The organism is Chryseobacterium electrogenes, assembly GCF_053553015.1.
The window spans coordinates 2,361,068-2,591,753 of sequence record NZ_JBNPPB010000002.1 but is presented as its reverse complement, the minus strand read 5'-3'; the positions used below and the strand labels follow the sequence as shown (position 1 = coordinate 2,591,753).

Below are 230,686 nucleotides of genomic sequence, written 5' to 3'. Positions count from 1 at the left end.
GAAGCAAATTTTGAGAAGTAATACACTTTGACACCAGCTTGTATCTCAGCAGCATCTTTAAAGGCTTTGGACTGCCAATATACATTAGCTCTACCTACAAAACTTGGCATTGGATAAAGTTCTTTTCCTGATAACGCATTTTGAAAATGCAATCTCGTATTGAGATTGAATTGACCGTATTTAAAAGTCGCCTCACCACCTATTTGTGATATATTAAGTGCATTAGAACTTTGTAAAGATTGCCCAACATTATTAAAATAAGCATAATTATCTATCCTAAAATAATTAACAAAAAGCTTACTATCAAACCATTTTAGCCCAACTGTACCTCCAATTTCAGTTATTGTTTGATTTTTGGGATTGTCCAAATAATAATTATAGTTAGCATAATTAGACGTGTTAATCAAGTTATTAAAACTTGGTACAGCACTTTGAAAATTAAAATGCGCATCTACAAGATAATCTTTAATTGGCTCAAATTGAACTTGATTATTTGTTTTTATAAAGCTTCCAAAAGATTTACCATTAGAAAACTCCAAGAAAGAGACTAATCTCAATTTATCCCACAATTTGATTTGTAAATTCCCAACAGCTCCGATACGATTTTCCTTCAATTGATCTGGCGTATTGAGAGAATCTAGCCTAAATTTGTTACCAAGACTCAACAATTGATGTCTAAGACCTGCATCAAATTTGAAATTATCATTATCCCAAACCAAACTAAAAGTATTACTGAGATTATCAGAATATTTTTTTGAGTTGAGAGGAAAGTCTTTTACAAGAGTAGAACTGATATTAGGACTTGCACTGACTTGATTGAAATAATACTTATTTCCTTGATGAGAAATAGTGTGTCTTAATTTAAAAGGATATCTATCTGGATTAAATGGTGAAAATTCTTGGCTAAAATAATACCGTCTATAATATAATCTAGAAGTAACCCCAGTTAATCTAGTCTCTATATTTTGGCGATTATTAAATCTAGAATCTCCACTTAAGAAAACATCAAGATCCGCTATACCACCATATTCTTCATTACTAACATTCTGATGAAGATAATGCGCATAAGCCTCGTATTTGTTATTTTCTGACTTATAATGCGCCGAAAAAACAGTGTTATTACTCGCTGCCAAACTATTTCTGTACAAACCTGGTGAACGAAGCCCCATGTACTCTAATGCAAAATTAAATTGCTTACCTATATTCTGCGTATAAGTAGATTGCAGAGCAGCACCACTTTTCATAGCATTATGATAGATAAAAGTCGTCGTAGGTGTCTTGACATCATAATATTTGATATCATTAGATCCTAAGATAAAAAAAGATTTGTTAGTTGGCAAAACTGAGAGATTTTGCTCAGAATTGGTTTCGAAAACCAAAGGTTGAAAACCAGATGCGATATTGGCAAATTGAATTTTGCCAAAATTATCACGATTATTAAATTGTGTAAAACGGTAATAATTATCAATAGGAAACCCAAGATCAAATGTTTTCTTATCTGAAAATTGGGTTTTAAATTGATAGTCATCTAAAGTCGGCTTGTAGATTTCTAGAGAATCTTTTGTCCCAGAATCTACAACCAATGTATCTTTTATTGAGTTGTCCGCTATCTTCACCTGAGCCTTGGTAGGCATCATAACGGAGAATAAAAATATCGCTAAAAATAAGTATTTCATTCAAAACTTTTGAAATACAAAAATACACGATTTTTATTAATTAGTTATTGTTCATATAATCAACTAATTTTATCATGTCCGCTTCCTTGCTAAGATTAATTTTATTCTTTTGCGCAAAGTCCAATAAAGCCTTTTGATTAGCTACTGGAATCTGAGACATATCACTAATTTTTTTTGTTAGCTTATAATACCTATCGCCTTTTGAGATCATGTATACATCTTTTTCTTTTGCATAATAATCGTTAGCATCTTTACCATAAGCATTAGGGCTTTTTTCACCTTTAAGAAGCTCTACCCTTTCTCTTTTATATAAATTATATTCATTTCCTTTTTTAAGTAAAACTAAATAACCTTGCTTTCTATTACCATCCAAATTATAGGTTAAACAAACATAAGTTTTCTTAAGATCTGGAAAAGTAATTTCTAAGCCATTTTCTTTATTTGCAAAATAAACTTCGTTATCTTTTGTAAACTCCATTTCGTCTTCATAAGCATTATACCTTAGATCTTGCACGTTTTTACTATACGAAGGAATAATTACTTTAGAAAAATCTTTGCTTGTTGTGTAAGCGGAGCCATCTATAACATTTTCTTTACTAGTAGGCCTATTTGCTCTAGTAAAGAACGTCCCGGTAGAAAATGATACATTCTCATTACCCGCTTGTCCGTAGCTCATCTGGGCAACAATTAAACCTAGTATTAAAATACTTTTTTTCATAATATATAAATTGGTTAACAAATATAATAAAAAAAAAGAGCCACTTATAAAATAAGTGACTCAATAAAATATCAGATTAATTACAATTAACCTTTATAATTATCATATCCTGGATTACCTTTAACAGGTGTATTTTGGATATCCGTTTCGCTTCTAGGAATAGGGAAAGCATTGAACTCCAATTCTTTTTTTGCAGTAGCTGGTCTTGGTACAGTATCACCCCATCTTCTTAAATCCCACTGACGAAGACCTTCACCAAGAAGTTCTTTCATTCTCTCAGCTTTAAGCATGGTCATATTAACAGATGTAATATCTTTTAATTGATCTGCTACCGTAGTAACACTTCCATCAGTACCTTGGATATCTGTTAATCTATTTACTAGAAGTAGCTTATAATACTCTAATGCTTTAGCAGCACTTCCACCGTTTATCTCAGCTTCAACACCGTTTAACAAAATTTCTTCTACTCTCAACATTTTGATATTATCAGCTCCTACAGCATTTGTATATTTACCTGGTTTTTCATTTTCAGATAAATAATACTTACCACCAGTTACATAAATCAAACGTTTTCTAATATCATTGTTAGCATAAGCATTGTAAGCAGATGCATTTACCAAGATATTATCATAACCTCTTCTATTTAATCTTTGACGGTAAGAACCTGTAGACAAAGAAGAATTAAGACCAACTGCTAATTCGAAAATAGAGTTAGGTGCAGCTCCATTCATAACAAATTGGAATGTTACTTGATGTAAATCTGGAGAAGCTACAGTTTTGTTAACACTAAGAACTTCATTAGTCAATTGTCTTACTTTAGCATAATCACCTTTGTATAGATAATATCTTGACATCATCCCCTTAAGACCAGTTACAGATAATTCTGCCTTAGCTGATTCTGAAAAATAAGGAGTGTTAGTACTCATCAATTGAACTGCTTTAGCAAAGTCAGCCTCAATTTGTGCTTCAGTTTCTGAAATAGTAGCTCTACCTTGTATTGCTCTAGGATCAAATTTAAGAGGTAAAACAACTCCTAATGTTCCATTAGGAATATATTTTTGACCATATAGTCTAAATGCATCAAAGAAAGCGACAGCTCTCAAACCATAAGCCTGACCTTGAGCATATCTAGCTGTGCTTCTATCAATATCACTACCTGTTATAGTATTAGTATCTGTATTAATTACAATGTTAGCTTTACCAACAGCAGTATAAATTTGGTTATAAGTTGCTGATGCATAGCCATCGTCAGAAAGCATATTGTAGTTATAAACTCTCGTATAATAACCTCCGTTTGTAGTACTATACATTTCGTCAGAACGGATTTCTGCATATGCTAAGAAATCTGCTCCATAGTAAGCTGTAGCTCTCATAGAGCTATAGATACCTCTTACGAAAGATCTCATCTCGTTAGTTGTAGTTAATGGCGCGGCCTCTACATCTTGATAAAATTCTCTATTAACAAAGTCATCAGAACAAGAAGTTGCACTAAGACCTAAAGCTAAAGAAAGGATTCCTATTTTTATTGTTTTATTCATTACTTTAATTTTTTTTTTAGAAACTTAGATTAACACCGAATAAAAATGACTTTAGAACTGGTAAACTTAAGTTAGTATATCCAGCTACGTTTACTTCTGGGTCAAATTTTAATCTATCATCAAATCTATGAGTCCATGCATTGTTAGCCATAACATAAACTTGAACATTAGATAATCCTGATCCTTTTAACATATCACCTTGGAAGCTATATGCAAGTCTAGCATTTGATAATCTAATGAAATCTGTATCATATAAGAATCTTGTAGATGCAGAATTTGAGTTTTTGTTACCTCCATATAAAGGCTTAGGGTTAGCCGCATTAGTATTAGTTGGCGTCCAATAATTACCCATTACATCTCCGTAACCTGGATAATTTATAGTATATTGACCATCACTATAGGTATATAATGCCCAATCATCATAAACTTTACCTCCTACACCATATGTAAACTGTAAATCAAGAGAAAATCCTTTATAAGATATTGAGTTATTAAAACCTCCAAATAATTTACTTAAGAACGTACCTTGTACTGCTTGTTGTGCTTTAGCATAATCATTAGTTGTTTCTCCATCACGTCCGTTAATGTACCATAATGGATCTCCGTTTGCAGCATCTACACCAGCCCATTTTCTTAAATAAAATGCTCTAGCACTTTCACCAACTCTTAGCGTCGTTGTACTACCATTAACAGATGCTCCATAAAGTTCAGTAATTTGATTATCTAAAGTTGATAAATTACCGCCGATAGTCCAATTAAATTGATCTCTATTTCCTTTAAAGATATCTGCATTTACAGAAAATTCAAAACCTTTATTCACTAATGAACCAACATTTTGAGGCATATTTACTAAACCTTGTGATGTAGATAATGGAACGTTATAAATTAAGTTTTTCGTTTTCTTATTATAATACTCTGCTGAGATTTTAACTCTATCTCTAAATAGCCCTAAATCTATCCCAACATTGAATGGATTAACAGTTTCCCAAGATAAGTTAGGATTGATAACATTACTATATGTTGCAGCTGGAGTATCGTTGTAATTAGTTGTATAACTGTAAAGCGCGTAAGGATTAGCAGAGACTTGGTTACCTAATTTACCATAAGATGCTCTAAACTTGAAAAGAGAAATCTGATCAATCTCTTTCAAGAAATTAACTCTCGCTAAATCTACACCTACACCTGCTGACCAGAAATCACCTCCTTTTTTGCCAGGCATAAACTGAGATAAAACATCTCGTCTGTAAGACGCATCCAATAAGATCAATCTATCATAATCATAGTGTGCAGTTGCAGCATAACCATATCTTGAGCTAATACCTCTCGTACCTTCATAACCATAAGGAACAACAAAGTTGCTTAAGGTCTCTAAGGTTGGCGTACCAACACCTATCCCAGTACTCGATATAAACTTACGATCTGTTTTATAAGCTTCTTGAATTAATGAAACACCAACATTATTTAATCCAAACTTTTGAGAATAATCTAAAATATTCTGTACGTTAAAATTAAAATATCTGTTAACAGATTCTCTCTTCATACCACTATAATTATATCCATCACCGTGGATAGGATTCCAGTATCTATCTTCTTCAACACTAACATACTCAGGAGAGAATACAAAACGATATGTTAAATGATCAAGTACTTTGTACTCAACACTTAAGTTAGCAAAAGCTCTTAAAGCCCCAGCTTGACTATAGTTTTTTTCTAAAACATAACCTGGGTTCATCATGTTATTGCTTAATCTAGAAGTCACTGGATCAAAATACCAAGTCCCATCAGGATTACGAGCAGGATCCGTAGGTCTATTGAAGTATTGCGCTAACATTGGGTTAGCAAATCCTCCTCCATCTCCTAAAGTTCTAGTCTTAGAATGGGAGATTTGGAAATCTGTACTAACTTTCAATTTATCTGTCGCTTGGTACGTCAATTTAGTACTATATGACAATCTTTTGAAAAATGAATTACGAATAATACTGTTCTGATCAAACATATTAGCAGAAGCATAATAGGTAAACTTATCATTACCACCACTCATACTAAAATCAGCATTGCTTTGGTAGCCATTCTTTCTAACTATATCATCCCACGCAGTATTATAAGGCGATTTGAAGATACTAGTAAAAGTTGAATTTACAGCACCATTAGCAATTTGTTCATTCGTTAAATCACGTCCTAAGTAATTATTAACTCCATCTCTAAGATAATCCTTATACTCTTGAGCAGTGAAAGGGCGACTCATACTAACCGCTTGCTGGTTAACACCATTGTTAAAAGATAGGTTAAACTTAGGCTTACCTTTTTTACCAGACTTTGTTGTAATAACGATTACACCTGCTCCAGCATCAGCACCATATACCGCCGTAGAAACAGCATCTTTAAGTACAGTTACAGATTCTACATCATCAGGATTCATGTTAGCCAAGATATTCGCAGTTGTATTAGAAGTCGTTAGATCTCCATTAGCAACCCTAACCCCATCAACAATATATATAGGTGTAGTCACCCCGTTGATAGAAGAAATACCACGTACACGTACGCTTGCCATACCACCTGGCTGACCAGAAGCACTACCTGCTTGCACACCTGTAACACGACCTTGTAACATCTTATCAATAGAAGCTACAGGAAGATCATCAATAGCTTTAGACGTCATCGTACTAGTCGATCCCGTCAATTCTTGCACTGTTTTTTTTTGTCCAAAACCTACGACAATCACTTCTTCAATCTCTTTAGTTGAAGCTGTATCTTTAGCTTTTTGCTGTGCGAAAGCTGCTTGCCCTGTAAAGAACAGAACTCCAGCAGTTAACACTCTTAATTTTACATTCATATTAACACTATTTAATATTTACAATGCACAAATATGTTAATTATTTTTAACATATACAAGTGAAAATTCTAGCTATTTGTTAAAATAATAAAAAACAAATCATCAAAAAAAATATTATATAAATAATTAAATGTCAATTTCATCTAATATATCACATTCCAAAAACCAAACCTAATATTAATCCAAAAGCAACAAAAATAAAATATCATACTTGATTTTAAAAAAAATAAAGTCCAAAACAAAAAATATCACATATTTATCACCAATAACAAGACATTAATTAAAAATCTCCTCAAAATTAATATCAAAAAAATAGGTTTAAAAATTGAAAAAAAAATCATCCCTTAAAAAAAATAATTTAATATCTTTGATATAATAATTAATTTTAAAAAAACATGAAAAAAATCATATACACTGCGGTAATTTTGATATCCTTCAAAAGCTTTGGGCAATCTGCTATTACAAGAATCCTTGACTCTGACCCAAGAATCTCAACTACATTAAGAAGTAACAATGTATACGACCCAACAAAAAATAATAACACAATAGAAGGAAATCCTTACACTAATCCAAATTTCACGCTTGCGAACATACCGAGCATTAATGCTCCTATAAACTTCAGATACAATGCCTATAAAGACCTTATAGAATTCAAAGATGCCGAAAACATTTACGAACTTCCAAAAGACAAGGCGTACTCACCAATTATCTTACAAAATAATACAAAGATCGTCCTAGAAAATAACAAAGATGGCAGTACTTCTTATTACACAGAATTATACAGCAACAATGACATCAGCCTACTAAGAAAAGACAAGGTATACCTAAGTGACCCAAAAGCTACCGACGGTTACAGAGAAGCTACTCCTGCTAAATTTTCCTCTTTAAAAACAGAATATTTTCTAAAAAAGAACGATGTCATATCAGAATTTCCAAAAAATAAAAAAGCTGTTCTAAATTCATTTAACAATAGTGAAATCGAAAATTACCTTAAAAAAAATACTTCATTTTTAAAAAATGAAAATCAACTGATAGAACTTACCAAATTAATTACACAGCACAAGTAAGTCACTAAAAATAAAACTTTAAACTCTACCAAATAATAGTTATTAGGAAGAATAAAACAACCTTGATTCTAAAATTACAATTAAAGAATCAACTCCATAAATCTTTACAAATCTCAAGTATATAGAATCACACAACAACCCTTCTTTTTTAAACCAATATTATTATTTCAAATAAAAAGCCAAAGCGAATTGCTTTGGCTTTTATAAATACTTTTAAACTCTAAAGAATAAAAATATAATATATACAATGTAAAATTAAGGTGTTGCTTTATAACCTGGATTTTGCTGGATCACTTTGTTTGCCTGCAACTCCGCCCTTGGTATAGGCAATGTCCATCTATAATCTACAATAGGAATAGTCACTGGAGCTGTTTTAGTATAATCATCCACGACACTTCTATCAATAGAGACTCCCGCTACTGCTCCAAGTCGCTTAAGATCTATATATCTATGTCCTTCAAATGATAATTCTATCCTTCTCTCTTTTAAAATATCTACCAAAGCATCTTTAGCAGTATTATAAACTGGAAGCGATTTAATACCTTTAAAGTTTCTAGCATCTCTAACAGACTTAATGTAATCAGCTGCAGAAACAAAATCATTTGAGTTAACTGCACATTCTGCCAAAATAAAATACATCTCAGACAACCTAAATACTTTAACATCATTACGCAATAACATGCCCGTTCTACCTGGATATTTTTTTATAACCAACGCATCTGCCTTCACATAATCAGCATTCGATAAATAATCATTCCCATCTAATATTCTAGATGTAGCATCTATATTGATATACTTTCTTATATCTCCATCAATACTATTCATCAGATTATAAAGATTACGCCCCATATCAAAATTAGAACCTGAATATGTAGAAGAATTAGTAGCAAAAAGACCTCCAATATTCTCCCATGCATTAGTATTAGGTCTACTAAGAGAGAATATAACCTCACCTCTTTCTGTATCCTGCAACATCCTCATGTAAGGATTAACAGTAGAAAAATTATTCAAATTTCTATGCCAAGCCCTAGAGGGCTTATCATAACCATCTAAAGAGCTAACAGGGACAGGCGTTGCAGCTGTCAACTTCAATCCTGACTCTGATATTGCTTTTTGAGCATAAACTTTTGCTTCTGTATATTTTTTTGTATATAGGTAATACCTTGCCTTTGTTGCATATATCATAGACTTTGTAACAAAATACTGAGACGCATTTCTAGCATTACTTAATAAATTAGCTTCGGCATAATTAAGATCATCTTCTATAATTTTATAAACTTCAGCATTTGTACTTCTTGGTAATTGCGTATTAAAAGTAGGGATATGATCTAACACTATCGCGCCTAAGGCATTAGGATCCGAAACATTAGGAGAAAAGTAAGTGATTAATTGCAAATAAGAGAAAGCCCTAAGAGCTCTAGATTCTGCGATATAAGAATTATAAGCTAACTTTTCTGCATCAGTTGGTACTATATTCTTAGCACTATCTAAAAATCTTACAACTCTATTTATCACAAAATAATTATCACCCCAGATTGATGCAGCATCACCTGTTGTAATATCTAAATAAAATTGATGAGGACCAATACCAAACCCAGAATTGAAAGGACCAATACCTACTTCGTCAGTAAATTGAGCTGTTAAATTAATCTGCCCAGTAACTGAAACTCCATTATATATATCACCATCCAAAACTCTCTGTAAATCAGAAGTTGACTTGTATACATTTTCATTAGTTAAGTTACCTTCTTGGATAATATCTAATGCATCTCGACAAGAAGAGACCGTAGCAACAGCTGTTGCACAAATTAATAACTTTATAATATGTTTTTTCATGATATCAAATTTTAAAATTCAAAACTAGTTCCTACAGAAATTGTTCTTGGATTAGGATAGCTTCCTAACGGGAAGGTACCTAGACCTTCTGGATCATAACCATTATATTCTTTTCTCCACAAATATAAATTCTCTCCCTGTACAAAAACTTTAAGATTTTTAACAAACGCTTTATCAGAGAATCTTTTTGGCAGGCTATACCCCAACGTCAATGACTTAAATCTAAGAAATGATGCATCTCTTAAAAATCTATCAGAAGTTGCGCTATTATCCCCACCTGACAAAACATCCCAGCTAGGTATATCCGTATATCTATTATCTGGCGTCCATGCATTTAACAAATGTTTTGATACATTGTACCCATCCATTGCATAACCTCTACCTAAGTAAGCCCAGTATTCTTGATTGTCGGTTCTATAATAATCAGCTTGAAATGAAAATAAAGTATCTAAGAAAAATCCATTATATTCGAAATTAAAACCAAATCCTCCTATGTAAGCCGGAAAATAATTTTTACCTGTAGCTCTTCTATCATCCTCCCTTGGCGCATCTGTTATAGTATTTCCATTTTTATCCAAATACATCATTTTACCAGTATTAGGATCAATACCAAGATAAGGTACTAGATTCCATTGATAAACAGGGCCACCAACTTCATTTATTAGAGATCCTGTTATTTGCGGAACCTGCAAGTCAGTAATTGAATTCTTATTATAAGAACCATTAGCAAAAACAGATAACTTTAGTCTTTCTTTATTAAGCATTTGATATCTTAACATCAACTCTACTCCCCTGTTTCTTATACCTCCATAGTTACCTTTATATTCATATAAACCATTGATAGCAGACACCTGAACATCTGTAAACAACTTAGTAGTTTCCTTATTGTAAATATCAATATTACCCTCTAGTCTATTATTAAAAGTTTTGAAGTCTACACCAATATTAGCTTGAGCAATCTCTTCCCACTGTAATACTTCATTTCCTAATCCCGAAATATAAAACCCTCCGGCAGCGTTATTATATGAAGGCACAGAACTATTGTTAACAGACAATACATCTCTAACTAAATTAGGCATTTGTATCATAGCATTTGAACCATAAGGTGGCGCTACAACATTCTGATTACCTTGAGTACCATAAGATCCTCTAAGTTTAAGCATTTGGAATCCCGAGTTACTCATAAACTCTTCTTTGTCAATATTCCAACGAGCTCCTACAGACCAGAACGTCCCCCATCTATAATCTTTTGTAAATCTATAAGAACCATCTCTTCTAATAAGACCACTAACTCCATATTTCCCCGCATAATCGTAATCTAATGTTGCAAAATAAGCAAGTGATCCCGCATCAATTTTTCCTGCAGTAGCACTTTTTTGATATCTAATCACAGGATTACTTGGAACAGAATTATCCACCATAGTAGCAACATATCCCTTCCCAGTACCCATAGACCAAACTCTAGGATCTAAGCCTTCATTAACTTGTGAACTGGACAAAGCATGAACTTTGGTATATTCTAAAAATGCACCTAAGTCCAATTTATGATCAGCACCTAACTCTAAAGAATAACTTGTACTGGTAACCGAGTTGAAATTAAACTCTCTCTGATTATAAATCTGCTCATGCCCGCCAAATGGATTCTGAACTAAGGAACTCTTACTTGTATTAGCAACGACTAAAGCCAGATATCCTTTAGGATCTCTACCTGTATCACCATTTGTATTTCTATAATCAAAGCCCGATCTATTAGAAACCGTCCATTTATCATTTAACTTATAAGAAACTGTTGTTCCTGTAAATATATTAACATCTTGAATTTGATGGAAAACACTTCGGTTCCTAAGAATATCCTGAAGAACATATGCTGCCTTTCCTCCAAAATAGTTAGGCGTCACAGTACCACCCTCACTTAATATATCAAATAATTCTTGCCCAGTATTAGCAATAGAAGATGGTAAAGAAGGATTACCTTGTAAAGCACCCAATAATGGATTTTGAAGAACAAAATTACTAATATCCTGAGTCTCTTCCATCAACTGATTTCTCTTAGAGTAGGCTAGACCTATCTGCACACTGTAGTTAAATCTATTATTTTGGGACTTACCTGTGATATTATTTCTAAAGGTCATCCTTTGAAAATTGGTAGTTGGCACCATCCCTCCTTGGTTGATATATCCCAATGATGAATAAACACTAACATTTTCTCCTCCGAAGGTAGAATTAATATTATGCTGCTGTACTAAGTCTGGTTTAAAAAACTGCTTACCCCAATCCGTAGTAGGCGCTTTAGCTATCTGTTCGTTTGTCATTTGTGTTGCCGCTGTAACCCCCAGATTCTTCTGGATTGTCAGAAACTCACTAGCATTAGCTAAATGATACCTATTTTGCGGTAAAACACTTATACCTGTTGTATTACTGTAGCTAAAAGATAAAGGAGAATTAAACTTACCTCCTTTAGTTTTCACAATAATTACTCCATTTGCACCCCTATTACCATAAATTGAAGTAGCCGCAGCATCTCTTAAAATACTTATTGTATCAATATCTTCCGCATTGATATTCCTAAACTGATTAGCATTAGTAGGTACACCATCGATAACAATTAACGGATCAGTCGAAGCATTAAGCGATGAGATACCCCTAATTACAACATCTATCTTTGCAGAACCTGGAGACCCAGAGCTAGAAGCAATCGTCACACCTGGAGCAGATCCTTGTATAGAATTCAAGAATGAAACATTAGGCCTATTCTCTAATACTTCTGCAGATATAGTTGTATTGGCACTAATATCCTTTGGCTTAGTTGTTACCTTACTATATCCTAATACTACTACTTCTTCAATTTCTCTAGACTTTGTTACTGTATCACTCTTCCCTTTAGAGTTCTGAGCTAAGAAGCTCTGCCCAGTAAAAAACAGAACCCCCATTGTTAACACACGTAAATTTACATTCATATTATCATGATTTTTGTAATTATAATGCAAATATGTCAAAAAATATCATTACAAACAATTTATTTTAAAAATATTTGCAACTAACTTATTTTTTATTAACTTTGCTTATAATGTTAATATTAATAGATATTTCAAAATAAACAAGAGTTAAAGTTAAAAATTAACATGATAAAATAGCCAAATAATAAATATTACATTTTACAAAACAATTATAAAAATCTTAATTTAAATTTATGAAAAAATTACTACTTTCTCTATCAACTGCTCTTTTATTAAGTGGCAGCTTAAGTGCTCAATATTGGGCTAATCAATTCACAGGATTCACCGTAGACTCTAGAGGGATTGCGGGGATGCACGTTAAAGACGCCAATACCGTATGGGCTTATGCTTTTGACGGTAGTAAAGCATCAGCACCTAATATATATGAATATACCAAGACCACTGATGGCGGAAATACTTGGACTGCAGGTGAAATTACCATAGATGATACTTCATTGACTATACATAACATTGTAGGGATCGATGCTAATACTGCATGGGTAATGACTACTAGAGAAGATGGATCTGGTGGTCTTTATAAGACAACTGATGGTGGAGAGTATTGGGAGTTCCAAAAACAAGCAGACCAAGAGGACTCTTTTAATAACTGGACTCATTTCTTTGATGCCAATACAGGATTATTAGGTAGCGACCCTGTTAATAATTATTTTGAGGTACTAAAAACAACTGATGGTGGTACAACTTGGGCTAGAATTCCTTCTACAGCCTTCCCTCCTCTTTTATCTGGCGAATGGGGCTATACAGGTGGTGTAACATTTGTAGGAGATACTGTATTCTTCTACACAAACAAAGGAAGAATCTTTAGATCCACAGATAAAGGTAACACTTGGACAATTGCTCTTCCTGCTGGATTTGTAGTTGATTTTGGTAGTACAGAAAATAATGGATTGATGGCATTTAGTTCAGCGACAAAAGGGATGGTATTTAAAAAAACAGGATCTACAGGATTAGCATTATACAGAACAACAGATGGTGCTAATTGGTCACAAGTAAACTACACAGGTATTACTGCCGCTAATTCTATTAATTCCATCGCATATGTACCTGGCACTGATGTTCTACTTGCAACTTCCGCAGTGCAGAATAATTCTGGGTCTTGGAAAAGTTTAGACAATGGGACAACATGGACTCGTATCGATAATTCACAACACCTTAATGTTAAATGTATCGATATTTCTAATTGTTATTCTGGAGCATTCTCAAATGCAGCATTAAAAACAGGTATGCATAAGTCAACAACTGCTCTTGCTGTAAATGACATTAAATCAAAAGCTAAAGCGATTTCAGTTTCGCCTAACCCAACTTCAAGTGTATTTAGTATTAACTCTACAGGATTTGATGCTAAAACTACTAAAGTTACGGTTACTGATATGACTGGTAGAGTTGTAAAAACATTCGATAACAGCAGCTCTTATAATGTATCAGACTTAGCTAAAGGAACTTACATGGTAACTATAAAAGATGGTAATTCTGTTGATACTCAGAAATTAATTAAAAACTAATTTTAGTATCACGACATTTTTAAAAATAACTGGCCTATAATGGTCAGTTTTTTTTGATAGCAACCTAAAGAGTTTTTTTTAATCTGAATTACTTCTTAATAAAGCTATAAATCGATATAGAAACAAATCTACTATCAATACAATATCTAGTTTACAATACAGTATTGTATAAATAAAAATCCCCAATGCTAATGCACTGGGGATTAATTATAAATAGATTTTACCGTTTTTGGCTACTATTATTTCAGTTTTTTCTTAACAGCTACTTCTTCGTAAACTTCTAAGATATCACCTGACTCAATATCATTGTAACCCTTTAAGTTAAGACCACATTCGTAACCTTTTGTTACTTCTTTAACATCGTCTTTAAAACGTTTTAAACTTTCTAATTCGCCGTCATATTTCACAATACCGTCACGCAATAGTCTGATTTTAGAATTTCTAGCCACTTTTCCTGTAAGAACCATACAACCTGCAATTGTACCAACTTTAGAAATCTTGAATACCTCACGGATCTCTACGTTACCAATTACTTGTTCTTTGATCTCAGGAGAAAGCATACCTTCCATCGCTTCTTTAACCTCGTCTATAGCAGCATAGATGATAGAATAGTTTCTGATTTCAACCTCTTCTTTATCTGCAATATCCTTCGCGTTAACACTTGCTCTAACGTTAAATCCAATAACAATTGCATCAGATGCAGCTGCTAATAAGATATCACTTTCGGTAATCTGACCAACTCCAGAGTGCAAGATATTAACTTGGATCTCTTCTGTTGATAATTGTTGTAACTGATCAGATAATGCTTCTACAGAACCATCTACGTCACCTTTAAGGATAATGTTCAACTCTTTGAAATCTCCTAGTGCAATACGTCTTCCGATTTCGTCTAACGTTAAGTGCTTTCTTGTACGTAAAGTCTGCTCTCTTTGTAGTTGCTCTCTCTTAGTCGCGATAGTTTTAGCTTCTTTTTCGTCTTCATAAACTCTAAACTTATCACCAGCAGTTGGTGCGCCGTCTAGACCAAGAATCGTCACAGGAATTGATGGTCCTGCAGCTTCCATTGGTTTTCCTCTTTCGTCCAACATGGCTTTTACTTTACCGTGGTTTTTACCCGCAAGGATATAGTCACCCACTTTAAGCGTACCATTCTGAACTAAGATTGTAGAAACGTAACCTCTACCTTTATCTAAAGCAGCTTCAATAACAACACCATTAGCAGTACGGTTAGGATTAGCTTTAAGCTCTAACATTTCTGCTTGTAATAGTACTTTCTCTAATAAAGCATCAACATTATTACCAAATTTAGCAGAAATCTCTTGAGACTGGATATTACCACCCCACTCTTCTACTAAAATGTTCATCCCTGATAATTGTTGTCTAACGTTATCTGGATTAGCATTAGGCTTGTCAACTTTGTTTAAAGCAATAATCATTGGTACACCAGCAGCTTGTGCGTGAGCAATCGCTTCTTTGGTCTGAGGCATTACATCATCGTCCGCAGCAATCACAATAATTACGATATCCGTAACCTGTGCACCACGAGCTCTCATCGCCGTAAAGGCTTCGTGACCTGGCGTATCTAAGAATGTAATACGTTGTCCTCCTTCTAACTTTACGTTATAAGCGCCAATGTGCTGTGTAATACCACCAGATTCTCCAGCAATAACATTCGCTTTACGGATATAATCCAAAAGTGATGTTTTACCGTGATCTACGTGACCCATTACCGTTACAATTGGTGCTCTCGTGATTAGATCTTCTTCAGAGTCTGTTGTTTCTTCTTCTAACGCTTCTTCTAGGTCAGCATCCGAGAATTCGATTTTATAACCAAATTCATCAGCTACCAATGTTAAAGTATCTGCTTCTAGACGTTGGTTCATTGTAACCATAACACCTAGAGAGAAACAAGCTGAAATAACTTCAGTTGGACTTACATCCATTAAGCTAGCCAACTCATTAACCGTAATAAATTCGGTTACCTTAAGTGTTGTATCTTTAGCATCACGCTCTTGTTGAAGTTCGTCTTGCTCTCTTCTCCAAGAACGTTTATCTTTTCTGTGTTTAGCTCCTTTAGATTTACCACCTTTATTGGTTAGTTTTTCTAAAGTTTCTTTAATTTGGTTTTTAACTTGCTCGTCTGTTAATTCTACAGGCATAACACGTGCGCCACCTGGACGATTGTTACCACCTGGGCGATTATTACCGCCTGGACGATTATTGTTACCACCTGGACGATTGTTACCACCTGGACGGTTATTGTTATTACCACCTGGACGATTACCGCCTTGTTGATTACCACCTGGACGGTTGTTGTTACCACCTGGACCAGAAGTATTATTTCCACCTTGGGTGTTACCCGCTTGAGGCGTACCTGGCTTCTCTATTCTTTTTCTCTTTTTCTTTGCAGCGTTAGGACCTCCAGCATTAGAAGATTTTGGCTTAGGTGCAAATTGAGATAAATCTACCGTTTGTTTTAAAATCTTTGGTCCGTCTAGTTTTTGGTAAACAGTTTCGATTTTTTCTGGCTCGGTGCTTTCTGGAGTTGCAGGTGCTTCTTCAGCTTTTTTCTCGATGATAGGTTTTGCTTCAACTTTAGGCTCCACTTTAGCTTCAACTTTAGGAGCTACTGGTGCTTTAGGTGTTTCAACAGCTTTAACTTCTGGTTTTGGCTCTTGTTTTACCGGTTGTTTTTCTACCTTATCTTTTTTAACAGGTCTATTTCTGTTCTCTAGTTGAGAAAGATCTATTTTATCTAAAACTTTAAATTCTTGCTTAGATTCTTCTTTCTTCACTTCCGCAACCTTTGGTTGTTCTATAACAACAGGTTCTGGTTTTGGCTCTTGCTTTGGTTCTTCAGCAATTGGTTTGTTAGAATCAAGGTCTATTTTACCTAAAACTTTAGTTTCAGGTTTAATGTTTGCTTTGGCTCTTATAACCTCAGGTGCTTTTTCTTCGATCTCCAGCTTTTCTTCTGGAACTTTAGAAATAACAACCTCATGAGAAGCTTTACGTTGTTCTCCATCTTTTTTGAACTCAGCTTCTAATGCAGAATATGCCGTTTCTTCTAATTGAGCGTTAGGATTGTTAGTCTCTACCTCGAAGCCTTTGGACTGTAGAAACTCTACCATCCTGCCCATCGAAATATTAAACTCCTTAACCGCTTTATTTAATCTAATTTTTGGCATTTATAAATTTTTCTTTTTAATCTTTAAATTAAAGTATTCTTTTTACTTTTTATTAGGGGTCATCATGGAGGATTAATCTTCCAATTCTGATCTCAATATTTGCTTTACATCATCAATGGTTTCTTCTTCTAAATCTACCATCTTAAGTAAAGCTGCAGTATCTTTGTCTAGTACGCTTCTTGCAGTTTCTAGACCAACTTTCTTAAACTCTTCGATGATCCATGCTTCGATCTCGTCGTTAAACTCTGTTAACTCCACATCGTCATCTTCTTGTTTTTCTCTGTATACATCAATCTCAAAATCTGTTAACCAAGATGCCAATTTGATATTTTGACCTTGCTTACCAATCACCTTAGAAATCTCTTCTACTGGCGTGTAAACTAAGGCATAATTAGTCTCTGTATTAACTTCTATTTTATTAATAGTGATGTTACCTAATGCTCTTTTCACTAATATCTCTGGGTTCTTAGACCATTGGATAACGTCAATATTTTCGTTTCTCAATTCTCTAACCACACCATGTATTCTTGATCCTTTTACTCCAACACAAGCTCCAACTGGATCTATTCTGTCATCGTAAGCATCTACAGCAATCTTCGCTTTCTCACCCGGAATCCTCACAACTTTTTTCAAAATGATTGTACCATCTTGAATCTCCGGAATCTCCATCTCCAACAATTGCTCTAAAAACTTAGGCGACGTTCTAGAAATACTGATCTGAGGCTTAGATCCTCTAAAATCAACACTTTCTACAATCGCTCTCACACTGTCTCCTTTCTTGAAGAAATCAGACGGAATCTGGTTTTCTTTTGGTAAAATAAACTCATTACCTTCGTCATCTAACAAAATAACATGCTTGTGACGGATATGGTGTACTTCTCCAACAACCAATTGTCCAATTCTATCACGGAACTCTTCATATAAAGAAGCATTAAAATGCTCTTGTATCTTAGTTGCAAGAATCTGCTTCAAAGTTAAGATATTTCTTCTACCCAACTTAGCCACAGGAATCTCTTGTGTAAACTCTTCTCCTACCTCGAAAGTAGAATCTATCTTTCTAACTTCTGAAATTTCGATTTCTAAATCGTCGTCTTCAGACATCTCGTCCTCTACAATTCTCTTATTTAAAAAGATCTGAAAATCGCCTTTATCAGGATTAACGATTACATCAAAATGATCATCTGAGTCATATCTTTTTCTAAGAAGTGTTTTCAAAGAATCTTCGATAATCGCCATCAAATCAATTTTGCTAACGTTTTTCACTTCTTTAAAATCGCCAAAGGCTTCAATTAAAGCTAAATTATCCATTGATGTATTTTTTCTTTATTAAAATTTTATTACTACTAAAGCTTTTTTGATATCCGGAAACAACAACAACCTTTCTTCTACAACATCTTCCTTTCCTTTACCAATAAGTTTCGGTCTACGATAACGCAAAGTTAAAACAATTCCCTCATCTGTAATACCAGTCAGTTCGCCCTCTACCTTTTCATCATCCTGAAGCGTAATATCCAAGTCACGCCCCATATTTTTCTTAAACTGTCTTGGCAACGTCAATGGCTCCGACAAGCCCGGAGACATCACCTGAAGTCCAAAATCATACACTTCCTTATCCAGATTAAACTCTACAGCGCGACTAGCATCCAGACAATCCTGAAGATTAACTCCTTGGTCACCGTCTAAAATTATCGTAATATTATCATCCGGCGTAATCTTTAATTCTACCAGATATAAATCATCGCGTGTTTCTAAAAAGTCCTGAACTAGCTTTGCTACCTGCTCTCTAAACGTCATAATTTGCTTTAAAATTTGCATTCACGAAAAAAGGCTTTCTATCAGAAGCCTTCTCATTTTTTCCCGTAAATCTTTTGCAAAGATAAGATTTCTCAACGATATATCAAAATCTATATATTAACTTTTTGAAAATGAAAGCATTTTGAAATCCTTAGCAATGCACAAAATAATTTAACAATAAAAGCCATAAACATTAATTAACCTATTATTACTATAAAATTTTGTATTTTTGCTTTTCTAAAATTAAAAACCAAATATTTTGAATATAACAATTGTTGGCACTGGTTACGTAGGCCTTGTAACTGGCACTACTCTTGCAGAATTAGGAAATTCTGTCTACTGTGTAGATATAGATGAAAAAAAAGTGGAAAACATGAAAAAAGGCATCGTCCCAATATACGAGCCTAATCTTGAAGAAATGTTTCTTAGAAACATCCAAGCTGACAGATTATTTTTCACCACTAATCTTAAAGAAGCTCTAGATAAAAGTGAAGTAATCTATCTTGCTCTCCCTACGCCTCCTGGCGAGGATGGCTCTGCAGACCTTTCCTACGTCTTAAAAGTAGCTAACGATATTGGAGAAATGATGACCGATTATAAAGTAATCGTTAATAAGTCTACTGTCCCAGTTGGTACTGCCGACAAGGTAAGCGCCGTTATTGCAGCCAAAACTGAGATTGCTTTTGATGTAGTTTCTAACCCAGAATTTTTACGAGAAGGTTTTGCAGTAGAAGATTCTATGAATCCTACTAGAGTAGTTGTTGGTGCTAACTCTGACAGAGCAAAAGATATCATGTCAAAAATCTATCAACCCTTTACCAATACAGGCATTCCGATTATTTTCATGGATGAGAAATCATCAGAATTAACAAAATATGCCTCCAACTCTTTCTTAGCTGTGAAAATAACTTTTATGAACGAAATTGCCAATTATTGCGAATTAGTTGGTGCCGATGTTGATAAAGTTAGATTAGGCATGGGAAGCGATGACAGAATTGGCCACCGTTTCTTATTCCCTGGTATTGGCTACGGCGGAAGTTGTTTCCCTAAAGATGTGAAGGCTTTAATTAAATCCGGAAAACAAGAAAACTTTAATTTCCAAATTTTAGAAGCAACAGAAAGTGTTAACACCACTCAAAAGGTAATCTTAACTCACGAAATCGAAAAATACTTCAACAATCTTGAAGGTAAAAAAATCGCTTTGTGGGGTCTAGCTTTTAAGGCTAATACGGACGATATTAGAGAGGCTTCTTCTTTGGATAACATCAAAATATTACTAGAAAAAGGCGCTAAAATAACAGCTTATGATGCTGTAGCAGAAGATAATGTCAAAAAAATATTAGGAGATAAAATAGAATATGCTAAAGATATGTATTCCGCATTAGAAGATGCTGACTGTCTATTAATAGCAACCGAATGGTCTGAGTTTAAAAATCCTAATTTTGATCTCATGGCTTCTAAGATGAAAAATAAAATTATTTTTGACGGAAGAAATATGTATCCTTTAGAAACCGTAGAGCAACACGGCTTCTTTTATAAATCAATTGGTAGAAAAACGGTTAAAAATTAACTGATGAAAAATATAATTATTACGGGCGGAGCAGGTTTTATTGGTTCGCATGTTGTGAGAGAATTTGTGAAAAATTTACCACACACTACCATTATTAACCTAGATGCTCTTACTTATGCTGGTAACTTAGAGAATCTTAAAGATATAGAAAACGAGCCTAACTATGTTTTCGAGAAAGCTGATATTACTAATCCTGAAGAGCTAAGAGTAATTTTTGAAAAATATAAACCAGAGGCCATTGTACATCTTGCGGCAGAATCTCATGTGGACAGAAGTATCACAGATCCTAACGCTTTTATCAACACCAATGTTAACGGCACGGCTAACCTGTTAAATCTTGCTCGAGAATTTTGGACGCTTAATCCAGATCACACGCATGGTAATTTCCCTGATACAAAAAGAGAAAATCTTTTCTATCACGTATCTACAGACGAAGTTTATGGTGCTCTTGGAGAAACTGGCCTTTTTACAGAAGAAACTTCTTATGACCCAAAATCTCCTTATTCTGCAAGCAAAGCAGCATCTGATCATCTTGTGAGAGCTTACGGCAACACCTACGGAATGCCATTTATCATTTCTAACTGCTCTAATAATTATGGTCCAAATCACTTTCCTGAGAAGTTAATTCCGCTTTGTATTTCTAATATATTGAACGGAAAACCATTGCCAATATACGGTGACGGAAAATACACCAGAGATTGGCTTTATGTGATAGATCATGCTAAAGGAATTTTCCAAATTTTCCATGAAGCGAAAACTGGCGAAACTTATAATATCGGAGGCTTCAACGAATGGCAAAATATTGATTTGATTAAAGAATTAATCAAACAAATGGATGCTAAGTTAGGTAATCCAGAAGGTCATTCAGAACAATTAATTACCTACGTTAAAGATAGACCAGGTCATGACAAACGTTATGCAATAGACGCTTCTAAACTTAATAAAGATCTTGGTTGGGAGCCAAGTGTAACCTTTGAGCAAGGTTTATCCAAAACGATTGACTGGTTCTTAGACAACAAAGAATGGCTAGAAAATGTAACATCTGGTGATTATCAGAAATATTACAACAAGCAATATTCTTAAACCTAACACAAAAAAACATGAAAGGAATTATACTAGCTGGAGGTTCCGGCACAAGACTTTACCCTCTAACCATAGCGGTAAGCAAGCAATTAATGCCTGTCTATGACAAGCCGATGATCTATTATCCGTTATCTATTTTATTACTTGCGGGTATCAAAGAAATATTGATTATAACAACACCACACGACCAAGAAGCTTTCCAAAAATTATTGGGTGATGGTTCGCAGATTGGCTGTAAATTTGAGTATAAAATTCAACCTTCACCAGATGGATTAGCACAAGCTTTTGTACTAGGAGAAGACTTTATCGGTGACGATTCTGTAGCGTTGGTATTAGGCGACAACATTTTCTATGGCGCTGGATTACCAGAATTATTAGAAAGTAAAACCAATGTAAAAGGCGGTTGCGTATTTGCTTATCAAGTAACAGACCCTGAGCGTTATGGCGTGGTAGAATTTGATGAAAATTTCAAAGCGCTTTCTATTGAAGAAAAGCCAGAAAGCCCAAAGTCTAATTATGCAGTTCCTGGATTATATTTTTATGATAATTCTGTGGTAGAATATGCTAAAAATCTTAAGCCATCTCCTAGAGGAGAATTAGAAATTACTGATATTAATAAAATTTATCTAGAAAAAGGCAATCTAGAGGTTGGCGTCATGTCCAGAGGTACAGCTTGGCTAGATACAGGGACATTCGATTCTTTGCATGAAGCATCAGAATTTGTAAAAGTTTTAGAAAAAAGACAAGGTGTGAAAATCTCTTGTATCGAAGAAATAGCTTACAAGAAAGGGTTTATTAATAAAGATCAACTGTTACAATCTGCCGAGAAATATGGAAAAAGTGGTTACGGTGGCTATCTGAAAAATCTGATATAAGCTATGGATAATCAAAGCGATAATAACAATTGGTCTCAGGTTATATCTTCTAAACACTCTCTTTTTTCATTAAACCTAGGTGAAGTATGGAAATACCGCGATCTGGTATACATGTTGGTAAAGAGGGACTTTATTACTTCTTTTAAGCAGACAGTATTAGGCCCATTATGGTTCTTTATCAATCCCATTTTCACCACGATAATGTACGTTATTGTTTTTGGTAATGTAGCAGGATTATCTACTGATGGTGCACCAAAATTACCATTCTACCTAGCTGGTGTTACTTTATGGAATTATTTTTCCTCTTGTCTTACTGGTACTTCTTCGGTTTTTAGAGGCAATGCTTCTATTTTCGGGAAAGTCTATTTCCCAAGATTAGTTATGCCATTATCTATAGTTATATCTAACTTAATGAGATTTGGCGTACAGTTTCTACTATTTATTATTGCTGTTTTATACTACTATTTTGTAGAAGGCTCTATCCATCCTAACTTATGGGTCTTGGCAACGCCTTTTTTAATATTATTGATGGCAGGTTTTGCAATGGGAACAGGCATGATCTTCTCTGCATTAACAACCAAATACCAAGATATCAATATGTTATTAGGATTTGGTGTATCTTTATTTATGTATGCAACACCAGTAATTATGCCAATCTCATCTTTTCCTGTTAAATATAAATGGATTGCAGACCTTAATCCATTATCTGGTATTTTTGAGTGTTTTAAATACGGCTATCTTGGCGTAGGAGACTTCTCCATAGGGATGCTTGGCTACTCTACCTTATGCACTCTTATAGCACTTATAATAGGAACGATCATCTTTACAAAAGTTGAAAAAGGTTTCATGGATACTGTTTAATTTAGAAAAAGAATCAAATGTCAAAAAATATAGTTTTAGATGTAGAAAACGTTTCTAAACAATACCGCCTTGGTGAGGTTGGGACAGGAACACTACAGCATGATATAAAGCGTTGGTGGGCTAATGTTAGAGGAAAAGAAGATCCTTTCCTTAAAATTGGTGAATCTAATGATCGTACGCAAAAAGGCGAATCAGATTATGTCTGGGCGCTTAAAGATATTAATTTTCAAATCGAGCAAGGACAAGCAGTTGGGATTATTGGACGTAACGGTGCTGGTAAATCTACTTTGCTTAAGTTACTGTCTAGAGTAACCAAACCTACTACAGGATCTATTAAATATAAAGGTCGCATTGCTTCACTCTTAGAAGTGGGCACCGGTTTTCACCCAGAGATGACCGGTAGAGAAAACATCTATCTTAACGGTGCTATCTTAGGAATGACTCGTAAAGAAATCACCCGCAAATTTGATGAGATCGTAGCCTTTGCAGGTGTAGAACGTTATATAGATACGCCTGTGAAAAGATATTCTTCTGGGATGTATGTGCGTCTTGCCTTTGCCGTTGCCGCTCACTTAGAATCCGAAATATTAATAGTAGACGAAGTCTTAGCTGTTGGTGATGCCGAATTTCAAAAAAAATGCCTTGGCAAAATGGGCGATGTTACCAAAAATGAAGGTAGAACCATTTTGTTTGTTAGTCATAATATGACAGCAATAAAATCCTTGTGTAGTCATGGAATAGTAATGTCTAATGGCACAATAATATATGATGGAACTATAGCAAAAGCTATGAGTGTTTATAATGGTGATAAAAACCAATTCGGGAACACTGTTGTTTTAGGTAATCATAAAGATTTCAAAAATAATTCGTTTGAACTTAATAAAGTTTCTCTTGTTGATGAAAATTTTGAATCTCGCGAAGATGACTTTGCTGAAAACGAAAAATTCAGTTTACTAACAGATATAAATATTAAAGATAAAAATAGCCAATATCATTTATCTTATGTCGTAAAAAACTTTAACAACGAAGTTATTTTCACTCTAAGCAATGCTTTTAAAACCAAATTAGTTGAAGGTGAGAATAAATTAATTTGTGATATTCCTAAAAATTTCTTTAATGTTGGCGAGTATATTTTATCGCTATATATCATTAAAAATGTACAAGAAAGCATATTATTTGAAGAAGATATTTTAAGTTTCAGAATTGTAGAACGCGATAAAGAATTAGGAGAATGGATGGGTATCGAGCCCGGATTTATTAAAACTAATTTTGAATGGCATCAATTGTAAAACGTATAGTAAAACTACTTAATAGCAATCGCGCACTGTCAAATATTTTTCTTCGAAAAATTTACAATTTTAAATATTATCCTTACTCATATATTATCCAGATTGATGATATAGAGAATAGAAAAGCAGAACGCATAATAGAATTAGAGCCTTCGTTAACTTTTACTAATTATTATCCAAAATTCCATAATCAAAAAGAGAAATGTGATACTACACAGACTCCAGAGATTTATTTGTATCATTTTAATAATGCCGTAATTCATATTGCCAGTTCTTCAATAATTGTAAAAAATCAATTAGTAACTTATCGTACGAAAGATGAACGCTATAATGAGGGCTTCGTAAAAATACATGATAACGATTATGCTAAAGTAGATATTAAAAACAGAGAAGATATCGAAGAAGCATTATTTCTAGGTGGAAATGGTTCTTGGAATTGGTTTCATTTCTTAATAGAAATAATGCCAAAACTTACCATATATGATAAAAAAAACAGTCAGGTATTATTGGTTAATGACATTGTGTTAAAAACACCTAGTATGCAAAAAATTCTAAATATTGTATCTAAAAATAATTTTGAAATAAAATATCTTAGTTCTGAGAAAGCATATTATGTCAAAAATTTATATCATATCAACGACTTTAATCACCTACAGTTTAATCGATTTGATAACTTAATAAAATCAGATGGAACTTCGTACAATACAAAACTTACGAGGAACTACAGTGAAGTAATTACAAATGAGATTACTCCGGTTGAAAATCTACCACAAAATATATTTTTATATCGTAAAAACACACATAGGATAGCCAATAATCAAGATGAAATTTTAAACTATCTCGCTCCATACGGTTTTGTAGCAATATGCTTGGAAGAGTTATCATTAGAAATGCAGGTTAATTATTTTAAAAATGCTAAATTTATCATTGGTATATCTGGAGCAGCTTGGTCTAACTTAATTTTTTGTAGAAATAAGCCTAAATCTATTTGCTTTATTCCTGACAATGCAAAAGAATTTTCAGCATTTTCTAATTTGGCTTATATCTTTAATGTAGATTTGCTATTTCAAACATACGAAACCAATAATGCTCATCATTATTCTAGCAATTTTGAAATAGATTTCATTGAATTCAAACTATTATTTAAATCATTAATAAATGAAAACTAATCAACCTCATATTATCAATTTTGACAACATCGGTTCTTCAGAACTTGGATATATCACCATAGCTGAAACTCAGAAAAACATACCTTTTGATATAAAACGCGTATATTGGACTTATTATACGCCACAGGATGTTGTCCGTGGAGGTCATGCTCACAAAGCCTTAGAGCAAGTGATATTTGCCGTATCTGGTACAATTACTTTCAATACCGAAGATAAAGATGGGAACCAAGAAACCTTTGTATTAGATCACCCAAGTAAAGGATTGTATATTCCTAAATTGATCTGGAGAGATATCCATTTCACGCACAATGCTGTGCTTTTATGTTTGGCGTCTGAGTTATATACCGAAGATGATTATTTTAGAGATTATCAAGATTTTAAAGATTTTAAATAATGATTAAAATTCATGATTTAGCAGATGTCCAAAGTACTAATATTGGAGAAGGAACTTCAATTTGGCAATTTTGTGTCATTTTAAAAAAAGCTATTATTGGCAAAAACTGCAATATTAACTGCCAAGTTCTAATAGAAAATGAAGTATCTATTGGAGATAACGTGACTGTTAAGCCTGGTGTACAGATATGGGACGGTATAACATTAGAAGACAATGTCTTTGTTGGGCCTAACGCCACTTTTACTAATGATCTGTTTCCAAAATCGAAGAATACGGATTTTACTTTACAAAAAACACTCATCAAGAAAGGTGCTTCTATTGGCGCTAATGCAACAATACTTGCTGGTATTACTATTGGAGAAAACGCACTAATCGGGGCAGGAAGTGTTGTAACAAAAGACGTTCCGGCTAATGAAATATGGATCGGTAATCCTGCAACGTTTTTAAGAACAACATAATGGTGAAAATTTTTGAATTAGACAAAATAAAACTACTCAATTATATATTCTTAATATTACTCGGATTTTATTTCTGTTTTATTTGTCTTTATAGCCTAGATACAATAGACTCTGGATTTATTCTATCATTTATTGGAAGATTAAATCAAGGACAAATTGCTTATAAAGATTTTGATTTGGTTAGGCCTGCTGGTAATGTAATTTTCTGGGATATTCTCTTATATTTTTTTCCTAAGAATTCTCCTTATCTATTAATATACTGCAGATTTTTGGTGATTTTAGAGTGTGTTGTTATCAGTTTTATTTTATCTAAAATAATTTTCAAAAAGACTTATACCTATTCAATTATAGCTTTAATTACTTTATTTATACTGCATAGCTTCAACATAATGCCTTGGCACACAATTGATGGTATACTTTGGGGCTCCATTACAATTTTATGCTTAAAAAATAGATTTTTATTATGCGCTATTATCTTTGCATTTTTGGCAAGTTGTTCTAAACAATCTTTTTACATTTTCACTTTTCTTTCATTTATTTTAATTTTTTATGATCTAATAATACAGAGAGTAAAACTTAAAAAAAATGATATAATGATCTTTATTACTTTTGCTATAATTATTTTGATGATAGCCATTAGGTATAATATAATTGAAAATATAGAGTTGATTATATCTCAAACTAAAACAAAGAACGGCTTACAACAACTATACAATGCTGGAGTTAAATTATACTTTTTTGATAGTAAGTATTATAATATAGCCTTTCTAACCTTATCAGTATTTATACTACTAAATAAAAAAATTAGTAATACTCATTTATTCTATTTCTCTACATTTTTAATTGTAATTTTTTACGCCTACCCAATTTTCAACAATGCTATTTATAAATATAGCCACCTACTGTTTCTATTTTTCTTCACTTGTTATTTACGTATGGAAAGAAAAGACTTATTTGGGTTTTTATTGTTTACATTAGCATGGTGCTCGTCTTTATCATGGGGTTATCATGAACCAACATTTTTCATAGGTATTTTATACCTGTATCTATTTGGTCATCTTTTCACGAAGAATCTTATCTTATTGTTAGCATATATAATCTTATTTAGTATGTTTACATTGAGAATTCTATATCCTTATTTTAATGTAAATTTTTTTAAAACAAATTATGTATTCTCTAAGGACATACCAATCATTTCTGGTATATACTTATCTAAAGAGACTAATGATTATTGTAAGGAAGCTTACAATCTAAGAAAAAAGTATAAAAAAGTAGTTTATTTACCAGGAAGTCCTTTGTTGGATGTCATTAGTAATACATACAATAATAGAGCATCGTGGGAAATGGATGTAGAATATCCTAACTTTGAAAAAGATATTAAAAATATGATTAAGAGCAATAGTGTATATTATATAATTGATAAAAAACCAGCAATCTCAATAAATCATGCTTATTTTAAAAGTACTTTCACTAGTAAAGTAATTGAGAATAAAACCAAAGTTGATTCTACGAACTATTTTTATATTTACAAATAATGATAAAATTCCTTGACTTACAAAAAATAAACCTACTATATCAACAAGAAATTGAAGAAAAACTAGTCGCTATTTTTCGATCTGGTTGGTATCTCTTAGGAGAAGAAGTAAAAAACTTCGAAGATAATTTAGCTAATTATATTGGTGTAAAACATGCTATTGGCGTTGCAAATGGACTAGACGCACTGCGCCTAATTTTCAGAGCTTATATAGAATTAGGTATTATGAAAGCTGGTGACGAAGTGATTGTTCCTGCCAACACCTATATAGCATCCATATTGGCTTTGTCAGACAATGGATTGATTCCTATTTTGGTAGAACCGGATGTTGAAACATATAATATAGATCTCGCTAAAATTGAAAACGCGATTACTCCAAAAACAAAAGCCATTCTACTAGTCCACTTACAAGGAAGAGTAGTCTTTGGTAAAGAGTTAAAAGAAATAGCCCTAAAACATAATCTGAAAATTGTAGAAGATAATGCACAAGCCATTGGCGCTAGTTGGGCTGGCACAAAAGCTGGAAATCTTGGAGATGCTGCAGGCTTCAGCTTCTATCCGGGCAAAAATCTTGGTGCATTGGGAGATGCAGGCGCTGTTACCACCAATGACGATCAACTTGCAAAAACCATAAAAGCAATAGCCAATTATGGTTCTAACCAAAAGTATGTTAACATCTATAAAGGTCTCAACTCTCGTATGGATGAGCTACAAGCGGGAGTGCTTGATATAAAATTAAAATACATAGATCAAGAAAACCAAGCACGAAGATCGGTAGCAAAACGCTTCAACACAGAGATTAATAATCCTAAAATCAAATTGCCACAGCATCCAGAAGACGAACTGGAGCACGTATGGCATGTTTATGTTGTAAGATCAAAACAACGGGATGAGTTACAACAATATCTCACAGAAAATGGAGTGCAAACCATCATCCACTACCCTATCGCACCTCATCAACAGGAAGCTTATAAAGAACTGAGCCATCTGTCGTTTCCGATTACAGAAAACATGCATCAGGAAGTATTAAGCCTGCCTATTTCTTCGGTATTAACAAAAGAAGAAGTGAGCGAAATTATTAAAATTGTAAATGATTTCTAAGTCATGAATACTAATCCGCTGGTAACAATTATTGTTGTTTCTTACAATCAAGCAAAATATATTAAAGAAAATCTGGATAGCATAAAATTGCAGACCTATAATAATATTGAACTTATTGTAGCGGATGATGCATCTCCTGATAATTCGGTTGCTATTTTTGAGTCTTGGTTAACTGACAATAATTATTCTGCAAAGAAAAACTATCACCAAAACAATACAGGTCTTGCAACCATTCTTAATGAATGTATTGAGATAGCTACAGGAAAATATATTAAAATAATTGCAGCTGATGATTATCTACACCCAGAGTCTATCGAACAGTGTGTTACTAAACTGGAAGAATTAGGAGATGATTACGGAATGGTCTTTTCTGATACTCATGCCGTTAACCACGCGTCACAAATTACATCTGATATCGCAAATTACAATGCCTTAGGAAATATTGACCCTTTATTATTTAGAAATGAACTTATAAAAGGAAATCGTATTGCTGCATTAACAGTACTTATGAGGTTAGATGTGCTAAAAGAGACGGGAAAATATGACTCCAAATTAATAGTAGAAGATTATTATCGCTGGCTTAAGATTAATGAAAAATATCTAATAACATATATCCCTACAAAACTTGCTTATTATCGTCTACATGATAATAATATAACTAGAGTTAAAGCTGATAGAATAGCACAAGAAGACTTAATATTAAAAATGATATTTGATAAAAATGGAATTTTAAAAGAACATGTTAACTCTTCAGCATTAAAATATTATTTAACAAATAAAAACCTACCGAAAGAATTTCTTAAAGCTTATAATAACTATCCTTATAAAACGAAACGGCTAGCATTAGCTATGCAATACAAATTCCCTGTTTTTTTATATAAAATCCTAAATAAAATTATCTAAGAATGTCATCTCTAATCTCCATTATCGTCCCTTGCTACAATCAGTCCCAATACATGGATGAATGCTTGCAGTCCGTCCTAGACCAAACCTATCAAAATTGGGAATGTATAATAGTGAATGATGGTTCTCCAGATAATACAGAGGAAGTTGCCAAGATTTGGACGGAGAAAGATACACGTTTTAAATACCTTAAAAAAGAAAATGGAGGATTGTCTTCTGCCAGAAATGCGGGTATAGAAATAGCACAAGGAGAATGGATCTTGCCACTGGATAGTGATGATAAGATAGGTAATCGATATTTAGAATTGGCGGAGAAAGAAATTAAATTAGGGTATGATTTCATATATTTTTCTTTACAATTATTTGGTGCTGAAGAATATATTATTAATGTCAATAAAATAATACCTGAAAGATTGCTGTATGTCAATCCTTTTTACTGCTCATGCATCTATCCTAGAGCTAAATGGCTAAGTCTTGGTGGATATGACGAATCCCTTAAAGAAGGTCTAGAGGACTGGGAATTCTGGATAAATATGTTCTTTAATACCGACACAAAAGTTAAAAAAGTCGATTATATAGGATTCTTTTACAGAAGGAAAGAAGTCTCTATGAATACTTTAATGAACAATGATTCTGACAAACAATACGAAACTAAAAAATATATTTTAAAAAAACATTTAGAGCACTACATTAACAATAATAGCTGGATAATTAAAACCTCATTAGAAAAAGAAAGATATTATCAAGATAAAAAATACTATGAGACGCTTATTTTAAAAAATTGGTTTGGGAGAATTGTTTTTAAAATACTAAAATTAGTAAATGAATAAATATTCAAAAATATTATGGGGTACTGGAGATCCCATCCTAGATCATATTCCAAAAACAATTTGGCTATATTGGGAAGGCAGGTCTTCTGAAGTGGTCAACAGATGTATTGATAAACTAAAATCTACATTATTAGACTATGAAATCATAATACTTAATAATAAAAATTTACATCAATATTTACCTAATATTATTGCTTCTAGAGAGGATTTACCAATAGCTAATTATTCAGATATTATTAGGTTAGATTTATTAAGAACCCATGGCGGTATCTGGATGGATGCCAGTATTTTAATCACTCAGGATTTCTCTTGGTTAGATACTGTGAAATCATCATATAAACCTGAGTTAATTGGTTTCTATTCTGATTTATTTACCACTAATTATGGTCAACCAATTATTGAAACATGGTTTTTAGCTGCAACTAAAAATAGCCAATTTATTAGGGACTGGTACAATGAATATGAAAAGTGTTATACCTCAAAAAAGCCTCATCAATATTATACAGAACTTAAAAATAATAAAGAGCAGATACAAGGCTTGTATGATGATATATCTGCAGATTATTTAATATGCTATCTTTCAGCCATCAAAATAATGTTAGAAAGTAAAAATTACAGGATATTAATGTATTCTGCTAATGACACTGGACATTTATATAAATTTAAGTTAAAATTCACTTTAAAAGAGTTTTTCATTTTCTTTCTAAAAGATAAAACTAAAGATACTAGCGATTTACCATTTTTAATCAAATACATAAATACAACAAGAACATTTTTGGATACCGCTATTAATAGAGGTCAGTACACTAAAGAATCTCTTTTGTATAAAATTTCCCCTGATAAACACTACAGAAGTAATAAGTTATTACGCAGTTTTAATTACCTCTATTATATTGTAAACAATTTGTTAAAAAAGTATATTCATAAAATCAATACTAAAAATTAATGGAACTCGCATATATCCTAAACAAAATTAATATAGTCCATTTTTCTGCTGGAAGTTTGACTTCCGAGTTGATGACACAACTTATAAAGGCATATAATTTATCTTCTTACAAACATTTGGGATTCATCAATTGGATGAAAGCTTATAAAAAGATTCAGACTATAAAAAAATACAAATAATAAAGTCACCTTAAAATACAAGTTCAAGCAATTACTGTGAAAAACAAAGTTCTTTTCATCTACAAAAACACAAATCTAGCGGCTCAGTTTGTAAAGCATTTCAAATTGAACGGTTATGACGTGCATGAGTTTTACGATGAAGAAATCCCTTACTATGAGTTTTCGAAACTGCAAAAATTAGAAAACATTTATCATCGGATCGTAAAAAAAGATACTCAGCATATCCACAAGATTAACGATCGTAACTTTGATAACATCACCAGAAAAAAGCTCAATCAATTAAAAAAACAAAATCTGAAATTCGATGTTTGTTTTGTGATTAGAGGTGATCTAGTCCCAGAAAATGTCCTAAAATATGCCCGTACAATTTCTGACAAAATGATAGATTATCAGCTAGATGGACTGTCTGTCTCTGCGAAGATTTTAGATTACGATGAATTGTTTGATCAAATATATGTTTTTGATGAGCTAGATGTAAGAGATTATCCTGACTATAATCTAAAGTCGATTACCAATTGTTTTTTTGAAGAAGAACAGCTTCCCAAAAGCATAGATTTTTCTTATATTGGCGTCGATACAGAAGATCGGTTTGATATATTGGAGAAACTTTTTGATATAATTCACTTTATTAATCCAAACTTTATTATTGATTTTAAACTAAAGCAAAATGATTACAATCCTAGAAAATCTGATAAGTTAAAAATGCTAAATCAATCCTTATCTTACCAAGAATGCTTAGATTTGAGTAATAAATCAAAATATTTAATAGATATTAAAAGAGAGGAACATAATGGCTTGTCATTAAGATTTTTTGAAGCTCTAAATTTTAAGAATAAAATCATTACCAATAATCAATTCGCAAAACAGTATGATTTCTATCATCCGGACAATATATTTATCACTGATTATAAAACCTTTGCAGGCCTAGAAGAATTTATTGCAAAACCGTATCATCATATTAATGACACTATCGTCAACGAATATAAATTTGATAACTGGATCCAAAATCTATTTGAAATTAACAAATAACCTATGATTCCAAAAAAAATACATTATTTCTGGTTTGGTAATAATCCAAAACCAAAAATTGTAGAATACTGTATACAAAGCTGGCAAAAGTATTTGCCGGATTATGAGATTATAGAGTGGAATGAAGCTAACTTTGATGTCACACAAAATAACTTTGTCAATACAGCTTATCAAAATAAAAAATGGGCTTTTGTCTCCGACTTTGCTAGAGCAAAAATACTTTACGAGCAAGGTGGTTTTTACTTGGACACAGACATGGAAGTCAAAAATACCTTGAACGATTTTTTGCAACATCCCGCTATTTGTGGTTTTGAGATCAAAGGAATTCCATATTCTGCATTTTGGGGTGTAGAAGCAGGTCATCCGTTGGCTTTTGACATCATGCAGTATTATTTGGACAATCCATATTCTGAAACACCAAATACTGCTATATTTTCCAAATTGTTGGTAGAAAAGTACGGCGCAGATCCAAATAAGGATCAATACCAGGAATTGAAGTATGGGGTACATCTGTATCCATCGACCTACTTTTCCTTAGATCTTCCCATCAATTATGTCACCCATCATTTTTCGGGATCTTGGCATGACAGCTGGACGGAGGAGGAAAACACCTACAAAGAAATGGTTAATATGTATGGATTACTCCATAAATTAATCCAAGAAAAAAATGGAAAAAAAAGAATAAAAGATGTCGTCTACAATCATCAATTGCTAAAAATAGACGATATCCTAGACCAAATCCCAACCAGATATATCCTAGATTATTTACAGCGCAAATTGGTTAAAAAAATCAGGAAATGAAAAAACTAAAAGATGCCATTGCTGTTTTATTGGGAAGAGCTACAGCGCACAAGATCAAAGAAAAAAAAATCCACTTTATCAATCAGGAATTTTCTGACCCGGAAAGAGATTTTTTGAATACTTTGTCTATAGAATTTCTTTTTGCAGAATTTGGAGAACATCGTACCAACGGAGGCGGAGCAACACTGGATTCTGAAAACAGATTAGATCCCTCGCTGAAAACTTTGAAGAAGTATTTCCCAGACGTAACATATACCGTTTATAGTGATTTTGATCTAAATATCGCCGGAGTCAATCTAATTAAAGTAAAATCGCCAGTAATAAATCCTGACCATGAAAGGTTTGGTTACAGAACAGCAGATTATTATAAATTTTATTCGTTGATTAATTCTAAGGCAGATTTTAAATGTGTGTTGGATTCTGATATGCAAATTGTATCATCTGATGTCATTGCATTAATTAATCTGACCAAAAAATTTGGATTTTGCGTACCTTACAATGATCGTCAGTTGCTGCGTCAGGATATGCAAATATCCAAGGACACACAAGAGATTACAGACGACTCCAAAGGTCTTGGACATTCTTACAATCAAAGTCCGATGACGCTTTGGAAAAATGATGACAGAGGATTAGAATTTTACAAAAACTGTGCAGAAATCATGAAAACTGATCCATCACGAGGCTCCCTCGTTATGTGGAAAGCAGCCTGGAAAACGGGGATATCTCCCTACATCTTACCAAAACAATGGTGCGTGTGCGACGGTAACGAAGGCATCGGAAATGAAGTGATGCTGCATGTTGGACATAAAAGTATAAAAGAGTATTATGAAAATTAGATTTATACATATTCCTTTTTTTCTGTTATCAATTATTTATATCTACGAATTTTTAAAGTATGCCTTTTCTCCGTTAATATTAAACTATGAAACAGCTGATCTTTTAATTAATTACAAAAATGGCTTTATAAGAAGGGGGCTTCTTGGTAGTATTTTTTTACAATTTAATAAAGTTGGGATTAATCCTTTATTAATAGTTAGATTATTTTCGATATCTTGTTTTACTGCAATATGCTTAATATTCTATCATTATTTTAAAAAAAATAAATTAAGTACAAATTTTTTACTGCTTCCATTTTTTCTACCTTACCTATTACTTTGTAATATGATAGGTTTTAGAGATTATTTTTTGATATTAATTATCTATACATCAATATATCTCTTAAATAAAAGAGGAATTATCCATAATATTATTTGCTCTATTTTACTAATTATAGGAGTATTAAGTCATGAAATGTTTATCCTATACTCATGCTCTACTCTTTTAATTTATTCGCTTTTAAAAGGCAGAAATTATTTATTGAAAAGCATGACATTATCTGTTCCAGCTATAATTGCATTTTTCTTTGTAACAGAATATTCGGGAGGTATTGATGGTCTAGCAACAGAAATGTTGAGCAGCATACAATATAATATACCTCAAAATAAACCAATATTACAAATACCAAACTCTTTACTAGCGTTAGAAGGTACGTTAACTAATCATATTGGATACGTTTTTAAACTAAATAATTTAGGATTTTCGCGGGGATTAGTATACGTAAGCTTTATAGGTTTTCTTTTTGCCTTGTTGTTTAATTTTAAATTATTCAAAAAGAGCAATGGTATATTTATTTTGCCTTTTATATTTATATCCTCTATTTTTATGACATTGCCTATTTATTATGCGGCGATAGATTGGCAAAGGTTTATTTATCTATCATTTCTTTTGACTTTTATTGTCTTTTTCTTTATCTCAAGCGATAATTTTACCGTAAATAATGTTTTGATAAATAAATGGTCAAATATAGTTACGAAAAAGCTAAGTTTCATTAGCATCCATAATAGGAACACTTTATATCTATTATGTCTGCTATTCCCTATTCCTTACATCAATTTGGGTAATCATCCTTATCTTTTCTCGAATGTACTATTAATAATATATTCATATATTTCAAAAATAATATTACAATGATAATAGGCAAAGGTCTCATCGCTTCACTTTTCGTAGAAAACGATCGGGAAAACACTATTTTTTTCGCGTCTGGTGTTTCTAACTCTCTTGAAGATAGAGAAGAAGAATTCCTGAGAGAAGAGACTCTTGTCAGAAATACAATCGTGGACAATCCAGAAAAAATCTTTGTATATTTTTCTACTTGCAGTATCTACGACTCCTCAAAAACAGGAAGCGATTATGTACTTCATAAGCTGAAAATGGAGCAAATCATCAAAAGTCTTTGCAAGCAATATCTTATTTTGAGAGTGAGTAATGCCGTTGGAAAAGGTGGCAACCCAAACCTGCTGATGAATTATCTTATCCGCTCCATAAAAAATAACGAAACCATAAATGTGCATACCAAAGCCACCAGAAATCTCATAGACGCAGACGATATAAGAAACATTACTTTTAATTTATTGGATAAACAAATTCTTAATAAAATTGTAAATGTCGCTTATATTCAGAATTATGCAATCATAGAAATTTTGGAAATTATCGAACGGTTTTATAATGTAAAATTAAATCTAAACCTCATCAAAAGTGGTTCTGGATATGATATCAACGTTCCTGATGTGGAGGATTATTTCCAAAATAATGGACTTATAAACAAAGAAGATTACATTACCAGAATTCTGGAAAAATACTATTAACTAAGCAGAAATGGACTTTAAAATAAAACTTCAGGATCAAAAAGTTTTAGTCACTGGTGGTGCGGGCTTTATTGGATCTAATCTATGTGAGGCATTGTTAGAAAATAATGCCATTGTGACTTGCTTAGATAATTTTTCGACGGGTAAGAAAGAAAATTTAGATGCCGTAATTAATCATCCTAATTTTAAGCTCATAGATGGTGACATCAGAGATCTAGAAACTTGCAAAAGTGCTTGTAAAGACCAAGAATTTATTTTACATCAAGCCGCATTAGGCTCAGTACCACGATCTATAAACGATCCAATTACCTCCAATGATGTCAACGTTGGCGGATTTCTCAATATGCTTGTAGCTGCAAGAGATGCTGAAGTAAAAAGATTTGTATATGCGGCAAGCTCGTCTACATATGGTGATTATAAAGCATTGCCAAAAATTGAAGACAATATCGGAAAACCTCTTTCCCCTTACGCCATTACAAAATATGTTAACGAGCTATATGCTGACGTTTTCAAAAAAACTTATGATTTTGACACCATTGGCTTAAGGTATTTCAACGTTTTTGGGAGAAAACAAAATCCTAATGGGGCTTACGCAGCAGTAATTCCTAAGTTTGTAACACAGCTGATGAATCATGAGTCTCCAACAATCAACGGTGATGGCGAATATTCTCGGGATTTTACTTACATCGACAATGTTATCCTGATGAATCTTCTGGCGATAACCTCCAATAATCAAGACGCTTACAATCAGATTTATAATACAGCCTTTGGGGAAAGAACTACGCTCAATGATTTAGTTAAATATCTTAAAAAATATTTATCAGAATTTGACTCAAAAATAGCTGAGGTCGATATAATTTATGGTGATTATAGAAAAGGTGACGTTCCCCACTCTTTGGCAAGCATTGATAAAGCTAAAAAATTACTAAATTACCAACCTCAATTTTCTATGAAGCACGGTCTTAAAGAAGCCGTAAAATGGTATTGGAATAATCTAAAGTAATAATATGAAGCATAAAATATCAATCATCGGATTAGGTTATGTCGGTTTGCCACTGGCGAGACTATTCTCTACAAAATATCCTGTAGTTGGATTTGATATTAACATTAACAGAGTTATCGATCTTAATAATGGTAAAGATAGTACCTTAGAAGTAGATGATGATCTTTTACAATCTGCTTTAATAGTCAACAACCCTAACTATCAGGAAAAAGGATTATTTTGCTCATCTAATATAGACGACATAAGAGATTCTAACATCTATATTGTTACAGTACCTACGCCTGTATACAAGAACAATCGCCCAGACCTAACACCACTTTATAGAGCTAGCGAAACTGTGGCAAAAGTCTTAAAAAAAGGAGATATTGTGATCTATGAGTCTACCGTATATCCAGGTGCCACAGAAGAAGAATGCGTCCCAGTTCTTGAAAAAAACACAGGCTTAAAATTCAATATCGATTTCTTTGCGGGCTACTCTCCAGAACGTATTAATCCTGGTGACAAATTGCACACTGTAGAAAAGATACTCAAAGTTACAGCAGGCTCTACTCCAGAAATTGGACATATTATCAATGATCTTTACAACTCCGTAATAGAAGCAGGAACTTATCTTGCACCAAGCATCAAAGTAGCAGAAGCGGCAAAAGTGATAGAAAATTCTCAGCGAGATATTAATATAGCCTTCGTAAATGAGTTGGCAAAGATTTTTAACTTGATGAATATTGACACACACGATGTCTTGGCCGCGGCTGGTACAAAATGGAATTTCCTTCCCTTTAAACCAGGATTGGTTGGTGGTCATTGCATTGGCGTAGATCCTTATTATCTGGCTCATAAAGCTCAAGAATATGGCTATCATCCAGAGATTATTTTGGCGGGAAGAAGATTAAACGATTCTATGGGACAGTATGTTGCCAGCGAAATCGTAAAACAAATGCTAAAAAAAGATCTAAAAGTTAATCAGTCTAATGTTTTGGTTTTAGGACTTACTTTCAAGGAAAATTGTCCCGATGTTAGGAATACAAAAGTCGTGGATGTTATCAGAAATCTAGAAGATTACAACATCAATGTTTCGATATACGATCCTTGGGCCAGTCCTAATGAGGTGAAGCATGAATACAATCTAGAAACCTCAACAGAATTACCTCAACAAAAATATCAAGCAATTGTCCTTGCTGTTCCTCATAAAGAATTCGATGGGTTAGATATAGAAAGTTTACTCTGCGAAAACGGCGTTGTCTACGATGTTAAAGGAACTTTAGCACGGAAAGAAAATATCAAAAGGTTATAAACTAAAAGATGTAAGGTAAAAGATTCTCTAAAATGTCTTGTCATTTTGACGATAATATAAAAGCTTTAAAATTAAATTTAAGCTTTTGTACATTTTGAATCTTTGTCTTTCGAAAATCATGCTTTAAAAACACTATTTTATCGCTCGTAACGCCATTTAAAAATTTTAAAACTTAAGCCTACTGGCAAAGCATTAAGAAATGATTCTCTTTTCTGTTTTGAGGTATAATCGCCAGAGAAATAATCAGAAATCTTCATTGCATGAAGTTTAGAATAGGCGTTGTAACTGTATTTCCAGAGCGCTTCATCTTTCTGGGCTTTCCAATTCATCAAAAGTGTCATATTTTTGAAATCTACCAGATATTTCAAAATTAGTTCTTTCTTACGACTATCCTTTTCTTTTTGATAATGCTGGTCTATAATCTGAGCAATGGTAATCCAATTATCAAAGTGAACTTTCTTTCTATTATGTATGACAGAAGCACCATGAAGATAGTACAGATAGGTTTTTTTTCTCAGAAATGCGATTTTATTTAATTTCAAACCCATTTCAAAAGTGTGAAGAGAATCTTGCGCAAATAATCCTTTGGTAAAGTACAATTGATTGTCCTTTAAGAAATCTAATCTTATCAATTTATTCCAAGAACTCACGGGAAAGCTGCCATTAACCAGCGCTTGTAAAATTTTTGGATTACTTTCCATAACATCCACTTCCGTAATAAGTGGGAAAACATCCACCTTTGTCATCTCTGGTAATTTTATCCCTTCTACCTCGCCCACCACCATCTCTGAATTAGTTTTTTCTGCCAATTCTACAAAATCACTAATCGCATCAGGAACAATCTCATCATCGCTATCCAAGAAAAAGATATATTTCCCCTTTGCCAATTCGATGCCTTTATTTCTAACGACAGATAATCCCGAATTCTCTTCTAAGCTTACAAGGCTCCATGTTTCTTCAAGATTATTTAACTTAATAAAATCTTTAGAAATGATAAAACTATTGTCCGGCGTGAGATCATTGACAAGGATGACTTCTATATTAGAGTAAGTTTGCTTTATTACCGATTCTAAAGTCTTTTCAATAAAATCCTCACATTTATATATCGGAATCGTAATACTTACTAATGGTTTCATTTCTTTGTTCATCATTTTACGCAAATATACTCAATATGTTATAAAAAGTTTATCTTTGTTATCATAAAACCAATGATGCTATTACCCAAATTAATCCTAACAATGCTGAGGAAATATCAGCTCAAATTACTTTACAGAAATACTAACACGAAAATTGGAAAGTCTCTCAAAATTGGTGACTATTGTAATTTCAGTTTGTATCCAGATTTGCAAGAAATTAATTTTGGAAACAACATTAATATCAGAAACTATTGCAATATATTAGTGGGGAAAAATGCCAAGCTCAGCATTGGAGATCGGTTTTTTATGAATAATTATTGCTCCATCAACGCAATCGAAAAAATAGAAATTGGTGAAAACACCTTGTTTGGAGAGGGCGTAAAACTATATGACCACAACCACGAATATTCTCAACATAAAGTAGAGCATCAAAAATTCAAATCGGAGCCAATAAAAATCGGCAAAAACTGCTGGCTGGGAAGCAATGTCACAGTACTAAAAGGTGTTACAATTGGTGACAACTGTATTGTTGGTGCTGGTTGCGTTGTTTATAAAGATTTGCCAGAACGCTCTGTTATTATAAGTCAACAAGAGCTAATTATTAAAGATATTTCCAACTCTTAAAAACACACAATTATGATTCTCGTAAATAAACCATTTTTGCCACCACTGCAAATCTATCAATCTTACTTAGATGGCATATGGAAAAGGCAATGGCTTACCAACATGGGACCTCTCGCCAACGATTTAGAGTTAAGACTTAAAGATTTTTTAAAAGTAAATCACTTGCTTTTTGTTACAAATGGTACCGTCGCGATACAGATGGCCATAAAAGCCTTAGATCTTAAAGGTGAAATCATCACAACTCCTTTTTCTTTCATAGCAACAACAAGTTGTATCGTGTGGGAAAATTGTGAGCCTATTTTTGTTGATATTGACAAAGATTCTCTTAATATTGACGCTGATAAGATTGAAGCAGCTATCACTGATAAAACATCTGCCATATTAGCAACTCACGTCTATGGCAATCCTTGCGATGTAGAAAAAATTGAAGAAATTGCTAAAAAGCATAATCTGAAAGTTATCTACGATGCGGCACATGCTTTTGGAGTAGAAATCAATGGAAAATCTATTTTTGAGTATGGTGATATATCCACTTGCTCACTTCATGCCACCAAATTGTACCACTCTACAGAAGGTGGATTATTGATAACCAAAGATCCCGATCTTTTGAAGAAACTCGCATACATCCGGAACTTCGGTTTTGATGGTCCGGAAAACTTTGCAGAACTGGGACTAAATGGGAAAAACTCAGAATTACATGCTGCAATGGGATTGGCTAATCTAAAATATATAGATACCATCCATCAAAAAAGAAAAGCGCTAACACTGCGCTATGATGAGAAATTAAAGAACTTGAAAGCGGTAAGACCAGTCTGGCATCTTAACTCTGAAAATAATTACTCTTACTATCCTATTGTTTTTGAGTCCGAAGAATTAATGTTAAAGTGCATAGAGCACCTTAAAGCTCATGAGATTTTTACAAGAAGATATTTTTATCCATCGCTTGCCAACTCGCTTCATTATTTAGAAAAACAAGACTTAGAAGTTACCGATGATATCGCGAAGCGCGTATTATGCTTGCCATTATATTACGACCTTGCTCTAGAAGAAGTAGATCTAATCGCCAGACATTTATTAAGAGTTCAAAATAATTAAATCTAAATTAATCATGCTAATAATTGGTGCAAAAGGATTTGCAAAAGAAGTATTAGAGATTCTCCATCAGAATAAGGAGACAGAAGGTCTGGCATTTTATGATGATGTTAACGATGATGTTGGGGATTTTCTTTATGATAAATTTCCTATTCTAAAAAATACAAAAGCTGTTAAGGAGCATTTTTCAAAACATGGCAACGATTTTACGATCGGGATTGGGAATCCAAAATTAAGGAAATTAATGTATGAAAAGTTCTCTCAACTTGGTGGACAATTAACATCTACGATCAGCCATACTTCCATTATTGGTAGCTTTAACAATATTATTGGCGAAGGATGTAACATAATGATAAATACAGTTCTTACTAATGATATTAAAATTGGACGAGGGACTATTATCAACCAGATTTCTTCTATTGGACACGATGTTACAATTGGAGAGTTTTGCGAAATCTGTCCTAGCGTGTCAATTTCTGGAAATTGTGAGATTGGAAATAAAACTTTTATTGGAACGGGAGCGATTATACTACCAAAAGTAAAAATAGGAAAAAATGTAACTATTGGAGCAGGCGCTGTGGTATCAAAAGATCTCCCTGATAATTGTGTTGCTGTTGGTATTCCTGCTAAAATTATCAAACAAAACTAAATGCAACAAATTTTACCAACATTAAGTATTATCATGATTACCTACGGTCATGAAAATTATATTAAACAAGCAATACAAGGCGTTTTTATACAAAACACTAATTTTCCCATAGAATTAATTATTGCAAATGACTGTTCTCCCGACGACTCTGATAGTATAATAACTGAAACAATAAAAGATGCCCCACAAAATATTGTTGTTAAATACAAAAGACATGACTCCAATATTGGGATGATGAACAATCATCATTGGGCATTAAGACAAGCAACAGGTAAATATATTGCAATTTGTGATGGTGATGATTATTGGATTGATGAGAATAAGCTGCAGATTCAAGTTGACTTTTTAGAAGCTAATCCGGACTATGCAATTTATTGTCATAATTTTAAAACTCAACTCAATGATCAGGTTAGCGAAACCTCGTTTTTTGACAGCGTGGCAGTAAAACCAGAAATGAACATTGTAGATCTGGCTCATAACAATATTGTCCCTACACTAACTGCCGTTTTTAGAAATTATAATACTCAGTTTCCAGATTGGACTTCTCTAGCACCGTTAGGAGATCTCATTCTTTTTCTTGATGTCGCGAGACATGGGAAAATAAAATATCTTGATAAAAAAATGGCTGTCTATCGCCAAAATGTTGGCGTATGGAGTGGAAAAAAAATGAATCATGAAAAGATGATTTATCTTTACGAAAATTTAGCGCACGATTATAAAGACATTCCAGAAGTGGAAAAGAACCTTATCCAAAATAGAAATAAGCATATAAAAGCTTTTCTAAAACAGCTTCCTATTCAGGAAATATTCTCTAGTCATTATTTTGATCAACTACCAATTAAAGATAAAGTAAAACTAACTATCCGCAAGCTTACTTCATGGACATCATCATAAAATCTTTTAACCGCCCGCATTATTTGGATCGCTGTCTAGGTTCTATTTATCAATATGTTACAGGTGATTATAACATTAGCATATTGGATGATGGCACGCCAGAACATTATGTTGAAAAGATTAAAGCCAAATATCCAGAAGCTAGATTTACTTTCTCCAAGCAAGCGCAAGAAAAGAGAAAAGCAATTACTCAAAATCTTAAAGATGGCACACCGATCAATGGCTTTAGCATTCCCACGGAGTTGTGGTATAAAGAGGTTGCAAATTCTTCTGACTATGTATTGGTTATAGAAGACGATGTCTGGGTTACAGAAAATGTTGATCTTGATGATCTCACTAGCAAGATGAACAAAAATAATATTCCGTTGCTAAAATTAGGCTGGCTGGGAAATTACGAAGACGACATCTATTGTGACGTGAAACCATTAACCGACGGAATAACTTCTGTCAATCCTAAAAAACTTTTTACAAGTAATAAATTCATCATGGATCTCTTCATGTACAATAAGTTAAAAGTATTCACCATTTTATACAAACTGGGCTTGGTCGATAATAATACAAAATTAAAATACTGGACGCTCAACTCCATCTTGATGGGACTTTATCAGAAAGATTATTGGCTCGCCATCTGGCAGGATGCCAAAGGTAAAGTGGACGAAAAGCAACAGCTTAGAAATGCCGCAGCTTGGTATCACAAAAACAAAAAAGCCAATTTTGGTAGAATAAATAACGAGGCTCTAAAAACAACTTTTCAGTCATCGGCTACGGGTTCTTACCATGAATACGGCAATCAATTTGATGCCAATCGGATGAATTACATATTAAATGAAGCTTGGTACAAAGATGATTTTGATAGCATGGATAACTTCCCAAAAGATTTTTCAGAGAGCTACATCAGATATTATTTAGATCACGAAAACCATCCTGATTCTCAATATGAAGATTGGTTTTCATGGGCAGAAAAGTTTAGAACCCAATACAGAAATCTTGGCGCAAAAGTAGATTAATTTTCTTCCACACAAATTTAATGACCGAATGCAACCGCAACTTTCCAAATTATTTTTCCCAGCTTTAACAGGTTACCGAGCCTTGGCAGCTTGGATGATTTTCATTTATCATTTTTTCCCTTTTAGCAACCCAAAATATCCATTATTTATAAAAGATATAATAAGTGGATTTCACATAGGTGTTGATCTTTTCTTTGTTCTCAGCGGATTTTTGATTACCTATCGATACTATAATGATTATCCGATTCATTTTAGAAATTATATAGTCAATCGGTTCTCGAGGATCTATCCAATGTATTTCATCATCACATTGTGCGTCTTTCTAGTGGGATATATTACAACTGATATCTGGGATCAACAAAAAAGCATAGAGGCATTAGTATCTTTCACAATGACTAAGGCTTTGTTTAGCAAATTTTTTTTAGGCGGTATACCACAAGGTTGGACTTTAACATTAGAAGAAATGTTTTATTTTACCGCTCCTTTATATTTTATTTTTATTAGAAAAAACAAAAACGCTCTTTGGCTACTTCCACTATTAATTTTTGGCATTTTTGCTTTGATTAAAAACCTGCTGGCTGTTCCAGGAAACCATTTTGGCTTTTTCCAAACTAATATTCATGCCTATATTATAGAGTTTTTTGCTGGGATAATATTAGGCTATATTGTATTAAAAAAAAAAATTAGCGTTAAGAGAAATTGGGTAACCTATTTCGGAATACTTATCATTCTGCTCTATCTTGTAACCAGACCTACATTGGCCTTTTATGTTGATTTAAAATCGGACATGGGTCGCTTTGGAGAGATGGCATTCCTTAGCATTGTTGGCATAGCACCATTACTATGGGGTTTGATATTCGAAAAAACCTTTATCCAAAATATTCTTTCTAGTAAGACATTAGTACTTTTAGGCAAAAGTTCTTTCGTATTTTATTTGATTCACAAAGGATTCATCCCTATTTTCATCAATGATTATATCAGCGATAACAAACTGGTTATTTTCATTATTCTTAATATAATTTCCGTTGGTCTTTTCACGTATGTAGAAGAACCTCTTAATCTATATTTTAGAAAAAAATTTGGAAAGGCAAAGACTGCGAAATCAATTTCTTAATTCATTTGACGTTTTTATTAAATTATTTTGGGCGATATTATTCCTCTTAGTTTATCATCAATTTTATTAAATTGTTAAAAATTATATCGATTAAGCCTAAACAAATCTAAGAAGTCTATATAAAATCTTATTTTTACACAAACATAAAATAATTAATGAAAAAAATTAAAGTCCTCTTTAGGTTGCGCTCTTTAGAAATGGGCGGAGTACCAAGAGTTGTGCTAGATTTACTTAGAAATTTACCCAAAGATAAATTCGATTTTACCTTGATGCTTAATCTGTATCAAGGTGAGTTGATTAAAGATATTCCCAGCGACATAAAAGTTATTATCGTAGAAAAAGGAAAAGAACAAATGAGTTCCAATCCTTTTCTGCAAAAAATACAAATGGTCTGGAGACGATTAAAGTTGGAAATCTATGACAAATTCCCTTCTATTCTTTACCAATTAAAAGTCAAAGAAACTTACGATATAGAAGTGTCGCCTGGTTATGCAGAATTTGATATGGTTCTAAATTCGCCCAACAAAAAATCGCAAAAAATAGGTTGGTTTCACACCGATGTTGGCTACGACAAAGACCAAAAGCGCGTGCTAAGCAGAATAGAAAAAATGAAACGCTTTGACTTTATGATTTTTGGATCGAAGCAAACGCGCCAAGTCATAGAAGATCTATATCAAGTGACTTACCCAAAATCTACCGTAATCTATAATGTCATAAAAGTGGATGAGATTCTGAAAAAAGCCGAACTTTTTGACTATTCTTACAATACTGACGTTCCTGTATTTTCGTCGATGGGAAGATTGCATTCTCGCAAAGGCTATCATACATTGATGCAGGTGCATCGTCAATTGTTAAATGATGGTTTTTCACATAAAATTGCAGTTATCGGTGGTGGCAACGAGATGGAGAATCTTCTAAATCAAAGAAAAGAACTGGGCGTAGAAGACTCTTTTTTGCTTTTGGACTCCCAGACCAATCCCTATCCTTATATTAAAGCTTCGGATTATTTTATATTACCCACGCAGTCAGAATCTTACCCGTTAGTTATTGGCGAAATAATGTGCATGAGAAAACCAATTATATCGACCAATGTTGGTGGCATTTCTGAGATGATTGATGATGGTAAAGACGGAGTTTTAATCCGTTATGACGAGAAAGAGATGTATGATGCAATGAAGCAATTTATGACCGATAAAGCCTTAGTTAATCACATTATCGAGGGAACCGCCAACGCTCAGGAAAAATTTAACGAAAAAGAAATTTACCGCCAAGTAAGCATGGTTTTTGAACATCAGTATCAATTAAAGCTAGAGAATGAAAGAAGTTAAAATCACTATAGTAACGCCTTCCTACAACCGTGCGCATACTTTGCAGCGCGTGTACGATTCATTAAAAAATCAAACTTTCAAAGATTTTAAATGGATTATTATGGACGATGGTTCTACAGATAATACCAAAGAAATTGTTGCTTCTTTCCAAGCTGAAAGCCTATTGGATATTGATTATTTCTGGAATGAGAATCAGCATAAATTTGTAACAGTTTTTGAAGGCGTCAAGAAAATAACTTCGGCTTATTTTATGGTTGTAGACTCTGATGATTCTTATCCAGCGAATGCTTTAGAAACGCTTTACAATGAAGTTGAAAAAATCCCTAATCAGTCAGAATTTATCTCTGTGATGGGACTTTCACAATCGGAACAAGGAGCAATTGTTGGTGATCCTTATCCTAATAATAGTTTTGACGGATCCATTTTTGACATGCGGTATAAATACAAGGTGAGAGGCGACAAATTTGGGATTTTCATCACTGCAACGTACCAAGGTTTACTCAAGGATTTTGATTATTCTCAATATAAAGGTAAAGGTTATATCCCGCAAGCTGTGTTTTTCAACACATACGATGCTCGAGGTGTAAAAACTCGATTTGTGAACAAAATTGTGCGAAATTATCATCTTGATGAAGCTGACCAAAACTCAGTCTCTAACACGCGATGGACAGGAAAAAACACCTTCGGGCTGATGGAAGGTCATCTTTCGTTTCTTAATTCTTATGGAACCAAATTATTATCCTACCCAAAAGCATTGATTAGAAATATGATTGGATATCAGATTTACTCGATAATTAACGGTAAAAATTTAGCAGAAATCAACAAAAGATTAAAGCATTTTAAAATCTTATCTGCATTGGTATATCCCGCAACATTAATCTATAAAAAATTGAAATAATATGCTTTTTAATTCTATTTTTAATATTTGAAATATTTACAAGCAACACTATGAACAAGAAATTACTTTTCATTTATTATAAGCTATTCAAACCAGGTGGCGTGGCTCGCGTGTTGGTTTCTTTGGTTAATGAATTGGCAGCAAATGGTTATGATGTGACGATTATGCTAATGGTAGATGATAAGAGTAGTTTTTATGAGCTTGATCCTCGCGTTAAGGTTATTTCTATTGATACTTTTTCGCATTGGGCATTTACAAAAATCAATGTTAATATTGATAAATACCTTCGAAAACTACCAAAAAGATCAAATATTAAAAATTATATTTATGATTTTGGGCAATGGAGCATGTTATCCAAATGGCTTGCAAAAAACCATCAGCAATACGACATCATTATTTCTTCTTGGTACAAATTATCTGCGCAGATAAGCATTAATAAGGAAATTGCAAAAAAAACATTGGCGTGGGAACATTCCAACTTTGAGGTTGGAGGAAAGTTTTGGGGCGATTATTTTAGACCAAAATACAAAAACTTAAAAGCCGTAGTTTGCATCAACAAAGCTTCATTAGATTATTATAAAACCCTGAACAGCAATAGTTTTTTAATCCCAAATATGGTTGGAGAACCTTTTGAAAGCATCGACCATGTTAATTTCGAATCCAAAAAAAATCAATTAATCTATGTCGGCAGATTAGACAAAGATAAAAATGTATTGAGCCTTATAAAAGCCATACAAAAAACTGATTTAAAAGGTTTTAAACTTAAAATAATCGGTGATGGGCCAGAATTAAATACGCTCAAAAAATACTGTGAAGATCAACATCTAACAAATCAAATAGAATTTACAGGCAGACTCGGCATAGACGAAATAAAAACCGAATTATTACAAAGCAAGATTTTCCTGTTTATGAGTAAGACTGAAGCTTTTGGGCAAGTCCTTCTGGAAGCAATGTATTGCGGGAATGGTCTCATTTCTTATGATTGCAAATATGGTCCGTCAGACATTATCACTGATAAAAATGGCTATTTAATTCCATATAATGACGAGGTTTCTTTCATCCAAAAGTTAAATTATCTTATTGCTAATCCAGAAAAATTACAATCGCTTAATCAATCCAGTTATGAAGATGTATACCAATGGCGCTCAAAGCACACACTTATTAAATGGAAAAATATACTAACAAATGAAGCAGCTCATCAAAAAAATTAAACTTAGACTAAGAAGATATAAATTTCTGTTATTGTGGAAGTTAGAATTCATCAACTTTCCTAAAAATGAAATTAAAACCGGTGAAGAACTAGAACTAGACCAAATCACAAAGCCGCTTGTTTTGGTTCCTCATGCCGACGACGAATTGATTGGTAATAGCACTATTTTAAAGCATTTTAAAAATGAATTAGACGTCTATTATTTTCAGTTTTTGGGGAATAATTACAACGAGAGCAATAAAAATATGCGATTGCTTGAGATTAATGCCATCCAAAAAAAATATAGTTTTAATCAAATCAACTCTAATTCTTACACAGATTACAGCGATCTAGAAGCACTTCTAGCTAACGGAAATCACTCGGATATTTTCTTGCCATTTCCTTTGGATTGGCACGCAGAACATATCAAAATCAGTACAATATTACAACCAATTATACAAAAATTAGGTTTAGAAAAGAAGATTAATCTTCACTTTTATCATATTTCTGTTCCTTTGCCAGCAGATATACCGTTTAGCTTTGTAGGGCTTTCTAAGCAAGAATTGCAAGAAAAACAAGATACCTTTTCTAGACTTTATGTTTCGCAATATAACACGCCAATAAAACGACTTAATTATCAAAATCAAATCAACGCCTTAGGCTCTTCCTTTTATGCTAAAGAGAATTTTGCAGATTTGGATTATGAGCAATGGATTTCTTTTTTAGATTATGTTGAGAAGAATTATGCAAGTAAAATAAAGCCTTTAATCTTTACAATTGATAACATAAAGCAAACCAGATTACTAGCTAATAAGATTTATCAAGATTGGGCTAATCCAACTTAATACAAACACACAAAATGATGAGTAAAAAGAAAATCCTTATTCGTATTGGCTCTCTGCGTCATGGCGGTGCCGAAAAAGTATTGGTTACTTTTCTTAAAAATCTTTCACCAGACAAATATGAGGTAGATCTACTGCTCAATTTATACTCCGGAAAATATCTTACAGAAGTCCCAAACTGGGTTAATGTGATGTATCTTAACTATGGAGAAATGATTACCACTAATCGCCCAAAAGACATCCCAAAAAAAGCTTACAGAGTTGTATATCAACGTTTACTGAAAAAATATCCTAAAATTCTTTACAAAAGAAAATTAGCCAACAAACAGTATGATATAGAATTTGCGGCCATTCACGGTTTTATGGACGAAATACTGAACAGTCCACTTAAGTCTTCCAAAAAATTAATGTGGATTCATAACGATCTTACACAAGTTGAAGGTTATACTAAAGACAAAATCCGTCGTTTTTTCAATTATGATAAAGTGATGGTAATTTCGAAAAAGATTCAGGAAACTTTCGAAGATCTTGCTGTTTCTCCAGAAGAAAAATCAAAAATTGTTAGAATCTACAATCCTCTAGACACCCAAGAAATCTTAACCAAAGCAGAAGGAGACATAGAACAATATCATTTTGAGGATAGCATACCCAGTTTTATTTCTGTAGGCACCGTTTTTCCTCAGAAAGGCTTTGATCGGTTATTAAAAGTTCATAAAAAGCTCTTGGACGAAGGATTGATGCATCAACTTCTAATCGTAGGAGATGGCTATGATTTTGAAAATATTAAAAAGTTGAAATCCGACTTAAAACTTGACAATACAGCCACAATGTTAGGTTTTACGGACAATCCTTATCCTTATTTCAAGAAAGCTGATTTTTATATTTTAAGTTCTAGATATGAAGGCTTTCCTACCGTTTTGTTTGAGGCAATGACTCTAAAAAAGAATATTATCGCAACAAATGTTTCTGGGGTTAAAGAAATGCTGAATGATGGCGAATTTGGTCTGATTACAGAAAACTCAGAAAATGGGATCTATAACGGTATGAAACAAGCGCTGACCAATCCTGAAAGCTTCACAACTTATCAAGACAAACTGAAAAACTACGAAATGCCTTTTAATCTAAAAAATTCGGTTAAAGGTATCACGGACATCATCGATAATCTGTAAATTTACCTCATGGCTTACACTATTATTCAAAAGGATTTCTATAGAGAAAGTGGACAATATCTTAATCATTTTCAGATTATTAAAAAATGTTTTAATCCAAATTTACATTTTATATATTGGTTGCGTAATGCCCAAAAACATCCCAAAAACACTCTGCTTGGTAAAGTTTACAGATTAATTTTAAGACATTATCAGATAAAATATGGCTTCCAAATCTATGCAGAAACTCAGATTGGAGAAGGGCTCTATCTTGGGCATTGGGGACACCTTGTTATTAACCCAAAAGCTATTATTGGTAAAAATTGTAACATCGCACAAGGCGTAACCATTGCACAAGCCAATCGTGGCAAAAATCAAGGCGTACCAATTATTGGCAACGAAGTCTGGATCGGCCCTAATGCTGTCATTGTTGGCAAAATTAATATTGGTAATAATGTTCTCATTGCTCCCAACGCTTACGTCACCACCAATGTACCTGATAACTCAGTAGTTATAGGCAATCCAGCTACTATAAGTCCTAACATAAAAGCCACAGAAAACTATATTAATTATCCTATTAAATATTAAACTTTGTTAATATTTTTTATTTTTTATTTGAAATAAATTACTTTTGCACAATTATTGATTCAATCTATCGGATTTTAGTATTTAATAGTTAGAGTATTTTTAACCTTAAATATATATTTATTATGCAAGATTCGTACAACAAAGTTTTTGAAAACAATCGTCAGTGGATAGAAAAAATGACATCTACTGATGCAGATTTCTTTAAAAACTTAGCAGAAGGTCAAAGTCCAGAATTTCTATACATCGGATGTTCCGACAGTAGAGTTCCGGCAGAGGACTTAATGGGATTGAAACCTGGTGAGATTTTCATCCACAGAAATATTGCTAACGTCGTTAACAATATTGATATGAATGTAAATTCTGTAATTGAGTATGCAGTAAGCCATCTAAAAGTAAAGCACATTGTAGTATGTGGACATTACGGATGCGGTGGTATTAATGCAGCTATGCAATCTAAGGATCTTGGTCTGCTTAACCCATGGTTAAGAAGTATACGTGATGTATATCGTATGCACCAAGAAGAATTAGACGCTATTACAGATCAACACCAGAAGTTCGACAGATTGGTAGAGCTTAATGTACAAGAACAGTGTATCAACGTGATAAAAGCTGCAGCAGTACAGAAAGGTTTTGTCCAAAATGGTTACCCAGTAGTGCACGGATGGGTTTTCGATTTGAAAACCGGCAAGCTAAAGGATTTGAATATTGATTTTGAAGGGATTCTTCACAACATTCAAAAAATTTATGATCTGACAGAATCTACATGGTCTGTTCCTAAAATGGAAAATCAACCACAGTAGAACTGGATTTAAAGCAATCTTATGAAGTATTTGAGTATTTTAGTTTTAGCAATCTTTATGAATTTTACGGCTCTACCGAGTATGGCAGTAGTTTTCGGATGGGATCTGACTATCTCTACTGTTACTCTTGCTGAAGAAGAAGTAAAATCAAGCTCATCATCATTTAACGAGAAAGTTACACCTAATCCGTTGTGTATCCATGACTTTCTTAAGTTCTTCGAATCTAATTTCGGGAACAAATCGTTTGATCTTATTGATGATGGCGCCCAAATTTCCCCGTATATCCCTATTTTTTCGCCACCTCCGAATGTAGCTTAATTTTAAAACTATTAGCACTTTATCCTAGATATTGTGTTATACCAACTTGTTTAAAAATTAAATTCAACAATCAACACAACAGCTTCATTATATACAATGTAGCCTGTTACTTCTATCATTCGGACTATGAAAAAAGCAAATAATTTGATGGGATTAATCAAAGAGAATTTCCCATCTGGACTAGTAGTATTTTTAGTAGCATTACCATTATGTCTTGGTATTGCATTAGCATCAGGAGCACCACCATTATCAGGTATTATATCAGGTATTATTGGCGGATTGGTCATTGGTTTCCTTAGTAACTCACACATATCAGTATCAGGACCTGCAGCTGGTCTTACTGCAATTATTGTCGCAGCAATTACAGATCTTGGCTCATTTGAGCTATTTCTATGTGCAGGACTTATTGCTGGCGTTATCCAATTAATTTTAGGATTTATAAGAGCAGGAAGTATCTCTAACTATTTCCCTAACAATGTTATCGAAGGGATGTTAGCAGGTATTGGTCTAATTATAATCTTAAAGCAGATTCCGCATGCATTAGGTTTTGATGCAGATAATATGAGTGATGAGACTCTTTTTGCCAACGGTATCAATTGGAATTACTTTTCTGAATTAGCCCGATCAATACATCCAGGTGCTGTTATTGTAACACTAGTTTCTATCGGTATATTATTGAGCTGGGATAAAATTAAATTCTTAAAAGGATTAAAACTTCTTCCCGGTGCATTAGTAGCTGTTGTTGTTGGTATTTTATTGAATCAAATATTCTTAGCGAGTGGTAGCTCATTAGCGATTACTAAAGATCACCTGGTAAGTTTGCCAGTTCCTACAACCTTGGACGAGTTTAAAGGCTTAGTTGTGTTCCCAGATTTTGGTGGACTTTTAAATTATAAAGTATGGATTGTTGGAGCGACTATTGCCATAGTAGCGTCTATAGAATCTCTATTGTGTATAGAAGCATCTGATAGATTAGACAAGAAAAGAAGAATTACAGATACCAATTTAGAATTAAGAGCGCAGGGTATTGGTAACCTTATCAGTTCTTTTATTGGTGGATTGCCAATGACATCTGTTGTGGTAAGAAGTTCTGCCAATGCTAATGCTGGAGCGACACACAAGACATCAGCAATGATACACGGTGTATTATTATTGGTCTGTGTATTGTCTATTCCTTTTCTATTAAATTTAATCCCATTAGCAACCTTAGCAGCAGTACTAATCTTGGTTGGTTACAAACTAGCAAGTCCTAAAAATATCATGCACTTTTGGCATAAAGGTAAATACCAATTTATTCCTTTTATAGCAACAGTTGTAGCTATTGTAGCAACAGACCTACTAAAAGGTGTTGGGATTGGATTGGCTATTTCTATCATCTACGTTCTACAAGGTAATATGAAACGGGCTTACTATCTAAGCAAAGAACAATTAGATGAAGCAGACGCCATTACTATTAAGCTGGCAGAGGAAGTATCCTTCCTTAACAAAGCAGCTATCAAAAAAACATTGAAGAATATCAAACCAGGATCTAAAGTAATCATTGATGCGAGAGCAACCTCTTATATTACGACAGATGTACTGGAGATGATCCAAGATTTTGCCAATGTAAGAGCGGAGGAAGAAGACATCGAAGTAGAGTTAATAGGTTTCAGAACCTCGACCTCTTATCGTGATTACGAAAAAGACGAAGAATCACATATCGTCATAGAGCACAGGCGTGCAATGTAACAAGAAATCTTTTTTCACTTATAGTCAGCGAAAGGCGAATCCAAGCAATTGAGATTCGCCTTTCCAATTAACAGATACCTTCTTATGGAAGTGTAAATTTTATTTCAAAAAAAATAGCGCCCAATTAACTTATTAGGCGCTATTTTTTATAAAATTGTTATCTCTTTCTTACTCTTCTATTTTCCGTTGAAACTAGACATGGTATTATTGATCCCTGCAAAGACAAAAGACAAGCTGGCTTTAGAGAATTTATCAATTCTTTCTGGCAGTTTATCATACTCGCCTTCGCTCCATTTTCCTAAAACATAATCGATCTGCTGTCCTTCTTTGAACTCTGCAGAAATCCCAAATCTCAACCTTGCATATTGTCCCGTATTAAGGACTTCTTCTATATTTCTAAGACCATTATGTCCACCGTGACTTCCTTTCATCTTCATTCTTAATGTCCCGAAAGGCAATGCTAGATCGTCAGTAATAATCAGGATATTTTCTGCTGGTATATTTTCTTTCTGCATCCAGAATCTAACGGCATTACCTGACAAATTCATGTATGTATCTGGCTTCAACAATAATACTTTTCGTCCTTTATATTTACCCTCAGCTAATAATCCAAAATTACTGGAGTTAAAGGGGGCTTCTATCTGTTCTGCAATTTTTTCGACAACTTTAAACCCAACATTATGTCGGGTTTCTGTATATTCTTCGCCTTTGTTACCAAGGCCAACTATAAGATATTTCATAGAAATTTTTAATAGGTAAAAGTTATGCTAGAGCCGTCTGACTTAACACCTTTTGTTGGATAACCATCTTTATCATAGGTATACACATATTTAAAATTAAATGTCATACCCATAGTAATCGCATTAGCATCAACAAAATTATTCTTAGATAATCCACCAAATGCTGAAGTACCCATACCGTAATTAGTTGAAAGTGTGTTAAAAGCCTCTGGCAAAGATGCAAATGGATTCTTATAATTATCATAGCTCAAAAAAGAAAGACTAGTAATAATTGGAGGCAGCCCTGTCGTTGTACTCGTTAGTTTCCAGCTATTTATATTATCTCCCTGATAACCAATAAGGCTTTCTAAACTAGAAAATAAATCGCCTGTAGGCATTACATAACTAGTTTCAACTTTGCTTAACTTCCCGTTATTATAAGAAAATTGAGATGTATTAGTAAACAAATCTGTGCCTTCTGAAACTCCTTTGCCTTCTGCTTTAGTTAACTTTCCATTAGCGTAAGATAAATTCATAGCAATATTAATTGGTACGTCTCCAACTTGCAGAACTCTCTTGATATCAACCTTTGTGATGATGTCATTGTTGTAAACCAAGCTATATTCATTACTTTCTCCATCAGTAGACTTTGCGATCACTTTAGAAAGTTTATTACTACTATACACATAATCAATAGTTAGAATCTCTCCTTCATCATCTACCTCAACGACTTTATTAATACGTTTTTGCGTAGCATTTGTCCCTGGGTTAGTCGTTATAGGTATGTTTTTAACTCCATTTAATAAGTCTCCATTTACGTCTGGTATAGGATCGCAAGAGACCATTAATGCTAGTAAAAATACAAAGCTTAAGTAATTAAGTATTTTAGTCATTAAGAATTTATTTTACGCAAAGTTAATTTTTTAAAACGAATTATTTATTAAGAATGTTTTGCAACAATGCATTAACCGCATCAACATTTTCAACCTGATCTTTTCTCATCATCAACTGGTTACCTTCTTTACTCGCTTTTTCCTTAAGTTGTGCCTCGTGCGGATGTTGCTGTAGGTAAGTTATAATATGTCGAAATTTATCGGTCTGATAAAACTTATCCTGTGGGTTACTTGGGAAATAACCTAAGAAAATACTATTCTTCATGACGATTTTATCAAAGCCAATTTCTGACGCCAACCATTTTAGGCTAACGCTTTTCAGGAGGTTAATGCCTTCTTTTGGCATGGTTCCAAAACGATCTTCTAACTCGAATGCAAACTGATCCAAATCTTTCTCGCTTTCAAGATCTGCAAGCTTCTGATACAGAGACAATCGTTCTTCTATGCTAGAGACATAATCGTCTGGTAGCATAAGTTCTAGATCGGTTTCTATATTAACTTCTTTGGTAGTTTTAATTAACTTTTGGCGATCTTCTTCATTTTCAAATAGATTAGAAAACTCAGCATCGTCTTTCAATTCTTCCAAAGCTTCTTGCATGATTTTCTGATAGGTTTCGAAGCCCATTTCGTTGATAAAGCCACTTTGCTCACCACCCAAAAGATCTCCTGCACCACGGATTTCTAGATCCTTCATCGCAATCTGAAATCCACTTCCCAAATCCGAAAACTGTTCTATAGCTTCTAATCGCTTTCTGGCATCAGACGTCATCATGTCAAAAGGCGGCGTCAACAGGTAACAAAATGCTTTACGATTGCTACGTCCTACTCTACCACGCATCTGATGGAGATCTGCCATCCCAAATCGTTGTGCGTCATTGATAAAAATAGTGTTGGCATTAGGCACATCCACACCACTTTCTACAATGGTTGTAGAAACCAACACATCATACTTACCTTCCATAAAGTCTAAAACATTCTGCTCTAGTTGCTTGCCTTCCATCTGTCCGTGTCCTGTAATAACTTTGGCATCAGGCACCAGGCGCTGGATTAATCCTGCTATATCTTTAAGATTTTCAATTCTATTATTAATGAAATATACCTGCCCATCGCGTTGCAACTCATAAGCCACAGCATCTCTTAGAGTTTCTTCATCAAAACCAGTGATATGTGTCTCCACAGGCTGTCGGTTAGGCGGCGGTGTCTTAATAACAGACAAATCCCTTGCTGCCATTAACGAAAATTGTAACGTCCTCGGGATCGGCGTTGCGGTTAGGGTCAAGGTATCTATATTGCTTTTCATGGTTTTCAGTTTATCTTTAACCGAAACCCCGAACTTATGTTCCTCGTCAATAATCAATAAGCCGAGATCTTTGAATACGACACTCTTGCTCACCAATTGATGCGTCCCGATAACAATATCCACTTTACCTTCTTCCAGACCTTTAAGCGTTTCTGCTTTTTGCTTTGCTGTACGGAATCTATTGAGATACGAGACATTAACCGGGAAATCCTTGAGTCTTTCCTTGAAACTTCTATAATGTTGAAATGCCAAAATCGTTGTCGGTACCAAAATCGCAACTTGCTTACCATCTGTTGCAGCTTTAAAGGCGGCTCTAATGGCAATTTCGGTTTTACCAAATCCAACGTCACCACAGATTAATCGATCCATCACGGTGTCGGCTTCCATATCGTTTTTGACATCCACGGTTGCTTTTTCTTGATCGGGCGTATCTTCATAAAGGAAACTCGCTTCCAATTCGTTCTGTAAGTAAGAATCTGGTGTAAACGCGAAACCTTTAGCAGATTTTCGTTCTGCATATAATTTAATCAAATCAAATGCAATCTGCTTAACTTTAGCTTTAGTCTTCTGTTTCAAGGATTTCCAAGCGGGAGAACCAAGCTTGCTAAGCACGATTTCTCGTCCGTCTGGCCCTGTATATTTTGATATTTTATGAAGCGAATGAATACTGACATACAGCAAATCGCCATTTTTATAACTTAGCTTAAAGCATTCTTGGACTTTGCCATCGTTATTCACTTTTACCAATCCCATAAACTTACCAATGCCGTGATCGATATGCGTGATATAATCGCCGACTTTAAGTGACATAAGATCTTTAAGGGTTAATTGTTCACTTTTAGCAAAGCTATTTTTAGCCTTAAATCTTTGATAACGATCAAAAATCTGATGATCGGTATATACCGAAATTTTATGTTTAGGATCTACAAACCCTTCGTGAAGCTCAGACTTGAAACCTTTATACGGCACTTCTTTTTCTAATTCTTCAAAAATAGATTCTAGACGTTCTTTCTGTTTCTCGGTAGAAAATGAAATCCATGTATCAAAACCATCGTTCTGTTTTTCTTCTAAATCTTCTATTAATAACTGAAAATTCTTATGAAATGACGGTTGTGATGTCTGCTGAGATTCGATCAAATAAAATGATTGCTTAGCTAGCTTTAAAGAATCTAAGGTAAAGTCTATCAACGGATAAGCTGATAAATATTTTACAAACTCATCCTCAGAAACAAATAAATCTTTCGGTAATTGATGCTTGATATCTTTGCTTAAGGTCTCGTACTTTTCTAAAGCTTTCTCGAAGAAGTTTTTGACTTTAATCAAAGACATAAAGGCATTCTTCGTCACTAAGAAAATATTTTTTGGCAAGACCTCAAACAACGGCACTTTATTCCCGCTGACACTATAATTCATGTTAGACACCAATTGAAACGAATCAATTTTGTCAACAGACAATTGAGTTTCTATGTCAAAAGTTTTGATATTTTCGACTTCATTTCCGAAAAAAGTAATCCGATAAGGTTGTTCGTTAGAAAATGAAAAAACATCTACAATCCCTCCACGTACAGAGAATTCTCCAGGTTCTGAAACAAAATCCGTCTGATTAAATTGATAATGATTAAGCAACTCATCCACAAAATCAAAATCCAATTGATCGCCGACTTTTATCTGATGAGAAATCGCTTTGAAATCCTCTTTCTTCAACACTTTTTCTGATAAAGCGCCAGCATAAGCCACAATCACTTTGGGCGACTTGCTGCTGTTGATTTTATTAAGAACCTCGGTTCTTAGGACTAAATTGGCGTTTTGAGTTTTCTCTATCTGATAAGGCTCCAGATGCGTTGCTGGGAAATATAAGATCTTATCTTTGCCTAATAAATCCTCCATCTCGGCGTTGATATACAGCGCTTCTTCTTTGTCATCTATCAAGAAAAGTATGGTTTTTTTGTGCGTTAGAAACAGCTCTGCCACAAAAATAGATGACGCAGATCCCGCACTTCCTTTGATAGAAATATGCTGATTGCTTGGTAACGCATCGAAAATCTCTTTACCGAATTCGTTTTTTAAAAGATCTGGAAGTAAATATTGCTGAATACTCTTTAATGCCATAAACTTAATATCATATTAACGAAAAAAGCGACTCCGAGAAATAATTCGGAATCGTTTGCGTTACAAAGATAAGTAAATTGAAAAAAACCTAACTTTGCATCATAAGATTAGAACTGTGAAATTTCCATCATACCTATTTATATTAATTATAGGCGTATTGGCAACAATTACGTCTTGTAAAAGTGATGATGATTCTCAGATTTTCCGGGCTTATGTAGAAGGAAAAATATCAACATCTAACTCAGAAATTTTACTAAAACCAATTCTTCTCAAAAGCAACAACAGAACTATCGCAGAAACGATCCCTAAAAACTCTGGCAGTTTTGTAATGGCTGGCCCTTATGAAACTGGAGATTATGACTTAATATTTAATGCAAAAGTAAAATCCTTTTCTACCGCTAGCGTTGGTTGTAAAATATCTAAAGATTCTACCAAAATTAGCATTCCGTCTGGTGTAACCTTTATTAGCTTTGACCAAATTACACTTGAATAATGAAGCGATTTTTATTAGTTGTATTGTTATTGCCGATGTTTGGATTTTCTCAAAGAAAAAAAAATAAACCTATTATTGAAGAAGTCTTTTTTTCTGTAGAACCCAATGTTCGTGTGATGAAGGCTTTCGGAAATAACTTCATGAACAAAAGCTTATCGCCCTTTGTAGGATTCGGGATTGCAGGAAATATGGAACTTTATAAAGGATTTGGACTTGGCTTAGAATATAATCGCATGTCTGCCAGTGTCAAAATTGAAGATTCTTTATTCGGGAATCTTGGAGGTCCAGAAATGAACAACTTTGAGTTTTATGCTTTTTATAAACATCCAATTTCTGAAGATTTTTTTGTGGAAGGATTAGGCGGTCTTAGCATCTACAGAATGTCCTCTTCTTTTCTTGATCACAGCGGGAAATTCAACGAAGGTAATAATGGATTTCACCTTGGTAGCAAAGCAATCTACAACTTAGATATGCAAGGTGTACAACAAGTTGTTGTTGGACTAAAGCTCAACTATTATACCTCTTCTATTAGAAATCAGGATATTGATATTCAAAATTATTTCAATAAAGCATGGTTGGCAAATGTCAATCTAGCTTATCGCATTAACTTTTAAGTTTTTTTTAATCTTTAATAAATTATAGTTAAATCTAATTATTTCTCATTTTCGGCTGAGATATTGTATTAGTTTTGATATAGAAATTTATAATTACCAAACATTTAAAAAAACATGAAAAATCTCTTAACTGCATTATCTCTAGTATTAGGACTAGGATTTGCATCTGCACAATCTACACATCCATCTACAGCCAAACAAACTCCTGTAAAAGTAAGTCAAGAAGCTAAAAAAGCAGAACCTGCTAAGCAAGCGAAAGCTGTTGATGCTAAAGCTGCTCCTACTAAATCTGATGCTGTAAAACTGAAAAAAGACGGCACACCAGACAAGCGTTATAAAGAAAATCAGAAATTAAAAAAAGATGGTACGCCTGACAAACGTTACAAACAAAATAAATAATTTTTCATAACTTTTATTTTTAGAAAAGCGCTTTGCAAGAAATTGTAAAGCGCTTTATATATAGAACATCCTCATTCTTTAAACAAAAAGCTCTAAAAACTTTTCAGAAATATTGAGGATAAAGTCTTTTACTTTTTTATGAAATTGTTAGATCTATTACATACCCTTCATGACTTCTGATATTCATAAAATTATCACCTTCAAATTTCAAATATTGCCCTTTGACACCATGTAGGACACCTTCGAACTCAGGCTTTTTATCCAATGTAAAAGCATTAACTTTCTGTGGAGCTTCATAAGGATAATCCAATCTTACAACATTTTCATCTGTTATTGCAAACTTCTTAAAGCTGTCAGGGAAATAACCCAATACCTCTGCTCTAACTTTTTCTAGATCAATTGCATCATCATTATTCTCTTGTAACATTTTTCGGAAGTTGGTCTTATCACTAAGATGATTCTTCAGCTCCACCTCTATCATACCTGCTTCATAACGATTTTCTGTTATGGCAATTGGTAATGCCAATGTTGCGCCTTGATCTATCCATCTTGTAGGGATCTGACTGGCACGCGTTACGCCAACTTTTACATCACCAGTATAGGATAGATAGACAACATGAGGTACAAGTTGGATAGACTTTTCTACCTCAAGATCACGCTCTGCAAGTCCAAGATGTGCCATAGACAATTCTGGTCTTATGATACTTTCGCTGGCATAAGGGCTTTCAAAAAAACATTTTTTGCAAAAACCCATTCTGTATAGTTTTTCGTCACTACCACAATTAACACACTGATAACCAATGTGATTTATTTTCAAAACCTTACCAAAAAGCTGATTTATATTGAGCAAATCACCATTAAGATTAAGAAAATATTGTATTGGTTGCCCATTTTGGCTAATCATTTTGAGAATCTGTCCAGAAAATTGCATTTTGATAAATTTTAATAGTCTGTAAAAATACGTTTTTTTTGAATGAAGACGAGACTTAGCTATCGTTAATATGCAAGGATAAAGAAAAACAAAAAATAGAAAGTATATTGCAAATTAATTTAAATTTCAAAAAAATTGCTCTTCCTTGCTTAAAATAATGAGGCTTTTTTATGAATAATGTTTTCATTTTGTTAAATTTGTCTAACTCAAAAAAACACAATGACATACTTAGTTACTGGTGGTTCGGGATTTATTGGATCTCACCTTGTAGAACAATTATTAAAAAATGGACATTCTGTCATAAACATTGATAATTTTGATAATTTTTATGATTATCAGGTGAAAATTAAAAACACATTACAAAGTACATCCAATACTACAACAATTAACTTCTCTGATAAAGAGAATGATATTAATACCCTGATCCAAGCGACACAATCAGACAATTACAAACTTTATTATCAAGATATTAGAGATATTTCTGGTCTAGAAAAAATCTTTAATAATAACAAAATAGATCTCATCATTCATCTTGCTGCTTTGGCTGGCGTAAGACCATCTATTGAGCGGCCTTTAGAATATGAAGAAGTTAACATTCGTGGTACCATGAATCTCTGGGAACTTTGCAAAAAACACAACATAACAAAATTTGTCTGTGCTTCATCTTCTAGCGTCTACGGCAACAATGATAAAATCCCTTTCTCAGAAGAAGACAATGTAGATCGTCCTATCTCACCTTATGCCGCTACCAAAAAATGTGGCGAAATTATGGGACACGTATATCATCATTTATACAATATAGATATGATACAATTAAGATTTTTCACGGTCTATGGCCCTAGACAAAGACCAGATCTTGCCATACATAAATTTGCAAATCTACTCCAACAACAACAAGACATTCCGTTTTATGGAGATGGCACAACTGCAAGAGATTACACCTATATAGACGATATTATAGATGGCATTACCAAGTCTATTAACTATCTAGAAAACAATAATAAGGTATATGAAATTTTAAATCTTGGCGAAAATCAAGTCATCGATCTTAAAACAATGCTCAGTACCATCGAAAACGAAATGTCAGAAACCGCTCAACTAAAAAATCTGCCAATGCAAGCTGGAGATGTGACAAAAACGAACGCAGATATTACCAAAGCAAGACAATTAATAAGCTATCAACCAAGTACCAACTTCCAAAATGGCATAAAAAAATTTGTGGAATGGTTTTTGAGAAAGTAGCAATAAGCGTTTTGTAAACCGTTTATTAACGATATTATAGACAAAATATCATTAACAGAAAAATAAAATAATTTTAATTAATTTTAAAATTTATTGAAAATCAATACAAAAAGCTGTAATTTATAACCTAATTTTTTACTTTTGCAAAAATTTAAATTATGTACTGGACATTAGAATTGGCATCTTATCTAAGCGACGCACCTTGGCCAATGACCAAGGCCGAACTTATCGACTACGCAATCAGAACTGGAGCGCCTATGGAAGTTGTAGAAAATCTACAAGCAATTGAAGACGAAGGCGAAGTGTATGAAAGCATCGAAGAAGTATGGTCAGATTACCCATCGGATGATGATTTCCTTTGGAACGAAGACGAATATTAATAAGAATTAGCTTAGTTTCTAAGCCTTCACAAAATTATTAACCTGATTAATACTTTGGTATTTTTCTCAATAAAGCAGGACCTTCCTGCAACAAAATCAACATAGAATGAGTTTTTTAAATAGTGTTCTTAAAAGTTTCTTAGGTGACAAAAACGCAAAAGATCTTAAAGAAGTAAAGAAAGTTGTTACCAAGATTAAAGCTGTAGAAGCCAACATCCAACAATTAACGGATGATGGACTGAGAGAAAAAACTGCCGAATTTCAGCAGAAAATAAAAGCTGCAACAGCTTCTATCACAACACAGATTGAAGAATTAAAAGAACAAATTAAAACTTCTACCAATGTTGACGAGAAAGAAGCTTTTTTCAATAAAATAGAAGCTTTAAAGAAAGATTCTTATCAGATTGAAGAAAAAGTATTAAATGAAGTGCTTCCAGAAGCCTTCGCTTTAGTAAAAGAAACTTCTAGAAGATTAGCTCAAAATGGAGAAATCCGTGTTACAGCTAACGATAGAGATAGAGAATTAGCATCAACTAAAGATTTTGTATCTATTGATGGTAACATTGCCGTTTGGAAAAACCAATGGGATGCAGCAGGCACACCAGTAAAGTGGGACATGGTACACTATGACACTCAGTTTATTGGTGGTGTTGTATTGCACGAAGGTAAAATTGCAGAGATGGCAACTGGTGAAGGTAAAACCTTAGTTGGTACATTACCAATCTATCTTAATGCACTTCCTGGTCGTGGCGTACACGTTGTAACGGTTAACGATTATCTTGCAAAACGTGACTCGGCTTGGATGGGACCATTATATGAATTCCATGGATTATCCATTGACTGTATCGATCTTCACCAACCTAACTCAGATGCACGTAGAAAAGCATACCAATCAAGTATCACTTATGGTACTAATAACGAATTTGGTTTCGATTATTTGAGAGATAACATGGTAACTTCTCCTTCAGAATTGGTACAAGGCGAACTTAACTTTGCCATTGTGGATGAAGTAGATTCTGTTTTGATAGATGATGCAAGAACTCCATTAATTATTTCTGGACCAGTACCACAAGGTGACAGACAAGAATTTGATGTTCTTAAGCCATCTGTTGATCGTATTGTAGAAGTTCAGAAAAAAACAGTTTCGGCAATATTTAACGAGGCTAAAAAATTAATCTCAGCAGGAAAAAATAAAGAAGGAGGCTTTAAGTTATTACAAGCTTACAGAGGTTTACCAAAATCTCGCCCTTTAATTAAATTCTTATCAGAAAGCGGAAATCGTGCATTGCTTCAAAAAACCGAAGCGCAATATATGCAAGATAACAACCGTGATATGCCAATTGTAGATAAAGATCTTTATTTTGTAATTGACGAAAAAAATAATCAGATTGACCTTACTGACAAAGGTGTAGAATATATGTCTGCAGGTAATGAAGATTCTAATTTCTTCGTATTGCAAGATATCGGGACAGAAATTGCAGAGTTAGAAAATCAAAATCTTACTAAGGAAGAAGAATTTGCTGCCAAAGAAGATTTATTCAGAGATTTTGCAGTAAAGTCAGAACGTATCCACACGCTTAACCAATTACTAAAAGCTTATACATTATTCGAAAAAGATGATGAATATGTTGTGATGGATGGTGAGGTAAAAATCGTTGATGAGCAGACAGGTCGTATTATGGATGGACGTCGTTACTCAGACGGACTTCACCAAGCGATTGAAGCTAAAGAAAACGTAAAAATCGAAGCAGCTACCCAGACATTTGCTACCGTTACATTACAGAACTATTTCCGTATGTACAACAAGCTAGCAGGGATGACAGGTACTGCAGAGACAGAAGCTGGAGAATTCTGGCAGATTTATAAATTGGACGTTGTAGTAATCCCAACCAACCGTACAATACAAAGAGACGATAGACATGACTTGGTTTACAAAACCAATCGTGAAAAATACAATGCAGTTATTGAAGAAGTAGAAAAATTAACCTCAGCAGGACGACCAGTTTTGGTTGGTACAACTTCTGTAGAAATTTCTCAATTACTATCAAGAGCATTACAACTTAGAAAAATCCAACACCAAGTTCTTAACGCGAAACTTCACAAGAAAGAAGCAGAGATTGTTGCAGAAGCTGGTAGACCAGGAGTCGTAACGATTGCCACTAACATGGCGGGTCGTGGTACGGATATCAAATTAATTTCTGAAGTTAAAGAAGCTGGAGGACTTGCCATTATCGGTACAGAAAGACATGACTCTAGACGTGTTGACAGACAGTTAAGAGGTCGTGCTGGACGTCAGGGAGATCCAGGAAGTTCTCAGTTCTACGTATCATTAGAAGATAACTTAATGCGTCTTTTCGGTTCAGAAAGAATTGCGAAAATGATGGACAGAATGGGTCATAAAGAAGGCGAAGTTATTCAGCATTCTATGATTTCAAAATCTATCGAAAGAGCTCAGAAAAAAGTAGAAGAAAATAACTTTGGTACTCGTAAAAAGTTATTAGAATATGATGATGTAATGAACAAGCAACGTGATGTAATCTACAAAAGAAGAAAGAATGCTTTGTTTGGAGATCACCTGAAGTATGATATCGTTAATATGATATTTGATACCTCAGCATCTATTGTTGCAGCAACTAAGGCTACGGGAAGTTTCAAAGATTTCGAATTTGATGTGATTAAATATTTCACAATGGAATCGCCTGTAACTGAGCAAGAATTCAACAATATGCAAGAACCAGCTATTGTAGATATTTTGTTTAAAACTGCTCATGAAGATTATAACATGAAACTTAATCTTCTTAAGGAGAAATCATTCCCAATTATCGAGAACGTTTACCAGAATCAAGGTAGTATGTTCAAGATGATACAAGTGCCTTTCTCTGACGGAACTAAAACAACAACAATTGTTACAGACCTGAAAGAAGCTTACGAAACAAAATGTGAAAGTCTAATTAACGATTTCGAAAAGAATATCTGTTTATCAATCATTGATGAAAACTGGAAAACTCACCTTCGTGAGATGGATGACTTAAGAAGATCTTCTCAAGGAGCTGTATATGAGCAGAAAGATCCGTTGGTAATCTATAAGCAAGAGTCTTTCCATCTATTTAGTGAGATGGTAGATAAAGTAAATAAAGAAGCAATTTCTTTCCTTTTTAAAGGAGAAATCCCAGCTTAATACTCTCATTTACTCAAAATAATATAAAGCCGTTAATCAATGATTAACGGCTTTATGTTTTTTTACATTATTTATAAACCTAACCTACTATTCAATTTTTAATAGACAAATAATATTTATTTAGAATTAATATAAATAGTAAATTTGCAGAAATTTATTTTATGAAACATATTATTACTAGCATATTAATTCTATCAGCTTCATTTTATTATGCACAAGAAAAAGATAGTGCTAATATTAAAGGTATAGAAGAAGTAATTATCAATTCTATTCTTAAAAAAGATAGCGAATACATCAATAAAATGCCCTTAAAGGCAATTGAAAATCCGCAGTTATTCTCAACAGTTGACAAGATATTTTTCGAAAACCAAATGATATATACAGTTGACGATGCTTACAGAAATGTAACAGGTATTCAAAAAATGTGGAGCGCTACCAACAGAGCTGGAGATGGTGGATCTTATATATCATTAAGAGGTTTTACATCTAATAACTCTCTGAGAAATGGTTTAGTTGCACCAGTAACAACATCAATAGATGCGGTAAATGTGGAAAAACTTGAAGTACTTAAAGGCCCATCTGCAACCTTATACGGGAGCAATCTAACTTCTTACGGAGGTGCTGTTAACAGAATTACTAAAAAACCTTATGATAATTTCGGAGGACAAGTTTCTTTAATTGGTGGCAGTTATAACTACTATAGAGCACAAGCAGATATTAACACACCTATAACCAAGGATAATAAGTTGATGTTCCGTGTTAATACAGCTTACACTAATACTGGTACTTTTCAGAAAACAGATGCAAAAAACACCTATACAGCCTTTACACCGTCTTTATTATATAAGGTGAATGACAAATTGGACTTGAGTTTAGAATATGAAATGTTTGATACGAGAGCAACTCCAGAACAAGCTTTTTTCTATCTATCAAAAGCAACTACAGGTGTTAATAATATGAAGGATTTAGAAAAATTAGGTCTAGATTATAAACAATCATATTATGGTGACGGATTATATACAAATGCAAAAGTGAGAAATCTTTTCGGGCAAATTAATTATAAAATCAATGACAATATCCGTTCTTCTACCAATATAAGTAACTCTTACACTTACTCTGATGGTTACAACCCATATTTTTCAATTGCCTCAAGACCAGATGGTAATCTAGGAGTTGTAAGATCTGACCAATCTACTAAAGATAGTAAAAAAACATATTTCCAAATCCAACAGAATTTTAATCTCGATTATAAATTTGGCAACGACATGAGGAACAGAACTGTTGCCGGTTTCGATTTTCAAAAAATTAAGGACAGACGAATGTTCGTTTATATGTTTTCCCCATTTGACGCAATCCCCGTTCCTTTAAAAGGAGCAAACTATTCAGACATGAATGCCATGACACTTGGAAATGCTTACGCAAAGGCTTCAGCTAATGGACTTATCGGAGAATTCCCTATGGAAGGTGATACTAATGTATATAGTGGTTATATTGCCAATGTATTTACACCCATTTCTGGATTAAATATTATGGCAGCTGTGCGCTACGAAAATAACGATTTCAAAGGTGGTAAACTTTGGATTAATACACTGCAAAATTACAGTCAATCTGCATTCTCTCCTAAAGCAGGTATTGCTTACGAAATTATTAAAGACAAATTCTCTGTTTTTGGGAATTACCAGAATAGTTTTAAAAATAATGGTTATTATACTTCTGATAACACAGGAACTCAAAGTTTATCAAATCCTGAAAGAGCCAACCAATTTGAAGGCGGATTAAAAACCAGCCTGATCAAAGGAAGATTGAATGCCACATTAAGCTATTACAATATAAAAGTGAAAAATACTTTACTCAGTACTTTAGAACAAGTTATTGGAGCTCCAGAAGGAACTACAGTAATAAATCAAGCTGGGAAAGTAAAAAGCGAAGGTCTAGAACTAGAAGTCAATGCATATTTAGTAAAAGGACTATCGTTGGTTGGAGGACTTAGTTACAACGAATCAAAATATATTGACTCAGAAATTAAAACTTTTGGGAGAAGACCAGGAACAGCAGGTTCTCCTTGGTTAGCAAGCCTTTATGCCAGCTATCAGATTCTTGAAGGTAACATGAAGGGCTTAGGATTCGGTATTGGTGGTAACTACGCAAGCGCAAATAATGAGTTAAATAATAATCTGATCGACAATCATGCCATAGCAGGATTAAACAGATTCACTCTCCCAAAATATTTAGTTCTTAATGCTAGTGCTTTCTATGACACAAAAAAATTTAGAATAGGTGTAAAAGTAGATAACTTTACCAATCAACATTATTGGGTAGGATTTACAACTGCTAATCCGCAGCAATTAATCAACGCCTTGGGAAGTATAACTTATAAACTTTAAAAAAATATAAAAAACATAAGTTTAAAGATTGAATTTTTTAAATATCCATGCAGAAAAAAAAACTTCATAAAAAGAAACCAGGTTTCTTCAAGAAAACAGCAGCCAAACTACATTTGTGGTTTGGTTTGTCTGTTGGCGCGATTGTATTTGTCATTTCAATTACAGGCGCTTTGTACGTCTTTAAGGATGAGATAGAAAGTATTACCAGAAAAGAAGTCATCCACCACGGAGAAATCAACATTAGCAAAAAACAAGTTCTTCCAATGCCCGAGATGGAAAAATTAGTTAATGCTCAAGTCCTAGAAAAATATCCTGTACATTGGGTAGATATCCCAATCGATAAATCTCTGTCCTACCGTTTTCATTACTACGAAAGCAATCCTGATCCCAAAGTATGGAATTATTTTCAGGAATTGGTCGTTTATAAAACCGCTTATGTCAACCCCTTTACAGGAAAAGTTTTAGCCGTTTATGACGAAAAAAATGGGTTTTTCAACATTGTAAAAATGATTCATTGGAGTTTTTTATTAAAACAAGATTGGGGAACTTATGTTGTAGGCATTCCTACATTAATTTTCTTAGTAATGTTAATAACGGGTATTATACTTTGGTGGCCGAAAAACAAAGCAGCAAGAAAGCAAAGATTTTGGTTTCGTTGGAAAAATATAAAAAACTGGAAACGAAAGAACTACGACCTACATAACATCTTAGGATTCTATGCTTCTTTTATCGCTCTCATCGTAACAATCACTGGATTATTTTATGCTTTTTTTGCAATACAAGCTTTAATCTATTTCACATTTTCTGGTGGAAAAACAGCATTACCAGATTTCTCTCAATATGCTACAAAAGCACTTAAAGAAAATAAGAATGATTCTACTTGGGACAAAATTGGCAAAAAGGTAGAAACGCTTTACCCCAAGGCTTACAGCTACTCATTAGACCTTGGGCATGAGCACCTAGATGATCATGAGCATCCATATTTTGCAGTCTATGTAAAACATTTGGATTATGCTTACTACAAATCTTCTGAAGCTATTTTTGATGAAAATTCTGGAGAATTCTTGCACGCTCATAATCCCAAAGATAAAAACTTTGGAGAAAAGGCAGTTGCTGCTAATTACGACATTCATGTAGGGGCTATTTTCGGAATTTGGTCAAAAATTTTAGCATTTATTTCGAGTCTTATCTGTGCATCATTACCTATTACTGGATTTCTGGTATGGTGGGGACGCCGTAAGAAAAACAAAAAACCAACCACGAAAAAAACGATAATCACAGATTAATGAGACATTATTATAAAACATTTCTGAGGATTTTTAACTCGAAAAAATAACTAAATATATCATCTGACTTAACAATATAATACGAGCAACTATGGTAAAATATTTTAGTAAGAATTGTAATCTTTTTTATAAATTTAACTCCTCGAAACAAAAATAAAATGTCATTACTAGATTTTTCAAGACAAATCGCTCTAGGTATCGATATCGGTGGTACTAATACAAAATTTGGACTTGTTAACCATCGTGGAGAAATCCTAGAAAAAGGTAAACTGAAAACCACAGATTATCCCGAAGTGGAGGATTTTATCAATGCACTCTATGAGCATATCAATCCCCTTCTAGAAAAACATAAAAGCGAAAATTTCAAAGGAATTGGTGTTGGCGCTCCCAACGGCAATTATTATAAAGGAACCATAGAGCAAGCACCCAATCTATCTTGGAAAGGCATTGTTCCAATGGCAGAATTAATTGCAGCAAAATTTAATACCACATGCAATATTACCAATGATGCCAATGCTGCGGCAGTGGGAGAAATGATGTATGGCGCTGCAAGAGGCATGAGAGACTTTATCATGATTACTTTAGGTACAGGCGTTGGCAGTGGCATAATCTCTGGCGGCAATACCATCTATGGTCATGACGGTTTTGCAGGAGAACTAGGTCATACTATTGTAAAACCTGGCGGAAGAAAACATTGGAGCACCGGATCAGAAGGATCTCTAGAAGCCTACGCCTCTGCAACAGGCATTGCCATTACAGCAAAAAAAATGCGTGCAGAATTCCCAGATTCTATGCTTAACGATTATCCTGAAGAAGAAATTAACTCAGAAACCGTACATCAATGTGCCATAAAAGGCGATCCTACAGCCATAGAAGTTTTCAGATATACAGGTCAGAAATTAGGAGAAGCTTTAGCTAACTTTGTTATGTTTTCTTCGCCAGAAGCCATCTTATTATTTGGTGGTGTTATAAAAGCTGGTGACTATATCCTAAAACCTACCAAGTTGCATATGGAGAGAAACCTCCTCCCTATTTTCCGGAATAAAGTAAAATTAGTTATCAGTGAACTAAACGAGGCAGATGCTGCCATTCTTGGTGCAAGTGCATTGGTCTGGGAGAATAAAAACGGAATATAAATTGCAATTAAAACAATTGAACATGTTAAAAAATCTTACAATATTATGTCTTAGTTTTTTCTTGTTCTCTTGTAATGGACAAGATCATAAAACTTTAATTAAAAATAACAAACAAGTTAAAATGAATAAAACAAATCTTGATCAGCTCACTTTTGGAGGAGGATGTTTTTGGTGTATAGAAAGCTGTTTCAATATGTTGAAAGGCGTAGATGCTACAATATCTGGATATTCTGGTGGGCATAAGGATAATCCTACTTACGAAGAAGTTTGTACAGGAGAAACAGGCCATGCAGAAGTTGTAGAAATCTCTTACGACCCTAAGATTATTTCTTATGAACAGTTGATGGATGTTTTTTTCTTTTTGCACGATCCCACTCAGCTTAACAGACAAGGCAATGATATTGGTACTCAATACAGGTCTGTTATTTTCTATAAAAACGAAGCAGAAAAACTAAAAGCAGAAACTGCTATCGCAAAATCTGAAGCTTCGGGAAAATGGCCAGGGAAGTACGTGACAGAATTAGCTCATTTTCAGAAATTTTGGCCCGCAGAACAATACCATCAAGGTTATTATAATGCTAATCCTACTCAGCCTTACTGCAGTGCGGTTGTAGGTCCTAAAATTCAAAAATTCAAAAAGCATTTTGGCGAATTAAATATGCTAAAATCAGAATAAAATAAAATCCCACTTCAGTTAATTCTAAAGTGGGATTTTTTATAGCTTAATCAATGCTTATTTCCAAGATTGATTATTTTTATTTTCAGAACGTTTTATGCCATTATTGATATTATAAGCCAAACCAATTCCTAGAGTCTGCTTTAACTGCGTTTTCTTAATCTGATTATGATCATACAATAGATCCAACGTCACCTGCGTAGAGATATACTTATTAACTTTCATATTAAGAACACCGCCATAAGAAAGCACCAATCTTTCTGGATGATCTAGATAATTAGAGAATACGGAAGCTCTGTTTAGCAAAGAAATATTGTCCATAATCTGTAATTTATACTCCGCTGTACCCAAGAAACCAAATTGAAATAATGAGGTATCTCCATCATTTTTCAATCCATAATTACCTGCATATTGTAAGTCTTTGTCTCCTACAAATGTCCAACGTGCATTGGCTGGTCTAAGGCTCATCGTAAATTTATCATTTGGTTTATATGTAAAACCAGCACCTAGATTAACATATCCTGGCGCCATAAAATTAGATAACTTCTTTGCATCTGGATTATTACCATCTTCATAACCTGGAGCAAATTGCGTTAACAAGCTTGCACCTGCAGACACATACCAATTGCCTGCTATTTTGCGGCCATAATTAGTGGATAAATTAATGATATCTTGGGTTTTTCTATTACCCAGACCTTTTGTATTATTCATACCATAACCTAGATTGACAATATTTTCCCAAAGATCATTGTCTTTTTCATAAGTCAAATTGTAGTTAACCCCTGCTAACCATCCAAGGTTATTGGCTCCACCACCAACCCAATTAGAAAAGGCAGATTGGTTAAGCATTAATGTATTTTGTCCTACGATAGACCATGCTTTTGTAGAATCTTGTACTGGTGCTTCTTGTGCTAATGCCATAGTACCAAACAATACAGCACTGAATAAAAGTTTTTTCATCGTTTATTTTTTGAATTTTATTTTAATTATTTTACAAAAGGATTAATGGTATTACGTGTTTTTTCTCTTTCTAATTTATAGCCTAGATTATAGGTTATCCCTACGCCTAAGGTCTGCTTACGTTGTAGGCTAGTCATCTGATCATGATCATAGACTAGGTCTAGTGCAACGGTTGTAGTGATTAATTTATTAAACTTCAAATTAAGCACACCACTATATGCAATATCTACACGCTCCATATGGTTAAGATAATTGGTAAAGAGATTAAGCTGATTAACCATTGTTACATCTTTATAAATTTTTATCCTATAGATAATATTCATCATAGTCCCCAGCTCTGTTCTTAGGCTTTGTCCATCTCTTTCTAGACCGAATTTACCCGCAACTTGTAGATCTTTATCTAAAACAAATGTGAACTTACCATTCATCGGTCGGAAAATAACCTGAAAATTTTCATTAGGATTGTAAGAAAGACCGACACCCAGATTAAGGTAACCAGGCGCCATAAATTGTGACACTCTGTCTTTATAAGTAGGATCTGGTGTTGCAGAATAATTATAACCAGCCCCAAATTGAGATAAAAACTGGAAACCCGTAGACAGATAATATTTACTAGCGACTTCATAACCATAGTTAGAAGAGACATTAATATAATCTTCTGTTTTTCTAGTTGCTTGTCCTGTAGATGATACAAAACCGTAGCCTAATTGTACATTGTTCTCTAAAAAATGCTTGCCGTTTTTATAATTAAGATTATAATTAATCTTGCCAATAATACCAATATTATCATTACCACCAGCGTACCAATTACTAAAAGATGATTGGTTGAAGATTAAACTATTTTGCCCGTACAGAAACCAGCGTTTAGGCCCTGCAGTATTCAACATATTAAAAGGTGTAATTGGGATTTCTTGAGGATTAGCCAACAAGGCTCTATCAACAATAATTGTATCTCTATATTTGGTTTTAATATTAACAATAGAAGTGTTTTCTAAGGTATCTGTTTCGGCCATGGCAGAGTTCCAACTACTTTGCGCAATGGAGTCTAGTACTTTTTGATACTGATTTTTTTTCTGCGAAAAACCAACTACAAACAACAACAACGTTAGCAACATTAAAAATTTCTTCATTTCCTGTACTTAGAATTTAATCTACAAAAATAAGATAAAAACTACAAATGGATAATAAAGATATAATACATTGGTATAATGTCATAAATTATTGGACAAAATTACTGCTTTCTATATTTGGCTAAACTTTTGACATTAGCAAGTTATGAAATATGGTATCCAGAAAAAAGCTCTTATAGCGCCGCTCATCATGTTAGCATTAATGTGGTTGGGCTTTTTATTACAACACTTTGGGTTGTTTGCTAATTGCAATGGTGCCATAATACCATTATTACCAGATGGGCTCAAGGGTATTATCTTCTCTCCTTTCTTACATGGTAGCATGGAGCATATCATAGGAAACTCATTTCCGATAGCTATTCTACTATTCTTGCTCTATCAATTTTATCCATTAATAGCCAATAAAGTTTTATTAATCGGTTGGATATCTACAGGATTATTAGTCTGGCTACTTCCTCCAATTGATATCATCACAGGACAATGGAATTATAATTGCATCATTGGCGCTAGTGGTCTTGTCTATGTGCTTGCTTTTTTTCTATTCTTTAGCGGAATTTTTAAATGGAATATGAAACTCCTAACCATCTCCATGATTGTAGCGTTATATTATGGGAGTTTAATCTGGGGTATGCTTCCCGAAGAATTATTTTCTAAACTAGCAGAACCAAGCAGAATATCTTGGCAATCACACTTAGCCGGAGGTATCGTTGGCGTTATCCTGGCTTTCATTTTTAGAAAACAAGGAGAAAAAAGAAAAAAATTCATCTGGGAATTTCCTAATTATTACAGCGAAAAAGATGATAGACTGTGGCAAGAATATAAAGAAAATAACCCTGATGACTTCTTAGAACTACCTCACAAAACCAAAGATAACATTTGGGATCATCTTGACGAAATAAGACGCAAGGAATCAAACTAATACGTATATTAGTTTGAGAAACACAACCTATGAACGACGAGATTCTTTACTCCATAGCGCTAAGACATTGCAATAATATTGGTGACGGCAACTTTAAGAAAATATTAGATCATTTTGGATCAGCAGAATTAGCTTGGACTGCTCATAAAAATGAATTTAAGAAAATCTCTGGTATAGGCCCGAAAACAATCTCAGAAATAGGAAATATAGAACATCTTAGGTTTGCAGAAAAAGAAATTATATTTTGTAATAAAAATCTAATCCAAGTCTTGGTAAGAAATCAAGCTAATTACCCGAAACATCTCAACCATTGTGATGATGCGCCAGCAATCCTTTACATAAAAGGGAATTACGATGATAATCGCCAAAGTGTTAGCATTGTTGGTACCAGAAATATGACATCCTATGGCAAACATTTTATCGATGAATTAATTTCTTATTTAAAATCAAAGAATATCACCACAATTAGTGGGCTTGCTTATGGCGTAGATGCTTATGCACACGAGCTTTCTCTACAGAACGACATCCCAACAACGGCTGTATTAGCACACGGATTACACATGCTGTATCCTGCAAAGCATAAAAACTTAGCAGAAAAAATCATTGAAAACAACGGTGCAATTCTCTCAGAATTCAACTCAACAGGACAGCCTGATCGAGAACATTTTATACAAAGGAATCGTGTAATCGCTGGTCTTTCAAAAACAACAATTGTGATAGAATCAGCTTTTGGAGGAGGATCTATGAGTACCGTAACTTTTGCCAACGATTACAACAGAGAAGCCTTTGCCCTTCCCGGTAAAGTTACCGACAAGTATAGCCAAGGATGCAATCTTCTCATTGCACAAAACAAAGCAGAATGTATTGTCAGTGCAAAAGATTTGGTAGAAAAAATAATCACAGAACCTTATCAACAATTAGATTTATTCAAAAAAAATAGAGAGAGGCCACCAATTTCGGGGATAACAAAAATCGTTTTAGATATTATTAATGACAAGATCACAATCCATCTTGATGACATTATCGCCTTAACAAACCTGCCTTCTCATCAATTATTACCCATTTTATTAGATTTAGAACTTAAAGAATACATAAAATCTTCTGCTGGTCGACAGTACCAACCCTTGGATTAACGCATCATGAACAATTGCTTACTTTCATTGAAAACTTCATTTTATTTTAAAAAAATAAATTAAAACTAAATAACAAATATGAAAAATCATTACAAGCATTTATTTATGAACAAAAATCAAAGTTTTTCCTTGTCAATTTTCAAATAAAAATTAAATTTGTTTTAATAATAAAACCCTTATGGAACACTACGAAGTAGAACAAAAAATAAAGGATTTCATGTCCATGATTGAGGCTAAAAATCCAAATGAACCTGAGTTTATCCAAGCCGTAAAAGAAGTTGCTGTAACGGTAATCCCTTTTATCGTTAACAAAGACGAGTACAAAGGAAAAAAACTTCTAGAAAGAATGGCAGAGCCAGAACGTGTAATTATTTTCCGAGTGCCATGGGTAGATGATAAAGGTGAAATCCAAGTTAACAGAGGCTTCCGTATCCAGATGAACTCTGCAATTGGTCCATATAAAGGTGGTATTAGATTCCATCCTACTGTTAATCTAAGTGTTTTGAAGTTTTTAGCTTTTGAGCAAGTGTTCAAAAACTCATTAACAACATTGCCAATGGGTGGTGGTAAAGGAGGTTCTGACTTTGATCCTCAAGGAAAATCAGACATGGAAGTTATGAGATTCTGCCAAGCTTTTATGACAGAATTATGTAAACATATTGGTCCAGAAACTGATGTACCTGCTGGTGACATAGGTGTTGGCGCAAGAGAAATTGGTTACCTTTTTGGTCAATACAAGAGAATTAGAAATGAGTTTACAGGTGTACTTACAGGTAAAGGGCTTGCTTATGGAGGATCATTAATTAGACCAGAAGCTACAGGTTATGGTGTTGTTTATTTTGCTGAGCAAATGCTGAAAACTGTTGGACAAACTTTTGCAGATAAAATCGTAACAGTTTCAGGATTTGGAAATGTTGCTTGGGGAGTTATCAAAAAAATTGAAGAGCTAGGTGGCAAAGTGGTTACGATCTCTGGGCCTGATGGTTATATATATGATGAAGATGGTATTAATGGTGAGAAAATAGATTACTTATTACAACTTCGTTCTAGTGGTAATAACCGCGCAGAAGATTATGCTAAGAAATTCCCTTCTGCAAAATTCTATGCTGGCAAACGCCCTTGGGAAGTTAAATGTGATGTTGCAATCCCTGCAGCAACTCAAAACGAATTAGATTTAGAAGATGCTAAAAGTTTAGTTTCTAATGGTTGTATCTGTGTTTCTGAAGCTGCTAACATGCCTTCTACCCTAGAAGCTATTAATTATTTCTTAGATAGTAAAGTATTGTTTTCTCCAGGAAAAGCATCTAATGCTGGTGGTGTAGCAACTTCTGGATTAGAAATGACTCAAAACTCTATCCGTCTTAACTGGACGTCTGAAGAAGTAGATGCAAGATTAAAAGAAATTATGGTAGGTATCCACAAAGCTTGTAGAGATTATGGTAAAGAAGAGGACGGTTATGTCAATTATGTGAAAGGAGCCAATATCGCTGGTTTTGTAAAAGTTGCAGAAGCTATGCTAGCGCAAGGCGTTGTATAAATACTACCTCTCACTATAAATCTTTTATGATTATAGTTAAAAATAAACCCCATACAAATTATTTTGTCTGGGGTTTTATTTTTATTTATTTTCTTGGTAAGCCTTTCTTAAGAGCAATATTAGCACGTTCTACGGCTTTTTTCTCTTTCCAGCTCATGTACTTTCCTTTAAAGTTCTTCTTCATCACGTTATCAAAATTACGCTGTACAGTAAGATTCCAGAGGCTTTTTGCCTTTACTCCCCAACTCTTATCCCAAGCACGAAGAGAGATAGAAAAACTACCATCAAGATACTTCATCCAATGCCACCAACCTGTTGGCATAAAGAGCGTATCACCGTGTTCCAAGAAACACTCAATACCTTCTACTCCATCCAAGGCAGGGAAATTCTTAAAATCTGGATTTTCTATATCATAATCTTCTAAAGCATAAGTAGCATAAGGTAGCTTGTATAATCTTTCTTTCCATTTATACTCAAACAGCAATACATGCTTTCTACCATTAAAATGCGTATGAAAGATATGTGCTAAGTCTATATCATAATGTAAAAAGGTAACGGATCCTTTGCCTCCAAAAAACATACTTGGATACTTATCTAGAAATCCTCCCATGAGATCTTTTGGAGAAACGTAATCCTTAAGTAAGCTAGGCGCAAATTTTATCGGATCGAAAAAGAAGATCCTAAGATCTGTAGGTTCTCTCTGTATAAGGTCAATATAATCACCAAATTTCATCTCGGTGGTTGGTGCATTAATAGGAGCCGCGGGATCTGCTTTGGCACTGTCATACAAAGGGACAACAACATCACCTACTACTTCCTTTATGTAATCCATTGTCCACTTTTGGTAAGCAGGCCAGTTTCTCGCCATATTTTTTATAACGACTGGTTTTCTTGGCTTCAAATATTTCTCTCGAAAATCTTCTTGTGAGATGTCGTCTATTACATCTATAGGTTTTAAACTGATTCCCATATTAACTTAATATTAAGCTACAAAATTATTAAATTTATCAGTACAAAACTTTTTTTTTTGAATTTTTATTTGGATTTATTCTAAATAACAAATTATTAAATTATTCATTTTATTCTTAACAATCGACCTAAAAAAGTATCAAATGGGAAACTAAAAATAATTTTACCCATATTTGTAACATTTCCAAGAAAACTACTACTAACTATTTAGTGATAAATTAAAAACATGAAGAATCTACTATCTTTTTTATTTGTAATAGGATTTACCCTTCTGACGTTTGCCCAAAAAACAATCTCAGGTACTATTACAGATGGCAATGGCAAAGCACTACCTAGTGCCAGTGTAACAATCGAAGAAAATGGTAAAAATGCAATTATTGCATACGGCATTTCTAACAGCAAGGGCGAGTACAAAATAACCTTTAATACAGCTGAAGAAAATCTTGAGATTAAAGTTAAAGCATTTAATCAAAAAACGATTATCCAAAACATTAAAAATTCTGACCAAACCAAGAATTTCTCTATGGATACGGAGGCTACAGAAATCCAAGAAGTTAGAATAAAAACTAAGTTAATTACCAAAAAAGGTGATACTATTTCTTACGATCTTAAGTCTTTTGAGAACAAGGCGGATAGAACTTTATCTGATGTTCTTAAGAAAATCCCTGGCATAGATGTCAACAAAGATGGTACAGTCCTATATCAAGGTGAGCCAATTAACAAGTTCTACGTTAACGGAAGAGACCTTATGGAAGGCGGTTATGGCACAATTAATAACTCTTTGCCAAAAGATGCAGTCTCTAAAGTAGAAGTTTTAGAAAATCACCAACCTGTTAAAATCCTTCAAGACAAGGTACCTTCTCAGAATGCAGCTATTAATATCAAATTAAAGAAATCTGTCACCATGACAGGTCGTGGAGAAGTAGGTGTTGGCTTCAGTCCGTTATTATGGAATGTCAAATTAACGCCAATGTTCTTTGGTCAAAAAAACCAATGGGTTGTTAATTACAAAGCCAATAACAATGGAGAAAGTGTAGAAAGAGAAGGCAATATGCTATCATTTGGGAACAGATGGGAAGGCAGACGTGGACAAGCATCGCAAAAATCTTGGACTAATATAGAACAAGCGGGAACGCCTAATATTCCGGAAAAAAGATATTTATTAAACAATGTTCATTTTTTCTCAGCTAACCTTTTGACATCACCATTTAAGAATAAAGAATGGGAGCTTAAGGCCAATGCTTCTTACACCAACAACAGCATAAAAAGAGAAGATCATCAGGTACAAGTTTATTCTGCAGGATCACCAACCATTATAGAAGGCGGGACTTTTACCTCAAGTACCAGCAACAACTTCTATGACAATGCAGCGAAAGGAGAATTAATTTTCAGTAAAAATGCAAAGAAAGGATTCTTTAAAAATACAACAACGTGGAACAGCTTCTGGAACACAGATAGAGCAAACGTTAATAATGTATTACCTCCATCTTTAGGCATTAACAAGGCTTCTGACCAATCTCTGGACTCTCCAACAGGAACATTTCAAAACTCACTAAGCACCATCCTTCCTTGGAAAGAAAAATTATTTAACGTCATGAGTTTTGTTAAATACCAAAAAGACAGACAGACGCTCAGCATTAACCCAGGAAATTACTTATCAGGATTTGGATTAAAAGGTTATGATAAAATCAATCAATACGCCAACTCTACAACCTTACAGATTAATCATTCTGCTTCGGTAGGATTCAGCTACAAAAAATGGACAATCACACCAGAAGTTGGTCTTAATTTGAGCTTTAACAGAATGAAATCTATCATTAATGGAGAAAAAAATAATACCAATTATTATCTAGGAAGCGATATGCAAAATGACATTGATTGGAACGAGGTACAACCATACACGCAATTAATGCTTAACTATAAAGCACAAAACTTTAGCTTTAATCTTAATGCACCGCTTAATTTCTACGGAATTACCTACAGAGATAATATCAGAAATAATTATAACGAGACTAACAAAACAGTTTTTGAGCCTAATATGTTTGCAAGTTTAGACTTTGCATCGTTCTTCAAGATTTGGGCATTTGCAGGACAATCTTATGACTTCGGAAATTTCGGGTTTTTATATGGCGGAAAAATGCTAACAAGCCCTACAAGCTTACGTCTTAGATATGGTAACGACATCCAGATGCCAGAATATCTTAACAGAAACATTGGAGGAAGGTTAGAATATCGTAATCCGCTTAACAACTTATTCTTTAATGTTAGATATGCCTTTAATACTAACAAAAGAAACTTGATAGAATCTTATAAAACCAATGGTTTTGCATCAGAGTTAATATTAAAATCTTTAGAAAACAAAAGCCAGAATCAATCAGAAAATGTAGAAATTGGTAAATATTTCCCGAAATTCAAATCCAATATCTCTGTGAGTGCAGGCAACACTAACTCTAACTCATTCTCTTTATTTAATGAATTGGTTGAGTCTAAGAATAACGGTCAGACCATGGGTGTCAAGTTTAACAATGCCTATTTTAGCTGGATAAGTGTAGATTACAACATCAACCTCAGCTGGAACAAAAACACCAACAGAAGCACTAATACTAACATTAAAACATCTGGATGGAATCACAATCTAAGCACATACATCTACCCTAGCGAGAATCATACTTTTGGCTTTAACTGGGATGACATGACAACTAGTGCACAAGGCGAAAGATTCCGTAACTCTTTCTACGACGTATCTTACCAATATACTTGGGTAAAGAAAAAAATTGATTTCGAATTCAAATGGTTAAACATTGCCAACAGAAAAGTCTACGAAACTGTAAGAGTAGATGTCGCACAAAGTTTGATCTCAACTAATCAAATGTACATTAGACCAAGTCAGTTTATGTTTACCGTAAAATTCAATTTTAAATAAAATAATATAAATTTTATAAAACTTTAACTAAATATTTCGCTGAAACATTGCGAAATATTTTTTACATTTGAATCACTAAAAAATTAGTTATGAAAAAATTATTTCTTCTTTTCTTATTCTACAATGTTGCACTTTTCGCACAAGGCAACCGCTTCGTCTATGAATATCAATTTGTAAAAGATCTTGCCAAAAAGGATACTCTAAAAAAGGAAATGATGTATCTGGACATCAAGAAAGATGGCAGTACCTTCTATAGCCGTCAGAAGTTTGTTTCAGATTCTACAAGAACCGCTTATTTTCAAAAGCAAAGAGCTGCTGGTGCTACCAGTTTTTCTTACAGCGATAGCAATTCTGGGATAGTTGACCATAGGGTGACCAAGACCTATCCAGATTATAACATCATCTTACACACCAGAGCTGGCGATACCAAATATGCCGTGAAAAACGAAAAACCTATCGTTTGGAAAATAGAATCTGACAAAAAGAAGATTGATAAATTCGAAGTTCAAAAAGCCACCACAGAATTTGGAGGCAGATCTTGGACAGCTTGGTTTGCACAAGAACTGCCGTTTCAGGATGGTCCATATAAATTTTCTGGACTTCCTGGTTTAATTTTAGAATTAGAAGACAGCACACAGACTCACATTTATAAATTTATCGGGAACAAAAAATTTGATGAAATCGAAAAAATAGAGAAATCCACCTCTTCTCCTCTTTCCGGCACAAGCACAAGAACAATAAGTATTGGGCCTGGCGCTGGCAAAGAATTAGACGTTAATGAGAATAAATTCCGTCAGCTGTGGAAAGATTATAAAAATGATCCCGTTAAAGAAATGCGTCAGATGCTTTCTCAGAATAACGTGAAAATGACTGTAAACATGAACGGAAAAAACATCACAGACAACGCCGAAATGATCCGCTCTATGGAGAAAATGCAAAAACAAATGATTAAAGAGGACAATAACCCAATAGAGCCAGACCTTTATCCTTAAGATGATTTGGGCGGCAGTTCTCACTTTGCAGAGCTTCTCTCAAGCTAATCATATTACAAGCAGATCAGTCGCTAAGTTTATATTGAGCGAAGTAATAATGCTCACGCCTTTACCATCGCGGCCGCGAGATTGGCTACAAAAAGAACACTTATCTATTTACAATAAAATAACTACCTTTATAATCCCTTTACACAAAGGGATTTTTTATTGATTTAATATGAGTTACTTAACAAAACTAAAAGACATCAAAGCCTTTGTTTTTGATGTAGATGGTGTTTTTACAGATGGTAGTGTATACCTTCTTCCAGACAAAAGCATGTCACGCGTGATGAATGTATTAGACGGATATGCCGTTGTAAGAGCTATAAAAGCAGGTTACAAAATTGCTGTTATCACAGGTGGAGATGATCCTATGGTACGTAACAGGCTCAACTATCTTGGTATTGCAGATTATTACGCTAAGTCTTCTGATAAAGTAGCAGATTATACAGATTTTAAACTAAAATATCAAGTAGACGATTCTCATGTATTAATGATGGGAGACGATCTACCAGACATTAATATTATGAAGAGAGTTGCCATAGCCGCAGCACCAGCCAACGCAGTATCAGAAGTAAAAGAAGTTGCCAATTATATCTCCCCTATCTATGGAGGCAAAGGAGCTGTGCGTGATGTAATAGAGCAAGTAATGAAAGTACAAAACAAATGGACCCTAGAAGATGACACACAATCTACCTAATATGAAGTTGCTACTCGCCTCTTCTTCGCCAAGAAGACAAGAATTATTATCCGCATTGGGTTATCCCTTTGATGTTGTAAAGATAGATTGTGATGAGTCCTATCCACAAGAACTTCCTATAACAGACATTGCGGCATACGTCTCAGAGCTTAAAGCCAAAGCTTACATTAACCTTAAGCCTAACGAAATTCTATTAACATCTGACACCATTGTGGCTTTAGAAAACGAAATTCTTCTGAAACCAAAAGATTACAATGATGCCTTCTCGATGCTGAAAAAACTATCAGGAAAAACCCATCAAGTCTACACAGCAATTACCATAAAAACCTTAGAAGAAAGCATTACTAAGACAGATTGTGCAGCGGTAACTTTTGATACGATATCGGATGAAGAAATAGATTTTTATATCAATAATTATAAACCCTACGACAAAGCTGGTAGTTATGGGGTACAAGAATGGTTGGGCATGAGCAAAATCCAATCTATTAATGGAAGTTATTACACAATTATGGGGCTTCCTACACATTTGGTTTATAAAAATTTGATTAAATTTAAAATCCAATAGGAAATCCTTATTTCTGATTCGCCTTTTTATTGAAAAAGCTTTATTTTTACAAAAATTAATATTTAGTCAATAATAAATTGCACATTAGCAAGTTATCTATTTTAAATGAGAAAATATACCTTAATTATACTCGCTGTTTTTTTAGTTGCAAGTTGCTCTCCTCGTAAGAAAAAAACGAAGAGCGGTCCAATGAACCGTTTTTTCACTTACTATAATACGTTATTCAACAGTAAAGATGCTTTTGATAGTGAGATGCAGTCCCGAGATAAAAATCATAAAGACAACTTTTTTGATCCTTACATCTCCGTATTCACCTCAGAAGACATAGCAGAAGATGTACAAAATAATGCTTTCGGTGAAAACGACGGAATCCTAAATAATGGTCCAGGATCGCCCAATGCTATTAACTCCAGAGCATCTTCTGTCCCTCAAGCTAAAGGTACTACAACATTACAGATAGCAGAAGCAAAAGCTTTAAAAACAATTTCAAAATATTCTGTTCTCGTTAATGGCGTTGAGAAAAACAAATATATGTTTGACGCTTATATGCTATTGGCAAAATCTAGATTGTATCAGAAAAAATATCTAGAATCTCTAGATGCCTTATCATATATTATGAATACAATGCCTAAGGATAAACGCATCCAGATGGCTAGGATATATCAAGCTCATAATTACGCAAAGCTCAAAGATAATTACAGGTCCAGAGAATTATTTTTAGATATTCAAGATCAGAAATTGAAAAAAAACGAACGCGCTTTAGCAAGTATTTTTTATGCTGATATGTTATTGAAGTCTGGTAAAAAAGAAGATGCAGCAGAAGAATTAGCAGATGCTTTTACCTTTAACAAAAACAGTAAGACAAGAAGCAGAATTGCATTTCTTAGAGGACAAATCCTTGCTGATCTAGGTAAAAAACAAGAAGCGAGAGAATCCTTTGCTACGGCTTACAAGTATGCTTATGATTTTGAATTTGAAGTAAAAACACAAATAGAGATTGCAAAAACATTTGACGGTACAACAGACGATTATGCTGCTGCAAAAAAATATCTCGAAAAACTATCCAAAAAGGGAACTTACAATTCTCGTAAAAACGAATTATATTATGCAATGGGCATATTAGCAGTTAATGCTAATCAAGAAAAAGAAGCCGATTCTTTGTTTAGAAAATCTATAAAAGAAAAGATGTCAGATCCTCAGATTAGAGGTCTTGCCTTTTCAGAAATTGCAAAAAAATATTTTGCAAAAGATGATTATCTGGTAGCTGGTGCTTATTATGACAGCGCATTAGTATCAATGACTTATGCCCCAGAAAAAGAAAGATTGACAGAACTTACGGCTAACATTAAGAAGCTGTCTAAGAATTATTATTTGATCAAAAAAAATGATAGTATTCTTACCCTTTCTAAAATGTCAAAAGAAGATCAAACGGCTTATTTTACAAAGCATATAGAAAAAATAAAAGCCAAAGAAGCAGAAGAAGAACTGGCTAAGAAGCAAGCCGAAAGAAGCAAAGGTTTTGATGGTGGAGATTATGACGCTAACTCAATGTTTGCCAATTCTAAAGGTGGTACTTTTGAAGATTTCGGATCTCCGGGGAAAAGTACGTTCTACTTCAACAACACTAACAATATTCCTAGAGGAGAAGCTAATTTTAAACAAATTTGGGGTACACGTACATTAGCAGATAACTGGAGATATGCAGCAAAATCTGCAACGATAGAAGATATGAAAAATGATGCTCTCGGTATAACATCCATCCCTGACCCGAGAAGATTAGAACCAGCCTTCTATATAGAGCAAATACCTACTAATATATCTGATATTGCTAAACTGAAAAAAGATAGAGATACCGCAAGTCTAGGTCTTGGGATTATGTTTGACAATTTCTTTAGTAATACCAAATTAGCGACGAAAACATTATATGATTTGGTAGATAACCTTCCAGATGAAGACACAGAACTCAAGGCACTTTACCAAGTTTTTGTAATGAATTATCAGAAAGACCCAACAGCTGCGGAGCGTGCAAAACAGATTATTCTTCAGAAATACCCTTATACATCATACGCAGAATTTGTAGCTAACCCAAGAAGTAAAGACTTTAACAAAACTACTGAAAGTGTAGAAAAATTATATACAGAAGCTTACAGCTTACATGACAAAGGAAAATATGTAGAATCTATTGATCTTATTCAGAAAACAATTACAGATAATCCTAAAGATGGACTTATCCCAAAACTTTATTTATTAAATGCTTTCAACGCTGGGAAAACGGCTGGCAAAGAAGTAATGATTCTACAGTTAGAACAAATTGTATTGAATTATGGCAACACGCCAGAAGGCATCAAAGCCAAACAAATTTTAAAATTCTTAAAGAGTGATATCCAAATGGAACTAACGGATGAACAAGGAAACCCGACCATCAAAAAAGAACCAGAAGCTGCTCCCCAAGAAAAAGCACAGTCTAAAAAATTACCAGCAAGACCAGGGCAACCAGTTATAGAAAATAGCGATAAAGGATCTCGGGGAAAAATAAGAGAATTAAAAGCTAAAGAAGCTCTTGTTGCACCATCAGAACCCACAATGTCTAGGGCACAAAGCGAAGTTTTACAATAAATATCTTAAATAAAAAGAGCGCTAGATTAGCGCTCTTTTTCGTAATAAATAATATAACCTATGCCTTATCCAATTGTACCGTAAAGTGTCTTAATATTGCGGGCTCTTTGGTAATTTTATAACCTTTGGTCACCTCAGATCGTCTATTAAACACATTTTTTACTGCTGCTGCAATATAATCCATATGATTATTAGTATACGTTCTTCTTGGGATTGCAAGACGCAACAATTCTAGCTTTGGATAACGATTCTCACGTGTTTCTGGATCACGATCAGCTAATAAAGTTCCGATTTCTACACCACGAATTCCCGCTTCTTTATAAAGCTCTATCGCCAACGTCTGTGCAGGAAACTCTGCTCTAGCCAATTCTGGCAAAAAGTTAAGCGCATCTATAAAAACAGCATGTCCGCCAATGGGCTTCTGCACAGGAATTCCCATTTCTATTAATTGATTTCCTAGATATTCTACTTGCGAAATTCTACTTTCCAGGTAAGCAAATTCTGTAGCTTCATTAAGCCCAACCGCCAATGCTGCCATATCGCGACCTGCCATGCCTCCGTAAGTGATAAATCCTTCATAAATAATCGTGAAGTTAGATGCTTTCTCAAAAACCTCTTGATTCTTAAGCGCTATAAAACCACCGATATTTACCAATCCATCCTTCTTAGACGACATTGTCATACCGTCGCCATAAGAGAAAATTTCTTTACAGATTTCCTTAATCGTTTTATCTTTTTGTCCTTCTTCCCTTTGTTTAATAAAATAAGCATTCTCTGCAAAACGAGCAGAATCAAAATAAACAGGAATCCCGTATTGATCAGACAAAGCTTTAACTGATTTGATATTTTCAATAGAAACAGGTTGTCCGCCAGATGAGTTACAAGTGATCGTAATTAGGCAAAACGGAATTTGTTCTTTCGGGCTAGATTGATAAACTGCTTCTAATTTTTTTAAATCTATATTTCCTTTAAAAGGATGAAGATCATTAATATCAAAAGCTTCGTCTATGGTACAATCTACAGCATGTGCTTTTCGGAATTCTATATGACCTTTGGTTGTGTCAAAATGAGAGTTTCCTGGGATGACATCATTCTCTTTAACCAAAACAGAAAACAACACATTTTCTGCGGCACGACCTTGATGCGTCGGTAATAAATATTGGAAACCAGTAAGCGTTTCTACAGTCTGTTGCAAACTTTCGAAAGAGCGGGATCCCGCATAACTCTCATCACCTGTCATCATGGCAGACCATTGTTTGTCGGACATTGCGCCCGTCCCACTGTCTGTTAATAGATCAATATAAACGTTAGAAGATCTAAGATTAAACAAATTATAATGCGCCTCTTTCAGCCATTGTTCTCTTTGCTCTTGTGTAGATTGATAGATTTCTTCGACCATCTTTATTCTGAATGGTTCTGCGTAAGGTAATTTCATATATGTGATTGGTTTTGTTGATTTTTAAAATTTAATTTTCTTTCGAATTCATTGTGTTAGAAATCAAAATGACTCATCATTTTTAAGAATCAAAACCCTTACTCAGGTGCTTTAAAAACAGCTTCATCCGAGTGGAATCCTGCTACTCCACCGCTCACCGCAAACTTCATAGCTTCGGCAGCACTCATGCCATCCACTTCTTTAATATTAGAATATTTGGTCACTATAACCCAGCCAGAAACGGCATAAGAATGCGGCAAATACACGGCAATCATAGACTCTAGATTAACCGCCGACATATCAGATTGTGTCAAAAATCCTATTCTCCAGATTTCTGGATTTTCATTAGTCTTAACCCAAACTGGTACATTAAATTTCTTTTTATCCCCAACAAAAGAGCCCATAACGTCTTTCAGAGAAGTATAGATAAATTTGATTCCCGGCGTATGTTCTAGAATATAATCCATACTATCCACCAATAATCGACCTAGGATAAATTTATTCCCGATAAATCCAATCGCAGTTGTACCCAAGATAACAGCTACAAAAACTAACCCTGGAAATCTCTGAGACACACTCGGAATAATATTATCTATGCTAAAAACGATATACCAAATAATCCACCCAGTTACCGCCAAAGGTCCGATAATGACTAATCCTTGCAGGAAACTGCGAAATGCAAAACTAAAGTAATCGTTAAAATTTTTCTTCATATTAATTATCCGTGGATAGTTTCTTTATTGCCGTAAGATTGGATGATTTGCGCTTCATACTCTAACCATTCTTCCCAACGTTGATTGACCTTTTCTGGATCGCCTAATTGTCTTGCAAATCCAATAAAAGCTGTATAATGATTGGCTTCCGAAACCATAAGATCATGATAAAATTTCTTAAGTTCTTCGTCCTTTATATTTTCTGTTAAAACCTTAAAACGTTCACAACTTCTGGCTTCTATCATGGCTGCAAATAACATTTTATCAATCACTTGCTCATCGCGACTTCCGCCTTTTACAAGAAATTTTATTAGGTCATTGACGTAATCATCTTTGCGCGTTCTTCCCAAAACTCCACCTCTTTTCTTGATAATCTCATGAACTTGCCCAAAATGATCTAGCTCTTCCTGAGCAATCGCCAATAATTCTGTTATCATCTCCGTATGCTCCGGAACCATTGTAATAAGACCTATGGCATTGGTTGCGGCTTTCTGCTCACACCAAGCGTGATCTGTAAGGATTTCTTCTAAATTATTTTCTGCAATATTGGCCCAACGAGGATCTGTGGGTAGTTTTAACCTGAACATCTTAATTTTTCTTGTAAAAATAAGAATTTTAAAGGCATTTCGTTTAATTTTAAAACAAATTCGAAAATGATGAAATACCTATTTAACATAATCTTAGGCTTCCCCCTTATTTCTTGTCAAAAAAAGGAACAAAAAACTTTATGCCTTGATAGAAGGTTATACGCCAGCACAAAGCATTCATGTTTTATCTCAAAATGACAATCCTTGGTTTGATATAAAACCGTCTGCAGAATTATCGACACCGAGATATTATTTCAAAAATGCAGTCTTTAAAAGATTTGAATAAATTAAACGTTAGCCCCTGTTTTTTCTCTCAGATATTGTAAAATTTTCCAGCCAAAAGCATCCACTTTCATTAATAAATTTGCGACTAAAAATGCCAATATAACATTAACTACATAATTGATTATTAGCAAGATAACCCAATGCATATCATCCTTAAGTGGAACAACCAAAAAGTAAATTAATGATGAACTAATACCTTGTCCAAAATAAAAGAAAATCGCATTATTTCCGATGTAGGTTACCCAATTATTTTTGGTAATTTTCAATCGGTTATAGAAGACAAATAATGTTACAATAGAGAACAATGTCCAAATGATGTAAGGCATTTTCGGCGGGAATTTTTGTTTATTTAATTTATAAAAAATATCAACTCCGCAATACCAAAACATCCCTATTAATGCCACAGCAACCAATCCATACAAAACAGGAATCATCTTAGTTGGGATTGTTTTGCCCTTCAATTGATGAGCAATTAAGAAAACCGCCAGGTAAAATGCTACATAACCAACTTGTCCATTAGGATAAAAATTAGGCAATAGATTAAATATCAAAGTCAATCCCAGACACAACCCGATGAACCAATTGATATGTCTAGAAAAAAATCTCAAAATTAAAACTGCAAAAACCGACAGAATATAATACACTTTAAGATACCAAAAACTCCCCATCACCACAGGAAAAGTATCTGCATTAGTATATCTGTGCAAGTACCAATTGCCTAGATTTTGCCATTGTGGCTCGGTAGAAATATTTTGTGGAACATATTTACCTCCAAAAGTAGCATAGAAACTTTTTAATCTTTCGAGATCAAAAAATGTCAAGCCAAAAACTTTAAAGAAATAATCTGCAAAAAACAGAACCGTCACAAAGATCATAAAGGTAATCTGTAATTTTAAAAGTCTATAAAACGTTTTCTCGATGTTACCACCAGAAGTAATCCCGCTCAATGCATAGAAAAGTACGACATCAAACAACAAAGAAAATACCCTAACCTCGGTAGGAACATAAAACTGTCCGGACCAAAAAACCGTATGGATAAATATCACAGAAAGTGTTGCCAGACCTTTGGCAAAGTCAATATAGAGATCTCTTTTCATTGATAAAAATTTGTGCGAATTAACAAAAAATAAAACTTTAAATTACTCAAAAAAAGTACATGATTTTAAAATAATTAAACATCTGACTATAAATTGCTTAATTTCCAGAAAGACAATTCATAAACAATTAATTTTTCTTCCTCAATAGTTATCGTTATTTTTGAGGGTTAAATTATCACAATGTCAGATATTATTCAACTTTTACCGGATCACGTTGCTAACCAAATTGCCGCTGGCGAAGTGGTACAACGCCCTGCATCCATCGTGAAAGAATTAATGGAGAATGCAATAGATGCCGGTGCTCACAAAGTAGAATTAATTATCCGAGATGCTGGTAAAAACCTCATTCAGGTTGTTGATGATGGCTCAGGAATGTCTGATACAGACGCACGCTTGGCTTTTGAAAGGCACGCAACATCAAAAATTAAAACCACTGAAGATATCTTTAAAATTGCGACCAAAGGCTTTCGTGGCGAAGCTTTAGCTTCTATTGCTGCAGTCGCTCAGGTTGAATTAAAAACCAAACAAAAAGATGCCGTAACTGGCACTAATATCTACATAGAAGGCGGCACATTACAGTTTCAAGAACCAATACAAACCACAGAAGGTTCTAACTTTTCTGTTAAAAATCTTTTCTACAATGTCCCTGCAAGAAGAAAATTCTTAAAGAACGATAATATAGAATTTCGTCATATTATTGATGAATTTCAACGGGTTGCATTAGCACATGAAGGTGTAGAGTTTGAAATGTTTCATAATGACGAGCCTATTTTCCGACTGAGAAAAGGAGGACAAACCCAACGTATTGTAGAGATATTTGGTAGAAAATTACAACCTCTTTTAATCCCGATAAAAGAAGATCTTGGATGGGTAAAACTCAATGGCTTTGTAGCAAAACCAGAAGGCGCAAAAAAAACCAGAGGCGAGCAGTTTTTCTTTGTCAATGGGCGTTTTTTCCGAAGTCCATATCTTAGCAAAGCTGTACAAGAAGCTTTTGAAGGACTTTTACAGCCTGGTTATATCCCAAGTTTTTTCTTGTATTTAGAATTAGATTCAGAGAAAATTGATGTTAATATTCATCCTCAAAAAACGGAAGTAAAATTTGAAGACGAAGCATTGATTTTTGCCTTGTTAAGATCTACCATAAAAAGAGCATTAGGTATCTATAATGTTGCGCCTAGCTTAGACTTTGATAGAGATCCTGCCATGGATGTATTTTTCCAGCAAGCACAACCAAGTCGTAGCAATAATAGTAATAATAATCACGTAGAAAGCAGACTCAATTCTTCTCCTGGTCATATTAAAGTTGATAGAAGCTTCAATCCTTTTACTTCTGATGCGCCTAGCAAGACAGAAAGCATCAACCTAACGGAGATGTATAATATAGAAATTCCTTCTGCCGAACCTTCAAAAATTAATCTTTTTGAGGAGGAAGATGATCTAGAGGAAGATCTTTTCCGTTTGCCTAATGGTTATTGGCTTTTTAATAAAGAAGGAAAAACCTTAATGTTAGATTTGGGCAGGATGCATCGTGTGATTTTACAATCGCGACAAGAGCCCGTTAAAACTAATAAAGCAAGTCAATCTTTGCTATTTTCATTAGAATATCACCTTAATGAAATCGAAAAAAACAAATATAAATCCATCAAGAAATTTTTGCCAAATCTAGGGTTTGACATGGTGCTTGCTCAAGACAATGTTTTGAGAATTAATGCAGTGCCAGAAGGTCTTAAAGAATCTGCGGTTATCAAGTTTTTAGAACAGATTTTTGAAATTTTGGATTACAGAACAGAAGATGAATTCATGACTTTTTACGAAGAACAATGGATAAAAGTACAATCTAAGTCTAAATTTGATTTTTTATATAAAACCGAAGTAGAAGAGTTAACCAAAGACTTTATAGATCTTGGTTTTCCGCAATATACAGCAACCGGAAAAAAATGCTACATCGAAGTTCCTTTTGATGATTTTAAAACTAAATTTTAAATTATGTTTCAACAACTTACACCGATCACCAAAAATATTATCATTATTAATGTTGTCCTTTTTATCGCGACTTTTTTACTCGGAGAATATGGCATATCATTAGTGCAATGGCTGGCAGCTTTTTTCCCGTTGTCGCCTAATTTTCATTCTTGGCAAATTATCACGCACATGTTTATGCATGACAACAATGGTATCGCTCATATTCTATTTAACATGATGACATTGTGGAGTTTTGGTCCTGTATTGGAGCAGGTTTTGGGACCTAAAAAATTTACGATACTTTATTTTGCTGCAGGTCTAGGAGGTTTTGCTTTGTATAATTTGATTAATTTTTATGAAGTCAATCAATTAACGAATTTTCTAACCTCACAAGATTTTAATATTAGAGATATTTATAAATATGCTGATTTTAATTACACGGGAAATATGCCAATAAATTCTAATTCTGTAGAAGTCAAAGATGCTGCACAACATCTTTACAGTATGCTTTCTACACCAATGTTAGGCGCTTCTGGTGCGATTTTTGGTATTGTAGCTGCGTTTGCTACATTATTCCCAAATGCCAAATTGATGTTTATGTTTATCCCCGCTCCGGTTAAGGCTAAATATCTTTTGCCGGTAATTATCTTGATCTCACTATTCTTAGGTGTGGGACAATTTAGTTGGGATAACGTAGCGCATTTTGCCCATCTAGGTGGCGCATTAATAGGTTTCTTGTATATCAGAAACTGGAAGAAACATAATCCTTACATCGGTGGCTAAATGAAGATTTTAAGATTTATTATATTACTAATCCATATCCCAATAATCCTTGCATTATTAGCGGGGCTATTGAATGCTTATATTCCTCCAAAAACATTCGGGATGCTTAATTTAATTTCTTTAGGCTTTCCTGTGTTGATGTTTTTCAATCTATTATTTTGTCTTTTTTGGATAATTTCTTGGAAGAAAAGAGCGGCGGTATTTTTACTATTATCAATATTATTAATTACGCCAACAAGGCGATGGATTAATTATTCTAAAACTTCAACAGAAGCTTCAGACCTTAAGATTATTACTTTCAATATAAAAAATAGTACTTTAGGAAAATCTGAAATCGAAAATTATTTAGAAAATTCTGGAGCTGATATTTTATTATTACAGGAAGCAACAGACATACTAAATCTTAAAAGCTATCCTTACAAAATTGAAAATTATTCTCTTCTAAAGTTTTATTCAAAATATCCGATAACAAAACAAGAAGACCTGAAGACTAATGTTCTTAATGGTAATTCTGCTTACGCTGATATTAATATTAAAGGTAAAATGATCCGTTTTATGAACCTTTATATGGAACCCTTTTACCTAGAAAAAGAAATGGTAAAGCCATCTTCTGATCTTACTGTAAATGAAAGAAAATTAAAAGATCTTATCAAGCGCCTCATCCCAACCTTTAAGGAACATCAGACTCAATTAGACAACACGATGGATCCCGTTAATAATTCGCCCTATCCTGTTGTTTTTGTAGGCGATTTTAATGCTGTGCCTAACTCTTACGAGTATTATAAAGCCAAAGGAAATCTACAAGATGTTTTTCTTAAGGTAGGCTCTGGAAGTAGTACTAGTTTTCATGATTTTAAATTCCCAATTCCTATCGATCATATTTTCACATCAGAAAGCCTTAAGCCATTGAGTTATAAAGTCGATAGAAGTGTTAAAATTTCTGATCATTATCCAGTTATTGCTACATTTAAGATCCAATAATTACTTATGAAGTTTTCACTACTTTTTGCCGTTCTTATTATAATACTATCGTGTTCTAAAAATACTGATAACGCAGATGATGCCAATTATCCGGACAAAAACTTTGTTAAAATAAAATATGATACCACGGTAATAGATTCTTTCTCTCCAGGTGCTACTCCTAACAATATGAAGCCTAAGGTTATCATTCTAAAAGATTCTTTATCCGAAAAGAAAAAAGAGCTTGAGTCCAAGATTAAAGCTTTGGAAAAGCAAAAAGAAGCCGACAAAGAAAAGGAGAAAAAGAAGCAAGAAGAGAAAGCCAAAGAGTTACCAAAACCTATTTCTACGACAACAACAGAACCATAAAAATTAAAAAAGCGCCTGATAAATCAAGCGCTTTTCTTATTTCGACAAAAAGGAAATCTTACATTCCTTCTTCTTCACCTTTCATTTTTTCTGCATTTTCTGCCATGATTACCGCGTCTATCATTTCGCTGATGTCACCATTCATGTAAGCATCTAGATTATACATAGACTTGTTAATTCTGTGATCTGTCACACGACCTTGCGGATAATTGTACGTTTTAATTTTCGCAGAACGGTCACCTGTAGATACCATAGATTTTCTTTGTGCAGCGATATCACCTTGTACCTTTTGTAACTCGATATCGTATAACTTGGTACGTAGCATCTCCATCGCCAACTCACGGTTAGCCAGCTGAGAACGTGCTTGTTGACAAACAACAACCATCCCAGACGGTTTGTGTGTTAATTGCACTTTAGTTTCTACCTTGTTAACGTTCTGTCCACCAGCACCACCAGAACGAGACGTTTGCATCTCGATATCTGCAGGATTAAGTTCAAAATCTACTTCTTCAGCCTCTGGTAAAACAGCAATCGTTATCGCAGATGTATGCACACGACCTTGAGATTCAGTCTCTGGGACACGCTGTACACGATGCACACCAGACTCGAATTTCATCACACCATACACGCCATCGCCTTCTACCTTCATGATTAATTCTTTGTAGCCTTTTGCCGCTTCATTAGAATCTGTCACTTCATGTTTCCAACCTTTAGTTTTAAAATACATGCTGTACATTCTGTAGACATCTTCCACAAAAATAGCAGCTTCGTCACCTCCAGTACCAGCTCTAAGTTCTACAATGACGTTTTTATCATCAGCGGGATCTTTTGGGATCAGCAAAACCTTCAACTCTTCTTCCAAAGCAGGAAGTTTATCCAGAGCCTCACCTTTCTCCAATTTAGCAAGATCCACCATATCTCTATCAGAGCCATCGGCAATGATTTCTTCGGCTTCTTCTATGTTATTAAGAGCTCCTTTATACTCATCAAAAACTCTTACAATCTTTCCCAGATCGCTATATTCTTTGTTGAGAGAAGAGTATCTTTTTTGGTCCATAATCACATCAGGTTGTATGATGAGATCGGCAACCTCGTTATATCGTTGTTTTATCGCTTCCAGTTTCGGAATTAAAGATTTTGACATCGTTAAATTTTAAGTACGCAAAAATACGAAATTTCAGATTAATAATGATTGGGCTGTGTCCCTAAGTTTTCCAAAGCGCATTTCTTTACAAAAACTTAGGGTCGGTCTACGGGCAGTCGCTGTTCTGGATGGCACTTCTGGTATGCCTTGCATCATCCAAAACGAGCTCCAACAATGCCCTTCGTCCTCACAGAGCTAAGCGGGTAATAGACATTTTAAGTTTAATAATTGTTTATATTTCTCAATTTTATAGAGACAAACACTTAGGAAACATTAGTTTTCATATTATTTTAACAAAAAAAAAACGTTTTCAAAAATTTGAAAACGTTTCATATATATTGTTTCGCTTTGAGTGCAATTCTCAATTAACGACAATTGCCAATCTTAGTGGTGATGACCGTGTGCAGGCTTCTCTCCTGCAGGTCTTTCGTAGATAACTTCTACACCTTCTTGCTCATACAATTTCTTGTATCTTACTTGCTCTGGATCAAAGCTTTTATTGATTTTTCCAAAATATTCTGCAACACCCTCTGTTAACCAAAGTGGCACAATGTAAGTTGCGAACATAAAAATACACCAAAATCCAGCGATAAACATTGCGAAGAAATAAACAGTCCACAAAAACTGGTAAAAAGGCCAAAATGCTGATAACATCATTTTCTTATATATTTAAGGCAAAAATAGAACATTTTTCTTTTTTGACAAAGTTTTTAATCTTCTATTTTTTAGTTTATAATCATTCAAAAAAATTAGTGTGCTAGATTTGCAAAGAAATCATTGCCTTTATCATCGGTAATAATAAACGCTGGGAAATCCTTGATTTCGATTTTCCTTACCGCTTCCATGCCTAGCTCCTCAAAATCAACAACTTCTACAGACTTGATATTTTCTTTAGCCAAAATTGCCGCTGGCCCTCCGATAGAACCGAGGTAAAAACCTCCGTATTTACCACAAGCATTAGTCACATCTTGGCTACGGTTACCTTTGGCTAGCATAATCATACTTCCACCATTCGCCTGGAATTCGTCCACATAAACATCCATTCTACCTGCTGTTGTTGGCCCAAAACTTCCAGAAGGCATTCCCTCAGGGGTTTTTGCTGGTCCTGCATAATAGATTGGGTGATTTTTAAAATACTCAGGCATTGGTTTACCCGCGTCTAATAATTCTTTAATCTTAGCGTGTGCAATATCTCTCGCCACGATTAATGTTCCATTCAGCTTTAATCGGGTTTTGATTGGATATTGAGATAATTCAGCCAAAACTTCTTTCATTGGTCGATTAAGATCTATCACCACGGCTTCTTCCAAATGTGGTGGCGTAGCTGGTAAAAACCTCTCTGGATTAGTTTCTAACTGCTCTAAGAAAACGCCGTCTTTGGTAATTTTACCTTTGATATTTCTATCGGCAGAGCAAGAAACACCCATCCCTACAGGACAAGATGCTGCATGACGAGGTAATCTGATCACACGAACATCGTGCGTTAAATATTTTCCACCAAACTGTGCACCAATGCTACTTTTTTGACAAATTTCTTGTACGCGTTTTTCCCATTCTAGATCACGGAAAGCTTGACCGCCCATGTTTCCTTCTGTAGGAAGATTATCATAATATCCTGCACTCGCCTTTTTTACAGCCGCTAAATTAGCTTCGGCAGAAGTCCCTCCAATCACTAAAGCCAAGTGATACGGTGGACAAGCTGCAGTACCTAGATCCATAATTCTTTCTTTAACAAAAGCCTCTAGAGAAGCATCGTTCAACAAAGATTTGGTCTTTTGGTATAAGAACGTCTTATTGGCAGAACCGCCTCCTTTCGCTAAAAACAAAAATTTATAAGCATCACCTTCTTCAGCATAAATATCAATCTGAGCAGGCAAATTAGAACCAGAATTTTTCTCCTCAAACATCGTTAAAGGAACAATCTGGGAATATCTTAAATTTTGTTCTTGATAGGTGTTGTAAATTCCTTTAGAAATCCACTCCGCATCGTTAGCACCCGTAAAAACATTTTCGCCTTTTTTAGCAGAGCAAATCGCTGTGCCTGTATCTTGGCAAGACGGCAAAGCACCTTGTATTGCTACTGCGGCATTCTGCAATAGATTATAAGCCACGAAACGATCGTTATCTGTTGCTTCTGGATCGTCGATGATATTTTTTAATTTTTGTAAATGCGAAGACCTCAACATAAAAGAAACGTCTTTTAGGGCGTTTTCTGCTAAGATTTCCAAAGCTTTAGGATCTACAACTAAGACATCTCGGTCTCCAAGTTTTTCGACTTTTACGTAATCCGAAGTTAATTTTTTATACTGTGTATCGTCTTTTAGAATAGGAAATGGCTCCTGATACTTAAATTCCATATCGTTATTTTTCTGAAAAATTTAATCTTGTAAAATTACAGATTGAATAGGCCTTTAGTCTTAAAAAATGAGTAAAATCAGCTAATTTGTAATCGTTATAAATTGGCTCGGGTTTTTATTCTTCTTAACTTTAGCTGTTGAACAAATAGACATTTATCATCAATCATATTAAGTTAAATAAGTTAAAATCAAAAACCAATACATAAAATTTTACAATGAATTACAGAATAGAACATGACACGATGGGCGAAGTACAAGTCCCTGCTGATAAGTATTGGGGCGCACAAACGGAGCGCTCTCGCAACAATTTCAAAATCGGTCCTGAAGGCTCAATGCCACACGAGATTATTGAAGCTTTTGCTTATCTTAAAAAAGCAGCAGCCTTTGCTAATACAGATCTAGGCGTTCTTACTGCCGAAAAAAGAGATATGATTGCTAAAGTCTGTGATGAAATTCTAGAAGGAAACCTCAATGACCAATTTCCATTGGTTATTTGGCAAACCGGTTCAGGCACGCAATCTAATATGAATCTTAACGAGGTAATTTCTAACAGATCTCACGTTAATAACGGCGGAATTTTAGGTGAAAAATCAGAAATCCACCCTAATGATGATGTTAACAAATCTCAGTCTTCTAACGACACTTATCCTACAGCGATGCACATTGCCGCTTATAAAAAAGTAGTAGAGCAAACCATCCCAGCCGTTGAGAAACTAAAAAATACGTTGAAGGAAAAATCCGAAGCTTTTAAAGACATTGTAAAAATCGGAAGAACGCACCTTATGGATGCAACGCCTTTAACTTTAGGTCAAGAATTTTCTGGTTATGCAGCACAATTAGAATATGGATTAAGAGCTTTGAAAAATACTTTACCTCATCTTTCTGAACTCGCTTTGGGCGGAACAGCCGTCGGAACTGGATTGAATACCCCGAAAGGTTATGATGTAAAAGTCGCTGAATACATTGCAAAATTTACCAATTTGCCTTTAGTTACTGCAGAAAACAAATTTGAAGCTTTGGCGGCGCACGATGCCATTGTAGAATCTCACGGCGCTCTAAAACAATTGGCAGTGTCTTTATATAAAATTGCACAAGATATCCGATTGCTAGCTTCGGGGCCGAGATCTGGAATTGGCGAAATTCATATTCCAGAGAATGAGCCTGGTTCTTCTATCATGCCAGGAAAAGTAAATCCAACACAAAATGAGGCTTTAACAATGGTTTGCGCTCAAGTTCTCGGAAACGATACAACGATTTCTTTTGCGGGAACACAAGGAAATTATGAACTGAATGTTTTCAAACCTGTGATGGCCTACAACTTTTTACAATCTGCGCAGTTAATTGCGGATGCTTGTATTTCTTTCAATGATCATTGCGCGGTAGGCATCGAGCCTAATTTGCAAAGAATCAAAGAATTGGTAGACAAATCATTAATGCTTGTCACTGCACTCAACACACACATCGGCTACGAAAATGCAGCAAAAATTGCTAAAACCGCTCACAAAAATGGAACGACTTTAAAAGAAGAAGCCATTAATCTTGGCTTGGTCACTGCCGAACAATTCGATGAATGGGTAAAACCCGAAGATATGGTTGGCGGATTGAAATAGAAATTAGATGTGAGATTTTAAAACTTCCTCATTAACAAAAGGAAATTATTACAAAAAAAAATCAATACTAAAAAACCTTTGGTAATACCAAAGGTTTTTTAGTATTGATTTTTGATAGAACAAGTATTAAAAATTATATTTTTAAATGAAAATAGTAATTTTGTGTTTACATAAAAATGCAAAATTTTATTAAAAATGGTTTGAAATTTGGTACATATACAAAATAACAAAACATAAAATATGACTTTACAAGAACAATTAACAAAGTTAGCAGACCAAAAAAACTATCCAAGTATTACGATTTCCTTTAATACACATAGGACTTCTCCAGACAATTTACAAGATGCAATTAAGTTAAAAAATGCTGTTAAAGAAGCTGAAGAAAGATTATTAAAAGAATTTGATAACAAAAGAGATATCGCAGAGGTTTTACAAAAGTTAAGCGATCTACCTGATGAAGTGGATGCTTCTAAAAACATAGAAAGTCTGCATATATTCATTTCAAAAAATACAAAAGAAATTGTCCGTACGACTTGGCCCGTTAAAAATGAGGGTGTATGGATAGATGATAATTTTGCCATTAGACCACTAATAAAAGCTGTAAACAGAACAGAAGAATATCTAGTTCTATATTTAACCCAAAAAGGCGTCCACTTATATGAAGCTAAAGATGATATTATAGAAAACGAAATTATCAACGAAGATTTCCCTTTCACAGAATCCAAATATAATTTAAATCATGTCTTTGCTGACTTAAGATCGGATTCTTTACAAGAAAATAGGCTTAAAAACTTCATAAATCAAGTAGATAAAGCGGTTCAAAGAATAGATAACTCTTACTCTACACCTATATTAGTAGTTTCTGTAGCAGATAATTATAGTTATCTGTTAGATGAGGCAGATCAGCCATCTATATATATTGGAAATGTTTCAACTGATTTCAATTCTCCTACACAAAAGCACGAATTTATGGCAGAGGCTTGGGAATTCATCAAACAAAGACAGCAGCAATACAGAACTTTAGCCATAGAAGAAATGCAAGAAGCGGTGAGCAAAGGTCAAGTCCTAACCGATCTGTTAGAAATATACCAAGCTGCAATAGACGGACGAGGCGATATATTAATTGTACATCAAGATTATGAACAACCTGTTAGAATGGTAAACGACAGAATCTTTGAACTTGTGGATGATCCTACGGAAATTGATGTGATAGACGATATCACCAGTAATATTGCGTGGGAAGTTATTTCGAAGAAAGGCAAAGTGATTTTTACCAGCCAAGAAGAAATTAAAGATCTTGGGAAAATAGTGCTAAAAACCAGATATTAATTTTATTTTGAATGATTCAAAGAAAAGAGATTTTACATTTAAATAAACATAAAAAACTCCGAGAATAAATTTCGGAGTTTTTTTTATGTTTAAACTAAAAGCATTGATTATTTAAAATCAGCATCTTTAGCGTCGTTTAATTTATAAGATTTCACATCCCATTTAAGATCTTGTCCCATCATAGATTGAGAAATTGTGAATGGTAACTTAACACCATCAACATCCTTATAATTACTATAATTTTCTGGAATAGTTACTTCTTTATCGCCCATTTTTTGAACTTGAGTCATACCTATTTTAAGACCAGTTTTTACGCTGTAATAGTAAGTTGTGCTTCCGTTTTTGATAGAGTAAGAATCTTCATCATTAAATTTTTCTATAGCACCAACTTTCAAGTTAGCATTTTTAGCAAAACTTAATTCTGGAATTGCAGTCGCTTCGCTTAAAAAATACTTCTTAAGCTCTTCTGGTAAAGGCATTGTCTGACCTTGTACAGACATATTACCTTCTTTACCATCAAAAGCTATTTTCTGCACTGCATTACCCATCATACCGATAGAAAACAAAACTTTGCTACCATTAGCAACTACTTTTTTGTAATCCAAGACCATACCTTGTATAGTTCCTGTCGCATCTATTGCAATTGACTTTACAATTTCTACTTTTGCTTTACCTCCAATCGCCGTGATATATTTGTCAACAACTTGTGCTACGGAAACATCTACTTTTTGAGCAACAGGCTTAGCTATTTTGTTGGCATCTTTATCATAATAGTTAACCGCAAATCCAAGTTTCTCTACGCTATCCGCAACTTCTGAAGCTTTACCTGCTACAATAACTCTACTCTGGCCAGGTAGGATATTAGCTTTAGCTGCATTTTGAACATCAGCAATTGTTACGTTATCGATAGACTTAAGATAGTTAGTATAAAAACTTTTAGGTAAATTATAAATCTCAGAATTAACTGCAAAACGAGCCATAGTTTCTGGTCTTTCCATAGAACGGATAAAGTCACCTTTCAACTTAGCTTTTGCGTTGGCTAATTCTTCTGGTTTTATGGTTGCTATACCTTTTAGTTCATTTAAAAATTCGGTGATTGCTTTATCAGTCACTTCATTTCTTACGCTTGCATCTGCAGAAAACTCAGGAGAATATTTTGATGTGCTCAAAGAAGAATAAGCGCCATAAGTAAAGGCATTTTTCTCTCTAAGGTTCATAAACAAACGTGCTTCTCCTCCGCCACCAAGAATATAGTTGGCGATTGTTGCTGCAAAATACTGAGGATCTTTCATCTGAAGTGTCGTCACATTACCAACAGAAATTACAGATTGCACCGCTGATGGCACATCGATTAACTCTATTTCTGTTTTGGCAACATTTTTAATTGGTTCTACCGCAGGGATAACTGTGTTAGATTTTTTCCAAGTACCAAATTTTGCTTCGATAAGTTTTTTAACCTCATCATATTTAACATCACCAACGACTACTAGATAAGCGTTGTTAGGAGCAAAATATTTGCTGTAAGCGTCTTGTACATCTTTTAACTGAATAGCATTGATGCTAGCTTCAGTTTCGAACTCACCTCTCGCTGAGTTTTTACCATAAATAATGGCATTAGAAACTTTGCTTGCTATAGAAGTCGCATTTTTTTCGTCTCCTTTAAGGCCTTCAATACTTCTTTCTTTAGATTTTTGAACTTCGTCTGCAGAGAATTTTGGATTAATTGCCGCATCTGCCATCAACCCCAAAATTTCTGGGAAATATTTTGACAAAGTATTAGAGAAAGCACCTCCAGAACTAAATCTGATACTTGCTCCCAAGAAATCTACTCTTTTGTTGAAATCATCTTTAGTAATAGATGTTGTCCCATTTCCTAATTGACTTGCCATAATCCCGTTAACACCTACAATGTTACCTTCGAAAACTGGAGGTCTATCCATTGACAATGTTACGTTAACTTTAGGTAGCTTATGATTCTCTACCACCATTACCGTAAGACCATTGCTTAGCTTAAAAGTTTTAGGCGTTGCGATGTTAATACTAGGTGTAGGCCCAGCTTTTGGCATTGTATTGACATCTATTTTCTGAGCCGTTATCATTCCTGAAATCAGAAAACTTGCGGCTATATATGTTAGTTGCTTTTTCATTTGATTATTTTTTTTCAGGTAGATAATTGATAATTACTCTTTGGTTAGGATTAAGATACTTTTTCGCTGCATTTTGAAGATCTTGCTTCGTTACAGAACGATAAATATCAATCTGCTTATTAATCAAATTAGTATCACCATAAAGCACATTATATGTAGCCAAAGAACTCGCAATACCCTCGATGCTAGAGTTAGCATTGACAAATTGATTCTCTACAACATTCTGAAGTTTTTGATAATCTTCGTCAGAGATCAAAGCTGTCTGTAGTTTTGTGATTTCTGCATCTATATCTTTCTGTAGAACATCTTTGCTGGTTGCTCCCATTGGGATTGCAAAAACTGCAAAAATACCGTAATCTTCTAGACCTAAGTTAATCGCTTGTACTTCTAAAGCTTTCTTCTCTTGATCTACCAATTTCTTGTAAAGAACTGAGGATTTACCATTGCTCAAGTAAGTAGAAAGCATGCTTAATGCATAAGATTCTTTATCACGGCTGCCTGGTACTCTATATGAGAAAAGGTAAGCAGGAAGCTGAGTATTAGGATCATGCCATGTTACTTCTTTAGATTGAGTAATTGGATCTTCTTTAATACTTGTTCTTTTAACTTCTGGTCCTTTTGGGATAGATCCATAGTAATCATTAATCCAAGCTTTAGTCTGATCTACTTTAAAATCTCCTGCTACAACCAATGTTGCATTGTTAGGAACATAGTATTTTTTAAAGAAATCCTGAAACTCGCTTAGTTTTGCACTGTTAAGATCCTCCATTGTACCAATAGTTGTCCAACGGTACGGATGCTTTACGAAAAGATTATTCTGTAAAGATGTCAACAAGTTACCATAAGGCTGGTTGTCCATACGTAATCTCTTCTCTTCTTTTACGACCTCACGCTGCGTGTCTACTCCTATCTGGTTAATAATTGGTTGACGAAGTCTATCTGCTTCCATCCAAAGACCTAACTGTAGATTGTTAGATGGGAACGTTTCGTAATAGTAAGTTCTATCATTAGTCGTATTGGCATTGTTAGTACCTCCGTTAGAAGACACTACCTTAAACCATTCTCCCCTCTTGATATTAGTCGTTCCTTCAAACAATAAATGTTCAAAAAAATGCGCAAATCCACTTCTGCCAGGTTCTTCATCTTTTGCACCAACATGATACATAACGCCTGTAGTCACTACGGGAGCAGAATTATCTTGGTGCAGAATAACATGCATACCATTCGGAAGGTTATATTCTTCGAATTTAATTTCTTGTGCATTCATCATCATTCCTAAGAATGCTAATGTTGCTGTTGATAATAATTTTATTTTCATTTTTAACATTGTTAACAATATGATATTAGTAACAAAAATAAGCTTTTCGTTACAAAAAAGCTTATTAAATTGATTCAATTGATGTAAAATATTGACTTGTTTCTATACAACTTGTGCGAAATAATCCTCCAATTCTTTTAAGGTTTCTGGCGAAGTCTGAATATCTTTCACTAACTCACCTTTGTTAAGAACAACAATTCTTTCTGAGATCTCTGTTGTGTGTGCCAGATCATGACTCGATATTAAAAAAGTTGAATCATAATTCTGTGACCATTCTCGGATTAGATTCTTAAGTTTTACCTGAGTTGTAGGATCAAGATTGGCAAAAGGCTCATCCAAAACAATGACTTCTGGCTTGCCTATTAATGCGCCAACAATGCCAACTTTCTTCATATTTCCTTTAGAAAGATCTCGGATATATTTTTTTGAGTCTAAAATTTCTCCATTAAAAAACTCTAAAAACCCTTGCAAAAACTCATCCACACTGGCTTTATTCTGACCACGCAATTCTCCTAAGAAATAAAAATATTCTTCGGGTGTGAGATAACCAATTAAGAAACTTTCGTCTATAAAAGCGGACACTTTATTTTTCCAAATTTCGGATTCGTTCACTTTATCATTATCAATTTTCACAAAACCTGTAGAAGCCTGAATTAAATCTAAAATCAAGCTAAACAAAGTTGTCTTTCCTGCACCATTATTACCAACAAGACCAATGGTTTGATTTCTTGGTATTTCTAAATTTTCGATTTTCAAAACGGTTTTTTCGCCGTATGTTTTGGATAAATTATGTATTGATATCATTTTCTTTTGTATTAATTTGATTTTTTGAAGGCTACTAATGTGTCGTATTTTTCCTTTTTATAAAGCTTAACAATATAATCGAAGATTTTCTCTCTCAACAGAAATCCAATAATGCCTAAAATTGCAATAGCAGCAACACCTCCAACGGTTCCTAAGAAGTAATTAGCACCCCAAAAAACGACCATCGGAAGGAGCATTTTCGGTATTATTAACAGTATATTTTTCAAGCTAAAATTATTCTGCTGTCCCATAGATTTCTTGGCTGTGTTAAGATCCATTGGGTTTTTATTGTATGCACCAGACAACAAGGTAATCTGAGAATTAACACCAATATTATATAAACCTGCGGCAAAGAATGTAAGATAAACATCCCAGCCAAAATAAGCGTAAAACAAGGTTAAAACCATCGAAACTAAAGTAACAATTGTCACCAACCACCATTTGGCCTTCAGGTAATCTTTGTAAGGAACATTAAGCGTCATCATAAGTGGATAATAAGAACTGTCAAACGATGGCACGCGTTGTCCAAATAACATCTGGAAACCTCCCGTCACAAAAATCCCTAGAAACATCAACATATAAGGCGTTCTGTAAACTGGCGTAGAGAACATTAACAAACCATAAAACAAGAACAAAAATCCTCCAATTGCGATAGATTTCGCTGCTTTACTTCGTTTTAGCATTCGGATATCATTATTGATAAATGTGCCCATCATCCCGAATTTATTTAAAAACTGAATATTCTCTGTTTTGCCTTCTTCTTTTTTGATTTCTAAACCTTTATCGAGATAAAAATTGTTTAAAATACTCTGATACGCTAATTTTAAAACCAATAAAAAAGCAACCAATGGTACAATAACCAACCAAGGCTGGCTGTAGAAAGCATAGATTAACTTCCCAGAAACATCCAGCAAGGATATAATATGATAATAATCTAATCCAATCAAGACGAAAAACAAAATGCCCAATGCATAAACCACAGTATCTTTGCCATTCATCAAAATATTAAGAACATTATTGAGGAAATATAAAAACATAATCGCCAATAGCCACCCAAAACTCCCCATAATACTATATCCTTTTACTAATAAAACGATCGTAAATGGCAAATAAATAAAAGCACTTCCCCAAGTGAAAAATGACAAAAAAGTCTTACTCAGAAGATAACCAACAAGCGTTTTCTTCTTAATATTCATCGTGAGAAATGGCTTGATATTCTGCGTAGGCATCTGCTGCATAAAATATCTGAACATCAGGTCGGCAAGAACTGCATAAATCACAAATCTGCTTACAAACTGAAGTGGCTCTACCTGCAACTCTTTCAAAGGATAGAAATAAGCCAAAATACTTACACCAGCAAAGCAAAGTAGAAAATAAATAATGAGAAAAATTTGCAAAATTTTCATAACCAGATTAGAGGCTAACGTGCCCGATCTGAAGAAATTTTTGATTTCTAGTCTTAAAAACTTTTTAAGCATGAATGTTGTTAATTTAGGTTTGGTTTAAAAATTTACATTTATCTTTAATCCATTAATTGAAACTTTTATGAAACATTCTATCATAATCTGTACACTTTTTATGTTTTGTCTAAACACAAAGCTAAAAGCGCAAACAAACTTCACAAAATGTCAAGATATTGCAATTTCTTTATTAATAAGTTCTGATTATTTTAAAAAAGTTACAAAAAACCGTGAAGAATTGATTAAAAAAAATGGCGGCAGTAATTTTGGCATCCAAGCATTATCCGAAGATTCTAAAAAAGTAACCTTAAATATAGTAGAACATTATCCAGATAGAGACATGACAACCAATTGGTTTATAGTTGATAAAAAATCTACCACACTTTATGAGCAATTTATGGATGACGAAATGCATAGAAATATCATCCCACTCACAGCTTCTCAAAAAAAATCTTTGAAAGCTGTTTGTCATTAATTATCAGACTTATCCACAACAAAAAACCAGCAACAAAGCGGTCAAAAAAAGCTTAGCCAAACAATTTGTGAACAACTTCATTTCTTGGGATTCTTAAAAGCTGTATCTTTGTAGAATGGCACAAAAAGAAACATTATCTTCATTGATACAAGGTAATTTTGCTCAAGAACTTTCTATCGCAGATGGCAAAATGCCACCCAACGCTGTTGATTTTGAGAAACTTGTAATCGGTACTTTTCTAATAGATAGAAAAGGACTAGATCATTCTATAGACCTTCTAACACCCGATGTTTTCTACGATCCTAGACATCAGGTCATCTTTACAGCCATCCTAAAATTATACGAAAACAACTCACCGATCGACCTTATGACCGTCATCCAAGAGTTGAAAAGAACAGAGAAACTTAGCAGCGGTGGTGGCGATCATTATATTATTGATCTTACCATGGGTGTGAGTTCTTCTGCGCATATTGAGTACCACGTAAGAGTTATTCTAGAGAAATTTATCCTAAGATCATTAATCAATGTTTCTGCTAATGTGATTGACAGTTCTTATAAAGAAACAACTGATGTATTCGAGTTGTTGGATAAGGCAGAACAATCGTTTTTTGAAATCACCAACGGAACCATCAAGAAAGGATTTGACACAGCTAATTCTTTGGTTAAAGAAGCCATCGAAAAAATTAAATCTCTTAAGGATAAAGAAGGACTTTCTGGTGTACCATCAGGATTTACGGCTTTGGATAAAGAAACTGGAGGTTGGCAAAACTCTGACCTTATTATTATAGCCGCTCGTCCAGCGATGGGTAAGACCGCTTTTATCTTATCTATGGCGAGAAATATCACCGTTGATAACAATATTCCTTTGGCGTTATTCTCTTTGGAGATGGCATCTGTACAGTTAATTACAAGGATGATTGCATCAGAAACGGGAATTTCTTCAGAAAATTTGAGAAAAGGAACAATGTCTGATCAAGAATGGCAAAGCCTATTCACCAATGTTTCTGCTTTAGAAAATGCACCACTTTATATTGATGAAACGCCTTCGCTTTCTATCTTTGACTTCCGTGCAAAATGCCGAAGACTTGTAATGCAACATGGCGTTAAAGTCATCATGGTAGATTACCTTCAGCTAATGACGGCAAGCTCTGGAAAAGGTGCCGGGAACCGTGAGCAAGAGATTGCGATGATTTCTCGATCTCTTAAAGCAATTGCTAAAGAACTAAATGTCCCTGTTATTGCATTGTCTCAGCTGTCAAGAACTGTAGAGACAAGACCGGGGAAACGCCCGATGTTGTCTGATCTTAGAGAATCTGGAGCGATTGAGCAAGATGCAGATATTGTATCTTTTATTTTCCGTCCAGAATATTATAAAATTGCCGTTTGGGATAATGACGAAGAAGGCGCCGAATCTCCAACTGAAAACCAAGCCGAAATCATCATTGCAAAACACCGTAACGGTGCAACAGCTGACGTAAGATTAGCCTTCCATAAGAACATTGGTAAGTTTGCAGATCTAGATACTTTAGGCGGAAGTTATTACTCTGGCAGCAATTTCGGAGGGGCAAGTCCATCTTCTGGTTTTGGAGGAAGCCCTCAAGAAACACCAGATTTTGGCAAAATTACCGTGACAGGAACTCCGGATTCTGCATTTGGTAATCCTACTTCTCCTTCTAGAGGACAGGTTTCTGGCTCTGCTATGAATGACAACGAAGATGACGACATGCCTTTTTAACGACTTCTACTTTAAGATTTGAAAATTAACATCTATACTGACGGCGCTTGTAGTGGTAACCCTGGCAAAGGAGGCTTTGGCATTTTGATGCGCGTCCCAGAAAAAAAATATCAGAAAACCTTTTCTACAGGCTTCAAATTAACCACTAATAACCGAATGGAGCTTATGGCGGTTGTGGTTGCTTTGTCTAAAATCAAAGAAGAAGGTCACGACGTTCATATCTTTACCGATAGCAAATATGTGTCGGATGCTATTAATAAAAGCTGGATTGCTGGCTGGATAAAACGAGGCTGGAAAAATGTTAAAAATCCAGATCTTTGGCAAGCTTTGTTACCATTAATTAAATTACATCAACCGCAATTTCATTGGATTAAAGGTCATGCCGGCCACACCGAAAATGAGTTATGCGATCAATTAGCCGTTAACGCATCCAAATCTACTAATCTACAAAGCGACGATTATTTTGAACAACAACAAAACGGCGGATTATTCTAAATTAAATACCTTCTTCTCTTTTTTTCGCCACACTCATAGCCCGGATTGAACGGCCTATTGGAGATCATTGTATAGATATTGCAAGGATTAAAGCTTGGGATATCTATAAAATAGCGACTAGTGAAAGCCGGATTAGCTTCTAAATAAGACTAGTTTTATAATTATTGAAATTGATATGCTATCTTTGTTATATGAATTATCTGGAAGCATTGCAATGGCGCTATTCTGTAAAGAAATTTAGCGGCGAAATGATAGACCCTCAAGCTCTGAAAAATATCTTAGAAGCTGCGAGATTATCCGTGAGTTCTCTAGGACTACAACCTTACAAGTTAGTGGTTGTAGAAAACGACGTAGAAAAGCAGAAATTAATCCCCGCATTCTACAATCCATCGCAAATTAGCACTTGCTCTCATCTGATTGCCATCATTGCAAAAACCAAAATTGATGCGCATTATGTGGATGCCTACTTTTCTCATATTGCCAAAGAACGAGGTATTGATATAGAGCAACTACAAGCGTTCCGGAAAAACATAGACTCTTTTGTACAGCATCACGACACAGAAAAATTATCTAACTGGTCAGAAAAACAAGCTTATATTGTATTAGGATCTATCATTATGGCAGCCGCACAAGAAACTGTAGACACCTGCCCAATGGAAGGTTACCGCCATGATATATTGGCAGAAATGCTAGATCTAGACCTTGGCGAAGAAAAGATTGCCGTGGTTGTAACATTGGGGAAAAGAGCGGAAGATGATGACTTTCAGAACTTCAAAAAAATTAGAAAACCAGAGGATAAATTCATTAAATTGATCTAAGCAAGTTATAAAATATGATAAAAACTGATGTTTTGGTAATAGGTTCGGGGATTTCCGGTCTGTCATACGCCATAAAAATTTCGGAACAACTACCAGACACTAAGATCATCATCGTAACCAAAGCAGATGAAGACGAAAGTAATACCAAATATGCTCAAGGCGGACTCGCCGTAGTAACGGACTTTTCTAAAGATAATTTTCAAAAACATATCGACGATACCATCCGTGCTGGCGATGGCGAAAACAATCCTGAAGTGGTAAAAATGGTCGTAGAAGAAGCACCTATCCGCTTTAAAGAAATTGTAGAATGGGGTGCGAAGTTTGACCAAGAAAATGGTAAGCTCGCTCTTGGACGAGAAGGTGGCCACACAGAAAACAGAATTGTTCATCATAAAGATATTACGGGATTCGAGATAGAGCGTGCTTTATTAGAAACCGTGAGAAACTCTCCTAACATCGAGATTTTACCCTATCATTATGTCATAGACCTCATCACACAGCACCATGTTCCTGGTAAAGAATTAGATCCTAACAATATTCACTGTTATGGCGCTTATGTCTTAGATGAAACTCAAAAACATATCAAAAAAATTACGTCCAAAATTACATTAGTAGCAACAGGCGGTGCTGGTCATGTGTATAAAAACACCACCAATCCTATTATTGCAACGGGCGACGGTATTGCCTTTGTAGCGCGTGCGCATGGCAAAGTGAGCAATATGCAATATTATCAGTTTCATCCAACGGCACTTTACAGCAAACTAGACGGGATGTTATTTCTTATTTCTGAGGCGGTAAGAGGAGATGGCGCAAAGCTTAGAACCAAAAACGGAAAGCCCTTCATGCAAAAGTATGATGAGCGAGAAGAGCTAGCATCTCGTGATATCGTAGCTAGAGCGATTGACAACGAAATGAAAACTACTGGTGACGAGTATGTTGGACTAGATTGCCGAGAGATGGATCATGACAAATTCCGAAACCATTTTCCTAATATATATAGTAAATGTCTTAGTGAGGGCGTAGATCCTTTCACGCAGTTAATCCCCGTTGTGCCTGCAGCACATTATCTCATGGGCGGTATTGATATTGATAGAGATGGACAATCTTCTATTAAAAATCTTTTTGCTGTTGGAGAATGTACTAATTCTGGACTTCACGGTGCTAATAGATTAGCGTCTAATTCTTTGTTAGAAGGTTTGGTTTTCGGTCATAATGCCGCGATAAAAACTGCTGAATTGCTTACAGAAAACTATTTTAATTTTGATGATCTTAAAGCCATCCCAGAGTGGGACGAAGAAGGCATGAAAATTATCGACGAAATGGTTCTTGTTACTTACCTCAGAAAACAATTACAAGAAATGATGAGCGATCTCGTAAGTATTGTTAGAAGTAATGAACGCCTTAAAATTGCTCAGAAAAAACATCAAGACATCACAGAAGCAGTTAATGAGTTGTACAACTACTCTATCCTTTCTCCTCAGTTGTCAGAGTTAAGAAATCTCGTAAGCGTTTCAGGATTAATCATCCAACAGTCTTTGGAAATGAAACAAAATAAAGGCGCTTTCTTTAATAAAGATTTTTCTAAAAATTAATATTAAACTTTTAAATTAAATCCTATTACTCCTCTTAAAATCAATACATAAAATGAAAAAACCATCATACGTAACCGACAAAGCCCTTAAGACGTTTATAAAAACGGCTATCGAAGAGGATGTTCACACTGGAGATCATTCTACTTTGGCAACCATTCCTAAAAATCTAGAACAAAAAGCTAAATTATTAGTGAAAGAAAACTGTATTTTGGCAGGCGTTGATATGGCGAAAGAAATTTTCAATTTTATTGATAAAGATCTAAAGCTCGAAGTTTTTATTAAAGATGGAGAACAAGCACAAGTCGGCGACGTCGCATTTCATGTTACAGGAAAAGCACAATCTATCTTATCAGCAGAGCGATTAGTTCTCAATTGTATGCAACGCATGAGTGGCATCGCAACTCTAACCCACGAATGGGATCAAAGATTAGTTGGTACTAAAACTAAATTACTAGACACCCGCAAAACAACACCTAACTTTAGAATCTGCGAAAAATGGGCGGTCGCCATTGGAGGAGGAACCAATCATCGTTATGGATTATATGACATGATTATGCTAAAAGATAATCACATAGATTATAACGGAAGTATCACCAATGCTGTTAAAATGGCAAAAGATTACATCGAAAAAAATAAATTATCCTTAAAAATAGAAGTAGAAACACGCAACCTTGATGAAGTTGAAGAAGCTATAAAAGCTCAAGTAGATAGGATTATGCTAGATAATATGAATATTGCAAGCATGACAGAAGCTGTGAAAATGATTAATGGACAATGCGAAACAGAAGCTTCTGGAGGAATAACAAGAGACCAACTAAAAGATGTTGCCAAAACTGGGGTTACTTATATTTCTGCAGGCGCGTTAACACATTCTGCAAACAATATAGACCTAAGCCTTAAAGCTTTAAAGTAAAACAACTAAGAAGAAAAATCTTAACATAATGTTAAAAAGTTAACATTCCGTTAAAATACAACTGCTTTTATTTGTCGAATTTTGCGGCATCAATAAAAAGTAAAAATGAAAAGTAATTTCAGAAAAAGATCATTAGCGGTAGTTATGACCCTAACCACTGCAAGCATCTATTTTGCACAGAATACTCAAGACACGGTTAAAACAAACCAAATTGAGGAAGTTATTTTAAAAGGAGTAACTGATATAGCTAAGGACAGAAAAACACCTGTTGCTGTATCAACTATAAAAGCTGCTCAAATTATCGAAAGAGTTGGTAACCAAGAATTAGTTGAAATTCTAAACACTACACCATCTGTCTATGCGACTAAAGGTGGAGGTGGATTTGGAGACTCTGGAATCACTTTACGTGGTTTCGAATCAAGAAACATTGCCGTAATGGTTAATGGTATGCCTGTTAACGATATGGAAGGTGGCACAGTATATATGTCAAACTGGACAGGATTATCAGACGTAACAAGCACTATGCAAGTACAAAGAGGTCTTGGATCTTCTAAATTAGCGATTGCTTCAGTTGGTGGTACCATGAACTTTATTACTCGTTCTGCAGATATGAAGCAAGGAGGGGTTGTAAGATTAGGTGTTGGTAATAATGATTACTTAAAGTCTTCTTTTGCATACAATACTGGTAAATCAGAAAAAGGTTGGTCTTCATCAATTTTAATGAGTAGACAAGCAGGTTCTACTTATATTCAGAATACCGATTATGAATCTTACGCATACTTTTTCGCATTAGGTTATCAGCCAAATCAAAAGCATAACTTACAATTCATGATGACTTCTGCACCGCAGTGGCATGATCAAAGAACTTTTGCTCCAACTATTGATGCTTATATCAAGTACAATCCTGATCATGATGGTACTCCAGATAGAACCTATAATTCAGACTTTGGATACTATACTAATCAAAATGGTAAAAGAGTTGCATTAGCTAATAGAGCTAATTATTATAGCAAGCCTGTAATGATGTTAAACTGGGATTGGACTATTAGTGAAAAATCTACATTAAGTACAGTTGCATACATGTCTAACGGCCGTGGTGGTGGTACAGGAGACCTTGGAAGAGTCGGTGGAAAAGGGATGACCAATTTTATTGATAATGAAGGTCATTTTGATTATGACAAAATTTTTGCTGCAAATGCTGCTGTAAATGTTAATACTGCTGCTGCAGGAAATACTCTAATAAGAAGATCTAGTATTAACTCTCATAACTGGTATGGGATTTTAGCTAACTTCCAGCATAAAATTAATGATAACTGGAACTTCTCTGTTGGTACAGATAACAGATATTATTATGGATACCATTATCAAGTTGTATCAGATCTTTATGGAGCATCTGGTTACAAAGATACTAACAACAAAAATATTCCTGCCAACATAGTAAGTAATTCATATGATTACAAAAAGTTATCTTGGAATCCTTTTGGAGGAAGCGCTGCGCCAATGCAAGATAGAGTTGCCTTCAGTAATGATGGAGAAGTATTATGGTATAGTGGATTTGGACAAATCGAATATTCTAAGAACAATCTATCTGCATTTTTACAAGGATCTGTCTCTAACCAAGGTTACCAAAGAATTGATAGCTTTGTAAATGATGGTGTAACAATACAACAAGGACAGACTGTCAATACAAAAACTGGATTTAAAAATCTATTCGGTTACACTGTTAAAGGGGGTGTTAATTACAATATCGATGAACACCATAATGTATTTGGTAATTTAGGATATTATAGCAAGCAGCCATTTATGAACTCTGTATATCCAAGTAACTTTCAGGTTCTAAATCCTACATTAACTAATGAAAAGATTTTTGGTGCAGAATTAGGTTACGGCTTCAAGTCTGCTAAATTTAACGCCAAAGTTAATTTATACAGAACTGAATGGAAAGACAGATGGTTCAGAAGATCAAACATTGATTTCGGAAATAGTATTAAAGGATATTCAGAAATCAGTGGTATCTCACAGCTTCACCAAGGTGTTGAGGTTGAGGCAACTTACAAAGTGAACAAATATTTGGAATTCGAAGGAATGTTCTCTTATGGAGATTACAAATACAAAGGAAATGCGACAGGATCTAACTTCCAAGAAGACAATACTCCAATCGAAACTAATGGTGCAACAACTTCTACTCTATATCTAGACAAAGTTAAAGTTGGTGGTACTAACAACAGTATTCCTCAGACAACAGCTTCATTAGGAGCAACAATTACTCCAGTTAAAGATTTCAGACTTTATGGTACTTGGCAATATGTTGGAAGAATCTATTCTTCTATGAATGTTGGAGATTTCTTAAAACCAGGAAACACAGCGTTACAATTACCTAACTTCAATCTTTTTAATGTAGGAGCATCTTATAAGATTAAGCTTAACGATAAGTCTCAATACTTTACAATCGGAGCAAACGTTTATAATTTACTTGACACAACATACATCCAAGATGGTGCAACAAATATCAAGACAAAGAAATTAGAAGACTTTAAAGATGTAAAAAACACTGGAGGTGTTGTAACATCTACTGCACAACAGCAATATGATGCTTATCAATCAACCTTATATAAAGGTATTGATCCATCTAACAGAGTATATTTTGGATTTGGAAGAACTTGGTCTGCAAACATTTCTTTCAACTTTTAATCTAATAAAACCACAAGTTTTAATAATACCTAATCCCGGCGTAAAGTCGGGATTTTTGTTATCTTTGCCTCAAATAAAAAGGATATGGATTTTTACAAAATTTTATTAAGTGCGCACAAAGGATTTGCGTATTTAGAATTAGCTTTAACAGCTTTATTTATCATTTCTTTATTAATAACTATGTTTAGTTACAGTGGGAAAACTAGCAAACTTCTAAAGAAATCAACCTTATTCACTATGATTTTCTTCCACGTTCAATTTTTGATTGGGATTATCATGTTAGCAGTAACTTTTACAAAAGGTCTAGATATGAGTGCTGTTATGAAAAACTCTGATTTGAGATTTCAATATGTAGAACATCCATTCTCTATGTTAATTGCAGCCGTATTAATGACCATCGTTAATAGAAAAGTAAAATCAAGCGATACAATTACACTTAAAGTTGTTATTATGGCTATCTTAGCTGTTGCATTATTTGCTTTCGCTTTCCCGTGGACAAAAGTATTTGGCGCTTAATTAAGTAATTATATTAATTTTAAAAACCTATAAAATCAATGAAAATAGCCGTTGTTGGCGCCACCGGAATGGTGGGTCAAGTCATGCTTAGACTGTTGGAAGAACGCAACTTCCCTTTTACCGATCTTATCCCTGTAGCTTCTGAAAAATCCGTTGGAAAGAAGGTCAAATGCAAGGGACAAGACTATACTATTGTAAGCATGCAAGACGCTATTGATGCCAAACCTGAGATTGCGATTTTCTCTGCTGGCGGCGATACTTCTCTAGAGTTTGCACCATTGTTTGCAAAAGCGGGAAGTGTTGTTATTGATAATTCTTCGGCTTGGAGGATGGATCCTACTAAGAAATTAGTCGTACCAGAAATCAACGCCAATATTTTAACTAAAGAGGACAAAATCATTGCTAATCCTAATTGTTCTACAATCCAATTGGTAATGGTATTACAACCTCTTAATCAGAAATACGATATTAGAAGAGTTATTGTATCTACTTACCAGTCTGTAACAGGAACGGGCAAAAATGCTGTAGACCAACTCAACTCTGAAATAGAAAACTCTGTAACTGGAGCAGATAATGCAACCGCAAAAGTATATCCGCATCAGATCTTTAAAAATGCATTGCCACATTGTGATGTATTTTCTGATGATGATTACACAAAAGAGGAAATTAAGTTGATGAAAGAGCCTAAGAAAATCATGGGCGATGATACATTTAATCTAACTGCGACAGCCGTAAGAGTGCCTGTACAAGGCGGTCACTCAGAAAGTGTTAATATAGAATTCGAGAATGAATTTGACTTAGCGGATGTAAAACAGCTTCTTGCTGATATGCCTGGCGTAGTAGTATTAGATGATATTAAAAACAATCAATACCCAATGCCATTACATGCAGAAGGTAAGGATGATGTTTTTGTCGGTAGAATAAGACGAGATCTTTCTCAACCCAAGACGCTTAATCTTTGGATTGTGTCAGACAACCTCAGAAAAGGTGCTGCAACTAATACCATACAGATTGCAGAATATCTTTTAGAAAACAAACTTGTATAACATAAAATGCTCACTAAGTGGGCATTTTTTTATTATTAGATTTATCAAACTTTAGAATTTCGGTTCTCAAATTTTATGACAACTTCCAATCAAACAATAGAAAAAAGAAACTTTGCTTTCCAACGTAATATTGCCATCGTTGGTATTGTTCTTTTTGTTGCAAAGCTTATTGCTTGGCGATTAACCAACTCAGATGCTGTATTTTCTGATGCGATGGAAAGTATTGTTAACATCATCGCTGCTTTCATGGGATTGTATGCCTTATATCTTGCTGCAAAACCAAAAGATGACAATCATCCTTATGGCCACGGCAAAGCAGAATTTATCACTTCTGGTATAGAAGGCGCTCTCATTATTTTTGCTGGGATTATCATCATTGTACAAGCGATTAATTCTTTACTTAGTAAAAATATTCCGGGTCAATTAGATTGGGGAATGGCGATTATTGCCGCTACTGCTGTCATTAATTATATCATGGGATATATTTCTTATCAAAAAGGAGTTAAAGAGAATTCTCTTGTCTTACAAAGCTCTGGGAAACATCTACAAAGCGACACTATTACAACAGCAGGTGTTGTATTAAGTCTAATCATTGTATATTTTACAAAACTATATTGGTTAGATGCAGTCGTTGCGGCCTTTTTCGGATTGTATATTATTGTAGTTGGCTATAAGATTACTAGAAAATCCTTGAGTGGGATTATGGACGAACAAGATACAGAGATTGTTTCTGCAATAATCAAGGTTTTAGAAGATAACAGAGAGATAGACTGGATAGACATACATAATATGAAAGTGCAGCAATTCGGGGCTAATTTACATATTGACGCCCACATAACACTTCCCTATTATTACTCTCTGAGAGAAGCACATCAAGAAATGGAAAAGGTCATTATATTATTGGTAGGTCATACCGAAAGACAAGTAGAATTTAACTTCCACATGGACGACTGTAAGCCTATCTCATGTGAGATTTGCCAAGTTAAAGATTGCCCTGTAAGAGAAAGACCTTTCCAGAAAAAGGTAGTCTGGGATGTTACATCGGTCACACAACCAGATAAGCATACGACTGATAATTAATTGTTTTCTAGATGCTTCCTATAATAAAACAACGGTACAATTAATAACAATGTTAAAGGCTGAATGACAAATCTTCTGATATAAAACACAAACATTTCGCCGATTTCAAAGTGATTATGAATACAAATCAAATAGATAGGAAATACAATCAAAAACACAAGCAGAATCAGCACAGCAGCCTGTAAAGTCCATGCTTTCTTTTGAAATAAAAACTGAACAATGACCAAAGAAAATATAAAATTAAGCAAAAACCGAAATAGATAACCCGCCGTCATTGGCCACCAATTAACCTCAGGGAAAATCTTACCATTACCGCTATGTTTAAAATACTCCAAAAAAGGATCATAAAATAATTGACTTTCAAGAATCCTTACCCCAATCAGCCCACTAATTCCTATTAAAATAAAAATCCAATTAATTGCTTTCATCTGACTTTTTTAAGGCAAAAAATTTAATCCAAACAACCCAAAGCGTCACAACCGTTCCATATATAACCGCAGGGAAAACATAATCATGAAATATCTTTCCATATTCCTGATGATCTCTAAGGACGATATTAAGCCCCATAATTCTGAGAACGTTCATAATATGCAGTATCAGAAGCCCTACAAAGACAAATAAAAATGTCTTATAGCCTTTATAGAAGGCAAAAACAAATGAAACAAACATAATCATAACAGAAATCGCATTGCAACCTTCTACCATCCTAGAAACGTACTGTTCTTTGACGTAAAAATATACACCAACTCCTTTTTCTCCATCTATCATAATAGTCGGATAATTAATCTGATTTTGGAGCCAAGAAGCCTGTTCTCCAACCCATCTAGAGATAGGATCCAACACAGGATCACCTGCAGAACTAAGATACCATTGATATAGCAACACCAGCACTAAGTATATTCCCACAAAGCGAAGTAGTATTTTTAGGACTGGATAAAAATCTTTGAACATAAAAACAAAATTAATCAATTCTGAAATAGAAAGCTTATTTTAGAAAGCTTTTATTAAGCTAAATCAATTTCATACTTTTGCTATCATGAAGAATAAAGCACAATTTTTTTTCGAAACCTTTATTGGTGAGACTGCTCAGCAATTTAGCACATTAGCACAAAGTGGCTCTCAGCGGGCTAATTATCTTGCAGTAGCTCATGATAAAAAATATATTATTACCCAAAATAATGATATTAGAGAGAATGAAGCTTTTTTTTATTTTTCAACTATTTTCGAAACATTAAAGCTTAACACACCGATAGTTTTTGCAATTAATGAGGCTAGAGATCTTTACGTCCAAGAGTTTTTGGGAGAAAGAACTTTATCAGAGATTATCACAGAAGAAGGTCTATCAGAAAATGTACGACAATTGGTAAAGCAAAGCCTAGAACAATTATATCATGTACAGCATCTCACGCAAAACAAGATAGATTACAATAACTCTTTTGAGTATCAAGCCTATGATAATCTGCCAATCTTACATGATTTATATTATTTTAAAAACTTTTTAGTTGATGTTCTGGAGTTGCCTTACCACAAGTCGACTTTACTTAAAGAGTTTAAAAGCATTACAACTTTAGTAGAAAATCTATCTCCAAAAGGCATTATGATACGTGATTTTCAAGCTAGAAATATTATGGTAGATCATGAGAACAATGTACATTTTATAGATTATCAAGCTGCCATGCACGGTCCGTTAATGTATGATGTTATTTCCTTTTTGTATCAAGCTAAAGCTAATTTCCCTGAAGACTTTAAAATCGAAATGCTAAATTATTACTATCAATTCTGGGATAATAGCTTAGAAGTCGAACGTCTGAAACAATCATTAGAGCCTTTATTAATGATGCGTTATCTACAAGTACTGGGTGCATACGGATTCCGAGGGATTATACAGCGAAAAAAACATTTTTTACAAAGTCTAGAGCAAGGCATTAAAAACATCGAGAAACTTGCTGTAATAGGCGATATAACTAAAAATTATCCTGAGCTCCATCAATTAATTTTAAAATTAAACTCAGAAGAAACAAAACTGAAAATTATAGAGTTAACAGCATAAAAAAATCCTCAAGTCATAAGACTTGAGGATTTTTTTATATTTAGATCAATTAGTTGTTTAATCCATTTTCTTTAACAACTCTTTTCGCAAATTTATATTTTGGTCCCCAGTATTTATCATTAAGAGAAGATACCATAACACCTCTAGAGGTTGCAGCATGGATAAATTTGATTTCTCCTTCAGCGGTTACTTCTTCTACGATACCTACGTGAGAGATACGACCTCTTCCGTGTGCAAAGAAAACAAGATCACCTCTTTTCAGCTCTGTTTTATCGATAGAATCTCCTTCTTGCGATTGCTCTGCAGCAACTCTAGGAAGATTCATCCCAACAGCTGCTCCAAAAACAGAAAGTACAAAAGCAGAACAATCTATTCCGTTTCTTGTTGTACCACCGTAACGGTATGGAGTACCTAGATATGTACTAGCTTCATTAAGGATATTGTCGATTGTTCTTTCATGCTTTATTGCATCTTCGATAATACTGTTCTTAAGTGCTGCTTGTCCATTATTAAGAGAAACCATTGCTTCTCCTATTTTGTTGGCATCTTTTGTAATAGTTGGTTTTTTTATATCTAAAGATGCTAATTTGGCATCTGTTTTGTATATATTAGGTTGTGAAACAACGTAGTTAGATACACATGATTGTAACGAGAATGTCGAAATAACAGCAACGGCGTAAAACAGAATTCTTATCTTCATATATATTAATTTAGACGTGTTAGATTAGGTATTTTTAATTTCAAACGCAGAGCAAATTTAGAGAATACCATCGGAAGGGGTTTTCATTTTAAAACACTACCTCTCCTATTTAACACATTTTAACATTTATTTTAAGAATGTTAAACAAAAACAAATCGCAAAGCCCTATTAATGGACTTTGCGATTTAATTTTAATTAAGGTTTTTTAACACTTATCTAACTTGCCTATCTCGTAAATAGAAGTTCTCTATATTTAGTCATTGGCCAAAGTTCATCATCTACCATCATTTCTAGATCATCAGAAGCGGATCTAATTACATCGAACAATGGTTTTACTTTATTGCAATAAGCATCAGCTTGAAGATGTGTATCTTGAGTTGTTTTAGCTTTTTCTTTCTCTGTCAAAAGATCATCTACACCAATTTTCATTTTTGAGACATTTTCAGAAATTTGAGTGATAAGGCTGATTTGTTCTTTAGCCAAATTCTTAAATTCTCCTTCTCCAAAAATTTCCTTAAGTCCTTTTACATTTTCTATCAATCTATTTTGATAATTAAGCGCTGCAGGAATAATATGATTTCTTGCGATATCTGCTAACACACGCGCCTCAATGTCAATAACGGTAGAATATTTCTCAAATTTAATTTCATTTCGAGCCTCAAATTCTCTGTGAGAATAGATACCAAGACTTTCATAAAGGTCAGAGAATTTCTTGTTCAATTCTTGTTTTAGAGCTTCTGGCGTAGTTTTAAGATTATTAAGACCTCTTTTTTTAGCTTCTACTTCCCATTCTTCAGAATAACCATCACCTTCGAACAAAATATTTTTAGATTCCTTAATATACTCTCTCAAAACATTGAAGATAGCTTCATCTTTCTTAAGACCAGTTTCAATCAAAGCATCTACTTCTTTCTTGAAAATCTTAAGCTGATTAGCCGCAATAACATTCATAACCGTCATTACCTCAGCACAGTTAGCAGAAGAACCAACAGCACGAATCTCGAATTTATTTCCTGTAAAGGCAAATGGTGATGTTCTGTTTCTATCCGTATTATCTAACAAGATTTCAGGGATCTTACCAACAACATTTAACTTTAATTCAGTTTTTTCTTCAGGTGATAATTTACCATCTGTCACTTTTTCTAATTCTTCTAAAACTGAGAATAATTGACTTCCGATAAATGCTGAAATAATCGCTGGTGGCGCTTCATTGGCGCCTAATCTATGATCATTACTTGCTGATGCAATACTTGCTCTTAGTAGATCTGCATAATCATTAAGCGCCTTAATTGTGTTCACGAAGAATGTCAAAAACTGTAAGTTTTTCTTAGGATTTTTACCTGGGCTTAATAAGTTTTCGCCTGTATCAGTTGCTAAAGACCAGTTGTTGTGCTTGCCGCTCCCGTTAACTCCTGCAAATGGTTTTTCATGGAATAAAATATGGAAATGGTGCTTATGTGCAATTCTCGCCATAACATCCATTAATAAAGAGTTATGATCTACAGCAACATTACATTCTTCGAACATTGGAGCCAACTCGAATTGGTTAGGCGCAACCTCATTATGACGTGTGGTAACAGGAATCCCGAGTTTCATACACTCGATTTCCAATTCTTTCATAAAATTCATAACTCTGGTCGGAATAGACCCAAAATAATGATCGTCCAACTGCTGGCCTTTTGCTGGAGAATGTCCTAACAACGTCTTTCCCGTCAGTACCAAATCTGGACGAGACATATATAAAGCTGAATCTACCAAGAAATATTCTTGCTCCCAACCTAAAGTAGGTGTTACCTTTGTTACGTTTTTATCAAAATAAGACTTACAAACATCAGTCGCTGCTTCGTCAACCGCATTAAGCGCTCTTAGCAAAGGCGTTTTATAATCTAAAGTTTCGCCTGTGTAAGAAATAAAGATAGAAGGAATGCACAATGTCGTTCCCATAATAAATGCTGGAGATGTAGGATCCCAAGCTGTGTAACCTCTTGCTTCAAATGTATTTCTGATCCCACCATTAGGAAAAGAAGACGCATCTGGCTCTTGCTGAATTAGCATTCCACCATTAAAACGCTCAATCGCGCGATCGCCTTCAATTGGCGTAAAAAACGAATCATGTTTTTCTGCCGTAGTTCCCGTCAATGGTTGAAACCAGTGTGTATAATGCGTAACGCCTTTTGACATCGACCAATCTTTCATCGCTACAGCAACTTGATCTGCAATATGTCTTGGGATTTTACTTCCTTTTTTAATAGCATCCATAATAGATTGGAATGCTTCTTTAGTTAAATATTCTCTCATCGTGTATTCTGAAAATACATTTTGGCAGAATAATTCTGATAACTTGGTAGGAACTTCAATGAAATTGTCTTTTCTATAATTTCTAAAAGGAAGTTCTCCTAAGGCTTTAAATCGTAATGTTGACATTGGCGTATATTTTTATAGGGCAAATTTATAAAAAAAGTAAAAACAAAATCAAAACACCCCTATTTTTTAATGTTAAATTTTAATAAATATGATTTTAAACTAAAACAACCCCTGAAAAATCAACGCAACTAGAACAAAAATTAAAATATGAGACTTAGATCTGTTAACTTATTATGAACTTTATTAAAACTCAATTTGAAATAGTACAATATGATTTGAAATAACATCCGTAAGTCCTATCTTTACACAGAATTAGCAATATCCAATAAAACTTCGTAACTTAGCGAACTTTTCTAAATTCAAAAAAACATTATGGTAAATTCTAGAGCAAGAGAGACTACAGAAGCTATTGAAAGATTATACGTTTCTATGAGGCACTTATTTTATAGAGGATTTTTTAAACCTGGAGGGGTTTCTGGAGAATCATTAAGAAAACTTTTAATGATCATTCAGCCAGAGATTTATGGCACAATGGGCAACCCTCACAAAATAGAGCTAAGCGGTCTTCTTTATGTACTAGATCGTTTGCCAGAAGGTATAGAAGAATGTGCTTTTATCCATCTAACGTCTGACGAAGGTTTCGAAAAAGGAAGTTTTGAGCCTATCGTTCCTAAAAAACGTCGCAGAAACTGTTATCGTATTGATGATCACCAGATGAACATCGAAGTTCTACTAGGCCGTTCTGAAATCTATGATATCCTAACCCACTTAACTTTCCTTTACTTAGAGGCTGATAAAATTCGTGATATCGGATTTGACATGCAAAACGGAGGAAGACCAAGACGCGTTTGGAAAATCATTGAAGAAGTAGCTTTGGGCGAAAAGAAATTTAGCCGTAAAGAAAAAGAAGTGGCAATTATCCACCTTTCTTCTTTATTAGGAAGAACTTTTGATGAGACGCTAGATGCTTATAATGACTTCGGTGATGATGCTAATCCAGACAGATTGTTCAAGATTATCTATTGGTTAGGTCAGGTAAGTTTAGAGGATTATAAGGAAACTAGACAGCGTGAGATCTACTTCTCTTCTATCCTACAAGAGCGTGTTGGTCACCATTTATTTGGCGAAAAATGGGCAAATAAAATAAAGGCGGTTCTTTACGAAAATAACCTACACATGAGACCTTTACACATCATTAGTGCCAATATGCACAGTGTAAAAAACATGTTGTACGCCAATGACGCTTTAGGAAAAAAAGCTAAAAAAGAGATTGACTACAAACTTTTCGAAGAGATTAGTAATAAAAAAGCGCTTCAAGATAAGATTTTACATACGTCTCAAGAGCAAGGTTTAATTTATATCAAAGATCAGAGCGGTAGTAATATCGATGTTCAGATTATTGATGTTGCTAAAACTAACCTAAAAAACTCCGCTTTTGCAGATCTTAATCCTGCGGGCGACGAGGTGATTTTAGTTTTCGATTATGCTTTCGGAGAACAAGCTTATGAGGTTATGGATGAGTTATTGAGACCATACGATGCCCACGGCGAAGTCTATACTATGAAGGTAAAATCTATCTCTATCATGGGGAAAGCAGGTATCTTAGAAGGACAGAAAGGTGACATTATGATCCCAACGTCTCACATCTTTGAAGGTACTGCAGATAATTATCCTTTCGAGAATGCTTTGACATTGGAGGATTTCCAAGATGATGAGCTTAAGGCTTTTGAAGGACCAATGATTACCGTACTTGGTACATCACTTCAGAATAAAGACATTCTTTCTTATTTTATGAACACATCATGGAAAGCTATTGGTCTAGAAATGGAAGGTGCTCACTATCAAAAAGCGATACAAGTGGCTAGCAAAATCCGTCATCACATTAGTGAAGATCTTTTTGTGTGTTATGCGTATTATGCGTCTGATAACCCACTAGAAACAGGAAGTACACTTTCTTCTGGAGGATTAGGATTAACTGGTGTAAAACCAACATATCTTATTACATTAAAAATTCTTGAGAAAATCCTTACTCAAAAATAATTTTGAAGTACATTTAAAATAGAAAATCCCAACGTTATTTACAACGTTGGGATTTTTGTTTTTAGATATTTTAAAGAATCCTAAAGCCCTACTACAAAACCAATATTAGGAACTAATCCGCTGGAGAAAATACTGCTATTATTCTTCCATAGTACATTATACATCACACCAATCTGAAAATAGGCACCATTACTAATTCTCTGCATATAACCGCCACCTAGATAAAGTGCGCTTTCGTCTTTATCATATTTATAATCCGTGTGTTTCTCTTTATAATTGATAAAATATTGCTGAAAAGAAGTCCCGATAAAAAAACTTCTCCCTAAATAATAATTGGCAAAAGGACCAACTCCAAACATGGTCGATTGATAATAACGAGAAGACTGAAAACTCACACTTCCCATTACACCAGCCTCCAAATCCTCTGTTAAGCGATAGCCTACTCTCGGTGAAACCTGAACATTAAAATAATTATTGCTCCCAAAACCCAAGCCAACATTACCACCATAAGTCCACCGATTTTCTTGTGTCATTGCAGATGTAGAAATCTGTGCTGTCGCTGATAATCCTATCAATAAACCGAAAAGAATAAAATGCTTTTTCATATTATCGTTTTTTTCAATGTCTAAAATTAATACTTTTTTTGAGAATCAATTAATCGTACTTTTGCATAATCAAACTAAGAACTCCCGTGAAGAGTTTCGTAAAATTGAAATAACATGAAAATAGTTGTAGGCCTCTCTGGAGGTGTAGATTCTAGCGTTGCTGCCTATCTGTTGCAGCAACAAGGTCACGAAGTGATCGCCCTTTTTATGCGTAACTGGAACGATGCTTCCGTAACTCTAGAAGACGAGTGTCCATGGATAGAAGACAGTAATGACGCACTAATGGTGGCACAAAAATTAGGTATTCCTTTCCAAGTAATCGATATGAGCGAGCTTTACAAAGAGCGCATTGTAGATTATATGTTTAACGAATATGCCAAAGGCAGAACGCCTAATCCTGATGTCTTGTGTAACCGCGAAGTAAAATTTGATGTTTTTATGAAAACCGCTATGTCATTAGGTGCTGATAAAGTAGCTACTGGACATTATGCGCGCGTGGATTCTACCAAGGACGATAATGGTAAAGAGATTTTCCATCTGTTGGCAGGGAAAGACAATAACAAGGATCAATCTTACTTTTTGTGTCAGCTTAATCAAGATCAATTATCTAAAGCCTTATTCCCGATTGGTGAGTTAACAAAGCCAGAGGTAAGAGAAATTGCAAAAGAAATAGGACTAGTTACCGCTGATAAAAAGGATTCTCAAGGACTTTGCTTTATCGGAAAAGTAAGCTTGCCAACCTTCTTGCAACAACAATTAGAAACCAAAGAAGGCGAAATTGTAGAGATCTTCCGAGATTCTCCTTTATTCCAAAAAGAGCTGCCAAGCTTTAATTCGAAATTAGAAGAACTGGATTATTTATCTCAAAATATAAAATATAAAAAAGAGGACGGAAAAGTAATTGGCAAGCATCTTGGCGCCCATTATTTCACGACGGGACAGAGCAAAGGACTTGGTATTGGCGGTCACAAAGAAAGCTGTTTTGTAATCTCCAGAGATATGGAAAACAATATCATCTTTGTAGGAGAAAGTCACAGTTTCCCTGGTCTTCATAAAAAGGTTATTAAAATCGATAACTCAGAAGTGCATTGGGTACGTGAGGATCTTAAGCTGAAAAATGGTGAAAGCATGAGAGTGCAAGCCCGTTATCGCTATAGACAGACTTTGCAAGAAGCAACAATTTACCAATTCGAGAGTGCATTTTATGTAGAATTTGATGACACACAATCTGCCATTGCAGAGGGACAATTCGCGTCTTGGTATCTTGGCGAAGAACTGTTCGGCAGCGGCGTTATTTCTTAATTTCTAGGATTTAATTGAAACAAAATATGAAAGCTTTCTCGTAGATGAGAAAGCTTTTTTCATTTTTAATCAAAATTGATATTTTATAAATCTGGTTTCTATTAGCTCGACAACCAACTTTTAAAATCTTTAACACGATCTCTACTGACCGTGATTTCTTCTTCTGGTTGAGATTCTAATTCGACTTTATAATATGGCGACGTATGGATGTTTTTAATATATTTTGATTGAATAATAAACTGACGATTGACTCTAAAAAAGTCCTTATCATCCAAAACTTCTTCCAACTCATCTAAGGTAAAATCCGTTGGATAATTTCTTTCCTGAGTTTGTAAATAAACCATTTTATTCTGACTGAAAAAACAACTGATTTCTTGAGTCTGTATGACCTTCAGGTTATAACCAATTTTGACTAAAATCCTAGATAGTTTTGGCTTATCCAACTTAACAATCTGCCTTATTTCTTGCGCATTAACTCGACCTTCTTCTGGTAAAAACGATTGAAATTTCTTAATTGCATTATCTAAGTCATCTTTGATAATTGGTTTTAAAAGATAATCGATACTATTGAGTTTAAAAGCCTTGAGCGTATATTGATCAAACGCCGTAGTGTAAATGATAAATGCTTTGGTAGAGATACTTTCGAAGATGTCGAACGACAATCCATCACCCAATACAATATCAGAAAAAATAAGTTGTGGATGCTCATTATCAGAAAACCAATCTACAGCTTCTTGCACAGAATTAAGACTTGCAACCAACTCTAAATCATCAAACTCACTCAGCATCCTTTCTAATTTTCTTGCTGCTGGTTTTTCGTCTTCTATAATAATCGTTCTTATCTTCATATTTTATTAATAAATAAAAGGAATTAGTTTGTATGTCGTTTTTCTATAATCCAAATAGTCTTGACCAAATTGCTGTATCAATGCTTTTTCTTCGATTAAAATCCGATAAGAAAATGCAAAAAAAACAGGTAAAAAAGCAACAATCAAAGAAAGCCAATTATTAAGATATAATCCAAAACCTAAAAAAGTTAATAATGATGCTGCATAAGACGGATGTCTAATAATCTTATAAAATCCATCTTTTTTAATCTGATGATTTTCTCTAATGGTAACATCTACAGTAAAATATTTGCCCAAATCTCTAATAATAAAAAATCGAAGTAAGATCCCTAAAACAACTAAAAAAGCACCAATATAATAGATAAAAATCGAATTTGTTATTGGAAAAATCAAATTAAAACGGACTACATTAGCCATAATAATCGATAATATAATAACCACCCAAAGCATATTAAGCGTTGATTGATCTTTATCTTTTTGATCCGTTTTCCCCGATGCCAAAAGTCTTTTGTAGAGAATCTCAGACACAAACCAAATGGTCATAATTGCGTAGAAAAATAGATTAATATTTTCCATAATTGCTTTTATTTTCTTTGTCCATCAATTCTTTAATTTTCTTCTGTTCCCAATTCTTCCCAATCCCGAAAGTTTGTATCGCATGAGAGGCTAATCCTAATCCCCAACCTAGCAACGGCCACCAAAACCAATAATAGCCTGGCGATGTTCTAAGATTTATAAAAATCAAAAATGGTATTACCATGCAATAAGATATAAGATTACCATAGAATCCTTTAAGTTCTTTGACGCGTTTTGCAGCTCTATCATAAGCCTGGCTGTCTGTTGCTGTTGTTGTATTAATATTCATTGTTGTAGAGTTTTTATCGTGGTTTAATAATGGTATTTTTACTTTAAAATAATCTTCTGATTTTTCTATATAGACATTTTCATCCGCTAATAAGGCGTAGCGCTGGACAATGTTAGACAAGCCAATACCATCCCTATCTCGCAATTGTTCTCTTGCTTGCAGGTTATTCTCGATGCATAAAAATTGTCCTTCTTGGTACATCTTCATTAACAATGGTCTAGAGGACGTTGCATAATTATGTTTGATGCAATTTTCTAGCAGTAACTGCAATGACAAAGGTACTACCAAAAGCTTTTGGGCAGATTCTGAAACATTAAAATCAAATTCCACACTATCTTCAAATCTTGTCTTAAGAAGCTGACTGTATGTTTTTGCAAAATCTAATTCGTCTTCTACGCTCACCAATTCTTTATCTTTTTGATCCAAAACATAACGGTATATTTTAGACATATCTGCCGTAAATTTTTGGGCTTGATTTTGATTTTCGTCAATCAAAGCACTCAAGACATTAAGAGAATTGAATAAAAAATGTGGGTCTAACTGATTTTTAAGACTTTCAAATTGCGCATTGGCAGATTTTGCAATTAATTTCTGCTCTACAACTTCTTTGCGTGTTGTTTTTTTGAGCTCATCCATAAAACCTTTGGCATGAAGAAAAGCCGTTATCATCAACGCAAAATTGATCATAAACCAATTGGAAAAATTATATCGACCCGAGAAAAATTCTGCTGTTGTAGAAGCTTTTTGGATCCATACAAAATTGACATAATTACAGAAATAAACCAAAATAGTATTAAGTACAACTGTAGAAATAACACCTAAAATAGCTCTCGTCCTAGTCTGATCTACCCAAGAATACCTTTTGTCCAAGACATCATTAAGCAAGCCATTACCAATCCCCATAGAAAAAGTATACAACATTGCAATTGCCGTGCTGTACAACAAGCTGTAGATTGATTTTTCTCCTGAGAAAAAGACAAAGAAAAACAATCCCGAGCCTAGAGCGATATAAAGTAATATTTTGAGACCTTTCAGATTCATTATCAATAATTATAAAACAAATGTATACGGAAATTAATGGACTCGAAAGAAAAAATAGCCCAATTGTAAATTTTGTCTACTGAATCGTTAATTATACAGCCTAAAAATTTTAATTAATTTTAACACATAAAAAAACTCTTGTTTTGGTAAAAAGGAACACATTTTGTATCTTACAGTAAAATTAATGTTTATGAAAAATAACGTAGAAGTATTTTTGGCTGGGACTTTAGGATTATTTGCAATAGTAGGTGTTATTGCTATTAGAAAGGTTTTGAAAAATAAATCTTACTCTTGCGATTATACAGATACACATAGACTTTTTGGCAAAAAATCGGCAGCAAAATCTACTGAACATGGAGACGGGATAGAGATTAATGCCTTAATGTAAAAGACACTATTTAATATTTACAATAAAGAAAACCAGTTTCATTAGAAATTGGTTTTTTTCATGCTAATTTTTAGCTTAAATAACTAACTTTATACAAGAATTACAATCATGTCAACACTAAAAATCATAGGACTTAATCTTGATATTTCTTGGAAAAACAAATCTCAAAATTTTTCTAAGATCGAACAAGAATTTCAAACTATGGAAGCCGATATTTTCTTACTTCCAGAGATGTTCTCTATGGGATTCTGTATGGATGCAGAAGAAATAGCAGACCAAAATGAAGAAACCTTGTCATGGATGCAACAGTTTGCAAAACAATACAATACAGCAGTTGCAGGAAGTGTTTCTGTAGAAGAAAACGACAAATTTTATAATCGTTTTTACTTTGTAAAACCAGACGGAACCTTCGATTATTACGATAAACGCCATCTTTTTTCTTACTCAGGCGAAGATAAAATCTATTATCCTGGCACTGTCAGAAAAATAATTGAATACAAAGGATTCAGAATTCTATTGCAAGTTTGTTACGATCTTAGATTCCCCGTGTTCCAGCGGAATATTGATGATTATGATATCATGCTTAATGTTGCCAATTGGCCCAAAACAAGAGTTGATGCCTGGCGTACTTTACTTAAGGCAAGAGCCATAGAAAACCAAAGCTATACTTTTGGACTTAACAGAATTGGTACAGACGGAAATGGTCTAGAATACGAAGAAAGTTCTTTGGTCTATTCTCCTGATGGACAAGAAATTTCTGAGAAAAAAGGAAATCTTGTGATGGCTAATTTTGATTTAAATACTTTGAAAGCTTTCCGAGAAAAATTCCCTTTCTTGAAGGATGCTGATCAATTTGATATAAAATAATAAAAGCCGAAAATTAACTTAATTTTCGGCTTTCTATTTTATTTGTAACTCTCCAAAAGTTGTGTTAATGTATTGACATCATGCACGCCACTTTGCTTATAAAGCAATTCTCCATGCTTAAAAACGGCTAAAGTTGGTACGCCTCGCACACCATATTCTGCGGCAATTGCAGGATATTGATCTACATCTATTTTTATGATTCTCGCGGCTTCTCCAACCTTGTCTTTAACACTTGTCAGCACCGAAGATTGCACCTTACAAGGTTGACACCATGTTGCAAAAAAATCGATTAATACAGGTCTTTCTGAGTTAATAATTTCTTGAAATTTCTGTGACATAATTACTTTATGTTTTTATGTTTGCTCTATTTTCCTTGAATATTATTTCAAGTTAAAGAGTTTTAGTTTGACATATAAAATCAGACGTATTTGCTTTCCCAGTCTTCTTAATACCATTGTAACCGCCTTCAACTTCGGTAAAATTTCTGATACCATGAGCGTTAAGGATACTAGCGGCAATCATACTTCTATAACCACCAGCGCAATGTAAGAAAAAATGCTTAGAATCATCCACAGACTTTACCCAATCACTGATAACATCTAATGGTCTATTGTAAGCCTGATCAAGATGTTCTGCGGTATATTCTGTAATTTTTCTTACATCAATAACTTTAGCATCTTCTGTATAATCTTCCACAAATTGAAGTGGTGTAATTCTCTTAATTTCATCAGTTTCTTTTCCTGAGCTTTTCCAAGAGTCAAAACTGCCGTCCAAATAGCCTAATACATTATCGAATCCTACTCTACTCAATCTTGTAATCACTTCTTCTTCTGTCCCAATATCTGTCACCAATAACAATGGCTGGTTAACATCTACAATCATAGCACCAACCCAAGGTGCAAAATCACCTTTTAGTCCAATATTTATAGCATTAGGTACAAATCCTTTATGGAAGTCTGCCGCACCACGCGTATCCAGAATCAACGCACCAGATTCTTCAGCAAGATGTTCAAAATCTTCAACGGACAATGGGTTTTTACCTTTTGCCATAACTTGATCAAAACTTTGGTAACCGCCTTTATTAAGAGCAACATTCATCCCGAAATATTTCGGCGGAGCTGTTAACCCATCTAAAACTTCACGTATAAAGGATTCTCTATCTGGCTGATTAAGTGCGTAATTGGTTTTTCTTTGGTTACCTAAAGTATCTACTGTTTCCTTCTGCATATTCTTGCCACAAGCAGATCCTGCACCATGTGCTGGATAAACTGTAATATCGTCTGCCAAAGGCAATATCTTAGCATACAAACTATCGTATAAAATCCCAGCCAAATCCTCTTGCGTCATATTAGCCGATTTTTGAGCCAGATCAGGACGTCCCACATCTCCTAAAAATAAAGTATCTCCAGAGAAAATGGCTGTTTCTTTTCCGTTTTCGTCTATGAGAAGATAAGTTGTACTTTCCATAGTGTGACCTGGTGTATGCAGTACTTTAATCTTAATTTTTCCGATTTCGAAAATCTGATTGTCTTCTGCAATTATAGCCTCAAATTCTGGTTTTGCCGTTGGTCCATACACAATAGAAGCATCGGTTTTTTTGCTTAAATCCAAATGTCCCGATACAAAATCTGCATGAAAATGTGTTTCGAAAATATATTTTAGCTTAACTTCATCTTTTTCTAACCTAGCAATATAAGGAGATACTTCTCTTAGAGGATCAATAATTGCCGCTTCATTTTCTGACACAATGTAATAAGCACCTTGCGCAAGACAACCTGTGTATATTTGTTCTACTTTCATTTTTTTTCTAAAATTTAATCATTAGCATTAAGCAAATATCATACTTCTTTAGTATAAATTCACTGAAATTTTGTTAAATAATTATACCTAATCAATTGAAAAATTGTAGGTTCTAAAATTTACAAAACACCACTATCACAAAATTACTAAAAAAATTATTGAAAAAAAATTGTGGATAAAAGATCGTAATCCCTTATATAAGTTCCTTTTATATGAGATAAAAATAATTATCTTTAACCTTTTAATTAAAGTTAAAACCATGGCGGATAAAGAAAAATTTATTACCGAATTAAATACAAAATATACCCCAAAAGGGGATCATATCATACTAGGAAAAGCCATGCTAGATGGTGAAGTTATCCCTGAAGTTAACGTCACTATCCCTCTGAAAACCATCAACAGACATGGATTAATTGCTGGAGCAACAGGAACAGGAAAGACCAAAACATTACAGGTTTTTGCAGAGCAGTTATCTCATGCTGGCATCCCTTCTTTGGTGCTTGATATTAAGGGGGATTTCTCGGGCATTGCAGAAGCTGGGAGCAGAAATACCATTATTGATGAGCGTTATGCCAAAACTGGATTGCCTTATGAGCCACAAGCTTTCCCTGTAGAATTAATGTCTATTTCTGGCGAAAAAGGTGTTAAACTAAGATCTACTGTCAAGGAATTTGGCCCTATATTATTAAGTAAAATTTTAGGCTTAAATGACACACAACAAAGTATCATTTCTATTATCTTCAAATATTGTGATGATCAAGATATACCTCTGTTGGTTCTTGCAGATCTGAAGAATACTTTACAATATCTCACCAATAATCCTCAAGGCAAATCAGAACTAGCCGCAGATTACGGCTCTATTGCGCCAGCCTCTTTAGGCGCAATATTACGATCTATTGTAGCGTTAGAGCAGCAAGGTGCCAATACTTTTTTTGGAGAACCAAGCTTTGATGTTAATGATCTTGTAAAAACGAGAGATGGCAAAGGCGTAGTTAATATCTTGAGGGTTGCCAATATCCAAAATCAGCCACAACTATTCTCTAGCTTCATGTTGTCATTATTTGCAGAAATATACACGACATTTCCAGAAGAAGGCGACAGCGGGCGACCGAAGTTTGTAATGTTTATAGACGAAGCACATTTAATTTTTAATGAAGCTTCTAAAACCTTGCTTTCTCAGATTGAAACGATGGTAAAATTAATCCGCTCAAAAGGAGTCGGCATTTATTTTATCACTCAGATTCCTGGTGATGTACCAGAAAATGTGTTATCTCAATTAGGATTAAAAATCCAGCATGCTCTAAGAGGATTTACCGCAAAAGATAAAAAAGAAATATCAAAAGCTGTTGAAAATTATCCAACTACAGAATATTATAACGCGTCTAATTTAATTCAAAATTTAGGAATTGGCGAGGCTTTTGTTACAGCTTTAGATGAGAAAGGTATTCCCACGCCGTTGGTGCAGACTTACCTTATTTCGCCAGAATCAAGAATGGATGTTTTGACAGATTCTGAAGTGACAGAGCTGACGAGCAAATCTGCTCTGGTAGCTAAATATCAGCAAGATGTAACCAATAGATCTGCTGCTGACGCGCTCAACCGCAAAACGGAACAAACGCCTGCCGCAACACCAACACAGAAAGCCAAACCTATAAAAGAAGAGCCCGGCGTGCTAGAACAAGTCATAAAATCCAGTGCCGGAAAAACTTTCCTTAATACATTGATGAGAGAACTATCAAAATTGCTTATAGGCATGTTTAAGGCTAGTAACAAAAAAAGATAAATATTATAACCCAACGTTTTTTAGCATTTTAATTAATAAACTTTAATTTTGCAAAAATCGTAGAACGCAGAATGTAGATGTATTCCGTAGTAGATATAGAAAGCAATGGCGGGCCTTACCGTCAAGAAAACATAATAGAAATAGCCATCTATAGATATGATGGTCATGAGATTGTGGACCAATTTATCTCACTGGTTAATCCAGAATCTGAGATTTCTAATTTTGTCCAAAAACTAACTGGCATCTCACCTAACATGGTGAAAACCGCGCCAAAATTTCAGGAAATTGCCAAAAGGATTGTAGAAATCACACAAGATTCTACCCTAGTTGGTCACAATATAGAATTCGATTATAGAATGTTGCGTCAATCTTTCAAAAGATTGGGTTATGACTTCAAAATCAATACGCTGGACACAATTCCTTTGGCTAAAAAGTTAATCCCGGACGAGAAAAGTTACTCTTTAAGCAAACTTTGCAAATCGATTGGAATCCCATTGACAGAAGCACACCGTGCGAGTGGTGATGCGAGAGCGACTTTGGACTTGCTAAAACTTTTGATTATCAAGGACAAAGATTTTGAGATCATTCAGTCGCAATTTGATGAGAGCAAAGCCACGACTTATGTCAATAAAATTAAAGAATTAACAGAGGATCTGCCCGCTGAGAAAGGGATATTGTATTTTCAAAATGCTGAGGGGAAAATTATTTTCTACAACTTGGTGGATGATCTGTACAAAACGGCTAAAAAAATCTTTAATTCTAATATTAAAAAGTACGTTAAATTACAAAATGAGGTAGAACAAATCCATTACGAGTTGGCTGGAAATGAAATTATTGCGCAGCTTTTAATGAAAACTAAAAATCTGTCAAAACCTCAAAAATTAAGCTACGGTCTGTTTTATAGAAATGAAAAATATGTGGTGGACAAATTCGACAAACAGACGGATCCACAACCTTATTTAAAATTCAAAAGCTTTACACAAGGTCTTAAAGCAGTTAATTATATCAATTCTAGCGAAAAATTATCTGATTTCGAAAGCTTTAAAAATACAATCAATCTTAAAGACAGAACCGAAATCTGGAGCGGCAAAGGCAGACACTTGGGAGAAAAATCATTTTTAGTCTTCGAAAAAGGGAGATTAAAAGCCTATGGTTTCTATGAATTATATAATCAAATTGAAAGCATAGCTAAAATTGATAAGTTAAAAATCCCAATACACTCGACATCTCCAAGCTTACAAAATGAGTTGCAGTTGTCATTGTTGCGAGGAGAATTTGACACTTCGCCATTGCCAAAATAATCTATTCTATTAAATGTTAAAGTGCTAAATCTTAACAAAAATAGGATCTCCGCAGCCCGACTTGAGTGGAGCTCATTTTTTTTGGAAGGACGTAAGCCTCGGAAAAAAATAGCGGGAACGGAAGGCGGAAAGGCTGCCCCAATAAAAAATAATACAAAACATTGCAAGATCTATAGATAAACTCTAATTTTGCATAAATTTTTAACAAAACGTCATGCAATATTTTCTACAAAGCAAAATCGGTAAAAAGGGAGCTGTAAGGTTCTCTAAGGTTTGGAATGTGTAAAGAGTTGCGGGCATAAGATATCTATTGCGGCAGGCTCTTTTTATAAGAATCTGCCTTTTTATTTCTAAATAATTAAGATTATGACCAATCAGGATTTATTAAAAATCGCAGACGAATACGGTACACCAGTGTATGTGTACGATGTAGAATCGATTAAAACACAGTATGAAAAGTTGACCGGTTCTTTCTCTGAGAACACTCGATTTTTCTATGCTGCCAAGGCATTAACCAACATTAATATTTTAAAATATGTTGAAAAGCTAGGCGCTAATCTAGACTGTGTTTCTATCAACGAGGTCAAATTAGGATTGAAGGCAGGCTTTACCAATGATAGAATACTTTTTACGCCTAATTGCGTAGACATCAGTGAGATAGAAGAAGCAATGAGCCACAATGTTCATATTAACATTGATAATATTTCGATGTTAGAACAATTCGGGAACAAGCACGGAGATGCTTATCCTATTTTTATCAGAATCAATCCGCATATTTTTGCTGGTGGAAATTATAAAATTTCTACGGGACATATCGATAGTAAATTCGGGATTTCTATCCACCAAATGCGACATATTGAGCGTATTGTAAAATCTACTAATATCAATGTAGAAGGACTTCATATCCATACAGGAAGCGAGATTAAGGATCCTGACGTTTTCTTACAAAGCTTAGAAATTATGTTTGATCTGGCACATCATTTTCCTAATCTTAAGTATCTAGATATGGGAAGTGGTTTCAAGGTACCTTTCCAGGATGGAGACATGGAAACTGATGTTAAATCTCTGGGAAAGAAAGTTGACAAAGCGATGAAAGACTTTGCTAAAGAATCTGGAAAAGAGTTTCAGCTTTGGTTTGAACCAGGGAAATATCTTGTCAGTCAATCTGGACATTTTGTAGTGAAATCCAATGTTATAAAACATACCACAGCAACGGTTTTTGTTGGAGTTAATTCGGGTTTTAATCATCTTATTAGACCTATGTTTTATGATGCTTATCACAAAATCGAAAATCTATCTAACCCTAATGGTGCAGAGAGAATCTATACTGTTGTAGGAAACATCTGCGAAACGGATACTTTTGCCTGGGACAGAAAGCTTAATGAAGTAAGAGAAGGCGATATCATCGTTTTTAGAAATGCTGGCGCTTATGGATTTGAGATGAGTTCTAATTTCAATTCTAGGTTAAAGCCTGCTGAAGTGTTATTCTTAGACGGCAAAGCTCATTTGATTAGAAAAAGAGATGAATTTGAAGATTTATTAAGAAATCAAATAGAAATTCTGTAAATTAGTTTTTATGAAATATATAGCATTATTATTAACAATATTATCAAGTGTAGTCTACGCACAAGTTGATGTAGAAGAGCAACAACAAGACAGTTCTGTAAGCTTAGACGCTTCTAGAAATGTGATGACTTTTGATGTAAAAGGAGTATATCAATTAGCTGATAATAAATGCTTACCCAAAGATGGACATCAATTTTCGTCTGTAAAATATGCAACTGGCGAAGCTGATTTCTTACAAAATCTAAGAAAAAGAATTAATCAATCCATTAATGCTGACTTGTATGCTGCAGATGGCAGTTTTTATATTGACGTAACCATTAATAGATTAGGCAATGTTACAGATATTGTCTCTGGACCTGCTATTCCTAATACTCGCTACCTCTATGAAGATCTTAAATCTGCTGTAAAAAAGGTTAAAGGAAAATGGATCCCTGCAACTTGTGACGGTATTGCAATAGATTCTAAAATTAGAGTAAAACTAGCATTTGATTCTTTAATCATTGATAATCCACAATAACATAAAAGCCGCTAATTAGCGGCTTTTTTCTTTTTCATCTTAGCAAGATATTGATCTTGATGATCTTGATATATGATTTCTAAATCCCAATTTTCTTCTTGGGCGATTTCTTTTAATTTTTTTTGATCGATATACAACCAATTAAAAGCAGTGTCAATCTTTCCCTTATACTCATAACAGACTCTTGCCTGACCGTAATAATATGCATCGGGAAACTCTGATTCTTCATACATATAAGCAATATCAGAAGAGTCAAAGATAATTGCACCTTCTTCTTCCAACAAACTTTCTGATTGTTTTAAAAAGGTTCTTAAGCCATCGATATCAGCACAAAGTCCGATGCCATTCATCAATAATAAAAGCGTATCATACTTCTCACCAGAATAAGCAAAGAAATCCTCGCAAACAACTTGTTTTACGCCTCTTTCTGTCATAACCTCACAAGAAGCTGGCGATATTTCTAAAGCCGTTACATCGATCTTATTCTCTTGTAATATTAACGCATGAGATCCTGCGCCAGCACCAATTTCTAACACTTTTCCTTTACAATGACCTAATGCCAACGATTCTAACTTTGGTAATTGTTTTTCATTTCTGAAATAAAGGGAAATAGGCATCTCTACTTTTGGCCCGAATTGATCGTGAACATAGAGTTTTCCTTTATTGGTCTTCTGGTAAAAATCCTTAATGGCGAGTCCTGGTAAATCCATAATTATTAAAGAAAGTGATTATACAAAAAAAATCCCAAACATTTCTGCTTGGGATTTGCTCCTCCTGCTGGGCTCGAACCAGCGACCCTCTGATTAACAGTCAGATGCTCTAACCAACTGAGCTAAGGAGGAATGTTCCTCTTTTAAGGTGATGCAAAGATAATTATTTTATTTATAATACCAAACCTTATTTTAGAAATAAATATTAAAAAACTACTTTCTATAAGCGGTTTCGGCGTATCTATCTGATTATTAATTAGAAAAAATTTAATAATTCTTATAAATTTAAACAAAAAAAAATCCCAAACATTTCTGCTTGGGATTTGCTCCTCCTGCTGGGCTCGAACCAGCGACCCTCTGATTAACAGTCAGATGCTCTAACCAACTGAGCTAAGGAGGAATGTCCTTATTTTTAAGTGGTGCAAATATAATAAGTATAATTAATATACACCAAATTTTTGAAGAACTTTTTTATATTTTTTATTAAAATCTACTACTAATAGCTTTAACAATGTCATTTCCAAAGATTAATACCATTAATCCTAATAAGAAAATTACACCAATCATCTGTGCGTTTTCTAATACTTTCTGCGGAACAGGCTTTCCTGTAATCATTTCCCATAGAGTAAATACTACGTGACCGCCGTCTAATCCAGGAATTGGAATTAAGTTAAGGAACGCTAACCAAACAGAAAACATTGCTGTAAAGCCCCAGAAAAACTCCCAATTGATAGAAAGCCCTCCATCTGCCGCTTTGTCAACGTGCATAGAGTTAACAATGCCAATTGGCCCTGATACTTTCTTATAACCTTGAGTCTTGCTATTGAATATAATCTTAAACTGTTTTACTTGCATCACCAATACATCGATAGTTCTCGTGAATCCTCTTGGGATAGACTCTAAGAATGTATAACTTTTTACAACTTTAGTTTTTTCTAATTCTTTTTGCGCAACTTCCATATTAGATGCAAAACCTAACTTTCCGTCTGCGCCAATGGTGGCGTTTAGAACAACAGGTTTCTCATTTCTGATGACTTCAATATCAACTTGCTTACCAGCATTACTTTTAAGCGCTGAGATAACTTGATCTTGGAATAAAGTTTTAGTCCCATTAATCCCAACAATTTTATCTCCTCTTTCTAGACCTGCTTTCTGAGCTGCCATATTAGGAGCAATGCTGTCAACCACAGAAGGATATCTATTGCTAAAATACAGTCTCGCTTCATTAGCTTTAAGAACGTCTGCTACGCCATCTTCATTAATAGGAACTGTCACTTCTTTACCATCTCTTAATACAGTAACGTTGTTAGCGAATAACATATTAATTGTGGCTGTCTCTAGACGTTCTGCTGGTTTACCATCAATTTTTAGGATTTTATCTCCTGTTTCTAATCCCATTTTGCGGGCTTCGTCAGAAACAGATATTCCGTTTTCGAACTTAGAATTATCGTGGTATGTTTCTCCATTAAAGAAAGATAAACAAGAATATATTAACCATGCTAAGAAAAAGTTAACCGTAACACCGCCCATCATGATGATAAGACGTTGCCAAGCTGGTTTTGCGCGAAATTCCCACGGCTCAGCTGGTTTCTTAAGCTGTTCTGTATCCATACTTTCGTCTACCATACCAGCAATTTTCACATAACCACCGAAAGGCAACCATCCGATACCATATTCGGTCTCTCCGATTTTCTTTTTAGCAATAGAAAACCAAGGATCGAAAAATAGATAGAATTTTTCAACTTTTGTTTTAAACCATTTGGCAGGCAAGAAGTGCCCTAACTCATGTAAAATTACTAATATCGAAATACTAAGAATGAACTGAAATATTTTAAGTGTTAATTCCATTAAAATGTTTTAAAAATTTTAGATTAAGCAAAGATAATGATTTAGCATAAGACTATGTCAAATAAAAAAGGTCTTACCGAGAGATAAGACCTTTTTATTATGTTTATAATGATTATTTCAAAGTATATTTAAACCCTAAGGTAAATCTTCCTGCTTCAAAGTTAGAATCATTGGATAAATTCCACCAAGGTTTCCAATCAAAGCTCATCGCGATAGGAGCTGTTGGAATTTTATATTCTAAACCAGCTTGTGGTCTTATGGCAAAAAAAGAATCACTGTGGTTACCAAATTTTACAAATGAAACCTGTGGTCCTACTCCTATATACCAACCAAGTCCTTTGGCACCAGCAATCTTTTCGTTATAAGTATAATCTGCACCAACTGTCGTAATATGATCTCCGAATAAGACTTGTACGTTACCAGCATTTCTTCCATCAAAAGAGTGTTTATACTGAGGTCCAAATAAGCTTGTTCCGTCTCCTAAATCTATAGATAAACCTACGGCATCTTTATAAGATTGTGCTTGTACATATTGCCCACTAAAAGCCAATATTCCTAGAACTGACAAAGATTTTAAAATATTTTTCATATTTCTTAATTTTATTGTTTACAAATTAATAACAACGCCTAATCCGCCTCTATTACCAACTTCTACAAAACCTCCAATTTTGTCTGTGAAGAAATATCTTACACCGACATGGGCTCCAAAATCGAAAGAATCACCCAAAACACCTAAGGTAACTCCTGGATAGATATCTAACTTAGAGTCCAAACTTAATAGTTCTTGCAAGTGATAGTTAAAACGTCCATGGATAGAGAAATCTGACTTTGCATCATTCTTACCAAAATATAATCCCAAGCCAGCACCTATAGAAATCGCATCTGCAATACCATAATCATAACTTCCTTTAAGTCCTAGACCTTCATTTCCGTAGAAATTAAGTCCAGCTTGTACCTTTTGGTCTCCAACGCCTCTCCAAGCTTGAGAATATACAAAACTTCCCAACATACAGCACATAGCTGTTAAAAATAATCTCTTCATATTGATTGTTAATTAAAAAGCATTCAAAATTAATACCAACTTACACAATAAGCAAATATTAACAGGCTCATCGATAAAAATTTGCTTAAAAAGTATCTTAATATTAAGACTTATAACTTATTTTTCTCTTTTTTATTACTAAAAGAAAACATCAAATAAAACAAAAATGGCAAAATAAATAAACTCCCTAACATTAATGCCCAAGCTAAACTAGCTATGGCTTTAGGAGCCGCTGCAGCATCAAAGAGAGATAAATGACTCCCATTACCCAACACAATTACATTAGGATTATGTTGATACGTTGCCGCAACCAAAATCATAATAATCTGGAAAGCCGCAAAAACTCTAATAATTTTAAACCTTTTATTCTTAATCCCAAGAATTGTAAAGTACAAACTTATCGTAGACAAACTTATGGCGGCAATGCCCAATGGTTTAGAAAAAATCCATTCTAACAAAGGAATTCCAGAAAAATATGATGTCACAAAAACCAAAGCTCCTGTGATAACAACCGTCCACATTGTTTTATAAGTCGTGTCTTGCATTAATCTAACATCCGAAGCTTCTGAAACTTCGTTTAAAGAATAAATTGAAGCCAGATAAGAACAAATTGAAACTGTAAATAATCCCACCGATACCCCAAACCAATTAAACCAACTAAAAATATAAAGGTCTAAAAAATTATTAGCATCAGGATTAATACTTCCCGATACTGTTGAGGCGCCAATGATTCCTAGAAAAAAAGGCGTTAGTAAACTTGAATAATAAAAAATATGTGTGTAAACCTTTTGCCAATCATCCTCAACAACGTCATAATGCCTAAAGGTAAATGCTGTACCTCTCGCAATAATACCAATTAACATCAACACCAAAGGAATATGAAGATACACGGAAGCTGTCGTATATATGGTCGGAAATCCCACAAACAAAATCACAATCGCAATAATCAGCCACATATGATTAGCCTCCCAGATCGGCGCAATAGACTCGTACATAATCTTGTTGGTCTTCTCACGATGCTTTCTATGGCTAAATAATTCTACAATTCCCGCTCCAAAATCTGCACCACCCAAAATGAGATAAAGACAAATAGAAACCCACAAAAAAATAATAACTACATAAATCATGATTTCTTCTTTTTAGGATTATATTGAGGATCTGTAGGATCATAAAGTTTGGGCACCATTTTTATCTGACGACTTAACAACAATGCTAAAATCAATGCCAAAGACATAAAAACCAAACTGAAAAAGTAAAATGAATATTGTATTCCTGGCATAGGCGTAACAGCATCAATAGTTTTCATCACGCCATAAATAATCCAAGGTTGTCGCCCAACTTCTGTCACCGTCCAGCCCGCTTCTAGGGCAATATAACCAAAAGGCGTTGCGATAACAAACAACTTCAATAACCAGCTTTTCTGCAGCCAATCTTTCTTAAAATATAAAGCAATAAGATAAAGAGCACCAATCCCCATCATCACCATGCCAAAGAAAATCATAATCTGAAACGCATAATGTACAATCGCTACTGGTGGCCAAAGATCTCTCGGGAAATCTTTAAGACCTTTTACCTCAGAGTTAAAATCAGAATCAACCAAAAAACTCAATACTTTCGGGATTTTTATGGCATATTTTATTTGTTCATTTTCTACATCTGGTACGCCACCTACAACAAAACTAGCACCTTTTTCGGTTTCGAAATGCGCTTCCATAGCAGCTAACTTTATCGGTTGTCGTTTTGCCACAGATTTTGCTGCAACATCTCCACTAATTGGAGCAAGAAACGCTGCAATAATGGCAAAAATAGCTGCAATCCTAAAAGCTTTGGTATGAAATTCTATATTCTTTTTCTTCAAAATTAAATAAGCATGCACCCCAGCCACAGCAAATCCCGTGGCACAAAAAGCTGCTACCGTCATATGAAAAGCTTGCGGAAACCAAGCTTCATTAAGCATCGCTTTTACAGGGTCTATATTGATATATTCTCCATTTACAAAATCGAAACCGCTAGGACTGTTCATCCAAGCATTAGCCGCTACAACTAATATCCCTGATGCTAATCCGCTGATACCAACCAATAATCCACAAAACCAATGAAACCATTTATTAAACTTATCCCATCCGTACAAGAAAAAACCTAACGCAATAGCTTCTATAAAAAAAGCTGTCCCTTCTAATGAAAAAGGCATCCCAAAAATAGGACCTGCATGCTCCATAAATTTTGGCCACAATAATCCTAACTCAAAAGACAACATTGTCCCAGACACTGCACCTGTCGCAAACAATATGGCAACACCTTTGCTCCAAGCTTTGGTGAGTCCTTTATAGACTTCATTATTGGTTTTTAAGTATTTATAATGAGAAAATGCCATAAGAAAAGGCATTACCATCCCCACACAAGAAAATATAATGTGGAAACCAAGCGACAGGGCCATCTGAGACCTTGCAGCAATAAAATCATCCATAATCCAAATTTTGTCAAAGTAAAGTTAGCTATTTCTTTAACATAAATGATAAGAGATATATCACCAAAAAAAGGCTTAACATTTTTTTTATTTGCTGTAATTTTACTCCTTTATTTTCAATCCTAGATATAAGGCTTTAGCAAACAATTCTTTTTGATTAGCTTTGCAAGTTAGAGTGGTATTTTACCACATTTAATAAATTTCCCAAAGAATGAAACAATACTCATCTAAACGAAGCATTCAGATTTTAGGTCATGTCTTACAACAATATGGCATTAATAAAATCGTGGTATCTCCAGGATCTCGTAATGCGCCTTTGGCAATACATTTTTCTGAACTAGATGATTTTCAATGTTATAGCATTGTAGATGAGCGTGCGGCAGCTTTTGTGGGAATGGGAATGGCAAAATCGTTAAAACAGCCTGTAGCAATAACATGTACAAGTGGATCTGCGGCAACCAATTACTATCCTGCGATTGTGGAGTCTTTTTATCAAAATATTCCTTTGCTGATTTTAACGGCAGATAGACCTGTAGATTATGTTGACTTATTTGATGGTCAAACGATTAGACAGAAAGATCTTTACCATCAACATTCTTACGGTGATTTCGAAATGATGGAAGATGACAAAGATGGCTCTTACGATTATAATCTAGATATTGTTAAAAAAGCTGTAGAACTTTGCATCGAAAAAAGTGGACCTGTCCATATCAATATTCCTTTAGCAGAACCATTATATCAATTAATATCTGAGTTACCCGTTTTCCCAAGTATAGAAAAGACTATCGAGATTAAAAATTATGAACTTACATCATCATTAAGTGCAGAATGGAATACTTCTAAAAGAATTATGATCCTTACCGGGACGCTAGATCCTAATCCAGAGCTACAAGCACAGCTTAATCAGTTGGTTAAAAATCATAGCGTTGTGGTATTAACAGAAGTAAATTCTAACCTTAATCATGACAAATTTTTTCAACATATAGATCGTTATATAACAGGTTTTACAGAGGAAGATTATAAAACTTACGCGCCAGATCTACTCATCACTATTGGACAAAATGTAGTCTCAAAAAGAGTAAAACAATTCTTAAGACAAGCAAAACCAAAAGCACATTGGCATATCGATGAGTACTGGCAACCAGATACTTATCATAGTCTCACTCAAAAAATTGAAACAAAGCCAGAATTATTCTTTCCTAAATTATTAAAATTCATTAATCTAGAACCTTCTCCATTCTATAATCTTTGGGATGTCTTGAGAGATAAAATAGATGTAAAACATGAGGCTTATCTTCCATTGGCAGATTACTCAGATTTTGGTTTATTCCGACAGTTATCAGATGCAATACCAGAAGGTTATAACGTTCATTTTTCTAATAGCTCTGCGATAAGATATGCACAATTATTCAATTTCAATCGTTATAACTGCTATTGTAATCGTGGCACAAGTGGTATAGATGGTTGTACATCTACCGCAATGGGATTTGCAATGATGCAAGATCAACCTACCCTATTAATCACGGGAGAACTAAGTTTTTTCTATGATATTAATGGTCTTTGGAATCAATATATCCCACCATATACAAGAATTATCATCTTCAATAATGGCGAAGGTAATATTTTCCGGATTATCCCTGGACCAAGCGGTACCAATGCTATTGATGAGCTAATCGCTACCAAGCATCATAGAAATGCAGAGTTAATCGCGAAAAGTTTTGGTTTTAACTATTCTAAAGTAACGGATGAAATATCATTATCTAGAGTATTGGATAATTTCTTTAAACCGGAAGATAAACCGAAAATCTTAGAAGTCTTTACCCAAGAAAGCAATAATGCTGATATTTTAAAGTCTTATTTTGAATTTTTAAAACAATAAATTAAAAATGTTCTGAAACTTCTGGTTTTGGCAAATTAATGATTTTTTCTATTGGATAAATAAACATATCGTCAAAATTATTCATCGCGTTAATCAACTGAAAATGAGAATATTCTTTAATATTATCTAAGGTAATATCAGCTGTTTTAATCTTCTTAGACTCAAGAAGTTGTTGTCTTTGTACACCATTTAACAGGTAAGAACTTGGTGTGTACCATTGTTTATTTTTAAGAAAAAGAATATTACTGAAAGATGTATCCGTAATCGAATTATTTTTAACGATAATAATCTCACTAGCATTAGATTTTGACTTGATACTATCTAACATTTTTCTATCAAGATACTTAAAGCTATAATCTAAGTCATCATTAGTAACCAACTCAAAATCATCTAATTTTGATATAGCATAAGGTAACATTTGAGCTTTATAGACATTATTAAGATCATAGACAATTCGCCATTTGTAAAGTCCATTCTCATCATGTTGCAATTCCTTAAAAAGTTCTTGCAAATTAATCTCACACACTTTACCAAAATGTAGAAAAGTCTCTGTCATTCTCTGCTGATGCCTATTAAGGAGAAAAACCTTTTGGTCTTCTACCTTGATACTTTCAATAAATTGGAGCATAAATTTTATTTTTCATTTCTTCGTATTCGTCATCTAGAAGGCTTTGATGTGTTATGCCGCCACCACTTTTATAGAATAGTTTACCATTAATATTTTCGATAAAACGGATCATCACGCAACTATCTAAGTTTTCCCCATCATAATAGCCCGCAATACCTGTGTAAAAGCCACGATCATACTCTTCTGCTGCCAGAATAATATCCAAAGTTTTCTGCTTAGGCGCTCCAAGAATAGACCCTGCAGGTAGCAACATTTTCATGATACTTCCTACTTTATTTTGAAATCCCGGCTTCAGCGTGCCAGAAATCTCAGAACTCATTGCCAGCAGATCTTTTTGTTTGGTTTTAATAAAATCAATTCTTCTAAATTGATCTACTCTAACCTCATCTGCAACCATGCTAAGGTCATTTCTTAATAAATCTACAACCGTATAATGCTCTGCTTTCTCTTTGGGAGAATCTAACAGTTTCTTTTCCGCATTTTCTATACTAGCATCAATCGTGCCTTTCATGGGATGCGTAACAATTTTATTATCAATTATTTCCACGAAAGTTTCTGGAGAAAAAAAAACGAACTGATCTCGAGCCAACATTTTATACTTAGCTTTAGATCTATAAAAAATTTCTTCTAAACTTAGATTGGTTTCTAGAGCTGTACTTCTCGTGTAATTAACCAAATAAGAGTTACCGTAATTAATATTTTTTTGAACAAAATCAAATCCCTTTTGATAAGATTCTAGACTTTCTGGATAAGATTGCCAATGGATATTTTCTGATATTGTGTAAGATTTATTTAATTTTTTAAACATCGGAAAATCAACCAACAAACTATCATTACTCAGTTGTTCTTTGCTCCATATTTCTATATTTTCCATCAAGAAATCTATGGTAAAAAAAAACGGAATTTTCTGCTGAGAAAGCTGATCCATTTTGTCAAATTGTGCAGTGTTTATCTTAAACATAGGATAAAGTCCTTATTGATACGTATTTTTGTAGCTCAAATATAACTGAAATATGACTAAATCCCCGAATAAACTTGATCTTTCCCAACTTTTTAAAAGTGCTTTTGCCTATTGGAGTGCGACGCTTAGATATCAATTGCTTTTCACTATTTTTTATTTTTCTGTGATGATAATTTTTTTAGTTTTTGTCTATAACTATTTAGGATTATATGAAAAGGTTAATTCTTTTGCACCTCTTCTAACAACAGATTTCCCAGCTTATCAGAAGAAATTAGAAGAATTGGGAAGAACTGAAGAGTTTAAGTTATTTACGATGGCTTTTGTCTTAATCAAAGCATTAGTTTTCCCTTTAAATATTGGACTTTTACAGATATATAGAAAAATAGATCTTCAAGAAGAAGTAAGCATTAATGATCTTTTTACGGGTTATTTGGGTTTTAATTTCTTAAAATTTGCCGGCTATGGGTTGTTTGCATCAAGTATCTACCTTATAGCTTTTTCATTATTCCCATTAAATTTTATATGGATTCTTTTGAGCTTTTTTGTTAGTCCATTAATGCTGTTTGCCAACCAAGGGATTTTCCCGGCACTCCAGCTTAACTTTGCAGCATTAAGAAAGAATTTCAGCACCATTCTACTTTGCACCATTGTAAGCATTCTATTTTCTTACAGCGGAATATTGATGTTTGGTATAGGAATCGTATTGACATTTCCTTTTTGGAATGCAATGATATATGCCTTATACCAACAACTTTTTAATGAAATTAAATAAATTTTCATTAACATTTCAATAAAAAAGAAAAAAAATTGTAAGTTTGAGAAACTCTAAACAAAAAATTATGGACAATTTTAATGAATTTGATCAACAAGGCAAGGTGCCTGCCCGTAGTACAGGCGATATTATTTCTCACGCTTTTGATACCTATAAAGGTGTGGTGCTTTATGCCATAGCTGCAATGGTTTTATATATGATAGCTTCTTTTGTAATACAATCTGTTAGTGGTTTTAATACCCAAGGTATGCTAGAAGAAATGCAATCTAATCCAGGCGCTCGTCTTGATTATCTTGCTATTCCTGGGATTAAAACTTATTATGGTCTATCTGGATTGTTAGGACTTCTATTATCGCCTTTATTTGTAGGATTAGTTTATATTTCTCATAAAGCAAATACTAATCAGGCTATTTCTTTTTCAGATTTATTTTATGCGTACAAGAATAACTTCGTTAATATTTTAATTTATGGACTAATTAGTAACATCATTATAACAATTGGATTTGCACTTTGTGTTCTTCCTGGATTACTAATTTTACCTTTATTTTTAATAGGTTATCCAGTTATTTTATTTGAAAACGCATCTGCTACAGAAGCATTATCTAAATCTTTCAATATTGCTAAAGAAAACTACGGGACTTTTATAGGCGTTGCGCTCTTAGCATTTTTAATAGGCATTGCAGGGATTGTATTATGTGGTATCGGCCTTATTGCAACAGTACCATTCTATCTAACGGCGGCCTACTCTGCTTACATCGCTTTTGCAGGTTTACCAAAACAAATTACTTATAAAGGTTAATTAAAACTATAATTAAAATGCCTAATAACGAAAAACAAATCAGTGGAAATATTATAAAACAGATTGCGCTAATTCTGATAATTTTGATATTAGCAGGATTAATTTGTTATAATCTTGCCTTGTTTATTCCTTCGTTATTAGGTGCTTTAACTTTATATATTATTTCTAGAAAATATCTTTTTTATCTTCTAGAAACCAAAAAATGGAATGCTAATCTGGTAGCTTTTATTATTATCATTGCTACAATATTAATCTTGATTCTTCCGGTCTATTGGATTGTAGATCTATTGATAGAAAAATTAGGCAATGCTCAAGCTTATATGGGCAAGTTTAATTCATTTTTAGATAAAATCCGTGCCTATATTTATTCTGAACTTAATTTTGACATCTTAAGTAATGACAACCTTGATGCACTAAAAGCCACTGCAGGAAAGTTATCTACGACTCTACTCAATACAACATTTAATACATTAACAGTTATCATGTCTATGTATTTTATTTTGTACTTTATGTTGGTTAATCCAAGAAAATTCGAAAAAATTATAAGCAACGCAGCTCCTCTTAAAAGAGCTAATATCAATCTATTAGGCGAAAAAATAAGAAAAATGGTTATTGCCAATGCTATCGGGATTCCTGTTGTAGCACTTGGTCAGGGCTTGGTAGGACTTATTGGTTATTTTATCTTTGGTGCACCCGCTCCGATATTATTATTCGCATTAACATTTATCACCTCCATGATCCCGATAGTAGGTGCAGCAATTGTCTGGGTACCTGTCTGTATTTTTATGATTGCAGAAGGACATACCGGTCCAGGATTAGCTTTAGCAGCATATTGTCTTATTATTGTAGGCTTTACAGATAATTTATTAAGATTTACACTTCTCAAAAAACTAGAAGATATCCACCCTCTTAATACCGTATTTGGAATTATTGCTGGGATGAATATTTTTGGCTTTTTAGGCTTGATATTTGGACCGATATTAGTTTCTGTAACACTTCTATTAATACAAGTCTACAGAGACGAATTTAATGATGATGATAATCATAATTCCAAAGAGATTATCATCTCTGATAACAACGAATTAGAACAAAAAATAGATCTAAGCATCTAATGACTCCCGAAATACTACAAGAACTTTGCAAGGCAAAAATGCCCTTTGGCAAACATAAAGATCAATTTCTTATCGACATGCCTATTTCTTACCTAGAGTGGTTTAACAGAAAAGGATTTCCTCAAAACAAATTAGGCTCACAATTAGCAACTGTTTATGAAATTAAGTTAAATGGTTTAGACCATCTTTTATTACCATTGCGCGCTGCTCCAAAGCCCGAAATTATAAAGAAAAAAGTCTGGAAATTATAGAAATTCCAGACTTTTTTATTCTTCTTTAATATTTTAAAAATACCGTAAGTTATATTATTAAGCCTTGAGTGCTACAATCTCATCCCGAAGTTTTGCCGCAGCAATAAAGTCAAGTTTTCTCGCAGCCTCTTCCATTTCTTTTTGTTTTTGATCAATTAGTTTTTGGATCTCTTCTGTTCCATAGTTAGATTTAACTTCCGCAACTTCCTGCAAAATGGATTTCTGCGTGTATTTTTGATCCGGAAAATCCTTACTTCTGCCAACAAGATTTTCGCTGATTTTCTTATTAAGCGCCATTGGCACTTTGCCATTAATCTCGTTATATCTTATTTGCTTTTCTCTTCTGTAAGCAGTTTCGTCAATTGTTGCTTGCATAGATTTCGTCATTTTATCGGCGTACAAAATCGCTTTTCCATTAAGATTTCTCGCCGCACGACCAACCGTCTGGATCATCGATCTACGGCTTCTTAACATGCCTTCTTTATCAGCATCAAGAATCGCCACCAAAGATACTTCTGGCAAGTCCAAACCTTCTCTTAACAAGTTAACACCAATTAAAACATCAAATAAACCTAACCTAAGATCTTGCATGATTTGGATTCTTTCCAAAGTCTCAACATCACTGTGTATATAACGGGTTCTAATCCCGAAATTAATGAAATATTTGGTTAATTCTTCCGCCATTTTCTTGGTTAAAGTCGTCACCAAAACACGCTCGTCTAACTCCGCTCTTTTATGGATTTCTTCAATTAAATCATCAATCTGATTAAGCGTTGGTCTGACTTCAATGATTGGATCCAAAAGTCCTGTTGGACGGATAATCTGCTCAATATATTCTCCACCAGTTTTTTCTAATTCATAATCCGCTGGCGTTGCAGAAACGTAGATCACTTGATTCTGCATCAACTCAAATTCTGGGAACTTTAGTGGTCTGTTATCCATAGCTGCAGGCAATCTAAAACCATACTCCACCAAAGCTTCTTTTCTGCTTCTATCCCCGCCATACATGGCATGGACTTGCGGAATAGTCACGTGACTTTCATCAATCACCATTAAGAAATCTTTCGGGAAATAATCCAGCAAACAGAAAGGTCTAGATCCGGGCAATCTACCGTCCATATAACGAGAATAATTTTCAATCCCAGAACAATAACCCAATTCCTTAATCATTTCTAAATCCAGCTCTGTCCGCTCTTGGATACGCTTCGCTTCTAATGGTTTTTCTATCATGTTGAAGAAATCCACTTGCTTCACCATATCATCCTGAATCTCTCTAATAGCGCCTTGCATTGTGTCTGGCGAGGTCACAAATAAATTGGCTGGATAAATATTAATATCGTCAAACTGCGCCTCTACATTGCCTGAAACAGGATCAAAACTTTGAATATTTTCAATTTCGTCGCCAAAAAACTGAATTCTTATCGCATTATCGGCATAAGCGGGATAAATATCGATAACATCACCTTTAACACGGAATGTCCCTCTTTGGAAATCATTAAGCGCTCTAGAATATAACGCATTAACTAAAGAATGAAGTAACTTAGTTCTGGATAATTTTTCGTTTTTCTTAATGACAATTAATGACTTGTGAAATTCGGTTGGATTACCAACACCATAAATACAAGACACCGACGCAACAATAAGTACATCTCGCCTACCAGACAACAAACTCGCAATCGCAGAAAGTCTCAACTTTTCTACCTCTTCATTAATGCTTAGATCTTTTTCTATATAAGTGTTGGTCGATGCGATAAAAGCTTCTGGCTGGTAATAGTCGTAATAACTTACAAAATATTCTACTGCATTCTCAGGGAAAAATTCCTTAAACTCCATAAATAACTGCGCAGCCAAAGTCTTGTTATGTGCCAAGACAATGGTTGGTCGCTGGATATCATTAACGACATTAGCAATCGTAAAGGTTTTCCCAGAGCCGGTAACCCCAAGAAGCGTTTGATATTTTTCGCCGTTATCAATGCCGTTAACCAGTTTTTCTATAGCTTGCGGTTGATCTCCGGTTGGTTGATAGTCCGATTGAAGTTTAAAATTCATACTTCAAAATTACGAAAGATTTCACTAATTTATTCATCAAATAAATCTTTAAAATTCTTCTTTAAATAATCTAAATCATACTGAGGTGCACCTTTAGAAATAATAAAACTATAGGCTTCATGTTTAAAAGTTTCTTCTTTTACGATAAAGTTATTTGGTGCAATTACTTTTCCTTTGACGATATAAACGTCGTAAAAAGGTTTGACATTAGTTTTAGCATAAAGAACTATATTCTTAAACAGAGGTTTTGAATTGGGATTTAACTTTCTAAAATCTTTCATATTATTCGCGAATACAAAATCTCCAAAAAAAGTCGCTTGCAATCCCGCTTTCTTATTCGTGATCAAAAATCCGTCTTCATCACTCTTATTATTGTCTTTACTCAATGGACTAAAGCTATTACAAGAGAAAATTATAAGGCTAAAACTCGTCAAAAAAGCAAGCTTTAGAAATTGTTTAAATATATCATTCATACTTAATATTATTTAACCTTCAGAAAATAAAGATATGAAAATCAACCAAAACACAAGATTTATTGGATTAATCACATTGCTATTTTCTCGTGACTCTTAAATATAAACAACGAATTCCCGACAAGCAAAAAGCCTGAAAATATCAGGCTTTCTTAATACGATCGGCTCTCTTTACACCATGAAAATCTTTGAGATAAAATGGTTCGAAATAAGCAATATCTTCAAATTCTTTATGATTACATTTAGCCAAAGCTTTATTGACTAAATGCTTTGCAGATGGATAAATATCAGCTCTATATGTCGCGTCATTAAGTTGTATAATCTCTTGTGCCTTGGTGCAACCATCTCCCACAAACAAGACTTTGGCATCCTTCAGTTCTTGAAAAGAATTCTCGTCCAAAACCATCGCTTCTGTCGATTGAATTTCTTCTCCTGATTTACCATCATATTTAGCGGTGTAAACTTCCATTCTGCGGGCATCAATCAATGGAATAATATAATCAAAACCTTGATTAACAAAAGGTTCTACCATCGTTTCTAAAGAATTAATTGCTATCAAAGGAATATTTAATCCAAAACAAAAACCTTTGGCAGACGCTGCCGCAATTCTCAATCCTGTGTAAGAACCTGGACCTTTCCCAAGAGAAATAGCGTCTAAGTCTTTTAACTCTATTTCTGCTCCTTCCAAAGCCCATTCTACAAAGCTGTGCAGGCTTTCTGACTGTTTATAATTTTCTGAAACTTCTTCGCAAAGACACAGTAACTTTTCTTGATCAGAAATGGCTACCGAACAGTTTTTAGAAGAGGTTTCTATATGTAATATTTTCATTTTAAATTTTAAATTTTGACCGATTAACGCAAGAATCCGTTTTGTCTTATCTCTTTATGAATGTCTATAATATTGGACGGAATTTCGTTTCTCAGGAGCCAATTAACATCCAATCCATTATTAATAGCTGTTTTCATCATATAAGGATTGTCTGCAATAAGATTTCCTAATGTTTCTAATCCATCAGAGAATTCATACTGAAAATCCTCGTGTAACTTATTGATAATTAGCAATATCTTAAACGTTCTCGAAATAACGCCGACAAAAAACTTATCATCATTCTTATTTCTTTGATATAAAAGATTCTTTTTATTAAGTTCTAAAATCTCATTAAGCATCCATAAATTAAGCCAAGCCTCACCGAATTTGTCCTTTGTCACCGCAACATGATGGCTAATAATGCCGCTCATTGTCCGTATATCTAGATGAAGATAACCCGCCGAATAAAAGTTCTTGTTGGATACAAAAAGATGCCCTTCTAGAACCTTTTGTACGTCGTCTCTTCTCTCGTCAACGGTTTTTTCTCCGAGCAGCTCAAAGGCCAATCGCTCAGTTAAAATCGCATCTTTCTTCAACAAACGAAAAATCAGTCTATCCTTTTCTATAGACGAAAGATGGCTAATCGCTTCTTTTAATTCTTTTGAGATGATCATTAACAATGGATTTTTATTGAATACTAAATGCTCAAGCAAAAATATAACAAAAAAAAGATTTTGGTTGCTAGATTGTCTATTTTAATTCGATGCTTTGGCGGCTCCACAATTTCCAGATGCCTTTTTTCTTAATCCAAATTTCTAATAGAGAAAGATTCATTTCAAAATCAAAAGTCTTATATAATCCTTTGACATGAACCAATCTACGTACCGAAGCTAAGTTTTTATACTTCTTGTATTCCTTAATTTCAGTTTGCTTAATAGATTGATAGTTAACCTTTTTATCGATTATATCTTTTTTAAAATCATTAAAATTCTGAATCCATCCATTAGAATGACCAAACGAAACTTCTGAATCCAAAATCTCTACAATATTAGGATCATTATATTGCATCAATTGATCCAACTTGGATAATTGCGCTTTAAGATTAGAATCAACTTTAACGTCTAAAGATTGAGATTTAGCTAAAAAAATACCTAAACAAAAAATTAAACTAAACGTTAATAAGAACCTATTAATCATTACTTTCTATAAATTGTTCTTGGCTCTGCTTGCGCTTTGGGATAAATAGTAAACTCGGCAATAGAAACTCTTTCTGGTACATTAATACAATAGGCAATAGCGTCTGCAATGTCTTCGGCTAAAAGCGGCTCGTAACCTGCATAGACTGTAGCAGCGCGATCTGTATCCCCTTTGAATCTTACTTTAGAAAAATCAGTTTCTACAGCGCCTGGTTGGATATTAGTCACTCTAATCCCAAATTCTGTAAGCTCAATTCTCATCCCTTCAGAAATAGTATCAACGGCTTTTTTGGAAGCGCAGTAGACCACGCCATTGGCATAAGTTTGTCTTGCTGCGACAGAACTTATATTAATAATCTGACCAGAATTAGCACTTTTCATGGTTGGAATAACTTGTTTTGACACATATAAAAGTCCTTTGACATTGCCATCCAACATAGCATCCCAATCGTTAATATCACCCTCTTCTAAAGAGGCTAAACCGTGCGCATTACCCGCATTATTAATCAAAACATCAATCGCTTGAAACTCCTGAGGAAGTGATCTAAAAGCCTCTTCTACTTCGTTGATATTTCTCACATCAAATTGCAAAGTATGCACCTTAGTCTGTGTAGATAATTCTGATTTTAACTGTGCTAAAACTTCTTGATTTCTGCCACAAAGAATTAAAGAATGTCCTTGTGAAGCCAAAAGATATGCGGTAGCTTTTCCTATGCCGGAGGTTGCGCCAGTAATGAGAATATTTTTCATTGGATTATTATTACGGTTGTAAAATTACGTTGTTAAAATATTTTAGAACAAAAAAAGACTGCAATCACGCAGTCTTTTTCTTTATTATTTCGCTTTAATTTGATTTAAAGCATTAAGAGTTTCTTCTAGATAGAAATCTCTTTTCAGGTTCTTTACCCAGTTTTCAGATTTTTTAGCAAAAACTTCGTCTTTCTTTTCTCTGGCAACTTCGTCTGGATGAAGCGTGAATTTCAATCCATTGTTATATTTATCAATGCCTTTGAATTTTTCGATTTGTGCTTTACGTTCTTTCATCAATGCTGAAAACTTGGCTTGATTAAGCGTTATCTTTTCTTCTTTAGATAATTTTTCTCTCCATTTTGCAGATTCTATCAGCTTTCTATAATTGTCATTATTGCTGACTTTAGAATCTATAACTTTTTGGATTTCCTCAACATTAAAGTTATTAAATCTAGTAAATTTGGCTGCAGCAATCTTATCCCAAGGCAAAGCAAATTGGTCATATCGTTCTCCAATCTCTGCAAAAGTGTAAAGATCTTGCATTTTGACATCAGATTCTACGCCTTTTCTTTGTACAGATTCTCCTGTAATTCTATAATATTTCTGAATGGTTAATTTTAAATCACCAAAGTCATCATTAGTATTAAGGAAACGGTTAAGCGATACAAAAGTCTGTACCGTACCTTTACCAAACGATTGTGGAGATCCAACAATTGCAGCTCTACCATAATCTTGCATTGCTCCCGTCATAATCTCAGACGCTGAGGCAGATAATTCGTTTTGCATAACCACCAAAGGTCCTGTCCAAACGGGTGCATTAGACTTGTTACTAAGAACATTAATCTTACCGTTACCATCTTTAACTTGTACTACAGGCCCTTGGTTAACAAAAAGTCCCATAATGTCCTGAACTTCTGTTAGAGATCCTCCCCCATTATTTCTAACATCGAAAATAATGCCTTCTACATTTTGCGCTTTAAGCTTAATGAGTTCTTTTTTAACATCTTCAGAAGCTCTTCTACCACCTTTCACATCATCGAAATCTGCATAAAAACCAGGTAGATATACGTAACCATATTTTTTACCATTCTGAGAGTTGATGATTAAACTTCTTGCAAATGTATCTTCTATCGCAACTTCTTCTCTAATCATTGTAACATCTATAATGCTACCATCTTTTTTCTCAACCGTTAAGGTAACCGGCGTCCCTTTTTCTCCACGGATTAGTCTTACTGCTTCGTCAGACAGCATACCAACAAGGCTTACAGGATCTTCTTTGGGTTTCGATCTCACTTTAAGAATCTTATCACCTTCTGCTAATTGCTTAGACTTCCATGCGGGTGCACCAATTGTTAAAGCGCCTAAGAAAAGATTACCTTTTCTTTCTTGTATCAAAGCACCAATACCAATAATTTTCCCTGCAAATTGAGTATCAAAATCTTCTTTATCTTTTGGTGAAAAATAAGTTGTATGCGGGTCAAATACTTCTGTGTAGGCATTCATATAAATGCTAAACATATCACTTTTCTTTCTCTTCTTAAAACGACGGAACATATCGCTCATAAGATCTTTGACCTCAGACTGCGCTTTATCCAACTTTTGATCTGCAGTAAGAATTTTGATATTAACCGTATCTTTTAATTTATTAGCAACAAGAGAATCTTTTCTTTTCTTTTGTGCTTCTTCTTTATTATTAATCGTTTCTAACTCCTGAAGAATATTATACTTTATATTTCTTCTCCATTCTGTAGCCAATTCTTTTTGATTAGTAGGATTTTTTCTCAATTTGGTTTCCAAAATCAACTCATCATCCTCATCCAAGTTAACAGGTTTACTCAAGATATCTTGCGTAATCTTATCAACTTCGTCCATTCTTTGGTACAGCCTATCTATGGTTAATTTGTAAAAAACCAGATCACCATTATTAAGATAATCATCTAACTTAGTTTTATGTTTACTAAATTCATCCATATCAGATTGAAGAAAGAATCTTTTGGAATTATCAATCGACTCAAAATACTTGTTGTAAACATCTAAGGAATAAGCATCATTAATAGGCTTAGGGCTATAATGAAGATAAGACAATGTATTCTTAACACTTACCATAATGGTTTGCATCTTTTCATCGTCATTTTTGGGGGAGTTAAAACAAAACATAAGCGTCATAAGTGGCGCAAACATTAGGATTTTATTCAATTTAAAATTTTTGAACATGCTTATTTTAAAATATAAAAGATTGGTAATAGTTATTTTTATTTTGTTACAATTTCTTTTAAAAAATTTGCTATAATTTTTTGACAACAAAAATCAAATTTAATACCTATTTTGAACTTTCCTACTATTAATTGGCTATTTTTGTTAATTATTTTGAGTTATTAACTTTTTTATTATTTAATTCAATCTTAAAATCAAAAAAATATATGGAAAGACCTTTGATACTGGTAACTAATGATGACGGAATTACGGCGCCTGGCATTAGAAAATTAATAGAAATAATGAACAAAATAGGTGATGTTGTAGTGGTTGCTCCAGACTCGCCACAAAGCGGAAAAGGTCATGCCATTACCATAAACCAGACATTAAGTTTTGAAGAATTACATCTTGATGGTCCTCAGAAAGATTTTTCTTGTAGTGGGACACCTGTAGATTGTGTAAAAATTGCGTTAGATAAAGTATTAACTCGTAAGCCCAATATTGTTGTTTCTGGCATTAATCATGGCTCTAATTCTTCTATTAATGTTATCTACTCTGGGACAATGAGCGCCGCTGTAGAAGCTGGTGTAGAAGGTCTACAAGCTATTGGATTTTCTTTATCAGATTTTAGTTGGGAGGCTGATTTTGAGCAAGCCAGAGATTATATCAAAAGCATTGTTCTAAAAACTCTAGAAAACCCAATGCCAAAAGGAATTGTTCTTAATGTCAACATCCCAAAACTTAACAAGGAAGAGATAAAAGGTATTAAAGTTTGTAAGCAAGCCAATGCCAAATGGGAAGAATCTTTTGATGAACGAGTGAATCCTCATGGTAAAAAATATTATTGGTTAAGCGGCTATTTTAATAATATGGATGATTCTGAAGATGCTGATGAAACTGCATTATCACAAGGTTATATTAGTGTTGTTCCTGTAAAATTTGACTTAACAGCTTATGAGTATATTGAGAATCTTTATAAAGTATTAAGCTAATCATTATAATAGCTATTACTAAAGTGTGAGATATTTTAATATTCTTTCTTACAAAACATATTTACAACAAATAGAAAAAGGCAAATCATAAGACTTGCCTTTTTTGTATTTTTAAAATAAATGTTAAATCTAAGTTAGCATTCCGCCATCTACATTAAGAACTTGTCCTGTGATATAAGAAGACAACTCGCTTCCTAAGAATACACAAGCATTAGCCACATCTTCTGGCTGTCCACCGCGTTTTAATGGGATACCTTCTCTCCATCCTTGTACAGTTTTTTCGTCCAAAACAGCAGTCATTTCAGTTTCGATAAAACCTGGTGCTACAACATTGCAACGGATATTACGAGAACCTAATTCTAACGCTATAGACTTAGAGAATCCAATAACACCAGCTTTAGAAGCAGCATAATTAGCTTGTCCTGCATTACCTTTAACACCAACTACAGAACTCATATTGATAATAGAACCTGATTTTGCCTTCATCATTGGCTTGATAACCGCTTTTGTCAAGTTAAATACAGAATCCAAATTAACTTTAATAATCGTATCCCAATCGTCTTTTGACATTCTAAGCATTAGATTATCCTTAGTAATTCCGGCATTGTTAATCAAGATATCAATCTGTCCAAACTCTGCCATAACATCGTCTACCAGCTTCTGTGCTGCATCAAAATCCGAAGCATCCGATTGGTATGACTTAGCTGTTGTTATCTTAGATAATTCTTCTTCTAAGGCTTTAGCTTTGTCCACAGAACCAGCATAAGTAAAGGCAACTTTAGCACCTTGCGCTGCAAAAACTTCTGCGATTCCTTTTCCGATTCCTCGTGTTGCTCCTGTTATAAGCGCAACTTTTCCTTGTAGTAATCCCATATATTTATTGACTATTGTTTAATAATTTTTTTATTAATGATTGTATTATTAATAATTCGTAATGTATATACCCCTTTTGGTAAATTTTCAATATTTAATTTATAATTTTTATCAGAAATCATATGTTCTATGATTAACCTTCCTTCCATATCAATGACCTGAATTCTTTCTATTTCTCTTCCAGTCTCTATATTAATAAAATCTGATGCTGGATTTGGAAAAATCTTATATTGCTTCGATACATCCACAACTGAAAGAACATGATCATTCAGAATTCTGGCTATACCTCTTCTTGCTTTATGATCGTAGGTCAAAAATTCTCCACCTAAAAGAATTTTCCCATCATGTTGTAATCCTATGGTATTAATGACTTTATCTGAACCTATACCCGTATCAAAAGTAAAGTCTAATAGTCCATTATTTAATAATTTCGCCAGATAAGGTCTCGCGCGTCCTTCAATTTTAGAGATTTCACCAGCAATAAGAATATTTCCATCGGGTTCTATTATAACTTTTTTCAAAAAAGCAGCCGTCTCATGGTTAACATTATTACTGTCTAAAATATGAAAAGATAAATCAAGTTCTCCATTGGGCAATAACCTAGCAAGATATTTATTGGGTTGATTAAAATCTTCATCTGTAAATCTAAACAATCCTGCCATTAATATTTTCCCATCATCTTGAACAGCAATGCTTTCTACACGAGGCCCAATGTTAGAATTTAAAAGGTCTGTTTTAAAAGAGAAATCTTTAGTACCATTTGGGTTTAATCTTACAACGCCGTACGAAGGTTCACTTCCAAAAATATCTGCTGCTGCCAGAATTTGATTATTATCTAATAATTTTATATCATAAAAAATAGAATTTGTAGATACAAATACATCGGCATTAAAATCCTCGTCTAAAGAACCATCCGAATTTAAACGAGCTATCGAAGAACGTACATTATTGTCATAATTCCAAAATCCTCCGCAGATAAGAATCTTGCCATCAGGTTGTACAAGGACTTTCTTAATAGGTGCATCACTTCCTGTACCGATATTAAATGTATTGTCCAATGATCCATCCGTATTTAATCTGCACAAAAATCTCTGAGAAGATCCTGATATAAAAAATGCACCAACAACTATAATTTTTCCATCTGATTGAACCGCAATATCAGAAACTCCACCTCCATAAATTGGAGCAATAAAGCTAGCGTCTGTTGTGCCGTTAAGATTAAGGCGTTTCAAGCAATATGTTCCGCCAAAATAACCGCCAACTAATATTTTACCATCATCTTGTTGCTCGATGGACAGAATGCGTATTGGCTCAATATAATCTGCTGCTAAATTGGGTGTAAATTCAATATCAAGTTTCTGGCTTTTTACTAATAGTGATAGTATAGAAACAAAAATAATAAATATTCTTTTCATCATGTCGTATTTTTATAATTGATTAAGAGGCATTATTTACGATCAGAACGATTTCTCCTTTTAATGTTTTACTTTTAGAAAAATCAATTAACTCATTGATTGTACCTCGCTTAGTCTCCTCAAATTTCTTAGAAATCTCACGGCTAAGACTCACTCTGGTTTCTTCTCCAAAAAATTCTTTAATCTGTTCCAATGTGGTATTAATCTTATGTGGACTTTCGTAGAAAACAATGGTCTTTTTTTCTTCTGCCAATTGTTTTAATCTTGTCTGGCGTCCTTTTTTAGGTGGTAAAAAACCTGCAAAAAGAAACTCGTTATTAGGCAATCCTGAAACTACCAAAGCTGGCACAAAAGCCGTTGCTCCTGGCAAACAAATCATTTCTATATTATTATCTGCTGCCGCTTTTGCTAAAAGATACCCTGGATCAGAAATCCCTGGTGTCCCAGCATCCGTGATAATTGCTACATTTTGACCATTTTCTAAGTCTAAAATTACTTTTTCTGTGGCTTGATGCTCATTATGCAAGTGATAAGATCGCAAAGGTTTTGAGATTTCGTAATGCTTTAACAAAACTCCAGATGTCCTTGTGTCTTCACATAAAATATAGTCTACTTCTTTCAAGACTTTTACAGCTCGGAAAGTCATATCTTCCAAGTTACCAACTGGCGTTGGTACAAAATATAGTATTCCGTTCATTTATAAAAATTTATTTTCTACCAAAATCCATAATCTTTGTGCAAATCGGTCTACTTTTTCCCAATTTCTTTCATAATATAAATCGCTCAAAAATTCTTTAGCTTCTTCTAGATTATCAAAACTATTAAGCCTATTAATAACATGATTAAGATCCATCTGACTATTATTAAATAGATGCTGCGTAAAGGCAATTTTATCATTAAGGTCTAATCGAAATTCTTGTTTTGGTTTAGCAGCTTCCATATAATTGGTAGGTCTGTTGTTGCTAAGAAGACTGCCTGAATCTGGTTTTTTTTCTTCTTCTTGCAGATTGCCTAGAAGTTCTTCATCAAATAATGATTTATGAATACCTTTTATATTAGCCAATTTTATTTTCTTCTCTGCAGCGCTAGCATCGTCTATAATTTTTGAATCTGATTCTTCAATTGGTGAGTCGATGTCAGAAATTGTAGCTTTTTTATTATCTTCAATAATTTGCAATCTTCGTGATTCTGACTCTAAAAATGCTTTTTCTTTTTCACTAATTCTATCCTCAGCAGTAGAATTATTATGTTCTGAAATAGAAATTTCTGAGATAAATTGTTCTTTAGTTACTTCTACAACTTCTGATTCAGTGGGTTGCTTTTCCATAGCGAAAGAAAATTGACTTTCTTCATTCTTCTCAAAAGAATGCGTTATCAATTGTTCTTCTTGTAAGATTTCTTGTGTCTCTTGTGTTAATTCTGTGATAGAAGAATGGCTTTCTACAATGATTTCTTCTTCTGTATCATCTTTAAACATTTCGTTATCGGACAAATCAAGATTATCATTTTCGCTAGCTAATTCTTCTTCTTCATTTTCTAATCCGTCTTCAGTAAGATTTTCTATTGAAGAAATTTCTTCATAAGATTCTGTTGTAGCTTCAGTTTCTTCTATAATTATAGGCTCTGATTCTGTATCAATATTAAGATTATCTACACTACTATCCTCTACTATCGGCAAAATTTCTTCTTCTAAAATTACTGCCGGTTGAGTTTCTATTTCTTTAATATTGATTAAATTTTTAAGGTCAAAAGTTTGACTTAATTTAAGAAAAGCTGTTTTTTCTGCCAATTCTTTAATAAGATGATCATCTTGTAATAATCTATCTAACGAATTAATATCGCTTAAATCTTGAATAATATTTTGAATATCAAGAAATAATTTATCTTGTAGATCTTGTAGTTCATTCATAACAATCTTATTAACTTTTTCGTAAATTTGACTTTCACTAATATTGATAGTTTAAAAAAAATTGGTTTTAAAAATACCCAACTATTTTTAAGTTATCATGAGGCTATATGAACTGCTAAATTAAACAATGTTTTTAGAAAATACAATAAATCATTCTAAACAGAGTGGTTGGATGGAAGTTATCTGCGGATCTATGTTTTCTGGTAAGACCGAAGAACTCATACGCAGATTGAGACGCGCCGAAATGGCGGGACAAAATGTAGAAATTTTTAAACCAAAAGTAGATACGCGCTACTCTAACGATGATGTAGTATCTCATAATTACAATAAAATTAGAAGTACTGCTGTAGATACTTCTACCGAAATATTATTGTTGGGTTCTCAATGCGATGTGGTTGGTATAGATGAGGCACAATTTTTTGATGAAGGTATTGTAGAAATAGCCAATCAATTAGCAAATAATGGTATAAGAGTCGTTATTGCAGGATTAGATATGGATTTTCTTGGTCGTCCCTTCGGGCCTATGCCTAATCTTATGGCGACAGCAGAATATGTTACAAAAGTGCACGCTATTTGTAAAAGAACTGGTAACCTAGCTAATTACTCTATGAGAACATCGCATGGACAAAACCTTGTAGAGTTAGGAGAAACAGATAGTTATGAAGCAGTAAGCAGACGTGTTTTTATAGACGAAATGCGATCCAAAACTAGCACGAATCAAGATGATTCTATTTGATATATGGAATATACAATTAAAGAAATCGCTTTTATTACCAATACGCAAGTCATTGGAAATAATCAACTTATTATCAAAAATATAGCTTTTGATAGTAGGACGATATATTCTACAAAATATACGGCATTTATCGCCATTAATTCTCCCAATAATTCTGGAGACAAATATATTTCGGCAGCAATAGAGCGAGGAATTAATATCATTATTGCAGAAAAGAAAACATTAGATAACCCTTCTATTAGTTGGATTATAGTAGATAATGTTATGAGATTTTTACATCAACTAGCTCATTATCATTTTCAAAATGCTAATATAAAATCCATTGGTATCACAGGAAGTAATGGTAAAACTGTTCTTAAAGAATGGCTATATCAAAGTGTTTCTGATGAGATATCAACGGTAAAAAGCCCTAAAAGTTTCAACTCTCAATTAGGCTTACCATTATCTCTTCTTCAGATTAATCCTAATCATGATCTAGGAATATTTGAAGTAGGAATCTCCAAACCTGGAGAAATGTGCCTACAAGAAGAGTTATTTCAACCTAATATTGGTGTATTAACTCATATAGGCTCTGCCCATTCTGCCAATTTTAAATCAGAAGATCAATTAATTGATGAAAAAATAAAACTATTTCATCATTCTAAAACCATCATCTATAACAATGATAACAATCTGATTTATAATAAAATAAACAATATTTATTCAAGTAAAAAATTAATAAGTTTTGGATTGAATAAAAATTCTGATGTCTATATTGACAGTGATTATAATGATAGAAGTCAAGCTATTATTGTAAAATATTTTGAAGAAGATATCAAATTTGAAGCCCAAAAAAGAGATGAAGCAACATTAAGCAATGTCTTGGCTTTAATCTGTGTTTTAAAGGAATTAAACTTCAGCAATACTAAAATTGTAGAAAAAATCAATGCTCTAAAATCTGTAGAAATGCGATTGGAAAGCATTGAAGGAAGCAAAAATAATCTCATTATTAATGATTCTTATAATTTGGATTGGGATTCTCTGACCATCGCATTTCAATTTATTAAAGAATATAATAAGGATAAGAAAACCTTGATTTTAACGGACTTTATTGACGTTAATGAGATCTCAGATCATTTTTATAAAAATGTTGCATCCTTGGTTAATGAACAGAATTTTGAGAACGTATTTTTAATTGGTGAAAAAATTACTAAGCACTTTTCAGAATTCAAATCTAAAACTTTCACTTTCAATAATACAAAAGAACTTATTGATAGTAAAGAACTTAACAAATTAGAAAATCAGCTTATTCTTCTCAAAGGTGCTAGAAAATTCGAAATAGAAACGATTAAAGAAATTCTAGAACTCAGAAAACATGAGACCAGATTAGAAATTAACCTCAATGCATTAATTCATAACATTAATATTCATAAATCTTTATTGAAACCAGATACCAAAATAATGGCAATGGTAAAAGCTAATGCTTATGGACTAGGAAGCTATGAGATTTCTGAGTTTCTACAACATCATCATATCGATTATCTTGGTGTTGCTGTTGCAGATGAAGGTGCAGAACTACGCAAGAAAGGTATAACCACGCCAATCATTGTGATGAATCCCGAGCAGCATAGTTATAAGACGATTATAGAATATAATCTTGAACCAGAAATCTACAGTATTAGAGTATTAGAACTCTTCTCTACAGAATTAAAAAATTCTAATGTAGAGAAAGATTTTCCTATACACATCAAGTTAGAAACGGGTATGCATCGTCTTGGTTTTAAGACTTCAGAATTGGATCAACTTATACAGACTTTAGAGCATTATCCTGTAAAAGTACAGAGTATATTCAGTCATTTATCTTCGGCTGACGTTCCATCAGAAAGAGATTATACCCTAGAGCAATTATCTACTTTTGAGCTTAATTCTACTTATCTAATTAATGCTTTGGGATATCAACCGATAAGACATATTCTTAATTCTTCTGGCACCGTTAACTATCCCGATTATCAATACGACATGATAAGAATAGGAATAGGAATGATGGGAATAGCTTACAATGAAAACATCCAGAAAAAGCTTCAATCTGTCGTTAGTTTTAAAACGGTAATATCTCAAATTTCAGAAATAAAACAAGGCGAATCTGTTGGGTATGGCAGACGTTTTGTTGCCGAAAATAAAACTAAAATTGCAACAATCCCTGTTGGTTATGCAGACGGAATCCCTAGATTAATAGGAAATAAAAAGGGGAAAATGTCCCTTAATCACCAATTAGTATCTATTGTAGGAAATGTTTGTATGGATCTATTAATGCTGGATATTGGCGATATTTCTGCTAAAGAGGGTGATAATGTAACTATCTTTAATACCAAGCCAAGCTTATCAGACTTTGCAGACTATTGCCAGACAATTCCTTATGAAGTCCTTACTTCTATATCTCCAAGAGTTAAAAGAATTTATATAAAAGACTGAAAATGAAAAAAATAGTTTACCTTCTTATATTCTTTAGTTTAATCCTAAAAGCACAAGTTAGGCAAGGTTTTACTATTCCTCCAAATCCTAAAATAGGTTTATCCCTTAGTGGCGGAGGTGCTAAAGGTTTTTCGCATGTTGGCGTACTCAAGGTATTAGACTCTTTAGGCGTCAAGGTAGATTATGTTTCTGGGACAAGTATGGGTGCAATTGTTGGTGGTCTATATGCTTCTGGATATACAGGAAAAGATATAGAAAAGATTGTGATGGATACCGACTTCTACTCTCTTATTACTGATCCTAAATCACGACAAGAATCCAGCTTTTTTAATAAATCAGTAGACAAATACCTTCTAAGTATTCCTCTTAAAAACGGAAAAGCTACATTTCCTTCTTCCATAAGTACAGGGCAGCGCAATGTTTATTTACTAAAAGAACTTCTGAAAAATGTTTCTGCTGTAGATGATTTTTCAAAACTTCCTATCCCTTTTATGTGCGTGGCAACAAATCTAGAAAGTGGCAGTGCAAAAATATTTGAAAATGGAGATCTTGTACAAGCAATCATGGCAAGCTCTGCCTATCCATCATTATTAGAACCTGTAAAAATTGGCGATAGCCTCTACGTAGATGGTGCAATGACGATCAATTATCCATCAAAACAATTAAAGGATAAAGGTATTGATATTGTTATTGGCGTAGATCTCAATCAAGGCTTATCTAAGAAAGAAGATTTATTAAGTATGATTTCTATTCTTAATCAAGTCATAGATTTCGGGATACAAAGGGACACAAAAATACAGTATAAATTTACAGATATCAATATTAAACCTAATCTAATAGGCATGACTGCCACAAGCTATGATAGTAAAAAAAACATACTAGATAGTGGCTACTCAGAAGCTAAAAAATATATAACCCTCTTAGACCAACTACCCAAAAGAAATTATGAAAGACTTAGGATACCTATTAACCCCGTTTACAGCAACGTTTATAAGATAGACAGCCTCGTGGTAGAAAATGGCAAAATCTTTGGAAAAAACTACGTTTTAGGAAAATTAGGGCTACATACTCCTTCTATGCAAACTTATGGTAGCATCAACAAGATGATTGATAAATTATATGCGACCAATAACTACAAATTAATTAATTACGATATCATCCAGGATTCTAATAATAATTATCTAAAATTATATGTCACAGAAGACGATACCAGACATTTTTTGAAAGTAGGATTACATTATGATGAGATTTTCAAAACAGGATTACTACTTAATTATTCTGGTAAAAGATTATTATTTCGTAATTCTAATCTGTCCTTAGATGTAATAGTAGGTGACCAACCACGTTATTACTTTAATTACTTTATAGATAATGGATACATTCCTGGTGTTGGCATATACTCTTCTGGGATGACCTTCGAGACTAGAAATAAAGATAATAATACTTCAGAATCTTGGAAATGGTTCAGAAACGAAATTTACATACAATCCGTCTGGAAAGATAGATATGCTATTGGCGGTGGTATCAGTTATGATTACTTTGACAAAAAGGATGCAGTTGGAGAGAATTTTATAGCTGAGAGATACATCAATCCTTATATATTCTTAAAGAGTGATACACAGAATGACAAAGACTTTCCTACAAGAGGTTTTTATCTCAATACAGAAGCAAAGGTTATTAATGATTTCAATTCTTCTTTGGAGAAAAAGCCCGTTCAAGTAAAAGCTGACATCCGGATGAATTTTCCAATATCCAATGCTTTTACATATAGACTAAGTTTATACGGAGGCATAAGTTTCAACGATAATATTCCTCATTTTTACAAATATAGAATTGGCGGAATATTTGAACAGAATCTTCCTAATATGAGATCTTTTGCAGGCTACCACTTTGCACAATTAGAAGACATCAATGTTGTAATGGCATCCAATGATATTCAATATAAATTCAACAAAAACTATTTCCTGATAGGTAACTTTAGCATAGCCAATCTTTTCGATAGTATTGAGCTAGATGACTCCGTAAAAATCAACTATAGTTCTATAGGACTTACAGCGGGATACAAGTCACCATTTGGACAAATAAAACTTAACGTTAGCAAATCACTTAACAAACATAAAGGCGTATTCAGTGTTATTTTAGGACACTGGTTTTAATATTATGATACAATTCTTTTTCGAAAACATAGAAGAAAACATCAACTCTAATTACACAATTTGGCTAGAGGAGATCATCCACAAAGAATCAAAAAAACTTGGAGAAATCAATTATATCCTTTGCGATGACGCATATCTTTTAAAGGTAAATCAGGACTATCTTCAGCATGATTATTACACAGACATTATCACTTTTGACAAAGTACGAGGCACTACAATTAACGCAGACATTTTTGTATCTTTGCAGCGCATTTCGGACAACGCCTCTACCCTATCAAGAGATTATCAAGAAGAATTACGTCGCGTATTAGCCCATGGTATTTTGCACCTTTGCGGTTATAAAGACAAATCCGAAGCAGAAGAAAAAATGATGCGAAGTAAAGAAGATCATTACTTAGCCTTATATAAAGAACAGCAGAATTAGGAGCTATTTCCCGCTTTCCGCTGTATCTTTTATAGATAATCCCACAGCCTAAGCTCAACCATTATCTAAAAAGGATGCCGCTACAATCGGGGCTAATGAACCAATTCGAGATTAGATGTTTCACGTGAAACATTGCTAAGATTTACAACAAATAATAAAGCTGAAAAGCATAATAAAATGATATCAGAAACATATGATGTAATTGTCGTTGGAGCAGGACATGCCGGTTGCGAAGCTGCTGCTGCTGCTGCCAATTTGGGATCCAAAACCCTATTGGTTACAATGAATATGCAAACCATCGGACAAATGAGTTGCAACCCAGCAATGGGTGGTATTGCAAAAGGTCAAATCGTTAGAGAAATAGATGCGCTTGGTGGTTACTCTGGGATAGTATCCGATAAATCTGCCATACAATTCAAAATGCTTAACCTATCAAAAGGTCCAGCAATGTGGTCTCCAAGAACACAAAATGATCGTATGTTATTTGCTGAAGAATGGAGATACGCATTAGAGAATACACCTAACTTAGACTTTTTCCAGGATATGGTAAAAAGCCTTATTATAGAAAATAATAAAGTAGTCGGTGTAGTAACATCACTAGGAATATCTATAAAAAGTAAATCTGTTGTGTTAACTAATGGGACATTTCTTAACGGATTAATCCATGTTGGTGATAAGCAATTAGGTGGTGGTCGTATGGGAGAACCAAGAGCCTTTGGTATCACAGAACAGTTAGTTTCTCTAGGATTTGTAGCTGGAAGAATGAAGACTGGTACCCCACCCCGCGTAGATGGAAGAAGCTTAGATTATTCTAAAATGGAGGAACAAAAAGGCGACGAAAATCCGCAAAAGTTCAGCTACTTAGATACACCTAAATTAACCAAACAATTAAGTTGTCACATCGTTTATACTAACGAGACTGTACATGATATTCTAAGAGAAGGCTTTGACAGAAGTCCAATGTTTAATGGGACAATTCAGAGTTTAGGACCAAGATATTGTCCAAGTATAGAAGACAAGATTAATCGTTTTGCAGAGCGTACAAGACATCAACTTTTTGTAGAACCAGAAGGTTGGAAAACCGTAGAAATATACGTTAACGGATTCAGTTCTTCTTTACCAGAAGATGTACAAATAAAAGCAATGCGTCACATCCCAGGTTTCGAAAATGTAAAAGTATTCCGTCCTGGTTACGCTATAGAATATGACTACTTCCCTCCTACCCAATTGTATCATACACTAGAAACAAAGCTGATAGAGAATTTATATTTTGCAGGTCAAATTAATGGTACAACAGGTTATGAAGAAGCTGGTGGCCAAGGACTAATTGCTGGTATTAATGCAGCGTTAAAAGTACAAGAAAAACCAGAATTTACTTTAAGTAGAGATGAAGCTTATATCGGTGTTCTTATAGATGATCTGATAACTAAAGGCACAGAAGAACCTTACAGAATGTTTACTTCTAGAGCAGAATATAGACTTCTTTTAAGACAAGATAATGCTGATATTAGACTTACAGAAAAGTCTTATAATATAGGTTTAGCAAAAAAAGAAAGATTGATAAAAGTAGAACAAAAAATATCTGATAGTCAACAACTTGAAGGCTTTCTTAGAGAAACTTCTTTAAAGCCTGGCATCATCAATCCAATTTTAGAAAGTATCGATTCATCTCCTGTAGATCAAGCTTATCGTGCTGCACAGATCTTAACAAGACCTAATATGAATCTCGAAAAACTAGAAGAAATCCCTACTATTAAAGAATTTGCAAGTCAATATAATGACGAAGCAAGAGAGCAAGCAGAGATTAATATTAAGTATAAAGGTTATATAGAAAAGGAAAGAGATAATGTTGCTAAGCTTAATAGATTAGAAACTATTAAAATTCCGGAAGATTTTGACTACAACAAAATACTAAGTCTATCCGCGGAAGCTAAGCAAAAAATGACGAAAGTTAGACCAAAAACTATAGCTCAAGCAGGTAGAATAAGTGGTGTTTCGCCAGCGGATATTAACGTGCTTTTAATCTATTTAGGAAGATAAAATCAAATGTTTCACGTGAAACATCATCAGAATTAAAAGATTGATATAATGTCTTGTATGAGCTTATTTGCAATGAAGGATTATCAATCTTTTAATTTTTATTAATCTATATTTATGAAAATTAAAGACCATTTTCTTAGCCAAGAAGAATTTGAAATTATAGAAACAGAAGTTAAGGGAATATGGAAAACCTCCCCTACTCCATCCAATATTTCTAAATATTATGAAAGTGAAGATTATATTTCTCATCACCAAGATAATGGATCAGCTAAAGAAAAATTATATAAATTTTTACAAGGCTTCAATTTAAAGTATAAAAAAAATATACTACAAAATAATATTAATCAAGAAACAAAAGCTAGTGTTTTAGATTATGGTTGTGGCGCAGGAGAATTTATTAAGTTTTTAGAAAACGATTTCACCACTTTTGGTTATGAACCTAATCAAGATGCAAGAGCTGCAGCAAAAAAGAAAACTTCTAGCACAAAAATAATTAGCGATCTTTCTGAGGTAGAAAATAATTCTTTAGATGTTATTACACTTTGGCATGTTTTCGAGCATATTGAAAATCAAGAAGAAATCCTTTCCTTATTTTATTCAAAATTAAAAGAAAAAGGAATTCTTATTATTGCTGTACCTAATCCTACTTCTTATGATGCAAAACATTATAAAGAATATTGGGCAGCTTATGATGTACCAAGACATATTTTTCATTTTTCAAAAAAAGGAATGATGAATCTGATGAACAACAAAAATTGGTCAATAAGAAAAATTAAACCTCTCCTACTCGATTCTTATTACATCTCAATGTTAAGCGAAAAATATAAGAAATCTCCACTAATTTGGTTAAAATCTTTGATTCACGGATCGATTTCTAATATAAAGGCTATTTTTAACAACGAATTTTCAAGTTTGATATACATTATCGAAAAAAAATAGAAAATGGATTTTTAATACCTTTAAAGAGGTTTTTTTTAAGCCTAATTGTGAATATTTTGTTAACAAGTATTCAATTTTCAAGATTGGAAGAAAATATTCTAAATAGATTCTATAGGCTGAGAATCGCTTAAAAAATTATCTACGCTACTTAGTTAAGTAGAAAACATAAAAAAAACCGTCAAATCTATTTGACGGTTTTAATTTTTATAAAATTGACATACTAATCGTTATTGATAGCAGACACTCCTGGTAATTCTAATCCTTCTAAACTTTCTAGCATAGCACCACCGCCAGTAGAAACATAGCTAACTTTATCTTCATAACCAAATTGCTTTACAAAAGCAACACTATCACCACCTCCTACTAATGAAAATGCACCAAGCTTAGTCGCTTCTTCGATACTGTCTCCAAGAGAAATCGTTCCTCCAGAAAAATTAGGCATTTCGAAAACGCCAATCGGGCCGTTCCACAGAATAGTTCTAGAGTTAAGAATTACATCATTGATCTTATCACGAGTTTTAGATCCTGCATCTAATCCCATCCAACCTTCAGGAATTTCGTAAATGCTAACTTCATCTCTGTTCGCATCATTATTAAAATCATCCGCGATTACGACATCTATTGGTAGATAGACTTGTACATTATGTTCTTTAGCCTTTGCTAAAATTTCTAATGCCAATTGCAATTTATCGTCTTCTACTAGAGAAGTTCCGATTTTTCCTCCCAAAGCTTTTATAAAGGTGAATCCCATACCGCCACCAATAATTAAATTATCAATAGCTGGTAAAATATTTTCTATAATTGTAATTTTTGTAGAAACTTTAGATCCTCCAAGAATTGCAGTTACCGGACGCTCTCCTTTCTTAAGAACTTTGTCAATAGCTTCTAATTCTTTAGCCATTAATAAACCGAAAAATTTAGTTGATGGATAGAATTTAGCTATAACAGATGTAGATGCATGTGCTCTATGAGCTGTTCCGAAAGCGTCATTTACGTATGTATCAGCAAGTTGTGATAACTCTTTAGCAAAATTTTCATCACCTTCTTCCTCTTCTTTATGGAATCTAAGATTCTCCAATAAAAGAATTTCGCCGGCTTGTAATTCTTTAGCTGCTAATACTGCAGCATCACCTGTACTGCTCTCTACAAATTTAACTTCTTTACCGAAAACTTTAGTTACTTCATTTACAATATGTTTTAAAGAAAACTGATCATTAACTTCACCTTTAGGTCTTCCTAGATGCGTCATAAGGATTACAGATCCGCCATCATTAAGTATTTTTTCTACAGTTGGCTTAACAGCAACAATTCTTGTATTATCTGTTACATTAAGTTGATCGTCTTGCGGAACATTAAAATCAACTCTAACCAAAGCTTTTTTGCCTTGGAAATTAAAATCATTAATTGTTTTCATTCTATACGCTATATAAATTGTGATTCGGTTTAATGAGAAATATCTCTTTCTCAACGATTACAAATTTAAGGCTTCTAACAATGAGTTTAATTTTTTTTTTTTGAAAAAATTCCACAATCCACAAACAGCAATAACAAACATATTGTTCTTCTTAAAAAAAGGAAATAATGTTACTGTTGTTGTAGATGTGAGTTTTGGGGAAAAGTTTATTATTTTTTTTTGGTAACATTTAGTTTAAGCTTAATTCACATGTTATTAACATTTTTAATAATTGAAAACTAGATAGTTGTAAATGTTTCCCACAATTGGGGATAATTTTCTAACTTTGCTAAAGTCTCATAAATGTTTTGCGGAAAAACTAACGATGGCATTGTTAAAACTTTTTTGTAATTGATGATTGTTTTTTAAAAGGAGTTTGGCATTACAATTTTTTTCTGAGAAAATAAAACACATTTTAAAAACACTTTTCCACAAGAAATTTGAGAGTTATCCACAAGTTACTCCTACGATTTTGGAATTTTCTGGATTAATAGATTTTTCAAAAATTAAAATAACGTCGTGAGAATGCTTTATTTCTGCATTAATCTTAAATTTGTGAATACAACTAATCTTATAAAATTTAAAAAATGAAAAAAATAGCTATTGCTGCTGATCATGCTGGTTTTGAGTACAAAGAATATCTTAAAGAACAATTAAAGGATATATTTGATATTCAGGACTTTGGCACACTTTCTTTAGATAGTGTAGATTATCCAGATTTTGTACACCCTGCTGCAACGTCTGTAGAAAAGGGAGATAATGAGTTTGGTATATTAATATGTGGTAGTGGTCAAGGTGTACAGATTACGGCTAACAAGCATCAGCAGATTAGATGTGCTTTGGCTTGGATGCCTGAGATTGCAGAATTATCCAGACAACATAATAATGCTAATATGATTGCAATTCCTGCGAGATTTATTGCAAAAGAATTAGCTTTAGAAATTGTAAATAAATTTTTAGCTACAGATTTTGAAGGTGGAAGACACCAGACAAGAGTTGATAAAATTTCTTGTTAAGTAATTGATACAAAGCTTGTAATTTTTATAATTGCAAGCTTTATTTTTAAATGATTATATTTGCAACGCATTTCACAGAGAACTTCTTTCTCAAGCAACCATAATTTAATACAAAGGTTTCCTTAACTCTCCTATTTTATTTTATCTTTATTGATGATTAATAATTGATAGCTTTGATAAAGCTTTGAGTATATATTATAATAATAGTATTGATTATAATTTTAATCAATATTATGAATTAGTTGTAAAATATTCTTATATACTATGTTTTTAAGGTTAAAAATAATCTAAAATTACAATTAAACATATATTGAATATTTGTAAAAAAAATAAATTAAATGAATAACAGAAAAAATACAAGTCATAAAAACGAACAAAAACTTCTGGATTTAGGAAGAACGATACTTCGTTTTATGAACCAAAATACCAATAAAATCTATAATTATAAGCAGATTTCTAATGGTATAGATTATAAAAATCCAAGACAACGCGAGCTGGTTATACAAGCTTTGCATCGCCTCTTGGCAAGTGAAAAAATTAAAGAAACAGAAAAAGGAAAATACATCCTTAACCTAAAAATTGAAGGAGCGCTTACAGGTACTATAGATTTTAACCAATCAGGAAATGCTTACGTAAGAGTAGATGGCGTAGAAAATGATATTTTTATCCATCAGAAAAATGTAAAAGATGCCCTGCAAGGTGATAAAGTTATGATTGTAACCTATCATTTTAAAGGTAAAAAAATTGAAGGGTCAGTTCTTAATGTTTTAGAACGGGCGAAAGATACTTTCGTTGGCACATTTGAAGTGATTAAAGATAAGGATTTCGGCTTTGTGGTTTTTAATAAAAAACAAATGAATACCGATATGTTTATCCCAAGAGGTAAATTTAACGAGGCTAAAGATGGTGATAGAGTTATTGCTAAAATGACTAAATGGGAACCGGGAAGCAAAAATCCAGAAGGAGAAATTATTCAAGTTTTAGGATTACCTGGAGAACACGAGACAGAGATCCACTCTATTTTGGCAGAATATGGTTTGCCTTATAGTTTCCCTCCAGAAATTGAAGAAGAAGCCAATCGCATTGACAAGACAATTAACCCAGAAGAAGTGGCTAAGCGTTGGGATATGCGTGATATCTGTACTTTTACGATAGACCCAAAAGATGCCAAAGATTTTGATGATGCCTTATCAATTCATAAATTAGAAAACGGAAATTGGCAAATTGGAGTTCATATCGCGGACGTTTCGCATTACGTAAAACCAGGCACTTTATTGGATGACGAAGCTTATGAACGTGCAACTTCGGTATATTTAGTTGATCGTGTGGTACCAATGCTTCCAGAAGTGTTAAGTAATAATCTATGTTCTCTACGTCCTAATGAAGACAAATTTACTTTTTCTGCAGTCTTCGAGTTGGATGACAATGCAACGCTTAAAAAACAATGGTTTGGTAGAACGGTAATCCATTCAGACAGACGATTTTCTTATGAAGAAGCACAAGAACGTATAGAAACTAAAGAAGGAGATTATTCTACAGAGATTAATAAATTAGATGATCTTGCTAAAATCTTGAGAGATCAAAGGATAAAAGATGGCGCAATTACATTTGACAGAAGCGAAGTGAGATTTAACCTAGATGCCGATGGTAATCCAATTGGTGTTTATTTTAAAATCAGCAAAGATTCTAATCATTTAATTGAAGAATTTATGCTAATGGCGAATAGAAAAGTGTCAGAATTTGTTTCTCTCAATAAAAGAAATGAACCTTCTAATAATACCTTTATTTACCGTGTTCACGAAGATCCAGATCCTACAAAACTAAATGCTTTAAGAGATTTCGTCGGTAATTTTGGTTACAAAATGAATTTGGCAAACACCAAAACGACAACTGAATCTATGAATCAGCTTTTGAAAGATGTTAAAGGTAAAGCCGAAGAAAATATGATAGAAACTCTTGCCATGCGAAGCATGAGTAAGGCAAAATATACCACAGAAAGTCTAGGACATTACGGATTAGGTTTTGAGTATTATTCTCACTTTACCTCACCAATTAGACGTTATCCTGATGTAATTGCCCATAGATTATTACAACATTATTTGGACGGCGGAAAGTCACCTGAAATTAACGAAGTCGAAGAAAAAGCTAAACATTGTAGCTCGATGGAGCGTCTAGCGTCTGAGGCAGAAAGAGACTCCATAAAGTATATGCAAGTTAAGTTTATGGAGAAACATGTTGGCGAGTTTTTCAATGGTGTTGTATCTGGTGTTTCGGACTTTGGTTTTTGGGTAGAAATCCCAGAAAATGGCGCAGAAGGCATGATAAAATTACGTGATCTGACGGATGATTCTTACAGTTTTGATGCTAAGAGTTATTCTATCATTGGCGCTAGAACTGGTAATACTTATCAATTAGGAGATCAGGTTAAGATAAAAGTTGTTAAAGCTAATTTAATTGCTAAACAATTGGACTTCAAGATTATAGATTAATATTTTGTCAAAGAATTTTTAATAAACAAAATCCAAAACAAATGTTTATTAAAAATTCTTTTTCTTTGTAGCATAATGTAAGATATGTTAGAACTTATTTTATACGCCATCGGGCTTGGTATTATGTTAAGTTTGGTTTTTATTGGACCAATCTTTTTCTTACTGATAGAAACCAGTTTTTCTCGTGGACCTAAGCACGCTTTGGCGTTAGATTGTGGCGTAATTACGGCAGATTTATTGTGTATTATTGCATCTTATTATGCCAGTGCAGACTTGGTAAATCTTATTGATAAACATCCTTCTTTTTATCGGGTTTCGGCGCTTCTCATATTTATATATGGGATTATAATGATTATGTCACGAGCCAAAATGCATATTAAAGGTGAAGAAAAATTGATTGGTAGAAACTATTTTAAGACTTTTGCCAACGGTTTTTTACTTAATATTCTTAACGTAGGCGTTATATTATTTTGGTTAGTTACAGTAGTTTCGGTAAGAAATCAATATCCCGATACTAGTGATTTTATCCTTTATATTGTTATAGTTATTGGGACATATCTTGCCATAGATCTTACTAAAATATTCTTGGCAAAGCAATTTCATGATAAACTAACTGAGAAAGTTGCCGGAAAAATTAGAAAAATAGTTGGCGTGATTTTAGTGTTATTCAGTTTTTTTATATTCTTACAGAGTTTCAAAAAATTTAATCAATTTGATAAAAAATTAGAAGAAGCAGAGAAGAAAGAAATTAGACATAAACGCAACAATGACTAACAATATATTTCCAAAACCTTTAAAGAAAGGTGATAAGATTGCTATTATTTCTCCAGCAGGATCTGTAGAAGAATCTCAGTTAACAAGCACATTAGAGCTGATAAAAAGCCACTCTTACGAGCCTATTTTTGGTAAGAATACTCTAGAATTATATCAAAATGGATATAATTATGCAGGGACAGAAAGCCAAAGAATACAAGATATTAATTGGGCACTTAACGATGAGACAATTTCTGCTGTTTGGGCTACCAGAGGCGGTTACGGCTGTCAGCATTTATTAGAACATATCAAGTTAACGGGATATAACAAAAAACCAAAATGGTATATTGGGTATTCTGATAATACCGTCATCCAAAGCTTTTTATTGAAGAAAGGATTTGCAAGCATCCATGGGCAGACGATTAAAACATCTTCTTTTGGCGTGACTGATGAGAGTTATCAATTAATTTTTGATGTTCTTAGCGGTAAAAAACTGAAGTACAGCCTAGAAGCTAATGATATTAATAGAAAAGGTAAAGCCGAAGGCGAATTGGTTGGTGGTAATTTAGCATTAATTTACGCACTTTTAGGCACCAAATATTCTTTTAATTTTAAAGATAAAATCTTGTTTATAGAAGATATTGGCGAGAATTTTTATGCTTTAGACAGAATGTTGATGAGCTTGGATTTAGCAGGTGTTTTTAGCTTGATTAAGGGCCTTATCGTTGGTGGGATGACCAATATGGGCAATGAGAAAGATAATGTCATGTACGAAGAGCCTTTTGATGATTTTGCGTATCATATTATCCAAGAAAGAGTTAAAAAATTCGATTTTCCGGTTTTGTATGCTTTTTCTAATGGACATATCAGAGACAATAGACCACTCGTTATTGGTTCTAAAATAAAACTGAACATTACCAAAACACTTTCAGAGGTTATTTTTCAAAAGTAATGGCGCAACACAATGATTTTGGCAAAGAAGCAGAGTTGGCTGCCACAGATTTCCTTGTAAAAAATGGATATAAAATCATTGCTCAGAATTATCGCTACTTAAAGGCAGAAGTTGACATCATTGCAAGAATTGATAATACTATCGTCATTGTAGAAGTCAAAGCAAGATCTACAGATATTTTTATCAATCCGGAAGAAGCGGTGACTAAGGCTAAAATTAAATTGCTAATCTCCGCCGCAGATCATTTTGTACAAGATATTAAAGAAGATTTAGAAGTAAGATTTGATGTCATTTCGGTGTTGTTAGAAAAGGATAAAAGCTTAAAAATAAACCATATTCCCGATGCTTTCCATAGTTTTGACGGAAATTAAAACTGCTTATTAAGTTTCTCATTTAAAGACTTCGACGAGCTCCGTCTGACAGGGCTAAAAATCAAAGAATGATTATGCAAGTTGTCGTGCAGAGCCTGTCGAAGCGTTTTTTGTAAACCTATTTTATCTCTACACAACCTACTCTACCACCAGCATTTCCGGTTGGCTGGGTATGAAAATCATCTTTTGCAGCATGGATAATAATGCCTTTTCCGATAATATTTTTGCTATCATCGCTACATCCAACACACCATTTATCAGTTTTGAATACTAATTCTGCCGTACCATCTTTATCAGCTTTTAAGTTGCCAATATCGCCCATATGGAAATGTTCTGCGCCCCATTTTCCATGGTCAGAGCCACCAGGATTCCAATGTCCGCCAGTTGACATAGCATCTGTTGCAGAGCAATCTGCCTTCTCATGAAGGTGAATGGCATGTTCTCCAGGTGTCAATTTATAAACATGTACAGACATGGTAACCTCTTTTCCTTTTTGTACAAAATCTACATAGCCTTGAGTATTAGTACCACTTTTTGGATAAATAGTATAGTGCTTTTTGGTTGCACAAGATGCTGCGATAAGCCCCAAAGAACAAACTCCTAATAAAAGTATATTTTTCATAATTTTCTAAAATTAATTATATCAAATGTAATCAATTTTCGATTCTCAATTAAGTTTTTAAGGTTAATATATTTTAAGTTTTCTAGACATAATTTAATTTATTTTTTTGTTTAAAATTCTTAATTTAAAATCAAATAAAGTAAATATTTAGATTCTAATACTATTGTTTAATTATCTGTAAATCAGCTTATTTATGTGGTAATTTGATTGGTTTTCAACTTAAACTAAATCTTTCGGTAATATGAAGTTCTATTTATCTCTAAAGTTTCTGTATTTTTGGATAAATAAAAGTAATATGAACTTAAAATTTGCTGCTCTTAGCATTAGTCTGTTGTTCTTTACCAATAGTTATGCTCAAAAAATGAACGAATTAACCTATCCAAAAGCCGAAAAAGGTAATCAAGTTGATATTTATTTTGGTGATAAATTAGCCGATCCTTATCGTGATTTAGAAAATGATTCTAAAGCAACTCAGAAATGGGTGGATGATGAAGTGGCTTTCAGTCAAAATTATTTGGCAAAAATTCCTTTCAGAAATGAATTGAAAGATCAACTAAAACAAATCTGGAACTACGAGAAAATTTCTGCACCTTTTAAAGAAGGTAACTATACTTACTTCTATAAAAATGATGGATTGCAAGCGCAATCTGTATTATATAGAACAAAGAAAGACCAGAAAACACCAGAGATTTTCCTTAATCCTAATCAATTCTCAGAAAAAGGAACGACCTCCCTTTCTAATTTGTCTTTTAACAAAAAAGGTAATTTAGCAGCTTACTCAATTTCTGAAGGGGGTAGCGACTGGAACAAAATCATCATTATCGATACCGAAACCAAAAAACAATTAGACGATACTTTGGTTGATGTCAAATTCAGTGGGATTGCTTGGCAAGGTGACGAGGGCTTCTACTACTCTAGTTATGACAAACCAAAAGAAGGAACTGTCTTGTCTGGCATGACCGATAAACACAAAGTTTATTTCCATAAGTTAGGTACTAAGCAATCAGAAGATCAGTTGATTTTTGGAGGTGATAAGACACCGAGAAGGTATCTTGGAGCTGGTTTGTCAGATGACCAACGATTTCTGATTATTTCTGCAGCTAATGCAACTAACGGTAATGAGTTGTATATTAAGGATTTGCAGAAAGGCGGTGATTTTGTTCGGATTAACAAAGGATTTGATATCAATGCTAATATTGTAGAAACGCAAGGTGATGAGTTGTTTATTTTTACAGATAAGAATGCGCCTAATATGAGATTGGTAAAGGTTAACATCAAGAATCCTTCGCCAGAAAATTGGACAGATGTTATCCCAGAAACACAGAATGTCTTAGGTATCACGACTGCTGGAGGTTATTTCTTCGCGACTTACATGATAGATGCTATTGATCAGGTTAAACAATATGATAAAGCAGGAAAATTAGTAAGAAATATTACATTACCAGGAAAAGGTAATATCTCGGGATTTGGTGGTAAGGAAAAAGAAACAGAAGTTTATTTCTCTTTTACTAATTATGTAACGCCTTCTTCTATCTATAAATTTGATATTAAATCAGGAAAATCTGTATTATATCAACGTCCAAAAGTTAATTTTAACCCAGATAACTTTATATCAGAGCAGGTTTTTTATACCTCAAAAGACGGGACCAAAATCCCAATGATGATTAACTATAAAAAAGGAACCAAATTAGACGGTAAAAATCCTACTATTTTATATTCTTACGGTGGTTTTAATATCAGTCTTCAGCCTGCATTTTCTGTAGTTAATGCAATCTGGATGGAGAATGGTGGTATCTACGCCGTGCCTAACATCCGTGGTGGTGGAGAATATGGTAAAAAATGGCATGATGCGGGAACTAAGTTGCAGAAGAAAAACGTTTTTGATGACTTCATTGCTGCTGGAGAATACCTTCAAAATAAAGGCTATACCTCTAAAGAATATATGGCATTATCAGGTCGTTCTAACGGAGGACTTTTGGTGGGTGCAACGATGACGATTCGTCCAGATTTGGCAAAAGTAGCTTTCCCAGGCGTGGGTGTTTTGGATATGTTGAGATATAACAAGTTTACAGCTGGTGCGGGTTGGTCTTACGATTATGGTACTGCAGAAGATTCTAAGGAAATGTATGAATATCTTAAGTCTTACTCTCCGGTACATAACGTTAAGAATAATGTGTGCTACCCTTCTACTATGATTATTACGAGTGATCATGATGATAGAGTTGTCCCGGCACATTCTTTTAAATTTGGGGCAGAATTGCAAGAGAAACAAGCTTGTAAAAACCCAATTTTGGTTAGAATAGAAAAAAATGCAGGACACGGAGCGGGACGTTCTACCGATCAAGTTATTGGAGAAAATGCCGATCTAATGTCATTTGCTTTATTCGAAATGGGTATCAAATCTTTAAAGAAGTAAATCTAAATTACTTTAATTAAATAAAAAAAATAATTCCTCGGAGCGTAAAACTTTCGAGGAATTTTTGTTGCTTTGGAAAGCTAATTGTAGTTAATAATAATCAAATTGAAACCAAACAAAATAATCTAATTTATGAGAAAAGAATTTTTAGTAGTATTTTCTGCCCTTACAATGATTGTCGCATGTAAAAAATCTGATGAAGGCAATAAAGGGGTTTTAGAATTAACAACTTCTGAGACCAAAGTGGTAACAGAAAACGGAAAAAGCGATACGATAACGACCTCTTCTACTAATCAGAACATAGATGGTAGAAATATGAATACAGAATCTATCCCTTATAAAGCATTGGACGGAAGCCGTGCCAGAGCCATTTTTGTTAATACAGAAAAATCTAATACGGTTATGATTGAAGCTAATAATAATAAGTTTCAATTGGATAGAAAAGAGCTTACATCTACTGGTGCTAAATATGAAAGAAACGGTATCTCTGCCGAAGTTAAAGGCGACTCTCTATTGATCTCTCAGGGGACAACAATAATCCCTTTGATTAAAGTTAAATAAAAAAAAAGGATTCGAAAACTATAGCTTCGAATCCTTTTTTTATGATTTTTTTAAATTAGAAATTAACCTGAAATCCAGCTTTAATCCCGAATTTTCTGACATCTGGATTATTAAGATAATTACCTCTCCAGTTGAAATCTACTCGGAAAATTCTCAAATTCCCGAAGCCTAGATTCTCAAACCCAAACCCATATTCTACATACATCTGTTGATCAGGAGCGCTGTATCGTGCACCATCAACATTTATAGATTTGGCAGCATCGCTTAAGGTTCCGTAAGCTGTTCTAATAAATCCAACTTCTCTTATCTTTAGTTTTTTAATTAAAGGAATATAAGACAATATTTTGCCGTTAAAATGATGTTCTAATTGCAAGGTTGTATACGTATCTGCAACAAATTCATAATAGTCCATGAGCGCAAATGAGTTGGGAGATAAGCTATAGGATTGATTACCTGGTATTATAGTTTGTAATCCTAAAGGAACAGTATCGAAGTTTTTCCCAGCCTCAAAATTGATAACCGTTCTCCCATAAGTACCCAATAATAAGGGTTGCTGATAAAGGAATTGCAATTTATTATAATTAAAATCAGCATTAAAAAGACCTTCTATGCCTCGCGTGTATTTTAGTACAAAAGTTGGTGCCAAGGCTCTATGTTGCCTTCTATCTACGCCTGTCTGAGAAAATATAGCTCCAGGTTTTGCAATAAGGCTTAATGTAAGATGTGAATCATTAATTGTTTTTCTCAGTTGTCCATTGTGATAATAATCTAGATTAAATTCTGATGGATTGGCAGACTTAATGCTTTTCAGAGTTCCGTCTAGTCTAATCTGAAAGTTTTTCCATGGTTCTACAGAGGTGAAAAAATTGGTTTGATTAACGTTACTCAGAGATTTATTACTTCCGGATGAGAATACATTAGAAGACGCAAAAGAACGACTCATGATACCGTCATCATTCATCAATTCAGATCCTAGCTGCAAGATATCTCTACGTGTGCCTATTCCTACAATAAAACGACTGTTTCTATCAAACATAAAACGCGCTTCGAAGCCATATTTTACCTGATGATCTTTAAAACCGTAAGCACCATAACCTTCTATTCTCCATGGATCATTTTGTGTAAAATAAGTCCTAGCGCCAAGTCTAATTCTGCTACCTTCTACATCATTATTACCATAAATAGAATAGATATTTCCTAGATCTATAACCTGGCCAACGTTGTAATATCCGGAAGAAAAAGTTTCAAACGACTTTATTATATTATTGAATTTGGGAACCTTTTGCAGGTCATTCCACATGGTATATATACCTTGTTCAGAGCGATTTAACGTATCTTTTCTAGCGTTTTTCCAATAACTATCGTCTTTGACGTAATTCTCCTCAAGTTGTACTTTTGGTTTTTTATCAAAAATGCTGACATCCTTCATTTGATTAAATACATAATCAGAATAGATTACGGTTTTCTTTGCTGTAATACCTTTTGCATTTTTCTTTTTACTCATTACAGAAAAATCTATCTCAGAGAATATTTTGGAAGGCAGAAATGTTTTGTCATCAGGATTATCAAATTCTAATTCGGTTATTAATCCATTAACAAAGTTCACATTCATACTTTTCGGGGCAATAAGTGTGGCACGGACAATGGCATAAGTATCTTTAGAAATATATAAATCTCCTCTAAATGCTAGAACGTCTGTTCTTTTTGGGAAATATTTTATATGATAAGACTCTTGCCCCTTTACAGAAAGCGTATCTATTAGATTGTAATCATAATTACTGAAGCCTTCTGTGGAAGCTGGACTAGGAAAACCAATATTAAAAAAATTAAGTGTATTGTCATAGATATTAATCTCTTTGTAGAGGTTTTTTACTAATTGTGACATGATTTCATTATTTTGAAAGCCAGAGGTTTTGTTGGCGATCATCTCACGACGGGTTTTGTTGGCAGGATCATTAATACCATAATTTTTATAGATAGCCTCGTTCAAAAACATAGGGAGAGCCAACTTTCCGTTTGCTGTAGAGTCTGTATAGTTGAATATAAACTCCATTTTTTCAAACATTTTTTTCTTCATAAATGCGCTGTCTATACTATTGAGCGCAAATTCTAACTTTTCGTACTCTTCAAATTCATAGTTTTTATACTGAGAAAGTGCATTATCTCTTCTGCGTTTCCAAAGTTCTTGCATAATGGCATAAGCAGGATTTTCCTTTTTATTTTTATACTTTTTGACCTTGGCTTGTATAACAACTTCGTTAATGTTGTTAAGATGTTCTGGCTTTAACTTAATATTTAATTGATGTACAGCGTCTTTATTAAGATCAAGACTATGCGTCTGATAATTAGATTTTTGAAATCTTATCTTAGAAATAGCAGAATCTGATTGGATAGAAAACATTGTATCTACCGTATGCAAAATTGGCTTATTAGAATTATTAATAAATATGTCCACGCCTGATAGTGATTGCAAATTTTTAGAATCTACAACTTGACCTTTTACCGTAGTCTGAGCTTTAATTAAGTAAAAACAACAAAATAAAAAAGAAAAGGATATTTTAAAACTGAGAGTATATTTATTCAAAATCATTAGTGTTTTCTGGAGTAATCATCCTTCTATAACAAAAGTTTTACAAGAATAGTATTTATAAAAATATAAAAAAAGATACTAAGCTACAATTTTAAGTATTAATAATTCACTAGTTTTTAAAAAATTTTATGATATTAATACAAAATAGAAAAGTATCCTTGTAAAAAGATGCTTTAATCTTGCATCAGAGTTAGAAATTTCTGATATTAGAGCTCTAATATTTCTAAAAAAAGCCATGAATTTTTTTTATTTCTTATTATTCTTAATCCTTTCTAATTTTAGTTATGCTCAAAATACGGTAAAAAATGACACAGCAGATTACCTAAAAAGAAAGTCGTTTTTAATTGATTACAAAGAAAAATCTAAAGCCTTCAATAAAAATATTAATAAACAGTATAGTGGAGAGGTTTTAAGAGGGATTAATAGGACTTTTTCGGCATTGCAAAAAAGTTTAGAAGAAGATGTTAAGGATAAAATGTTTTATTTCGATAATCGTTTTATAAGTTTTGTAAAAACTAAAATTGATGTTTTGATACAAAATAATCCTGAAATCAATTCTGATTTTAATATTTTAATCGCTAAGAATAATGAGCCTAATGCATATAATTTTGGAGAGAATACATTGGTTGTTAATCTCGGGATGTTTTATTTTTTGGATAATGAAGATCAATTTGTGAGTGTCTTAGCACACGAAATTGCTCATGCTCAAAAAAAACATGCAATAAAAAAAGTAATATATAATGTTAATAATCTTAGCAGTAAAAAAGAAGAAATTTATACATTAAAAAAAAATAAAAATCAGTCAGGAAAAGCCTTTGATCTTTATAAAAGCATGCTGTATTCTAACAAGAAAATACAGAGAAATAACGAGATAGAAGCAGATTCTTTAGGCTACGAATATTATAAAAAAACAAGTTTCCAAAAAACGGGATTTGTATCTACACTTCAGAAATTAAAAGATTATGATGATCAAAAGGCTGATAGTTTGTCCATTGATATTTATAAAAAAATATTTGATTTGCCTCAGCAGAAATTTAAAGAAGAATGGCTAATTATGGAAGACTTTTCAAAATATAATTATAGTCTTTATAATAAGAAAATATCAGAAGATTCTCTTAAAACTCATCCAGATATCACCTTTAGAATTAATCAGCTAAAAATGAGTTATCCTGAATTAAATAAGGAGATTAAAGATAATGAAGCCTCTCCAGAATTTCTAATTTTATCTGAGATAGCCAAAGACAGAATAATACCTAATTATTATGAAACTGAGAAATATGGATTGGGTATCTATTATTGTCTAGCTACCCTACAAGAGCAGCCAGACAATAATATGGCTAAATATTACCTGGGAAAATTATTTGCAAAAATCTATGAAGCAAGAAAAAACTATAATCTTAACCGATATCTTGATATGATAGATCCCAAAACACAAAGCCAAAGCTACCAGCAATTTCTCTCTCTAATGTGGAATTTTGATATACAAGAGATAAAAATAATTGCAGATTTCTATGAAAAAAGTGTAAGCTAGAGATTTCTTTTTTTTATTAATAATTCAGTTTTTCTAATCTAACTTGGTTATATTTTGCTTTTTTATTGGTCTCATTCAGTAGGATGTAACCTTCTTTTGCAACATAAGGACTGATTATATTTTCCTTAGTTCCTATAGGGATAACTTCTTGCTTAAATTGGTTATTAATTAATGTGTTGATATAAAGATTCATCACTTTTTTATTATTGGCATCCTTTTCTAAGTCCTTGTAGAAGAAGACAACATCATCACCATTTTTGATATTTTGAGCAAAAAGATAATCGGTAGAAGAAAATTTTGAGACTTCTTTCGGGATTAATCTGGCACCAATTAATTTGAAATTTTCATCAGTATAGAGGTAATAAAAATCTTTATTTTTACTGGCACTGTATGCTCCTTCATCCTTATACATCTCGGTCAAAATGCCTACACCACCGCTTTTCATAAGATAAAATGCACGTGGTGCGAGATAATAACTACCACTTATTTTTCCTCTAGACTTAATTGTCGGAATAAATTTACTAAGATCATTTTCATAATCAAATGTATCAAAAGTAACGTCCAAAGTCTTCTTATCCACGATCATACGGACGTAACCATTACCGTTAAGATTATAATAATTAACCTCAGAATCCTCATAGATCCTACCAACAAGAACAAATTTATCATCAAAACTTTTACTATTATTTATATCTCCAGTTTGGGTATACATCGTAGAAATATATTGCAGAGTGGTCTGCTTAGCCTTCTTGTCTATAATTTTATCCAAAAGAGGCTCTAATTCTTGTTTTTTAAGAACTTCTCCTGTTTTAATATCCAAGACTATCAAAGTGAATTTTGACTCCTTATTTTCGGTTCTATTTAAGACTGAGATAATTTTGTTCTCATCTATAGATAATATTTTAAGTGATTCTTCAATTTTTTTTGCACCATCATTATTGTAAGAAAAACTCCATATTTCTTTAGCTTCTGGCGTATAAAGTATTAATTTGTCATTTTTAGAAAACTTGTTGTAATCATCATATTTCATAACGAGATAGTTATCATATTTGGTTTCCCAGACGTATGAGCGCTCTACAAAGCCTTTCTGTTTTCTCTCATCTTTTAATTTTTGTCTTTCTTCTTTCAATGTTTTATCAGATGGACAATCTACTAATTTTCCTTCCTCATAGCACTTTTCACTGCGGTCTTTCATTTCGTTGGTAGAAAGATCGACTTCTTTATCCAAAGGCGGAATAAAAGCTTTGGCACCACCAGAAAGTTGCAAATAATTATAAACTAAACGCGGCGTAAGCGTTAATTTTCCTCTAACATTAGTATAAGCTAGATAATTGGCTACGGTTTTGTCTGCTACAAATTCTTTATTAGCGACTTTATTAAGGTTTTTATCTAAGATAATATACTCAAATTTCTTTTTATCATCTGCTGTTTTTCCTTGGTCATACAATGTAAAATAGCCTTCTACTTTTTCTCCTTTTTTATCGTAAATGGCATTAAAACGGACATTATCGCCAGATGCCAATTGGGTTAAATCTTGAGATTGCGCTTGTAAAATAGTCGAAGATCCTAATAAGAAAAGCAGAGAAAGTTTTTTCATGAGTAGTGTATTTTGTTTCGACTTTAAAAATAAAAAAAACCTTTTGTGAAAGAAAGGTTTTTAGGAAATATTTTATTTCTATTTATTGTCTAGTCCTGAAATAGCGATACATACAAAAAAAGCATCCTTATAAAAGATGCTTTAATATTTTTTTTGAAGGAATTTATATCTTGCTTAGAAGTGTTCTGAAGTTCACTTTTTCATCAATAATTCTTCTCAGATCAGCAACTGGTACACGTACTTGTTGCATCGTATCACGATCTCTTAACGTTACCGTGTCATCTACTAAAGAATCGTGATCTATCGTAATACAGAAAGGCGTACCAAGCGCATCATTTCTTCTGTAACGCTTACCAATACTATCTTTTTCTTCATAGATAAGATTGAAGTCGTACTTAAGATCATTAAAGATTTTTTCTGCGTACTCTCCTAGCCCATCCTTTTTCATCAATGGTAAAATAGCCGCTTTTACAGGAGCTAATGCAGGAGGTAAACTAAGAACTGTTCTTTCTGACCCATCTTCTAAGACTTCATCTTTAAGACAATTAGAGAAAATAGCTAAAAATAATCGGTCTAGTCCAACAGAAGTTTCCACCACGTAAGGCACGTAGCTTTCATTTCTTTCATTATCGAAATATTGTAATTTCTTGCCAGAATGTTTTTCGTGTGCAGTAAGATCAAAATCAGTTCTACTGTGGATGCCTTCTAATTCTTTAAATCCAAATGGAAACTTAAACTCAATATCAGCCGCCGCATTAGCATAATGTGCTAACTTTTCGTGGTCATGAAATTTATAATTTTCACTACCCAAGCCTAGAGCCAAGTGCCAGTTAAGACGTTTCGTTTTCCATTCTTCGTAGAATTCTAACTCAGTTCCTGGAGGTACAAAGAATTGCATTTCCATTTGTTCAAATTCTCTCATTCTGAAGATAAACTGTCTCGCAACAATCTCATTACGGAAAGCTTTACCAATCTGTGCAATCCCGAAAGGTAACTTATGTCTAGACGTTTTTTGTACGTTAAGATAATTAACAAAAATACCTTGCGCCGTCTCTGGTCTTAGGTAAAGATCCATTGCAGAATCTGCCGAAGCACCCAACTTAGTCCCGAACATCAAGTTGAATTGTCTTACTTCTGTCCAGTTTTTAGACCCTGTATCAGGATCAGCAATTTCTAACTCTTCAATTAGAGATTTTACGTCGGCTAGATCGTTATTTTCTAGAGATCTTGCCAATCTTTTTAGCGCAACGCTTTGCTTCTCACGGTATTCTAATACGCGTGGATTAGTCGCTTCAAATTGTGCTTTATCAAAAGATTCTCCAAAACGCTTTGCTGCCTTTTCAATTTCTTTTTGTGTTTTTTCTTCTAACTTAGCCGCCCAATCTTCTACCAAAACATCAGCACGGAAACGTTTTTTGCTATCTTTATTATCAATCAATGGATCATTAAAAGCATCCACGTGACCAGAAGCCTTCCAGATACTTGGATGCATAAAAATTGCAGAATCTATCCCAACGATATTTTCATTAAGTTGCACCATCGCTTTCCACCAATATTGCTTGATGTTGTTCTTAAGCTCTGCCCCGTTTTGTCCATAATCATAGATTGCAGAAAGCCCGTCATACACTTCGCTAGAAGGGAAAATGAAACCATATTCTTTCGCGTGAGACACCACTTTCTTAAAAACGTCTTCCTGTTTTGCCATAATAATTTTGATTGAGTTGCAAAAATAGCAATTTTTAGACAATACAATCACCTTACTCCCCTAGCCTTTTCGGGATAATTTGTATTTATAATTTTTTTTGGCGGACAATTCGCGCTATCCGCTGTATCTTTTTCTAAAAATCCAAGTTTCCAGTTATTTATATAAATCTTTGCCAATTTTTTTTAGAAAAAGGATGCCACTTCTATCGCGGCCGCAGTTGTGTGTTTATTAAGAATTATTATTATTTTTATAAAAAAAATTAATGAGAAGAAGATTTGAGTATAAGACGATCATCATAAAACCAGCTAGTGTATGGGGCAAGACTTACGATACCAACGAGATAGACAAAACACTTAACCAATTAGGTAGTGAAGGTTGGGAGCTTGTTGCATTAGAGAGTAGAGATTCTACAGGGACTTCTTATGATTTTTATTATACCTTTAAAAGAGAACTCTAATCTTTCATTATTAGAAGTAATATTTACTTATTTCTTTACTTTTGCCAGATGTTAGACATTCTTTATCGTGACCAATATCTTATTGCGATTAACAAACCTAGTGGACTATTGGTACATAAGTCCTATTATGCAGGAGAAGCAGATACTTATGCAACGGAAGAACTCAGTGCTCAGGTTGGACAATATGTTCATCTTGTTCATCGTCTTGACCGAAAAACTTCGGGGGTTTTATTATTTACTTTTGATAAAGAAACGCTTCGTATAATGAGCGATCAATTTGCAGATAGAAAAGTCGAGAAAAGATACTTGGCAATTCTTCGCGGTTGGACAGATGAGGAAGAAACGATAGATTATGACTTAACTAATGATAATCAGATTACCCAAAATGCAATTACTTATTATCATCGGTTACAGACTTCAGAAATAGATTTAGCTTTTGGAGCACATTCTACCTCTAGATATTCTTTGGTAGAAGCCATCCCAGAAACTGGAAGAATGCATCAATTGAGGAAGCATTTCAAGCATATTCTCCACCCTATTTTAGGCTGTCGTTCTTATGGTTGTAATAAGCAAAATAAGCTTTGGCTAGAAACCTATGATATGAACAAATTAATGCTTCATGCACATCAGTTGGCTTTTGATCATCCAATAACTCAAGAAAGGATTATCATTAATGCTAGCTTAAGTGTCAATGAGGAGTTTATAAGAACGGGACAGATTCTTAACTTTGACTTGAAAGATTATATTTAAAATTTATAAAATATTTCAGGTTAGTATAAGGTTAGTTTAAAATGATTATTTTTGTAAAACTTTTCTCCAATGTACAAAAGCATCATTCGACCTTTATTCTTTAAATTTGATCCAGAAGATATCCATCATTTTACATTTTCTTTACTTAAGAATTTTGGATTTGTTTCAAAACTATTTTTACCAAAACCAATTGTAGACCAACGTTTAGAAAGAGAAGTGTTTGGACTAAAATTCAAAAATCCAGTAGGATTGGCCGCTGGTTTTGATAAAGATGCCAAACTCTTTAATGAGTTATCAGATCTTGGATTTGGTTTTATAGAAATCGGAACCTTAACGCCTAAAGCTCAGGACGGAAACCCCAAGAAAAGATTATTTAGACTAAAAGAAGACTCTGCGATAATTAACAGAATGGGTTTTAACAACGGAGGTGTAGATGCCGCTGTAGAACGATTGAAAACCAATAAAAACGTATTGATTGGTGGTAACATCGGCAAGAATAAAAATACCGCAAACGATGATGCTATAGATGATTACACAATCTGCTTTGATGCATTATTTCCTTATGTAGATTATTTTGTGGTTAATGTGAGTTCTCCTAATACACCTAACTTACGAGCTTTGCAAGATAAAGAGCCATTAACAAAGTTATTGGGAACACTGCAACAACGCAATATTAAAAAAGAAAAACCCAAACCTATTTTACTAAAAATAGCACCGGATCTTACCGACGATCAGTTGTTGGATATTATTGATATCGTAAAAGAAACTCAGATTGCTGGCGTTATTGCTACTAATACAACATTGTCCAGAGAAGGATTGGTTTCGGAGAATAAATCTGAAATGGGTGGACTTTCTGGAAAACCATTATCTAAACGCTCTACCGAAATAATTAGGTTTATTGCTGAACGAAGTAATAATGCTTTTCCTGTGATTGGCGTTGGTGGCATACATTCTGCAGAAGATGCTTTAGAGAAGTTAGATGCTGGTGCAAGTTTGGTACAACTTTATACAGGATTTATATATGAAGGTCCTAAGCTAATTAACGATATTAATAAAGCAATTCTTAACCAAAAATCTTAATATTATGGAACTAGTTATCCTTAAAGTATTTAATACTGAAGTAGAAGCAGAAATGATAAAAGCATTTTTAGAAGCCAATAATGTAGAATCTTTTATTTTTGGAAATGTATTGGCTAATACATACAATCTCTTTAATACAACAAGCGGAGGTGTTAAACTAAAAGTTTCGGTTTCTTGTTTTGAGAGAGCTAACGAACTTTTGAGTCAGTATTACGCTGAAGAAAAATAGCTGTCATTTTATTTTTATCTAGTAAATAGCTTTAACAAATATTATTTCTTTTAAAAAGCTTATTTTTACGATGATAAATCCTTAACAATGCGAAAGTTAATTATAGCGCAGAAGCCTGATTTCAAAATAAATTATTCTGAAAATGAAATTTATCATTTTGATAAAGACGGACTGCCTTTAAAATCTTCATATTCATCTAATGATGCTAGTGAGCTAAAATCTAAGTATTTCTCTGCCGGAATTGTACCTTATCTCAGAGGTCCATATTCTACAATGTATGTACAGAAACCTTGGACAATTAGACAATATGCAGGATTTTCTACCGCCGAAGAATCTAATGCTTTCTACAGAAGAAATCTTGCTGCAGGACAGAAAGGTTTGTCGGTAGCTTTTGATTTGGCAACGCACAGAGGTTATGATTCTGATCATCCAAGAGTAGTTGGTGATGTCGGTAAAGCCGGTGTAGCAATAGATTCTGTGGAGGATATGAAGATATTATTTGACCAGATTCCGTTGGATCAGATTTCTGTTTCTATGACGATGAATGGTGCTGTTTTACCAATTTTGTCATTTTACATCGTTGCAGCAGAAGAGCAGGGCGTTACACAAGATTTGTTATCAGGAACAATCCAGAATGATATTCTTAAGGAGTTTATGGTGCGTAATACCTATATCTATCCACCAACACCATCAATGAAAATCATCGCCGATATCTTCGAATATACGGCAAGAAATATCCCCAAATTTAATTCTATTTCTATATCTGGCTATCACATGCAAGAAGCTGGAGCAACACCTGTTTTAGAAATGGCTTATACCTTGGCAGATGGTTTAGAGTATGTTAAAACCGGTATAAAAGCAGGTATGAACATCGATGATTTTGCACCGCGTTTGTCATTCTTTTGGGCAATTGGGATGAATCATTTTATGGAAATCGCCAAGATGCGTGCCGCACGATATATTTGGGCGAATTTGCTAACGCAATTCAATCCTCAGAATCAGAAAACATTAGCCTTAAGAACACACTCGCAGACATCAGGATGGAGTCTTACAGAGCAAGAACCTTTCAATAATATTACAAGAACAGCTATAGAGGCTTTGTCTTCGGCTTTAGGTGGGACTCAATCTTTGCATACCAACGCACTGGATGAGGCTATCGCTTTGCCAACAGATTATTCTGCCAAAATTGCAAGAAATACACAGATTATTCTGCAACAAGAAAGCGGTATTTGTAATGTCGTAGATCCTATGGGTGGTTCTAATCTCGTAGAAGCGCTTACACAGCAGATGATAGATGAGGCCATGCGATATATTGACGAAGTAGAGAAGGAGGGCGGTATGACCAAAGCCATCGAAGCGGGTATTCCTAAGATGAGAATTGAAGAAGCTGCAGCTATCAAACAAGCTAAAATTGACAGTGGAGAAGAGTTTATTATTGGGGTTAATAGCTTTAAATCTCAGCTAAAACAAGATGAAATAGAGATTCTAGATATTGATAACTCTATCGTTAGACAAAAACAAATTGATAGACTCAATCATATTAAGGCAACTCGTGATAATGATTTGGTTGAAGATAGCTTAAATCAAATCCGAGAATCTGCTAAAACAGGACAAGGAAATCTATTGGCGCTTTGCATACAAGCCGCACGTCGTCGTGTAACTTTAGGCGAAATGTCAGATGCCATGGAAGAAAGCTTTGGACGATATAGAGCTAATATTAAAACTATTTCTGGTGTATATGCTATGAATGCTACAAAAAACGAATACTTTGAAAAAGCGATTGCTTTAGCACAAAAATTTGAGGATGAAGAGGGTAGAAGACCTCGTATTATGGTGGCAAAAATGGGACAAGATGGTCATGATCGTGGTGCAAAAGTTGTAGCAACGGCCTTTGCAGACATGGGATTTGATGTCGATGTAGCGCCTTTATTTCAGACACCAGAAGAAGTTGCCAAGCAGGCGGTAGAGAATGATATTCATATTTTGGGTGTATCATCTTTAGCAGCTGGTCATAAGACCTTGGTACCTCAGGTTGTAGAAGAGCTTAAAAAACTAGGTGCAGACGATATTACAATTGTTGTGGGAGGTGTTATTCCGCAACAGGATTATGAATTTTTGTATGCCAATGGTGCAGATCATATTTTCGGACCAGGGACTAATTTACCAAAATGTGCTGTAGAAATATTAGATAAAATGTTGTTGTAAATTATGATAGAGTGACTAAAAACAAAAACGCGCTTGTCAAATAATGAGTTGCGCGTTTCTTATAAAAATTGTGATTGGTCGGGTTATTTTTTTGCATTCGAGCTTACATAAGCAAGAACCCAATTTTTTTCTTCGTCAGTTAACTTCGCTTTTGGAGCCATTCTATCCATAATTGCTTGCCATTCTTTTGCGGAAAAATCAGTTATTGTAGGTAAATCATGACATTTTCCGCATCTTGCGCTGTATAATTCTGCGCCGGTTGCTAGTTGTTCTTTAGAAACACCAAGATTATTAACCTTAGCCGCATTTTTACTTGTAGATTGTGACGTACAAGAATATACTAATGCAAGAACAAAAGCGGTTGTGAATAGGTATTTTTTCATTAATTTTGAACATTGATGTTATTTCAAAAGTAAACATTAAAACCCAGTTTTACAGCGGTTTTATTTAATTTATAAACATTCCAAATTCTGAAAATGAACGTTGATATATCCATAGAAACTTTAGTTAACGGTATAAGATCGGGAGATAAAAGGCTTCTGGGAAAAGCAATTACTTTGGTAGAAAGCAAAAAACCAGAGCATAGAGAAAAAGCAGAATTACTCCTAAAAACAATCATGCCTTTTACAGGGAAATCTCTGAGAATAGGAATAACGGGCGTGCCTGGTGCTGGTAAATCAACGTTTATAGAAAGCTTTGGACAATTGGCTATCAAGAATAATCATAGAGTTGCTGTATTGGCAATAGATCCAAGTTCTACAAGAAATAAAGGCAGTATTCTGGGTGATAAAACAAGGATGGAAGACTTAGCAAAAGAAGCTAATGCTTTTATCAGGCCAAGTCCAAGTTCTGGATTTTTAGGCGGTGTTGCCAATGCTACTTTTGAGACCATGTTAATTTGCGAAGCAGCTGGTTACGATTATATATTAATAGAAACTGTTGGAGTAGGACAAAGCGAAGTGCTGGTAGCTGATATTTCCGATGTTTTTTTATTTTTGAAGATCATTGGAGGTGGTGATGAGTTACAGGGTATTAAACGCGGAATTATGGAGATGGTAGATCTTATCTTTATTAATAAAGTCAATAGCGAAAATCTTCAAAAAGCTAAGAATACAAAATTAGAATTAAACCGAGCTCTGCAGTTTTTGCCTTCTAAAGAAGCTAATTGGAAAGTACCTGTATTATTGGGATCAGCATTAGAACGTGAGGGTCTAGAAGCTATTTACGATAAGATTAATAGTTTTGTTGATCTGAAAAAGAGTAGTGGTAGATTTTCTGAAGTCCGACAGCAACAAGCAGAAAAAAGATTTCAGTATTGGGTACAGACTTACATTCTGGAGCAAGCAAAGAAGGATCAGAATCTAGATGATGCCTTTAATTTACATAAAAAAAATGCTTCAGATTTATTGGCTAATCCAAGTTCTGAAGCACGAGATTTTGTGAAAAAATTACTTAGTAATTCTAATCAATCTTTCTAAATTCTGAGATATAACCATCATAACTTATAGGTTGTCTATCATTAGCATTGATTGATAAAAACGCACTTCCATTTTTATAAATTTCTAGAATATAAGTTGGCTTATTGTATTGATCGTTAGCTGTAATCTTATATATCCACTTGCCTTTGCTACCCTGAGATTTAGTAAAAGTTGCATCTTTTGAGGCAAAAGTAAAGCCTGCTTTATCATTATTACCATACGATGATGGATTGTATAATCTGCCAAAATAGGGTAGTGCAGAGTTCATTTCGTTGTTTTTTATTTGAAATCCATAACCTTCGTCCAAGTTGGTAACTCTAGAAGCGCCGCCACCGCCAGGCATACTATTTAGGACATTAATGACATCCATATTGTTAACCATTGCCTTTTTTGCATGAAAGCTAAACTCTGATTTTTCTACTAACTGATTAACAGTATCTGTACTTAGATAATTCTGTGTTGTACAAGCAGTCATTGTAAAAAGAAAAATGCTCGATAGGATATATATATAATTTTTCATAAGTTTTTAATTTAACTTTATACAACAAATTTAGTGCTAATAATGATTAGATAATTACGATATTTGGAATAATAATTGTTTTAAGGAAATTATAAAAGTATTAAAAACTTATAATAAGAAAATGAAATTAACAAAATATGCAGTAGTAAGCTTATTAGGCCTTGTAATGATAAGCTGTGTTACCAATCCAGTAACAGGAAGATCATCGGTGCAGATAGCTAATAACTCTGAGATTTCTTCAATGGCAGCTCAAGAATATAAGACTACACTTTCTAAATCTAAAGTAATTGTAGGAACTGCTGATGCCAACCGAGTGAAAAATGTTGGAAATAGAATAAAAATGGCTGCCGAAAAATACTATGCAAGCATCGGTAGAGAAGCAGATCTGGCTAATTATAGTTGGGAATTTAATCTGATACAAGAAAATCAACTTAACGCGTGGTGTATGCCAGGCGGTAAAGTTGCAGTATATACGGGCATTTTGCCAATAACTAAAGATGATGATGGTCTAGCAGTTGTAATGGGACATGAGGTTTCTCACGCATTAGCAGGTCATGGTAATGAGAGAATTTCTCAAGCGATGTTGGCACAATATGGAGGATCACTTCTAGGTACTGTAGGTAATTCTCAATTATTAAATGTTATTAAAGATGTCTATCCTTATGCATCACAAGGAGTACTTTTAAAATACGGACGTAATCAAGAGTTAGAAGCAGACCAGATGGGGCTTTATCTTATGGCAATTGCAGGATATAATCCACAGACAGCGCCAAGCTTCTGGCAACGCATGCAAGCGGCGTCTACAGGTAACAGAACACCAGAATTTTTGTCTACGCACCCCAATCCAGAAAACAGAATTGCAGATATAGAAAAAGCAATGCCAAAAGCATTAGAATTTTATAGAGCATCTGGTAAAAAATAAATGTAAGATACATTATTTTCCTTTTTTTGAAATGTTAATAGCTAAGAAAAATTAAAATTTTATAATAACATGAAAAGTTTAACTTTTGTAGGATTTCTTTTATTTGGGATTGGTGCTTTATTGTTTTATATGAATAACAAAGCAATAGATCTTAATTCTATCTATGGGATGCTTTGTGGTATCGGTATAGGATTAATTTCTGGAGGTATTGTTGGCTATGTCAGCAAAGGTTCTGCCATAAAAAGAGAAGAAAAACAAGCCGCCTTTAAGCAACTAGAAAAAGAGAAAAAAGCTTACGAAAAACAACAAGCTTTATTAGCATCAAAAGGAGAAAGTTATAATAACGATCAACAAGGATAAACAAAAAATCTGAACTTTATAAAAGTTCAGATTTTTTTTATTTCTATTAATTAATTTTTACTCTAGAAGTTATAACCTACACCTAGAATAAAGAAGCTAGGTCTGTTGTCATATCTTACTTCTGTGCCAGAAACATAATTGATAAATTTTCTTTCGTCTTTAGAAAAAGCACCTTCATATCTAGCATTTACTACAAAATTAGAAATAGTTGCATTAGCACCTAATTGGTAACCTGCTGTAAAGTTTTTACTTGAATTTTCTTTAAAATCATTGAAGGTATTATCCTTAGATAGATTATAAGAGAAAACTGGGCCTACAAAAGCACTTAGTGTTTTTCCTAGTATGTTGGTCCCAACCATTACAGGAACGTCAATTCTATTATTTTTAGCTTCTAATTCTACTTTACTATTAGCATCCGTAATTTCTAATGTGTTCTTAATAGATGTGTAATAGATCTCAGGCATAACAAAAACTGAAGTTACTGGTAAATCTATCTTAGCAGAAAAACCAACGTTAAAACCAGTATTGCTTTTCCCTGAACTTTCCCATGCATTGTTGGCAGTACTCTTAATATCACTCCATTTTGCAGATGATGTGTTAAAAAGTAAGTTAGCTCTCATCCCAAATTGTACTTGAGAAAAAGCTGTTATACTTGCGAACATTACTAAAGAACTTATTAATTTTTTCATATTATAATCTTTTTTACGTTAAACTTTTTTGATCCTTCTCTAGCATAAATTGTCTTAATTGCTTAAAGAGCTGTGATGAATAAACGAAATCTATTAGGTTTTTATTTTGAGCCGTTGATAATTGGTCTTTATTTCCTTCCCATTCTTTAACACCCAAGCGGAGATATAATATTTTTTCTCCAATGGTCATTACAGAGTTCATATCATGGGTATTGATAATCGTTGTAGTATTATATTCTTTAGTAATCTCCATCAATAGATCATCTATCACATTAGAAGTATAAGGATCTAGTCCAGAGTTAGGCTCGTCACAGAAGAGATATTTAGGATTATTAACAATAGCGCGGGCTATTGCAACACGCTTTTGCATACCTCCAGAGATTTCTGAAGGAAATTTTTTATTGGCATTTTCTAGATTAACACGCCCTATTACTTCAAAAACTTTTCTTTTTTTCTCTCTAAAAGTAAGATTAGTAAACATGTCTAGAGGAAACTGAATATTTTCTTCGACGGTCATAGAATCAAATAAAGCACTCCCTTGGAAAACAGTTCCAATTTCTGTTCTTAGGCTTTGTTTGTCTTCTCGGGACATATTGACAATATTTCTTTCATCAAATAAAATGGCACCAGCTGTGGGCTCATAAACATTTAATAAGCTCTTAAGGAATACCGTTTTTCCTGATCCACTTTGCCCAATTATCAAATTGACTTTACCTGTCTCGAAGGTTGTAGAAATACCCTTTAAGACTTCCGTACCGTCAAAACTCTTTTTTAAGTCTTTTACCTCAATCATTAGCTTAGTAGCATTTGGGTTAATAATAAATCACAAATAATGACAGATACAATAGTCCATACGACCGCTTGTGTGCTGGCACGTCCTACTTCTAAAGAACCACCTTTTACATTGTATCCAAAATAAGCAGGTATTGTTGCTATTAATACTGCAAATACAGCCGTTTTTAAGAATGCATACCAAATAAAAAATGATGGCATAAACATTTGGATTCCTGTGATATAGTCCGCTTTTGACCAGTTATCTGTAACAATACCAGCTACATAACCTCCAAAAATCCCTACAAAAATACTTATGGCAATTAATATTGGATTAAAGATAACGCTGGCAATAACTTTGGGCATAATAAGAAAACTAGGAGAGTTAACTCCCATAATATCCAGAGCATCTATCTGCTCTGTTACGCGCATTGTGCCAATACTAGAGGCTATATAAGAGCCTACTTTTCCTGCAAGAACTACCGAAATAATAGTAGGAGAAAATTCTAATATCAATACTACTTTTGTAGCGTAACCAATGAAAGATAAAGGAATTGGAAAACTAGAAGCTGAAAAGTTATTAAACATCTGTATCGCAACAACAGCACCTACAAAGAAAGAGGTGAACAATACTAATCCAAACGAATTAACGCCAAGGTCATAAATCTCCCTCATGAGAAGCTTCATAAAGACCTGTATTTTTTGCGGTTTTTGAAACACTTTACTCATCAGAATAAAGTATTCTCCTGTCGCTTTTAAAAATCTTTTTAACATTCTGCTAAATTAATCTATTTTATTTTTACAAAAAGAGATTATCTTGCTTTTTTGTCGCCAACAATTACTAAGAAAATTGTTTTCAGGATAATTACAATATCCAAACTAGTTGACCAATTTTTGACATAGAAATTATCAGCAAGAATTCTTTTTTTCATCCCGAGATCCATATTGCCCTCATCTCCACGAAGTCCATTTACTTGTGCAAGACCAGTAATGCCAGGTTTTACCATACTTCTAATGCTATATCTACTGATTTTTGGTTTGTAATAATCATCTACTTTTAGCATATGAGGTCTTGGGCCTACAATAGACATATCTCCTAAGAATACATTCATAAACTGAGGAAATTCGTCTATGCTAGATTTACGTAGAAACTTTCCTAAGTTAGTAATTCTTTTATCATTTACTTCAGTAGTTTTAGATGTACAATCGTCATTAACCACCATTGTCCGGAATTTATAACAATTAAAAACTTCGTCATGATAGCCATATCTTTTTTGTAGAAAAAATACGGGGCCTTTGCTGTCTAATCTTATAAGCAAGGCAATAATTGGAAATAACCAACTGCATATCCCAACTAAAACAATTACAGAAAAGAGAAAGTCAAAGCTTCTCTTTATAATAGAATTAGTGTAAAAACCTAGAGGATATTTAGCTTGAGATAATATAGGTAAAGCTTCTATATAATTAAGATCATACTCGAAAAAGTTATTTTGAACCATGTTAGGCACAATTGATATTTTAACTTTATGAATTTCAGTTTCTATAAAAATTTGTTTTTCTAAATCTATATTAATACAACTTTCCGAAGGCATATAAAGTGTATGTATGCCATTCTTTTTCCAAAAATTAACCAATTCTGATATTACAATCTCTTGATGCGGATAATCAAAAATTTTATATCCATAATCTTTTCTTTGATTAAGAATATTTTGTAAAATATCAATAGAGACACTTCTCCCAATAAACATAACGTTTCTATGATTTTTACCTAAAGTTCTTATATACTTTAATAAAAAGAAAATAAAACTCTTTATTGGGATAAGCACCAGAATCATCATGGTTGCTAGGTAGAAACGTTCTGTTTTCAGAAAGTCATTATTGCTAACTTTTCCCAATAAGATGACACCAATAAAGAAAATGAAAATATGGGTAAAAATTCTTTCGATATAAATGGTAAATGTTAGATTTCTCGGGATATGATATAGCTTGGTCCTACCGCTTAACAAAAGCCAAAATAGCGACAGTAAGCCTATTGATAAAAGATTTTGTTCTACAATATAACTATCATATTTAACATCAAAGTTTCGATAATAAAAAACCAAAAATACAGATGATACCATGATAGTATCAAGTGTTACTGCGAGACTTTTAAAATATCGAGAATATCGAAGTTTTTGCATACCGTTTAATTAAATTAAACGTAAAGTTAATTATTTTAAGGAATATTCAAATATTTATGTGTTTGTACTGACGCTTGCCATCTAGGATTGTCTAAAATGTAATCTGTGATTTTAGGATACATTTCATCTCGCTTGCTCCATTCTGACTGCATGTAAAGCTTACAATTTTCAGAAACTCTGGATGCTTGCTCCTCAGCAAATTTAAAATCATTATTATTAAATATAATGGTTTTCAGTTCATTAGCCTTTTTATAAATTTCGTCTAAAGGAAGACCAGTTTTTTTAGGTGATAATGTGATCCAATCTAGATGTCCAGACATTGGGTAAGCGCCAGAAGTTTCTATGTGAACGGTACATCCTAATTCTTTTAATTTTGAAGTTAAGATTTCTAGATTCCACATAAGAGGTTCTCCTCCAGTTAGTACAACGGTTTTACAATAGCTTGCAGCAGTTTCTGCAATAGTTTCTGCATTCATTAAAGGATGAAGTGTAGGATCCCAACTTTCTTTAACATCACACCAATGACAACCGACATCACAACCGCCAAGACGGATGAAATAAGCGGCTTTGCCAGTATGTGCACCTTCTCCTTGTAAAGTGTAAAAATGCTCCATGACAGGGAGCATTTTACCATCTTTTAATAAAATATCTTCTTCTTTATTCATTTTCATTTAGTCGTTATAGACTGATGTTTTGTAGGCGATGAGCGTATTTTTCATCAGCATGGCTCTGGTCATTGGTCCTACACCACCTGGTACGGGTGTTATCCAACTAGCCTTCTCTGTACAACTATCAAAATCTACGTCGCCAGCAAGATGATAACCTTTTTCTGTGTTATCGTCTACTCTTGTGATACCAACGTCGATAATAACAGCACCTTTTTTAATCATGTCACCTTTTAAAAAATGTGGATCTCCCAATGCTGTGATAACGATATCTGCCTGTTTTGTATATTCTTCTATATGTTCTGTATAAGAGTGCGTAAGGGTTACTGTAGAGTTACCAGGGAAATCTTTTCTTCCCATTAAGATACTCATTGGTTTTCCTACAATACGACTTCTTCCTATGATGACACAGTTTTTTCCTTTAGTCTCGATATTGTATCGTTCTAAAAGTGTTAAAATCCCAAACGGTGTGGCTGGTAAAAATGTATCCATCTCTAACGCCATTTTCCCGAAGTTTTCTGGATGAAAACCATCGACATCTTTTCTTGGATCAATTGCCATAATGATTTTCTCTTGATCAATCTGCTTTGGCAAAGGTAACTGAACAATAAAACCATCAATCTGCTTGGATCTGTTAAGCTCATCAATTTTTTCTAACAATTCTGCCTCAGATACTGTGGCCGGAAATTTTACTAATGATGAGGTAAAGCCAACTTCTTCGCAGTCTTTTACTTTACTGTTGACGTAGGCTTTACTAGCGCCGTTATTCCCTACTAAGATAGCAACCAGATGTGGTGCTCTTCTCTTGGAGGAAAGGATTTTTGTTACTTCTTCTTTGATTTCTAATTTTACCTCTTTAGAAACCTTGAGTCCGTCTAAGATCTGTGCCATTTTTCTTTCTTTTTACTTTTTTATTAGATTGCCGAAATCAAAAGTTAGATTTTAGATAAAAGAGCTTACTTTCATGATCACTCGATTATCATCAGATTCTTTTGATTGATATTTTTACTTATTCCCTTTATAATAATTGATTAATCCATTAGTGGAAGAATCGTGTGATGTAATATTATTGTTATTTTCTAACTCAGGTAAAATTTTATTAGCTAAAACTTTTCCTAATTCTACACCAAATTGATCAAAGCTAAAGACATTCCAGATGACGCCTTGTACAAAAATTTTGTTCTCATATAGTGCAATTAATTGACCTAAAGAAAAAGGTGTTAATTCCTTAATTAATAAAGAATTAGTTGGGGTATTACCATGGAAAACTTTATAATTGGTTAATCTCTCTATGGTATCTTCTGACTTACCTTCCGATGTTAATTCGGTGATAACTTCTTCTTCTGTTTTTCCGAATGCTAAAGCTTCTGTCTGTGCAAAAAAGTTAGCCAACAATTTTGGTTGATGATCAGATACTGCATTACAAGATTTGGCGTAAGCAATAAAATCAGCTGGGATTAACTCAGTTCCTTGATGGATTAATTGATAAAAAGCGTGTTGTCCATTAGTGCCTGGTTCTCCCCAGATAATTGGTCCAGTTTCGTACTCTACAAAGTCACCATTTCTGTCCACACATTTGCCATTACTTTCCATATCACCTTGTTGCAGATAAGCTGCAAAACGTTCTAGATATTGAGAATAAGGTAAAATAGCATAAGATGTTGCTGCATAAAAATTACGGTACCAAATGCCAAGCAATGCCATAAGAACAGGTACGTTTTCTGCAAAATCTGCCGTTTGGAAATGAATATCAGTCTCGTGAGCTCCTTTTAATAATTGCTCAAAATTATCGTATCCAACTGCCAATACAATGCTTAATCCAATCGCGCTCCATAGAGAATAACGACCGCCAACCCAATCCCAGAATTCGAAAATATTATCTTCTGCAATCCCGAAGTTTTTCACAGCTTCTACATTGGTAGATAACGCCACAAAATGCTTTGCAACATCTTCTTGACTGGCTCCAGATTGTAAAAACCAATCCTTCGCAGATAGTGCGTTGGTCATGGTTTCTTGTGTGGTAAAAGTTTTAGAAGCAATAATAAATAATGTTGTTTCTGGATTAAGATTTTTAACCACTTCAGCAATATGATTGCCATCAACATTAGACACAAAATGAACATCTAATCTTGTCTTAAAATGCTTAAGCGCCGACACGACCATTACTGGCCCAAGGTCAGAACCACCAATGCCGATATTAACAACATCAGTAATCTCTTTTCCGCTAAAGCCTTTGTGAGAGCCAGAAATAAGCTTTTCAGAAAAGGTCTTCATATGATTAAGAACTTTTCTGATCTGAGGTTTTATATTGTCGCCATCTACTAAAATTTCTTTATCAGAAAAATCACGCAATGCCGTATGAAGAACAGCTCTGTTTTCGGTTTCGTTGATTTTATCACCAGAAAACATCTTCTCAATAGCATCCTTTAACTCACATTCTTCGGCAAGATTAATTAGTAATTCTTTGGTTTTTGCATCGATTAAATTTTTAGAATAATCAAAAAGATAATCAGGTCTTTGGATAGAAAACTCTGCAAAACGATTAGGATTATATTGAAACAAGCTTCGCATTTCGAAATCGTTTTGAGAAAAGTGCTCGTCCAAAGCCTTCCAAGCCTTGGTTTGTAATGGATTTATTCTAGATAGCATGTTTCTTATAGTTTAAGCTACAAATTTAAGGAAAATAGATGGATGAAAGAGATGCTTTTTGATATGAGTTTTTGATAATTATTTTATAAAAAATGTTAAAAAAACCTTCACAAATACTTTGCAAAGGTTGATATTTATAATGATTTAGATTTTTTATTTTGAAGATTTAGAATGATTGAAATTTAACTTTTTTCGTTTGAAAATGTATAAAACTAGGCTACTAATTAATACTATTGGCCAAATAGAAATGAAGAAAACAATAATTTCTTTAATAAGGTAAAAGCCTTCTACCAAAGCATTTTTGACCTCGAAAAAAAAGTTACTTTTATACTTGTTATCGATGTTTTTGATATTGGTAATTGGGATTTCTGCAACACTTGTTTTTGGTTCTTTTATAGAAATATCTACAGTGCTGTATTTTAGCTGATCGGTGAGGTTAATGTCCGATATTTTCTGTTGATTAGCGAGATCCATGTTGGTGTCGGCAAGATTTACTTTGTCTTTTGTGGCTTTGAGCTGAGCAATATTTTCGCTAGTTTTTTCTAATCTTTTTTGGTCTAATTCAGCCATTTTTATGTTAGCAGTGACGTCAGAAGCAGTGATTACTCTGGCGTTAAGAAATAGTTTTTTATCATTAATAATAGTCAAAAACTCACCTAATTTTTCGGTTGGGACTCTCACTTGCATTTGGTTTTCATTTTGATATTTTCTAACCAAAACTGCGGACTCGTCTGAGGTATTATACGTGTTTTCTGATAAAGTATGTGCGACCAATCGGCTGTTAGTGACAAATCCACCGAGTTCCTTCAGACTTTTTTCAATAGAAATTGTAGCGTCATAGACATTTTTGACTTCCATATCGACTTCGGCTGTTTTTACAAATTTTTTACCTTCGATTTCTTGATTTGCCGCAATAGATACACTGTCCGTTGTTATCATTTTTTCTTCAGAAATAGAAGATGAAGACGCATAATCATTAGATTCGCCTTTTTTACAAGCAATTAGGCTAAAACTAATTAAGGTAAAGCCAGTTAGTGTTTTTAGTATTGATTTCATAATTGATATTTTTAGTTATTTCAAATCTCAAAATAAAATGAATCTAAGTTTTGTAATCTCCTTGTGATATCTTTGTAAAGATTGTTTTACAATTTTAAATTAATGAAAATCAATTGTTTGTAAATTTTGTTTAATGGTTTTATATATAAATTGTAATGATTAATCTTTTTTCACATTTAGGAATAATCTTTGTAGTTTTTATCTAACACCAAAAAAATACAATTATGTCAACATTTTCTAAATTCAGGAATATAGTAGAACTTTTTAAAAATATTGATTTCGAACAACTTAGTGCAATCTCTCAAAAAGTAGATTTGCCTAAGTTAATGAGCGGATTCTCTAAGTTGGATGATAAGCAATTAAGCGGATTAATGAAAATGCTTGATCCCAAAAAAACTAAAAAAGAATTACCTCCAATAGATGGAGATTTTTACGATATCTATCATACTTTATCGCCAGAACACAGAGAAATCCAGCTTAAGGTGAGAGCTTTTATGGAGAAAGAAGTAAAGCCTATTGTCAATAATTATTGGCTTCATGATGAGTTTCCTTTTGAGTTAATCGCTAAGTTTAGAGAGCTCAATATCTGCGGTGTTACCTATGAAGGCTATGGTTGTCCCAATTTACCATTCTTGATGGAAGGCATACTTGCGATGGAAATGGCAAGGATTGATGCGTCTATTGCAACATTTTTTGGCGTTCAGTCAGGGCTTGCGATGGGATCTATCTATATGTGTGGCTCAGAAGAACAAAAACAAAAATGGCTACCACCAATGCAGAAATTCGAGAAAATTGGCGCCTTTGGTCTAACTGAGCCAGAAGTAGGATCGGGCGCTGCTGGAGGATTAACCATGACTTGTAAAAAGACAGAAGAAGGTTGGATTCTTAATGGTCAAAAAAAATGGATAGGTAATGCCACTTTTGCAGATGTCATTATCATCTGGGCAAGAAACGTAGAGGATGGTGAAGTCAAAGGTTTTATTGTAGAGAAAGATAATCCAGGATTTTCGGTAGAAAAAATTAAAGGTAAAATGGCGCTAAGAATTGTCCAAAATGGATTAATTACTTTAAAAGATTGTATCGTTACAGAAGAAAATAGATTACAACATGCCAATTCTTTTAAAGACACTTCTAAAGTATTGAGAATGACAAGAGCAGGCGTTGCTTGGATGGCTACAGGTTGCGCTAGAGGCGCTTATGAAAGCGCATTAGATTATACCAGAACGAGAGAACAATTTGGGAAACCTATTGCTTCTTTCCAGATGATACAAGGTCATCTTGTGGAGATGTTATCCAATCTAACGGCAATGCAAACCATGGTTTTCCGATTGTCAGAGATGCAGGATGAAGGTATATTAAAAGATGAACATGCGTCTTTGGCTAAAGTTTTTTGTACCTTAAGAACGCGTGATATTGTCTCTAGAGCGAGAGAAGTTATGGGTGGAAATGGTATTTTATTAGAATATGATGTTGCACGATTTGTAGCCGATGCAGAGGCCATTTATTCTTATGAAGGGACTAAAGAGATTAACTCTTTAATTGTTGGACGATCTATCACAGGATTCAGTGCTTTTGTGTAATTTTGAATTTTAAAAAAATGAAATTTCTGATTTCAATATTCTCAATTTTTATACTGCAACAATGTTCGCAGGTGCAACAACCTATTAAAAAAGAAAAAATGGAAGAGCATACCAATCCTTACTATTCTAGGACAGATAAAACTAAATTGACCGTTTCTAATGAAGAATGGAAAAAAATATTAGCACCAGATCTTTATGCAGTCGCTAGAGAAGCGGCGACAGAAAGAGCTTTTACTGGGAAATATAATGAGTACGACGAGATTGGAGAGTATTATTGTGCGGTCTGTGGTAATCATCTTTTTAGATCAAGTTCTAAGTTTGCAAGTTCTTGCGGGTGGCCAAGTTTTTTTGAAGCTGATAAAGAAGGTGTCATCTACAAGCGAGATTCTTCTTACGGAATGGAGAGAATTGAGGTTCTCTGCAAACGTTGTGATTCTCATTTAGGTCATGTTTTTAATGACGGACCGCCGCCAACAGGCACAAGATATTGCATGAACTCTGTTAGCTTAGAGTTTCAAAAAGATTAAAAATTAGTACTAAATAAAAAAAAGGTTTCGAAGTATATTCGAAACCTTTTTTGTTTACTTTTCATCTTCTCCGAGAAGTTTTCCCCAAGGTTTGAGAGGTTCTATCCGTTCAAAAATAATTTTAAAAATTGCCATAGCAGGGATACAAAGAAACATACCAGAAATCCCCCAAAGGTGCTCTCCAACTAATATACCGATAAAAGAGAATAAAGCATTAATTTTTACCTTAGAGCCTACAACAAAAGGTAAGACTAGATTTCCATCTATAGCATGTACTGCAATGTAACCTATAGCGACATAAAGACAGGTAATGGGTTCTCCCGTTGCAAAAGCAATAAACATAGATATGACTAGAGATATTAGTACCCCAATGTAGGGGATGACATTAAGAAGGCCCGTTAATACACCAAGAAGTATCGCATATTTTACACCCAAAATGGTCAACATAAGAGAGCTTAATATGGAGACAATAACAACCTGAATTAATAATCCTGTAATATATTTTTTGGTCATCATTTGGATCTCTGTAACAATTTCTTGGACTTTTAGTTCATGTTTAGCATCAAAAACATTAATGATAAAAGTATTAAGAACTCGTCTATAATTAAGGATAAATATAAAGAACAAAAGACAGAAAAATAGAAATCCTATTCCTGAAGAAAATATACTAAAAGTGAAACCTAATATAAGACCTGTGGAAGAAAGTAACTTGTTAAATGCTTCATTAATATACTCAAATTGTTTGTTAATCTGAAGGTTAAAAGTCTTAGAAACCCAGACTTGTATGTTGTGAAATACAGTCTCAAATTGTTGGCTCAACTTAGGGATATCCTCACTGAAGTTAGCTAATTGAGAAGTGAAAAAATACCCCAAACCACATATGATAAGTACCATAATAAGGACTGAAAATATAGAAGATAATCCGCGAGAAAACCTGAACTTTTTCTCCATAAAATTAGAAATAGGCACGAAAAGCATGGCGAGCAAAAAGGCAAGAAAAAAAGGCGCCAATATGCTTTGACCAAGTTTTATGAGGTAGCCAATGCCAATAATACTGACAACAACTAAGGATAGTTTTACAATAAAAGGTAGTTTAATAGCGTTCATCATGTTTTTTTGAAGTATAAAAGTAGTGAATGTATTTGTTATTCATACCTCATAGCAAATTATTTACCATAAAAAAATCCGAACCTTTTACAGATCGGATTTTATACGTATTAAAAAATAATTTTAGAATTTGAAATCCACACCAACATAAGTGTTAATTCCCATAATTGGTGCATAGACCATACCACCATCAAAATAATTCCCGAATGGATTTTTAGCATCCATAATTGCATTATTTTGTTTGTAATTAGTTAAGTTTTCGCCACCAGCATAGAGTCTAATTTTATCAGTAAAATTCTTAGATACTTGAGCATTAACCGTAGAATAAGGCTTAGAATAATCTGCTAGCCTAAACTCAGAAGGGTTGTCATAAGTATGCGGAATTCTTTGTTGCCCGATCCAATTATAGGTAGCATCAAAACTCCAGAAACCTCCTTTTTCTGTTTTGTTGGTAGAATATGCAATGTTAAAAAATCCTCTGTGCGTTGGCATAAAAGGGATTTTCTTTTTCCCAGATAAGTAATCAGCCTCCACATTATAATATTTATAAGCCAATCTAACATCCAAATTCCTTACCGGAATAAAGTCCCACTGCGTCTGGATACTGTTGGCAAAAGATTTTCCGTCTAGGTTATAAAATAATATTTTTCTAGAAGAAGCATCAAGATCTACTAAAACTTGATTTTGGAAATCCGTTCTGAAAACATCTGCAACAATTGAAGATTTTCTATTAAATAGTTTAAATTCTTGTTGTAAGCTTATGCCATAATTCCAAGCGATTTCGGGTTTTAGACCATAGATATCGCCACCATTTTTAAGAATTTCAATTTGACGATTAGAAGCAAAATATTGTTGACTTTCTGCAAAGATATTCGCCGTACGGAATCCTTTTCCTGCTGATAATCGCAAAATTGTTTTTGGTGCCAAATCATATTTAAAATTAAGTCTTGGCGTAAACTGTGTCCCCGCCAAATTATGAAAATCGACTCTACCACCAGCGACCAAAGTATATTTGGTTCCAGTCAAAGTATATTCTGCAAACAATCCAGGCACTCTTTCTGTGCGCTTATATTGGTCTAGGAGATATAATTCATTATAATCATCATACAAGAAACTTGCGCCAACTTTATACTTATGATTGGTATTGCCAAGGATACTTTCGAAGATTAAATTAGAGTAAAAGCTTCTCTGCTCGCCATAGTAATTTCTAAGCCCGAAGAAGCTATCTTGCTGATGATAGGTAAACTGATTCATCCAACCGATGCTCTGATAAGGTTTTCCTTTAAAAACATAGCCGGTCTTGTTCCAAGCTTGGAATCTAGAAATGTCAATCCCAACGCCGTAAAGATTTTGATCTTTTTGCGGAATTCTTTTGTTGAAGCCAATCTGACCCGCTGTTCTTTGATCCTGGACAAAATTAATCCCGAAATGCGTCCCTAATCCTGTATGATCTAGGTCATTGTAATTCAATAAATAAGTTGCATTAAGCTGTGTCCCTTTTGGACGATCTAAGAAACCATCATGGTTCATATCAGTATCTCCGAAAGTGCCGTTTCCGTGTAATAAAATACTCTGGGTCCAATGTTCTGACAGTGGCGATGTATGTGTAATATTAGCTTCTGTACGTGACTCAAAATCAGCGAATAAGTTAATCTCCGTGGATGGCTTATCATCATGAGATTTTAGTAATTCGGTATTAATTTGTCCAGTAATGCTTTCATAACCGTTGGTTACAGTACTTCCTCCTTTAGTTAGTTGGATGCTTCCAATCCATTTTCCAGGGATAAAATTAAGTCCATAAGGAGAAGCGAGACCTCTAATTTCTGGTAATAATTCTTTGGTAAGACTGGTATATTTTTGATCAAGGCCTAACATTTTTAATTGTTTAGTTCCCGTCACAGCATTACTGAAAGACACATCTACTGTCGCATTGGTTTCGAAACTTTCTGATAAATTACAACAAGCTGCTTTCAATAATTCTTTAGAATCGATGTTGAAGGTTAGTCCAACTTCTTTTCTGCTAAGTGCTGTTGCTTCTTTAGCTTTGATGATAGATACACCGTCAATCTGGGTGTTTTTCTGATCACTATGGTCGTCTCCATCTTGATGTTGATGTCCGTGATCTGTAGTTTTCGGTGTTTTTTTATCAGTATGAACTTTAGGATTAGCTTGCCCGAAAGCTAGATCTCTGTCGTATATACAACATTTAGGAAGTTTACTAAAAGTAGCATCAGATGATTGGTACTTTTCGTTATCGTGACCTACATCAGCAACTTTTTTTAAGATTTTGTCTGCGTCTGTTTTAGAGGTATCAAAGTCAATATAAAGCATTTGCTCTTCGCCAATCCAATTAGCGGTAGTTGCACCAGCTTCTTTGGCAGCCTTTTCTATTCTGGCTTTACACATATCGCAATTTCCTTTTACAGAATAATGCTCTTTTTGGATGATAGATTGTGCCCATGTATTGATAGAAAACAACAGCACAAATAAAGTCATAAGACTTTTATGGATAAATTTCATTGGTTTGTAAATTAATAGGATCATAATCATCTCAATGAACTTCAAGACACGATAACGCATTGAAATTCAATTTAAAAAAGATGAATTTTAAAGTTTAAAAATGACTTTATGGATTAAATAAAGTCTACAAAGAAATTATCCAAGCTTGGGCGGTTGCCAGATATTAGCGGATTGATTGAGGAAATTAGGAAAAGTATAACCAAAATTTTTGTACCCTAAAAAAATAGGCTTTGTAATATTGGTTTCGAAGTTTTTGATGAAAAAACCAGTAAAGAATCCAGCACAAGTATGACAACTTGCACACTTATCATTACATTTTTCGTCACCTGACTTATGGCTGTTTTTTTCGCAGTTGTGCTGTTTTTTGGTAGCATCAGTACCGCAATGATCTTCTTTGGTAGAAGCTTCGCAACAAGACATCTTAGCAACTTCTACACTGAAATTCTGCTTAGGATAAATCATAATTCCTAAACAGAACAACATTATTAGAAGGTAAATGCGTCTTGCCATATTGTGCAAAATTAATTATTTATTTTGAATAACGATATGATTTATATTATGTTAGAAATCAATCATTTATTTAATTTCTTAAAATTTTCACAAAAAATAAGTTTTGCGTTAAAGTTTATTAAAATAAAGTTAAACTTTGGTTGATATAATCTGCTGGTTTTGATATAATTGTAATTTTGCCAAGCTAAAATAAGTTTAACATAAAGGTAAAGCATGAAGAAATTCCCATTAACATTGGTTTTAGTCTATCTTTTAAGCACATCTTTCTACACGAGCAAAGCGGTAAAAGAAGATGCTATAAAGAAAGAAAAAATCGAGTTAATCTCTCTAAGTCCTTCGGAAAAGACTAAGTCCACACGTATTGCAACGACAGATGAGCTTTATAAAAGCATTATTTTTGACGCTGAAAGTTCTTTAAGTTTTGATGTTTTTGATAAAGCCTATCAGGGATTTCAAAACTTAAAAAAAGCAGGTAAGTTAGAAGATAACGCCCATTTATTAAGCATTTGTGACTTTAGTTTGTCATCCAATAAGAAAAGACTTTGGGTGATTGATCTTAACGAAAAGAAAGTATTATTCAACTCTTTAGTGGCGCATGGCAAAGGAACTGGAGAAGAATTTGCCACCGCATTTTCTAACATAGAAAGTTCTCACAAATCGAGCCTTGGTTTTTACGTTACAGAAACGACGTATAACGGCAGCAATGGCTATTCTCTTAAATTAATCGGCATGGACAAAGGTTACAATGATGCGGCAATGCAACGCGCTATTGTAATGCATGGTGCAGATTATGTAAGTGAAGATTTTATAAAATCCGAAAAAAGATTGGGTAGAAGTTGGGGTTGTCCTGCGGTACCAAGAACACTTGCAGAACCAATTATTAACACAATTAAAGACAAAACATTATTGTTTATCTATTATCCGGACCAACAATATTTAAGTCAATCAGAATGGCTAAAACCCGCCAATCAAGACAATGAAAGCTTGCATCTCGCGAGTAAATAGTATAAAGCCATCAAGATTTGATGGCTTCTTTTTTTGTTTTTACTGATTGAAATTGTTCGCCGTCCCAAGAATAGGTTGTGGTCACTTTTTCGCCAGTGCTTTTATCATTTTCATCAGTTTCGGCTTCTTCCAAAACATAAAGAAATTGCTCTTTCAGCTTATTACTTTTAGATGGAAATTGTATTGATTCTGAATGATGAAACACGCCAGCATCTGATACAGAAACGGTTTTAGGAAGACTAATTAAACCATCGTTGGTTACAAAATAATTTTGTTCGTACGTTGGGATGGCGCAAGCTTCGCCAGCTACGGAAGCATTAATCGTATAATTAACGTTTTTTAGACGTACTGCTTTTTCTACCGTAAAAGATTGTCCGTTGAGGTTTTCAGAAATTCCTGCATCAAATTTCTTTTCATCAATAAGATTTCCGTTTTTAAAATATTTGACACTTGCCGATAATCTATTGTAAGGTGTATTGAATTCATCATACAATTTTTCTGTACTTGGTACCCCGAAAACGAACTCAGATTCGCCCGCTTTATGATAACCAATGGCAAGATTTCCGCCCCATATAAAACCTGTTTTTCCGTCATACGACACACGAAACCAATTGGCAGAGCGTTCTCCTAATGTGGTAACTGCTCCCGTAACTTCTATAATTTTAACCGATTTATTCTGGGGAAGAACATCTACGGTTACAGAAGCGGTAAGGTTGGGAAGATCTCTAACTTTGGTTTCGTCCACAAAAATTTTGACATCATCACCTTTTTCATGTTTGAAAACCCAGTTTCCTATTTCGCCTTCATCTACATAAGCATAAGCCACGTCTTGCTGGGCATTAACCGATAATGATATTAATAAAATTGAAAATATAATAAATCGCGTCATAAATTTAATTTTGAAAAAAGCCTGCTAAAAAACAGGCTTTAATTTTTATAAAAGAGGCTCTCCAACCTGGATGTCACAATTGTGATAAGGCTCACCATGTGGCGGATTAAGAGCTGGCTTACCAACTTGTCCAGAATTATTGGGTGCTGCTATTGGTTGTGCATTAGGATTGGTATTAAAACCTAAACCTTGCGTGGCAACAGGTGCGGGAGCTTGTTGTGGCGCCGAGTTAAGAGGCTGTCCAACTTGCAAGTCACAACGATGGCCTGGCTGTCCATGTTCTGGATTAAGCGCTACAGCATTAGTTGTTGGACTGTTTTCTGTTGTTACATCCGTCACTTTGTTATCTTGAGAAGATGTTGCCGCAGATTGTTCTGGCTTGTTGTTATTATCATCTTGCTTTTTAGAACAAGATGTAATAATTAGTCCAAGAAATAAGAGGCTATAAATCTGTAATTTCATGATTTCTATTTTCTCAAAGATACAAAAGATTTTAGTTTTTTACCAGCAGTCTAAAGCCTTCACCGTGAACGTTGATAATCTCTAAACCGTCGTCTTCCTTAAGTAATTTTCTAAGTTTTGCGATGTAAACATCCATACTTCTTGCGGTAAAGTAATTTTCTTTTTTCCAGATTTTTCTTAAGGCAAGATCTCTTGGCATAAAGTCGTTTCTGTGGATGCAAAGCAGCTTTAATAATTCGTTTTCTTTAGGAGATAATTTATACTCATTATCACCAACTCTTAGTTGTCTCAACATTGAGTCAAAGAAAATATTACTGATCTTGAACTGCTCTTGATCTTCATTCTCTAACACTGCACTTCTCTGAAGAATCGCTTTAATTTTATATAAAAGCAACTCTGTATCAAAAGGTTTTGTGATATAATCATCTGCTCCAAGCTGATAACCTTTAAGAATATCTTCGCGCATATTTCTTGCAGTTAAGAAAATAATAGGCGTATTTTTATCTATTTTTTTAACATCTTCAGCTAAAGAAAATCCATCTTTTTTTGGCATCATTACATCGAAAATACAGATGTCAAATTCTTTTTCTGTAAACTCTTTTAAGCCCATTTCTCCGTCAGTCGCTAGTGTCACATCGAAGTTGTTAATGCTTAAATAATCTTTTAGTACGGCGCCAAAACTCTGATCGTCTTCTACTAATAATATTCTGTTGCTCATATCTTTTTTTGTTTTACGATTTATTTTTAATTCTTCTTTATAATTGTGATTAACTCATTGGTAATTTTAGAGTAAATACACTTCCTTTTCCTTTCTCTGACTCTACAGTTATAACGCCTTTATGGATTTCTACAATCTTTTTGACGTATGATAAACCAAGTCCTTGTCCTTTTACATTATGAATATTTCCGGTTTCTTCTCGGAAGAATTTCTCGAAAATTTTAGATTTATTTTCAGTATCCATTCCCATGCCATTATCAGAAATATCAATCACGTACCAATTGCCTTCGTTGCTTGTTTTCAGGTTGATAATTGGTGTGTCGGGAGAATATTTATTGGCATTATCTAACAAATTAATTAAGGCATTAGAAATATGGAATTCATCAATTTTAAAATTATATTTTTCCGCCGTAAAGTTGGTCGTTAATTGTCCTTTTCTTTCTTCTACGATTAATCGGAAAGATTCTGTAATTTTCTTGATAAACTCTCTAACATTGGTCTCTTTAAGGAATAATTGCATCTCGTTACGCTCTAATTTTGACATATTAAGAACGTTTTCTACTTGCTTTTTCATCCTAAGATTTTCTTGCTTTATTAATCCCGAATAATACTTGACCTTCTCAGGATTGGTTGCAATTTTATCATTAGATAAAGAGTCTGTTGCCACAGAAATCGTTGCCAACGGCGTCTTGAATTCATGCGACATATTGTTGATGAAATCCGTCTTGATATCTGCAATTTTTTTCTGACGCATCATATAATTAATCGAGATAATATAAATCCCCAAAATCGTCAACAATGAGATAAAAGTACCGAGCAACATTGGCAAATTGTGCTTTGCTAAAGAATAATCTTTCCTCGGAAAAACTAAAGCCAATGTATATAAAGTCCTGTCTTTGCTATCTGTAAAAAGTGGATAGGTGTAATTGGATTTATCTTTTTGATCCAGATACGTATTATTAGTTATGGATGATAATTTATTAGTTTTATCGATAATCCCGAATCCAAATTTAGTATCAATTCCTTTTAATTTTAATTCTTTAGTCAGTACAGAATCTATGATTTTAGCATCCACACGCTTCTCAAGTGGTAAGTTGGACGCGTTAAGCTTTGCAAACTCATTAAGCGTATAGGTGCTGTTATCTAAGTCTTTGCTAATCTGCGTTGTTAATAATTCTGGCGTTCGTTTTTTCATACGATACAAGCCTTCATCTTTATAAAGCTTAGTGATATCCAAAGAATCTCCTTGCTTAGAAATCGGAATTTTTTGTTTCTCAATAATACTTTTTTGAAATAAAATTGAAGATCTATTGGCAGAATCTGAGGATTGCTGAATGTAAGTCTGCGTTGGCTTATTACTATTGCTGACAATTTCTTTCCCTAAGTTCTTATATTCTCCGTTGATATATTTGTCAACTTCTAGCTTGTTGACCTTCTCTGTAGAAGTTTCTAAAGCCGAATAAACTTTGTTAGAAAAATCTTGCTCTAGCGCGCCGTATAATTCTTTAATCCAATATAGCTGTAAAGAGACGAACACTATTAAAGAGATCGTCATGAAAACAGAAATAATTGGGATGAATTTATTGTTCATTAAAATAAGTTTGGAAAAGTTAAAATTAAACATTTCGATGTTGCTTAAACAAAAATTGTGCTAAAAAATTGTATTGATTGTCTTAAAACTCTTTTTTTTAACATTTTTTTCAGAAACATAATAGAAATGATGCTTTTAGGATACTAACAAATTGTATCTATAATTGATATTTTAAAAAATAAGACCGAACAATCGGTCTTATGCTAATGCTATTTCTTCATCCTGAAAATATTGTATGATGGCTTTCTTCATCAAGATTGCTTGCTCGTTAGGTCTAAGCTCTGGCAAAGCTTCTAAGGTCTCATAATGAGGCCAGCCTTCTACATAATGAGAGAATTTATAGTAACCAAAAGGTTCTAGCAATCTGCAAACCGCAATGTGGATGAGATTAACTTTGTCATCTTTAGTAAATTTCTGCGTGCCGCTTCCTAATTCTTGGATGCCAATCAGAAATAATAAAGTCTCTATAGGAGGATTTTTTTCTGTTTCGAAGTTATCTTCGAAAAATTGTTCTATTTTTTTCCAATATTCTGCGTCGTTCATTTTACTTGATTTTCTAATTTTAATAAAAAGCCATATTCTAAAGCAATTTCTTTTAAGCTTTCGAATCTACCACTCGCGCCACCGTGACCAGAACTCATATCTGTTTTGAAGATCAAAAGATTATTATCTGTTTTTATATCACGTAATTTTGCAGTCCACTTTGCCGGTTCCCAATATTGTACCTGAGAATCATGAAATCCTGTAGTTATTAAGGTATTAGGATAATCTTTAGCCTCGATATTATCGTATGGCGAGTAAGATTTCATATAATCATAATACTCTTTTTCGTTGGGATTTCCCCATTCATCATATTCTCCAGTCGTTAACGGAATCGTATCGTCCAACATGGTGGTCACCACATCCACAAACGGAACTTGCGCCACAATACCATTAAATAATTCTGGATTATAATTCATCACCGCGCCCATTAACAGCCCGCCAGCACTGCCTCCCATCGCATAAAGATGTTGAGAAGATGTGTAATTGCTATCAATAAGATGTTTGGCAGCATCAATAAAATCAAAGAAAGTATTCTTTTTCTGAAGCATTTTTCCATCCTCATACCATTCTCTACCCAGATATTCGCCTCCTCTAATGTGTGCAATCGCATGGATAAAACCTCTGTCCAAAATAGATAATCTCACACTAGAAAACGTTGCATCTACTGTGTGGCCGTAACTTCCGTAGCCGTAGAGTAAAAGTGGCGTGTCGCTAGATTTTACGGTATCTTTATGATAAACCAAAGAAATTGGTACTTTTTTGCCATCTCTAGCCGTTGCCCAAATTCTTTCAGAAATATAATTATCTGGAGAAAACTTACCGCCCAAAACTTCTTGTTGTCTTAGAAGCTTAGTGGTTTTATCCGTCATATTATACTCATAGGTAGAACTTGGTTGCGTAAGCGAGGTGTAGCCGTAACGTAATATTTCGGTGTCAAATTCTAAATTAAGTCCAATATAAGCCGTATACGTTGGATCATTAAAAGGTAAATAATAAGATTCTCCTTTTTGTTGATCCATGATTTTAATCTGAAGAAGACCTTGCTCACGCTCTTCGATCACGAAATAATTTTTGAAAATCTCGAAACCTTCTAATAAAACATGATCGCGATGAGGAATGTAATCTTGCCAGTTTTCTAGGTTAGGCGTGGCAACTTTTGTTTTAATAATTTTAAAATTAGTTGCATCATCGGCGTTGGTAATGATATAAAAATCATCTTCGTAATGCTCCACAGAATATTCTAAATCTTCGGTTCTGGGTTGTACAATCGTCCAATCAGCATTAACATCATTAGCAGGAATAAAGCGTTGCTCATCCTCATTAGTGCTAGATGCCGCGATAAAAATATATTCTAAAGATTTAGTTTTGAAAACACTTACATCAAAGGTGTCATCTTCTTCATGATACACCAAGACATCATTGCTACTTTCTGTCCCCAATTGATGGCGAAGAATCTGATATGCTCTAAGACTTTCGTCTTTTCTGATATAAAAAATATGCTGATTATCATTAGCCCAAACTGCTTTCCCTGTGTTGTTTTCTATTGAATTAGGAAAAATCTCTTGGGTTGTCAGATCCTTGAAAAAGATTTTATAAATCCTTCTCCCAACATTATCCGCAGAAAAAGCCAACGTCTTATTGTCAGGACTTACAGACAGACTTCCAATCTCGAAGAAATCTTCGCCTTCAGCTAAAATATTTACGTCCAAAAGGATTTCTTCTGCATTATCAAGAGTCTGATATTTTCTAGAAAAAATAGGATATTCTTTACCATCTTCATACCGGACAATATACCAATACTGATTAAAGAAATAAGGCAAAGACTCGTCGTCTTTTTTGTAGCGCGCTTTCATTTCTTCAAATAAAACTTCCTGGAAACCTTCTGTATCCTTCATGACATGTTCTGCATAAGCATTTTCGTCATTAAGATATTGGATAACATCGGGATTTTCTCTTTGGTTAAGCCAATAATAAGGATCATAACGGTTATCATTATGCGTATTAATATAGTGTTCTATTTTTCTTGCTTTAGGAGCGTTCATTCTTTTTAAGATTATTTAGATTAAATCTAAGGTTAAGCAAAACTAATAAAAAAACCACCTTCCTAAAAGGATAAGTGGTTTGTATAGTTTGTAGATAAAAAATATCTATTTATTAATATTACGGATGTATTTTTCTACAGCCATAGTCATAGATGGCGTTTCTTTAGTTGGTGCCATCATATCTACACGAAGGTTATTTTCTTGCGCTGCAGCTTGAGTAGTTGGTCCAAAAACAGCAATCTTGCGATCTTCTTGCTTATAGTTAGGGAAATTAAGACCTAGAGATTTAATCCCTTGTGGACTAAAAAATACAAGCATGTCGTAAGAATCGATGTCAATATCTGTAAGATCACTACATACTGTTCTATACATAATTGCTCTTGTCCATTCTACACCAGAGGCATTCATAGTTCTGGTAATATCATCGTTCATCATATCCGAAGATGGTAATATATATTTTTCGGTGTGATGCTTCTTAAGAATTGGCAAAAGGTCAGCAAAGGTCTTCTCACCAAAGCTAATTTTTCGTTTTCTATAGACGATATGTTTTTGTAAATAGTTAGCAATAGCTTCTGATTGACATATGTATCGCATAGCATCTGGCACTGCAAAACGCATTTCTTCTGCTAGACGAAAATAGTGATCAATAGCATTTTTGCTAGTAAAAATAACGCCAGTATACTGGGCTAGGTCAATTTTCTGTGTTCTTAGTTCTTTGGCATCTGCCCCTTCGACATGAATAAATGGTCTGAAATCAATTTTGATTTTTTCCTTTTTTGCAATCTCCAAATATGGTGAAGATTCATTAGGAGCAGGTTGCGAAACTAAAATAGATTTAATTTTCATCTCAGTTTTTGGTGTGTCTAGTTATGATTAAAATAACAACTTTATCAGTACCAATAAGGGTACTATTTGAAGCGTGCAAATATACAAAAATTTATAATACCATTCTTTAGGCAATATTGGTTGATTGTTAAAAAGATAAATGAATATCTTTAAAATAAATGTTAATCCACCAATAATCATGAGGATATATAAGAATTGTATCTCATCAATTGGGAAATAAAAAATTGCTAAACTTGCCCCAATTAATACCAAACTCACTAAAAAATAAAATTTATTGGCCGTCAAATATAGATTAATAAGGTTACGATTACACCCCAAACTTGAGTAATAAAAGTAACTTAACAACGATTTTGTAAGATAAAATCCAGAGATACACATAAAAGTGTAACCAAATTTGTTAAGCTCGTAACCCAACCAAGATACATCTGACACAATCTTAGGAACAACTGGCACAAACTGAGAAAGCAATACAGAAAGCATCACGCAGACTACAACAGAAGTAAGCATCCAAGATAAGATGATATTGCTGCTGTCATCTTTTTGTAAGGTCATGAAATCTTTTAGATTGGCATCGCGATGCAGCACTCTGAAGCTGAAGATGTATACAAAAACACATCCCAAGATACAGAAGATAACCCAATCATGATATTCTGGTATTCTTACCAATTCTTTTTTTTGCAAAAATAAGCAAATAATCTACAGGTTTTTTTTCTTGGAATTAAATTTGATGCAACTCTATAATTTTATAATTCGTACAACTGACAAAAATATTATCTTTGCACATTGATTTATAAGATGAAGAAGCTCGTAATTATCCCTACCTACAACGAAAAAGAAAATATCCGTAAGATTATCACGGCAGTATTTTCTTTAGAAGACGACTATGAAGTCTTGGTAGTAGATGATTCTTCGCCCGATGGCACCGCAACAATTGTTGCAGAAATGCAGACAATCTATCCCAAAAAATTGCACCTTACCATTAGAAAGGTGAAAGACGGATTGGGGAAAGCTTACATCCATGGTTTTAGATGGGCTCTGGAGAATGATTACGACTATATTTTTGAGATGGATGCTGATTTTTCTCACAATCCAGAAGACCTTCCTAAACTTTATGAAGCCTGCAAAAATGCTGATATGGCGATAGGATCACGTTACAGCAAAGGCGTTAATGTCGTTAACTGGCCTATGTCTAGAGTACTATTGTCTTATTTCGCGTCAAAGTATGTGAGATTTGTTTTAGGTATTCCTGTTCATGATACAACGGCAGGTTTTGTTTGTTTTGCAAAAAAGACTTTAGAAGGTATCGGTCTCGATAATGTGAAATTAAAAGGCTACGGTTTTCAGGTTGAAATGAAATATCGCGCCTTTAAAAAAGGTTTTAAAATCGTAGAAGTTCCGATAATCTTTACCGATAGAACGGAAGGCGAAAGCAAAATGAATGGCGGTATTATAAAAGAAGCCATCTTTGGAGTTCTTAATTTGAAACGCAAAAGCCTAATGAATAAATTATAATGTATCGTTATTTAATCATCATAGTGTTAATTTTAGCATCTTGCTCCAAGTTTATAGAAAAGCCAAAAAATCTATTAACAGAAGATCAGATGGCAGAGATTATTGCAGAATTTGCGATAGCAGATCAAAGCTTTGTTATCGATGCTAATATCACGCAACAAGAAAGCTCGAGATTTATTCTGAAAAAATTTAAAATTAAAGGTCAGACTTTTACAGATAGTTATCAATATTATCTTGTAGAAAGTAAGTTAGATGATATTTTTGATAAAGCTCAAAAAGTTATCCTAACTAAAGACCCGAAATTAGAAGCTTATATAAAGAAGAAAACACAGGAAAATTTACCTAAACCTGAACAAAAGACGCCGTAAAATGTCAGAATTTTTTAAAATTGAAAAAACATCCCAAAGTAAAGCAAGAGCTGGGATTATTAATACCGATCACGGGCAGATTCAGACGCCTATTTTTATGCCAGTTGGTACAGTTGCCAGCGTAAAAACCGTCCATCAACGTGAGCTGAAAGACGATATCAAAGCACAGATTATCTTAGGGAATACTTATCACCTTATGCTGCGTCCTGGTATGGATGTTATGCAACAAGCTGGCGGTCTTCATAAATTTATGAATTGGGATGGCCCAATATTAACAGATAGTGGAGGTTATCAGGTTTTTTCTTTATCTAAAAGTAGAAAGATGAACGAAGAAGGTGTGAAGTTTAAATCTCATATCGACGGAAGTTATCATTTTATTTCACCAGAAAAATCAATGGAAATTCAGCGTCAGATTGGTGCAGATATTTTTATGGCTTTTGACGAATGTACACCTTATCCGTGCGAGTATAATCAAGCCAAATTGTCCATGGAGCTTACGCACCGTTGGCTGAAAAGATGTATCGATTGGACTAAAGAAAATAAGGAATTATATGGATTTAAACAAAATTTATTCCCTATTGTACAAGGTTCTACCTATTCGGATCTAAGAAGGATTTCTGCAGAAGTTATTTCTGAGGCAGATGCAATTGGTAACGCTATCGGCGGTTTATCTGTTGGAGAACCAGAAGAAGAAATGTACAGAATTACCAATGAAGTTACAGATATTTTACCAAAAGAAAAACCGCGTTATCTAATGGGCGTTGGTACACCTTGGAATATCTTAGAAAGCATTGGGCTTGGTGTTGATATGATGGATTGTGTAATGCCAACCAGAAATGCCAGAAACGCAATGCTATTCACTTGGCAAGGTGTTATTAATATGAAAAACGAAAAATGGAAGAATGATTTTTCTGTTTTAGACGAGTTCGGGACAAGTTTTGTAGATCAAGAATACAGCAAGGCTTATGTAAGACATTTATTTGTAGCAAAAGAATATTTGGCAAAGCAGATTGCATCCATTCATAATTTAGCTTTTTATCTGGACTTAGTAAAAGTGGCGAGAGAGCATATCTTAGCTGGTGACTTTTATGAGTGGAAGGATAGTATTGTCCCTCAATTGAGACAAAGGCTTTAAAGAATTAATAAAATTGTTAATGGTTAATTCCAGTTAGAATTTAGCCATTAACAATTGATATTTAACAATATAAAAGAATTACATTGAAAATAATAGACGCTTATATCATCAAAAAATACTTAGGAACATTGTTCTTTATGTTAGCTTTGTTGACTATAATTGTCTTGGTTATTGATGTACAAAGTAAAACCCCAAGAATTGAAAGTAATGGCTTTACGGTAAGTTACTTTTTATTAAATTTTTATCCATTCTGGATTCTTAATTTGATAATTACCTTTATGTCTATTTTGGTTTTCATATCGGTAATCTTCTTTACATCTAGACTCGCCAATAATACAGAAATTGTAGCTATTATAAGTAGTGGTGCTAGTTTTCATCGGTTTGCCAAGCCTTACCTTGTAGCCTCATTAGTTATTGCTGGTTTTGCATTGGCTACCAATCACTTTATTTTGCCTTGGGCTAATATCAAAAAAAATAAGCTAGAACCATACACGTATAATCAGGTTAATAAAGAACAATTGTTAGGCAATACTATTATTGCTACTAATATCAACCCTAACGAGTATATCTTTATTAATACCTATAATCGTGAGCAGAAGAGAGGTTCTGGCTATATTTATCAAAAATTTGATAAAAATAAAAAGTTAATTCATCAGATCATTGGTAATGATATCTACTGGGATGAAGTGAAGAAAAACTTTGTTGTTACCAATTATATGGAGCGTATCGCTGGGAAAAATGACACAGAAAAATTGAATAATGGAGAGACTAAAACTCAAAATTTTGGACATCCTCCAGAAGAACTATTTCCGGATAAATTAGTAGGGCAGAATAAAACAACACCAGAACTTTTAAAATTAATCGAGCGAGAACAATTAAAAGGAAATAGCAATGTTAATACCTTTTATAACGAGTTGCATCAGAGAACATCTATGCCGGTGTCGATCATTATTTTGACGTTTTTGGCATTGTCATTATCCTCTCAAAAAAAGCGAGGTGGCTTAGGTCTTAATTTGGCATTAGGTATTGCATTAGCTTTTGTTTTCGTATTTTCATTTCAGATGTTATCCGTGGTTTCTGAGAACAAAACTATATCTCCCTTATTGGCGATGTGGCTTCCTAATTTAATTTTTGGCCCAGTGGCATTGTATCTTTATTTTAAAAGAGCTAATCAGTAGAGAAGTTCTATTTCTTTATGATAAAATTTTTGCAAACCATCTTTTTCTAATTCAATCCATAGAAAACCATTTTCGTCAGCCTTTTTGATTATGCCATTTTGGCGCAATTCGTTTTTTTGAAACACAGAGATTTCATTTTTTCTAAAAAGTTGGTCGTTGTAATTCTTTAAAATTAAATTCTCTGAAGAGCTTTCTTTAATTTTATTTGATATCAATTCATGAAATTGTTCTGTGAAACTTTTTAGATCAAAAACCTTTCCTGTAAGGCTGTAGATAGATCCCGCCTTAGGGAGTTGAGAGTAATCTGACTGTAAAACATTAATGCCAATCCCAATAATATAATAAAGCTCCTGATTGATTTTCTTCTTTTCTATGAGGATGCCACAGATTTTCTTTTGGTTAAGAATAATATCATTGGGCCATTTGATCTGAGTTTTTTCTTGGGTCAAAATGTCAATAATATCAATTACAATTAAGGCGGTATGATAATTGAAGAAAACATCAGAGAGATTAATCAACCTTGCAGGGATTGCTAGAGAGTAAGCGATATTTTGATTTTCGTTACTATTCCAGCTATTTCCGTATTGTCCTTTACCTTGTGTTTGGTTAAAAGTACATAAGGCGACTTCTTTAGTTTCATCATTAATGACAGAAAATATTTCGTCATTGGTCGAAGAACATTGGTTTTTATAGATAATTTTGGTCATTTAAGAAAACTTTAAGACATTAGAAGCTTTTATACAAGGGATAAATAGATTAAAATCAATAAATTTGCAAGATATACATTTTTTGAATGAGTAATATTACAGAAAAACAATTATTAGTAGACAAAATCGTAGAAGCGATTCAAGATACCAAAGGGGAGGAGGTTATGATTTTTGATCTCTCCAACATAGAAAATTCAGTTGCAGAAACTTTCATTATCTGCAGTGCCAACTCTAATACACAAGTTTCTGCTATCTCTGGTAACATCCAGAAAAAAGTTAGAAACGATCTTCAGGATAGACCTTGGCATGTAGAAGGGACAGAAAATGCAACCTGGGTACTTCTAGATTATGTATCTGTTGTTGTACACGTTTTCCAAAAAGAAGTTAGAGAGTTTTATGATATCGAAACCCTTTGGGGCGATGCTAAAATTACCAAAATAGAAGATTTGGATACGAAGTACTAGACACATTGCTTCCAAAATAACATTCAATTACAAAACAATAATGAATAACAATAAAGGATTTAATTGGTTTATCCCCATTATGATCGGGGTTATTTTGCTATTTATCGTCCCAGGAATGCTGGGAGACTCTGGTGGAAAAACTATCGATGAAAATGATTTTTATAAATTAGTACAAAACGGAAAAGTAGAAGAGGTAATGGTCTATAGAGACACTTACAAAGCTGATGTTTTCCTTAATAAAGCTGCAAAAGCGGAGTTACAAAAACAAAGCAAGCCAGAGAGCAATCCTCTATCTGCTTTGAATATGAAACCTGTACCTGATTATAGCCTTTCTTACGGAGATCTTCGTTATTTTCAGGAGCGTTTTAATCAAGTTAATACAGAAGCAGCAAAACCTAATCAAGCCAAAATTGACTTCGGAAATGGTAAAAGTGCATTTTCTGAGTTGATTTTTACTGCTTTATTCTGGATTGGTATTATGGCATTATTCTATTTTTTCTTATTCAGAAAAATGGGAGGTGGCGCTGGCGGTCCTGGTGGACAGATTTTCTCAATCGGAAAATCAAAAGCCAAATTGTTTGATGAGAAGGATAAAATTAATGTGACATTTAAAGATGTTGCAGGATTAGAGGGAGCAAAAGAAGAAGTACAAGAAGTAGTAGATTTCCTTAAAAATTCAGAAAAATACACCAAGCTAGGAGGTAAAATCCCGAAAGGCGTATTATTAGTTGGTCCTCCAGGAACAGGTAAGACTTTATTAGCAAAAGCTGTTGCAGGAGAAGCTCAAGTGCCATTTTTCTCATTATCAGGTTCTGATTTTGTAGAGATGTTTGTGGGTGTTGGAGCATCTAGAGTAAGAGATCTTTTTGCTCAAGCTAAAGCAAAATCTCCAGCAATTATCTTTATCGATGAGATTGATGCTATTGGTAGAGCAAGAGGAAAAAATAATTTCTCTGGCGGTAACGATGAGCGTGAAAATACATTGAACCAATTACTTACAGAAATGGACGGTTTTGGGACAGATACTAACGTTATAGTTATGGCGGCAACCAACCGTGCTGACATTCTAGATAAAGCATTAATGAGAGCAGGTCGTTTTGACCGATCTATTTATGTTGATCTACCAGAACTTCATGAGAGAAAACAAATTTTTGATGTTCATTTATCTAAAATTAAATTAGATCCTAATATTGACCGCGAATTTTTGGCTAAACAAACGCCAGGTTTTAGTGGTGCTGATATTGCTAATGTTTGTAACGAAGCAGCTCTAATTGCCGCAAGAAATGGACATGAATCAGTTTTCAAACAAGATTTCTTAGATGCCGTTGATAGAATTATCGGTGGACTTGAGAAGAAAAATATGGCGATAAAACCATCTGAGAAAAGACGTGTTGCTTATCATGAAGCTGGACACGCAACGATATCTTGGTTGGTAGAGCATGCTTCTCCATTACTAAAAGTAACAATTGTACCAAGAGGTAGATCTCTAGGTGCAGCGTGGTATCTTCCAGAAGAAAGACAATTGACAACTACAGAGCAGATGTTGGATGAGATGTGTGCTACTTTGGGAGGACGTGCTGCAGAGCAAGTTATCTTCAATAATATATCAACAGGTGCATTATCAGATCTAGAAAAAGTGACTAAGCGCGCTCAAGCAATGGTAACTATCTATGGACTTAGTGACAAATTAGGAAATATATCTTATTATGATAGTTCTGGACAGCAAGAGTATAACTTTGGGAAACCTTATTCTGAGCAAACTGCACAATTGGTAGACGAAGAAATTTCTATGCTTATCGAGACTCAATACAAAAGAGCAATTTCTATTTTAGATAACAATAGAGATAAGTTAGAAGCTCTGGCTCAGAAATTATTGGAGAAAGAAGTGATTTTCCGTGAGGATCTAGAAGAGATTTTCGGGAAAAGAGCTTGGGATCCAGAATTAACAGAGAGACCAGTTTCTGGCTTAGATACTCCAGTTGATAACGAAAGTGTTTTAAAACCAGAGGCTTAAGACATAATTAAAATATTAAAAGCCCCAGCTTTGTGTAACAATGCAAAGTTTGGGGCTTTTTTATTTAAATTTATATAGATAATTTTATGAATTTCATAAAAATTTTATACTTTTGTACTAATTCATTAATTTCTGACGAAGTTGAGTTTGTTTAAAAAAATTGTAAGTAAAATATTTAATCAAGAAGAGGAGGAAACAGATCCAAATGTGACCAAGCTTTCTGATAAATTACGTGATGCTGACTTAGATTATAAGTTTGCACAACTTTTTACGCACTCAGGTGGATTTTTTAATTATTGTGCAGATGAGTCAGAAGCCTTACAAACTCTTAATCAAATTCTAAAGTTAGAGCAGATACAATCTGTTTTTTGTTGGGATAAAGAATTACAGAATTTCTTAGATGTAATAAAAACACCACATTTTAATGATCTCTTAGAGACTAATGATGCTGCTTTTATTACTGCAGAATATCTAATCGCATTTGATGGTAGAATTATGCTGTCTGATAATAATATTTTGCATTATCATTCTTCTGTTCTTCCTAGTAAAATTATTATACTAGCGAGTGTTTCTCAGATTGTTGCTAACCTTTCAGAAGCTATGATGCGTGTAAAACGTGAAGGCAATCCTAGAAAAAATCTTACCTCTATCAGTGGTGGACACTCAAAATTAGATCCACAAAACAAAGACAATACTAAACTTTTCTTACTTTTGCTGGAAGATTAACATTAAACTTAAGTTTTGGATAAAAATCTCATTCAGCGTCTTATTTCCGGATTAGTTTACGGATTACTAATTGTTATTTGTACAACACCTTTGGGAGAAAGTTGGCTAAGTCCTATATTCCCAATGGTAAAACAGCAATATTTGTTTTATGCACTGATTACTTTCTTTATGATTGTTGGTGTGTGGGAGTGTATTAGAATAATGAAATTCGATAATAGCATTTACAAATGGTTGGTTTATCCACTGGTGGCATTTATCTATTATCAGTTTTCTAAACGATTTTTCTACCATGGTTTTTATTTCCAATTTGACTTAACGGAGATGCTAGCCCTTTCTTTAATTCTTATTGCTTGCATCACATTATTTAGATTTAAAAAAGAACTATATTTCGAGAACGGAAAATTTATTTTCACGGTAATATATACTGTTTTACCTTTTGGATTTGCCTTAGGATTACCAAAATTCAGTACTTTAGATCCATACAATAAGCCTTTCACATTAGAAGTGATGATGTTGTTTATTTTGATCTGGAGCAGTGATAGTTTTGCATATTTTACAGGAAAGTTTTTTGGAAAACATAAAATGGCACCTAAAATTAGCCCCAAAAAAACTTGGGAAGGTTTTGCAGGCGGTGTATTTTTTACGGTAATATTAGGTTTTTTTGTAGAAATGTATCTTCCGGATCTTAGAGGGAATTGGATGATTGTAGGATTATTGGTGTCAATTTTCGCTCCATTAGGCGATTTGGTAGAAAGCCAATTGAAGCGTACTTTTGCAGTTAAAGACAGCGGCAATATTATGCCAGGACATGGTGGTGTATTAGATAGACTAGATAGTTTTATTATTTGCGCACCTGTTGTATATTTGTATTTTATATTAGAAAAATTATTTTAAATAGACTTTAGACCATTACTATGACACTTCATAAAGAATCGAAGGGCACTTTAACAGTCGCTATTATTGCAATTTTAATTATAGGAGGATTATCTATTACGTTCCTTAAAATATGGTCATTATTAATTATTGTGCCTTTATTAGTTGTTTTAGGATTAATATTTTGGTTTTTCCGAGTTCCTAATAGAGAGATATTGGATCATGTAGATAATGTTATAGCACCTGTTGATGGGAAAGTTGTAATGATCAAAGAAGTTTTTGAAGACGAATTTTTGAAAGAAAAGTGTCTACAGGTTTCTATTTTCATGTCTCCTCTTAATGTACATATTTGCCGTTATCCAGTTTCTGGTGAGGTGATTTATAAAAAATACCATGAGGGCAAATATCTTGTCGCTTGGCATGAGAAATCCTCTACAGAAAACGAAAGAACGACTGTTGCTGTAAAAAGTGCATATAATCACAATGTTGTATTCCGTCAGATTGCTGGTTATGTTGCTAGACGTATTGTTTACTATTGTAATACCCAAGATCAAGCAAAAGCGGGACACGAGTTTGGATTTATAAAATTCGGGTCTAGAATGGATGTTTTCTTGCCTCTAAATACAGAAATCCTTTGCAAAATAGGTGATGTAACGACAGGAGGTATCGATGTTATCGCGAAGCTAAAGAATTAATTCTCTTTTTAACGGATATATTTCGGAAGATAGTTTTTATTCTAATGCTTTCTTGAAAACGGCTAAGATTCTTTGTTCTTCATTTTCCCAACATAATTCTTCTGCAGCTTTGTTAAGATTGTCGTTGTAATAAGATTTTCCGTTGTTTAAAACGGAATTAATTTTTTCAGCCAAATGTTTTGGATCATGGTTGTCAATGGTTTCGCCTACATGGTAACCTTTGGCA

205 protein-coding genes, 2 tRNA genes and 1 pseudogene (2 of these 208 cut by a window edge) are annotated in these 230,686 nt (G+C 33.9%); 121 read left to right on the top strand and 87 right to left on the bottom strand.

The window, feature by feature from the left end; all coding sequences use genetic code 11:
• The 4 genes from ACQQ6V_RS11885 to ACQQ6V_RS11870 all read right to left on the bottom strand — a co-directional run.
• Positions 1 to 1,676 carry the 5' portion of a putative porin gene (locus ACQQ6V_RS11885; protein ID WP_448845740.1) on the bottom strand. The gene continues 238 nt to the left of window position 1, outside the view, so 1,676 of the gene's 1,914 nt are visible here — the first part of the coding sequence; its start codon is at positions 1,674 to 1,676; its stop codon lies off the left edge, out of view.
• Between the two features lie 40 nt (positions 1,677 to 1,716).
• Entirely contained in the window at positions 1,717 to 2,394 is a 678-nt protein-coding gene (locus ACQQ6V_RS11880; RefSeq protein WP_448845739.1) for a hypothetical protein, read from the bottom strand.
• Between the two features lie 86 nt (positions 2,395 to 2,480).
• A complete protein-coding gene (locus tag ACQQ6V_RS11875) occupies positions 2,481 to 3,932 on the bottom strand; it encodes a RagB/SusD family nutrient uptake outer membrane protein (RefSeq protein ID WP_448845738.1) in 1,452 nt (483 codons plus the stop codon).
• 16 nt (positions 3,933 to 3,948) lie between these two features.
• The gene (locus tag ACQQ6V_RS11870; protein ID WP_448845737.1) at positions 3,949 to 6,765 is read right to left on the bottom strand and encodes a SusC/RagA family TonB-linked outer membrane protein; all 2,817 of its coding nucleotides are present in this window, start codon (positions 6,763 to 6,765) and stop codon (positions 3,949 to 3,951) included.
• Between the two features lie 395 nt (positions 6,766 to 7,160).
• Between ACQQ6V_RS11870 and ACQQ6V_RS11865 the strand changes: the two genes are divergently transcribed.
• Complete coding sequence (locus ACQQ6V_RS11865) at positions 7,161 to 7,832, top strand: hypothetical protein (protein WP_448845736.1); 672 nt, start codon at positions 7,161 to 7,163, stop codon at positions 7,830 to 7,832.
• A gap of 255 nt (positions 7,833 to 8,087) precedes the next feature.
• On the opposite strand, the gene ACQQ6V_RS11860 is transcribed toward ACQQ6V_RS11865, so the two are convergent.
• Together ACQQ6V_RS11860 and ACQQ6V_RS11855 are read right to left on the bottom strand one after the other, a co-directional pair.
• Entirely contained in the window at positions 8,088 to 9,668 is a 1,581-nt protein-coding gene (locus ACQQ6V_RS11860; RefSeq protein ID WP_448845735.1) for a RagB/SusD family nutrient uptake outer membrane protein, read from the bottom strand.
• Positions 9,669 to 9,679: 11 nt separating this feature from the next.
• Complete coding sequence (locus ACQQ6V_RS11855) at positions 9,680 to 12,625, bottom strand: SusC/RagA family TonB-linked outer membrane protein (protein WP_448845734.1); 2,946 nt, start codon at positions 12,623 to 12,625, stop codon at positions 9,680 to 9,682.
• Between the two features lie 233 nt (positions 12,626 to 12,858).
• Here ACQQ6V_RS11855 and ACQQ6V_RS11850 point away from each other — a divergent pair, with 233 nt between their 5' ends.
• Entirely contained in the window at positions 12,859 to 14,187 is a 1,329-nt protein-coding gene (locus tag ACQQ6V_RS11850) for a T9SS type A sorting domain-containing protein (RefSeq protein ID WP_448845733.1), read from the top strand.
• Positions 14,188 to 14,426: 239 nt separating this feature from the next.
• Here the strand turns inward: ACQQ6V_RS11850 and infB are convergent, their stop codons facing one another.
• The 3 genes from infB to rimP all read right to left on the bottom strand — a co-directional run bounded on the left by infB (position 14,427) and on the right by rimP (position 19,169).
• Positions 14,427 to 17,375 (bottom strand): translation initiation factor IF-2, encoded by a 2,949-nt coding sequence (gene infB / locus ACQQ6V_RS11845; protein WP_448845732.1) that lies wholly within the window; start codon positions 17,373 to 17,375, stop codon positions 14,427 to 14,429.
• Between the two features lie 72 nt (positions 17,376 to 17,447).
• Positions 17,448 to 18,683 carry a transcription termination factor NusA gene (gene nusA / locus ACQQ6V_RS11840; protein WP_448845731.1) on the bottom strand — a complete coding sequence of 412 codons (1,236 nt, stop codon included), beginning with the start codon at positions 18,681 to 18,683 and terminating at the stop codon, positions 17,448 to 17,450.
• 18 nt (positions 18,684 to 18,701) lie between these two features.
• Positions 18,702 to 19,169: a ribosome assembly cofactor RimP gene (gene rimP, locus ACQQ6V_RS11835; RefSeq protein ID WP_448845730.1), complete on the bottom strand. Its 468-nt coding sequence runs from the start codon at positions 19,167 to 19,169 to the stop codon at positions 18,702 to 18,704.
• 259 nt (positions 19,170 to 19,428) lie between these two features.
• Here rimP and ACQQ6V_RS11830 point away from each other — a divergent pair, with 259 nt between their 5' ends.
• From ACQQ6V_RS11830 to ACQQ6V_RS11735, 20 genes are all read left to right on the top strand, one after another.
• A complete protein-coding gene (locus ACQQ6V_RS11830) occupies positions 19,429 to 20,739 on the top strand; it encodes a UDP-glucose dehydrogenase family protein (protein ID WP_448845729.1) in 1,311 nt (436 codons plus the stop codon).
• A 3-nt stretch (positions 20,740 to 20,742) separates the two neighbouring features.
• The gene (gene rfbB, locus ACQQ6V_RS11825; RefSeq protein ID WP_448845728.1) at positions 20,743 to 21,822 is read left to right on the top strand and encodes a dTDP-glucose 4,6-dehydratase; all 1,080 of its coding nucleotides are present in this window, start codon (positions 20,743 to 20,745) and stop codon (positions 21,820 to 21,822) included.
• A gap of 17 nt (positions 21,823 to 21,839) precedes the next feature.
• Positions 21,840 to 22,697 carry a glucose-1-phosphate thymidylyltransferase RfbA gene (rfbA, locus tag ACQQ6V_RS11820; protein WP_448845727.1) on the top strand — a complete coding sequence of 286 codons (858 nt, stop codon included), beginning with the start codon at positions 21,840 to 21,842 and terminating at the stop codon, positions 22,695 to 22,697.
• 3 nt (positions 22,698 to 22,700) lie between these two features.
• Positions 22,701 to 23,558 (top strand): ABC transporter permease, encoded by an 858-nt coding sequence (locus ACQQ6V_RS11815; protein ID WP_448845726.1) that lies wholly within the window; start codon positions 22,701 to 22,703, stop codon positions 23,556 to 23,558.
• 17 nt (positions 23,559 to 23,575) lie between these two features.
• Positions 23,576 to 24,847 carry an ABC transporter ATP-binding protein gene (locus tag ACQQ6V_RS11810; protein WP_448845725.1) on the top strand — a complete coding sequence of 424 codons (1,272 nt, stop codon included), beginning with the start codon at positions 23,576 to 23,578 and terminating at the stop codon, positions 24,845 to 24,847.
• Positions 24,832 to 26,016: a glycosyltransferase family 61 protein gene (locus tag ACQQ6V_RS11805; protein ID WP_448845724.1), complete on the top strand. Its 1,185-nt coding sequence runs from the start codon at positions 24,832 to 24,834 to the stop codon at positions 26,014 to 26,016. Before ACQQ6V_RS11810 ends, ACQQ6V_RS11805 begins: the two co-directional genes overlap by 16 nt.
• Positions 26,006 to 26,410, top strand: a complete 405-nt coding sequence (locus tag ACQQ6V_RS11800) for a sugar 3,4-ketoisomerase (RefSeq protein WP_448845723.1) — start codon at positions 26,006 to 26,008, stop codon at positions 26,408 to 26,410. The genes ACQQ6V_RS11805 and ACQQ6V_RS11800 overlap by 11 nt, the downstream gene beginning before the upstream one ends.
• Positions 26,410 to 26,868, top strand: coding sequence for an acyltransferase (locus ACQQ6V_RS11795; protein WP_448845722.1), 459 nt, complete (start codon positions 26,410 to 26,412; stop codon positions 26,866 to 26,868). The genes ACQQ6V_RS11800 and ACQQ6V_RS11795 overlap by 1 nt, the downstream gene beginning before the upstream one ends.
• Positions 26,869 to 27,977: 1,109 nt before the next feature.
• Positions 27,978 to 28,403: a hypothetical protein gene (locus ACQQ6V_RS11790; protein ID WP_448845721.1), complete on the top strand. Its 426-nt coding sequence runs from the start codon at positions 27,978 to 27,980 to the stop codon at positions 28,401 to 28,403.
• A complete protein-coding gene (locus ACQQ6V_RS11785; RefSeq protein WP_448845720.1) occupies positions 28,403 to 29,503 on the top strand; it encodes a DegT/DnrJ/EryC1/StrS family aminotransferase in 1,101 nt (366 codons plus the stop codon). Before ACQQ6V_RS11790 ends, ACQQ6V_RS11785 begins: the two co-directional genes overlap by 1 nt.
• Positions 29,504 to 29,506: 3 nt before the next feature.
• The gene (locus tag ACQQ6V_RS11780; RefSeq protein WP_448845719.1) at positions 29,507 to 30,406 is read left to right on the top strand and encodes a glycosyltransferase family 2 protein; all 900 of its coding nucleotides are present in this window, start codon (positions 29,507 to 29,509) and stop codon (positions 30,404 to 30,406) included.
• A 2-nt stretch (positions 30,407 to 30,408) separates the two neighbouring features.
• Entirely contained in the window at positions 30,409 to 31,236 is an 828-nt protein-coding gene (locus ACQQ6V_RS11775) for a glycosyltransferase family 2 protein (protein WP_448845718.1), read from the top strand.
• On the top strand, positions 31,229 to 32,182 hold the full coding sequence (locus ACQQ6V_RS11770) for a glycosyltransferase family 32 protein (protein ID WP_448845717.1): 954 nt from the start codon (positions 31,229 to 31,231) through the stop codon (positions 32,180 to 32,182). The genes ACQQ6V_RS11775 and ACQQ6V_RS11770 overlap by 8 nt, the downstream gene beginning before the upstream one ends.
• A gap of 215 nt (positions 32,183 to 32,397) precedes the next feature.
• The gene (locus ACQQ6V_RS11765) at positions 32,398 to 33,390 is read left to right on the top strand and encodes a WaaS/CpsH family glycosyltransferase (protein WP_448845716.1); all 993 of its coding nucleotides are present in this window, start codon (positions 32,398 to 32,400) and stop codon (positions 33,388 to 33,390) included.
• A 3-nt stretch (positions 33,391 to 33,393) separates the two neighbouring features.
• Positions 33,394 to 34,191, top strand: a complete 798-nt coding sequence (locus ACQQ6V_RS11760) for a glycosyltransferase family 32 protein (protein WP_448845715.1) — start codon at positions 33,394 to 33,396, stop codon at positions 34,189 to 34,191.
• Positions 34,188 to 35,027, top strand: coding sequence for a hypothetical protein (locus tag ACQQ6V_RS11755; RefSeq protein WP_448845714.1), 840 nt, complete (start codon positions 34,188 to 34,190; stop codon positions 35,025 to 35,027). The genes ACQQ6V_RS11760 and ACQQ6V_RS11755 overlap by 4 nt, the downstream gene beginning before the upstream one ends.
• Positions 35,017 to 36,201 (top strand): hypothetical protein, encoded by a 1,185-nt coding sequence (locus ACQQ6V_RS11750; protein ID WP_448845713.1) that lies wholly within the window; start codon positions 35,017 to 35,019, stop codon positions 36,199 to 36,201. The genes ACQQ6V_RS11755 and ACQQ6V_RS11750 overlap by 11 nt, the downstream gene beginning before the upstream one ends.
• Positions 36,198 to 36,875: an NAD-dependent epimerase/dehydratase family protein gene (locus ACQQ6V_RS11745; RefSeq protein WP_448845712.1), complete on the top strand. Its 678-nt coding sequence runs from the start codon at positions 36,198 to 36,200 to the stop codon at positions 36,873 to 36,875. The genes ACQQ6V_RS11750 and ACQQ6V_RS11745 overlap by 4 nt, the downstream gene beginning before the upstream one ends.
• A gap of 10 nt (positions 36,876 to 36,885) precedes the next feature.
• Positions 36,886 to 37,878, top strand: a complete 993-nt coding sequence (locus tag ACQQ6V_RS11740; RefSeq protein WP_448845711.1) for an SDR family oxidoreductase — start codon at positions 36,886 to 36,888, stop codon at positions 37,876 to 37,878.
• A 4-nt stretch (positions 37,879 to 37,882) separates the two neighbouring features.
• Positions 37,883 to 39,169 (top strand): nucleotide sugar dehydrogenase, encoded by a 1,287-nt coding sequence (locus tag ACQQ6V_RS11735; protein WP_448845710.1) that lies wholly within the window; start codon positions 37,883 to 37,885, stop codon positions 39,167 to 39,169.
• Positions 39,170 to 39,306: 137 nt separating this feature from the next.
• On the opposite strand, the gene ACQQ6V_RS11730 is transcribed toward ACQQ6V_RS11735, so the two are convergent.
• A complete protein-coding gene (locus tag ACQQ6V_RS11730; RefSeq protein ID WP_448845709.1) occupies positions 39,307 to 40,320 on the bottom strand; it encodes a glycosyltransferase in 1,014 nt (337 codons plus the stop codon).
• 87 nt (positions 40,321 to 40,407) lie between these two features.
• On the opposite strand from ACQQ6V_RS11730, the gene ACQQ6V_RS11725 reads away from it, so the two are divergent.
• The 15 genes from ACQQ6V_RS11725 to ACQQ6V_RS11655 all read left to right on the top strand — a co-directional run bounded on the left by ACQQ6V_RS11725 (position 40,408) and on the right by ACQQ6V_RS11655 (position 54,524).
• Complete coding sequence (locus tag ACQQ6V_RS11725; protein WP_448845708.1) at positions 40,408 to 40,929, top strand: acyltransferase; 522 nt, start codon at positions 40,408 to 40,410, stop codon at positions 40,927 to 40,929.
• A 12-nt stretch (positions 40,930 to 40,941) separates the two neighbouring features.
• Positions 40,942 to 42,024, top strand: coding sequence for a DegT/DnrJ/EryC1/StrS family aminotransferase (locus tag ACQQ6V_RS11720; RefSeq protein ID WP_448845707.1), 1,083 nt, complete (start codon positions 40,942 to 40,944; stop codon positions 42,022 to 42,024).
• Between the two features lie 13 nt (positions 42,025 to 42,037).
• Positions 42,038 to 42,670, top strand: coding sequence for an acetyltransferase (locus tag ACQQ6V_RS11715; RefSeq protein WP_448845706.1), 633 nt, complete (start codon positions 42,038 to 42,040; stop codon positions 42,668 to 42,670).
• Positions 42,671 to 43,564 carry a glycosyltransferase gene (locus tag ACQQ6V_RS11710; protein ID WP_448845705.1) on the top strand — a complete coding sequence of 298 codons (894 nt, stop codon included), beginning with the start codon at positions 42,671 to 42,673 and terminating at the stop codon, positions 43,562 to 43,564.
• Positions 43,549 to 44,571, top strand: coding sequence for a glycosyltransferase family 2 protein (locus ACQQ6V_RS11705; protein WP_448845704.1), 1,023 nt, complete (start codon positions 43,549 to 43,551; stop codon positions 44,569 to 44,571). The genes ACQQ6V_RS11710 and ACQQ6V_RS11705 overlap by 16 nt, the downstream gene beginning before the upstream one ends.
• Before the next feature lie 28 nt (positions 44,572 to 44,599).
• On the top strand, positions 44,600 to 45,685 hold the full coding sequence (locus tag ACQQ6V_RS11700; RefSeq protein WP_448845703.1) for an acyltransferase family protein: 1,086 nt from the start codon (positions 44,600 to 44,602) through the stop codon (positions 45,683 to 45,685).
• Positions 45,686 to 45,840: 155 nt separating this feature from the next.
• Complete coding sequence (locus ACQQ6V_RS11695) at positions 45,841 to 47,013, top strand: glycosyltransferase (RefSeq protein ID WP_448845702.1); 1,173 nt, start codon at positions 45,841 to 45,843, stop codon at positions 47,011 to 47,013.
• Positions 47,000 to 47,911, top strand: coding sequence for a glycosyltransferase family A protein (locus ACQQ6V_RS11690; protein WP_448845701.1), 912 nt, complete (start codon positions 47,000 to 47,002; stop codon positions 47,909 to 47,911). The genes ACQQ6V_RS11695 and ACQQ6V_RS11690 overlap by 14 nt, the downstream gene beginning before the upstream one ends.
• 50 nt (positions 47,912 to 47,961) lie before the next feature.
• Complete coding sequence (locus ACQQ6V_RS11685; RefSeq protein WP_448845700.1) at positions 47,962 to 49,122, top strand: glycosyltransferase; 1,161 nt, start codon at positions 47,962 to 47,964, stop codon at positions 49,120 to 49,122.
• Positions 49,097 to 49,945 carry a hypothetical protein gene (locus ACQQ6V_RS11680; RefSeq protein WP_448845699.1) on the top strand — a complete coding sequence of 283 codons (849 nt, stop codon included), beginning with the start codon at positions 49,097 to 49,099 and terminating at the stop codon, positions 49,943 to 49,945. The genes ACQQ6V_RS11685 and ACQQ6V_RS11680 overlap by 26 nt, the downstream gene beginning before the upstream one ends.
• Before the next feature lie 17 nt (positions 49,946 to 49,962).
• Positions 49,963 to 51,111: a glycosyltransferase gene (locus tag ACQQ6V_RS11675; RefSeq protein WP_448846202.1), complete on the top strand. Its 1,149-nt coding sequence runs from the start codon at positions 49,963 to 49,965 to the stop codon at positions 51,109 to 51,111.
• A 9-nt stretch (positions 51,112 to 51,120) separates the two neighbouring features.
• Complete coding sequence (locus ACQQ6V_RS11670; RefSeq protein ID WP_448845698.1) at positions 51,121 to 51,678, top strand: serine acetyltransferase; 558 nt, start codon at positions 51,121 to 51,123, stop codon at positions 51,676 to 51,678.
• Between the two features lie 122 nt (positions 51,679 to 51,800).
• Positions 51,801 to 52,478, top strand: coding sequence for a carbonic anhydrase (locus ACQQ6V_RS11665; protein ID WP_448845697.1), 678 nt, complete (start codon positions 51,801 to 51,803; stop codon positions 52,476 to 52,478).
• 21 nt (positions 52,479 to 52,499) lie between these two features.
• A complete protein-coding gene (locus tag ACQQ6V_RS11660) occupies positions 52,500 to 52,796 on the top strand; it encodes a hypothetical protein (protein WP_448845696.1) in 297 nt (98 codons plus the stop codon).
• Positions 52,797 to 52,922: 126 nt separating this feature from the next.
• On the top strand, positions 52,923 to 54,524 hold the full coding sequence (locus ACQQ6V_RS11655) for a SulP family inorganic anion transporter (protein WP_448845695.1): 1,602 nt from the start codon (positions 52,923 to 52,925) through the stop codon (positions 54,522 to 54,524).
• Between the two features lie 176 nt (positions 54,525 to 54,700).
• On the opposite strand, the gene pth is transcribed toward ACQQ6V_RS11655, so the two are convergent.
• Genes pth through mfd form a run of 3 tightly spaced genes read right to left on the bottom strand, consistent with a single transcriptional unit; the run spans position 54,701 to position 59,545 of the window.
• The gene (pth, locus tag ACQQ6V_RS11650; protein ID WP_448845694.1) at positions 54,701 to 55,264 is read right to left on the bottom strand and encodes an aminoacyl-tRNA hydrolase; all 564 of its coding nucleotides are present in this window, start codon (positions 55,262 to 55,264) and stop codon (positions 54,701 to 54,703) included.
• Positions 55,265 to 55,272: 8 nt separating this feature from the next.
• On the bottom strand, positions 55,273 to 56,136 hold the full coding sequence (locus ACQQ6V_RS11645; protein ID WP_448845693.1) for a hypothetical protein: 864 nt from the start codon (positions 56,134 to 56,136) through the stop codon (positions 55,273 to 55,275).
• Between the two features lie 40 nt (positions 56,137 to 56,176).
• Positions 56,177 to 59,545: a transcription-repair coupling factor gene (gene mfd / locus ACQQ6V_RS11640; RefSeq protein ID WP_448845692.1), complete on the bottom strand. Its 3,369-nt coding sequence runs from the start codon at positions 59,543 to 59,545 to the stop codon at positions 56,177 to 56,179.
• Between the two features lie 115 nt (positions 59,546 to 59,660).
• Here mfd and ACQQ6V_RS11635 point away from each other — a divergent pair, with 115 nt between their 5' ends.
• The 3 genes from ACQQ6V_RS11635 (at position 59,661) to ACQQ6V_RS11625 (ending at position 61,051) form a co-directional block, all read left to right on the top strand.
• A complete protein-coding gene (locus ACQQ6V_RS11635) occupies positions 59,661 to 60,038 on the top strand; it encodes a hypothetical protein (RefSeq protein ID WP_448845691.1) in 378 nt (125 codons plus the stop codon).
• Entirely contained in the window at positions 60,038 to 60,652 is a 615-nt protein-coding gene (locus ACQQ6V_RS11630; protein ID WP_448845690.1) for a hypothetical protein, read from the top strand. Before ACQQ6V_RS11635 ends, ACQQ6V_RS11630 begins: the two co-directional genes overlap by 1 nt.
• Before the next feature lie 114 nt (positions 60,653 to 60,766).
• Positions 60,767 to 61,051: a hypothetical protein gene (locus ACQQ6V_RS11625; protein WP_448845689.1), complete on the top strand. Its 285-nt coding sequence runs from the start codon at positions 60,767 to 60,769 to the stop codon at positions 61,049 to 61,051.
• Positions 61,052 to 61,187: 136 nt separating this feature from the next.
• Here the strand turns inward: ACQQ6V_RS11625 and ACQQ6V_RS11620 are convergent, their stop codons facing one another.
• A complete protein-coding gene (locus ACQQ6V_RS11620) occupies positions 61,188 to 61,982 on the bottom strand; it encodes a DUF2797 domain-containing protein (RefSeq protein WP_448845688.1) in 795 nt (264 codons plus the stop codon).
• Between the two features lie 219 nt (positions 61,983 to 62,201).
• Between ACQQ6V_RS11620 and ACQQ6V_RS11615 the strand changes: the two genes are divergently transcribed.
• From ACQQ6V_RS11615 to msrA, 7 genes are all read left to right on the top strand, one after another.
• Positions 62,202 to 63,224, top strand: a complete 1,023-nt coding sequence (locus ACQQ6V_RS11615) for a GDP-mannose 4,6-dehydratase (protein WP_448845687.1) — start codon at positions 62,202 to 62,204, stop codon at positions 63,222 to 63,224.
• A gap of 158 nt (positions 63,225 to 63,382) precedes the next feature.
• On the top strand, positions 63,383 to 63,604 hold the full coding sequence (locus ACQQ6V_RS11610; protein ID WP_448845686.1) for a DUF2795 domain-containing protein: 222 nt from the start codon (positions 63,383 to 63,385) through the stop codon (positions 63,602 to 63,604).
• 106 nt (positions 63,605 to 63,710) lie between these two features.
• The gene (secA, locus tag ACQQ6V_RS11605; protein WP_448845685.1) at positions 63,711 to 66,782 is read left to right on the top strand and encodes a preprotein translocase subunit SecA; all 3,072 of its coding nucleotides are present in this window, start codon (positions 63,711 to 63,713) and stop codon (positions 66,780 to 66,782) included.
• Positions 66,783 to 66,943: 161 nt separating this feature from the next.
• Complete coding sequence (locus tag ACQQ6V_RS11600) at positions 66,944 to 69,166, top strand: TonB-dependent siderophore receptor (RefSeq protein ID WP_448845684.1); 2,223 nt, start codon at positions 66,944 to 66,946, stop codon at positions 69,164 to 69,166.
• Positions 69,167 to 69,213: 47 nt separating this feature from the next.
• Positions 69,214 to 70,452, top strand: coding sequence for a PepSY-associated TM helix domain-containing protein (locus ACQQ6V_RS11595; RefSeq protein ID WP_448845683.1), 1,239 nt, complete (start codon positions 69,214 to 69,216; stop codon positions 70,450 to 70,452).
• Between the two features lie 158 nt (positions 70,453 to 70,610).
• On the top strand, positions 70,611 to 71,588 hold the full coding sequence (locus tag ACQQ6V_RS11590) for an ROK family protein (RefSeq protein WP_448845682.1): 978 nt from the start codon (positions 70,611 to 70,613) through the stop codon (positions 71,586 to 71,588).
• Positions 71,589 to 71,610: 22 nt separating this feature from the next.
• On the top strand, positions 71,611 to 72,264 hold the full coding sequence (msrA, locus tag ACQQ6V_RS11585) for a peptide-methionine (S)-S-oxide reductase MsrA (protein WP_448845681.1): 654 nt from the start codon (positions 71,611 to 71,613) through the stop codon (positions 72,262 to 72,264).
• Positions 72,265 to 72,321: 57 nt separating this feature from the next.
• Here the strand turns inward: msrA and ACQQ6V_RS11580 are convergent, their stop codons facing one another.
• Together ACQQ6V_RS11580 and ACQQ6V_RS11575 are read right to left on the bottom strand one after the other, a co-directional pair.
• Complete coding sequence (locus ACQQ6V_RS11580; protein ID WP_448845680.1) at positions 72,322 to 73,224, bottom strand: DUF3078 domain-containing protein; 903 nt, start codon at positions 73,222 to 73,224, stop codon at positions 72,322 to 72,324.
• 26 nt (positions 73,225 to 73,250) lie between these two features.
• Positions 73,251 to 74,354 (bottom strand): DUF3078 domain-containing protein, encoded by a 1,104-nt coding sequence (locus ACQQ6V_RS11575; RefSeq protein ID WP_448845679.1) that lies wholly within the window; start codon positions 74,352 to 74,354, stop codon positions 73,251 to 73,253.
• A 145-nt stretch (positions 74,355 to 74,499) separates the two neighbouring features.
• Here ACQQ6V_RS11575 and ACQQ6V_RS11570 point away from each other — a divergent pair, with 145 nt between their 5' ends.
• The 3 genes from ACQQ6V_RS11570 (at position 74,500) to gdhA (ending at position 77,943) form a co-directional block, all read left to right on the top strand.
• Positions 74,500 to 75,273 carry a rhomboid family intramembrane serine protease gene (locus ACQQ6V_RS11570; protein WP_448845678.1) on the top strand — a complete coding sequence of 258 codons (774 nt, stop codon included), beginning with the start codon at positions 74,500 to 74,502 and terminating at the stop codon, positions 75,271 to 75,273.
• A gap of 29 nt (positions 75,274 to 75,302) precedes the next feature.
• Positions 75,303 to 76,406 carry a DNA-processing protein DprA gene (gene dprA, locus ACQQ6V_RS11565; RefSeq protein ID WP_448845677.1) on the top strand — a complete coding sequence of 368 codons (1,104 nt, stop codon included), beginning with the start codon at positions 75,303 to 75,305 and terminating at the stop codon, positions 76,404 to 76,406.
• A 178-nt stretch (positions 76,407 to 76,584) separates the two neighbouring features.
• Positions 76,585 to 77,943: an NADP-specific glutamate dehydrogenase gene (gene gdhA / locus ACQQ6V_RS11560; RefSeq protein ID WP_448845676.1), complete on the top strand. Its 1,359-nt coding sequence runs from the start codon at positions 76,585 to 76,587 to the stop codon at positions 77,941 to 77,943.
• Between the two features lie 85 nt (positions 77,944 to 78,028).
• Here the strand turns inward: gdhA and ACQQ6V_RS11555 are convergent, their stop codons facing one another.
• A complete protein-coding gene (locus ACQQ6V_RS11555) occupies positions 78,029 to 78,913 on the bottom strand; it encodes a cupin-like domain-containing protein (RefSeq protein ID WP_448845675.1) in 885 nt (294 codons plus the stop codon).
• 225 nt (positions 78,914 to 79,138) lie between these two features.
• Between ACQQ6V_RS11555 and ACQQ6V_RS11550 the strand changes: the two genes are divergently transcribed.
• The 5 genes from ACQQ6V_RS11550 (at position 79,139) to porW (ending at position 86,747) form a co-directional block, all read left to right on the top strand.
• Positions 79,139 to 81,835, top strand: a complete 2,697-nt coding sequence (locus ACQQ6V_RS11550; RefSeq protein WP_448845674.1) for a hypothetical protein — start codon at positions 79,139 to 79,141, stop codon at positions 81,833 to 81,835.
• Between the two features lie 89 nt (positions 81,836 to 81,924).
• A complete protein-coding gene (locus ACQQ6V_RS11545) occupies positions 81,925 to 82,827 on the top strand; it encodes a GLPGLI family protein (protein WP_448845673.1) in 903 nt (300 codons plus the stop codon).
• A 217-nt stretch (positions 82,828 to 83,044) separates the two neighbouring features.
• Entirely contained in the window at positions 83,045 to 83,566 is a 522-nt protein-coding gene (locus ACQQ6V_RS11540; RefSeq protein ID WP_448845672.1) for a KdsC family phosphatase, read from the top strand.
• 1 nt (position 83,567) lies between these two features.
• Positions 83,568 to 84,131: a Maf family protein gene (locus tag ACQQ6V_RS11535; RefSeq protein WP_448846201.1), complete on the top strand. Its 564-nt coding sequence runs from the start codon at positions 83,568 to 83,570 to the stop codon at positions 84,129 to 84,131.
• Positions 84,132 to 84,236: 105 nt separating this feature from the next.
• Complete coding sequence (porW, locus tag ACQQ6V_RS11530; RefSeq protein ID WP_448845671.1) at positions 84,237 to 86,747, top strand: type IX secretion system periplasmic lipoprotein PorW/SprE; 2,511 nt, start codon at positions 84,237 to 84,239, stop codon at positions 86,745 to 86,747.
• 58 nt (positions 86,748 to 86,805) lie between these two features.
• On the opposite strand, the gene tnaA is transcribed toward porW, so the two are convergent.
• From tnaA to ACQQ6V_RS11515, 3 genes are all read right to left on the bottom strand, one after another.
• Positions 86,806 to 88,182: a tryptophanase TnaA gene (tnaA, locus tag ACQQ6V_RS11525; RefSeq protein ID WP_448845670.1), complete on the bottom strand. Its 1,377-nt coding sequence runs from the start codon at positions 88,180 to 88,182 to the stop codon at positions 86,806 to 86,808.
• A 98-nt stretch (positions 88,183 to 88,280) separates the two neighbouring features.
• Complete coding sequence (locus ACQQ6V_RS11520; RefSeq protein ID WP_448845669.1) at positions 88,281 to 88,895, bottom strand: DUF502 domain-containing protein; 615 nt, start codon at positions 88,893 to 88,895, stop codon at positions 88,281 to 88,283.
• Between the two features lie 5 nt (positions 88,896 to 88,900).
• Complete coding sequence (locus ACQQ6V_RS11515; RefSeq protein WP_448845668.1) at positions 88,901 to 89,482, bottom strand: MiaE family protein; 582 nt, start codon at positions 89,480 to 89,482, stop codon at positions 88,901 to 88,903.
• 130 nt (positions 89,483 to 89,612) lie between these two features.
• On the opposite strand from ACQQ6V_RS11515, the pseudogene ACQQ6V_RS11510 reads away from it, so the two are divergent.
• Positions 89,613 to 89,768, top strand: a pseudogene (locus ACQQ6V_RS11510) (DUF4846 domain-containing protein); the annotation flags it as partial.
• Position 89,769: 1 nt separating this feature from the next.
• Here ACQQ6V_RS11510 and ACQQ6V_RS11505 read toward each other — a convergent pair.
• A complete protein-coding gene (locus ACQQ6V_RS11505) occupies positions 89,770 to 90,864 on the bottom strand; it encodes an acyltransferase family protein (RefSeq protein WP_448845667.1) in 1,095 nt (364 codons plus the stop codon).
• A 180-nt stretch (positions 90,865 to 91,044) separates the two neighbouring features.
• Here ACQQ6V_RS11505 and mutL point away from each other — a divergent pair, with 180 nt between their 5' ends.
• From mutL to ACQQ6V_RS11485, 4 genes are read left to right on the top strand one after another with little or no spacing between them, the layout of a single operon-like run.
• Positions 91,045 to 92,850 (top strand): DNA mismatch repair endonuclease MutL, encoded by a 1,806-nt coding sequence (gene mutL / locus ACQQ6V_RS11500; protein ID WP_448845666.1) that lies wholly within the window; start codon positions 91,045 to 91,047, stop codon positions 92,848 to 92,850.
• Between the two features lie 3 nt (positions 92,851 to 92,853).
• Complete coding sequence (locus ACQQ6V_RS11495; protein WP_448845665.1) at positions 92,854 to 93,612, top strand: rhomboid family intramembrane serine protease; 759 nt, start codon at positions 92,854 to 92,856, stop codon at positions 93,610 to 93,612.
• Positions 93,613 to 94,593 carry an endonuclease/exonuclease/phosphatase family protein gene (locus tag ACQQ6V_RS11490; protein ID WP_448845664.1) on the top strand — a complete coding sequence of 327 codons (981 nt, stop codon included), beginning with the start codon at positions 93,613 to 93,615 and terminating at the stop codon, positions 94,591 to 94,593.
• Between the two features lie 6 nt (positions 94,594 to 94,599).
• On the top strand, positions 94,600 to 94,941 hold the full coding sequence (locus ACQQ6V_RS11485; protein ID WP_448845663.1) for a hypothetical protein: 342 nt from the start codon (positions 94,600 to 94,602) through the stop codon (positions 94,939 to 94,941).
• A gap of 58 nt (positions 94,942 to 94,999) precedes the next feature.
• Here the strand turns inward: ACQQ6V_RS11485 and prfA are convergent, their stop codons facing one another.
• The 3 genes from prfA to ACQQ6V_RS11470 all read right to left on the bottom strand — a co-directional run bounded on the left by prfA (position 95,000) and on the right by ACQQ6V_RS11470 (position 98,442).
• Complete coding sequence (gene prfA, locus ACQQ6V_RS11480; protein WP_448845662.1) at positions 95,000 to 96,085, bottom strand: peptide chain release factor 1; 1,086 nt, start codon at positions 96,083 to 96,085, stop codon at positions 95,000 to 95,002.
• Between the two features lie 384 nt (positions 96,086 to 96,469).
• The gene (locus tag ACQQ6V_RS11475; protein ID WP_448845661.1) at positions 96,470 to 96,742 is read right to left on the bottom strand and encodes a hypothetical protein; all 273 of its coding nucleotides are present in this window, start codon (positions 96,740 to 96,742) and stop codon (positions 96,470 to 96,472) included.
• Positions 96,743 to 96,834: 92 nt separating this feature from the next.
• Entirely contained in the window at positions 96,835 to 98,442 is a 1,608-nt protein-coding gene (locus ACQQ6V_RS11470; protein ID WP_448845660.1) for a fumarate hydratase, read from the bottom strand.
• A gap of 215 nt (positions 98,443 to 98,657) precedes the next feature.
• Here ACQQ6V_RS11470 and fumC point away from each other — a divergent pair, with 215 nt between their 5' ends.
• Both fumC and ACQQ6V_RS11460 read left to right on the top strand, forming a co-directional pair.
• Complete coding sequence (gene fumC / locus ACQQ6V_RS11465) at positions 98,658 to 100,052, top strand: class II fumarate hydratase (protein ID WP_448845659.1); 1,395 nt, start codon at positions 98,658 to 98,660, stop codon at positions 100,050 to 100,052.
• 240 nt (positions 100,053 to 100,292) lie between these two features.
• Positions 100,293 to 101,381: a baeRF3 domain-containing protein gene (locus tag ACQQ6V_RS11460; RefSeq protein ID WP_448845658.1), complete on the top strand. Its 1,089-nt coding sequence runs from the start codon at positions 100,293 to 100,295 to the stop codon at positions 101,379 to 101,381.
• Between the two features lie 107 nt (positions 101,382 to 101,488).
• On the opposite strand, the gene ACQQ6V_RS11455 is transcribed toward ACQQ6V_RS11460, so the two are convergent.
• The 4 genes from ACQQ6V_RS11455 to ACQQ6V_RS11440 form a co-directional block, all read right to left on the bottom strand.
• Positions 101,489 to 103,528: a M16 family metallopeptidase gene (locus ACQQ6V_RS11455; RefSeq protein ID WP_448845657.1), complete on the bottom strand. Its 2,040-nt coding sequence runs from the start codon at positions 103,526 to 103,528 to the stop codon at positions 101,489 to 101,491.
• Between the two features lie 4 nt (positions 103,529 to 103,532).
• On the bottom strand, positions 103,533 to 104,846 hold the full coding sequence (locus tag ACQQ6V_RS11450; protein WP_448845656.1) for a M16 family metallopeptidase: 1,314 nt from the start codon (positions 104,844 to 104,846) through the stop codon (positions 103,533 to 103,535).
• 102 nt (positions 104,847 to 104,948) lie between these two features.
• Positions 104,949 to 105,650, bottom strand: a complete 702-nt coding sequence (locus ACQQ6V_RS11445) for an ABC transporter ATP-binding protein (RefSeq protein ID WP_448845655.1) — start codon at positions 105,648 to 105,650, stop codon at positions 104,949 to 104,951.
• A gap of 11 nt (positions 105,651 to 105,661) precedes the next feature.
• Positions 105,662 to 107,128, bottom strand: coding sequence for a DUF5687 family protein (locus ACQQ6V_RS11440; protein WP_448845654.1), 1,467 nt, complete (start codon positions 107,126 to 107,128; stop codon positions 105,662 to 105,664).
• A gap of 67 nt (positions 107,129 to 107,195) precedes the next feature.
• Between ACQQ6V_RS11440 and ACQQ6V_RS11435 the strand changes: the two genes are divergently transcribed.
• From ACQQ6V_RS11435 to ACQQ6V_RS11390, 10 genes are all read left to right on the top strand, one after another.
• Positions 107,196 to 107,585, top strand: coding sequence for a hypothetical protein (locus ACQQ6V_RS11435; protein WP_448845653.1), 390 nt, complete (start codon positions 107,196 to 107,198; stop codon positions 107,583 to 107,585).
• 115 nt (positions 107,586 to 107,700) lie between these two features.
• A complete protein-coding gene (gene dnaB, locus ACQQ6V_RS11430) occupies positions 107,701 to 109,320 on the top strand; it encodes a replicative DNA helicase (protein ID WP_448845652.1) in 1,620 nt (539 codons plus the stop codon).
• Positions 109,321 to 109,338: 18 nt separating this feature from the next.
• Positions 109,339 to 109,815, top strand: a complete 477-nt coding sequence (gene rnhA / locus ACQQ6V_RS11425; protein ID WP_448845651.1) for a ribonuclease HI — start codon at positions 109,339 to 109,341, stop codon at positions 109,813 to 109,815.
• Positions 109,816 to 110,006: 191 nt separating this feature from the next.
• Positions 110,007 to 110,633, top strand: a complete 627-nt coding sequence (locus ACQQ6V_RS11420) for an NAD(P)H-dependent oxidoreductase (protein WP_448845650.1) — start codon at positions 110,007 to 110,009, stop codon at positions 110,631 to 110,633.
• Positions 110,634 to 110,647: 14 nt separating this feature from the next.
• Positions 110,648 to 112,225, top strand: a complete 1,578-nt coding sequence (gene nadB / locus ACQQ6V_RS11415; protein ID WP_448845649.1) for an L-aspartate oxidase — start codon at positions 110,648 to 110,650, stop codon at positions 112,223 to 112,225.
• A 52-nt stretch (positions 112,226 to 112,277) separates the two neighbouring features.
• The gene (gene nadC / locus ACQQ6V_RS11410) at positions 112,278 to 113,138 is read left to right on the top strand and encodes a carboxylating nicotinate-nucleotide diphosphorylase (protein WP_448845648.1); all 861 of its coding nucleotides are present in this window, start codon (positions 112,278 to 112,280) and stop codon (positions 113,136 to 113,138) included.
• A gap of 105 nt (positions 113,139 to 113,243) precedes the next feature.
• Entirely contained in the window at positions 113,244 to 115,829 is a 2,586-nt protein-coding gene (locus ACQQ6V_RS11405; RefSeq protein WP_448845647.1) for a TonB-dependent receptor, read from the top strand.
• Positions 115,830 to 115,913: 84 nt separating this feature from the next.
• Positions 115,914 to 116,345, top strand: a complete 432-nt coding sequence (locus tag ACQQ6V_RS11400) for a hypothetical protein (RefSeq protein WP_448845646.1) — start codon at positions 115,914 to 115,916, stop codon at positions 116,343 to 116,345.
• Positions 116,346 to 116,383: 38 nt separating this feature from the next.
• On the top strand, positions 116,384 to 117,391 hold the full coding sequence (locus ACQQ6V_RS11395) for an aspartate-semialdehyde dehydrogenase (protein WP_448845645.1): 1,008 nt from the start codon (positions 116,384 to 116,386) through the stop codon (positions 117,389 to 117,391).
• Between the two features lie 75 nt (positions 117,392 to 117,466).
• On the top strand, positions 117,467 to 118,471 hold the full coding sequence (locus ACQQ6V_RS11390) for a cation diffusion facilitator family transporter (RefSeq protein ID WP_448845644.1): 1,005 nt from the start codon (positions 117,467 to 117,469) through the stop codon (positions 118,469 to 118,471).
• Here ACQQ6V_RS11390 and ACQQ6V_RS11385 read toward each other — a convergent pair.
• Together ACQQ6V_RS11385 and xrtF are read right to left on the bottom strand one after the other, a co-directional pair.
• On the bottom strand, positions 118,468 to 118,899 hold the full coding sequence (locus tag ACQQ6V_RS11385) for an exosortase F system-associated membrane protein (protein WP_448845643.1): 432 nt from the start codon (positions 118,897 to 118,899) through the stop codon (positions 118,468 to 118,470). The genes ACQQ6V_RS11390 and ACQQ6V_RS11385 overlap by 4 nt on opposite strands.
• Positions 118,886 to 119,422, bottom strand: a complete 537-nt coding sequence (gene xrtF, locus ACQQ6V_RS11380; RefSeq protein WP_448845642.1) for an exosortase family protein XrtF — start codon at positions 119,420 to 119,422, stop codon at positions 118,886 to 118,888. Before xrtF ends, ACQQ6V_RS11385 begins: the two co-directional genes overlap by 14 nt.
• 85 nt (positions 119,423 to 119,507) lie before the next feature.
• On the opposite strand from xrtF, the gene ACQQ6V_RS11375 reads away from it, so the two are divergent.
• Complete coding sequence (locus ACQQ6V_RS11375) at positions 119,508 to 120,521, top strand: aminoglycoside phosphotransferase family protein (RefSeq protein WP_448845641.1); 1,014 nt, start codon at positions 119,508 to 119,510, stop codon at positions 120,519 to 120,521.
• Positions 120,522 to 120,570: 49 nt separating this feature from the next.
• Here the strand turns inward: ACQQ6V_RS11375 and ACQQ6V_RS11370 are convergent, their stop codons facing one another.
• Both ACQQ6V_RS11370 and ACQQ6V_RS11365 read right to left on the bottom strand, forming a co-directional pair.
• Positions 120,571 to 121,221, bottom strand: a complete 651-nt coding sequence (locus tag ACQQ6V_RS11370) for a C40 family peptidase (RefSeq protein ID WP_448845640.1) — start codon at positions 121,219 to 121,221, stop codon at positions 120,571 to 120,573.
• Between the two features lie 225 nt (positions 121,222 to 121,446).
• Positions 121,447 to 123,645, bottom strand: a complete 2,199-nt coding sequence (locus tag ACQQ6V_RS11365) for a glutamine synthetase III family protein (protein ID WP_448845639.1) — start codon at positions 123,643 to 123,645, stop codon at positions 121,447 to 121,449.
• Positions 123,646 to 123,957: 312 nt separating this feature from the next.
• Here ACQQ6V_RS11365 and ACQQ6V_RS11360 point away from each other — a divergent pair, with 312 nt between their 5' ends.
• Positions 123,958 to 125,625, top strand: coding sequence for a DUF6909 family protein (locus tag ACQQ6V_RS11360; RefSeq protein WP_448845638.1), 1,668 nt, complete (start codon positions 123,958 to 123,960; stop codon positions 125,623 to 125,625).
• An 80-nt stretch (positions 125,626 to 125,705) separates the two neighbouring features.
• Here ACQQ6V_RS11360 and ACQQ6V_RS11355 read toward each other — a convergent pair whose 3' ends face one another.
• Positions 125,706 to 126,230, bottom strand: coding sequence for a hypothetical protein (locus ACQQ6V_RS11355; protein ID WP_448845637.1), 525 nt, complete (start codon positions 126,228 to 126,230; stop codon positions 125,706 to 125,708).
• A gap of 114 nt (positions 126,231 to 126,344) precedes the next feature.
• Here ACQQ6V_RS11355 and mnmA point away from each other — a divergent pair, with 114 nt between their 5' ends.
• A complete protein-coding gene (gene mnmA, locus ACQQ6V_RS11350) occupies positions 126,345 to 127,532 on the top strand; it encodes a tRNA 2-thiouridine(34) synthase MnmA (RefSeq protein ID WP_448845636.1) in 1,188 nt (395 codons plus the stop codon).
• A 101-nt stretch (positions 127,533 to 127,633) separates the two neighbouring features.
• Here mnmA and ACQQ6V_RS11345 read toward each other — a convergent pair whose 3' ends face one another.
• From ACQQ6V_RS11345 to ACQQ6V_RS11335, 3 genes are read right to left on the bottom strand one after another with little or no spacing between them, the layout of a single operon-like run.
• Complete coding sequence (locus ACQQ6V_RS11345) at positions 127,634 to 128,380, bottom strand: LytR/AlgR family response regulator transcription factor (RefSeq protein ID WP_448845635.1); 747 nt, start codon at positions 128,378 to 128,380, stop codon at positions 127,634 to 127,636.
• A gap of 6 nt (positions 128,381 to 128,386) precedes the next feature.
• Positions 128,387 to 128,956 carry a methyltransferase family protein gene (locus tag ACQQ6V_RS11340; protein ID WP_448845634.1) on the bottom strand — a complete coding sequence of 190 codons (570 nt, stop codon included), beginning with the start codon at positions 128,954 to 128,956 and terminating at the stop codon, positions 128,387 to 128,389.
• Positions 128,943 to 130,286: a 2TM domain-containing protein gene (locus ACQQ6V_RS11335; protein WP_448845633.1), complete on the bottom strand. Its 1,344-nt coding sequence runs from the start codon at positions 130,284 to 130,286 to the stop codon at positions 128,943 to 128,945. Before ACQQ6V_RS11335 ends, ACQQ6V_RS11340 begins: the two co-directional genes overlap by 14 nt.
• A gap of 190 nt (positions 130,287 to 130,476) precedes the next feature.
• Between ACQQ6V_RS11335 and ACQQ6V_RS11330 the strand changes: the two genes are divergently transcribed.
• Both ACQQ6V_RS11330 and ACQQ6V_RS11325 read left to right on the top strand, forming a co-directional pair.
• On the top strand, positions 130,477 to 130,674 hold the full coding sequence (locus ACQQ6V_RS11330) for a hypothetical protein (RefSeq protein WP_448845632.1): 198 nt from the start codon (positions 130,477 to 130,479) through the stop codon (positions 130,672 to 130,674).
• A gap of 108 nt (positions 130,675 to 130,782) precedes the next feature.
• The gene (locus ACQQ6V_RS11325; RefSeq protein WP_448845631.1) at positions 130,783 to 131,541 is read left to right on the top strand and encodes an amidohydrolase; all 759 of its coding nucleotides are present in this window, start codon (positions 130,783 to 130,785) and stop codon (positions 131,539 to 131,541) included.
• 38 nt (positions 131,542 to 131,579) lie between these two features.
• Here the strand turns inward: ACQQ6V_RS11325 and ACQQ6V_RS11320 are convergent, their stop codons facing one another.
• On the bottom strand, positions 131,580 to 131,879 hold the full coding sequence (locus ACQQ6V_RS11320) for a thioredoxin family protein (protein ID WP_448845630.1): 300 nt from the start codon (positions 131,877 to 131,879) through the stop codon (positions 131,580 to 131,582).
• Between the two features lie 52 nt (positions 131,880 to 131,931).
• Entirely contained in the window at positions 131,932 to 133,341 is a 1,410-nt protein-coding gene (locus ACQQ6V_RS11315; RefSeq protein WP_448845629.1) for an MBL fold metallo-hydrolase, read from the bottom strand.
• 259 nt (positions 133,342 to 133,600) lie between these two features.
• Between ACQQ6V_RS11315 and ACQQ6V_RS11310 the strand changes: the two genes are divergently transcribed.
• The 4 genes from ACQQ6V_RS11310 (at position 133,601) to ACQQ6V_RS11295 (ending at position 138,508) form a co-directional block, all read left to right on the top strand.
• Positions 133,601 to 135,124, top strand: coding sequence for a helicase HerA-like domain-containing protein (locus ACQQ6V_RS11310; RefSeq protein WP_448845628.1), 1,524 nt, complete (start codon positions 133,601 to 133,603; stop codon positions 135,122 to 135,124).
• Between the two features lie 77 nt (positions 135,125 to 135,201).
• Positions 135,202 to 136,425 carry a 3'-5' exonuclease gene (locus ACQQ6V_RS11305; RefSeq protein WP_448845627.1) on the top strand — a complete coding sequence of 408 codons (1,224 nt, stop codon included), beginning with the start codon at positions 135,202 to 135,204 and terminating at the stop codon, positions 136,423 to 136,425.
• Between the two features lie 366 nt (positions 136,426 to 136,791).
• Positions 136,792 to 137,991 carry a diaminopimelate decarboxylase gene (gene lysA / locus ACQQ6V_RS11300; RefSeq protein ID WP_448845626.1) on the top strand — a complete coding sequence of 400 codons (1,200 nt, stop codon included), beginning with the start codon at positions 136,792 to 136,794 and terminating at the stop codon, positions 137,989 to 137,991.
• Positions 137,992 to 138,001: 10 nt separating this feature from the next.
• Positions 138,002 to 138,508, top strand: coding sequence for a hypothetical protein (locus ACQQ6V_RS11295; protein ID WP_448845625.1), 507 nt, complete (start codon positions 138,002 to 138,004; stop codon positions 138,506 to 138,508).
• Between the two features lie 11 nt (positions 138,509 to 138,519).
• On the opposite strand, the gene ACQQ6V_RS11290 is transcribed toward ACQQ6V_RS11295, so the two are convergent.
• From ACQQ6V_RS11290 to ACQQ6V_RS11255, 8 genes are all read right to left on the bottom strand, one after another.
• Positions 138,520 to 139,218: a class I SAM-dependent methyltransferase gene (locus tag ACQQ6V_RS11290; protein ID WP_448845624.1), complete on the bottom strand. Its 699-nt coding sequence runs from the start codon at positions 139,216 to 139,218 to the stop codon at positions 138,520 to 138,522.
• A 58-nt stretch (positions 139,219 to 139,276) separates the two neighbouring features.
• Positions 139,277 to 139,350 (bottom strand) — tRNA-Asn (locus ACQQ6V_RS11285).
• A gap of 194 nt (positions 139,351 to 139,544) precedes the next feature.
• Positions 139,545 to 139,618 (bottom strand) — tRNA-Asn (locus ACQQ6V_RS11280).
• 83 nt (positions 139,619 to 139,701) lie between these two features.
• Positions 139,702 to 141,066, bottom strand: a complete 1,365-nt coding sequence (gene rseP, locus ACQQ6V_RS11275; RefSeq protein WP_448845623.1) for an RIP metalloprotease RseP — start codon at positions 141,064 to 141,066, stop codon at positions 139,702 to 139,704.
• Positions 141,067 to 141,178: 112 nt separating this feature from the next.
• Positions 141,179 to 141,655, bottom strand: a complete 477-nt coding sequence (locus ACQQ6V_RS11270) for a hypothetical protein (RefSeq protein ID WP_448845622.1) — start codon at positions 141,653 to 141,655, stop codon at positions 141,179 to 141,181.
• Positions 141,656 to 141,673: 18 nt separating this feature from the next.
• Positions 141,674 to 142,108: a DUF6646 family protein gene (locus ACQQ6V_RS11265; RefSeq protein ID WP_448845621.1), complete on the bottom strand. Its 435-nt coding sequence runs from the start codon at positions 142,106 to 142,108 to the stop codon at positions 141,674 to 141,676.
• Between the two features lie 110 nt (positions 142,109 to 142,218).
• Entirely contained in the window at positions 142,219 to 143,235 is a 1,017-nt protein-coding gene (locus tag ACQQ6V_RS11260) for a cytochrome d ubiquinol oxidase subunit II (protein ID WP_448845620.1), read from the bottom strand.
• Positions 143,232 to 144,575 carry a cytochrome ubiquinol oxidase subunit I gene (locus ACQQ6V_RS11255; RefSeq protein WP_448845619.1) on the bottom strand — a complete coding sequence of 448 codons (1,344 nt, stop codon included), beginning with the start codon at positions 144,573 to 144,575 and terminating at the stop codon, positions 143,232 to 143,234. The genes ACQQ6V_RS11260 and ACQQ6V_RS11255 overlap by 4 nt, the downstream gene beginning before the upstream one ends.
• Before the next feature lie 211 nt (positions 144,576 to 144,786).
• Here ACQQ6V_RS11255 and menD point away from each other — a divergent pair, with 211 nt between their 5' ends.
• Complete coding sequence (menD, locus tag ACQQ6V_RS11250; protein WP_448845618.1) at positions 144,787 to 146,454, top strand: 2-succinyl-5-enolpyruvyl-6-hydroxy-3-cyclohexene-1-carboxylic-acid synthase; 1,668 nt, start codon at positions 144,787 to 144,789, stop codon at positions 146,452 to 146,454.
• Position 146,455: 1 nt separating this feature from the next.
• On the opposite strand, the gene ACQQ6V_RS11245 is transcribed toward menD, so the two are convergent.
• Together ACQQ6V_RS11245 and ACQQ6V_RS11240 are read right to left on the bottom strand one after the other, a co-directional pair.
• Positions 146,456 to 147,082, bottom strand: a complete 627-nt coding sequence (locus tag ACQQ6V_RS11245) for an aminotransferase class IV (protein ID WP_448845617.1) — start codon at positions 147,080 to 147,082, stop codon at positions 146,456 to 146,458.
• Positions 147,066 to 148,043, bottom strand: a complete 978-nt coding sequence (locus ACQQ6V_RS11240; RefSeq protein WP_448845616.1) for an aminodeoxychorismate synthase component I — start codon at positions 148,041 to 148,043, stop codon at positions 147,066 to 147,068. Before ACQQ6V_RS11240 ends, ACQQ6V_RS11245 begins: the two co-directional genes overlap by 17 nt.
• Positions 148,044 to 148,095: 52 nt before the next feature.
• On the opposite strand from ACQQ6V_RS11240, the gene ACQQ6V_RS11235 reads away from it, so the two are divergent.
• The 4 genes from ACQQ6V_RS11235 to ACQQ6V_RS11220 all read left to right on the top strand — a co-directional run bounded on the left by ACQQ6V_RS11235 (position 148,096) and on the right by ACQQ6V_RS11220 (position 150,977).
• Positions 148,096 to 148,815, top strand: coding sequence for a hypothetical protein (locus ACQQ6V_RS11235; protein ID WP_448845615.1), 720 nt, complete (start codon positions 148,096 to 148,098; stop codon positions 148,813 to 148,815).
• A gap of 67 nt (positions 148,816 to 148,882) precedes the next feature.
• Entirely contained in the window at positions 148,883 to 149,614 is a 732-nt protein-coding gene (locus ACQQ6V_RS11230; protein ID WP_448845614.1) for a beta-carotene 15,15'-monooxygenase, read from the top strand.
• A 17-nt stretch (positions 149,615 to 149,631) separates the two neighbouring features.
• A complete protein-coding gene (locus ACQQ6V_RS11225) occupies positions 149,632 to 150,726 on the top strand; it encodes an AI-2E family transporter (RefSeq protein WP_448845613.1) in 1,095 nt (364 codons plus the stop codon).
• Positions 150,726 to 150,977: a DUF3820 family protein gene (locus ACQQ6V_RS11220; RefSeq protein ID WP_448845612.1), complete on the top strand. Its 252-nt coding sequence runs from the start codon at positions 150,726 to 150,728 to the stop codon at positions 150,975 to 150,977. The genes ACQQ6V_RS11225 and ACQQ6V_RS11220 overlap by 1 nt, the downstream gene beginning before the upstream one ends.
• A gap of 57 nt (positions 150,978 to 151,034) precedes the next feature.
• On the opposite strand, the gene uvrB is transcribed toward ACQQ6V_RS11220, so the two are convergent.
• From uvrB to ACQQ6V_RS11185, 7 genes are all read right to left on the bottom strand, one after another.
• The gene (uvrB, locus tag ACQQ6V_RS11215; RefSeq protein WP_448845611.1) at positions 151,035 to 153,026 is read right to left on the bottom strand and encodes an excinuclease ABC subunit UvrB; all 1,992 of its coding nucleotides are present in this window, start codon (positions 153,024 to 153,026) and stop codon (positions 151,035 to 151,037) included.
• Positions 153,027 to 153,055: 29 nt separating this feature from the next.
• Positions 153,056 to 153,499, bottom strand: a complete 444-nt coding sequence (locus ACQQ6V_RS11210) for a hypothetical protein (protein ID WP_448845610.1) — start codon at positions 153,497 to 153,499, stop codon at positions 153,056 to 153,058.
• 142 nt (positions 153,500 to 153,641) lie between these two features.
• On the bottom strand, positions 153,642 to 154,328 hold the full coding sequence (tsaB, locus tag ACQQ6V_RS11205) for a tRNA (adenosine(37)-N6)-threonylcarbamoyltransferase complex dimerization subunit type 1 TsaB (protein WP_448845609.1): 687 nt from the start codon (positions 154,326 to 154,328) through the stop codon (positions 153,642 to 153,644).
• A gap of 23 nt (positions 154,329 to 154,351) precedes the next feature.
• Complete coding sequence (locus ACQQ6V_RS11200; protein WP_448845608.1) at positions 154,352 to 154,981, bottom strand: hypothetical protein; 630 nt, start codon at positions 154,979 to 154,981, stop codon at positions 154,352 to 154,354.
• Between the two features lie 76 nt (positions 154,982 to 155,057).
• Complete coding sequence (locus tag ACQQ6V_RS11195) at positions 155,058 to 155,504, bottom strand: hypothetical protein (protein ID WP_448845607.1); 447 nt, start codon at positions 155,502 to 155,504, stop codon at positions 155,058 to 155,060.
• On the bottom strand, positions 155,504 to 156,253 hold the full coding sequence (locus tag ACQQ6V_RS11190; protein ID WP_448845606.1) for an SDR family NAD(P)-dependent oxidoreductase: 750 nt from the start codon (positions 156,251 to 156,253) through the stop codon (positions 155,504 to 155,506). The genes ACQQ6V_RS11195 and ACQQ6V_RS11190 overlap by 1 nt, the downstream gene beginning before the upstream one ends.
• Before the next feature lie 84 nt (positions 156,254 to 156,337).
• Entirely contained in the window at positions 156,338 to 158,467 is a 2,130-nt protein-coding gene (locus ACQQ6V_RS11185) for a carboxy terminal-processing peptidase (RefSeq protein ID WP_448845605.1), read from the bottom strand.
• Positions 158,468 to 158,673: 206 nt separating this feature from the next.
• On the opposite strand from ACQQ6V_RS11185, the gene surE reads away from it, so the two are divergent.
• On the top strand, positions 158,674 to 159,438 hold the full coding sequence (gene surE / locus ACQQ6V_RS11180; RefSeq protein WP_448845604.1) for a 5'/3'-nucleotidase SurE: 765 nt from the start codon (positions 158,674 to 158,676) through the stop codon (positions 159,436 to 159,438).
• A gap of 129 nt (positions 159,439 to 159,567) precedes the next feature.
• Here the strand turns inward: surE and fabG are convergent, their stop codons facing one another.
• The 4 genes from fabG to ACQQ6V_RS11160 are packed head-to-tail and all read right to left on the bottom strand — an operon-like array spanning position 159,568 to position 163,635.
• Positions 159,568 to 160,311, bottom strand: coding sequence for a 3-oxoacyl-[acyl-carrier-protein] reductase (gene fabG, locus ACQQ6V_RS11175; protein ID WP_448845603.1), 744 nt, complete (start codon positions 160,309 to 160,311; stop codon positions 159,568 to 159,570).
• An 11-nt stretch (positions 160,312 to 160,322) separates the two neighbouring features.
• A complete protein-coding gene (locus tag ACQQ6V_RS11170; protein WP_448845602.1) occupies positions 160,323 to 161,726 on the bottom strand; it encodes a T9SS type A sorting domain-containing protein in 1,404 nt (467 codons plus the stop codon).
• Positions 161,727 to 161,748: 22 nt separating this feature from the next.
• Positions 161,749 to 162,423 carry a 16S rRNA (cytidine(1402)-2'-O)-methyltransferase gene (gene rsmI / locus ACQQ6V_RS11165; protein ID WP_448845601.1) on the bottom strand — a complete coding sequence of 225 codons (675 nt, stop codon included), beginning with the start codon at positions 162,421 to 162,423 and terminating at the stop codon, positions 161,749 to 161,751.
• Positions 162,424 to 163,635: a DUF8457 domain-containing protein gene (locus tag ACQQ6V_RS11160; protein ID WP_448845600.1), complete on the bottom strand. Its 1,212-nt coding sequence runs from the start codon at positions 163,633 to 163,635 to the stop codon at positions 162,424 to 162,426.
• Between the two features lie 127 nt (positions 163,636 to 163,762).
• Between ACQQ6V_RS11160 and ACQQ6V_RS11155 the strand changes: the two genes are divergently transcribed.
• The 6 genes from ACQQ6V_RS11155 (at position 163,763) to ACQQ6V_RS11130 (ending at position 172,381) form a co-directional block, all read left to right on the top strand.
• A complete protein-coding gene (locus tag ACQQ6V_RS11155; RefSeq protein WP_448845599.1) occupies positions 163,763 to 164,371 on the top strand; it encodes a thymidine kinase in 609 nt (202 codons plus the stop codon).
• 3 nt (positions 164,372 to 164,374) lie between these two features.
• Positions 164,375 to 166,822, top strand: a complete 2,448-nt coding sequence (locus ACQQ6V_RS11150) for a bifunctional UDP-N-acetylmuramoyl-tripeptide:D-alanyl-D-alanine ligase/alanine racemase (RefSeq protein WP_448845598.1) — start codon at positions 164,375 to 164,377, stop codon at positions 166,820 to 166,822.
• Positions 166,823 to 166,824: 2 nt separating this feature from the next.
• On the top strand, positions 166,825 to 168,978 hold the full coding sequence (locus tag ACQQ6V_RS11145; RefSeq protein WP_448845597.1) for a patatin-like phospholipase family protein: 2,154 nt from the start codon (positions 166,825 to 166,827) through the stop codon (positions 168,976 to 168,978).
• A 4-nt stretch (positions 168,979 to 168,982) separates the two neighbouring features.
• Positions 168,983 to 169,402 carry an rRNA maturation RNase YbeY gene (ybeY, locus tag ACQQ6V_RS11140; RefSeq protein WP_448845596.1) on the top strand — a complete coding sequence of 140 codons (420 nt, stop codon included), beginning with the start codon at positions 168,983 to 168,985 and terminating at the stop codon, positions 169,400 to 169,402.
• Positions 169,403 to 169,579: 177 nt separating this feature from the next.
• Positions 169,580 to 171,442 (top strand): tRNA uridine-5-carboxymethylaminomethyl(34) synthesis enzyme MnmG, encoded by a 1,863-nt coding sequence (mnmG, locus tag ACQQ6V_RS11135; RefSeq protein WP_448845595.1) that lies wholly within the window; start codon positions 169,580 to 169,582, stop codon positions 171,440 to 171,442.
• Positions 171,443 to 171,556: 114 nt separating this feature from the next.
• Positions 171,557 to 172,381 carry a class I SAM-dependent methyltransferase gene (locus ACQQ6V_RS11130; RefSeq protein WP_448845594.1) on the top strand — a complete coding sequence of 275 codons (825 nt, stop codon included), beginning with the start codon at positions 171,557 to 171,559 and terminating at the stop codon, positions 172,379 to 172,381.
• A 220-nt stretch (positions 172,382 to 172,601) separates the two neighbouring features.
• On the opposite strand, the gene ACQQ6V_RS11125 is transcribed toward ACQQ6V_RS11130, so the two are convergent.
• On the bottom strand, positions 172,602 to 173,795 hold the full coding sequence (locus ACQQ6V_RS11125; RefSeq protein ID WP_448845593.1) for a phosphoglycerate kinase: 1,194 nt from the start codon (positions 173,793 to 173,795) through the stop codon (positions 172,602 to 172,604).
• Positions 173,796 to 174,421: 626 nt separating this feature from the next.
• Between ACQQ6V_RS11125 and rpiB the strand changes: the two genes are divergently transcribed.
• From rpiB to ACQQ6V_RS11100, 5 genes are all read left to right on the top strand, one after another.
• A complete protein-coding gene (gene rpiB, locus ACQQ6V_RS11120; RefSeq protein WP_448845592.1) occupies positions 174,422 to 174,850 on the top strand; it encodes a ribose 5-phosphate isomerase B in 429 nt (142 codons plus the stop codon).
• A 338-nt stretch (positions 174,851 to 175,188) separates the two neighbouring features.
• Complete coding sequence (rnr, locus tag ACQQ6V_RS11115) at positions 175,189 to 177,339, top strand: ribonuclease R (RefSeq protein WP_448845591.1); 2,151 nt, start codon at positions 175,189 to 175,191, stop codon at positions 177,337 to 177,339.
• An 84-nt stretch (positions 177,340 to 177,423) separates the two neighbouring features.
• Positions 177,424 to 178,113: a LysE family translocator gene (locus ACQQ6V_RS11110; RefSeq protein WP_448845590.1), complete on the top strand. Its 690-nt coding sequence runs from the start codon at positions 177,424 to 177,426 to the stop codon at positions 178,111 to 178,113.
• Positions 178,106 to 179,044, top strand: a complete 939-nt coding sequence (locus tag ACQQ6V_RS11105; RefSeq protein WP_448845589.1) for a S66 peptidase family protein — start codon at positions 178,106 to 178,108, stop codon at positions 179,042 to 179,044. The genes ACQQ6V_RS11110 and ACQQ6V_RS11105 overlap by 8 nt, the downstream gene beginning before the upstream one ends.
• A complete protein-coding gene (locus ACQQ6V_RS11100; RefSeq protein WP_448845588.1) occupies positions 179,044 to 179,415 on the top strand; it encodes a YraN family protein in 372 nt (123 codons plus the stop codon). Before ACQQ6V_RS11105 ends, ACQQ6V_RS11100 begins: the two co-directional genes overlap by 1 nt.
• A gap of 118 nt (positions 179,416 to 179,533) precedes the next feature.
• Here the strand turns inward: ACQQ6V_RS11100 and ACQQ6V_RS11095 are convergent, their stop codons facing one another.
• Complete coding sequence (locus ACQQ6V_RS11095; protein ID WP_448845587.1) at positions 179,534 to 180,037, bottom strand: superoxide dismutase family protein; 504 nt, start codon at positions 180,035 to 180,037, stop codon at positions 179,534 to 179,536.
• Between the two features lie 295 nt (positions 180,038 to 180,332).
• Between ACQQ6V_RS11095 and ACQQ6V_RS11090 the strand changes: the two genes are divergently transcribed.
• Together ACQQ6V_RS11090 and ACQQ6V_RS11085 are read left to right on the top strand one after the other, a co-directional pair.
• A complete protein-coding gene (locus ACQQ6V_RS11090; protein ID WP_448845586.1) occupies positions 180,333 to 182,453 on the top strand; it encodes a prolyl oligopeptidase family serine peptidase in 2,121 nt (706 codons plus the stop codon).
• A gap of 132 nt (positions 182,454 to 182,585) precedes the next feature.
• Positions 182,586 to 183,014, top strand: coding sequence for a hypothetical protein (locus ACQQ6V_RS11085; protein ID WP_448845585.1), 429 nt, complete (start codon positions 182,586 to 182,588; stop codon positions 183,012 to 183,014).
• Between the two features lie 55 nt (positions 183,015 to 183,069).
• On the opposite strand, the gene ACQQ6V_RS11080 is transcribed toward ACQQ6V_RS11085, so the two are convergent.
• A complete protein-coding gene (locus ACQQ6V_RS11080; RefSeq protein ID WP_448845584.1) occupies positions 183,070 to 185,487 on the bottom strand; it encodes a DUF5686 family protein in 2,418 nt (805 codons plus the stop codon).
• Positions 185,488 to 185,839: 352 nt separating this feature from the next.
• Between ACQQ6V_RS11080 and ACQQ6V_RS11075 the strand changes: the two genes are divergently transcribed.
• Positions 185,840 to 187,135, top strand: a complete 1,296-nt coding sequence (locus ACQQ6V_RS11075; protein ID WP_448845583.1) for a M48 family metalloprotease — start codon at positions 185,840 to 185,842, stop codon at positions 187,133 to 187,135.
• Positions 187,136 to 187,151: 16 nt separating this feature from the next.
• Here the strand turns inward: ACQQ6V_RS11075 and ACQQ6V_RS11070 are convergent, their stop codons facing one another.
• Positions 187,152 to 188,732: a hypothetical protein gene (locus ACQQ6V_RS11070; protein ID WP_448845582.1), complete on the bottom strand. Its 1,581-nt coding sequence runs from the start codon at positions 188,730 to 188,732 to the stop codon at positions 187,152 to 187,154.
• Between the two features lie 163 nt (positions 188,733 to 188,895).
• Positions 188,896 to 190,437 carry a glycine--tRNA ligase gene (locus tag ACQQ6V_RS11065; RefSeq protein ID WP_448845581.1) on the bottom strand — a complete coding sequence of 514 codons (1,542 nt, stop codon included), beginning with the start codon at positions 190,435 to 190,437 and terminating at the stop codon, positions 188,896 to 188,898.
• 262 nt (positions 190,438 to 190,699) lie between these two features.
• Between ACQQ6V_RS11065 and ACQQ6V_RS11060 the strand changes: the two genes are divergently transcribed.
• From ACQQ6V_RS11060 to scpA, 5 genes are all read left to right on the top strand, one after another.
• Complete coding sequence (locus tag ACQQ6V_RS11060; RefSeq protein ID WP_448845580.1) at positions 190,700 to 190,894, top strand: DUF4177 domain-containing protein; 195 nt, start codon at positions 190,700 to 190,702, stop codon at positions 190,892 to 190,894.
• Positions 190,895 to 190,942: 48 nt separating this feature from the next.
• Entirely contained in the window at positions 190,943 to 191,644 is a 702-nt protein-coding gene (locus tag ACQQ6V_RS11055; RefSeq protein ID WP_448845579.1) for a pseudouridine synthase, read from the top strand.
• 69 nt (positions 191,645 to 191,713) lie between these two features.
• A complete protein-coding gene (locus ACQQ6V_RS11050) occupies positions 191,714 to 192,724 on the top strand; it encodes a quinone-dependent dihydroorotate dehydrogenase (protein WP_448845578.1) in 1,011 nt (336 codons plus the stop codon).
• A gap of 4 nt (positions 192,725 to 192,728) precedes the next feature.
• On the top strand, positions 192,729 to 192,953 hold the full coding sequence (locus ACQQ6V_RS11045; RefSeq protein ID WP_448845577.1) for a hypothetical protein: 225 nt from the start codon (positions 192,729 to 192,731) through the stop codon (positions 192,951 to 192,953).
• Positions 192,954 to 193,040: 87 nt separating this feature from the next.
• The gene (gene scpA, locus ACQQ6V_RS11040; RefSeq protein ID WP_448845576.1) at positions 193,041 to 195,158 is read left to right on the top strand and encodes a methylmalonyl-CoA mutase; all 2,118 of its coding nucleotides are present in this window, start codon (positions 193,041 to 193,043) and stop codon (positions 195,156 to 195,158) included.
• An 83-nt stretch (positions 195,159 to 195,241) separates the two neighbouring features.
• Here scpA and ACQQ6V_RS11035 read toward each other — a convergent pair whose 3' ends face one another.
• Positions 195,242 to 195,541, bottom strand: a complete 300-nt coding sequence (locus ACQQ6V_RS11035) for a c-type cytochrome (RefSeq protein ID WP_448845575.1) — start codon at positions 195,539 to 195,541, stop codon at positions 195,242 to 195,244.
• A gap of 93 nt (positions 195,542 to 195,634) precedes the next feature.
• Here ACQQ6V_RS11035 and meaB point away from each other — a divergent pair, with 93 nt between their 5' ends.
• On the top strand, positions 195,635 to 196,636 hold the full coding sequence (gene meaB / locus ACQQ6V_RS11030; RefSeq protein WP_448845574.1) for a methylmalonyl Co-A mutase-associated GTPase MeaB: 1,002 nt from the start codon (positions 195,635 to 195,637) through the stop codon (positions 196,634 to 196,636).
• Here the strand turns inward: meaB and ACQQ6V_RS11025 are convergent.
• Positions 196,620 to 197,156, bottom strand: coding sequence for a DUF4251 domain-containing protein (locus ACQQ6V_RS11025; RefSeq protein WP_448845573.1), 537 nt, complete (start codon positions 197,154 to 197,156; stop codon positions 196,620 to 196,622). The genes meaB and ACQQ6V_RS11025 overlap by 17 nt on opposite strands.
• Positions 197,157 to 197,277: 121 nt before the next feature.
• Between ACQQ6V_RS11025 and ACQQ6V_RS11020 the strand changes: the two genes are divergently transcribed.
• Together ACQQ6V_RS11020 and ACQQ6V_RS11015 are read left to right on the top strand one after the other, a co-directional pair.
• Positions 197,278 to 198,078, top strand: coding sequence for a M48 family metallopeptidase (locus ACQQ6V_RS11020; protein WP_448845572.1), 801 nt, complete (start codon positions 197,278 to 197,280; stop codon positions 198,076 to 198,078).
• Between the two features lie 69 nt (positions 198,079 to 198,147).
• Positions 198,148 to 198,438: a hypothetical protein gene (locus tag ACQQ6V_RS11015; protein ID WP_448845571.1), complete on the top strand. Its 291-nt coding sequence runs from the start codon at positions 198,148 to 198,150 to the stop codon at positions 198,436 to 198,438.
• A gap of 62 nt (positions 198,439 to 198,500) precedes the next feature.
• On the opposite strand, the gene ACQQ6V_RS11010 is transcribed toward ACQQ6V_RS11015, so the two are convergent.
• The 8 genes from ACQQ6V_RS11010 to ACQQ6V_RS10975 all read right to left on the bottom strand — a co-directional run bounded on the left by ACQQ6V_RS11010 (position 198,501) and on the right by ACQQ6V_RS10975 (position 206,448).
• Positions 198,501 to 199,127 (bottom strand): outer membrane beta-barrel protein, encoded by a 627-nt coding sequence (locus tag ACQQ6V_RS11010; protein ID WP_448845570.1) that lies wholly within the window; start codon positions 199,125 to 199,127, stop codon positions 198,501 to 198,503.
• Positions 199,128 to 199,140: 13 nt separating this feature from the next.
• Positions 199,141 to 199,920 carry an ABC transporter ATP-binding protein gene (locus tag ACQQ6V_RS11005; RefSeq protein WP_448845569.1) on the bottom strand — a complete coding sequence of 260 codons (780 nt, stop codon included), beginning with the start codon at positions 199,918 to 199,920 and terminating at the stop codon, positions 199,141 to 199,143.
• The gene (locus tag ACQQ6V_RS11000; RefSeq protein WP_448845568.1) at positions 199,920 to 200,672 is read right to left on the bottom strand and encodes an MlaE family ABC transporter permease; all 753 of its coding nucleotides are present in this window, start codon (positions 200,670 to 200,672) and stop codon (positions 199,920 to 199,922) included. Before ACQQ6V_RS11000 ends, ACQQ6V_RS11005 begins: the two co-directional genes overlap by 1 nt.
• A gap of 38 nt (positions 200,673 to 200,710) precedes the next feature.
• Positions 200,711 to 202,078 (bottom strand): exopolysaccharide biosynthesis polyprenyl glycosylphosphotransferase, encoded by a 1,368-nt coding sequence (locus ACQQ6V_RS10995; RefSeq protein WP_448845567.1) that lies wholly within the window; start codon positions 202,076 to 202,078, stop codon positions 200,711 to 200,713.
• Positions 202,079 to 202,113: 35 nt separating this feature from the next.
• Positions 202,114 to 202,743, bottom strand: a complete 630-nt coding sequence (locus ACQQ6V_RS10990; RefSeq protein ID WP_448846200.1) for a 7-carboxy-7-deazaguanine synthase QueE — start codon at positions 202,741 to 202,743, stop codon at positions 202,114 to 202,116.
• A 6-nt stretch (positions 202,744 to 202,749) separates the two neighbouring features.
• A complete protein-coding gene (locus ACQQ6V_RS10985) occupies positions 202,750 to 203,634 on the bottom strand; it encodes a bifunctional 5,10-methylenetetrahydrofolate dehydrogenase/5,10-methenyltetrahydrofolate cyclohydrolase (RefSeq protein WP_448845566.1) in 885 nt (294 codons plus the stop codon).
• A 114-nt stretch (positions 203,635 to 203,748) separates the two neighbouring features.
• A complete protein-coding gene (gene pgi / locus ACQQ6V_RS10980; RefSeq protein ID WP_448845565.1) occupies positions 203,749 to 205,392 on the bottom strand; it encodes a glucose-6-phosphate isomerase in 1,644 nt (547 codons plus the stop codon).
• A gap of 153 nt (positions 205,393 to 205,545) precedes the next feature.
• Positions 205,546 to 206,448, bottom strand: coding sequence for a DUF4349 domain-containing protein (locus ACQQ6V_RS10975; RefSeq protein WP_448845564.1), 903 nt, complete (start codon positions 206,446 to 206,448; stop codon positions 205,546 to 205,548).
• A 224-nt stretch (positions 206,449 to 206,672) separates the two neighbouring features.
• Between ACQQ6V_RS10975 and ACQQ6V_RS10970 the strand changes: the two genes are divergently transcribed.
• Positions 206,673 to 208,028: an acyl-CoA dehydrogenase family protein gene (locus ACQQ6V_RS10970; RefSeq protein ID WP_448845563.1), complete on the top strand. Its 1,356-nt coding sequence runs from the start codon at positions 206,673 to 206,675 to the stop codon at positions 208,026 to 208,028.
• 17 nt (positions 208,029 to 208,045) lie between these two features.
• Positions 208,046 to 208,555 carry a peptide-methionine (R)-S-oxide reductase MsrB gene (gene msrB, locus ACQQ6V_RS10965; RefSeq protein WP_448845562.1) on the top strand — a complete coding sequence of 170 codons (510 nt, stop codon included), beginning with the start codon at positions 208,046 to 208,048 and terminating at the stop codon, positions 208,553 to 208,555.
• Positions 208,556 to 208,609: 54 nt separating this feature from the next.
• Here msrB and ACQQ6V_RS10960 read toward each other — a convergent pair whose 3' ends face one another.
• The 3 genes from ACQQ6V_RS10960 to ACQQ6V_RS10950 form a co-directional block, all read right to left on the bottom strand.
• The gene (locus ACQQ6V_RS10960) at positions 208,610 to 209,665 is read right to left on the bottom strand and encodes an AI-2E family transporter (RefSeq protein ID WP_448845561.1); all 1,056 of its coding nucleotides are present in this window, start codon (positions 209,663 to 209,665) and stop codon (positions 208,610 to 208,612) included.
• Positions 209,666 to 209,785: 120 nt separating this feature from the next.
• Positions 209,786 to 212,206: a TonB-dependent receptor domain-containing protein gene (locus ACQQ6V_RS10955; protein ID WP_448845560.1), complete on the bottom strand. Its 2,421-nt coding sequence runs from the start codon at positions 212,204 to 212,206 to the stop codon at positions 209,786 to 209,788.
• Between the two features lie 111 nt (positions 212,207 to 212,317).
• Complete coding sequence (locus tag ACQQ6V_RS10950) at positions 212,318 to 212,692, bottom strand: hypothetical protein (protein ID WP_448845559.1); 375 nt, start codon at positions 212,690 to 212,692, stop codon at positions 212,318 to 212,320.
• Between the two features lie 213 nt (positions 212,693 to 212,905).
• Here ACQQ6V_RS10950 and ACQQ6V_RS10945 point away from each other — a divergent pair, with 213 nt between their 5' ends.
• Positions 212,906 to 213,697, top strand: coding sequence for a murein L,D-transpeptidase catalytic domain family protein (locus ACQQ6V_RS10945; RefSeq protein WP_448845558.1), 792 nt, complete (start codon positions 212,906 to 212,908; stop codon positions 213,695 to 213,697).
• Between the two features lie 10 nt (positions 213,698 to 213,707).
• On the opposite strand, the gene ACQQ6V_RS10940 is transcribed toward ACQQ6V_RS10945, so the two are convergent.
• The 8 genes from ACQQ6V_RS10940 to ACQQ6V_RS10905 all read right to left on the bottom strand — a co-directional run bounded on the left by ACQQ6V_RS10940 (position 213,708) and on the right by ACQQ6V_RS10905 (position 221,469).
• Positions 213,708 to 214,586: an SH3 domain-containing protein gene (locus ACQQ6V_RS10940; protein ID WP_448845557.1), complete on the bottom strand. Its 879-nt coding sequence runs from the start codon at positions 214,584 to 214,586 to the stop codon at positions 213,708 to 213,710.
• Between the two features lie 45 nt (positions 214,587 to 214,631).
• Positions 214,632 to 215,048, bottom strand: a complete 417-nt coding sequence (locus tag ACQQ6V_RS10935; protein WP_448846221.1) for a hypothetical protein — start codon at positions 215,046 to 215,048, stop codon at positions 214,632 to 214,634.
• A 31-nt stretch (positions 215,049 to 215,079) separates the two neighbouring features.
• Complete coding sequence (locus ACQQ6V_RS10930) at positions 215,080 to 215,766, bottom strand: response regulator transcription factor (protein WP_448845556.1); 687 nt, start codon at positions 215,764 to 215,766, stop codon at positions 215,080 to 215,082.
• Positions 215,767 to 215,815: 49 nt separating this feature from the next.
• Positions 215,816 to 217,357, bottom strand: coding sequence for a sensor histidine kinase (locus ACQQ6V_RS10925; protein WP_448845555.1), 1,542 nt, complete (start codon positions 217,355 to 217,357; stop codon positions 215,816 to 215,818).
• Between the two features lie 198 nt (positions 217,358 to 217,555).
• Positions 217,556 to 217,900, bottom strand: coding sequence for a hypothetical protein (locus ACQQ6V_RS10920; RefSeq protein ID WP_448845554.1), 345 nt, complete (start codon positions 217,898 to 217,900; stop codon positions 217,556 to 217,558).
• Positions 217,897 to 219,942 carry a S9 family peptidase gene (locus ACQQ6V_RS10915; protein WP_448845553.1) on the bottom strand — a complete coding sequence of 682 codons (2,046 nt, stop codon included), beginning with the start codon at positions 219,940 to 219,942 and terminating at the stop codon, positions 217,897 to 217,899. The genes ACQQ6V_RS10920 and ACQQ6V_RS10915 overlap by 4 nt, the downstream gene beginning before the upstream one ends.
• Positions 219,943 to 220,047: 105 nt before the next feature.
• Positions 220,048 to 220,788, bottom strand: coding sequence for a uroporphyrinogen-III synthase (locus ACQQ6V_RS10910; protein WP_448845552.1), 741 nt, complete (start codon positions 220,786 to 220,788; stop codon positions 220,048 to 220,050).
• Between the two features lie 27 nt (positions 220,789 to 220,815).
• On the bottom strand, positions 220,816 to 221,469 hold the full coding sequence (locus tag ACQQ6V_RS10905; protein WP_448845551.1) for a DUF4271 domain-containing protein: 654 nt from the start codon (positions 221,467 to 221,469) through the stop codon (positions 220,816 to 220,818).
• 114 nt (positions 221,470 to 221,583) lie between these two features.
• Between ACQQ6V_RS10905 and ACQQ6V_RS10900 the strand changes: the two genes are divergently transcribed.
• The 4 genes from ACQQ6V_RS10900 (at position 221,584) to ACQQ6V_RS10885 (ending at position 224,981) form a co-directional block, all read left to right on the top strand.
• Positions 221,584 to 222,300, top strand: coding sequence for a polyprenol monophosphomannose synthase (locus ACQQ6V_RS10900; protein ID WP_448845550.1), 717 nt, complete (start codon positions 221,584 to 221,586; stop codon positions 222,298 to 222,300).
• Complete coding sequence (locus tag ACQQ6V_RS10895) at positions 222,300 to 222,668, top strand: DUF4296 domain-containing protein (protein ID WP_448845549.1); 369 nt, start codon at positions 222,300 to 222,302, stop codon at positions 222,666 to 222,668. Before ACQQ6V_RS10900 ends, ACQQ6V_RS10895 begins: the two co-directional genes overlap by 1 nt.
• 1 nt (position 222,669) lies before the next feature.
• A complete protein-coding gene (gene tgt / locus ACQQ6V_RS10890; RefSeq protein WP_448845548.1) occupies positions 222,670 to 223,803 on the top strand; it encodes a tRNA guanosine(34) transglycosylase Tgt in 1,134 nt (377 codons plus the stop codon).
• A gap of 83 nt (positions 223,804 to 223,886) precedes the next feature.
• On the top strand, positions 223,887 to 224,981 hold the full coding sequence (locus tag ACQQ6V_RS10885; protein WP_448845547.1) for an LptF/LptG family permease: 1,095 nt from the start codon (positions 223,887 to 223,889) through the stop codon (positions 224,979 to 224,981).
• Here the strand turns inward: ACQQ6V_RS10885 and ACQQ6V_RS10880 are convergent.
• Positions 224,975 to 225,688 (bottom strand): biotin--[acetyl-CoA-carboxylase] ligase, encoded by a 714-nt coding sequence (locus ACQQ6V_RS10880; RefSeq protein WP_448845546.1) that lies wholly within the window; start codon positions 225,686 to 225,688, stop codon positions 224,975 to 224,977. The genes ACQQ6V_RS10885 and ACQQ6V_RS10880 overlap by 7 nt on opposite strands.
• Positions 225,689 to 225,774: 86 nt before the next feature.
• Between ACQQ6V_RS10880 and rsfS the strand changes: the two genes are divergently transcribed.
• The 5 genes from rsfS to ACQQ6V_RS10855 all read left to right on the top strand — a co-directional run bounded on the left by rsfS (position 225,775) and on the right by ACQQ6V_RS10855 (position 230,460).
• On the top strand, positions 225,775 to 226,152 hold the full coding sequence (rsfS, locus tag ACQQ6V_RS10875; protein ID WP_448845545.1) for a ribosome silencing factor: 378 nt from the start codon (positions 225,775 to 225,777) through the stop codon (positions 226,150 to 226,152).
• Between the two features lie 40 nt (positions 226,153 to 226,192).
• Entirely contained in the window at positions 226,193 to 228,166 is a 1,974-nt protein-coding gene (ftsH, locus tag ACQQ6V_RS10870; protein ID WP_448845544.1) for an ATP-dependent zinc metalloprotease FtsH, read from the top strand.
• A gap of 141 nt (positions 228,167 to 228,307) precedes the next feature.
• A complete protein-coding gene (locus ACQQ6V_RS10865; protein ID WP_448845543.1) occupies positions 228,308 to 228,892 on the top strand; it encodes an LUD domain-containing protein in 585 nt (194 codons plus the stop codon).
• Positions 228,893 to 228,907: 15 nt separating this feature from the next.
• The gene (locus ACQQ6V_RS10860) at positions 228,908 to 229,786 is read left to right on the top strand and encodes a phosphatidate cytidylyltransferase (RefSeq protein WP_448845542.1); all 879 of its coding nucleotides are present in this window, start codon (positions 228,908 to 228,910) and stop codon (positions 229,784 to 229,786) included.
• 20 nt (positions 229,787 to 229,806) lie between these two features.
• Entirely contained in the window at positions 229,807 to 230,460 is a 654-nt protein-coding gene (locus tag ACQQ6V_RS10855; protein WP_448845541.1) for a phosphatidylserine decarboxylase family protein, read from the top strand.
• A gap of 36 nt (positions 230,461 to 230,496) precedes the next feature.
• Here ACQQ6V_RS10855 and ACQQ6V_RS10850 read toward each other — a convergent pair whose 3' ends face one another.
• Positions 230,497 to 230,686, bottom strand: partial view of a glycosyltransferase gene (locus ACQQ6V_RS10850; RefSeq protein ID WP_448845540.1) — the end only. 905 nt of this gene lie beyond the right edge of the window; only the last 190 of its 1,095 coding nucleotides appear in the window; the start codon falls outside the window, past its right edge; its stop codon occupies positions 230,497 to 230,499.

Coding starts and splice junctions, on each gene's coding strand:
- mutL (WP_448845666.1), top strand. CDS start 91,045: ATGTCAGATATTATTCAACTTTTACCGGATCACGTTGCTAACCAAATT.
- ACQQ6V_RS11340 (WP_448845634.1), bottom strand. CDS start 128,956: ATGGAAAATATTAATCTATTTTTCTACGCAATTATGACCATTTGGTTT.
- pgi (WP_448845565.1), bottom strand. CDS start 205,392: ATGCTATCTAGAATAAATCCATTACAAACCAAGGCTTGGAAGGCTTTG.
- meaB (WP_448845574.1), top strand. CDS start 195,635: ATGAACGTTGATATATCCATAGAAACTTTAGTTAACGGTATAAGATCG.
- nusA (WP_448845731.1), bottom strand. CDS start 18,683: ATGGATAATTTAGCTTTAATTGAAGCCTTTGGCGATTTTAAAGAAGTG.
- ACQQ6V_RS11645 (WP_448845693.1), bottom strand. CDS start 56,136: ATGACTAAAATACTTAATTACTTAAGCTTTGTATTTTTACTAGCATTA.
- ACQQ6V_RS11860 (WP_448845735.1), bottom strand. CDS start 9,668: ATGAAAAAACATATTATAAAGTTATTAATTTGTGCAACAGCTGTTGCT.
- ACQQ6V_RS11020 (WP_448845572.1), top strand. CDS start 197,278: ATGAAATTAACAAAATATGCAGTAGTAAGCTTATTAGGCCTTGTAATG.
- nadB (WP_448845649.1), top strand. CDS start 110,648: ATGATAAAAACTGATGTTTTGGTAATAGGTTCGGGGATTTCCGGTCTG.
- ACQQ6V_RS11315 (WP_448845629.1), bottom strand. CDS start 133,341: ATGAAAGTAGAACAAATATACACAGGTTGTCTTGCGCAAGGTGCTTAT.
- ACQQ6V_RS11800 (WP_448845723.1), top strand. CDS start 26,006: ATGAAAACTAATCAACCTCATATTATCAATTTTGACAACATCGGTTCT.
- ACQQ6V_RS11880 (WP_448845739.1), bottom strand. CDS start 2,394: ATGAAAAAAAGTATTTTAATACTAGGTTTAATTGTTGCCCAGATGAGC.
- ACQQ6V_RS11355 (WP_448845637.1), bottom strand. CDS start 126,230: ATGAAAAAGCATTTTATTCTTTTCGGTTTATTGATAGGATTATCAGCG.
- ACQQ6V_RS11770 (WP_448845717.1), top strand. CDS start 31,229: ATGAATAAATATTCAAAAATATTATGGGGTACTGGAGATCCCATCCTA.
- ACQQ6V_RS11210 (WP_448845610.1), bottom strand. CDS start 153,499: ATGAATGATATATTTAAACAATTTCTAAAGCTTGCTTTTTTGACGAGT.
- ACQQ6V_RS11090 (WP_448845586.1), top strand. CDS start 180,333: ATGAACTTAAAATTTGCTGCTCTTAGCATTAGTCTGTTGTTCTTTACC.
- ybeY (WP_448845596.1), top strand. CDS start 168,983: ATGATACAATTCTTTTTCGAAAACATAGAAGAAAACATCAACTCTAAT.
- ACQQ6V_RS11865 (WP_448845736.1), top strand. CDS start 7,161: ATGAAAAAAATCATATACACTGCGGTAATTTTGATATCCTTCAAAAGC.
- ACQQ6V_RS11855 (WP_448845734.1), bottom strand. CDS start 12,625: ATGAATGTAAATTTACGTGTGTTAACAATGGGGGTTCTGTTTTTTACT.
- ACQQ6V_RS11460 (WP_448845658.1), top strand. CDS start 100,293: ATGACTTTACAAGAACAATTAACAAAGTTAGCAGACCAAAAAAACTAT.
- ACQQ6V_RS11675 (WP_448846202.1), top strand. CDS start 49,963: ATGAGTAAAAAGAAAATCCTTATTCGTATTGGCTCTCTGCGTCATGGC.
- ACQQ6V_RS11550 (WP_448845674.1), top strand. CDS start 79,139: ATGAAGAATCTACTATCTTTTTTATTTGTAATAGGATTTACCCTTCTG.
- ACQQ6V_RS11545 (WP_448845673.1), top strand. CDS start 81,925: ATGAAAAAATTATTTCTTCTTTTCTTATTCTACAATGTTGCACTTTTC.
- ACQQ6V_RS10855 (WP_448845541.1), top strand. CDS start 229,807: ATGACACTTCATAAAGAATCGAAGGGCACTTTAACAGTCGCTATTATT.
- ACQQ6V_RS11670 (WP_448845698.1), top strand. CDS start 51,121: ATGGCTTACACTATTATTCAAAAGGATTTCTATAGAGAAAGTGGACAA.
- ACQQ6V_RS11805 (WP_448845724.1), top strand. CDS start 24,832: ATGGCATCAATTGTAAAACGTATAGTAAAACTACTTAATAGCAATCGC.
- ACQQ6V_RS11710 (WP_448845705.1), top strand. CDS start 42,671: ATGCAACAAATTTTACCAACATTAAGTATTATCATGATTACCTACGGT.
- ACQQ6V_RS11615 (WP_448845687.1), top strand. CDS start 62,202: ATGACATACTTAGTTACTGGTGGTTCGGGATTTATTGGATCTCACCTT.
- ACQQ6V_RS11750 (WP_448845713.1), top strand. CDS start 35,017: ATGAAAATTAGATTTATACATATTCCTTTTTTTCTGTTATCAATTATT.
- ACQQ6V_RS10940 (WP_448845557.1), bottom strand. CDS start 214,586: ATGACGCGATTTATTATATTTTCAATTTTATTAATATCATTATCGGTT.
- ACQQ6V_RS11540 (WP_448845672.1), top strand. CDS start 83,045: ATGAGTTACTTAACAAAACTAAAAGACATCAAAGCCTTTGTTTTTGAT.
- ACQQ6V_RS10985 (WP_448845566.1), bottom strand. CDS start 203,634: ATGGCACAGATCTTAGACGGACTCAAGGTTTCTAAAGAGGTAAAATTA.
- surE (WP_448845604.1), top strand. CDS start 158,674: ATGGAAAGACCTTTGATACTGGTAACTAATGATGACGGAATTACGGCG.
- ACQQ6V_RS11390 (WP_448845644.1), top strand. CDS start 117,467: ATGACAACTTCCAATCAAACAATAGAAAAAAGAAACTTTGCTTTCCAA.
- ACQQ6V_RS11320 (WP_448845630.1), bottom strand. CDS start 131,879: ATGTCACAGAAATTTCAAGAAATTATTAACTCAGAAAGACCTGTATTA.
- ACQQ6V_RS11345 (WP_448845635.1), bottom strand. CDS start 128,380: ATGAAGATAAGAACGATTATTATAGAAGACGAAAAACCAGCAGCAAGA.
- ACQQ6V_RS11255 (WP_448845619.1), bottom strand. CDS start 144,575: ATGGATGATTTTATTGCTGCAAGGTCTCAGATGGCCCTGTCGCTTGGT.
- ACQQ6V_RS11185 (WP_448845605.1), bottom strand. CDS start 158,467: ATGTTCAAAAATTTTAAATTGAATAAAATCCTAATGTTTGCGCCACTT.
- msrA (WP_448845681.1), top strand. CDS start 71,611: ATGTTAAAAAATCTTACAATATTATGTCTTAGTTTTTTCTTGTTCTCT.
- ACQQ6V_RS11070 (WP_448845582.1), bottom strand. CDS start 188,732: ATGAAAAAACTTTCTCTGCTTTTCTTATTAGGATCTTCGACTATTTTA.
- ACQQ6V_RS11755 (WP_448845714.1), top strand. CDS start 34,188: ATGAAAAAACTAAAAGATGCCATTGCTGTTTTATTGGGAAGAGCTACA.
- ACQQ6V_RS11105 (WP_448845589.1), top strand. CDS start 178,106: ATGACTAACAATATATTTCCAAAACCTTTAAAGAAAGGTGATAAGATT.
- ACQQ6V_RS11085 (WP_448845585.1), top strand. CDS start 182,586: ATGAGAAAAGAATTTTTAGTAGTATTTTCTGCCCTTACAATGATTGTC.
- ACQQ6V_RS11625 (WP_448845689.1), top strand. CDS start 60,767: ATGAAAAATCTCTTAACTGCATTATCTCTAGTATTAGGACTAGGATTT.
- ACQQ6V_RS11100 (WP_448845588.1), top strand. CDS start 179,044: ATGGCGCAACACAATGATTTTGGCAAAGAAGCAGAGTTGGCTGCCACA.
- ACQQ6V_RS11715 (WP_448845706.1), top strand. CDS start 42,038: ATGCTAATAATTGGTGCAAAAGGATTTGCAAAAGAAGTATTAGAGATT.
- ACQQ6V_RS11725 (WP_448845708.1), top strand. CDS start 40,408: ATGCTGAGGAAATATCAGCTCAAATTACTTTACAGAAATACTAACACG.
- ACQQ6V_RS11335 (WP_448845633.1), bottom strand. CDS start 130,286: ATGAATCTGAAAGGTCTCAAAATATTACTTTATATCGCTCTAGGCTCG.
- dprA (WP_448845677.1), top strand. CDS start 75,303: ATGAACGACGAGATTCTTTACTCCATAGCGCTAAGACATTGCAATAAT.
- ACQQ6V_RS11555 (WP_448845675.1), bottom strand. CDS start 78,913: ATGGGAATCAGTTTAAAACCTATAGATGTAATAGACGACATCTCACAA.
- ftsH (WP_448845544.1), top strand. CDS start 226,193: ATGAATAACAATAAAGGATTTAATTGGTTTATCCCCATTATGATCGGG.
- ACQQ6V_RS11050 (WP_448845578.1), top strand. CDS start 191,714: ATGTACAAAAGCATCATTCGACCTTTATTCTTTAAATTTGATCCAGAA.
- ACQQ6V_RS10935 (WP_448846221.1), bottom strand. CDS start 215,048: ATGAAATTACAGATTTATAGCCTCTTATTTCTTGGACTAATTATTACA.
- ACQQ6V_RS11195 (WP_448845607.1), bottom strand. CDS start 155,504: ATGATTAATAGGTTCTTATTAACGTTTAGTTTAATTTTTTGTTTAGGT.
- ACQQ6V_RS11475 (WP_448845661.1), bottom strand. CDS start 96,742: ATGATGTTATCAGCATTTTGGCCTTTTTACCAGTTTTTGTGGACTGTT.
- ACQQ6V_RS10900 (WP_448845550.1), top strand. CDS start 221,584: ATGAAGAAGCTCGTAATTATCCCTACCTACAACGAAAAAGAAAATATC.
- ACQQ6V_RS11695 (WP_448845702.1), top strand. CDS start 45,841: ATGAAAAAAATTAAAGTCCTCTTTAGGTTGCGCTCTTTAGAAATGGGC.
- ACQQ6V_RS11220 (WP_448845612.1), top strand. CDS start 150,726: ATGACTCCCGAAATACTACAAGAACTTTGCAAGGCAAAAATGCCCTTT.
- xrtF (WP_448845642.1), bottom strand. CDS start 119,422: ATGTTCAAAGATTTTTATCCAGTCCTAAAAATACTACTTCGCTTTGTG.
- ACQQ6V_RS11060 (WP_448845580.1), top strand. CDS start 190,700: ATGAGAAGAAGATTTGAGTATAAGACGATCATCATAAAACCAGCTAGT.
- ACQQ6V_RS11155 (WP_448845599.1), top strand. CDS start 163,763: ATGTTTTTAGAAAATACAATAAATCATTCTAAACAGAGTGGTTGGATG.
- ACQQ6V_RS11395 (WP_448845645.1), top strand. CDS start 116,384: ATGAAAATAGCCGTTGTTGGCGCCACCGGAATGGTGGGTCAAGTCATG.
- ACQQ6V_RS11200 (WP_448845608.1), bottom strand. CDS start 154,981: ATGATCATCTCAAAAGAATTAAAAGAAGCGATTAGCCATCTTTCGTCT.
- tsaB (WP_448845609.1), bottom strand. CDS start 154,328: ATGAAAATATTACATATAGAAACCTCTTCTAAAAACTGTTCGGTAGCC.
- ACQQ6V_RS11815 (WP_448845726.1), top strand. CDS start 22,701: ATGGATAATCAAAGCGATAATAACAATTGGTCTCAGGTTATATCTTCT.
- ACQQ6V_RS11775 (WP_448845718.1), top strand. CDS start 30,409: ATGTCATCTCTAATCTCCATTATCGTCCCTTGCTACAATCAGTCCCAA.
- ACQQ6V_RS11065 (WP_448845581.1), bottom strand. CDS start 190,437: ATGGCAAAACAGGAAGACGTTTTTAAGAAAGTGGTGTCTCACGCGAAA.
- ACQQ6V_RS11110 (WP_448845590.1), top strand. CDS start 177,424: ATGTTAGAACTTATTTTATACGCCATCGGGCTTGGTATTATGTTAAGT.
- ACQQ6V_RS10910 (WP_448845552.1), bottom strand. CDS start 220,788: ATGAAAATTAAATCTATTTTAGTTTCGCAACCTGCTCCTAATGAATCT.
- ACQQ6V_RS11850 (WP_448845733.1), top strand. CDS start 12,859: ATGAAAAAATTACTACTTTCTCTATCAACTGCTCTTTTATTAAGTGGC.
- ACQQ6V_RS11365 (WP_448845639.1), bottom strand. CDS start 123,645: ATGTCAACATTACGATTTAAAGCCTTAGGAGAACTTCCTTTTAGAAAT.
- ACQQ6V_RS11075 (WP_448845583.1), top strand. CDS start 185,840: ATGAATTTTTTTTATTTCTTATTATTCTTAATCCTTTCTAATTTTAGT.
- ACQQ6V_RS11745 (WP_448845712.1), top strand. CDS start 36,198: ATGATAATAGGCAAAGGTCTCATCGCTTCACTTTTCGTAGAAAACGAT.
- tgt (WP_448845548.1), top strand. CDS start 222,670: ATGTCAGAATTTTTTAAAATTGAAAAAACATCCCAAAGTAAAGCAAGA.
- fumC (WP_448845659.1), top strand. CDS start 98,658: ATGAATTACAGAATAGAACATGACACGATGGGCGAAGTACAAGTCCCT.
- ACQQ6V_RS11780 (WP_448845719.1), top strand. CDS start 29,507: ATGAATACTAATCCGCTGGTAACAATTATTGTTGTTTCTTACAATCAA.
- ACQQ6V_RS11270 (WP_448845622.1), bottom strand. CDS start 141,655: ATGAAAAATATTTTAAAATCTTTGTCAGTTCTAGGAATATTGGCTTTT.
- ACQQ6V_RS11740 (WP_448845711.1), top strand. CDS start 36,886: ATGGACTTTAAAATAAAACTTCAGGATCAAAAAGTTTTAGTCACTGGT.
- ACQQ6V_RS11620 (WP_448845688.1), bottom strand. CDS start 61,982: ATGCAATTTTCTGGACAGATTCTCAAAATGATTAGCCAAAATGGGCAA.
- ACQQ6V_RS11470 (WP_448845660.1), bottom strand. CDS start 98,442: ATGGAATTTAAGTATCAGGAGCCATTTCCTATTCTAAAAGACGATACA.
- ACQQ6V_RS10950 (WP_448845559.1), bottom strand. CDS start 212,692: ATGGCAAGACGCATTTACCTTCTAATAATGTTGTTCTGTTTAGGAATT.
- ACQQ6V_RS11130 (WP_448845594.1), top strand. CDS start 171,557: ATGAAAATTAAAGACCATTTTCTTAGCCAAGAAGAATTTGAAATTATA.
- ACQQ6V_RS11370 (WP_448845640.1), bottom strand. CDS start 121,221: ATGAAGATAAGAATTCTGTTTTACGCCGTTGCTGTTATTTCGACATTC.
- ACQQ6V_RS11535 (WP_448846201.1), top strand. CDS start 83,568: ATGAAGTTGCTACTCGCCTCTTCTTCGCCAAGAAGACAAGAATTATTA.
- ACQQ6V_RS11375 (WP_448845641.1), top strand. CDS start 119,508: ATGAAGAATAAAGCACAATTTTTTTTCGAAACCTTTATTGGTGAGACT.
- ACQQ6V_RS11440 (WP_448845654.1), bottom strand. CDS start 107,128: ATGCTTAAAAAGTTTTTAAGACTAGAAATCAAAAATTTCTTCAGATCG.
- uvrB (WP_448845611.1), bottom strand. CDS start 153,026: ATGAATTTTAAACTTCAATCGGACTATCAACCAACCGGAGATCAACCG.
- ACQQ6V_RS11870 (WP_448845737.1), bottom strand. CDS start 6,765: ATGAATGTAAAATTAAGAGTGTTAACTGCTGGAGTTCTGTTCTTTACA.
- ACQQ6V_RS11630 (WP_448845690.1), top strand. CDS start 60,038: ATGAAGCGATTTTTATTAGTTGTATTGTTATTGCCGATGTTTGGATTT.
- ACQQ6V_RS11690 (WP_448845701.1), top strand. CDS start 47,000: ATGAAAGAAGTTAAAATCACTATAGTAACGCCTTCCTACAACCGTGCG.
- porW (WP_448845671.1), top strand. CDS start 84,237: ATGAGAAAATATACCTTAATTATACTCGCTGTTTTTTTAGTTGCAAGT.
- ACQQ6V_RS11570 (WP_448845678.1), top strand. CDS start 74,500: ATGAAATATGGTATCCAGAAAAAAGCTCTTATAGCGCCGCTCATCATG.
- ACQQ6V_RS11450 (WP_448845656.1), bottom strand. CDS start 104,846: ATGAAAATAAAATTATTATCAACAGCAACATTAGCATTCTTAGGAATG.
- ACQQ6V_RS11385 (WP_448845643.1), bottom strand. CDS start 118,899: ATGAAAGCAATTAATTGGATTTTTATTTTAATAGGAATTAGTGGGCTG.
- ACQQ6V_RS11055 (WP_448845579.1), top strand. CDS start 190,943: ATGTTAGACATTCTTTATCGTGACCAATATCTTATTGCGATTAACAAA.
- ACQQ6V_RS11095 (WP_448845587.1), bottom strand. CDS start 180,037: ATGAAAAATATACTTTTATTAGGAGTTTGTTCTTTGGGGCTTATCGCA.
- ACQQ6V_RS11170 (WP_448845602.1), bottom strand. CDS start 161,726: ATGAAAAGAATATTTATTATTTTTGTTTCTATACTATCACTATTAGTA.
- rfbA (WP_448845727.1), top strand. CDS start 21,840: ATGAAAGGAATTATACTAGCTGGAGGTTCCGGCACAAGACTTTACCCT.
- ACQQ6V_RS11730 (WP_448845709.1), bottom strand. CDS start 40,320: ATGATGAACAAAGAAATGAAACCATTAGTAAGTATTACGATTCCGATA.
- ACQQ6V_RS11160 (WP_448845600.1), bottom strand. CDS start 163,635: ATGAATGAACTACAAGATCTACAAGATAAATTATTTCTTGATATTCAA.
- ACQQ6V_RS11240 (WP_448845616.1), bottom strand. CDS start 148,043: ATGTTTAAGATAAACACTGCACAATTTGACAAAATGGATCAGCTTTCT.
- ACQQ6V_RS11610 (WP_448845686.1), top strand. CDS start 63,383: ATGTACTGGACATTAGAATTGGCATCTTATCTAAGCGACGCACCTTGG.
- ACQQ6V_RS11015 (WP_448845571.1), top strand. CDS start 198,148: ATGAAAAGTTTAACTTTTGTAGGATTTCTTTTATTTGGGATTGGTGCT.
- rimP (WP_448845730.1), bottom strand. CDS start 19,169: ATGACGTTTAGAGAGCAGGTAGCAAAGCTAGTTCAGGACTTTTTAGAA.
- ACQQ6V_RS11190 (WP_448845606.1), bottom strand. CDS start 156,253: ATGAAAAATATTCTCATTACTGGCGCAACCTCCGGCATAGGAAAAGCT.
- rfbB (WP_448845728.1), top strand. CDS start 20,743: ATGAAAAATATAATTATTACGGGCGGAGCAGGTTTTATTGGTTCGCAT.
- ACQQ6V_RS11790 (WP_448845721.1), top strand. CDS start 27,978: ATGTTTACATTGAGAATTCTATATCCTTATTTTAATGTAAATTTTTTT.
- ACQQ6V_RS11665 (WP_448845697.1), top strand. CDS start 51,801: ATGCAAGATTCGTACAACAAAGTTTTTGAAAACAATCGTCAGTGGATA.
- ACQQ6V_RS10930 (WP_448845556.1), bottom strand. CDS start 215,766: ATGAGCAACAGAATATTATTAGTAGAAGACGATCAGAGTTTTGGCGCC.
- ACQQ6V_RS10915 (WP_448845553.1), bottom strand. CDS start 219,942: ATGAACGCTCCTAAAGCAAGAAAAATAGAACACTATATTAATACGCAT.
- pth (WP_448845694.1), bottom strand. CDS start 55,264: ATGAAATATCTTATAGTTGGCCTTGGTAACAAAGGCGAAGAATATACA.
- ACQQ6V_RS10995 (WP_448845567.1), bottom strand. CDS start 202,078: ATGCAAAAACTTCGATATTCTCGATATTTTAAAAGTCTCGCAGTAACA.
- lysA (WP_448845626.1), top strand. CDS start 136,792: ATGACCAATCAGGATTTATTAAAAATCGCAGACGAATACGGTACACCA.
- ACQQ6V_RS11260 (WP_448845620.1), bottom strand. CDS start 143,235: ATGATTTATGTAGTTATTATTTTTTTGTGGGTTTCTATTTGTCTTTAT.
- prfA (WP_448845662.1), bottom strand. CDS start 96,085: ATGTCAAAATCTTTAATTCCGAAACTGGAAGCGATAAAACAACGATAT.
- ACQQ6V_RS11245 (WP_448845617.1), bottom strand. CDS start 147,082: ATGCTCCAATTTATTGAAAGTATCAAGGTAGAAGACCAAAAGGTTTTT.
- rsfS (WP_448845545.1), top strand. CDS start 225,775: ATGAGTAATATTACAGAAAAACAATTATTAGTAGACAAAATCGTAGAA.
- ACQQ6V_RS11435 (WP_448845653.1), top strand. CDS start 107,196: ATGAAACATTCTATCATAATCTGTACACTTTTTATGTTTTGTCTAAAC.
- ACQQ6V_RS11595 (WP_448845683.1), top strand. CDS start 69,214: ATGCAGAAAAAAAAACTTCATAAAAAGAAACCAGGTTTCTTCAAGAAA.
- ACQQ6V_RS11045 (WP_448845577.1), top strand. CDS start 192,729: ATGGAACTAGTTATCCTTAAAGTATTTAATACTGAAGTAGAAGCAGAA.
- ACQQ6V_RS11235 (WP_448845615.1), top strand. CDS start 148,096: ATGACTAAATCCCCGAATAAACTTGATCTTTCCCAACTTTTTAAAAGT.
- ACQQ6V_RS10880 (WP_448845546.1), bottom strand. CDS start 225,688: ATGACCAAAATTATCTATAAAAACCAATGTTCTTCGACCAATGACGAA.
- ACQQ6V_RS11150 (WP_448845598.1), top strand. CDS start 164,375: ATGGAATATACAATTAAAGAAATCGCTTTTATTACCAATACGCAAGTC.
- ACQQ6V_RS11360 (WP_448845638.1), top strand. CDS start 123,958: ATGGTAAATTCTAGAGCAAGAGAGACTACAGAAGCTATTGAAAGATTA.
- secA (WP_448845685.1), top strand. CDS start 63,711: ATGAGTTTTTTAAATAGTGTTCTTAAAAGTTTCTTAGGTGACAAAAAC.
- rseP (WP_448845623.1), bottom strand. CDS start 141,066: ATGGAATTAACACTTAAAATATTTCAGTTCATTCTTAGTATTTCGATA.
- ACQQ6V_RS11295 (WP_448845625.1), top strand. CDS start 138,002: ATGAAATATATAGCATTATTATTAACAATATTATCAAGTGTAGTCTAC.
- ACQQ6V_RS11145 (WP_448845597.1), top strand. CDS start 166,825: ATGAAAAAAATAGTTTACCTTCTTATATTCTTTAGTTTAATCCTAAAA.
- ACQQ6V_RS11265 (WP_448845621.1), bottom strand. CDS start 142,108: ATGAAGAGATTATTTTTAACAGCTATGTGCTGTATGTTGGGAAGTTTT.
- menD (WP_448845618.1), top strand. CDS start 144,787: ATGAAACAATACTCATCTAAACGAAGCATTCAGATTTTAGGTCATGTC.
- ACQQ6V_RS11795 (WP_448845722.1), top strand. CDS start 26,410: ATGATTAAAATTCATGATTTAGCAGATGTCCAAAGTACTAATATTGGA.
- infB (WP_448845732.1), bottom strand. CDS start 17,375: ATGCCAAAAATTAGATTAAATAAAGCGGTTAAGGAGTTTAATATTTCG.
- ACQQ6V_RS11680 (WP_448845699.1), top strand. CDS start 49,097: ATGAAGCAGCTCATCAAAAAAATTAAACTTAGACTAAGAAGATATAAA.
- ACQQ6V_RS11660 (WP_448845696.1), top strand. CDS start 52,500: ATGAAGTATTTGAGTATTTTAGTTTTAGCAATCTTTATGAATTTTACG.
- ACQQ6V_RS11875 (WP_448845738.1), bottom strand. CDS start 3,932: ATGAATAAAACAATAAAAATAGGAATCCTTTCTTTAGCTTTAGGTCTT.
- ACQQ6V_RS11720 (WP_448845707.1), top strand. CDS start 40,942: ATGATTCTCGTAAATAAACCATTTTTGCCACCACTGCAAATCTATCAA.
- ACQQ6V_RS10955 (WP_448845560.1), bottom strand. CDS start 212,206: ATGATCCTATTAATTTACAAACCAATGAAATTTATCCATAAAAGTCTT.
- ACQQ6V_RS10960 (WP_448845561.1), bottom strand. CDS start 209,665: ATGATGAACGCTATTAAACTACCTTTTATTGTAAAACTATCCTTAGTT.
- ACQQ6V_RS11000 (WP_448845568.1), bottom strand. CDS start 200,672: ATGTTAAAAAGATTTTTAAAAGCGACAGGAGAATACTTTATTCTGATG.
- ACQQ6V_RS11035 (WP_448845575.1), bottom strand. CDS start 195,541: ATGAAAAAATACCTATTCACAACCGCTTTTGTTCTTGCATTAGTATAT.
- ACQQ6V_RS11125 (WP_448845593.1), bottom strand. CDS start 173,795: ATGAAAACAATTAATGATTTTAATTTCCAAGGCAAAAAAGCTTTGGTT.
- ACQQ6V_RS11520 (WP_448845669.1), bottom strand. CDS start 88,895: ATGAAGAAAAATTTTAACGATTACTTTAGTTTTGCATTTCGCAGTTTC.
- rnr (WP_448845591.1), top strand. CDS start 175,189: ATGAATAACAGAAAAAATACAAGTCATAAAAACGAACAAAAACTTCTG.
- ACQQ6V_RS11225 (WP_448845613.1), top strand. CDS start 149,632: ATGCCTAATAACGAAAAACAAATCAGTGGAAATATTATAAAACAGATT.
- ACQQ6V_RS11310 (WP_448845628.1), top strand. CDS start 133,601: ATGGCGGATAAAGAAAAATTTATTACCGAATTAAATACAAAATATACC.
- msrB (WP_448845562.1), top strand. CDS start 208,046: ATGAAATTTCTGATTTCAATATTCTCAATTTTTATACTGCAACAATGT.
- ACQQ6V_RS11505 (WP_448845667.1), bottom strand. CDS start 90,864: ATGAAAAGAGATCTCTATATTGACTTTGCCAAAGGTCTGGCAACACTT.
- ACQQ6V_RS11305 (WP_448845627.1), top strand. CDS start 135,202: ATGTATTCCGTAGTAGATATAGAAAGCAATGGCGGGCCTTACCGTCAA.
- ACQQ6V_RS11485 (WP_448845663.1), top strand. CDS start 94,600: ATGAAGTTTTCACTACTTTTTGCCGTTCTTATTATAATACTATCGTGT.
- ACQQ6V_RS10990 (WP_448846200.1), bottom strand. CDS start 202,743: ATGAATAAAGAAGAAGATATTTTATTAAAAGATGGTAAAATGCTCCCT.
- ACQQ6V_RS11685 (WP_448845700.1), top strand. CDS start 47,962: ATGAACAAGAAATTACTTTTCATTTATTATAAGCTATTCAAACCAGGT.
- ACQQ6V_RS11290 (WP_448845624.1), bottom strand. CDS start 139,218: ATGGATTTACCAGGACTCGCCATTAAGGATTTTTACCAGAAGACCAAT.
- ACQQ6V_RS11580 (WP_448845680.1), bottom strand. CDS start 73,224: ATGAAAAAACTTTTATTCAGTGCTGTATTGTTTGGTACTATGGCATTA.
- ACQQ6V_RS11455 (WP_448845657.1), bottom strand. CDS start 103,528: ATGAAAAAGCAACTAACATATATAGCCGCAAGTTTTCTGATTTCAGGA.
- ACQQ6V_RS11655 (WP_448845695.1), top strand. CDS start 52,923: ATGAAAAAAGCAAATAATTTGATGGGATTAATCAAAGAGAATTTCCCA.
- scpA (WP_448845576.1), top strand. CDS start 193,041: ATGCGAAAGTTAATTATAGCGCAGAAGCCTGATTTCAAAATAAATTAT.
- ACQQ6V_RS11005 (WP_448845569.1), bottom strand. CDS start 199,920: ATGATTGAGGTAAAAGACTTAAAAAAGAGTTTTGACGGTACGGAAGTC.
- mnmA (WP_448845636.1), top strand. CDS start 126,345: ATGAAAATAGTTGTAGGCCTCTCTGGAGGTGTAGATTCTAGCGTTGCT.
- rpiB (WP_448845592.1), top strand. CDS start 174,422: ATGAAAAAAATAGCTATTGCTGCTGATCATGCTGGTTTTGAGTACAAA.
- tnaA (WP_448845670.1), bottom strand. CDS start 88,182: ATGAAATTACCTTACGCAGAACCATTCAGAATAAAGATGGTCGAAGAA.
- ACQQ6V_RS11325 (WP_448845631.1), top strand. CDS start 130,783: ATGTCAACACTAAAAATCATAGGACTTAATCTTGATATTTCTTGGAAA.
- ACQQ6V_RS11230 (WP_448845614.1), top strand. CDS start 148,883: ATGGACAATTTTAATGAATTTGATCAACAAGGCAAGGTGCCTGCCCGT.
- ACQQ6V_RS11705 (WP_448845704.1), top strand. CDS start 43,549: ATGGACATCATCATAAAATCTTTTAACCGCCCGCATTATTTGGATCGC.
- ACQQ6V_RS11495 (WP_448845665.1), top strand. CDS start 92,854: ATGTTTCAACAACTTACACCGATCACCAAAAATATTATCATTATTAAT.
- ACQQ6V_RS11735 (WP_448845710.1), top strand. CDS start 37,883: ATGAAGCATAAAATATCAATCATCGGATTAGGTTATGTCGGTTTGCCA.
- ACQQ6V_RS11575 (WP_448845679.1), bottom strand. CDS start 74,354: ATGAAGAAATTTTTAATGTTGCTAACGTTGTTGTTGTTTGTAGTTGGT.
- ACQQ6V_RS11760 (WP_448845715.1), top strand. CDS start 33,394: ATGATTCCAAAAAAAATACATTATTTCTGGTTTGGTAATAATCCAAAA.
- ACQQ6V_RS10970 (WP_448845563.1), top strand. CDS start 206,673: ATGTCAACATTTTCTAAATTCAGGAATATAGTAGAACTTTTTAAAAAT.
- ACQQ6V_RS11700 (WP_448845703.1), top strand. CDS start 44,600: ATGCAACCGCAACTTTCCAAATTATTTTTCCCAGCTTTAACAGGTTAC.
- ACQQ6V_RS10945 (WP_448845558.1), top strand. CDS start 212,906: ATGAAGAAATTCCCATTAACATTGGTTTTAGTCTATCTTTTAAGCACA.
- ACQQ6V_RS10920 (WP_448845554.1), bottom strand. CDS start 217,900: ATGAACGACGCAGAATATTGGAAAAAAATAGAACAATTTTTCGAAGAT.
- ACQQ6V_RS11010 (WP_448845570.1), bottom strand. CDS start 199,127: ATGAAAAAATTAATAAGTTCTTTAGTAATGTTCGCAAGTATAACAGCT.
- mnmG (WP_448845595.1), top strand. CDS start 169,580: ATGATATCAGAAACATATGATGTAATTGTCGTTGGAGCAGGACATGCC.
- ACQQ6V_RS11445 (WP_448845655.1), bottom strand. CDS start 105,650: ATGATATCAATACATAATTTATCCAAAACATACGGCGAAAAAACCGTT.
- ACQQ6V_RS10975 (WP_448845564.1), bottom strand. CDS start 206,448: ATGAAATCAATACTAAAAACACTAACTGGCTTTACCTTAATTAGTTTT.
- ACQQ6V_RS11400 (WP_448845646.1), top strand. CDS start 115,914: ATGGATTTTTACAAAATTTTATTAAGTGCGCACAAAGGATTTGCGTAT.
- mfd (WP_448845692.1), bottom strand. CDS start 59,545: ATGGCATTAAAGAGTATTCAGCAATATTTACTTCCAGATCTTTTAAAA.
- ACQQ6V_RS10895 (WP_448845549.1), top strand. CDS start 222,300: ATGTATCGTTATTTAATCATCATAGTGTTAATTTTAGCATCTTGCTCC.
- rsmI (WP_448845601.1), bottom strand. CDS start 162,423: ATGAACGGAATACTATATTTTGTACCAACGCCAGTTGGTAACTTGGAA.
- ACQQ6V_RS11600 (WP_448845684.1), top strand. CDS start 66,944: ATGAAACATATTATTACTAGCATATTAATTCTATCAGCTTCATTTTAT.
- ACQQ6V_RS11515 (WP_448845668.1), bottom strand. CDS start 89,482: ATGTTCAGGTTAAAACTACCCACAGATCCTCGTTGGGCCAATATTGCA.
- nadC (WP_448845648.1), top strand. CDS start 112,278: ATGAAAAAACCATCATACGTAACCGACAAAGCCCTTAAGACGTTTATA.
- ACQQ6V_RS11420 (WP_448845650.1), top strand. CDS start 110,007: ATGAATTATCTGGAAGCATTGCAATGGCGCTATTCTGTAAAGAAATTT.
- ACQQ6V_RS11405 (WP_448845647.1), top strand. CDS start 113,244: ATGAAAAGTAATTTCAGAAAAAGATCATTAGCGGTAGTTATGACCCTA.
- ACQQ6V_RS11785 (WP_448845720.1), top strand. CDS start 28,403: ATGATAAAATTCCTTGACTTACAAAAAATAAACCTACTATATCAACAA.
- ACQQ6V_RS10925 (WP_448845555.1), bottom strand. CDS start 217,357: ATGAACAATAAATTCATCCCAATTATTTCTGTTTTCATGACGATCTCT.
- fabG (WP_448845603.1), bottom strand. CDS start 160,311: ATGGGATTACTACAAGGAAAAGTTGCGCTTATAACAGGAGCAACACGA.
- ACQQ6V_RS11330 (WP_448845632.1), top strand. CDS start 130,477: ATGAAAAATAACGTAGAAGTATTTTTGGCTGGGACTTTAGGATTATTT.
- dnaB (WP_448845652.1), top strand. CDS start 107,701: ATGGCACAAAAAGAAACATTATCTTCATTGATACAAGGTAATTTTGCT.
- ACQQ6V_RS11590 (WP_448845682.1), top strand. CDS start 70,611: ATGTCATTACTAGATTTTTCAAGACAAATCGCTCTAGGTATCGATATC.
- ACQQ6V_RS11810 (WP_448845725.1), top strand. CDS start 23,576: ATGTCAAAAAATATAGTTTTAGATGTAGAAAACGTTTCTAAACAATAC.
- ACQQ6V_RS11025 (WP_448845573.1), bottom strand. CDS start 197,156: ATGAAAAATTATATATATATCCTATCGAGCATTTTTCTTTTTACAATG.
- gdhA (WP_448845676.1), top strand. CDS start 76,585: ATGGAACACTACGAAGTAGAACAAAAAATAAAGGATTTCATGTCCATG.
- ACQQ6V_RS11490 (WP_448845664.1), top strand. CDS start 93,613: ATGAAGATTTTAAGATTTATTATATTACTAATCCATATCCCAATAATC.